140 protein-coding genes and 5 pseudogenes (2 of these 145 running past the window's edge) are annotated in these 230,686 nt (G+C 72.9%); 65 read left to right on the top strand and 80 right to left on the bottom strand.

Annotated features, from left to right (window positions below):
• A protein-coding gene (locus tag EIY87_RS31255) for an enoyl-CoA hydratase/isomerase family protein (protein WP_125313385.1) crosses the window boundary here: on the bottom strand, positions 1-95 show its beginning. The gene continues 739 nt to the left of window position 1, outside the view; 95 of the gene's 834 nt are visible here — the first part of the coding sequence; its start codon is at positions 93-95; its stop codon lies beyond the left edge, outside the window.
• A gap of 257 nt (positions 96-352) precedes the next feature.
• Between EIY87_RS31255 and EIY87_RS31250 the strand changes: the two genes are divergently transcribed.
• A complete protein-coding gene (locus EIY87_RS31250; RefSeq protein WP_125313384.1) occupies positions 353-1,006 on the top strand; it encodes a TetR/AcrR family transcriptional regulator in 654 nt (217 codons plus the stop codon).
• A 412-nt stretch (positions 1,007-1,418) separates the two neighbouring features.
• Here the strand turns inward: EIY87_RS31250 and EIY87_RS31245 are convergent, their stop codons facing one another.
• Together EIY87_RS31245 and EIY87_RS31240 are read right to left on the bottom strand one after the other, a co-directional pair.
• Positions 1,419-2,390, bottom strand: coding sequence for an NADPH:quinone reductase (locus tag EIY87_RS31245; protein WP_125313383.1), 972 nt, complete (start codon positions 2,388-2,390; stop codon positions 1,419-1,421).
• 296 nt (positions 2,391-2,686) lie between these two features.
• Positions 2,687-3,616 carry an NADP-dependent oxidoreductase gene (locus EIY87_RS31240; protein ID WP_225440159.1) on the bottom strand — a complete coding sequence of 310 codons (930 nt, stop codon included), beginning with the start codon at positions 3,614-3,616 and terminating at the stop codon, positions 2,687-2,689.
• 121 nt (positions 3,617-3,737) lie between these two features.
• On the opposite strand from EIY87_RS31240, the gene EIY87_RS49155 reads away from it, so the two are divergent.
• Both EIY87_RS49155 and EIY87_RS49150 read left to right on the top strand, forming a co-directional pair.
• Positions 3,738-4,328, top strand: coding sequence for a GlxA family transcriptional regulator (locus EIY87_RS49155; protein ID WP_318531905.1), 591 nt, complete (start codon positions 3,738-3,740; stop codon positions 4,326-4,328).
• Positions 4,329-4,343: 15 nt separating this feature from the next.
• On the top strand, positions 4,344-4,712 hold the full coding sequence (locus EIY87_RS49150; protein WP_318531904.1) for a helix-turn-helix domain-containing protein: 369 nt from the start codon (positions 4,344-4,346) through the stop codon (positions 4,710-4,712).
• Between the two features lie 41 nt (positions 4,713-4,753).
• Here EIY87_RS49150 and EIY87_RS31230 read toward each other — a convergent pair whose 3' ends face one another.
• Positions 4,754-5,500: an SDR family oxidoreductase gene (locus tag EIY87_RS31230; RefSeq protein ID WP_225440133.1), complete on the bottom strand. Its 747-nt coding sequence runs from the start codon at positions 5,498-5,500 to the stop codon at positions 4,754-4,756.
• 104 nt (positions 5,501-5,604) lie between these two features.
• On the opposite strand from EIY87_RS31230, the gene EIY87_RS31225 reads away from it, so the two are divergent.
• Positions 5,605-6,264 (top strand): TetR/AcrR family transcriptional regulator, encoded by a 660-nt coding sequence (locus EIY87_RS31225; RefSeq protein ID WP_158641387.1) that lies wholly within the window; start codon positions 5,605-5,607, stop codon positions 6,262-6,264.
• Here the strand turns inward: EIY87_RS31225 and EIY87_RS31220 are convergent.
• Positions 6,230-7,078 carry an MmyB family transcriptional regulator gene (locus tag EIY87_RS31220; protein ID WP_125313380.1) on the bottom strand — a complete coding sequence of 283 codons (849 nt, stop codon included), beginning with the start codon at positions 7,076-7,078 and terminating at the stop codon, positions 6,230-6,232. The two genes, EIY87_RS31225 and EIY87_RS31220, sit on opposite strands and share 35 nt — an antisense overlap.
• Before the next feature lie 122 nt (positions 7,079-7,200).
• Between EIY87_RS31220 and EIY87_RS31215 the strand changes: the two genes are divergently transcribed.
• From EIY87_RS31215 to EIY87_RS31195, 5 genes are all read left to right on the top strand, one after another.
• Positions 7,201-7,407, top strand: coding sequence for a tautomerase family protein (locus EIY87_RS31215; protein WP_125313379.1), 207 nt, complete (start codon positions 7,201-7,203; stop codon positions 7,405-7,407).
• Between the two features lie 134 nt (positions 7,408-7,541).
• The gene (locus tag EIY87_RS31210; protein ID WP_125313378.1) at positions 7,542-8,756 is read left to right on the top strand and encodes an FAD-dependent monooxygenase; all 1,215 of its coding nucleotides are present in this window, start codon (positions 7,542-7,544) and stop codon (positions 8,754-8,756) included.
• 5 nt (positions 8,757-8,761) lie between these two features.
• Positions 8,762-9,952: an FAD-dependent monooxygenase gene (locus EIY87_RS31205; protein ID WP_191984317.1), complete on the top strand. Its 1,191-nt coding sequence runs from the start codon at positions 8,762-8,764 to the stop codon at positions 9,950-9,952.
• A 103-nt stretch (positions 9,953-10,055) separates the two neighbouring features.
• On the top strand, positions 10,056-11,123 hold the full coding sequence (locus tag EIY87_RS31200; RefSeq protein ID WP_225440132.1) for a Glu/Leu/Phe/Val dehydrogenase dimerization domain-containing protein: 1,068 nt from the start codon (positions 10,056-10,058) through the stop codon (positions 11,121-11,123).
• Positions 11,124-11,144: 21 nt separating this feature from the next.
• Positions 11,145-11,591 carry a DUF2000 domain-containing protein gene (locus tag EIY87_RS31195; protein WP_125313376.1) on the top strand — a complete coding sequence of 149 codons (447 nt, stop codon included), beginning with the start codon at positions 11,145-11,147 and terminating at the stop codon, positions 11,589-11,591.
• A gap of 279 nt (positions 11,592-11,870) precedes the next feature.
• On the opposite strand, the gene EIY87_RS48555 is transcribed toward EIY87_RS31195, so the two are convergent.
• The 3 genes and pseudogenes from EIY87_RS48555 to EIY87_RS31175 form a co-directional block, all read right to left on the bottom strand.
• A complete protein-coding gene (locus EIY87_RS48555; RefSeq protein ID WP_225440160.1) occupies positions 11,871-12,248 on the bottom strand; it encodes a Rossmann-fold NAD(P)-binding domain-containing protein in 378 nt (125 codons plus the stop codon).
• Positions 12,249-12,450: 202 nt separating this feature from the next.
• Positions 12,451-12,705 (bottom strand): annotated as a pseudogene (locus EIY87_RS48995) (NAD(P)H-binding protein); the annotation flags it as partial.
• An 11-nt stretch (positions 12,706-12,716) separates the two neighbouring features.
• Positions 12,717-13,229 (bottom strand): nuclear transport factor 2 family protein, encoded by a 513-nt coding sequence (locus EIY87_RS31175; protein ID WP_225440158.1) that lies wholly within the window; start codon positions 13,227-13,229, stop codon positions 12,717-12,719.
• Between the two features lie 60 nt (positions 13,230-13,289).
• Between EIY87_RS31175 and EIY87_RS31170 the strand changes: the two genes are divergently transcribed.
• Positions 13,290-14,090 (top strand): helix-turn-helix transcriptional regulator, encoded by an 801-nt coding sequence (locus EIY87_RS31170; RefSeq protein ID WP_125313375.1) that lies wholly within the window; start codon positions 13,290-13,292, stop codon positions 14,088-14,090.
• 3 nt (positions 14,091-14,093) lie between these two features.
• Here EIY87_RS31170 and EIY87_RS31165 read toward each other — a convergent pair whose 3' ends face one another.
• Positions 14,094-14,753 (bottom strand): GntR family transcriptional regulator, encoded by a 660-nt coding sequence (locus EIY87_RS31165; RefSeq protein WP_225440131.1) that lies wholly within the window; start codon positions 14,751-14,753, stop codon positions 14,094-14,096.
• 67 nt (positions 14,754-14,820) lie between these two features.
• Between EIY87_RS31165 and EIY87_RS31160 the strand changes: the two genes are divergently transcribed.
• The 3 genes from EIY87_RS31160 to EIY87_RS31150 are packed head-to-tail and all read left to right on the top strand — an operon-like array spanning position 14,821 to position 19,267.
• Positions 14,821-16,188: an FAD-dependent oxidoreductase gene (locus tag EIY87_RS31160; RefSeq protein ID WP_125313374.1), complete on the top strand. Its 1,368-nt coding sequence runs from the start codon at positions 14,821-14,823 to the stop codon at positions 16,186-16,188.
• A 27-nt stretch (positions 16,189-16,215) separates the two neighbouring features.
• Complete coding sequence (gene ilvD / locus EIY87_RS31155; RefSeq protein WP_225440130.1) at positions 16,216-17,919, top strand: dihydroxy-acid dehydratase; 1,704 nt, start codon at positions 16,216-16,218, stop codon at positions 17,917-17,919.
• Between the two features lie 31 nt (positions 17,920-17,950).
• On the top strand, positions 17,951-19,267 hold the full coding sequence (locus tag EIY87_RS31150; protein WP_125313373.1) for an MFS transporter: 1,317 nt from the start codon (positions 17,951-17,953) through the stop codon (positions 19,265-19,267).
• A gap of 29 nt (positions 19,268-19,296) precedes the next feature.
• Here EIY87_RS31150 and EIY87_RS31145 read toward each other — a convergent pair whose 3' ends face one another.
• A complete protein-coding gene (locus tag EIY87_RS31145) occupies positions 19,297-20,304 on the bottom strand; it encodes an Lrp/AsnC family transcriptional regulator (protein WP_125313372.1) in 1,008 nt (335 codons plus the stop codon).
• Between the two features lie 127 nt (positions 20,305-20,431).
• Between EIY87_RS31145 and EIY87_RS31140 the strand changes: the two genes are divergently transcribed.
• Both EIY87_RS31140 and EIY87_RS31135 read left to right on the top strand, forming a co-directional pair.
• Positions 20,432-21,769: an MFS transporter gene (locus EIY87_RS31140; RefSeq protein WP_125313371.1), complete on the top strand. Its 1,338-nt coding sequence runs from the start codon at positions 20,432-20,434 to the stop codon at positions 21,767-21,769.
• Entirely contained in the window at positions 21,766-23,241 is a 1,476-nt protein-coding gene (locus EIY87_RS31135; RefSeq protein ID WP_125313370.1) for a M81 family metallopeptidase, read from the top strand. Before EIY87_RS31140 ends, EIY87_RS31135 begins: the two co-directional genes overlap by 4 nt.
• A gap of 45 nt (positions 23,242-23,286) precedes the next feature.
• Here EIY87_RS31135 and EIY87_RS31130 read toward each other — a convergent pair whose 3' ends face one another.
• Positions 23,287-24,180, bottom strand: coding sequence for a helix-turn-helix domain-containing protein (locus tag EIY87_RS31130; protein WP_125313369.1), 894 nt, complete (start codon positions 24,178-24,180; stop codon positions 23,287-23,289).
• A gap of 138 nt (positions 24,181-24,318) precedes the next feature.
• Here EIY87_RS31130 and EIY87_RS31125 point away from each other — a divergent pair, with 138 nt between their 5' ends.
• Genes EIY87_RS31125 through EIY87_RS31115 form a run of 3 tightly spaced genes read left to right on the top strand, consistent with a single transcriptional unit; the run spans position 24,319 to position 27,743 of the window.
• Positions 24,319-25,224: an MBL fold metallo-hydrolase gene (locus EIY87_RS31125; protein WP_125313368.1), complete on the top strand. Its 906-nt coding sequence runs from the start codon at positions 24,319-24,321 to the stop codon at positions 25,222-25,224.
• Positions 25,225-25,261: 37 nt separating this feature from the next.
• Positions 25,262-26,689 (top strand): carboxylesterase/lipase family protein, encoded by a 1,428-nt coding sequence (locus tag EIY87_RS31120; RefSeq protein WP_125313367.1) that lies wholly within the window; start codon positions 25,262-25,264, stop codon positions 26,687-26,689.
• Between the two features lie 46 nt (positions 26,690-26,735).
• Positions 26,736-27,743 carry a LacI family DNA-binding transcriptional regulator gene (locus EIY87_RS31115; protein WP_125313366.1) on the top strand — a complete coding sequence of 336 codons (1,008 nt, stop codon included), beginning with the start codon at positions 26,736-26,738 and terminating at the stop codon, positions 27,741-27,743.
• A 457-nt stretch (positions 27,744-28,200) separates the two neighbouring features.
• Here EIY87_RS31115 and EIY87_RS31110 read toward each other — a convergent pair whose 3' ends face one another.
• Positions 28,201-29,007, bottom strand: coding sequence for an enoyl-CoA hydratase/isomerase family protein (locus EIY87_RS31110; RefSeq protein WP_125313365.1), 807 nt, complete (start codon positions 29,005-29,007; stop codon positions 28,201-28,203).
• Complete coding sequence (locus tag EIY87_RS31105) at positions 28,994-30,172, bottom strand: CaiB/BaiF CoA transferase family protein (protein WP_125313364.1); 1,179 nt, start codon at positions 30,170-30,172, stop codon at positions 28,994-28,996. The genes EIY87_RS31110 and EIY87_RS31105 overlap by 14 nt, the downstream gene beginning before the upstream one ends.
• A gap of 144 nt (positions 30,173-30,316) precedes the next feature.
• Between EIY87_RS31105 and EIY87_RS31100 the strand changes: the two genes are divergently transcribed.
• From EIY87_RS31100 to EIY87_RS31090, 5 genes and pseudogenes are all read left to right on the top strand, one after another.
• The gene (locus EIY87_RS31100) at positions 30,317-31,669 is read left to right on the top strand and encodes an MFS transporter (RefSeq protein ID WP_125313363.1); all 1,353 of its coding nucleotides are present in this window, start codon (positions 30,317-30,319) and stop codon (positions 31,667-31,669) included.
• Positions 31,670-31,690: 21 nt separating this feature from the next.
• A pseudogene (locus EIY87_RS49315) lies at positions 31,691-31,903 on the top strand (aromatic-ring hydroxylase C-terminal domain-containing protein); the annotation flags it as partial.
• Between the two features lie 478 nt (positions 31,904-32,381).
• Positions 32,382-32,699 (top strand): hypothetical protein, encoded by a 318-nt coding sequence (locus tag EIY87_RS47805; RefSeq protein ID WP_158641386.1) that lies wholly within the window; start codon positions 32,382-32,384, stop codon positions 32,697-32,699.
• A 2-nt stretch (positions 32,700-32,701) separates the two neighbouring features.
• Entirely contained in the window at positions 32,702-33,547 is an 846-nt protein-coding gene (locus EIY87_RS31095) for a DUF1684 domain-containing protein (protein WP_158641385.1), read from the top strand.
• A gap of 7 nt (positions 33,548-33,554) precedes the next feature.
• A complete protein-coding gene (locus tag EIY87_RS31090) occupies positions 33,555-35,204 on the top strand; it encodes an FAD-dependent oxidoreductase (RefSeq protein WP_125313361.1) in 1,650 nt (549 codons plus the stop codon).
• Here the strand turns inward: EIY87_RS31090 and EIY87_RS31085 are convergent.
• Complete coding sequence (locus tag EIY87_RS31085; RefSeq protein ID WP_125313360.1) at positions 35,181-35,792, bottom strand: helix-turn-helix domain-containing protein; 612 nt, start codon at positions 35,790-35,792, stop codon at positions 35,181-35,183. The genes EIY87_RS31090 and EIY87_RS31085 overlap by 24 nt on opposite strands.
• Before the next feature lie 80 nt (positions 35,793-35,872).
• Here EIY87_RS31085 and EIY87_RS31080 point away from each other — a divergent pair, with 80 nt between their 5' ends.
• Positions 35,873-36,826 (top strand): NAD(P)/FAD-dependent oxidoreductase, encoded by a 954-nt coding sequence (locus EIY87_RS31080; RefSeq protein WP_125313359.1) that lies wholly within the window; start codon positions 35,873-35,875, stop codon positions 36,824-36,826.
• A complete protein-coding gene (locus EIY87_RS31075; RefSeq protein ID WP_125313358.1) occupies positions 36,826-38,331 on the top strand; it encodes a DHA2 family efflux MFS transporter permease subunit in 1,506 nt (501 codons plus the stop codon). Before EIY87_RS31080 ends, EIY87_RS31075 begins: the two co-directional genes overlap by 1 nt.
• 22 nt (positions 38,332-38,353) lie before the next feature.
• Here the strand turns inward: EIY87_RS31075 and EIY87_RS31070 are convergent, their stop codons facing one another.
• Genes EIY87_RS31070 through EIY87_RS31055 form a run of 4 tightly spaced genes read right to left on the bottom strand, consistent with a single transcriptional unit; the run spans position 38,354 to position 42,618 of the window.
• Entirely contained in the window at positions 38,354-39,286 is a 933-nt protein-coding gene (locus tag EIY87_RS31070; RefSeq protein ID WP_125313357.1) for an MBL fold metallo-hydrolase, read from the bottom strand.
• Positions 39,283-40,086, bottom strand: a complete 804-nt coding sequence (locus EIY87_RS31065) for a cyclase family protein (protein WP_225440129.1) — start codon at positions 40,084-40,086, stop codon at positions 39,283-39,285. Before EIY87_RS31065 ends, EIY87_RS31070 begins: the two co-directional genes overlap by 4 nt.
• Complete coding sequence (locus EIY87_RS31060; RefSeq protein ID WP_125313356.1) at positions 40,061-41,395, bottom strand: MFS transporter; 1,335 nt, start codon at positions 41,393-41,395, stop codon at positions 40,061-40,063. Before EIY87_RS31060 ends, EIY87_RS31065 begins: the two co-directional genes overlap by 26 nt.
• Complete coding sequence (locus EIY87_RS31055) at positions 41,392-42,618, bottom strand: M20 metallopeptidase family protein (RefSeq protein WP_125313355.1); 1,227 nt, start codon at positions 42,616-42,618, stop codon at positions 41,392-41,394. The genes EIY87_RS31060 and EIY87_RS31055 overlap by 4 nt, the downstream gene beginning before the upstream one ends.
• A gap of 95 nt (positions 42,619-42,713) precedes the next feature.
• Here EIY87_RS31055 and EIY87_RS31050 point away from each other — a divergent pair, with 95 nt between their 5' ends.
• A complete protein-coding gene (locus EIY87_RS31050) occupies positions 42,714-43,736 on the top strand; it encodes an Lrp/AsnC family transcriptional regulator (RefSeq protein ID WP_225440128.1) in 1,023 nt (340 codons plus the stop codon).
• 108 nt (positions 43,737-43,844) lie between these two features.
• On the opposite strand, the gene EIY87_RS31045 is transcribed toward EIY87_RS31050, so the two are convergent.
• The 4 genes from EIY87_RS31045 to EIY87_RS31030 are packed head-to-tail and all read right to left on the bottom strand — an operon-like array spanning position 43,845 to position 49,536.
• Entirely contained in the window at positions 43,845-45,050 is a 1,206-nt protein-coding gene (locus EIY87_RS31045) for an FAD-dependent monooxygenase (RefSeq protein ID WP_125313354.1), read from the bottom strand.
• Positions 45,047-46,444 carry an MFS transporter gene (locus EIY87_RS31040; RefSeq protein ID WP_125313353.1) on the bottom strand — a complete coding sequence of 466 codons (1,398 nt, stop codon included), beginning with the start codon at positions 46,442-46,444 and terminating at the stop codon, positions 45,047-45,049. The genes EIY87_RS31045 and EIY87_RS31040 overlap by 4 nt, the downstream gene beginning before the upstream one ends.
• A gap of 45 nt (positions 46,445-46,489) precedes the next feature.
• Positions 46,490-48,742 (bottom strand): FtsX-like permease family protein, encoded by a 2,253-nt coding sequence (locus EIY87_RS31035; RefSeq protein ID WP_125313352.1) that lies wholly within the window; start codon positions 48,740-48,742, stop codon positions 46,490-46,492.
• Entirely contained in the window at positions 48,742-49,536 is a 795-nt protein-coding gene (locus tag EIY87_RS31030) for an ABC transporter ATP-binding protein (protein WP_125313351.1), read from the bottom strand. The genes EIY87_RS31035 and EIY87_RS31030 overlap by 1 nt, the downstream gene beginning before the upstream one ends.
• Before the next feature lie 16 nt (positions 49,537-49,552).
• Here EIY87_RS31030 and EIY87_RS31025 point away from each other — a divergent pair, with 16 nt between their 5' ends.
• From EIY87_RS31025 to EIY87_RS31005, 5 genes are all read left to right on the top strand, one after another.
• Positions 49,553-50,602, top strand: coding sequence for a LysR family transcriptional regulator (locus tag EIY87_RS31025; RefSeq protein ID WP_225440127.1), 1,050 nt, complete (start codon positions 49,553-49,555; stop codon positions 50,600-50,602).
• An 80-nt stretch (positions 50,603-50,682) separates the two neighbouring features.
• The gene (locus tag EIY87_RS31020; protein ID WP_125313350.1) at positions 50,683-51,282 is read left to right on the top strand and encodes a carboxymuconolactone decarboxylase family protein; all 600 of its coding nucleotides are present in this window, start codon (positions 50,683-50,685) and stop codon (positions 51,280-51,282) included.
• 20 nt (positions 51,283-51,302) lie between these two features.
• A complete protein-coding gene (locus EIY87_RS31015) occupies positions 51,303-52,310 on the top strand; it encodes a hypothetical protein (protein WP_125313349.1) in 1,008 nt (335 codons plus the stop codon).
• A 4-nt stretch (positions 52,311-52,314) separates the two neighbouring features.
• Positions 52,315-53,526, top strand: a complete 1,212-nt coding sequence (locus EIY87_RS31010; protein ID WP_125313348.1) for a sensor histidine kinase — start codon at positions 52,315-52,317, stop codon at positions 53,524-53,526.
• On the top strand, positions 53,523-54,248 hold the full coding sequence (locus tag EIY87_RS31005) for a response regulator transcription factor (RefSeq protein WP_125313347.1): 726 nt from the start codon (positions 53,523-53,525) through the stop codon (positions 54,246-54,248). Before EIY87_RS31010 ends, EIY87_RS31005 begins: the two co-directional genes overlap by 4 nt.
• A 73-nt stretch (positions 54,249-54,321) precedes the next feature.
• On the opposite strand, the gene EIY87_RS31000 is transcribed toward EIY87_RS31005, so the two are convergent.
• Positions 54,322-55,296: an AraC family transcriptional regulator gene (locus EIY87_RS31000; RefSeq protein WP_125313346.1), complete on the bottom strand. Its 975-nt coding sequence runs from the start codon at positions 55,294-55,296 to the stop codon at positions 54,322-54,324.
• Positions 55,297-55,410: 114 nt separating this feature from the next.
• Between EIY87_RS31000 and EIY87_RS30995 the strand changes: the two genes are divergently transcribed.
• The 3 genes from EIY87_RS30995 (at position 55,411) to EIY87_RS30985 (ending at position 58,367) form a co-directional block, all read left to right on the top strand.
• Positions 55,411-56,301 carry an enoyl-CoA hydratase/isomerase family protein gene (locus tag EIY87_RS30995; RefSeq protein WP_125313345.1) on the top strand — a complete coding sequence of 297 codons (891 nt, stop codon included), beginning with the start codon at positions 55,411-55,413 and terminating at the stop codon, positions 56,299-56,301.
• 84 nt (positions 56,302-56,385) lie between these two features.
• Complete coding sequence (locus tag EIY87_RS30990; RefSeq protein ID WP_125313344.1) at positions 56,386-57,447, top strand: NAD-dependent epimerase/dehydratase family protein; 1,062 nt, start codon at positions 56,386-56,388, stop codon at positions 57,445-57,447.
• Positions 57,448-57,464: 17 nt separating this feature from the next.
• Positions 57,465-58,367 carry an alpha/beta hydrolase gene (locus tag EIY87_RS30985; protein WP_225440126.1) on the top strand — a complete coding sequence of 301 codons (903 nt, stop codon included), beginning with the start codon at positions 57,465-57,467 and terminating at the stop codon, positions 58,365-58,367.
• 51 nt (positions 58,368-58,418) lie between these two features.
• Here the strand turns inward: EIY87_RS30985 and EIY87_RS30980 are convergent, their stop codons facing one another.
• Positions 58,419-59,504, bottom strand: a complete 1,086-nt coding sequence (locus EIY87_RS30980) for a cytochrome P450 family protein (RefSeq protein ID WP_191984316.1) — start codon at positions 59,502-59,504, stop codon at positions 58,419-58,421.
• A gap of 88 nt (positions 59,505-59,592) precedes the next feature.
• Here EIY87_RS30980 and EIY87_RS48545 point away from each other — a divergent pair, with 88 nt between their 5' ends.
• Positions 59,593-60,486 carry a helix-turn-helix domain-containing protein gene (locus EIY87_RS48545; protein WP_225440125.1) on the top strand — a complete coding sequence of 298 codons (894 nt, stop codon included), beginning with the start codon at positions 59,593-59,595 and terminating at the stop codon, positions 60,484-60,486.
• Positions 60,487-60,502: 16 nt separating this feature from the next.
• Here the strand turns inward: EIY87_RS48545 and EIY87_RS30970 are convergent, their stop codons facing one another.
• The 6 genes from EIY87_RS30970 to EIY87_RS30945 form a co-directional block, all read right to left on the bottom strand.
• Positions 60,503-61,585, bottom strand: a complete 1,083-nt coding sequence (locus EIY87_RS30970) for a fumarylacetoacetate hydrolase family protein (protein ID WP_125313343.1) — start codon at positions 61,583-61,585, stop codon at positions 60,503-60,505.
• A complete protein-coding gene (locus EIY87_RS30965) occupies positions 61,585-62,598 on the bottom strand; it encodes an LLM class F420-dependent oxidoreductase (protein ID WP_125313342.1) in 1,014 nt (337 codons plus the stop codon). The genes EIY87_RS30970 and EIY87_RS30965 overlap by 1 nt, the downstream gene beginning before the upstream one ends.
• Entirely contained in the window at positions 62,595-63,395 is an 801-nt protein-coding gene (locus EIY87_RS30960) for an SDR family NAD(P)-dependent oxidoreductase (RefSeq protein ID WP_125313341.1), read from the bottom strand. Before EIY87_RS30960 ends, EIY87_RS30965 begins: the two co-directional genes overlap by 4 nt.
• Positions 63,395-64,282 carry an amidohydrolase family protein gene (locus EIY87_RS30955; RefSeq protein ID WP_125313340.1) on the bottom strand — a complete coding sequence of 296 codons (888 nt, stop codon included), beginning with the start codon at positions 64,280-64,282 and terminating at the stop codon, positions 63,395-63,397. Before EIY87_RS30955 ends, EIY87_RS30960 begins: the two co-directional genes overlap by 1 nt.
• A gap of 30 nt (positions 64,283-64,312) precedes the next feature.
• Complete coding sequence (locus EIY87_RS30950; protein WP_125313339.1) at positions 64,313-65,899, bottom strand: AMP-binding protein; 1,587 nt, start codon at positions 65,897-65,899, stop codon at positions 64,313-64,315.
• A 76-nt stretch (positions 65,900-65,975) separates the two neighbouring features.
• The gene (locus tag EIY87_RS30945) at positions 65,976-66,752 is read right to left on the bottom strand and encodes an AraC family transcriptional regulator (RefSeq protein ID WP_125313338.1); all 777 of its coding nucleotides are present in this window, start codon (positions 66,750-66,752) and stop codon (positions 65,976-65,978) included.
• Positions 66,753-66,844: 92 nt separating this feature from the next.
• On the opposite strand from EIY87_RS30945, the gene EIY87_RS30940 reads away from it, so the two are divergent.
• The 7 genes from EIY87_RS30940 (at position 66,845) to EIY87_RS30910 (ending at position 74,310) form a co-directional block, all read left to right on the top strand.
• On the top strand, positions 66,845-67,714 hold the full coding sequence (locus EIY87_RS30940) for an NmrA/HSCARG family protein (protein WP_225440124.1): 870 nt from the start codon (positions 66,845-66,847) through the stop codon (positions 67,712-67,714).
• A 29-nt stretch (positions 67,715-67,743) separates the two neighbouring features.
• Positions 67,744-68,643, top strand: a complete 900-nt coding sequence (locus EIY87_RS30935) for an NADP-dependent oxidoreductase (protein ID WP_125313337.1) — start codon at positions 67,744-67,746, stop codon at positions 68,641-68,643.
• A 354-nt stretch (positions 68,644-68,997) separates the two neighbouring features.
• Positions 68,998-69,654 (top strand): hypothetical protein, encoded by a 657-nt coding sequence (locus tag EIY87_RS30930; RefSeq protein WP_125313336.1) that lies wholly within the window; start codon positions 68,998-69,000, stop codon positions 69,652-69,654.
• Positions 69,655-69,898: 244 nt separating this feature from the next.
• The gene (locus EIY87_RS30925; RefSeq protein WP_125313335.1) at positions 69,899-70,474 is read left to right on the top strand and encodes a TetR/AcrR family transcriptional regulator; all 576 of its coding nucleotides are present in this window, start codon (positions 69,899-69,901) and stop codon (positions 70,472-70,474) included.
• Entirely contained in the window at positions 70,471-71,898 is a 1,428-nt protein-coding gene (locus EIY87_RS30920; RefSeq protein WP_125313334.1) for an amidase, read from the top strand. Before EIY87_RS30925 ends, EIY87_RS30920 begins: the two co-directional genes overlap by 4 nt.
• Before the next feature lie 14 nt (positions 71,899-71,912).
• Complete coding sequence (locus EIY87_RS30915) at positions 71,913-72,827, top strand: alpha/beta fold hydrolase (protein ID WP_158641384.1); 915 nt, start codon at positions 71,913-71,915, stop codon at positions 72,825-72,827.
• A 1-nt stretch (position 72,828) separates the two neighbouring features.
• The gene (locus EIY87_RS30910) at positions 72,829-74,310 is read left to right on the top strand and encodes an AMP-binding protein (protein ID WP_125313332.1); all 1,482 of its coding nucleotides are present in this window, start codon (positions 72,829-72,831) and stop codon (positions 74,308-74,310) included.
• On the opposite strand, the gene EIY87_RS30905 is transcribed toward EIY87_RS30910, so the two are convergent.
• From EIY87_RS30905 to EIY87_RS30895, 3 genes are all read right to left on the bottom strand, one after another.
• The gene (locus EIY87_RS30905) at positions 74,296-74,682 is read right to left on the bottom strand and encodes a nuclear transport factor 2 family protein (protein ID WP_125313331.1); all 387 of its coding nucleotides are present in this window, start codon (positions 74,680-74,682) and stop codon (positions 74,296-74,298) included. The two genes, EIY87_RS30910 and EIY87_RS30905, sit on opposite strands and share 15 nt — an antisense overlap.
• Before the next feature lie 61 nt (positions 74,683-74,743).
• The gene (locus EIY87_RS30900; RefSeq protein ID WP_125313330.1) at positions 74,744-77,056 is read right to left on the bottom strand and encodes a beta-L-arabinofuranosidase domain-containing protein; all 2,313 of its coding nucleotides are present in this window, start codon (positions 77,054-77,056) and stop codon (positions 74,744-74,746) included.
• Positions 77,057-77,959: 903 nt separating this feature from the next.
• The gene (locus EIY87_RS30895; protein WP_191984315.1) at positions 77,960-79,069 is read right to left on the bottom strand and encodes an alcohol dehydrogenase catalytic domain-containing protein; all 1,110 of its coding nucleotides are present in this window, start codon (positions 79,067-79,069) and stop codon (positions 77,960-77,962) included.
• 91 nt (positions 79,070-79,160) lie between these two features.
• Here EIY87_RS30895 and EIY87_RS30890 point away from each other — a divergent pair, with 91 nt between their 5' ends.
• Positions 79,161-80,054, top strand: a complete 894-nt coding sequence (locus EIY87_RS30890) for a LysR family transcriptional regulator (protein WP_191984314.1) — start codon at positions 79,161-79,163, stop codon at positions 80,052-80,054.
• On the opposite strand, the gene EIY87_RS30885 is transcribed toward EIY87_RS30890, so the two are convergent.
• Complete coding sequence (locus tag EIY87_RS30885) at positions 80,051-80,608, bottom strand: TetR/AcrR family transcriptional regulator (protein WP_125313329.1); 558 nt, start codon at positions 80,606-80,608, stop codon at positions 80,051-80,053. The genes EIY87_RS30890 and EIY87_RS30885 overlap by 4 nt on opposite strands.
• 82 nt (positions 80,609-80,690) lie before the next feature.
• Between EIY87_RS30885 and EIY87_RS30880 the strand changes: the two genes are divergently transcribed.
• Together EIY87_RS30880 and EIY87_RS30875 are read left to right on the top strand one after the other, a co-directional pair.
• Positions 80,691-81,428 carry an SDR family oxidoreductase gene (locus tag EIY87_RS30880; RefSeq protein ID WP_125313328.1) on the top strand — a complete coding sequence of 246 codons (738 nt, stop codon included), beginning with the start codon at positions 80,691-80,693 and terminating at the stop codon, positions 81,426-81,428.
• 115 nt (positions 81,429-81,543) lie between these two features.
• A complete protein-coding gene (locus EIY87_RS30875) occupies positions 81,544-82,581 on the top strand; it encodes a glycoside hydrolase family 43 protein (protein WP_125313327.1) in 1,038 nt (345 codons plus the stop codon).
• Between the two features lie 24 nt (positions 82,582-82,605).
• Here EIY87_RS30875 and fahA read toward each other — a convergent pair whose 3' ends face one another.
• From fahA to EIY87_RS30845, 6 genes are all read right to left on the bottom strand, one after another.
• Complete coding sequence (gene fahA / locus EIY87_RS30870) at positions 82,606-83,772, bottom strand: fumarylacetoacetase (protein ID WP_125313326.1); 1,167 nt, start codon at positions 83,770-83,772, stop codon at positions 82,606-82,608.
• A complete protein-coding gene (locus tag EIY87_RS30865; RefSeq protein WP_125313325.1) occupies positions 83,769-84,599 on the bottom strand; it encodes a hypothetical protein in 831 nt (276 codons plus the stop codon). Before EIY87_RS30865 ends, fahA begins: the two co-directional genes overlap by 4 nt.
• Positions 84,566-85,765: a homogentisate 1,2-dioxygenase gene (locus EIY87_RS30860; protein ID WP_125313324.1), complete on the bottom strand. Its 1,200-nt coding sequence runs from the start codon at positions 85,763-85,765 to the stop codon at positions 84,566-84,568. The genes EIY87_RS30865 and EIY87_RS30860 overlap by 34 nt, the downstream gene beginning before the upstream one ends.
• Before the next feature lie 35 nt (positions 85,766-85,800).
• A complete protein-coding gene (locus EIY87_RS30855) occupies positions 85,801-86,334 on the bottom strand; it encodes a MarR family winged helix-turn-helix transcriptional regulator (RefSeq protein WP_125313323.1) in 534 nt (177 codons plus the stop codon).
• Between the two features lie 50 nt (positions 86,335-86,384).
• Entirely contained in the window at positions 86,385-87,926 is a 1,542-nt protein-coding gene (locus EIY87_RS30850) for a hypothetical protein (RefSeq protein ID WP_125313322.1), read from the bottom strand.
• A 235-nt stretch (positions 87,927-88,161) separates the two neighbouring features.
• On the bottom strand, positions 88,162-89,415 hold the full coding sequence (locus EIY87_RS30845; RefSeq protein ID WP_125313321.1) for a sulfite oxidase: 1,254 nt from the start codon (positions 89,413-89,415) through the stop codon (positions 88,162-88,164).
• A 175-nt stretch (positions 89,416-89,590) separates the two neighbouring features.
• On the opposite strand from EIY87_RS30845, the gene EIY87_RS30840 reads away from it, so the two are divergent.
• Together EIY87_RS30840 and EIY87_RS30835 are read left to right on the top strand one after the other, a co-directional pair.
• Entirely contained in the window at positions 89,591-90,787 is a 1,197-nt protein-coding gene (locus EIY87_RS30840) for an LLM class flavin-dependent oxidoreductase (RefSeq protein ID WP_125313320.1), read from the top strand.
• 11 nt (positions 90,788-90,798) lie between these two features.
• Positions 90,799-92,130 carry an NtaA/DmoA family FMN-dependent monooxygenase gene (locus EIY87_RS30835; protein ID WP_125313319.1) on the top strand — a complete coding sequence of 444 codons (1,332 nt, stop codon included), beginning with the start codon at positions 90,799-90,801 and terminating at the stop codon, positions 92,128-92,130.
• 200 nt (positions 92,131-92,330) lie between these two features.
• Here the strand turns inward: EIY87_RS30835 and EIY87_RS30830 are convergent, their stop codons facing one another.
• Positions 92,331-92,774 (bottom strand): GNAT family N-acetyltransferase, encoded by a 444-nt coding sequence (locus EIY87_RS30830; RefSeq protein WP_125313318.1) that lies wholly within the window; start codon positions 92,772-92,774, stop codon positions 92,331-92,333.
• A 79-nt stretch (positions 92,775-92,853) separates the two neighbouring features.
• Here EIY87_RS30830 and EIY87_RS49145 point away from each other — a divergent pair, with 79 nt between their 5' ends.
• Positions 92,854-93,324, top strand: coding sequence for a winged helix-turn-helix domain-containing protein (locus tag EIY87_RS49145; protein ID WP_125313317.1), 471 nt, complete (start codon positions 92,854-92,856; stop codon positions 93,322-93,324).
• Here EIY87_RS49145 and EIY87_RS30820 read toward each other — a convergent pair.
• The 3 genes from EIY87_RS30820 to EIY87_RS30810 all read right to left on the bottom strand — a co-directional run bounded on the left by EIY87_RS30820 (position 93,311) and on the right by EIY87_RS30810 (position 98,490).
• Positions 93,311-95,122, bottom strand: a complete 1,812-nt coding sequence (locus EIY87_RS30820; protein ID WP_125313316.1) for a rhamnogalacturonan lyase — start codon at positions 95,120-95,122, stop codon at positions 93,311-93,313. The genes EIY87_RS49145 and EIY87_RS30820 overlap by 14 nt on opposite strands.
• 27 nt (positions 95,123-95,149) lie before the next feature.
• A complete protein-coding gene (locus EIY87_RS30815) occupies positions 95,150-97,420 on the bottom strand; it encodes a cellulase family glycosylhydrolase (RefSeq protein WP_125313315.1) in 2,271 nt (756 codons plus the stop codon).
• Between the two features lie 335 nt (positions 97,421-97,755).
• Complete coding sequence (locus tag EIY87_RS30810; RefSeq protein WP_125313314.1) at positions 97,756-98,490, bottom strand: hypothetical protein; 735 nt, start codon at positions 98,488-98,490, stop codon at positions 97,756-97,758.
• A gap of 209 nt (positions 98,491-98,699) precedes the next feature.
• On the opposite strand from EIY87_RS30810, the gene EIY87_RS30805 reads away from it, so the two are divergent.
• Together EIY87_RS30805 and EIY87_RS30800 are read left to right on the top strand one after the other, a co-directional pair.
• Positions 98,700-99,068, top strand: a complete 369-nt coding sequence (locus tag EIY87_RS30805; protein ID WP_225440123.1) for an STAS domain-containing protein — start codon at positions 98,700-98,702, stop codon at positions 99,066-99,068.
• Between the two features lie 16 nt (positions 99,069-99,084).
• Entirely contained in the window at positions 99,085-99,432 is a 348-nt protein-coding gene (locus tag EIY87_RS30800) for an STAS domain-containing protein (protein ID WP_225440122.1), read from the top strand.
• A gap of 20 nt (positions 99,433-99,452) precedes the next feature.
• Here the strand turns inward: EIY87_RS30800 and EIY87_RS30795 are convergent, their stop codons facing one another.
• Positions 99,453-100,337, bottom strand: coding sequence for a LysR family transcriptional regulator (locus tag EIY87_RS30795; protein WP_125313311.1), 885 nt, complete (start codon positions 100,335-100,337; stop codon positions 99,453-99,455).
• A gap of 73 nt (positions 100,338-100,410) precedes the next feature.
• On the opposite strand from EIY87_RS30795, the gene dapA reads away from it, so the two are divergent.
• Genes dapA through glmS form a run of 3 tightly spaced genes read left to right on the top strand, consistent with a single transcriptional unit; the run spans position 100,411 to position 103,392 of the window.
• Positions 100,411-101,289 carry a 4-hydroxy-tetrahydrodipicolinate synthase gene (gene dapA, locus EIY87_RS30790; RefSeq protein ID WP_125313310.1) on the top strand — a complete coding sequence of 293 codons (879 nt, stop codon included), beginning with the start codon at positions 100,411-100,413 and terminating at the stop codon, positions 101,287-101,289.
• Complete coding sequence (locus EIY87_RS30785; RefSeq protein ID WP_086864105.1) at positions 101,286-101,558, top strand: hypothetical protein; 273 nt, start codon at positions 101,286-101,288, stop codon at positions 101,556-101,558. Before dapA ends, EIY87_RS30785 begins: the two co-directional genes overlap by 4 nt.
• 13 nt (positions 101,559-101,571) lie before the next feature.
• Positions 101,572-103,392 carry a glutamine--fructose-6-phosphate transaminase (isomerizing) gene (glmS, locus tag EIY87_RS30780; RefSeq protein WP_125313309.1) on the top strand — a complete coding sequence of 607 codons (1,821 nt, stop codon included), beginning with the start codon at positions 101,572-101,574 and terminating at the stop codon, positions 103,390-103,392.
• Here the strand turns inward: glmS and EIY87_RS30775 are convergent.
• The 7 genes from EIY87_RS30775 to EIY87_RS30745 form a co-directional block, all read right to left on the bottom strand.
• Entirely contained in the window at positions 103,341-104,516 is a 1,176-nt protein-coding gene (locus tag EIY87_RS30775; protein ID WP_125313308.1) for an NAD(P)/FAD-dependent oxidoreductase, read from the bottom strand. The two genes, glmS and EIY87_RS30775, sit on opposite strands and share 52 nt — an antisense overlap.
• Positions 104,513-104,713: a ferredoxin gene (locus tag EIY87_RS30770; RefSeq protein WP_125313307.1), complete on the bottom strand. Its 201-nt coding sequence runs from the start codon at positions 104,711-104,713 to the stop codon at positions 104,513-104,515. The genes EIY87_RS30775 and EIY87_RS30770 overlap by 4 nt, the downstream gene beginning before the upstream one ends.
• Positions 104,697-105,353, bottom strand: coding sequence for a TetR/AcrR family transcriptional regulator (locus EIY87_RS30765; protein WP_125313306.1), 657 nt, complete (start codon positions 105,351-105,353; stop codon positions 104,697-104,699). The genes EIY87_RS30770 and EIY87_RS30765 overlap by 17 nt, the downstream gene beginning before the upstream one ends.
• On the bottom strand, positions 105,350-106,552 hold the full coding sequence (locus tag EIY87_RS30760; protein WP_191984313.1) for a cytochrome P450: 1,203 nt from the start codon (positions 106,550-106,552) through the stop codon (positions 105,350-105,352). Before EIY87_RS30760 ends, EIY87_RS30765 begins: the two co-directional genes overlap by 4 nt.
• 185 nt (positions 106,553-106,737) lie before the next feature.
• The gene (locus EIY87_RS30755) at positions 106,738-107,175 is read right to left on the bottom strand and encodes a pyridoxamine 5'-phosphate oxidase family protein (protein ID WP_125313304.1); all 438 of its coding nucleotides are present in this window, start codon (positions 107,173-107,175) and stop codon (positions 106,738-106,740) included.
• A gap of 4 nt (positions 107,176-107,179) precedes the next feature.
• Positions 107,180-108,283, bottom strand: a complete 1,104-nt coding sequence (locus EIY87_RS30750; RefSeq protein ID WP_191984312.1) for a cytochrome P450 — start codon at positions 108,281-108,283, stop codon at positions 107,180-107,182.
• Positions 108,280-108,819 carry a TetR/AcrR family transcriptional regulator gene (locus EIY87_RS30745; RefSeq protein WP_125313302.1) on the bottom strand — a complete coding sequence of 180 codons (540 nt, stop codon included), beginning with the start codon at positions 108,817-108,819 and terminating at the stop codon, positions 108,280-108,282. The genes EIY87_RS30750 and EIY87_RS30745 overlap by 4 nt, the downstream gene beginning before the upstream one ends.
• Positions 108,820-108,909: 90 nt before the next feature.
• Between EIY87_RS30745 and EIY87_RS30740 the strand changes: the two genes are divergently transcribed.
• Positions 108,910-109,929: an aldo/keto reductase gene (locus EIY87_RS30740; RefSeq protein ID WP_125313301.1), complete on the top strand. Its 1,020-nt coding sequence runs from the start codon at positions 108,910-108,912 to the stop codon at positions 109,927-109,929.
• Positions 109,929-110,783: an LLM class flavin-dependent oxidoreductase gene (locus tag EIY87_RS30735; RefSeq protein WP_125313300.1), complete on the top strand. Its 855-nt coding sequence runs from the start codon at positions 109,929-109,931 to the stop codon at positions 110,781-110,783. Before EIY87_RS30740 ends, EIY87_RS30735 begins: the two co-directional genes overlap by 1 nt.
• 4 nt (positions 110,784-110,787) lie before the next feature.
• Here the strand turns inward: EIY87_RS30735 and EIY87_RS30730 are convergent, their stop codons facing one another.
• Entirely contained in the window at positions 110,788-111,192 is a 405-nt protein-coding gene (locus EIY87_RS30730; RefSeq protein WP_125313299.1) for an SRPBCC family protein, read from the bottom strand.
• 53 nt (positions 111,193-111,245) lie between these two features.
• On the opposite strand from EIY87_RS30730, the gene EIY87_RS30725 reads away from it, so the two are divergent.
• Complete coding sequence (locus EIY87_RS30725) at positions 111,246-111,662, top strand: MarR family winged helix-turn-helix transcriptional regulator (RefSeq protein ID WP_125313298.1); 417 nt, start codon at positions 111,246-111,248, stop codon at positions 111,660-111,662.
• 11 nt (positions 111,663-111,673) lie between these two features.
• On the opposite strand, the gene EIY87_RS30720 is transcribed toward EIY87_RS30725, so the two are convergent.
• The 4 genes from EIY87_RS30720 to EIY87_RS30705 form a co-directional block, all read right to left on the bottom strand.
• Positions 111,674-113,671: a cellulose binding domain-containing protein gene (locus EIY87_RS30720; RefSeq protein WP_191984311.1), complete on the bottom strand. Its 1,998-nt coding sequence runs from the start codon at positions 113,669-113,671 to the stop codon at positions 111,674-111,676.
• Positions 113,672-113,750: 79 nt separating this feature from the next.
• The gene (locus EIY87_RS30715; protein ID WP_125313624.1) at positions 113,751-117,068 is read right to left on the bottom strand and encodes an error-prone DNA polymerase; all 3,318 of its coding nucleotides are present in this window, start codon (positions 117,066-117,068) and stop codon (positions 113,751-113,753) included.
• 128 nt (positions 117,069-117,196) lie between these two features.
• Entirely contained in the window at positions 117,197-118,750 is a 1,554-nt protein-coding gene (locus EIY87_RS30710) for a DNA polymerase Y family protein (protein WP_191984310.1), read from the bottom strand.
• 134 nt (positions 118,751-118,884) lie between these two features.
• The gene (locus EIY87_RS30705; protein WP_125313297.1) at positions 118,885-119,565 is read right to left on the bottom strand and encodes a hypothetical protein; all 681 of its coding nucleotides are present in this window, start codon (positions 119,563-119,565) and stop codon (positions 118,885-118,887) included.
• A gap of 454 nt (positions 119,566-120,019) precedes the next feature.
• Here EIY87_RS30705 and EIY87_RS30700 point away from each other — a divergent pair, with 454 nt between their 5' ends.
• The 7 genes from EIY87_RS30700 (at position 120,020) to EIY87_RS30670 (ending at position 127,835) form a co-directional block, all read left to right on the top strand.
• The gene (locus EIY87_RS30700; protein ID WP_125313296.1) at positions 120,020-121,801 is read left to right on the top strand and encodes a chloride channel protein; all 1,782 of its coding nucleotides are present in this window, start codon (positions 120,020-120,022) and stop codon (positions 121,799-121,801) included.
• Between the two features lie 19 nt (positions 121,802-121,820).
• A complete protein-coding gene (locus EIY87_RS30695; RefSeq protein WP_125313295.1) occupies positions 121,821-123,179 on the top strand; it encodes an NAD(P)/FAD-dependent oxidoreductase in 1,359 nt (452 codons plus the stop codon).
• Positions 123,180-123,361: 182 nt separating this feature from the next.
• A complete protein-coding gene (locus tag EIY87_RS30690; protein ID WP_160697495.1) occupies positions 123,362-123,757 on the top strand; it encodes a GntR family transcriptional regulator in 396 nt (131 codons plus the stop codon).
• Entirely contained in the window at positions 123,754-124,635 is an 882-nt protein-coding gene (locus EIY87_RS30685; RefSeq protein WP_125313293.1) for an ABC transporter ATP-binding protein, read from the top strand. The genes EIY87_RS30690 and EIY87_RS30685 overlap by 4 nt, the downstream gene beginning before the upstream one ends.
• Entirely contained in the window at positions 124,632-125,615 is a 984-nt protein-coding gene (locus tag EIY87_RS30680; RefSeq protein WP_125313292.1) for a transporter, read from the top strand. The genes EIY87_RS30685 and EIY87_RS30680 overlap by 4 nt, the downstream gene beginning before the upstream one ends.
• 19 nt (positions 125,616-125,634) lie before the next feature.
• Positions 125,635-126,747, top strand: a complete 1,113-nt coding sequence (locus EIY87_RS30675; protein ID WP_125313291.1) for an alpha/beta hydrolase family protein — start codon at positions 125,635-125,637, stop codon at positions 126,745-126,747.
• Positions 126,744-127,835 (top strand): alpha/beta hydrolase family protein, encoded by a 1,092-nt coding sequence (locus EIY87_RS30670; RefSeq protein WP_125313290.1) that lies wholly within the window; start codon positions 126,744-126,746, stop codon positions 127,833-127,835. The genes EIY87_RS30675 and EIY87_RS30670 overlap by 4 nt, the downstream gene beginning before the upstream one ends.
• Before the next feature lie 394 nt (positions 127,836-128,229).
• Here the strand turns inward: EIY87_RS30670 and EIY87_RS30665 are convergent, their stop codons facing one another.
• Complete coding sequence (locus tag EIY87_RS30665; RefSeq protein ID WP_125313289.1) at positions 128,230-128,766, bottom strand: ferritin; 537 nt, start codon at positions 128,764-128,766, stop codon at positions 128,230-128,232.
• Between the two features lie 47 nt (positions 128,767-128,813).
• Here EIY87_RS30665 and EIY87_RS30660 point away from each other — a divergent pair, with 47 nt between their 5' ends.
• Positions 128,814-129,572, top strand: coding sequence for an SDR family NAD(P)-dependent oxidoreductase (locus tag EIY87_RS30660; protein WP_225440121.1), 759 nt, complete (start codon positions 128,814-128,816; stop codon positions 129,570-129,572).
• A gap of 31 nt (positions 129,573-129,603) precedes the next feature.
• A complete protein-coding gene (locus EIY87_RS30655) occupies positions 129,604-130,221 on the top strand; it encodes a PaaI family thioesterase (RefSeq protein WP_125313287.1) in 618 nt (205 codons plus the stop codon).
• Between the two features lie 190 nt (positions 130,222-130,411).
• Here EIY87_RS30655 and EIY87_RS30650 read toward each other — a convergent pair whose 3' ends face one another.
• From EIY87_RS30650 to EIY87_RS30545, 22 genes and pseudogenes are all read right to left on the bottom strand, one after another.
• Positions 130,412-131,170, bottom strand: coding sequence for an MHYT domain-containing protein (locus EIY87_RS30650; RefSeq protein ID WP_191984343.1), 759 nt, complete (start codon positions 131,168-131,170; stop codon positions 130,412-130,414).
• Positions 131,171-131,189: 19 nt separating this feature from the next.
• Complete coding sequence (locus tag EIY87_RS30645) at positions 131,190-131,777, bottom strand: GTP-binding protein (RefSeq protein WP_225440120.1); 588 nt, start codon at positions 131,775-131,777, stop codon at positions 131,190-131,192.
• Positions 131,758-132,135 carry a DUF742 domain-containing protein gene (locus EIY87_RS30640; protein WP_125313285.1) on the bottom strand — a complete coding sequence of 126 codons (378 nt, stop codon included), beginning with the start codon at positions 132,133-132,135 and terminating at the stop codon, positions 131,758-131,760. The genes EIY87_RS30645 and EIY87_RS30640 overlap by 20 nt, the downstream gene beginning before the upstream one ends.
• A complete protein-coding gene (locus EIY87_RS30635) occupies positions 132,132-132,566 on the bottom strand; it encodes a roadblock/LC7 domain-containing protein (RefSeq protein ID WP_191984309.1) in 435 nt (144 codons plus the stop codon). The genes EIY87_RS30640 and EIY87_RS30635 overlap by 4 nt, the downstream gene beginning before the upstream one ends.
• The gene (locus tag EIY87_RS30630) at positions 132,563-134,725 is read right to left on the bottom strand and encodes a HAMP domain-containing sensor histidine kinase (RefSeq protein WP_125313621.1); all 2,163 of its coding nucleotides are present in this window, start codon (positions 134,723-134,725) and stop codon (positions 132,563-132,565) included. Before EIY87_RS30630 ends, EIY87_RS30635 begins: the two co-directional genes overlap by 4 nt.
• A gap of 479 nt (positions 134,726-135,204) precedes the next feature.
• Positions 135,205-136,659, bottom strand: a complete 1,455-nt coding sequence (locus EIY87_RS47800; RefSeq protein ID WP_158641383.1) for a hypothetical protein — start codon at positions 136,657-136,659, stop codon at positions 135,205-135,207.
• Between the two features lie 12 nt (positions 136,660-136,671).
• The gene (locus EIY87_RS30620; protein ID WP_225440118.1) at positions 136,672-138,159 is read right to left on the bottom strand and encodes a PKD domain-containing protein; all 1,488 of its coding nucleotides are present in this window, start codon (positions 138,157-138,159) and stop codon (positions 136,672-136,674) included.
• A 173-nt stretch (positions 138,160-138,332) separates the two neighbouring features.
• Complete coding sequence (locus EIY87_RS30615) at positions 138,333-139,079, bottom strand: thioesterase II family protein (protein WP_148106216.1); 747 nt, start codon at positions 139,077-139,079, stop codon at positions 138,333-138,335.
• Entirely contained in the window at positions 139,076-140,305 is a 1,230-nt protein-coding gene (locus EIY87_RS30610) for a cytochrome P450 (protein WP_225440117.1), read from the bottom strand. The genes EIY87_RS30615 and EIY87_RS30610 overlap by 4 nt, the downstream gene beginning before the upstream one ends.
• Complete coding sequence (locus EIY87_RS30605) at positions 140,302-141,528, bottom strand: cytochrome P450 (protein ID WP_125313281.1); 1,227 nt, start codon at positions 141,526-141,528, stop codon at positions 140,302-140,304. The genes EIY87_RS30610 and EIY87_RS30605 overlap by 4 nt, the downstream gene beginning before the upstream one ends.
• Positions 141,525-142,745 (bottom strand): cytochrome P450, encoded by a 1,221-nt coding sequence (locus EIY87_RS30600; RefSeq protein WP_125313280.1) that lies wholly within the window; start codon positions 142,743-142,745, stop codon positions 141,525-141,527. The genes EIY87_RS30605 and EIY87_RS30600 overlap by 4 nt, the downstream gene beginning before the upstream one ends.
• Before the next feature lie 20 nt (positions 142,746-142,765).
• Complete coding sequence (locus EIY87_RS49405) at positions 142,766-153,574, bottom strand: type I polyketide synthase (RefSeq protein WP_125313279.1); 10,809 nt, start codon at positions 153,572-153,574, stop codon at positions 142,766-142,768.
• A gap of 43 nt (positions 153,575-153,617) precedes the next feature.
• Entirely contained in the window at positions 153,618-161,765 is an 8,148-nt protein-coding gene (locus EIY87_RS30590; RefSeq protein WP_449657967.1) for a type I polyketide synthase, read from the bottom strand.
• Positions 161,760-161,837 (bottom strand): annotated as a pseudogene (locus EIY87_RS49400) (polyketide synthase docking domain-containing protein); the annotation flags it as partial. The pseudogene EIY87_RS49400 and the gene EIY87_RS30590, both read right to left, overlap by 6 nt.
• Before the next feature lie 24 nt (positions 161,838-161,861).
• Complete coding sequence (locus tag EIY87_RS30585) at positions 161,862-167,144, bottom strand: type I polyketide synthase (RefSeq protein ID WP_125313277.1); 5,283 nt, start codon at positions 167,142-167,144, stop codon at positions 161,862-161,864.
• A gap of 24 nt (positions 167,145-167,168) precedes the next feature.
• Entirely contained in the window at positions 167,169-181,247 is a 14,079-nt protein-coding gene (locus EIY87_RS30580) for a type I polyketide synthase (RefSeq protein ID WP_449657966.1), read from the bottom strand.
• Between the two features lie 62 nt (positions 181,248-181,309).
• Positions 181,310-195,958, bottom strand: a complete 14,649-nt coding sequence (locus EIY87_RS30570; RefSeq protein WP_125313276.1) for a type I polyketide synthase — start codon at positions 195,956-195,958, stop codon at positions 181,310-181,312.
• A gap of 2 nt (positions 195,959-195,960) precedes the next feature.
• A pseudogene (locus EIY87_RS30565) lies at positions 195,961-206,322 on the bottom strand (type I polyketide synthase); the annotation flags it as partial.
• Between the two features lie 279 nt (positions 206,323-206,601).
• A pseudogene (locus EIY87_RS30560) lies at positions 206,602-214,002 on the bottom strand (type I polyketide synthase); the annotation flags it as partial.
• 11 nt (positions 214,003-214,013) lie between these two features.
• Complete coding sequence (locus EIY87_RS30555) at positions 214,014-217,175, bottom strand: type I polyketide synthase (protein ID WP_125313273.1); 3,162 nt, start codon at positions 217,173-217,175, stop codon at positions 214,014-214,016.
• On the bottom strand, positions 217,168-229,995 hold the full coding sequence (locus EIY87_RS30550; protein ID WP_125313272.1) for a type I polyketide synthase: 12,828 nt from the start codon (positions 229,993-229,995) through the stop codon (positions 217,168-217,170). Before EIY87_RS30550 ends, EIY87_RS30555 begins: the two co-directional genes overlap by 8 nt.
• A gap of 186 nt (positions 229,996-230,181) precedes the next feature.
• On the bottom strand, positions 230,182-230,686 hold the final stretch of the coding sequence (locus EIY87_RS30545) for a carboxylesterase/lipase family protein (RefSeq protein ID WP_158641381.1). The gene runs 1,097 nt beyond the window's last position; the window shows 505 of its 1,602 coding nt (coding positions 1,098-1,602); the start codon falls outside the window, past its right edge; its stop codon occupies positions 230,182-230,184.

Genomic DNA, 230,686 nt, shown 5'->3' with positions numbered 1-230,686 from the left:
ACTCGTTCTGAGGTCAACAACCTCACAGTCGCCACGGCCCTGCTGATCTCCACGTCGACCGATTCGAACAACTCATAACCAACGGCCGTCACCATATGACATCTCCCACCTTTGAATCTCAGCCACCACAGCGGGGGTGCGACGAATTGTCTCGCTGCCGCCCCGGGCAGCGTTCGACGAGGAGGACCACCACGTCGCGGCCGACGGGCACGCTCCGGGTCCCCATGGTCGGCCCCGAGGGCACCCCGCACCGGTCAGGCACCTATGTGGAAGTAATGTTTCCATCTTGCGCCCACCGTACCGCGGCTGAACTGAAGATGGAAGCATTACTTCCAGATGCTACGGTGGCGGCATGTCCGTGAAGCCGCTACGACGAGATGCGATGGAAAGTCGTGCTCGGATCATCAGCGCTGCGCGAGTGGTATTCGCCGAGCATGGTTGCGAGGTGCCGCTGGCTGAGGTCGCCGCGGCCGCCGGGGTCGGCGTGGCAACGCTGTCGCGCCACTTCGACCGCGCGCAGCTCGTCCAAGCCGTCATCGAACAGCGCCTGCAGGAGCACGTGAACACCGCTGACGACGCACTCGCGTTGGCTCCCGAGGAGGCGGTTCTCTCCTACGTGCGGGGCCTCTGCGCTCGCGGGCTCGTCGATCGCAGCCTGATCCGAACGTTCACACTCCCTCTGCCGGACTCGCAGATTGCGGGTCGCTTGCGTCGCCAGCTCCGACAGCGCCAACTGAAGCTCATCAGCGCTGGACAGGACGCGGGCGTGCTGAGGGCGGGTGTTGTTCCCGAAGATCTTCTTCTTGTCCTCCTGGCTGTGCAGTGCAGCAGGGAGAGCACGACTGGAGATGCGGCGTGGGAACGTACGCTGGCAATCCTTCTTGCCGGGCTATCCGATGCCGCCACCGATCGCGAGTTGCCGAGTCCCCCTCGGCTGGACGACCTCAGTCAACCTGCCAACGGTCCACGACCGGGTCGACGGCCCAGCCCGCTCTCGAAATCCTGACACCACGCCGTGCTCACGGACGCCCGCCCCAACAGCGGGCAAAGCGTAGCTGCCGGCGCGGTGATGCGGGATGAGGGGCGAGTTCTTTCGAAGATGGGGGTTCCTACCCACCTCACCCGAAAGACCTCGATGTTGCCGGTGCCGGAAAGTCCATCCGCGCAGGTCAACAGGCATAACGTCGCGAGCAGTCCTGGTCGGCACGATTACAGCTCGAGCTCCTCCGCTTCGCCTACCTCGCCGTCTCGTACGCCTTCGCCGCCCTGCGCCCCTGTCGAACGTACTGCCATCGGCATGTGCGGAGCTAAACTACGCATCAGCGCAGGTCGGAGGGGCAATCCGGGCATCGGCGGTCGGTAAAACGGTGGCCCGCCGACATCCGCAGCTCGAAGTGGAGCCGGGCCAAGTCCAGCACTCAGGGGCGGACGAGCACCTTCCCGACCGCGCCCTTCTCCACGGCCTCCTGCGCGGCGATTATTTCCTTGAGCCCGTACTCGGTGACGGGCAGCGCGGACAATGCGTCCGCCTCGATGGCGGCATTCGTCCAAGACAACAGCCGCTTGAAATCATCAGCGGAGACGGTGTACATCAGCGCGAACCGGATTGTCGCGTTCGCCACCGCCAACGGCAGGATCGGAATCCGTGGCTGTTCGCCCTCTCCGGCGTACACCGCGATCGTGGCGTTGGGCGCGAGGACGGCGGCGTCGGTGTCGATGTTCGCCCCCAGCGCGACCTCGACGACCCGGTCGACCTGCCCGACGGATTCCAGAATCCTTTTCGCGACGTTCTCCTCGCGGTAGTTCAGCACGAGGTCGGCTCCCGCGGCACGCGCCAGCTCGCCCTTCTCCTCGGAGCTGACCGTGGTGATCACCTGGGCCCCCGCGTGCTTCGCGAACTCGATGGCGAAGTGCCCGACCGCTCCCGCACCGCCCGCGACCAGGACCGTCTTCCCTTGTACCGCACCGGGATCACCACCGAGGCAGTACGCCGCGGTGAGGGCGGGCACGCCGAGGCAGGCGCCGAGCTCGTCCGAGGCGTTGTCGGAGAGCGGGACCGCTTTGTGGGCCGGGACCACCGCGAACTCCGCGGCCGTGCCGTACGGGTTCTCGGCCGCGGCGAGGTAGAGCCACACGCGCTGACCGACGGTGAGCCCGGTGACTCCCGGACCGAGGGCGTCCACCCGGCCGACGCCGTCGTGGTGCGGCACCTGGAAATCGCCGGGCGCGCGGCCGGTGAGCCCGGCGCGGGCCTTCCAGTCCGTGGGGTTCACGCCGGAGGCCGAGATCGCGACGCGCACCTCCCCCGCCTGGGGCTCGGGCACCGCCAGCTCGACGAGTTCAAGCACGTCCCGGGCCGGCCCGGTGGTCCGGTAAATCGCTGCTCTCATGCACCTCATGGTGCCCGGTCCCGGTTGGAGCGCGGCACAACCTCGTCGCGGCAGAGTTGGTCGCACCGCCATACCCCTGTCTGCCCGCGTCGCCAAGAGTGAGCACCGTCATACCAGAAATGCTCAGCCAACGACGTCCGCAGGAGCCCTCTGTGAGCAGGACCGACTCCCCGGTAGTGACCGATCCCCTGACCGAGCGCGAAATCCTCGCCATCCAGCACCTGATCGCCGAGATCGCGTTCGCCTTCGACAGCGGCGGCGGCTATGCCGAACGGCTGAGCGGACTGCTGGCCGCGTCAGCGCACGGTGATAACCAGTTTGCCCGTCGTGCGACCGGTCTCTCCCAGTGCGTGCGCCCGAGCGCCTTCGGCGAGGGTGAAGGTGCCGGAGACGTGCGCGCGGAGCTTGCCCTGGCCGGCGAGGTCGGCGACGGCCCGCATCCCGGCCTGGTCGTGCTCGACGAGCAGGATGACGGCGCGGACCTGTGCCCGCTCCGCCGCGGCCCGGGTGTCCTCGGCCTGGGGCACCAGGGAAACCAGGACACCGCCGGGACGGAGCACTCGCACGGAACGGGTCGCGGTTTCCCCGCCGAGCGCGTCGAGGACGACGTCGTACTGCTGCTCGCCGTCGGCGAAGTCCTCGGTGCGGTAGTCGATGCAGGCGTCCACGCCGATCTCGCGCAGGAAGTCGTGTTTGGCGGCACTCGCGGTCCCGGTGACGTGCGCGCCGCGCGCCTTGGCGATCTGCACCGCGAGATGCCCGACACCGCCGGCCGCGGCGTGGATCAGCACCCGCTGCCCGGCCCGCAGGTCCGCGGTGTCGGCGAGAGCCTGCCAGGCGGTGAGCGCGGCCAGCGGCAGCGCGGCCGCCTGGACGTGGTCGATCCCGGCCGGCTTGGCCGCGAAGGCGCGGGTGGGGCCGGTCACGTACTCCGCGTGGGAACCGGCGCCGTGGGGGTAGGGCAGCATGCCGAACACCTCGTCACCAGGCCGGAACAGGGTGACGCCGAAGCCGGTTTCCACCACGGTTCCGGAGACGTCCCACCCCAGGATCATCGGCGGTGGCGGCAGGAAGATGGTCTGCGCGCGGTGTTTGAAGTCCGTGGGGTTGAGTCCGGCCGCGTGCACGGCGACCAGGATCTCCCCCGGGCCCGGCGCGGGCCGCGCCAGCTCGGTCAGCCGCAGGACCTCGGGGCCACCGAGAACGGTTTGGTGCAGGGCGAGCATCGTCGGGGTGCGTGTGGAGCCGGGGTGTTCGGCGGTGTCGGTCGAAGTCATGTCGTCATCCTGGCCGGACGCCGTGATCCGGGACGATGGCAAGATAGTCATGTTCCGATATGTTCTTGCCATGCCCGCCCACAAGGTCGTCGTCCTCGCCCTCGACGGCGTCTACCCCTTCGAACTCGGTATCCCGCACCGGGTCCTCGGCTCAGCCGGTGGCCGCTACGAGGTGCTGTCCGCGAGCATGGACGGACAGCCCGTGCGCACCGACGCGGATCTCACCGTCGCCCCCGGGCACGGTCCCGAGGTACTGGCCGAGGCCGACACCCTCGTCATCCCCCCGTACACGCTCTCCCCCGCTTCGGCCGCTGCCCCGGACCCGCGGGCCGTCGCGGCCCTGTCCCGCGTGCGCCCCGGCACCCGCCTGGTGTCCATCTGCACCGGCGCCTTCCTGCTGGCCGCGGCCGGTCTGCTGGACGGGCGGCGGGCCACCACGCACTGGGCGCTGGCCGACTGCTTCCGGGAACTGTTCCCGCAGGTCGAACTCGACGCCGGCGTGCTGTTCGTCGACCACGGCGACGTGCTGACCTCGGCCGGTGCGGCGAGCGGGGTCGACGTCTGCCTGCACCTGGTGCGCCAAGACCACGGCAGCGAAGTCGCCAACCAGGTCGCCCGCCTGTGCGTCATGCCACCGTACCGGGACGGCGGGCAGGCGTAGTACATCGAACAGCACGTGCCGCCGGCGAGCGCGACCGGCACCGGGCCGACGCGCGACTGGGCGCTGCAGCACCTCGGATCGCCGCTGTCGCTGCACGAACTCGCCACCCACGCGGCGATGAGCACCCGCACCTTCGCCCGGCGCTTCCGAGAGGAGACCGGCACGAGTCCCGGTCGCTGGCTGACCCAGCACCGGCTGCGGCGGGCGCGGCACCTGCTGGAGTCCACCGACCTGCCGGTGGACCGAGTCGCCCACGAGGTCGGCTTCGCCACCGCCACGTCGCTACGCCGGCACCTGGCGGCGGAAGCGGGCGTCGCCCCGTCGACCTACCGGCGCACCTTTCGCGCGTCGGACCCGGCGAGGAACCGGCCGCCGGGCGGCTGACCGCGGACCCCCTCGGAAACTCGCGGATCTCGGCGAGGGCCTCAGACCTGGCCGATCCCGCCGTCGACGGGGAGGTCGATGCCGCTCACGAAGCTCGAGTCCGCGGAGGCGAGGAACAGCGCGGCGGTGGCGATCTCGTCCTCGGCGCCGAGGCGGCCGACGGGCACCCGTGCGGCGATCTGCTCCTTGAAGCCCGGCGGAAGGTCCGCGAACGCCGGGGTGTCGATCGCCGCGGGGCTGAGGACGTTGACCCGGATCCCGCGGTCCTTGAGGTCCGTGGTCCACGTGCGGGCGAACGACCGCAGGGCCGCCTTGCTCGCGGCGTAGACCGTCGTCCCCGGGTCACCCTTCTCCGCCGCGCCCGAGCCGATGAGCACGATCGAGGCACCGTCGGACAGCAACGGCAACAGCTTCTGCACGGTGAAGAACGTCCCGCGCACGTTCACGCCGAACACGGCGTCGAACGACTGCTCGGTCACGTCGCCGATCGGCTCGTTCCACGTCCAGACGCCCGCACTCGCGACGAGAACGTCGACCCTGCCCAGTTCGGCGGCCACGACGTCGGCCAAGCGGACGACGTCGGCGATCTCACCGACGTCGCCCAGCACGCCGGTCACGTCGTGCCCGACGGCGGCCACCGCCGCGGCCAGGCGGTCCTGCCGCCGGCCCGTGATGACCACGTGCGCTCCCTCCCGCGCGAACAGCTTCGCCGTCGCCAACGCCAGCCCGGAGGTCGCGCCGGTGATGACCGCGACCTTCCCGTCGAGTTTCGCCACGTCACTCCTCATGGTCCCGAAAATGAGTATGCCCTCATGTTCTCTCCGCACCGACAGTACCGAAGATGAGACCACCCTCGAAGTTGAGGGGTGTCACATCTTGTACCGTGGACCCCATGCCGACCACGGACAACGCACCGGCTCGCCGAGACGCCCGCCGCAACCGCGAGCGGCTGCTCGAGTGCGCCCGGCGGGCGTTCGCCGACCGGGGCGCGGGCGCCGCCCTCGACGGCATCGCCCGGGACGCCGGCCTGGTGGTCGGCACCCTCTACCGGCACTTCCCCACCCGCCTCGACCTGCTGTGCGCCGTTCTCGAACCGAAGCTGCGCCGCGTGGTCGGCGAGGTGACGGCCGCAACCGGCCTGGACGACCCGTGGGAGGGGCTCCGCACCCTGCTCGAAGTCCTGGGTACCGCGCAGGCCGGCGATCAGGCGTTCGCCGACTTCCTGGCGCGGCGGTTCCCCGGCGACGAGCGCACCGAAGCCGTGCACAACGAGATCTGCGCGCTCTCACAAGGGGTTCTCGACCGGGCGCAGGCGGCAGGCGTCGTGCGCCCCGACGTCACCGGCGCCGACCTCTTCCTGGTCCTGTGGGCGAGCGCCCGGATCGCGGAGGTCACGTGGCACGCCTCGCCGTCGCTGTGGCGGCGGCACATGCACCTCGCGCTCGATGGGTTCCGCGCGTCGGACCGGCTCTACCTCGGAGAAACCGCGTGGAACGCGAACCAGCTCTTCCGGGCGGTCACCGGTCAGGGAGCGCACTCCCCGGCACGCTGAACTGCCCGATGCCGATGACGTCGAGCAGGCGCAGCTGCTCGACGGCCGGGCTGCCGGCCGGGGCGACGAAGAACTGCAGCCGCTGCCGTCCGTCCTCGCTGAACAGGTTCTGGCAGTGGACGTCGACGACTCCGAGTTCGGAATGGACGATCCGCTTGTGCTCACCCCGGCGGACAGCGACGTCGCCGGTGTCCCACAGCGCCCCGAACTCCTCGCTCGCCCGCCGGAGCCGGGAGACCATCGCGGCGGCCGCACCGCCGGGGGCGTGCCGGGCCGTGGCGGCGCGGAGGTCGGACACCAGGACCTTCGAGTGGTGCGGGTGGTCGTCCTCGGGGTAGATCGCCCGGACGGCGGGGGTGGTGAACCACTGCTCCAGGAAGCTCTCCCTGGTCACCGGACCGAGGAGAGCGGTGGCGAGCCTGTTCTGCACCACCGTTTCGTGCAAGTCGGTGATGATGCGCGCCGGCGTGCCGTCAAGCCTGTCGAGCAGCGCGAGCATCGCCGGCGGCACGTGCGCCGAGACGCCGTGCGCCGGCGGCACGGGCCTGCCCGCCAGCAGGAACAGGTGCTCGCGTTCGTCGTCGTCCAGGCGCAACGCCCTGGCCAGGGCAGCCAGCATCTGCGCTGACGGCTGCGCGCCGCGGCCTCGTTCGAGCTCGATGTAGTAGTCCACCGACGCTCCGGCGACCTGCGCGACCTCATCCCGGCGCAGTCCCGGGACCCGGCGTCGCGGGCTCGTCGGCAGGCCGATCTCGGCGGGCGTGACGCGCGCCCGCCGCGACCGCAGGAACAGGCCCAGCTCAGCGAGGTTCACCCCGCCATTCTCCCCGGCACACCGCCGCCGGAGCCAGGGGACGCCGACCCCTGGGTCAGCGGCAACTGTCACCGCCCGGCCCCGCGCGAAAGGCTCTGCGGGACAACGAAAAGGAGCACGCCATGCCATTCGCCAACCTGAAGGTCCCCGCAGGCACGCTGTCCGCCGAGCAGAAGCAGACGCTCGTCGAGAAAGTCACCGACCTCTACGCCGACACCTTCGGTGACGCCGTCCGGGACAACACCATGGTCCTCGTCGACGAGGTCGCCGACGGCGGCTGGGGCATCCGCGGCGAGGTCCTCACCCTCGCGAAGATCCAGCGGTCGTGAGTGTGGAGCGGCGGCCCGGCCCGGGCCGCCGCTCCCCCGTGACGCCCTTGGTCATCCTTGACAACTTAACTTTGTTCAGGCACGCTCGGTATTGAACTTAGTTAAGGACAGTCGGGCGCCTGAGGAGGAAGGCCATGCAAAAGAGGGCACTGGTGGTGGGGCTCGGAATCGCGGGGATGTCCGCGGCGATCGGGCTGCGCCGGGCGGGGTGGACGCCGGTGATCGTCGAACGAGCGGCCGAGCGGCGGACCGGGGGCTACTTCATCTTCATGTTCCCGGAGGGTCTGCAGGCCGCGGCCGACCTGGGGATCGCCGACCACCTGCACACCCGCAACCCGGAATGGCGACCGGGCGGGAACTCGTGGTCCGTGGATCGCCGGGGCAGGCGGAAGCCGGCTCTGGGATTGCTGGACGCGCCCGAGGGACTGGCCGCGGTGCTGCGCGGCGACATCGAGGCCGCGTTGTGGCAGGGCATCAGCGGCACCGGGGCCGGGGACGCGGTCGAGGTGCGGTTCGCGACCACTCCCGTCGAGATCACCGAAGGCACCGGCGGGGTGCGGGTCCTGCTCGAGGACGCCGGCACCGGTGCGCGGTACCGCGAGGACTTCGACCTCGTGGTCGGCGCGGACGGGATGCGCTCGAGCGTGCGCCGGATGGTGTTCGGCCCGGACGAGGACTACCTGGCGAGCTGGAAGGCGATGATCTGCGCGTTCCAGATGAAGGAGCAGGTGCCCTCCTACGAGGCGAGCGACAGCATCATCGTCTCGCGCCCCAAGCGGGCGATGTGGGTGTTCGGGCTCGCCGACCACGCGCCTTGCGCGTGGCTGACCTACCGCACCGAGGACATCCCGGACCGGTTCGCCGGGCCGTCGATCGAGCAGGTGCGCGCGGCCTTCGCCGGGATGGACGACGAACCCGTCGTGCGCCACGTCCTGGAGTCCCTGGAGCAGGCCCCCGAGCACGTTTTCGACTCGATCCACCAGGTGAAGATGCCCCGGTGGAGCAAGGGCCGGGTCGTGCTGGTGGGGGACGCGGCCTGGTGCATGAACACCTACTCGGCCATGGGCTCCTCGTCGTCGCTGCGCGGCGGCGCCGCGCTGGGCGTGGCCCTGCGGGAGCACCCCGGCGACCTCGCCGCCGCGTTGGACGCCTGGGAGGCCGGCCTGCGGCCCTACATCACCAAGCAGCGGCGCTCCGCACGGGTCAAGCAACAGCGGTTCGTCCCGTCCAGCCGCCCGGTCGAGGTGCTGGTTTCGGGCGTTCTCGAGCTGATCCGCAGGGTCGTCCACCGCCGGCTGGCAGCGGAGTTCACCGCGGCGGCCCCTGCCCCGTCCGGCGCGGCGCGGTGACGGCCATGCGGAAGCGGGCGTTGGTGGTGGGGCTCGGGATCGCGGGGATGTCCGCGGCGATCGGGCTGCGCCGGGCCGGGTGGACGCCGGTGATCGTCGAACGGGCGCCCGAGCGCCGGACCGGGGGCTACTTCATCGGGCTGTTCCCGAGCGGCCGGCAGGCCGCGGCCGACCTGGGCATCGTCGGCCACCTGCACACCCGCAACCCGGATCGGGCGACCGGCGCGAATTCGTGGTCGGTGGATCGCCGGGGCAGGCGCAGGCCGGCTCTGGGATTCCTGGACCAGCCCGGGGAGCCGGCCGCGGTGCTGCGCGGGGACATCGAGGCCGCGTTGTGGGAGAGCACCACCGGCGTCGAGGTGCGGTTCGGGACCACTCCGGTCGAGATCACCGAGGGTCCGGACGAGGTGCAGGTCCTGCTCGAGAAGGCCGGTGCGCGGTACGGCGAGAGCTTCGACCTGGTCGTCGGCGCCGACGGGATGCGCTCGAGCGTGCGCCGGATCGTGTTCGGTCCGGACCAGGACTACCTGACCAAGTGGAACGCGATGATCTGCGCCTTCCCGTTGAAGGAGCAGGTGCCGTCGTACGAGGCGAGCGACAGCATCATCGTCGCGCGCGCGAAGCGGGCGGTGTGGGTGTTCGGGCTCGCCGACCACGCGCCCACCGCGCTGCTGACGTACCGGACGACGGACATCCAGGAGCAGTTCAGCGGGTCGCGGGTCCAGCGGCTGCGCTCGGTCTTCTCCGGAATGGACGATCCCGTGGTGCGGCACGTCCTGGACTCCCTGGAAGAGGCCCCGGACCACCTGTTCGACTCGGTGCACCAGGTGCGGATGCCGCGATGGTCCCAGGGCCGGGTCGTTTTGGTGGGAGACGCGGCGTGGTGCATGAACCTCTACTCGGGCATGGGTGCCACGTCCTCGCTGCGCGGCGGCGCCGCACTGGGCGCGGCACTGCGGGAGCACCCCGGCGACCTCGCCGCCGCGCTGGACGCCTGGGAGACCGGCCTGCGTCCGTTCATCACCAAGCACCAGCGCACGGCGCGGCTCAAGCAGCAGATGTTCGTCCCGTCCGGCCGCCGGGCCGAGGCGCTGCGGTCAGTCCTCCTCGGCCTCGTCCGCAGGATCCGCGGCCGTCGGCCGGCGACGGCGGCGGGCGGTCCGCGAGCCCGGGTGCGGTCCGGCGCGCCGGGGTGAGAAACGCGGGCCAACTCCGATCGTCGTTCGGAATTCAGGCCATTTTTCGAACGTAGCTCGGTATCAAGGGATTTCGTTCCGACCTATCGTGGATGCTGGGGGCATGAGCCGAACAGATCTCGTATCCACGCTCGACCGGGCGGGTGTCGAGCACGAGGAGGTGCACGTGGTCCGCGGGGCTCGCAGCGACATCCCGATCGTCGTCGCGGTGCACTCCACCGCACGCGGCCCGGCGATCGGGGGCTGCCGGATCAAGCCGTACCGGTCCGTCGGGGACGGCGTGGCCGACGCACTGCGGCTCTCCCGCGCGATGACGCTCAAGTGCGGACTCGCCGAACTGCCGCACGGCGGCGGAAAAACCGTCGCGGTCCTCGGTGACGCACCGCTGACGCCGCCGGTGCGCGAGAACCTCGTGCTCGACATCGCCGAGACGATCCGCACGCTGGGCGGGCGCTATCGCACCGGGCCCGACATCGGTACCACCCCGCAGGACATGGCGGTGATCCACCGCCTCACCCCGGGCTGGGCGTTCTGCCGTCCCGAAACGCTGGGCGGCAGCGGCAACTCGAGCGCGGCCACCGCCCGCGGCGTCCGCGCCGCTCTCGACGCGGCGGTCGCCCACGTCCGCGGCACCCGTGCGGTGACCGGCCTGCGGATCGGTGTCATCGGCTACGGCAGCGTCGGGCGTCTCCTGGGCCGGTCGCTGGCCGCCGACGGCGCCGAGGTGGTCGTCACCGACCGGGACGACCGCCTCCGCGCGCAGGTGGAGACCGACGGCCTCACCTGGTCCACTTCGGACCTGCTGCGGCAGGACCTCGACGTCCTCGTGCCCGCCGCCACCGGCGGGCTGCTCAGCCCCGAGAGCGTCGCCGGCTGCACGATTCCGTTGATCGTCGGCCCGGCCAACAACCAGCTCACCGGCGACCACGTCGCCACCCTCCTGCACGAGCGCGGCACCACCTGGATCCCGGACACGGTCGCGAGCGCCGGCAGCATCATCCACGCCGTCTGCCGTGAGGAGCTGGCCTGCGACGAACCGGAAACCGGCGCCCGCATCGACGCCATCGGCGCCAAGGTCGACCGGATCCTGGCCCACGCCCGGACCCACGGGACCACCCCGCTGCAAGCCGCACACGCACTCGCCACCCACCACCAGCCGGCAACGGCCTGAACCCGCGGAGCACCACGCACCATGACCATCGCACCAGGCGACCCCCAGCCGCCGTCCGATCCGCCGCTCAAAGTCGTGCTCGTCGTGCGGGACGGCTTACCCACCAACCAGGCGGTCAACGCGGCGACCGTCCTCGGGGCCAGCATCGGCACCCGGCTGGGGCTCCCGCTGGGTCCCGAGGCGGTCGACGCCACCGGCACCCGCTACCACGGCATCGTCACCACGCCGGTACCGATCCTGACCACCGACGCCGGCGAGCTGACCCGGCTCCACCGGCTGGCCGGCGAGCGGGAACAGCTGACCGTGCTGTGCCTGACCGAAACGGCTCGCCGCGCCCGCACCTACGAGGCGTACCTGGCCGACCTCGCCGCCACCACCGAGTCCGACGCCGACCTCGTCGGCATGATCGTCGCGGGCCCGCGCAACCAGGTCACCAAGCTGACCAAGCGGCTTCCCCTGCTGGCCTGAGGCACCGGGTACCCCGTGGTCACTTCGCACGCCACTCGTCCACGTGCTCGGAAACGAATCGCGCGAAAGTGCGGGGCGGCCGGCCGGTCAGATCAAGAACCGCCGTGCTGACACAGTCTTCCCGCCCCCGCCGGATACCCAGCCCGTGATCACTTCGCACGCCACTCCTCCGCGTGCTCGGAAACGAATCGCACGAAGGTACGGGGCGGCCGACCGGTCAGATCAAGAACCGCCGTGCTGACACAGTCTTCCCGCCCCCGCCGGATACCCAGCCCGTGATCACTTCGCGCGCCACTCGCCCACATGCTCGGACACGAATCGCGCGAAGGTACGGGGCGGCCGACCGGTCAGATCAAGAACCGCCGTGCTGACACGGTCTTCCCGCCCGCGCCGGATCCCGTCCTCGACGGTCGCGAGGGCGGCGGCGAACTCGGCGGGCAGGCCGGCGGCCCGGTAAGCCGCGGCCTGCTCGTCCGGCTCGATCCGCCGTACCCGGATCCGGCGGCCCGCCTGGGCGGTCATGGCTTCCGCGGTGTCGCCGTAGCTCAGGCTTTCGGGCCCGGTGAGCAGGTAATCGTCGCTCGCGGTGCGGACTTCGGGCTCCCCCAGCAAAGCCGCCGCGGAAGCCGCGATGTCGCGGACGTCGATCCACCCCACCTTGCCGTCGCCGGCCGCGGTGCGGATCTCGCCGAGCCGGTGGATGCGGTCCCCCCAGCGGGTGCGGGCGCAGGAAGTTCTGCATGAACCCCGAGGCGCGCAGCACCACCCAGCCCGGCTCGGCCCGCACCCGCGCCGCCAGCTCCAGCGCGCTGGGCGCGTTCGGCAGGACGATGGCGGATCCGAGCAGCACGAGCCGTCGCACGCCGGACTGCCGGGCGCGGCGCAGGAAAGGTTCGGCCAGGGGCAAGGGGTCGACGCTTTCCACCGGGGGAACCAGGAAGACGCGATCCATGCCGCGCAGCGCGGCTTCGTGGGTACTCGGGTCCGCCCAGTCGAATCGGACCGCGTCGGGATCGACGGCGGAGGGGTGCCTGCTCGCGATCCGCACCGGTACTCCCGCACCGCGAAGCTGTTCGGCCAGTGCCGCGCCGGTCTTCCCGGTGCCGCCGGTCACGAGCACCCCGGTCACGAGACGTCGTCCCGGTCGAGCGAAGCGATCAGCTCGGGCAACCGCCCGGCCGCGCGAGCCGTCGCCAGCGGGCTCCAATAGTCGCGGTACACGGTGATCTGTTCCTCCCGCACGGTCAGCACGACGACGTAATCCAGCCGGTAGCGCTCGCCGGTGCGCACCGCGCGCCCCTCGGCCGTCCACTCGATCACCGCGGTGTTCGCGTCCTCGGTCGGCCGCACGGTGAGCGCGGCGACTTCCCGCACGTCCAGCAGTTCCGGGTATCCGGCCAGGTAGCCGCGGACTTCTTCGCGCCCCGTCAGGCGCCGCGGCGCATCGCCTGCGGCGAAAGGGAATTCCGCGGTGCCACCCGCCGCCCAAAGATCCGCGACCGCGTCCATCTCCTTTTGCAGCAGCAGGTCGAGCAGCCGCCGAAACACTTTCTCCGGTGCACTGGGCACGTCATCCTCCTCGGGAAATTCCGCTGGCCGGACCAGCGTGCCCAGCCGGCGGGCACCCGGGGAACCCACGCTCAAGCCCCGGACTGTCAGTGCGAGGCAAGGCCGGACGCCACATGGGATGATCGCCGTGTGTCCGGACAAGAGCTCGCCGATTTCCTCCGCCGCCGCCGGGAAAACCTGCGGCCGGAGGCTCACGGACCGCGCGCCCGGCGGACCCCCGGCCTGCGCCGCGAGGAGGTCGCGGCCCGCGCGCAGGTGTCGGTCAGCTACTACGAACGGCTGGAGCAGGCCCGCGCCTCCCGCCCGTCGCCGCAGGTGCTCGACGCGCTGGCGAAAGCCCTCCAGCTCACCGGAGCGGAGCGCGAGCACCTGGCCGGGCTGGCCGGCCAGATCCTGCCCGGCGCGCACCGGGAGCACGAGCGGATCCCCGATGAAGCGCGGGCACTCCTCGACCGGCTCGGCACCATTCCGGCCTACATCGTGAACAGCAGGCAGGACATCGTCGCCTGGAACCGCGCGGCGGCGGCCTTGATCACGGACTTCGGCCTGGTGGCGCCCGCCGAACGCAACGCCGTCCGGCTCGCGCTGCGGCTGGCCGGCACCCTGTGCGACGCCGCGCCGGCGGCGGAAGCGACTTTCGCACGGCAATCCGCCTCGCAATTGCGGACGGCTGTCGTGAAACACCCCGCCGACCGTGCGCTGGCCGAGCTGGTCAACGAGTTCGCCGCGCACGACACCGATTTCGCCGCCGGCTGGCGAGACCACGACGTGCGCCCCATCCCCGCCGTCCGCAAGCGGCTGCACCACCCGGTTTGGGGAGAACTGGAACTGGATCGGACCACTCTGCTGTTCCCGGGCGCGGGACACACCCTGGTGATGTACACGGCCGAGCCGGGCAGCTCGAGCGCCGCCGCCCTCGAGCGGCTGTGACGCTTACGTACGCGACTCCGGCCGGCCGAGCGCGGCGTAGGTGAGGTCGGTCAGGTAGTCGTTCAGGGCGAGGACCGCGGCGACCGCGGCCGTTTCGTCGCCGTGGGCGATCGCTCGCAGCAGGTCGCCGTGCAGCCGGGCCGCGGTTCGCAGGTCCTCGGCCACATCGGGCAGGTGGGCGAACCAGAACCGCCGTGACAGCGACTGCAGGGGCGCCATCGCCAGTTCGAGGTACTCGTTCTGCGTGGCTTCGACGACCAGGGCGTGCGACCGCTTGAGCAGCGTGGCGAACTGCCGGACATCGGCGCCTTCGAACGCTTCCAGCTCGGCGACGAGCGCGAGCATCTGCTCCTTCTGGCCGGTCTGGGCGCGGTAGGTCGCGAACCGCGCCGCCATCTCTTCCAGGCCGCGGCGCAGTTCGAGCAGCCGGAAGTGCGCTTCGACGGACACCGCGGCGACGAACACCCCGCGGTGCGGGTGGATCTCGACCATGCGCTCCCGGGCGAGCCGCTGCAGCGCTTCGCGCACGGGCGTGCGGCCGAAGCCGGTGCGGGCCATCAACCCGGCCTCGGAGACGGCCTCACCCGGTGCCAGGTCCTGGAAGGTGATCATGTCCTCGAGCAGGGTGTAGACCTGTTCGGCCTTGTTGACCTGTTCTGTCACCCGCTCATCATCGCTCATCCCGCGGCGGGGCTGGACATCACCCGCCGGCGCCATGTACAACCAATATATGAGTGATATGTCGGTCGAGTTCCCCGGCTGGCGCCTGGCCGCCGCCGCGTCGGACGCGGCGCAGCTTCCCGTGCTCGCCGACGTCGACGTGGTCGTCGTCGGTGGCGGAGCCGCGGGCGTGGCCGCCGCGACCGTGTGCGCCGAAGGCGGGCTGTCCGTGGTGATCGTCGAGCGGTACGGCTTCTTCGGCGGTGCGGCGGTGGCCGGGATGTCCGGCACGATCTGCGGCCTCTACCTCGCCACGGAATCGGGCGGACCGAAGCAGGTGGTGCACGGGTTCACCGAGCGCTTCCGCGAAGGCCTCGCCGAGCGCGGCGGCGTCACCGGCCCCCAGAAGTACGGGAAGACCTGGACGGTCGCGCACGATCCGCTGGTCTGGCGCGAGGTCGCCGACGACTTCCTCGAACGCGCGGGCGTGCGGATCCTGCTCCACACCGCGGTCACCGGAGTCCTCGTCGAGCAGGGGCGGCACGCGGGCGTCGTGGTCGAATCCAATGCCGGCCGGTCGGTGATCCGGGCCGCGCGCACCATCGACGCGTCCGGGGACGCCGCGGTCGTCGCCCGTGCCGGGCACGCCACGCGGTTCGGGGACGGTGGCCGGATCCAGAACCCCACCATGTTCTTCCGGCTCGGCAACGTCGACCTGCCGGCGTTCCGCGAAGCCTACGGAGAAGACACGATCTGCCCGCCGTGGGTCAGCTCCGCCATCGAGTCCGCCCGCGCGGACGGCCTCGGCCTCCCCCGGTCGCACGTCTGGCTGTTCCACACGACCCGGCCCGGCGAGCTGCTCGTGAACGCGACCCGCCTGGTCGGCCGCGACGGGCGGATGCTGAACGTGGTCGACCCCGAAGACTTCACCGAGGCCGAGATCGACGGACGGCGCCAGGTCCGGGACTACGCCCGGTTCCTGCGGCAGCGGGTGCCGGGCTGCGCCGGCTCGTTCGTCGTCGACACCGGCGTCGAAGTGGGCATCCGGCAGACCCGCAGCATCGAGGCGGTCGAGGAACTCACCAACGCCGACGTCCTCGCCTGCCGCAAGCGGGCCGACGGGATCGTCCGGTCACCGTGGCCCATCGAGCTGCACTCCGGCGACCGGCCGGAGCTGCGCTGGCTGCTGGACGACTTCTACGAGGTCCCCTACCTCGCCCTGGTGCCGCGGACCGGCGAAAACATCATCGTGGCCGGGCGCTGCCTGGGGGCGGAGCACGAGGCCCTCGCGTCGGCCCGGGTCACCGCCCAGTGCTTCGAGTACGGCCACGCGGCCGCCGCGGCGACTTTGCTGTCGCTGCGGGAAGACCTGCCGTACCGGTCGGTGTCCGGCGCCGACGTCCGAGCGGCGATGCACGCCGCCGGCAGCAGTCTCTGACCCGACATCCGCGAAAGGACCACCGCCGTGACCGGCCTCCCCGACTACGAGCCCGTGCGCCCGGGCGCGCTGCGCAGCGAGTTCACCCCCGGCAGCACCCGCTGGGCCGTCCGCCGCGCCCAGTGGACCGCGCTGGGCCTCGCCCCGGAAGACCAGGGACGCCCCAAGATCGCGATCGTCAACACCTCCTCGAAACTCGGCATCTGCTTTTCCCACCTCGACGGGATCGCCGAAATCGTCGCCGAAGCGGTGTGGGAAGCGGGCGGACTGCCGTTCGAAATCCGGACCACCGCGCCGCTGGACTTCGTGACCAGTGCCGGCCGGAAGGCCCGCTACCTGATGCCCACCCGCGACCTCATCGTCAACGACGTCGAGGCCGCGGTGGAGGGCGCCGTCCTGGACGGCATGGTCTGCCTTTCCTCGTGCGACAAGACCACGCCCGCGCACCTGATGGCCTCGGCCCGGCTGGACCTGCCCTCGATCATCGTGCCCGGCGGCTACCAGCGCGGTGGCCACTACGGCGGTTGCTCGGTCGACATCGACACCGTCTACGAATCGGTCGGCGCCGTGCAAGCCGGCACCATGACCGTCGGGCAACTCGGCGAGCTGGCCGACTCGGCGATCCAGGGGCCCGGGGTGTGCGCCGGGCTCGCGACCGCCAACACCATGCACGTCCTGGCCGAGGCGATGGGCATGACCCTGCCCGGAGCGGCGCCGATCCGCGCGAACTCCGACCGGATGCGCGCACTGGCGGCCGACGCCGGCCGCCGGATCGTCGCGATGGTCGCCGAGGGGCTGACCGCGCGGAAGATCCTCACGGCGCAGGCCATCGAGAACGGCGTCCGGGTGGCGATGGCGCTCGGCGGCTCGGTCAACTGCGTCCGCCACCTGGCGGCCGTGGCCAGCGAGGCGGATCTGGACCTCGACGTCGTGGCGCTGTTCGAGCAGCTGGGCAAGGACACGGCGCAGCTGGCGGCCATCCGTCCGAACGGGACGGACCAGGTGTGGGACCTCGAACGCGTGGGCGGCGTCCGGGCCGTGCTGCGGACCCTGCTGCCCCAGCTGCACGGTGACGCGCTGACGGTCAGCGGGCGAACCGTGGCCGAGCTTTCCGGCGACGCCCCGGAGGCGGACGGAACCGTACTGCGCCGGCTCGACGACCCGGTGCGCCCGGAACCGGGATTGCTGATCCTGCGTGGCTCGCTGGCGCCCGACGGGTCGGTGGTCAAGGTCGCGGGCGCCGGGAACGCCCGGCGCCGGTTCACCGGCCCCGCCGAGGTGTTCGCGGGCGAGGACGCCGCGATCGCCGCGCTGGGCACCGGCGACATCGCCGAAGGAAGCGTGATCGTGCTGCGCGGGATGGGACCGCGCGGCGGACCCGGCACGGTCTTCGCGGCGAGCTTCGTCGCCGCCCTCAACGGCGCCGGCCTGGGCGGCAAGGTCGCGGTGGTGACCGACGGCGAACTGTCCGGCCTCAACCACGGGCTGGTCGTCGGCCAGGTCATGCCGGAAGCCGCCGACGGCGGCCCGCTCGCGGGCGTGCGATCCGGCGACACGATCACCATCGACCTCGACGACCGGACCATCGAGACCGTCCCGCTCCGGCACGGGGAACCGGTCACCTCCGGCCGCCCCGGCGAAGAACGGGGCTGGCTCGGGCAGTACGCCGCGCTCGTCGGCCCGGTCCAGCAGGGAGCCGTTCTCCGCCGTCCCAAACCCGCCGGCCACTGACGCGAACCTGCCCTGATCGAAGGAGAACACCGTGTCCGCAGCACCCACCGGCACCGCGCCGGGACAGTCACGGAAGGCGTCGCTCGCGGCGCTGGTCGGCACCGTGCTGGAGTGGTACGACTTCATCGTCTACGGCACCGCCGCGGCCATCGTGCTGAACACGCAGTTCTTCCCATCGCACGACCCGCTCCTCGGCACGCTGGCGGCGTTCGCCACCTACGCCGTCGGCTTCCTCGCCCGGCCGGTGGGCGGCCTCGTGCTCGGCCGGCTCGGGGACCGCGTCGGGCGGCGGCGGATGCTCGTGCTGACCCTCGTCCTCATGGGCGCGTCCACCACCGCGATCGGCCTGCTCCCCACCTACGCCCAGGTCGGGGTCCTGGCACCGATCCTGCTGGTCCTGCTTCGGCTCGTCCAGGGTTTCGGCGCCGGCGGCGAGTACGCCGGCGCCGTGGTGCTGTCGGTGGAGCACGCCCGCCCGGACCGTCGCGGCTTCGCCGGCTCGGCCGCGCCGCTCGGCTACGCGGTCGCGACCCTGCTCGGCAACGGCGTGTTCTCCCTGTTCCTGTTGCTGCCCGCGGATCAGTTCGCGTCCTGGGGCTGGCGGCTGCCTTTCCTGCTCGGCGCGCTGTGCCTGGTCGTCGGCTATCTCATCCGGCGCACCGTCGAGGAGCCGCCGGTCTTCCGGAACACCAGGACGGACCCGTCGGCCGGGATCTTCGCCGCGATCCGCCGGCACCCGCGCAGCTTCTTCATCGTCGTCGGCACCCGCATGGGCGAGAACGGCTTCGCCTACCTGCTCCCGGTTTTCGGGGTCGCCTACGTGGCCACGACGCTGGGTCTCGGCCGGTCGCTCGGGCTCGGGGCGGTCATGATCGCCTCAGCGGTCCAGGCGGTGCTGATCCCGCTGTGCGGGCTGCTCTCCGACCGCGTCGGGCGCAAGCCCGTCTACCTGATCGGCATCATCGGCTCCGTGTGCTGGATGGTCCCGTTCTTCCTGCTCACCGACACCCGCTCGGTGGGTTGGGTGATCCTGGCCTTCGTGCTCGGGCTCGGTGTGTTCTACCCGGCGATGCTCGCTCCGCAGGCCGCTTGGTACGCGGAGCTGTTCGACACCGAGTTCCGCATGTCGGGGTTCGCGTTCTCCCGCGAGGTCGGCTCGGTCCTGGCCGGCGGCCTGGCCCCCTTCATCGCCACCGCGCTGTACGCGTGGGCCGGGCACTGGTGGCCCATCCTCGTCTATATGGCGGCGATGGCGGCACTGACCGTCGTGGCACTGGCGCTGGGCCCGGAGACGGCCCGCAACCGGATCGGCCAGGAACAAGCGGTCCGCGTGCCCGAGACCCGATGACTCGGCGCGGCTCCACCTTTGCCTTGCCCTCACCGTGAAATCGGGTCGACCGCCGCCCAGGGGTCGACGGGGACCACACGGACGCTGCGGCCCAGCTCGTCGACGATGCGTCCGTGCACCTTCACCTGCTGGAGCACCACCCGGCGGTCGACGACCGCCGCCGTCGGGTGGTCCCGCACGATGCGCGCCAGCAGCTCGTCGAGGTGCTCCAGCGAGTGCAGGCTGACGACCAGGGCCAGGTTCGCCGGCCCCGGCACCCCCGAGCAGTGCCGCGTCTCCGGCAGCGCCCCCAGCGCCCGGCCGACCGCCGGGAGATCGCCGTCGGGCACCGACAGCCACAGGAACGCCATCGTGCCCCAGCCGGTGAGCGGGCGTGCGACGTCGCAGCGGAAGGTGATGTCCCCGTTGCGGTGCAGCCGGTCCAGCCGGCGCCTGACGGCCTGCGGCGAGACGCCCAGCTCCGCCGCCAGATCCTGGTAGGAACGCCGCCCGTCGTGGCCCAGTGCCAGGAACAGCCGCCGATCCCCTTCGCCGAACGGGCGGATCCGCTCCGGTGGCGGCCCGGCCGGTTCCCGCACCTGCTCGGTCCGGACCCGGTTGATCACGCCCAGCCGCCACACCACACCGCCGAACAGCCCGCTGTAGAGGTGGGAGTGCAGCGTCGTGACGTCGGCGGGGACCGGCAGGGAACGCACCAGCACGTCGGCGATGGCCGCCAGCGAAGGCGCGAGGACCAGGGCGAACACCTGGAACCGGCCGGTGGTCACACCCACCGTGCTCACGTGCGGCAGCTCGGCCAGTTCGAGCGCGACGGCCCGCGCGGTGCCCGGCCGGCACGAAAGTTCCAGTATCGCCCCGCGCATCTGCCGGTCGCTCAGTGCGACCGTCACCCAAGCCGTGCCGTCGTCGACCAGCCGCTGCCAGCGCCGCGCCAGCGTGATCGGCGCCAGCTCCAGCGCGTCGGCCAGGCTCGACCAGCTGGCTCGCGGGTTGAGCTGCAGGGCGTCGACCAGCGCGAGATCCGTCTCGTCCAGCACGTCAGGCCGCCCAAGCGTCCCGATCGAACATTTCCAGGGTGATCATCGGCTGTTTCCCACCTTTTCGGCGCCGGGATCAACGATCTCCCGCACAGTACCGGGAATCGAACGACCACGAGGAGTCCGCATGGCCATCGAGAACGAGGGCGCGGCACCGCCGACCGTCGCGCCGCCGGAGCTCTACCGCCGGATCGGGTGGCGCATCCTGCCGCTGCTCGTCATCTGCTACCTGTTCGCGTACATCGACCGGGTCAACATCGGCTTCGCCAAGCTGCAGATGGCCGAGGACGTCGGCATCGGCGAATCGGTCTTCGGCCTGGCGGCAGGGATCTTCTTCCTCGGGTACGTGCTGTTCGAGGTGCCCAGCAACCTGCTGCTGCGCCGGATCGGCACCCGCAAAACGCTTTTCCGCATCATGCTGCTCTGGGGGATCACCTCGGCGGCCATGCTGTTCGTGCACGACGCGACCAGCTTCTACGTCCTGCGCTTCCTGCTCGGGGTGTTCGAAGCCGGGTTCGCGCCGGGCATCATCTTCTACCTGACGTACTGGTACCCGCGGGCGCGCATGGGCGCGGCGATGTCCGTGCTGATGATCCCCGGCCCGCTGGGCTCCATGCTCGGCGGACCGGTGTCCTCGCTGGTCATCAGCGGACTCGACGGTTCCGCCGGCCTGGCGGGCTGGCAGTGGATGTTCCTCGTCGAGGGGCTGCCCTGCGTCGTGCTGGCCTTCGTCGTCCTGAAGGTCCTGCCGAACGGCCCCGGCGACGCCCGCTGGCTCACTCCCGGCGAGCGCTCGCTGCTCGCCCGGGATCTGGCCGGCTCGCACGAGAGCGGGGAGCACCGCTTCCGGAAAGTGCTCACCGACCCGCGGGTCTACGGTCTCGCGTTCGGCTACTTCTGCCTGATCAGCGGCCTTTACGGCGTCAGCTTCTGGCTGCCGACGATCCTCTCGGAGAACGGCATCCGGTCCGTCGTCGCGATCGGCCTGTGGTCCGCGGTGCCCTACGCGGCCGCGCTGATGCTGATGCGGGTGCTGGCCCGGCACTCCGACGCCACGGGCGAGCGCCGACGGCACACGGTCGTGCCGACCGTCGTCGCCGCGGCGGGCATGGCTGTCGCCGCCGTCACCGGCTCGACCTTCGGCGTCTCGATGATCGCCCTGATCGTGGCGACCGCCTGCATGTGGGGCGCCTACACCGTGTTCTGGTCCGTGCCTGCCACCTTCCTCAAGGGCGACGCGGCCGCGGGTGGCATCGCGTTCATCAACAGCATCGGCCTGCTCGGCGGGTTCTTCAGCCCCACGCTGATCGGCTACGTGAAGGAAGCCACGGGCAGCACCGAGGCCGGCCTGCTCACGCTCGTCGGGCTGCTCGTGGCCGGCGCGGTCTCCCTGGCGGTCACGCGGGTGCGGACGGAGCCCGGCCGGACCGCCCCGGTCGCGAACGGTGCGGAGGTGGCCCGATGACGGACGGCACGCCGAGGATCCTGGTCGCCGGGTTCCAGCACGAGACCAACACGTTCGCGCCCACACCGGCTTCGTACGGCAATTTCGCGAACGGCGAGGGCTTCCCCGCCCTGCGCCGTGGCGACGGAGTGCTCGAACTGGAGCCGGTCAACCTGCCGGTCGGCGGGTTCCTCGGGCAGGCCCGGGCCCGCGGCTGGGAGGTGCTGCCCGTGATCTGGGCGGCCGCCAGCCCGTCCGGGCCGGTCACCACCGGCACGTTCGAGCGCATCGCCGGCGAGATCGTCGACGCCGTGCGCGTCAGCCGCCCGGACGCGGTCTACCTCGACCTGCACGGCGCCATGGTCACCGAGCACCACGACGACGGCGAGGGCGAGCTGCTGGCCAGGGTCCGCGCCGCGGCCGGGCCCGGCGTGCCGGTGGTCGCGAGCCTGGACCTGCACGCCAACATGTCGGCCCGGATGTTCGACGCCGCCGACGCGCTGGTCTGCTACCGCACCTACCCGCACATCGACATGGCCGCGACGGGGGCGCGGGCCGCCGGTCTGCTCGCCCGGCTGCTCGACGGCGAACGGCTCCGGCTCGCGTGGCGCCGGGTGCCGTTCCTGATCCCGATCAACGCGGGATGCACCGACCTGGAGCCCGCCCGGTCTGTTTACGGCGGTCTGGCAGCCCTCGGCGGAGACCGCACGACGGTGTCGTTCGCCGCCGGGTTCCCCGCGGCCGACATCCCGGACTGCGGACCGGTGGTGTGGGCGTACGGCACCGGCCCGGTCGAGGAGATCGTCGACCGGCTGTACGGCGAAGTGACCCGGGACGAGCAGAAATGGCGGGTCGCGCTGCTCGACCCCTCCGACGCGGTGGCCGCCGGCCTCGAGACCGAGGGCGCCGGCCCGGTCGTCATCGCCGACACGCAGGACAACCCCGGCGCCGGCGGCTCGGGTCGCACCACCGGGCTCCTCCGCGCCCTCCTCGCGGCCGGCACCGACGAGCCCCTCGCGCTCGGGCTCATCCCCGATCCCGCGGCCGCCGCCACGGCCACCGAGGCGGGTATCGGCGCCACGGTGGACCTCGCGATCGGCGGTGATCCCGCGGTTCCCGGGGACGAACCGGTGCGGGGCCGGTTCGTCGTCGAGGCGCTGTCGGACGGACGCTGCCGCTTCGACGGGCCGATGCTGCACGGCACCGAGGTCGACCTCGGTCCCGCCACGTGCCTGCGCTCCGGGTCCGTGCGGGTGGCGGTGACGACCGGGCGCTCCCAGGTGTTCGACCGCAACCTGTTCCGGATGGTCGGCATCGTCCCGGAGGACCAGCGGCTCCTCGTGGTGAAGAGCTCGGTGCACTTCCGCGGGGACTTCGAGCCGATCGCCCGGAAGATCCTGGTCGCCCGCTCCCCCGGCCTCCTCGCGGCCGATCCCGCCGACCTCGGCTGGCGACGGCTGCCGGCATCGGTCCGCGTGACCCCCGGTGGGTGACGAGGCCTGCCGCGGCTGTCGTGAGTGGCAAGTCGGGTTAGAACCCTACTTGCCACTCACGACCGCGGTGGTGCGGTCGGCCCGCACCCCCGCACTCGCCTGCCGCAGCAGCGCGATGGCCGCCTCCGACGGTGAGCCGGCGGGCGTCGTGCACACCACGACGGACTGCCCCGGCGAACGCGCGAGGACGAGGGTCTGCTGCGTAACCGTCACCGTGCCGACGACCGGATGACGCAGCTCGTAGGTGTCCGCGTCGCACGGCGTCACCCGGTGGTCGCCCCACAACGAAACGAATTCCGGGCTCTTCATCGTCAGCTCGCCGATCAGCTCGGTGAGCAGCCGGTCCTCCGGGTAACGGCCGACGGCGATCCTCAGGTTGCCCACGACCGCACGCACCTTGCGCCGCCAGTCGCCGTAGAGCTCCCGGCAGTGCGGGTCCAGGAACAGCATCCGGCTCATGTTCGGCCGGCGCGCGGGGTCCTCCGGGCTCAGCGGGTCGACGTGGCCGGCGAGCAGCGCGTGGCCGAGCGGGTTCCACGCCAGCACGTCCGTGCGCCGGCCGAGAACGAGCGCCGGGACGCCGTCGAAGGAGCGCAGCAGGTCCCGCGTCTCGTCGGCGAGCTTCTCGGGCCGGGGCCTGCGCGCCTGCGGTACGCGGCGAGCGGCATCGGCGAGGCGTTGCAGGTGGTCCCGCTCGTGGTCGTCGAGCCGCAGGGCGCGGGCGATCGCGTCGAGCACCTCCGCCGAGGCGCCACGGGACAGGCCCTGTTCGAGCCGGGTGTAGTAGGACACGCTGACCCCCGCCAGCTGCGCCAGCTCCTCCCGGCGCAGCCCCGCCACGCGCCGGCGCGGCCCGAGGTCGTGGAGCCCCACGTCTTCCGGGCGCAGCCGTGCCCGCCGTGCTTGCAGGAAGTCGCCGAGCGGGCCTGGTCCGTCCATGACTCCACTATCCACGCCGGCGGCAGCGCCCAGCCACACCCTGCCGGGGGTAGGACAAGGCGGGGCTGGCCGGCGCGCGCGGCCGCGATCAGGCTCGACGGGGTCAGGGCGGCTGCCCGCGACTCACGAGGAGTGATCATGGATCAGATCAAGCTGGGCGACGTCACCGTCACCCGCGTCAAGGAGTACTACGGCTCCGTCGAGATGACCCCCGCGGAGTTCTTCCCCGACAGCCCCGACAGCGCCTGGGACGAGCACCGGAGCTGGCTCGCGCCGGACTTCCTGGACGCCGGCACCGGCGAATGCCGATCGGCCATCCAGTCCTGGCTGCTGCGCAGCGAAGGCCGCACCATCCTCGTCGACACCGGCGTCGGCAACCACAAGGACCGCCCCTACGCGCCCGTCTGGAACCGGCTGGACACGAACTACCTGGACAACCTCGCCGCCGCCGGGGTCCGGCCCGAAGACGTCGACGTCGTGATCAACACCCACCTGCACATCGACCACGTGGGCTGGAACACCCACCTCGACGGCCGGACCTGGGTGCCGACCTTCCCGAACGCCACGTACCTGATGACGCGGCAGGACTTCGACTTCTGGAACCCGGCCAACAACCACGAACCGGTGCTGGGCCGCGGCAACCAGAACGTCTTCGAGGACAGCGTCGCCCCGGTGCACGAGGCCGGGCTGACCCACCTGTGGGACGGCTCGTACCGGATCGACCGGAACCTCCGGCTGGATCTCGCGCCCGGCCACACCCCCGGGTCGTCCGTGCTGACCCTGGAGTCGGGCGGCGACCGCGCGCTGTTCGTCGGCGATCTGGTGCACACCCCGCTGCAGCTCGTGGAGCCGGAGACGAACTCCTGCTTCTGCGAGGACCCGGCCGAGGCCCGGGCGACCCGCCACAAGCTCCTCGGCCGCGCGGCCGAGGACAACGCGCTGGTCTTCCCCGCGCACCTCGCCGGCCAGGGCGGCGCCGAGGTCGAGCGCGACGGGTCGAAGTTCGCCATCAAGGAGTGGGCGGGCTTCTCCCGCATCGCGTGAATCCTGTCCCGCAGCAACCAGAGAGGAAGCGTTTTCCGTGCCCCAGCAGGCAAATCCGATCGTCGAGACCCCGGCGGGCGCCGTGCGCGGTGTTCGTGACCGCTTCGGCGAGCTCTACCGCGCCATCCCGTACGCGGCGGCACCCACGGGCGCGGGACGGTTCGCGCCACCGGCGTCCCACCCGGGCTGGTCCGGTGTCCGGGACGGCACCGCACCGTCGCCGACCGCGCCGCAGCCCGCACGGGACTTCGGCAGGCTCGACATGATCCCCTACTTCGGCCCGGGCTGGGTGCGCGGCGAGGAGTACCTGACCGTCGACGTCCGCACGCCCGGCACCGGCGGCGGGAAGCGGCCGGTCATGGTCTTCGTGCACGGCGGCGGGTTCGTCACCGGCTCCACCCGTGCCGCCCTCTACGACGGCCGCGCGTTCGCCCGCGACGGCGTGGTGCTGGTGACGGTGAACTACCGCCTCGGCATCCCCGGCTTCCTCGACCTGGACGGCGCCCCCGCCAACCGCGGGCTGCTCGACGTCCTCGCCGCACTCGGCTGGGTGCGGGACACGATCGCCGCGTTCGGCGGCGATCCCGGCAACGTCACGGTGTTCGGCCAGTCCGCGGGCGCCACCCTCACCGGGGCTCTGCTGGCGACGCCGGAAGCCAAGGGGCTGTTCCGGCACGCGATCGTCCAGAGCGGCAGCGGCACCGGCGCCTTCACCCCCGAGCAGGCGCAGCGGGTCACGGCCGCGGCCGCGCGGGCACTGGGCGTGCCGCCCACCGCGGCGGCCTTCGCCGAGATCCCGGACGAGCGGTTCCTCGAGGTCCTGCCGGAGCTCGCGGGCATCGACCTGCGAACCCCGACGGCCACGGACCCGCTCGTCGGGCTGAGCCCGTTCTCCCTGGTCCTGCCCGTGCAACCGGCCGACGCACTGGCGGAGGGGCCGGCTGGAGAGGTCGACCTGCTCATCGGCACCAACACCGAGGAGGGTCACCTCTACCTGGTACCGCAGGGCAAGCTGGAATCGTCCACGGACGACGACGTGCTCGCCGTCGCGGCGAAGGTGGGCGCGGATCCCGCCGCCGTCGTCGCGGCCCGGCCGGGGGCGACCCCGGGCGAGCTGCGCTCCGCGGTGCTGGGCGAAGGCCTCTTCGGGGCCGGCACCGCGCGGCTGACCGAGGCCCACGCCCGGCTGTCCGGTGGCCGCACCCACGCCTACTCGTTCGGCTACCGCTCGACGGCGTTGGACGGGCGGCTGGGCGCCACCCACACGGTCGAACTGCCCTTCGTCTTCGACATCGCCGATGAACCGTGGCTGCACGGCGACACCGGTCTGCTCGGTCCCGACCCGGTGCCTGCCGGGCTCGCGGCCCGCGTGCACGGCGCCTGGGTCGCCTTCGCGACCCACGGCGCCCCCGGCTGGGCCGCGTACGACCCGCGGCGGCCCCAGGCGGAAGTCCTGGTTGGCTGAGAGATCCCCATCAGGAGCAATCGATTGCGCCGGTAGACTCACCGGCATGCCCACGCTCCAGGACGTCGCCGACGCGGCCGGGGTTTCCCGCTCCGTGGCGTCGCGGGTGCTCACCGGCGACTCGCGCGCCCGGGTCAGCGAGGCCACCCGCACCCGGGTCCGCGAAGCCGCCGAAGCTCTGCAGTACGTACCAAGCCACCGGGCGCGCGCTTTGCGCTTCCGGCGCTCCGGCGCCGTCGGCCTGATCGTCCCGGACGTCACCAACGCCGTCTTCGCGGACATGGTCGGGGGTGTGCAGGACCGCGCCCGGGAAGCCGGGATGTCGGTGCTGCTCGGTCAGGTCGACCCGCCGCCGTCCGGACACGGGCACCTGCGCGAACTGGTCGCCGAGGGCCGGGTCGACGGCGTGCTGCTGCAACGTCGCGAGGACCTCGACGACGCCGCCCTCGCCGAGGTGCTCGGCGACGACGTCCCCGTCGTGCTGATCAACTCCCGGCTGCCGGACCGGTCCGGTTCGGTGGTCCTCGACGACGTCGCCGGCGCCCGGCTGGCGACCCGCCACCTGATCGAGCTCGGCCACGAGCGCATCGGCCACCTCGCCGGCGTACCGCACCACGACACCGCGGTCCGCCGCCACCAGGGCTACCTCGAGACGATGGCCGAAGCCGGGCTCACGATCGAGCTGGAGTGGGTGGTGCGGGCGGGCTGGGAGGCGGCCGCCGGAGCGGAGGCTGCCAGCCGGATCCTCGGCGCGCCGCGGCGGCCGACCGCCCTCGTCGTGTCCAGTGTGAACGCGGCGGTCGGCGCGGTTTCCGCGCTGGGCCGGGCCGGCGTCCGGGTACCCGACGACATGTCCGTCGTGACCGTGCTGGACACCTGGGTCGCGCAGGCCTGGAACCCGGCACTGACCACGGTGCGGCTGCCGCTGCGGGAACTCGGTCGCGCGGCGTGCGGAGTGCTGATCGAGCACCTCGGCGGCACACCGCTGCGCGATCTCGTGGTGGCCGACCCGGCGCCGCGGCTGGTGCTGCGGGAGTCGACCCGCGCACTCTGACCCCGCCCAGGAACGGCCCGGCGACCACGCGCGGCCGCGAACCCGTTGCGGTACCGGCGAGACCGGACGCGCGGAGTGCCGATCGAACACCTCGGCGGCACACCCCTGCACGACCTCGTGGCAGCCGACCCCACGCCACAGCCAGTACTGCGCGAGTCGCCCCGCGCACCCTGACCCCGCCCGAGAACGGCCTGGCGGCCACGCGCGGCCGCGGCCGCGAACCCGTCGTGGTACCGGCGAAATCGGACGCGCGGAGTGCCGATCGAACACCTCGGCGGCACACCCCTGCACGACCTCGTGGCAGCCGACCCCACGCCACAGCCAGTACTGCGCGAGTCGCCCCGCACACCCTGACCCCGCCCGAGAACGGCCGGGCGACCACGCGCGGCCGCGACCGCGAACCCGTCGTGGTACCGGCGGGATCGGTCGCGCCGACCCCGCCGGCTGCTGTACCGGATCAGCGTCCGGTGAACCTCGGCGTGCGCTTCTCGACGAAGGCCGTGATGCCCTCGCGGCCGTCCGCGGACGCGAACAGCTCCCCCAGCGCCTCGCGTTCGCGGCGGAAGCCCGGGCCGCCGGAGCCTTCGAGTCCACAGTGGACGGCCGCAAGGACCGTGTCCCGGATGGCGGCCACGGCCAGCGGCGCCCGCCCGGCGAGCAGGTCCGCGACCTCCAGCGCCCACGGGACCAGCTCGTCCCCCTCGCACAGGTGGGTCACGATACCGACCGCCTCGGCGGCCACGGCGCCCAGGCGGTCGCCGGACATCATGAGCCAGCGGGCCCGGGTCGGGCCGACGTGCCACGTCAGCCGCTGGGTGCCACCCCAGCCCGGCAGCAGCCCGAGGGTGACCTCGGGCAGGCCGAACGCGGCACCACGTTCGGCAACCACCACGTCGCACGCCAGCACGAGCTCGAACCCCCCGCCGAGGGCCAGGCCGCGCACCGCCGCCACCACGGGTACGCGGCACCGCGCGATCCGGTCGCACAAAGCGTTGCAGCGCTTGGTGAAAGCGGCGAACTCGTCGTGGTCCGCGCCCGCGTAGAAGGCGATGTCCGCGCCCGCGGCGAATGCCTTGCCGGAACCGGTGAGCACCACCGCCCGCACGTTCGGGTCGGCCTCGATCTCGTCGAGCGCGACAGTCAGCGCGTCGACGGTGGCGTGGTCGATCGCGTTGTACTTCGCCGGCCGGTTCAAGGTGAGGACCGCGACGGCGCCGCGGCGCTCGACGAGCACCGGCCCGGCCGTGCCGTCAGGACTGGGCACCGAACGCACCCCCCGCTACCAAGGCATCGACGTCGGCCGGGCTGCAGCCGAGCTCGCCGAGCACCTCCCGGGTGTGCTCGCCCAGTGCCGGTGGCACCCGGCGCAGCCCCGGGCGCTCCCCGCCGTAGCGGATCGGGTGGGCGGGCACGCGGACGTCACCGGCCTCCGGGTGCGGGATGGTCAGGATCGTCTCGTTGTGCCGGACCTGCGGATCGGTGGCCACGTCGTCGAAGTCGTGGACTGGCGCGTGCCAGACCCGGAACTCGGTGAACCGCTCGATCCAGTACGCCGTCGGGTGTTCGGCGAGCAGCGCGGCGACCCGCACGTTGACCTCCTCGCGGCGCGCGTACTCGTCGGCGGGGGCGACGCCGGTGAACCACGGGTCGTCGAGCACCTTCGCCAGGAGGTCGGTGCCCGTTAGCGAGATCGTCAGGTACCCGTCGGCGGTGGCGAAGACGCCATACGGCGCCTTGTAGAACCGCGACGAAACGCCGGACGGGCTTCGCTCGCCGCGAAACCCGTTGAGGTGGTAGGAAAGCGGCTCGACCTGCAGGTCCAAGGCCGCGCTGAGCAGGTTGCTCTCCACCCGGGTGCCTTCGCCGGTCCGCGCCCGGCCGTGCAACGCGGCCAGGATCCCGAGCGCCCCGAGCGCCGCGCCGTGGGCGTCGACCACGGAGGCGCCGACCGGGGTCGGCGGCCCGCCCGCGGCCCCGGTCGCCGCGGCGAGGCCGGACAGCGATTGGACCAGGACGTCCTGCCCCGGCCGGTCCTTGTAGGGGCCTTCGGACCCGTAGCCGGAGAGCGAGCAGTAGACCAGCCGCGGGTTGGTGGTCCGCAGCTCCTCGTAGCCGAGCCCGAGCCGGTCCATCACGCCCGGCCGGAAGCTTTCGATCAGGACGTCGGCGCCGTCCAGAAGCCGGCGCAGCACCCGGCGCCCGTCGTCGGACTTGAGGTCGACGACCATGCTGCGCGCGTTGCGGTTCGCGAGCAGGAAGAACACCGAGACGCCGCCGACGAACGCGTCGGGCCCCGACCAGCCACGCTCGAAGGCGCCTTGCGGCGGCTCGATCTTGATCACGTCCGCACCCAGGTCCCCGAGGATCTGGGTGGCGGAGGGGCCCTGCAGGAAGTGCGTGAAGCTCACGACTCTGGTTCCGGAAAGCATGTGCCGCACGCTACGTCCGCGGCGGCTCCCCGGTCAAGATGCGCAATCGATTGTTCCTCTGTGAACAATCGGTTGCGCACCACGGCCTCGATGTGCTTCGATCCTCCGCGTCCCGGTAGGACATCGACAAAGGAGTCGTCCCCGATGCCGAGCACCGAAACCGCGGCCGCACCCCCGTTGACCGGACCCCGCAAGGTCGTGGCCGCGTCCATGGCGGGCACGGTCGCCGAGTGGTACGAGTTCCTGCTGTACTCCGCGTCGTCGGCCCTGGTCTTCGGCACCGTCTTCTTCCCGGACAACGGGAATCCGCTCGACGGTGTCATCAACGCCCTGCTGGTCTACGCCGTCGGCTTCGTCGCCCGCCCGCTCGGCGGGATCGTCTTCGGGCACTTCGGCGACCGGATCGGCCGGAAGAAGCTCCTTCAGCTGAGCCTGCTGCTGGTCGGCGCCGCCACCTTCCTGATCGGCTGCGTGCCCACCTACTCGAGCATCGGCTTCTGGGCGCCGACGATCCTGGTGGTGTTGCGCTTCGTGCAGGGCTTCGCGGTCGGCGGCGAATGGGGCGGCGCGGTCCTGCTCGTCGGCGAGCACAGCCCGGACGCCCGGCGCGCCTACTGGTCGAGCTGGCCCCAAGCCGGCCTGCCGCTCGGCAACCTGCTCGCCACGATCGTCCTGCTGACCTTGTCGTTCTCCCTCACCGAAAGCGCGTTCGCCGCCTGGGGCTGGCGAACGGCGTTCTGGGCGTCGGCGATCGTCGTCCTGATCGGCTACTACATCCGGACCCAGGTGGAGGAAGCGCCGATCTTCCTCGAATCGTTGAAGCGGGCGAAGGAGCGCGAGCCGGAGCGCTCGTCCGTCATCGAGGTCCTGCGGCGCTACCCGCGCGGCGTGCTGATCTCGATGGGGGCGCGGGTCGCCGAGAACATCCTCTACCAGGTCGTGGTGACCTTCTCGATCACCTACCTGGCGCTGCGCGTCGGCAGCAGCACCACGGACATCCTGCTGCTCCTGGTGGTCGCCCACGTCGTGCACCTGGCGATCGTGCCGTGGTTCGGGCACCTCGCGGACCGGTTCGGGCGCCGCCCGGTCTACCTCACCGGCTCGGTCCTGATGATCGGCTGGGGTTTCGCGGGATTCCCGTTGATGGACACCGGAAACCCGGGCCTGATCGTGCTGGCGCTCGTCCTCGGCGTTGTCGTGCACGGACTGATGTACGCACCCCAGCCGGCGATGATGGCCGAACTGTTCCCGACGCGGATGCGCTACGCCGGCGTCTCCCTCGCCTATCAGACGACGTCGATCTTCGCCGGGTCCCTCGCCCCGTTCATCACCGCCAGCCTGCTCAAGGCCTACGGTTCTGCGGTCCCGATCGCGGTCTACCTGGCCGGTGCCGCCGTGATCTCGACGGTCGCTGTGCTGGCCGCCAGGGAGACGCGGGGCATCTCCCTGTCCGCGCTGGACGACGTGGACGAGAGGCACTCGGCCGCAGCTGACTGAAAGCCGGCCGGACAGGGCGTCGTCCTCGACTTCACCGTCGATCAACGCCTGCGTGACAGGGCCGCTGCCTGGAAGGGCCTGCGCTACGCGGCCGGGCCGGTGAGCAAAGACCTCGGTTTCGGCGCCCTGCTGGTCCGGCCCGACGGCGTCGTCGCCTGGACCAGCGACCACGACCCCGGCTCCGAGGCGCTCGGGCGCGCGGCGAAACGCTGGTTCGGCGAACCCGAGTCCTGACCGGATCGCCCGGAACGACCAGCACCCGGCGCGCCACCGCACCCCGCCTTCGCTGATCCGCTTCGCGGAAAGGAAACGCTTCTACGAGGCCATCGTGCGGCCTGGCGGCCGGGACTTCGCCACCATCAAGGAACTGGCCGACGAGCATGGCACTGCACCGGATGCATCAGCTGACCGGGCTGGACGTCGCGACGATCAACATCGCCGATCCTGATCGCCGACGGCCCGGCCCGTGTCGTGGTCGTGGCCACCAACAACGGCACCGACACCTCGCTGATGCGGGACATCTCGCTCGATCGCGCGGGTGGCACTCGCACAGGAGACCACACAGAGCTGCTCGCCCACCCAGTACTGCAACGGCAGTCAGGTGAGTGTTCGAGTCTGGCGCCGCGCCGCGCCGAGCCGCTGACCGCGCGGTGTTTGCCAGTCTGGCAAGTTGGTTTGACGCTTTCCCGCCGCGCGCGGTTAGTGTCGATTCATGATCGAAGAACGCGTGGAAACCGCCTATGAGGCATGGCGGAATGGCCGCTGGGACGAGATCGCCGGAACTCTCGGAAAGGCCGGGGTCGTTCAGCTCGCGACGATCACCGGTGCGGCTCAGACGGTCGAGGGCATGCCAGGACGCTGGGACGCGAACGGCTCGGACGGGCTGCAGTTCACCACTGCGGAGGCGAACGGGGTGACGCTGGACGGCCGTCCGGTGAACGGCACGGTCACGCTGGCCGCCGGCAGCAGTCTGCGGTTGCCGGGGAACCGCATGGTGGCCGTCGCCGGGGGTGGGGGATCTACGGGCTAACCGTGTGGGACCCCGCCGTTCCCTCGCTGGCGCGGCTGCGGGAGATCGCGGTGTACCCAGTGGATCCGGCGTATGTCGTCGAGGCGGAGTACCGGCGGACGCCAGGGCGGGAAGTGGAGATCGAGCGACTGACCGATCCGCCCGGCACGCATGTCCTGCCGGCACCGGCCGAGCTGGTGTTCGACCTGGCGGGGCAGCGGCACTCGCTGACGGTGATCGAAACGTTCCCCGGCAACCCGCTGGTGGTGTTCACCGATTCCACCAGCGGCATCGAAACCCCGGAGATCGGCAGATGGGTCATGCTGCCGCCGGTGGAGGGCGACACCGTCCGCATCGACTTCAACCAGGCCGTGCTTCCCCTGCACGTCTTCTCGCACGCCTTCCCGTGCCCGCTGCCGCCGGCGGGCAACCACCTTCCGGTGCCCGTACCGGCGGGTGAGCGCGGACCTGTTTACGGAGATCCGAAAGGAAAACGTGAGGACATGAGCACCGACATCAAGGACACCGCGGTCCGCTACCTGCGACGGCTGGAAGAGGGTGACTACGCCGGGATGCGCGCGCTGTGCACGGACACCGCGACCGTCTGGCACAACGACGGCAAGGGCGAGCAGAGCATCGACGAGAACCTCGCGATGCTCAAGGACGGACCCGCGGCGGACGCGTCACTGCGTTACGACATCACCCGCCAGCTCGCCGAGGCGGACGAGGTACTCCAGCAGCACGTCCTGCACATCAGCAACGCCGGCGGGCCGCTCGGCGAGGTACAGGCGGCGATGTACTTCCGCTTCAAGGACGGACTCATCGACCGGATCGAGGAGTACGCCACCTTCATCCCGGCCGCCGGCTGACGCCGGGATGAAGGTGGTGATCGTGGGTGGGGTGGCCGGTGGGATGTCGGCGGCCACCCGCCTGCGCAGACTCGACGAGAACGCCGAGATCGTCGTGGTGGAGAAGGGCGAGCACGTTTCGTTCGCGAACTGCGGGCTGCCCTACTACATCGGTGGCGTGATCGGTGCACGGTCGGCGCTGCTGCCGCGGAGTCCGGAAGGGCTGTGGGAGAGGTTCGCGCTCGACGTGCGAGTACGCCACGAGGTGCTGGCGATCGACCGGACCGCCCGCACGGTCACGGTCCGGAATCACCGGTCCGGAGTGGACTACGTGGAGCACTGGGACCACCTCGTCCTCAGCATGGGCGCGGAGGCGGTGGTGCCGTCCGTGCCTGGTGTGGAACGGGCACGGGTACTGCGGGACGTCGCCGACGCCGACACCATCTTCCGGGCGGCCGAGCACGCCCGTACCGCCGTGGTGATCGGCGCCGGGTTCATCGGGCTGGAGATGGCCGAGAACCTCCACACCAAAGGCCTGTCGGTCGCACTGGTCGAGCAGGCCGGACAGGTGCTGCCCCCGCTGGATCCGGAGATGGCGCAGCCAGTGGCGGCACACCTGCGTGCTCATGGTGTCGCGGTGCGGCTGGGCGCGCGGGTGGACCGAATCGGTCCGGACACCGTGGTGCTCGGCGACGGCTCCGCCGTGCCCGCCGACCTCGTTGTCATGGCCGCCGGGGTGCGGCCGCGAGGTGACCTGGCCAGGGCCGCCGGCCTGGCGCTCGGTCCGGGAGGCGGGATCGTGGTGGACGCCTCGTTGCGCACCAGTGATCCACGCATCCACGCGGTCGGTGATGTCGCCGAAAAGGTCGACGCGGTGTCGGGGAAGCCTGTGCTGATCCCGCTGGCCGGTCCCGCCAACCGGCAGGGCCGGCTGGCGGCGGATTCCATCGTGGGCAGCCCGGTGCGCGACACCGACGGTCACGGCACCGCGGTGGTCGGCGTGCTCGGACTGACTGCCGCGGTCACCGGCTGGAACGAGAAACGGCTACGAACCGCCGGACGCGCGTATCGGGTCGTCCACATCCACCCGCCGGCCCACGCCTCCTATTACCCGGGGGCCGCCCCGCTGTCGCTGAAGTTGCTCATCGACGCGGGCACGGACGGGATCCTCGGTGCGCAGGCCGTGGGAACCGAGGGGGCGGCCAGGCGCATCGACGTGCTCGCCACCGCCATGGCAGGCGGGCTGCGCGCGTCGGATCTGCTCGGGCTCGACCTGGCCTACGCGCCGCAATACGGTTCGGCCAAGGATCCGGTGAACATGCTGGGATATGTCGCCGACAACCTCGCGTCCGTGACCACGGCCACCGTGCAGTGGCACGAACTGGACGCGGCGCGGGCCGCCGGTGCGACACTCCTCGATGTTCGAACACCGGACGAGTTCGCCGCGGGCGCGATCCCCGGCGCGATCAACGTGCCTCTGGACCGGTTGCGGCAGAGCATGGCCGGCCTGCCACCCGGGCGGTTGATCGTGTACTGCCACGCCGGGCAGCGTGGCCACACGGCCACGCGCGTGCTGAGCGCCCACGGTCGGGACGTCGCCAACCTCGACGGTGGTTTCCTGACGTGGCAAGCCGGTGTCGGATCGGCGTCGATGTCACCGAACGCGCCGAGGCTGTGAATCATCCGATTTCCGGGGCCGCGCCCGGATGTGGGCACGCTCGCCCTGTTTGCCGAACAGGCTGAGGAACTCGACGGACTCGGTGCCGGCGGCGCCGAACCAGTGGGGGGTGTGCGTGTCGAACTCGGCTACTTCGCCGGGCGCCAGGACGAGATCGTGCTCACCGAGCACCAATCGCAGGTGTCCATTGAGGACATACAGCCATTCGTAACCTTCGTGGGTCTGCGGGGCGGGTTGCTTCGGGCGGGCGGTGGCCGAGAGGACGAACTTGTACGACTGGATGCCACCGGGGCGCCGGGTGAGCGGCAGGACCGTCATCCCGCCTTGGCACCTGATCGGCCGCAGGTGCAGGCGTGGGTCGCCCGTGGGTGGCGCACTGACCAGCTCGTCGAGGGTGACGCCGTGCGCCTTGGCCAGCGGCAGCAACTGTTCCAGGGTCGGGCGGCGGTTGCCCGATTCCAGCCGGGACAGCGTGCTCACCGAAATGCCGGTGGCCGCGGACAACTGGACCAGTGTCGTACCCCGGTCCCGCCGCAGCGCGCGTAGCCGGAGTCCTACGGCGTCGAGTGCTTCTTCGAAGTCGGCCATGCGTCCAATTTGCCAGTTCGGCAAGTGTATTTGCAACCGTAGGGGCGTGAGGGTGATGGTGGCCGTGGAGGTGATCAACGGTGACTGACGAGCGGGAAGACAGCTACGACGTGGTGGTCGTCGGCGGGGGTGCTGCCGGCCTGGGTGCGGCACTGACGCTGGCCCGGGTTCGGCGGTCGGTGGTGGTGGTCGACGGGGGCACGCCACGGAACACTCCGGCGACCGGGGTGCACGGGCTGCTGGCGCTGGACGGGCTACCGCCCGCAGAACTGCTGGCACGGGGCCGCGAGGAGGTGCGCGGCTACGGGGGCGAGGTGGTGTCCGGCGTGGTCGGCACCGTGACCCGGCGAGACGAGGTGTTCGTGGCGACGCTCGCCGACGGCAGGGCCGTCCGCGGCCGGCGGTTGCTGGCGGCCACGGGGCTGACCGACGAGCTGCCGGACATCCCGGGACTGTGGCAGCGATGGGGGCGCGACGTGCTGCACTGCCCGTACTGCCACGGCTGGGAGGTCCGTGACCAGGCGATCGGCGTGCTGGCCACGGGGCCGATGTCGGTGCACCAGGCGTTGCTGTTCCGCCAGCTCAGCGACGATGTCACGTTCTTCGCTCGTGGCAGTGCGCCGGCCGGGGAACAGGCGCGCCAGCTGGTCGCGCGGGGCATCCACGTCGTGGAAGGCGACGTCGCCGCGCTGGAGATCACCGGCGACCGCCTGGCCGGTGTCCGGTTGGCCGATGGCACGGTCGTCGAACGCGAGGTGGTCGCCGTCTCGCCGAGGATGGTGGCCCGCGCCGGGTTCCTCGCCGGGGTCGGGTTGTACCCGACGGCGCATCCGATGGGCGAGTACGTCGCGGTCGACGCGGCCGGGCGGACCGAGGTGCCCGGCGTGTGGGCGGCGGGCAACGTCACCGACCTGGCTGCCCAGGTCGGCGCCGCGGCCGCGGCCGGGGCGGCGGCGGCCGCACAGATCAACGCCGACCTGGTCGCCGAGGACACCCGCCTCGCGGCCGGCGACCTGGAGAGGACCCAGCGCTGATGAGCACTGCTTCGAAGCCGAGCTCACTGGACTCCACCCTGCTCAAGGTGGTGGCCGTCGTGGTGGTGGGCTCGGTGATGACCACTTTGGACATGACCGTCGTCAATGTCGCACTGCAGCCGTTGACCCTGCGGTTCCAGACCTCTTTGGACACGATTCAGTGGGTGGCGACCGGATACCTGCTGGCGCTGGGCATGGCCATCCCGGTGACCGGCTGGGCCGGCGACCGGTTCGGCACCAAACGCCTGTTCATGCTGTCGATCGTGTTGTTCGTGCTCGGCTCGGCGCTGGCCGGCGCCGCGTGGGATGTCGGCTCGCTGATCATCTTCCGCGTCGTGCAGGGCCTCGGTGGCGGGATATTGATGCCTGCCGGCCTGACGATCGTGACCAGAGCGGCGGGACCGCATCGCATCGGCAGGGTCATGGCCGGCCTCGGCGTGCCCCTGCTGCTCGGCCCCATCGCGGGTCCGGTCCTGGGCGGGTGGCTGGTCGACGTCGCCGGTTGGCGCTGGCTGTTCTTCGTCAACGCCCCCATCGGGGTGGTCGCCGTCCTGCTCGCCTGGCGGTTCCTGCCCAGGGACGAGCCGCGCCCGGCGGAACGGTTCGACTTCCCCGGCATGCTGATGCTGTCCCCGGGCTCGGCGGCGCTGATCTACGGGATCTCCACCATCCCGCACCGCGGCGGGGTCACCGCGACGAGCGTGTGGCTTCCCGTGGTGCTCGGCCTGGTGCTGATCGCCGGTTTCCTGGTGCGCGCGGCGAAGATCACCAACCCGCTGGTCGACCTCTCCCTGTTCCGCAACCGGGCTTTCCGCACGGCGATGGGAACGCTCAGCCTTTTTCAGATCTCGTTCCTGGGAACCATGATGGTCGTGCCGACCTACTTCATGCTCGTGCGGGGCGAGAGCGCCCTCACGGCCGGCCTGATGGTGGCGCCCCAGGGTGTCGGTGCGCTGCTGACGATGCCGGTCGCGGGTCGGCTCGTCGACCGGGTAGGCCCGCGGAAGGTGGTTATCCCGGGCTTGGTACTGATCGCTGTGAGCTTCGCGCTGCTCACCCAGGTCGGCGCCAGCACCCCGTACTGGACGCTCCTGCTCACCGTGTTCGTCACGGGGCTGGGCATGGGCATGACATTGATGCCCATCAATTCGGCGGCCCTGCAGATGGTGCCGCCGACCCTGGCCTCCAGGGCGTCCGCCCTTCTCAATATCGTCCTGCAGACAGCGGGCGCGATCGGCGCCGCTGTCGTCTCGATCATTCTTGCGAGCCGGCTGGCGGACCGATTCGGCGTCCCGGCCAGTGCGGGGCAGCTCACCGCGACAGCCGCACTCGCCGACCCGGCTACGCACGAAGCGGCGGCAGCGGCCAGTGGGGGCGCGTTCGCGTCCACATTCGCCTGGACGCTGCTTCTGGTACTGCTGTGCCTCCTGCCCGCGGCCTTCCTGCCGAACCGGGCAGCGCCGCCGTCCCAGGACCGTGACCCCGCCGCGGCCGTTCACCGGTAGACCGCGGCGGGAGTTCGGCACGTCATCGAGTCGGTCGAGGAGGGTCGAAAGCGGCCCAGTTGTGCAGCTCGTAGCCCTCCCCCGACCTGCGCACCTCGGCGGCACCCCGCCCGGGGAAATGCGCCGGTACGACCAAAGCCCCGGTTTCGGCGGCCTCGCCGAGCAGCCGGAAACGCGTTGCCCGCGCTTCCGCCTGGTCTTCGCAGAAGCAGCTGTTGGCCGCCGGCTCCGCCACCTGGACCGGGCTGTGCAGGAGGTCTCCGACGAAGAACGCCCGGTCCGTGCCGGACTTCAGCTTGAGCACCGACGATCCGGGCGTGTGCCCGGGCGCCGGTGCCAGCGTGAGGTTTCCGTCGATCCGGTAGCTGTCCTCCCACAACGTCGCGAGCCCCTGCTCGAGGATCGGTGCGACGCTGTCGGCGAAGACGAGGTGGCTGCCCCGGCGGCGCAGGCGGTCGGCGTCGGTGTGCACCGGGGGACGGCGGTGTTCGTTCTCGGGGTCGAAGTAGTCGCGGTCGACGCGCGGAATGAGGTAGCGGGCGTTGGGGAACGTCGGTGCCCACTCCTCGTTGTCCCACCGGGTGTTCCAGCCGACGTGGTCGTAGTGGACGTGGGTGTTCACCACCAGGTCGACGTCCTCGGGCTCGACACCGGCCCGGCGGAGGTTTTCCAGGAACGGGGTCTCGAGGTGGTCGAACTGCGGGATTTGCGGGCGTTCCCGGTCGTTCCCCGCACCGGTGTCGACGACGATCGTGCGCCCTTTGCTGCGCAACACCCAGCTCTGGATCGCACAGTGGTACGCGTCGTCGTCCGGATCGCGGAACTCCGGGGCCAGTGCCGCGCGGCCTTCCGGGGTGCTGTCGGGCACGAAGTCGCTCACCGTCCTGATCGACCCGCTCCACTCCACCACCCGGGTCACCGTCACGTCTCCCAGCTGGATCGTGTCGCCGCTCATGCGCCGACCACCGCCAGCGGGCGGATCGGCGCTCCGGTGGCACCCACCACGTTGAGCGGTGCGCCGATGAAGAGGAATTCCGCGGTGCCGGCGGACGCCAGCGTCTCGGACAGGGTTTCCAAAGCCATCACCTCGATCAGGTTGATGCCGTGTTCGTGCAGGAGAAGCCGGTGGACCGGCAGCGGAGCGGGTCCGGGGCCGGGCGGGCGGTGTTCGAGGGCGATGGTGTCGGCACCGACGGCGGCAACGCCGTGTCCGGCAAGCCATTCCGCGGCACCGAGATCGATGCCGGGTACCCCGGAATCGTCACCGACGTAGGACGGCGAGTCGTGCCAGAGCTGTGCCCACCCCGTCCGGATCAGCGCCACGTCACCGGGTTTCGGCTCGGGCCCGGCCACGAGGTCCGCCACCCCCACGGCCGTGCCCGGGTCCAGCCGCGTGACCTTCCGGCTGCGTGGCACGTCGTACAGCACCCCACGGCAGACGAGGGGCCGCACCTGGTCGATACCGTGACTGCGGTAGCGGCCCGCGTGCATCGCTTCCGCGACCGGCACACCACCGTGGAGCTTGCCGTCCACGGCCACGTGGCTCACCGCGTCCATGTGGGTACCGACGTGCCCGCCCAGCACCATGATTTCGTGCGAACCGGTGAATCCGCCGGGATAGGCGACGTCACCGTGCCGGTGGCGCAGCGCGAACTCGAAGGGCGGGTGGGTGGGCGACGCGGGCATCCCGACTTCGAACGGGTGCGCGAGATCGACGACCGTGACGCCGTCAGCCAGCATTTCGAGCGGTGTCATGATCTTCAGCCTTCCTCATGCTCTCGGGAGCCGCCTGGTGAAGGGTGGCCAGGTCGGCCCCGCGTCCTTCGCGGAGCGTCAGCACGGTCGCCGCCGACACCAGCAGGAGCAGGACGACGTAACCGGTGAAGAACGCCGGCCCGAACGTCTCGCCGACCCACGTCTGCAGGTAGGGCGCTGTGCCCCCGAAGGCGGCCACCGCCACCGAATACGGCACGGCCAGCCCGGCTGTGCGGATGCGCGTCGGGAACAGCTCCGCGTAGGCCGCCGGCAGGATCGAAACCCCGGCTCCGATGAAGACCATCGCGATCGACATCGCGATCCCCAGCTGGACGGCGTCCCCGAGATCGAGCGCCTGGAGCGGGAACAACGTCGCGGCGGTGCCCAGGTGGCTGATCAGCATCACGGGCCGCCGCCCGATCCGGTCCGAAAGCGCACCCCAGAACGGCAGCACCGCGATGAGCACGAGGCTGGACAGCACCCCCGTCAGCAGGGCGGAACTCGAGTCGAGGTGCCGTGCCGTGATGGCGTAAGCGGGTGCCGCGATGACCCATGCGTAGTAGACGACGGTCGGTCCGACCGACATGCCGATCACCTGCAGGGCCGCGCGGCGGTGGCGGAGCAGGTCGGGCCAGAACGGTTGCTTCGGCGCCCTTTCCCGCTCCTTGACGAACACTTCGGACTCGGCGAGCGATCGCCGGACCCACAACGCCACCACCCCCAGCACCCCGCCGGCGACGAACGGGATCCGCCAGCCGTAGCCGAGCATTTCCTCGTGCGTCAACGTCACCGACAGCACCAGCCCGAGCAGTACGCCGACCGCATTGCCCCCTACGCTCGCGATGTAGATGAGGCTCGACCAGAGGCCCCGGCGACGGGCGGGCGCTTCTTCCGCCAGGTACGTCTGGGCCGACGGGAGTTCTCCGCCCGTGGCGAGTCCCTGGATCACCCGGCAGGCCAGCAGGATCACCGAAGCACCCACGCCGGCGGTGGCGTAGGTCGGCGCGACACCGATGAGCAGGCTGGCGACCGCCATGCCGCCGACGGTGAGGCTCATCATCGGGCGGCGGCCGACCCGGTCGGACAGCCGGCCCACGAGCAGGCCGCCGAGCGGCCGGGCCACGAAGCCCACCGCGAAGACCGCGAGTCCGGAAAGGACCGCCGACCCCGGCGCGCCACCGGGGAAGAACTGACCGGCGAAGAACGGGACGAAGATCGTGTAGATGCCCCAGTCGTACCACTCGAGCGCGTGGCCGAGGCAGATGCCGAGCATGGTGCGGCCGGTACCGGCCGGTGAACTCGTCGTCATCGTGAACGCTCCGGGATCTCGGTGGGCGCGGCGGATCGGGGACGGCGCAACGCAAGCTCCGCGAGGAGGGCCGCGCCGAGGGGAAGCACCGCTTCGTCGAAGATCGCCCGTCCGCTGTGGTTGAACGGCGCCGTGTCCGGATCGGCGCCACGGGGCAACGCGCCCAGTGCGATGAACGCACCGGGCACCTCGCCCAAGACCCGCGAGAAGTCCTCCGACCCGGTGAACGGGTGCTCCAGCCGGCTCAGCCTGCTCTCCCCGAAGACCTCGGAGATCGTCTGCCCGGCGAACGCGGCCTCGCCGGGATCGTTGACCGTGGCCGGGCGCTCACGGTCGAACCGGACGTCGACCTCGAGCCCGTGCGCCGCGGCGATGCCCTCGACCAGCCGCCGGGCTTCGGCGCCGACGCGGACCGCGGCCGCGTCGGAGAACGTGCGCACCGTCGCCTCGAACCGGGCCGTCGGCGGGATGACATTGCGCCGCGTCCCCGCCTCGACGACACCGACGGTGAGGACGACCGGGTCGAACACGTCCACCCGGCGGGTCACCAGTGCCTGCAACGCCGTGATCATCTCGGCGGTGACCGGCACCGGATCCCGGGCCAGGTGCGGGGTGGCGGCATGACCGCCGCGGCCCGACACGGTGACGTCGAGACTCGAGGACGAGGCCAGCACCACACCCGGCCGGAGGTGGAAACCCTGGGGCAGCGTCGAGAAGACGTGCAGGGCGTAAGCGGCGCCGACGCGCTCCCCCGCGGCGTCGAGCACCCCCTCCTCGAGCATCGCCCTGGCGCCTTCCCAGCCCTCCTCCCCCGGCTGGAACATCAGGACGACGTCGTTCGCCAGCTCCGCCCGGCGGGTGGCCAGCAGGCGGGCCGCGCCCACCAGCATGGCGGTGTGCAGGTCGTGCCCGCACGCGTGGGCCGCACCCGGCACGGTGGAGGCGAACGCCAGCCCGGTCTCCTCCTGGACCGGCACCGCGTCCATGTCCCCGCGCAGCAGGACCGGCGGCCGGCCGGACCGGGCACCGCTCGCGCGCAGCACCGCCGTGACGGACGTGGTCGCCCGGCCCGTCGAGATCTCCAGCGGCAGGCCGTCGAGGGCGTCCAGCACCGCGTCCTGCGTGCGCGGCAGCCGCAGACCGAGCTCCGGCTGGGAGTGCAGCAACCGCCGAAGCCGGACGACTTCGGCACGCATGGCGTGCGCGTCGTCGAGCAGGGTCATTTCGTCCTCCGTGCGTCCGAGAGGAGCGAGTATGCGATCTGCCGGGATATGATCACTCGATTCCGATGGATTCGTGCAACAGAGAGACAGATTCGATGGTTTCCGTGCATCCGGCGCTCGACGAGAAGGAGCTGCGGCTGCTCCACGGTCTCCAGGTCGCGCCGCGGATCCCGTGGGCCGAGGCCGCAGGCATCCTGGGCACGACCGCGGCCGGCGAAGCGGCCAGGTGGGCCCGGCTGCGGGAGCGCGGACTCGCGTGGATCACCGCCCACCCGGGCGGCAGCTACCGGCGGGTCACGCTCGCCCTGGTCGAGGTGGACTGCCTGCCCGGCGCCCGGCGGGCCGTCGTCGACGCCGCTTGCGCGGACCCGCGTGCCGTCACCGTCGAAGAGTCGACGCGCGGACGGGACCTCCTCCTGACCGTCATCACCGAGGACCTCGCCGCGCTCACCCGGTACGTGCTCGACGATCTCGAGACGCTTCCCGGAGTGGCCCGCCAGCGGACTTTCGTCGCAACGGCGGTGCACCGGCACGGCAGCCATTGGCGCCTCGACGCGCTCAGCCCGGTGGAGGAATCCGCGTTCCAGGCGGCGGCCCGCGAACCGGCTCGCGTCCCGGCCGCACCGCCACGGGACGCGTGGCCGCTGATCGAGGCGCTCGCCGTCGACGGCCGCAGCACCGCGGCGGACCTGGCTCGCGCGACGGACCGCAACCCCGCCACCGTGCGCAGGCAGCTCGGCCGGCTGCTCGCCTCGGACCTGCTGTCGTTCCGCTGCGAACTCGCCTCGGAAGTCTCGAGCTGGACGGTGAGCAGCACCTGGACGGCGCACGTCGAGCCCGCCGACCACCGCCGGACCGTGGCAGCGCTCGCCACCTTTCCGGAGTTGCGGATGTGCGTTTCGACCACCGGCGACGCCAACCTCGCCATGACCTTCTGGACGCGATCACCGCACGACATGCTCCGCATCGAGCGGAAGCTGGGCGAGCACCTGCCGTGGCTGCGGATCCGCGACAACGCGATCAACCTCCGCACGCCGAAACGCATGGGCTGGCTGCTGGACGGCGCCGGCCGGGCGACCGGAACGGTGATCCCGCCGACCGCCCTCGCGGCCTACTGAGCTGGCCGCGGCTCGGCGGCGGGCATGGCGACGAGCCTGCGCAGCCGGTCGTTGCGCCGGGTCAAAGCCTGCGCGTCGCCGGGAACAGCGTGGCGCCACCCTCGCGGCCTACTGAGCCGGCCTGCCGGCCGTGAAGTCGGGCAGCGTAAGGGCCGAATGGGCCGATCGCGGCTCAGCGGCGGGCATGGCGACGAGCCTGCGCAGCCGGTCGTTGCGCTGCGCCAAAGCCTCAGCCGTGGTCGGGAACAGCGTGGCGCCACCCTCGCCGACCAGCCCCTGGTTCACCGCCACGAACTCACGCGTGCCGGCTTCGTAGGCGGCGAACCCGGCGGTGTGGTCCCGGCCCGCCAAGGAACCGGCGAGCATGTACGCGCCGACAAGCGCCAGGCTGGACCCCTGTCCGGTAAGGAAAGAGGGCGCGTACGCGGCGTCACCCGCCAGCGCGACCCTGCCGCTGTGCCAGTGGGGCATGCGGATCTGGCTGACCCCGTCGAAGAACACGTCGTCCGCCTCGCGCATGGCGGCCAGCATCGCGGGGACCTCCCATCCCGCGTCGGCGAAGACCGAGGCGACGAGTTCCCGCTGGGCCGCCCGGTTCGCGAACGCGTCGAACGGTGGTTCCGGCTGCGCGAAGGTCAGGAAGGCGTGCACGTCGTCGTCCTCCCCCACGGCGTAGAGCGCCGCGGCCCGGCCCGGCGTGTTCCACATGACGGTCTCGTGGGAGAGCCCGAAGGTGTTGCGCATGGGGAACACGGCGAAGCAGTAGCCGAGGTACCGGTGGAACCGCGCTTCGGAGCCGAACACGAGCTCCCTCGTGCGTGAGTGCGCGCCGTCCGCGCCGAGCACCAGGTCGTACGTCTGGTGGCCGCCGCCGCGGAAGGTGACGTCGACCCCGTCGCCGGACTGGACCAGGGTGTCGATGGAGTCGTCGAAGCGGAACTCCACGTCGTCGCGGACCGCCGAGTAGAGCGCGTCGGTCAGATCCCCGCGCCGCACTTCCAGGTCCCGTCCCTCGACACCGCCGGTGACCGCGTGCGGGTGAAGCGAGGCCACCTCGCCGCCGTTCCCGTCGAGAAAGGTCAGCCGTTTCAGGTCGAGGTGCGCGTCCCGCAGTCGGGGCAGGATCCCCATCCGCCGGACGACCTCCAGCGCGGTGCCGCGGACGTCGATGGGATAGCCACCGCTGCGAACCGCGGCCGCCCGCTCCACCACCGTGACCGCGTATCCGTGGCGGGTCAGCCAATACGCGAGCGTGGGACCGGCGATGCTGGCCCCGGAGATCAGGACCCGGCTCTGGCGCGTGGTGCTGGTCATGCCTTGACTCCCTTGTACATGGTGCGGGTGACGAACAGGGCCAGCGCCGTGACGACGCCGGCGATGACGAATCCGATGGTGTAGGCCGATTCGGCCGCGACGTCCGACCCGGCCGGGGTTCCGGCGGCGAGCAGCACGCCACCGAGCATCCCGCCCGAGGCCATGCCGAGCACGCGGGTCACGAGGATCAGGCTGGTGGCCACGCCGGTCTCGGTCGCCGCGACGGAGGTGGCGACGCCGGTCGTCATCGCGGTGACGACCAGGCCGTTGGCCAGTGCGACCAGTGCCTTGCCGACGACGAGGTACCACGCCTCGGAGTGCGCGACCGCCATGGCGATCAGGGCGACGGCCATGATGACCACCCCGGCGGTGGCCACGGAACGGGAGCCGGAACGCCGCTCCCAGGTCCCGCCCAACGGCCCGGCCAACGTCGCGACCACGGTGCTGGGCACCAGGAAGAGGCCGATCTCGGTGGCGCCGGCCCCAAAGCCGTACCCGGCACCGGACGCGCTCCACAGCTGGGTGACGAGGAAGATCGCCATCGAGGTGCCGACGCAGATCGTGAACGTCAGCACGCTCGACTTCCACACCATGGGCCGGGCCAGCAGGCGCAGATCGATCATCGGCGAGGCCGCACGACGTTCGACGGCGATCCAGCCGGCCACGAGCGCGGCCAGGAGCACGACGAGACCGCACAGCAGAAGCGGCTGCGAAGCGAGGTCGGGGGCGAGGTTGAGCACGAGCATGAGCGTGATCACCACCCCGCTCAGCAGGACCAGCCCCGGCCAGTCGACCCCGGCGTCGTCGGATCGGTCCGCCGAATCCGCCGGCACCAGCCCGTTCACGAGCAGGGTGGCCACGACGACGGCGATCGTCGGGAGCGCGAACATCCAGTGCCGGGACAGCTGTTCCGCCACGGGCCCGGCCAGCAGCGTGCCCAGCATCCCGCCGCCCACGAACAGTCCGCTGACCACCCCGATGGCCACCTTCGACTGTCCCGCGGACAAGTGCTTGCGCACGACGATGAACGACAGGGGCAGCGCGCCCACCATCGCGCCCTGCAGTACCTGGCCGGCCAGCAGCACGGGCAGGCCCGGCGCCAGCGCGGACACCATGCCGCCGACGCACACCACGATCATCAGCCGGACCAGGACTCGTTTTCCGCCGTAGCGGTCGCCGAACCGGCCCGCCAACGGCGTCACGAGCGCGCCGGTGATCGGGAGCAGGATGCCGAGCAGTGCCCCTTCGGTGGGCCCCATGTCCAGTTCGCGTTGCAGGAGCGGGAGTGTCGGCTGCACGACCGACTCCAGGGCACCGCTGGCGAGGGCCAGCAGGCCGAGAGCCCCGACCGCGGCCTTCCCCGCCCGCACGGGAGGAGCCAGGGTTGCAGTCATGGAAATCCTTTCTGTGGCAGGAAAGTGCGTGCGGAATCGGCCGGGTCACTCGACGGCGAGCGCCGCCTCGGCCGGTCGGCCGCGGGTCGCCCGCCAGGCGGGCAAGAGCGTGGCCGCAAGCGTCAGCAGAACGGTCAGCGCGGCCGTCGACGCGTAGATCCACGGGGACCCGGCGGGCAGCACCGACCCGAGGCGCTTGAGGCTGACCGGTACCAGGATCCCGAGCACGGCGGCGGTGCCCAGCGCGATGCCGCCGAAGGCCAGGATCGCCGCCTCCACGGCGGCCATCCGCAGGACCTGGCCCCGAGTCGAGCCCGCGAGCCGCTGCAGCCCGAACTCCCGCCGCCGCGCCGTCATGCTCGACACCAGCGTGTTGACCACCGTGATCGCCGCGTACCCCGCGATCATGACCACCATGAGGTAGATCGCGAAGTTGGCGGTCGTCTTCTGCTCGTTGAACTCCTGGAGCAGGACGTCGCGGCCGGTCACCGTCAGACCGTCCTCGGCGGAGGTCACCTCGGTCAGGTCCGCCGTCAACCGTCCGGGGTCGGTGCCCTCGCCGGCTTTGACCAAGATTCGCGTCGCGTGTGCCTCGGTGGTGTGCGCGGCCAGGGTGTCGGCGGGGAGCAAGAGGCTGTCGTAGCCGTCCGGGGCGGTGAACAGGGCCGCCACCCGCACGTCGAGGGTGGTGTTGTCGCCCATCCGCAGCGTGATCGTGCTGCCGACGTCGACGCCCAGCGTCTTGGCGTGCTCGTCCCCGATCGCGATCGTGTCGCCGTGCAGGTCGGCGAGGCGGCCCGTCGTGACCTGCACCGGGGTGGTGGCGTCGGCGCCCTCGGCGGTGACGCCCTGGAGGGTCCAGCCCTCGTTCGACGGCGAGCTGTCCGCCGGCTGCTCGATGAAGCCGACGCTGTCGACGTACTCCGAGGCTCCCGCGACGTTCGGCAGGTCGTTGATCCGGTGCACCAGGTCCGGGTCGAAACGGTCCTGAGTGGACACCACGGCGTCGGCGACCAGGTTGCCGGCGAAGGCCCGCCGATCGGCCTCGTCGTTGGTCGTCTGCACGTACAGCATGCCGGTCGAGACCGCGGTCAGCAGGATCACCGGCCCGAGCACGGCCGCGGTCCGGCCGCCGTGGCCACGCGCGTTGAGCACGGCGAGCTGGCCGGTCACGCCACCCAGCGCGCGCACGGGCCACTGCACGGCGAAGGTCGTGACCTTCGTCAGCACGGGTGCGAGCACGGCGAACCCGATGGCGAGCAGGATCACCGCGGGCGCGGCGGTGGCCGGCGTGAGTGGTCCGCTCACCACGGCGATGGTCACGATGGTCATGGCGATGCCACCGGCCAGGGCGATCACCGCCGGCAGCACGCGTCCGCGGCCGATCGGCCCGCCCTCGGCCGAAACCTCCGCGAGCGCCTGGGCCGGCTTGACGCGCGACGCCCGCCGTCCGGCGCCCACGGCACCGGCCAGGGCCGCGAGGATCGCCATCGCCATGGCGGCCACCGTCGGGATCCAGCCCTGCCGGAACGCCAGGCCGGCCGCGGCGATCCCGCGCTCGGTCAGCCGGTCGAACACGAACTCGCCCAAGAACCGCCCCGGGAAGTAAGCCAGTGCGGTGGCGACGACAGCCAGCAGCAGCGTCTCACGGGAGATCAGCCGACGCAGGTGACGAGGTGTCGCCCCGACGGCTCGCAGCAACGCCAGATCCCGCCGGCGCTGGGCGACCGAAAGGCCGAGCATGGAAGCCACACCGAAGACGGACACCAGGATCGCGAAGGCGGTGAAGACGCCGGCCAGTGCCATGACGGTGACGCCGCTCGCCTTCGCCTCGCGCAGTTCGGCCTGTCCCCGCTCGTCACCGACCAGGGTGACGGTTCCGGCAGCCAGGTTGGCGTCGATTCGCTCCTGGAGTTCGCTGACGGCCACGCCCGGCTCGGCCAGCACACCGATCGCGTCGACCGTTCCCGGCGGCGGGGCCCCCTCGAAGACGAAGCTCTCGGTCTCCCGCACCCCGGGCAGCGCCGCGATCGTGTCCGCCAACCCCGCGTCGATGTGGACCCGCTCGGGCAGGATCGGCGGTTCGTCGGAGTCGCCGCCGGCGTCGTGGTACTCCTGGTCACCGGCGACGACCACGTCGGCCGAGGCCAGCCGCTGCGGCGGCACAGCCGTGCGGGTGCCGGTCTCGATCAGGCCGCCACAGGCCATCATGATGGCCGCCGCGAAGAACACGGCGAGGAAGGCCGCCACGAACAGGCCGGCGCGGTACCGCAGGGTGCGCAGTGCGAGCTGCAGCATCAGCGCTGCCCTCCCCGGTTCGCCACCGGCTGCGAGCGGGGGCCTTCGTCGGCGAAGGCCCCCAAGCGGGTCATCCGGTCGGCCACGGATTCGGCGGTCGGCGAGTGCAGCTCACCGGCCAGCCGCCCGTCGGCGAGGAACAGGACACGATCGGCGTACGACGCCGCGACCGGGTCGTGGGTCACCATCACGATCGTCTGACCGGCCGCCCGCGACGAGTGCCGCAGCAAGCCGAGAATGTCCCGCGCGGTCCTGGTGTCCAGGGCGCCGGTCGGCTCGTCGGCGAAGATGACGGCGGGGTCGCTGATCAACGCCCTGGCGATGGCGACCCGTTGCTGCTGCCCACCGGACAGCTCCGCCGGACGGTGGTTGCTCCGCTGGGCGAGGCCGACCTGCTCGAGGATCCGCGCGACCCGGTCCCGGTCGGGTTTGCGGCCGGCGAGCCGCAGCGGCAGCGTCACGTTCTGCCGCACGGTCAGGACCGGCAGCAGGTTGAACGACTGGAAGACGAACCCGATCCGGTCCCGCCGCAGCTTGGTCAGCTCGGTCTCGGACAGCTCGCTGAGCTCGTGCTCCTCCAGCAGCACCGAACCGGACGTCGGCTGATCGAGCCCGGCCGCGCACTGCAACAGGGTGCTCTTGCCGGAACCCGACGGCCCCATGATCGCCGTGAACGTCCCGCGGCCGAACCGCGTCGTCACCTCCTCCAGCGCCACCACCTGGTTGTCGCGCTTCCCATAGAGCTTGCGAACGGCCGTCAGCCGAATCGCGTCGCCGCTGTTCCCGGGGTTCATCGAACTTCTTCCTGCCGTGCCGGACGATTCCGCTATCAACCCTGTCGCGCACCGCGGTGTCCGACATCGTTTGCCGGGACCGTCTTCGCCTGGTGCGTACGGACCGGTCCGGCCCGGTTCTGGTGCGAACGCACTACACGCGCGCCGGGTCGATCGATGCGATGATCGTCGTGTGGAGTTGCGTCAACTGGAGTGCTTCGTCGCCGTCGTGGAAGAGTCCGGCTTCACCCGCGCCGCGGCCCGGTTGCACGTCGTCCAGTCCGCCGTGTCCGCGACGATCGCGTCCCTGGAACGGGAACTGGGGGCTCCCTTGCTGGTGCGCACCGGCAGGCAGATCACGCTGACCGACGCCGGCCGGCAACTGCTGCCGAAGGCGCGGGCGACACTGGACGCCGCCCGCGCTGCCCGCGACGCAGTGCACGAGGTCACCGGTGGCATCCGCGGCACGTTGCGCGTCGGCACCATGAGTTCTCTGGGAATGATCGATCTTCCCGCCGTGCTGGGCCAGTTCCACCGTGAACACCCCGAGGTGTCCGTGCACCTGGCGATCGTGGGCACCGGATCCACGGGACTCGTGACCGAACTGACGGAAGGCCGGCTCGACCTGGCGTTCATTTCCCTTCCCGGCCGGCCGCCGGCCGGCGTGCACGTGCGGGAGCTGACGTCTGTCCCGTTGGATCTGGTCGTCCGGCGAGATCACGCGCTCGCGGCACGAAGGGAGGTGGCGATCTCGGAACTGGCCGACGAGTCCTTTGTCGACTTTCCGCTCGGCTACGGCAACCGCGCGGTGACCGACGAAGCGTTCGCCGCCGCCGGGCTGGGCCGCCACGTCGCGATCGAGATCACCGACATCACCGCCGGCACCGACTTCGTCCGCCACGGCCTCGGTGTCGCCCTGCTCCCGCGCGTGGTCCTGGTGCCCGACGAGGAACTGGCCGTGGTGCGTGTCACCGGCGCCGACCTGGACTGGCCCATCTCTTTGGCCACGGCCGCCGGCCGTGCTCCGGGTGCGGCTGCCCGGGCATTCGAACGTGGTGCGCGGCGGTACCTGGCCGCCAACGGCTGAACACACCCATCTGCCGGAGCGATCCACGCCATCGGAATACGTCGTTGGACACGGCGGGGTCGCCGCGACACAGTATTCCTGTGACGAAACCCCATGATGTTCTCGGTGGACGGCTGCCCTTGGTCGACCCATCGACTTTGACACCGGATCAGCAAAAGCTGTTCGACTCGATAATGGCGAACCAGTTGCCGTGGGCGAATGATTCGGGATTCGAGATCAGCACCGGGGACGGCCGGTTGATCGGCCCGTTCAACACGTTCCTCCGCCACCCGGAGATCGCCCTGCGGTTCCTCGAATTCGCGGCCGCGGAGTCGGGCCACACGTCGCTGACCGAACGCGTGCGGGAGGTCGTGATCGTCGCCGTCGGCGCCGTGTGGGGCACCGGTGCCCGATACGAGTTGTACGCGCACAAGATCATTGCCGCACAGCTGGGTCTCTCGTCGGACGTCATCGACGCCCTCGCAAAGGGCGAAGTGCCCGATGAACTGGATGCCGAAGAAAAGCTCGCGGTCCGTGTCACGCGGCAACTGCTGATCGAACACCAGCTTGACGACGATCTGTACCGCGCCGCCGAACAGGCTTTCGGCCAGCGGGGCCTGTACGACATCGGCGCGGTCATGGGTCAGTACCAGACGGTGTGCACGTTGCTGACCATGTTCCAGGTGCCCGCTCCCGAATGACCACCATCAAGGAGTACCGAATGACAGTTGACGACAAGCCGGCACTGACCACCGTCGCGACATTCCCGGAGCACTACTTCCTGGAGAACCTCGCGGTCCGACCGGACGGTTCGATGCTGGTGACCGCGCTCAATCGACGGGAACTCTGGTGGGTGCCCGCGCCGGCCGAGGACGCGACCATCGGTGCCGTGCTGGTGGACCGGCTCGACGGCCTGCCCATGAGCATCGTCGAGGCCGAGCCCGACGTGTTCTACGTCTCCTCCATGGCCCCGGCCACCCTGGACCGCTACGACCTGCGCGGCTGGAGCCCCGGTGCGCCGGTGAACCGGACCCGGACGCTGTCCTTCCCCGTGGAGGCGGCGGGGCTGAACGGCAGTGCCGTGCTGGCTCCCGGCGTCATCCTGATCGCGGATTGCGCGGCCGGCCTGATCTGGCGGGTCGACCTGACCGACGACGGCCTCGCCGGGAAGGCCGGCGTCTGGCTGAAGCACGACACCATGGTGCCGGGGACGGACGCGGACAAAGCCGTCCACCTGACCCAGACCTTCGCCATCCCCTACCCGGGGGTCAACGGGGTCCGGGTCGCCGAGAAGTCCGGCTACGTGTACTACACCGGCTCGTGGGAGCAGGTTTTCGCCCGCGTGGCCGTCGACCCGGTGACCCACCGGCCGGCCGGCGAGCCGGAGGTGGTGGCGAAGGGCATCCACGCGGTCGACGACTTCTGCGTCGACGAGGACGCCGGCGTCGCGTACGTCACGACCCACATCGACAACACCCTGTGGCGCGTCCCCCTCGATCCGGTGGTCGCGGCGACGGACAGCGAACTGATCATCGGCGAGCCGATCGACCACCGGTTCCTCGGCCCCTCCAGTGCCGCGTGGGGCCGTCAGGACGGTGACCACGGCCGGGTCGCCTACTTCACCACCGACGGCGGACACACACCGCCGAACCCGGCCGGCGTCATCAAGCCCGCCGCGGTCGTGCGCGTCGAGTTCCGCACTTCTCGAGCAACGTCGGAGATAAGCTGATCTTGTGCTGCGGTCCAGGGACATCTCGCGGTGGCGGGAGGGAACGGTCGTCGCGGTGGCGTTCGCCGTCTGCCTGCTCGGTGGTGCCCTGCGGGTGGCCGACACGGTGACGGCGCCACCGGTGGCGGCCTACCTCCTCGCCGCGGTGTCGTCCGGGTTGCTCCCGGCGCGGCACCGCGCGCCCGTGGCCACCGTGATCGCCACGACCGGGTGCGGCATGCTCGTCGCGCCGATCGGCCTGCTGTCGACCCCGCTCATGGTGGCCCCCACCGCCGTCAGCGCGTACTCGCTCGCCGTCCGCGCCGAACGGCGAGTGGTGCTCGCCGCCCTGCTCCCGGCGGCGGCGCTGCTCGTCGCCGTTCCCCCGTTGTCCGAAACGGACTTCTCGTGGGCGGACATCAGCAGGCTGGCGACCGTGGCCGCGACCCCACTCGTGGCTGCCGTGTTCGGTCGGTCGACGCGGCACCGGCGGGCCTACCTGACGATCATGGAGGAGCGGGCACGCCGGGCCGAGGAAAGCCGGGACGAGGAGGCACGCCGGAGGGTCGCCGGGGAACGGCTGCGCATCGCCCGCGAGCTGCACGACCTGGTGGCCCACCAGATCACCCTGGCCAACGCGCAGGCCACCGTCGCCGCCCACCTGTTCGCGACCCGCCCGGAGCAGGCCCGCACGAGCCTGGACGAACTGGTCGGGACCACGCGCCACGCCCTCGACGAACTACGGGCCACGGTCGGCCTGCTGCGCCAGCCCGAAGACACCTCCGCACTCACCGAGCCGGCGCCCGGGCTGGCGCAGGTCCCCGAGCTGCTGAGCACGTTCCACCGCGCCGGCCTGGCGGTGTCGATGCACGAGGACGGCCCGGCCAGGCCACTGCCGCCGGCCGTGGACCTCACCGCCTACCGCGTCATCCAAGAAGCCCTGACCAACGTGACCAAGCACGCCGCCACCGGTGGTGCAGAGGTGCGCCTGGCCTGGAACCGCGACCACGTGACCATCACGATCACCGACGACGGCGGCGGCGCCCGCAAGGCTCAAGAGCGCCCGCCCGGCTACGGTCTGATCGGGATGCGTGAACGGGCGGCCGCGGTCGGCGGGACCGTCGTCGCGGGCGCGCGTCCCGAAGGGGGTTTCCGCGTCTCCGCCCGCCTGCCTCTTCCCGCCGCCAGTAAAACAGCGCGGAGAACCGACGGAGCGACCGATGGCGAGGGCCGATGATCCACGACACCCCAGGCAACGGACCCGAAACCGGGGATGACGCGGCGCCGCTCCGGGTCCTCCTCGCCGACGACCAGGCGTTGCTGCGCGGCGCTTTCCGGACGCTCCTCGACAGCGCGGACGACATCACCGTGGTCGGCGAGGCGGGCGACGGCAGGGAGGCCGTGGCCCTGGCCCGCAAGCTGCGCCCGGACGTGGTGATCACGGACATCCGGATGCCCGGCACCGACGGCCTCGCCGCCACCGCGGAGATCTGCGCCGATCCGGATCTGCGGGCCACCCGCGTCCTGATCCTCACCACTTACGAGACCGACGAGTACGTCGCCCAGGCCCTGCGCGCCGGGGCCAGCGGCTTCATCGGCAAGGGGATCGAGGCGCAGGGCCTGCTCGACGCCGTGCGCACGATCGCCAGCGGCGACACCCTCCTGTCCCCGGCGGCGACCCGCTCCCTGGTGGCCCGCTTCCTCGCCACACCCGCCGACACCCCACCCCGCGATCCCGAACGGCTCGCCGCGCTCACCCCGCGCGAACGCGAGATGGTCGCGCTCGTCGCAACCGGTCTGTCCAATGTGGAGATCGCCGACCGGATGTACCTCAGCCCCTTCACCGTCCGCGCCCACGTGCAGCGCGCCATGTCCAAACTGGACGCACGCGACCGCGCGCAACTCGTGGTCATCGCCTACCAGACCGGTCTGGTGGCCGGAACGGAATCTCCGTCCTGAAGCCGGTATCGTGAGTGTTCAGGGCGGTTAGAACCGCCCTGAACACTCACGACAACCCACTTCGATACAGGCACTAACCGATCGTCAGGCTCGACGGGGCGGGCGTCTCCAGCCGGAAGGCCGTACCGCTGTGGCCGCGTGTCTCACTGCGGTAGCGCCCGGGCGTGCGTCCGTGGGCCCGGGTGAAGGCGCGGGTGAACGCCGGCACCGACCCGTAGCCGACCGCCTCGGCGATCGTCTCTAGGGAGTCGTGGCTGTCGCGCAGCCGCACGGCGGCCAGATCCATGCGCCAGTTCGCCAGGTACGCAGCCGGGGTGTGTCCCGTCGCGGCCGGGAACCGGCGGGCGAGGGTCGCGCGGGAGACCGAGATGGCTTCGGCGAGCATCGAGGTCGTCCACGGAATGGCCGGATTCTCGTGCAGCTGCCGGAGCGCCTTGCCGATGACCGGGTCGTAGAGCGCCCCCAGCCAGGTGCCGAAGCACTCGGGGGGATTCACCGCGAGCCAGGCACGCAGCATCTGCACGAGCACGATGTCGACCAGGCTCTTCAGCACGGCAGGCGTGGCGAGCTGCGGATGGGCGAGTTCCCGGGCGAGCATGCGCACAGCATCGGTCAGCCCCGGTGTCCCCGCCTCGGCCCGCACGTGCACGAGACCGGGTAGCAAGGTCAGGATCTGGGTGAGCGCGGCCGGGTCGCAGTCGTAGTGGATGGTGACGATCCGCGTGGTCGCGGGCCGCGACCCGAGGCTGATCACTTCACCGGTGCCGCGCCCGCGAGCGGCCACGTGCTCGCACCGGCCGTGAGTGTCCGCGGGGTCGTCGGTGAGGCCGTGCGGGGTGCCGGCGGGCAGCAGGACCACGTCACCGGCCGCCAGTTCCACCGGTTCGCGGCCGGCGACCGTGAGCCAGGCACTGCCCGCGGTCACGGCGTGCAGGGCGGCCCCGGGATAGTCGTCCAGGGCGATCGCCCATCGGCCGCCGGCTTCGACGCGGGTGCTCAGCGCGCCTTTGACGCCCGAGATCGCCAGGGCGTCGGTCAGGGGATCCACGAGCTGACCTTAAGGCAAATGAGGCAGCAGATCAAATACCTGAGTCGTACGGGCATGGTTCGCCTCACTGGTCGCTACATATGGTCTCGGGAGCACCATCGAGAAGGAGTCACCATGGACTACCACAGCTGGACAGGCCTCGAGATCACCGTCGTGGACGGTGTGGCCACCGTGTCGCTCGACCACCCGCCCCTCAACCTGATGGACGGCGTACTGCTGCCGTCACTGCGCGGGTTCGTGCACCAGGTGCGCACCGACGCGGACGTCCGGGTGATCGTGTTCCAGAGCGCCGATCCGGAGTTCTTCAGCGCCCACGGCGACATGGCCTACGTCACCGACCCGGACGCCCTGCCCGCCGCGACCCAGGCCGCGATCGACGCCGCCCCGGGAGCCGTGCTCCCGGACGGCCTGAACATCCTGCAGGCCTTGAGCCTGGAGATCCGCGACCTTCCGCAGGTCACCATCGGCAAGGTGGCCGGGTTCGCCCGTGGCGCCGGCAACGAGTTCCTGATGTCCCTCGACATGCGGTTCGCCGCGATCGGCAAATCCGGCCAGGCCCAGCCCGAATCCACCCTGGCGATCCTCCCCGGCGGCGGTGGCACGGTGAACATGACCCGCCTGCTCGGCCCGGCCCGCGCCCTGGAACTGCTCATCGGCGGCCGGCTCGTCGGCGCCGAAGTGGCCGAGCGCTACGGCCTGGTGAACCGGGCCCTGCCCGCCGACGAGATCGACGCCTTCGTCGACACCCTGGCCCGCCGGATGGCGGGCGTGCGCCCCGAAGTCGTCGCCGCGATCAAGACCACCGTCCGAGCCGCGACCCCGCCCGCCCCCGTCGAGGCCTACGCCGCCGAAAACGCCGCCCTGTACTCACTGTTCACCGAGGACATGGTCGAGGTCGCCCGGAAGCAGCTGGCAGCGGGCGTGCAGACCCGTGAGGGCGAGCGGGATCTCGAGGGGCTCGTCGACAGCCTGTCACCCGGGTTCCGGCCCGCGGCTCAGCGGTAGAGCCGTCCAGTGATGTCTCACTGTGTCGTCACTTGTGCTACGGTTGCGATGACACAGTGAGACATCACTTGAGGAGATGCGAGGATGACGGAGCGTGAAATCTGGGTCCTGGGGGCCACCGGCCGCATCGGCCGGTCGGTAGCCGCACGGCTGGCCGAGCAGGGCGCCGCCCCGGTGCTGGTCGGCCGGCGCCGGGAGAGCCTCGCCGCCCTGCGCGCCGGCACGGCCGGCGAAATCCTCGTCGCCGACGGCACGGAATCCATCGCGGACGCGATCAGGGCGCGACGGCCGGGTGTCGTGGTCAATCTCGTCGGGAACTACGGCGAGACGGCATCCGCGCTGGTCGAGGCGGTCCTGCCGGACGGCCACTACGTCGATCTGGCCACCGACCTGAGCGCCGTTTCGCACCTGCTCGATCGGCACTCCGAGGCAGAAGCCGCGGGCCGCACCCTGGTCACCGGTGCCGGATTCGGAGTTCTCGCGACCGAAGCGGTGGTGGCGGCCCTGTGCACCGACCGCTCGGCGCCCAGCCACGTCCGGGTCGACGCGCTGGCGTCGGTCGCCGTGGAATCCGGCGTTGTGGGCGACGCCTTCGCGTCTTCGATCGTCGAGGCGATCACCAGGGGCGGACGGCGCTACCAGAACGGCCAACTGGTCAAGGCCCGGTTCGGCGCAGACCCGCGAACGGTCACACTGCCCGACGGTGAGACGGTGAAGTCCGCCGGAGCGCCCTCGGCCGAACTGGTGGCCGCGCAGCGGGCCAGCGGAGCGCCGTCGGTCACCGTGACGTCCGCACTGGCACCCACTTCGCCGCTGGCGAGCGCGGTCCTGCCGCTAGCCGCCGCACTCCTGTCCGTTCCGGCAGTGCGGCGGTTCGCCGTCCGTCGCATGGCGCGGGCAAGCATGAAAGCCGCACCGCGTCCGCGTCGGCACTCGTGGGGACACGCGGTGCTCACCTGGCCCGACGGCACCACGCGCGAGGGCTGGTTGCGAGCCGACGACGGAATGGACTACACGGCCGCCGTCGTCACCGAGGTCGCACTGCGGCTGGCGCGCGGTGAAGGCAAGCCCGGTGCCTACACCCCGGCGGCCGCGTTCGGGCCGGATCTCGCCGTTGCCGCCGGCGGCACGTTCATCCTCGACTGACAACGGGAGAAACGAACATGACCGAGAATGTCCAGGACAAAATGGCACGGCGCGATGTCGAGTTCGACTCCGGGCACGTGAAACTACGCGGCTGGCTGGCGACGCCGGACACCCGCGGGCCGCACCCCGTGGTCATACTGGCGCACGGCCTGGGCGGGTTGAAGGAATGGACCATTCCCGCCGTCGCCCGCGCACTGGTCGCCGCCGGCATCGGCGCACTGGCCTTCGACTACCGCAACTTCGGCGACAGCGAAGGGCTTCCCCGCGATGAGGTCGACCACACCGGGCAGATCGAAGACTTCCGCAGCGCGATCACCTTCGCCACCACGCTCCCCGACGTCGACGCCGCACGCATCGGGATCTGGGGAACGAGCCTGGGCGGCCGCAACGTCCTCGCCGTCGCGGCGGTCGACCGCCGGATCAAGTGCGCCCTCGCCCAAGTTCCACTGATCACCACCAGCCCGGAGCACTGGGCCGCGTTCATCAGCGACGGAGACGTCGATGCCTACGAGCGGGCACTCGCCGACGACCGCCGCGATCGAGCGCTCGGCAAGGAACCCCGGTACATCCACTTCCCCGAAGACCCCACCACCGACTACGGCAGCCACTTCGCCACCTTCGGCGACGAGGAGCGCCGCAACTGGAACAAGCGGGTCACCCTCCGTTCCTTCGAACCCACCCCGATCGACGACATCATGCCGCTCATGAAACAGATCGCCCCCACCCCGCTGCGGATGATCCTGACCAACCCGGACGCCGACTGTTCGACCGATCTGCAGCTCGCCGCTTATGCCGCAGCAGGAGAACCGAAGTCGATCATGGTCCTGCCAGGGCACCACTACATCCTCTACACCGAATGGAAGGACGTGGCGGTCGCAGCCGCACGGGACTGGTTCGTCGAGCACCTCACGAGGGAATAGCGGCCCGGGCCCGCAAGGGCACCATGACGAGCGGGTTCAGCCGGTCGTCACTCATGACGTGGCCGGGGCGCCTCGGGGCCGGACGGGCAGGCTGGACACGGCGTGCATGAAGTCGGCACGCCAGGTCAGCTCGCCGGCCGGAACGGCGAGGTCGAGGTCGGGGTACCGGTTCAGCAGGGCGGCGAACGCGACCTGGGCTTCCAGCCGGGCCAGGGGCGCGCCCAGGCAGTAGTGGATGCCGTGGCCGAAACCGAGGTGCGGGTTCTCGACCCGGTCCAGCCGCAGCCGGTCTGCCTCGGGGAACCGGCTCCGGTCGCGGTTGGCCTGCGCCAGGCCGACGTCGATGGGCGTGCCGGCCGCGACGGTCCGGCCGTCGAACTCGAACGTCTCGGCGGCGGCCCGGTAGGTGGTCGTGGCCAGTGGGGTGTCGAACCGGATGAACTCCTCGATCGCGGTGGGCAGCAGCCCGGGCTCGGCCCGCAGCCGGTTCCACCGCTCGCGGTCCTCGAGCAGCCGGAACACGCCGTTGCCGATCAGGCCGGCGGTCGTTTCGTGCCCGCCGACCAGGAGTGCGAAGACCATCGAGGTGAGTTCGCCGTCGGACAACCGGTCCTGCTCCGCACGAACCGCGATCAGGTCACTGAGCAGGCCATCGCCGGGGTGGGCGCGCTGGTCGGCGATCATCCCCCGGATGACGCCGAGCAACCGGGTCAGCTGGGCGGGCTGCTCGTGTTCCCGGGCAGCGCCGCCGGCCACGATGGCGGTCCACGTGCGGAACTCCTCGCGGCTGTCGGCCGGGACGCCGAGCAGGTCACAGATGACCTGCATCGACAGCGGCCACGCGTACGCCTCGATCAGGTCCAGCGTCTCGGGCCGGTCCATCGCGTCCAGCAGATCGGCCGCGACGCGCTCGACGCGCGGGCGCAACGCCTCGATGCGCGCGGCGGAGAAGGCGGCCGAGACCAGACGGCGCAGGCGGGTGTGGCCCGGCGGATCGAGGAACAGGATCATGCGCAGCATCGCGTCACCCAGTTCCGGGGAGAGTCCCCTCGCTTCCGCGTCAAGGACTTTCGACGTCCGCCGTTCGGACAGCATCCGCCGCGCAGCGTCGAAACCGGTCACCAGCAGGGGCGTCATGGGCTGCTCCTCACCGAATCCAGGTGCCGTGGTGTCTGCCAACGTAAGTGGCGTGCCGGTGCCTCCGATTGGATCTGGGAGCCATGGGGTGGAAGATGCGGGCCACAATGGCGATATGAGCGGGAGTCCGGAACTCGATGAGCACACCGGCAGCTGCGACCGACCGCCGGAATACGCCACCGGCACGGAGCTCGGCGCCCGGGTACGGACCCGCGAGGCCCGGGTACGGGACGCCGTCCTCACCGACTTCCGCACCGCGGTCAGGCTGCGATCAGGCACCACGCAGCGGGCGGCGGACGAGCTGCGGCTGTACGTCGTGCACCGGGGTTCCTGGACTCTGCAGCACTCCGGCAGCCGGCTCGCCCTGCCGGGAGGGCGGTTCACGGTCCGGCGCTCCGCCGGCCTGACCGGCTTCGAGATGAGCCCGCAGACCGCCGGCGCCACCATCGCGCTGCCCGCCGGGGCCATCGGCGGCCACGCGGGCGACAAACCGGTCAGCGGCCCGGCCGTCGCACCCGAAGTACGCCTCCTGCTGGCCCACGCCAGCCTGCTCCACGACACGATCGACGAACTCGCCGGCCACGGCGTCGAAGCAGCCAGAAACGCACTGATCGAGCTGACCCGCGGCGTGGTGCACCACTACGTCGACGACACCGAACCCACCCTGGCCCCCGCGCTGGCCACGGCTGCCCGCGAACTCGCCGATCAGTGGCTCACCCACCCCGAACTGACACCCGGCTTGCTCGCCCGTCAACTGCACGTCTCCATCCGCACCCTGAACCGCGCGTTCGCCGGCACCGGCGAATCCGTCGCCGCCTACATCCGGCGCCGTCGCCTGGAAGAGGCCCGCCGCGCGCTGGCCGCCGGCCGGCCCGTCTCGGAGGTCGCGGCCCGCTGGCAGTTCGCCGACAGCAGCCACTTCATCCGTTCGTTTCGCCGGCGCTACAACCAAACTCCAGCCCAGTACGCCCGCGACCGGTAGCCGAGCGCGGTCGCCGTCAGGAAGTGAATTCGGCGGTGATCGCGCCGATGTTCGCGAACTCAGCGCTAACCGACATTCCTCCGGTCACCGGAATGGACGCGTGGAGCGCGCCGGCAAGCACGAGGTCACCCGGCCGCAAGGAAACCCCGAACTCGGCCAACTTGTCGGCGAGCCAGACAACCCCGCGAATCGGGTTCCCGAGCACGGCAGCTCCGGCAGCCGTCGATACGACCTCGCCGTTGACCGTGAGGACCATTCCGATGGTGCGGAGATCGATTTCCGCGACCGGCGTCACGACTTCACCGCGAACAACCTTCGCGCAAGACGCGTTGTCGGCGATCGTGTCGGCCAAGCCGATCTTCCACGCGCTGATGCGGCTGTCGATCACCTCGATCACCGGAAGCGCGCCCACGATCGCTTCGAGCGCGTCAGCTTCGGTGACGCCTGGCCCGCGCAGTTCGCGGTCCATGAGGAAAGCCACTTCCGCCTCGACCCGCGGCTGGATCAGACCGGACACCGGGATCGGTTGGCCGTCGGCTTGGAGCATGTCGGCGAAAAGGACCCCGTAGTCGGGTTCGTCGACGCCGAGTTGTTCCTGCATGGCAACGGAGGTCAGGCCGACCTTGTGACCGACAACAGCACCGCCGTCTCGCAGGCGGCGAGCGACGTTCAGCTGCTGGATCCGGTACGAATCCGCGACAGTCAGCCCCGGGACCTGCTCTGACAACGGCTCGATGGTGCGGCGGTTCAGCTCCGCATTGTGAAGTTGCGCCGCAAGGTCCTCCAGGCTCGGGGCTGCTGCTCGGCCGGTGTCGACGCTGATGGTCTTCAGCTCGCCGAGCACGGACATCGCCCTGCGCCGAACGGACTGGTGCAGGTCGTCACCGAGATATGCGTTTTTGTCGTCCCAATCGTCGAACGTGAGGATGGCGGCATGGGTGAACGGGGCGGACGACTCCGGAAATCCTCGATTCTCGCTGATCGAGACGTCCTTGACGGCGGGGATGGTGGCGAAACTCCGGATACCCTCCAGAACCTCCTCCACCTCCGCTTGCGGCGAGTCCTTCCGGAACCAGAAGAACATCACGTGGTGAATCACTACGTACTCCACTCCTTGAGACGACGTACCAGCTCGGTGGCGTCGTCACCGACAGGGGTCACCTGGAGGTTGGTCACGCCCGATTCGCGGAAGGCCTCGATCCGTTCCTTGACGTACGAGGCCGGGCCGACGAGGTTGACCCGTTCCAGCAGTTCGAGCGGTACGGCTGCCTCGGCCTCCCGCTTCTTGCCATCGAGGTAGAGCTCCTGGATCCGCCGGGCCTCGTCCTCGTAGCCGTACCAACGAATGAGGTCGTTGTAGAAGTTCTTGCGGCGACTGCCCATACCGCCGATGTAGCGGGCGAACACCGGACGGACGAGGTCGAGGACGCCCTTCACGTCTTCTCCGACGGCCACCACGCCACCGGCCACGATCTCCAGCGGCGCGAGATCCGCGGAGCGTGCGGCCGCTCCGGCGGCGAGCGCGTCACCCCATACCCGAGCGGCGTCCTCGGGCGAGTAGAGGAACGGCAGCCAGCCGTCGGCGTACGACGCGGCGCCCTCGACCGACTTCGGGCCCAGGGCAGCGAGGTAGATCGGGACCGAGGTACGCGGCGGCCTGCTCATCAGCTTGAGCGGCCTGCTCCCGGGGAGCGGCACTTGGAAGGACGGGCCGTCGTGTTCGACCCGCTCACGGCGCAGGGCGGCGCGCATGATCTCCACGACTTCCTTGGTCCGGCCGACGGGCCGGGCGTAGGGCACGCCGTGCCAGCCCTCGACGACCTGCGGTCCGGAGGCACCCAGGCCGATGACGGCGCGGCCGCCGGAGACGCTGTCGAGGCCCGCCGCGGTCTGGGCGAGCAGGGCCGGTGTGCGGGAGTAGACGTTGAGGATCGCCGACCCGATCTCGACGGTCGAGGTGCGCGCCGCGAGGTAGCCCATCAGCGTCGGGGAGTCGAAGCCGTAGCCTTCCGCGACCCACACCGTGTCGAGCCCGGCGGCCTCGAAGGCGGCGACCTGCTCGGCGGCCGCCCGCGGGTCGCCGCCGTGGGTCAGCGTGGTCGACAGCCTCACGACCGGGCCGCGGAGTCGAAACTGGCGCCCAGACCGACACTGGCGCCTCCGTCGACCGGGGTCACCGTGCCGGTCACGTACCTCGAGCCCGGTGAGACCAGCATGGCGGCGAGGTCCGCGAACTCCCGGGACGCGCCGACGCGTCCCAGCGGCACCGTGCTCCCCAGCCGCTCCTTGGACAGCTCGGGCTGACGCTCGATGGTCTTGGCGAGCAGTGGTGTGTCGAAGTAGCCGGCCAGCAGGGTGTTGACGCTGATGTCCTGCGCACCGACCTCGAGGGCGAGGGTCTGCGCGTAGCCGATCACCGCCGACCACACCGTCGTCGGCGCGGCCATGCCGACCGCGGGACGCCGGGCGACCGCCGACACGACGTTGAGGATGCTGCCGCCCTCGGCCGTCATGTGCGGCAGCGTGGACCGCACGGACCTGACGACGTAGAAGAAGTGCCGTTCGAAGGCCTGCTGCCAGACCTCGTCGGTGAGCTCGGAGATCCGCCGGATCGGCGGTCCGCCGTCGTTGGTCACCAGCACGTGGACGGCGTCCCCGAACCGCTCCAGCGTCGAGGCGGTCACCATCTCCAGGTCCGCGGCGCTCGAGCAGTCGGCGGCCAGGCCGAGGACCCGCTCCTCGCCGTACCTCTCGGTGAGCTGCCTCTCCGCCGCGGCGACCTTCTCCGCGCGCCGCGCGAAGAAGGCGACGTGGGCGCCCTCGGCCAGGAGGCGCTCGGCGATCGCGAAGCCGAGCCCGTCGCTGCCGCCGCCGACGATGGCGACCTTGCCCGTCAGTCCCAGGTCCATCACGCCACCCCGATCTCGGCGAGGAAAGCCTCGGCATTGCCCGTGAAGATGTCGTCGAGGACGTCATCCGGATAACCCTGCTCACGCCAGTCGGCGACCAGCCGCTCGTGGCTGAGCATCGGGTAGTCGGCACCGAAGAACACGCGCTTGCGCAGCCGCTTCCCGATCTCGCGCTTGAGCTCGTCGGGGAAGTAGCGCGGGGACCAGCCGTGCAGCTCCAGCCAGACGTTCCCCTTGTGCAGGGCCGTCGCGATCATCTCCGACTGCCAGGGCCAGGCCACCCGGCCCGCGATCACGTTGAGGTCGGGGTGGCGCGCGGCCACCCGATCGACGTACCGCGGGTGGCCGCCCTCCAGGGTGATGCCCATGCCGCCGCGGGTGCCGGCACCGGTCGCCGACATCCCGACGTGCACCAGGACCGGACGGCCTGCCTCGCGGCACAGGTTCAGGCAGGCCGCCCAGCCCGGCTCGTCCGGCGGGCCTGCCGGGGTGAACGAGTGCACCGCCAGTCCGATCAGCCCGGGTCCGTCGCTGAGGCAGCGCTCCAGCTCCTTGACGTGGGCCGGCTGCGTGGGGTCGATGCCGATCCAGTGGCCGAGGACGACGTCGGGGTGCCGGCGCGCGAAGTCGAAGGCGTAGTCGTGCTGCTCCCGGACGGCGCCGGCCTCCAACGTGTAGGTGAAGGCGAAGTCCAGCATCACCCGGGCGTTCGCCGCGCGGAACTGCTCGGCCTGCTCCTCGTCGCTGACGAAGCTCATGCCCCACTTGAAGTAACCCCGCAGGGCTTCGCGGTCCGCCGCGGTCTCATACGGACTGCCGCGCCACCCGCGTTCGGTGCCCCAATGGGAGTGGAAGTCGATCAGGCGGGGGGTCGTGTCTGTGCTCAACGCTGAGGGCCTTTCCTCGATGCTGACGGGTCAGTGGACGTTGCGCGTCGAGTCGCGCCAATAGGGAGCCCGCAGTGCCTTCTTGTCGACCTTCCCGACCGCCGTCTGGGGCAGCGAGTCGACGACCACGACCTGCTTGGGCGCGTACATCGAGCCCTTGACCTGCTTGACGAAGGCCTGGAGCGCGGGCCCGTCGATCTCCTGCCCCGAACGGGCCACCACGAACGCGGCGACGACCTCGCCCCACCGCTCGTCGGGCACGCCGATGACCGCGGCCGAGCTCACCGACGGATGGCCGGTCAGGGCCGCCTCGACCTCGCTGGCGTAGATGTTGAAGCCGCCGGAGATGATCATGTCCTTCTTGCGGTCCACGATGTAGAGCAGGCCCTGGTCGTCCTGGCGAGCGAGGTCGCCGGTGTGGAGCCAGCCGTCCTTGAGCGCCTCGCCGGTCTGTTCGGGCAGGTTCCGGTAGCCGAGCATGACGCCGCGGTTGCGCATGACGATCTCGCCGACCTCGCCAACGGCCACGTCGTGGCCGCCGTCGTCGACCAGCCGGATGCGGTTGCCGAGCACCGGCCGGCCGCAGGAGCCGAGCCGCTCGAGGTCGGCTGTCTCGTGGGCGGCCTTGGGCAGCACGGTCCCGATGCCGGTCGACTCGGTCTGGCCGTAGAGCTGGGCGAAGACCGGCCCGATGCGTTCGCGCGCCTCGGCCAGCCGCACCGGCGACATCGGCCCGGTGGCGTACCAGATCACCTCGAGGCTCGACAGGTCCCTGGTCTCCGGCCGAGCGTGGTCGAGCAGCGCGTAGATCATCGTCGGCATCCCCGTGAAGCAGTTGATGCGCTCCGCCTCGATCACGTCGAAGAAGCGGCCGGGCTCGAAGCCCTGCTCGACGACGACCGTCCCGCCGCGCAGCAGGGTCGGGACGACGCTGAGCACGGTGGCATGGGTGAGCGGCGCCGCGGCCAGGTAGCGCGGCCGGTGCGGCTGCTCGAAGTCCACCAGGTGCGAGAGCGCCAGGTGCGCCATCGCCCGGTGCGGCAGCATCACGCCCTTGGGCCGGCCGGTCGTGCCGCCGGTGTACTGCAGCCACGCGACGTCGGACTCGGTGGCCGGCCCGGCATCGAGCGCTCGTGCGGCGTAGGACTCGCCCTCGGGCAGTCCCCCACCGGTCGGCACCACCAGCAGGTGGCGCAACGAGTCGACTTGGTCGAGGACCTGCCGGCCGTGCTCTTCGAAAGACGCCGACACCACGAGCACGGCCGCCTCGGCGTCCTCGCAGACCACGATGTGGTCCTGCACCGAGGCCAGGGCCTGGAGTCCCGTGAAGCGCCCGCCGAGGAGGTACGTCGCGGCCTGCACGATCCAGGACTCCGGCGTGTTCGGGCTGAGCATGGTGACGCCCACCCCCAGGCCGACGCCGCGCCGGCCGAGCGCGCCCATGTACTGCGAGACCAGGTCCCGCACCTGGGCGTAGGTCAGTCGCCGGTCGCCCGCGACGAACGCTTCCGACGAGCTGTGCCGCGTCAGCGACTGGACGATGAGGTCGCTCAGCGTCGCACCGGCCGAGGCCGCCGACGCTGGCGAAGAGCTCTGGGTAGTGGCGGAGGGAGTCACCCCTGCAGCGTCGGCTCCCGCACCATGGGGCTGCCACCGGTGTTCCGCCAGGAAATACGGCTAACCCGCCGACCTCTCACCCACGGGAGGACCGAGCCGACGAGCGGTAGCGGCCGGGTGTCTGACCGACCAGCTCGGTGAAGGCGTCGATGAAGCTGCTGGGGTTCGACCAGCCCAGCCGGATCGCCGTTTCGGTGACCGAGGCACCGTCGCTGAGCTCGATCAGCGCCCGTTGCGTGCGCAGCAGGGTGCGCCACTGGTGGAAGCTCATCGACAGCTCGCTGCCGAACAGCCGGCTCAGGGTGCGTTCGCTGGCGCCGGTGCGGTGGCCCAGCTCGGCCAGGGTCGCCGGGCTGGCCGGGTCCACGTGGAGCAGGTCGGTGACCGCCTTGAGCCGCCGGTCGTTGGGCTCCGGGAGGCGCAACGGCTCCGGTGCGGCGCGGGCGAGTTCGGCGAGTACGACGTCGATCAGCAGCCGCGCACGGGGACTCTCGAGCGGCTCGCCCTCGCTCATCAGCGCCAGAAAGGCCTCGCGCAGCAACGCGCTCACCACGAAGACCGACGGCTCGGCCGGCAGCTGCCCGGTCAGCGTCACCGGCAGCGACAGCACCCGGATGTCCGTCTCGCCGTACGCCTTGCTGCTGTGCACCGCGAAGGGCGGCACCCACATGATCCGGCTGGCCGGCGCCACCCAGGTGCCCACCTTGGTCGCGGTGACCAGTGCCCCGCGCGCGGCGTAGCGGAGCTGGCCGTAGTCGTGGAAGTGCGGGGCCACGTCGGTGCCGTGGGCCAGCGCCGCCGACAGCGGCGCGTCGTCGGTGCAGAAGCTCGGCTCGCCGCTGGGGTCGGACACGCGATCGAGGCTACCCGCCACTGGCGGGTTGTCGGAAGAACGTGGCGCGATACCGGTGGTACGCCGGGCGCCGCGCACCGCATCGTGGAGACATGGCACAACAGATCAAGTCCGAGGACTCCGGCACGATCGCGGTCTTCGGCGCGACGGGGCGACAGGGCGGGGCGGTCGTCGACGCGCTGCTGAACCACAAGGCCACGGTGCGGGCCCTGGTCCGCGACCCGCGATCCGACCGGGCTCAGGCGCTGGCCGCCCGCGGCGTCGAGCTGGCGGCCGTCCGGACCGACGACCCGGCGTCGCTGGCCGCCGCGCTGACGGCGGTCGAGGCGTTCTCCTTCATGACCCCGGAGGCGAACACCCTCGAAGAGGTCGAGACGGAAATCCGCATCGGCACCGCGCTCGTCGACGCGGCGGTCGCGGCACGCGTCCCGCACGTCGTGTTCAACTCGGTCTTCGGCGCGGACCGGGAGCGGGGTGTGCCGAACCACGACTCGAAGCACGCGATCGAGGAGTACCTGAGGAAGTCCGGCCTCAGTGCCGCGATGGTGCGCTCGGCCCCCTTCATGGAGGAGCTGGCACCGAAGCTGGAGCACGGAGAGATCGTGCTGAGGCTGCCGCTGCCGGAGGACGCCGCCCTGAAGATGATCTCGGTCCGGGACGTCGGCCGGGTCGCCGCCGCACTCCTGCTCGGCATCGCGGAGGCACCCGGCGGAGCCGTCGAGCTGGTCGGCGACGAGCTGACGGGCCCGGAGATCGCCGCGGCGTTCGGTGCGCGTGCCGGGCTCCCGGCACGCTACGAGGCTCTCCCGTTGAGCGTGCTTCCCACCGACCTCGACCGGGCGGTGTTCCGCCAGTTCGCGAAGGCCGCGGAACACCCGTCGGATCTCGCGGTGGTGCGGGCGATCGAGCCGGCCGCCCTCGACCTGGCCGGGTGGATCCGAGCCACCGGCTGGACACGTTGATCTTTCCCCTGGAGCGACTGGAGCAGGAAATGAAGGCGATCACCTACACCGAGTTCGGCGGCCCGGAAGTCCTCCGCCTCGAAGAGGTCGACGAGCCGCACGCCGGACCCGGGCAGGTGCGGCTGAAGGTCGTGGCGGCCGGGGTCAACCCGCTCGACTCCAAGATCCGCAACGGGTTGAGGCCGCAGGTCACGCCACCGTTCCCGGTGACCCCCGGCGTGGAGGCGGCCGGCGTCGTCGACGAGGTCGGCGAAGGCGTGACCGGCGTCGCGGTGGGCGACGAGGTCCTGGGCTGGACCGTCACCGGCGCGTACGCCGAGCACGCGCTGGCCGTCGACTTCGGCCCGAAGCCCGCGGACCTCGGCTGGGACCTCGCCGCGGCACTGCCCGTCGCCGTCGAGACCTCGGTCCGCGTGCTCGACGCCCTCGGCGTCGGCGAAGGCGACACGCTCCTGCTGCACGGCGCCGCCGGGGTGACCGCCGCCGTCGGTGTCCAGCTCGCGGTCACCCGCGGCGCCACGGTCATCGGCACCGCCTCCCCCGGCAACCACGACTACCTGCGCTCGCTGGGCGCGATCCCGGTCGCCTACGGCACCGGCCTCGCCGACCGGGTCCGCGCGGCCGCACCGCGGGGCATCGACGCCGTGTACGACGCCGCCGGGGCGGGCGACCTGGAGATGTCGATTGACCTGCTCGGCGGTACCGACCGGATCGTCACCATCGCCGATCACAAGGCCACCGAGCTGGGCGTCACCTTCTCCGGCCCCGGCGCGCCGTTCGGTTCCCGCCTAGGCGAGTACGCCCGCCTCGCGGCCGACGGCAAGCTCACGGTGCGCATCGCGCAGAGCTTTCCACTGGAGGACGCCGCTAAGGCGCAGGAGCTGAGCGCGAGCGGTCACGCCGGCGGGAAGCTCCTCCTGCGGCCGTAACTCAGCGCCCAGCCGGCTGGGGAGGCACGACGGCAGCGCGTCACGGTCCTGGCGAACCCGGCCGGCTCGTCCGCCTCCGCCGGTCCTGCCTGCCGCAGGTCCCGGGCCCCAGGTCTCGTCGAAGTACACCTCGGCGGTTCGGCGAATCTGTGCAAGCCGTTTTGTCGGTCAACTCGACGAACTTCACCGTGACGTTGCGTCGCTTGCCGTGCAGATCCCGCACGAACTAGGTGAACGCCACGGCGGAACGGCGGGCATTGAGACGATCAGGTGATTCTGGTGCTCGCAGTTTTCCGCCGGCTCCCGTTCCGGCAAAGTCGAACCGCAGCCCGATTCGACTGAGGAGCGCAGCGCGTGCCCTTCAACCCGAACCAGCCCAGAGGCCCGGACGGCAAATGGATCAAGAAAGGCAGCGTTTTCGGCGCGGCCGTCTTGGCGACAGTTGTGGCGGCAGCGAGCGGCGGAGACGTTGTCACTTCGGTCGGCGCCGGGCTCGACGCTGCGACGGCCCGGAGCGTGTCCGACGCGGACACGGCCAACAGCAAGAAGGCCGCTCGGAACGGCGATCGCGCCGAGGCATGGCGGCGGCTGACCGTCAAGGAGATCAGGAAGGAGATCAAGAGCAACCTGCGGTGCGCCGTCCAGTCGTTCGGACAGGTCCAGCAGTTCTTCCTGCGTCATCCGTGCGACAAGCTTGACCAATTGCTGTTCGTCGTGCAGGACAAGAACGGGAACACGATCGCAGGCTCGGTCACGTGGGTGAGGATGCCGTCGACCGAATCAGCCACACAGCTCGGCAGGCTGGAAGACACGTACGGATCCGGTGACGTGACTCCGTTCGCAACGGAGATTCTCGAAGCGGGCGGTTTTCGTTTCACCGGAAAGCACTACCGGTCGCGGCTGGACGGGAAGCTGGTCGTCATCGCCGAAACCGACCCGATCAAAGGCCGTCCATCCGACGCGTTCCTCAAGCAGGTCGCCGACGTCGCGGACGTCCTTCCACCGCCGTAACGCGGTCAGCCTCGCACGAACGCGCCTTCCGGAGACCACCGAAGATCAGTCCTCCTGTTCGCGCGGCTCATCGTGCCGGAGCGAAACGGCAGCCGCGCCGGTCCATGCCTCTACTTGCAACGAGACGCTGACACCTCTGATGCCGGACGCTCCAAGGACGCTTGCCAACGCATCATGGCGCGCCTATATTCGCTACACGATGTAGCGCTACACCATGTAGCGAAACAAGGGAGCGTGATAGCTGATGGCGGGCCGACCTCGCGATCCCGACCTGGAGCAGCGGTTGCTCGCGGCGGCGTGGAGCATCCTCACGGAGGAGAGCTACGCCGCCCTGACGCTCACCCAGGTCGCCGTCCGCGCCGGGGCTCACCGCAGTGACGTGTACCGGCGCTGGCCCACCAAGGTCCGTCTGGTCGCCGACACCCTGGACGTGCATCTCCCGCCCGTGTCCGAGGTCGACACCGGCTCGCTGCTCTCCGATTTCCGGGCCTACGTCGACGATCTCGCCCGGTCGTGGTCGGCGCCCTGGATGGACAGCCTGGTGGGCTGGCTCGCCGATCTGGCCGACGACGCCGAGGCCGAGGCCGCCTTCCGCACCATGGGCCTGCGCCGAGGCGGCTCGCTGAGGTCGTCACTGGAGCGTGCTCTCGAACGCGGTGAGATCGCCGAGATGCCGGACGGCGACCTGGTCAGTGGCCTGCTCGAAGGACCGCTGATGCACGCACGGATGGTGCGGCGCCGTCCTCCCACCGCGGACTTCCTCGACGCCGTGGCGAGCGCGGCGTACCGCGTCATCACGGCCGGGGCGGCAGCGCGATGAGTCAGGTGCACGACCTGTCCGCCGCCGCACAGCTGCGCGCCTTGCGCAGTCGCGACATCTCCGCACGGGAGCTGGCCCAGCACTACCTCGATCGCATCGCCAAGCTCGACGGCGAACTCGGTGCCTTCGTCACCGTCGACCCCGAGCTCGCCCTTCGCGACGCCGACCGCGCAGACGAGCGACTGGCGCGCGGCGAGCACACGCCGCTGGGCGGCATCCCCATCGGCATCAAGGACCTCCACGCGACAGCCGGCCTCGCCACCTCGTTCGGCTCCGCGCCCCTGGCTGGACACGTCCCGGCCGAGGACGCCTGGACGGTCGGGCTGATCCGGCGCGCGGGGGCCGTCCTGCTCGGGAAGACGAACGCCCCCGAGTTCGGCGTGGCCTGCTACACCGAGAACGCCGTCACTCCCGGGCCCGCGGTCACCCCGTACGACACCGGTCGCTACTCCAGCGGCTCCAGCGGTGGCGCGGCGACCGCCGTCTCCGCCGGCCTCCTCCCGATCGCCCACGCGAGCGACGGCGCCGGCTCGACCCGCACTCCGGCAGCCGCCTGCCACCTGGTCGGCATCAAGCCGAGCAGGGGCCTGGTGAGCCTCGCGCCTGCGGGCTCCTTCTTCGCGACGGGCATCGAGGGCCCCTTGGCGAGGACCGTCGAGGACGCTGCCCTGCTGCTGGAGGTGATGGCCCAGCCGCCGTCCCGTGATCTCTACGGGTGGACACCGGACACCAGCCTGGCCCAGGCCGGCCGCAGCCGTCCGAACCGGCCCCTGAAGATCGGGTGGTGGACCGACACCGGTTTACCAGGCGTCGCCCCGCATCCGGAGTCCGTCCGCGCGGTGCGGCGCACGGTCGAGCTGCTGCGCGGCCTCGGCCACGACGTTCGCGAGATCGCCCCGCCTGCCAGGTACGACGAAACGGCGGCCCGCGCGGTCAGCGACATGCTCAGCATCTCGGCCACGATGAGCGTGACGACGCTGGTGCCCGCCGAGAAGCGGGACCAGCTCACGGCCCACACGCGGAACCTCGCTGCCGCCGGCGCGAAGATGACCGGGTCCGACGTGCTGCTCATGCAGGCCGCGCTTGCCCGCTTCGCCGGCGACTTCCTGGCCGGGCTCGACGACTTCGACATCGCGCTCACGCCGACGACCAGCGGGCCCCCGGTCCCGCTCGGCCACTTCGAGGCCGAGGGGATCGAGCGGGTCAATGAGCGCATGCTCTCCTGGTCCTGCTACACCCCGTGGGCCAACCTCACCGGCCAACCGGCCGTGTCGCTTCCCTCCCACCTCGATGACGACGGCCTGCCCCACTCCGTCCAGCTGGTCGGCCGGCTCCGCCAGGACGCCACCCTCGTCTCCCTGGCCGCGCAGCTGGAGCACGAAGGTCTCTGGGATGCCGTCCACCCGCCCCACTGGTTCCGATGAAAGCGAGCACTCGCATGTCAGCAAAGCGCCGCAACGCATCGCCGGCCCCGAGCTTGGACCCGGGCGAGGGACTGACCGAGCGAGCCGTCGTGCTGCCGGACGGGCGGCGCATCCGCACCATCGTCGCCGGCGACGCGGACGGGCCGCTGATCGTCTTCGAGTCCGGGATGAGTGCGCCTGCCGCGACCTGGGTCCACACCCAGCGGGAGCTGAGCGCGCACGCCCGCACGCTTTCCTACGACCGGTCCGGGTACGGCGGCAGCGACGCCGACCCCGCGGACCGCACCCTGGAGCGCTTGGCCGACGACCTCACCACGGTGCTGGACACCGTCGGCGAGACCGCGCCCGTGGTGCTTGTCGGCCACAGCTGGGGCGGGCCGATCCTCCGCCGGTTCGCCGCCGAGCATCCCGAGCGGGTCGCCGGGCTGGTGTTCGTCGACGCCACCCTCGCCGAGGTCATGACTCCGGGAAACATCCGGCTCAACGCTCTCGCCTTCCGCGTCAACACGCTGCTCGCCCGGCTCGGGCGCACCGGCCTGATCATGCGCATGGCCCTCCCCCACGGCTTTTCGAGCGCGATCAGCCTGGAGGATCAAGCGCTCGTCGCGCGGGACTACGCCTGCGTGGCCGCACAGACGACAGGCCGCCGTGAAGGCGCGCAGATCGGTGCCGCGGTACCGCTGCTCGCGCGACTCCAAGCCGCGGGCACACCCGACGTCCCGACCATCTGCCTGCAGGCCGGCCGCGTCGAGCGCGCCACGGCGAAGATCCGTCCACTGTGGAACGGAGCCGCGGAGAACCTGATGTCGGCCGCGCCGCGCGGTCGTGTCATCGTGGTCGAGGACGCCGGCCACCTGATTCCCCAGGAGCAACCGGCTGTCGTGCACGACGCCATCCTCGAAGTGCTCACCGAAGCGAAGCGCGGTTGAGATGACCACCGTCGCAGGAACCCCGATCGGCACGGCGCTCGCCGCGTTGGCCGCGGCGGATCCCGGCCGTCCCGCCGTGATCTCCCCGACGGGCACGCTGACCCGCCAGGAGTTCGAGCTCCGCACCAACCGCCTCGCCCGCGCCTACCTCGAGCGGGGAGTCACCCCGGACTCCTTCGTCACCGTCCTCCTCCCCACCGGGCCGGCCTTCCTGGAGGCAGTCGTCGCCACGTGGAAGGCCGGGGCCACCCCGCAGCCGGTGTCGCACCGCCTGCCGGCCCGAGAGCTGCGGGAGATCATCCAGCTCGCCGATCCGTCGCTGGTCGTCGGAGCGGATCTCCCCGACCGGAACTCGGTGCCCGTCGGCTGGTCGGCACCCGAGGGCACCTCCGGCGAGCCACTGCCGCCGATGATCGCGAGCTCGCTCAAGGCTCCGACGTCGGGCGGCAGCACGGGCCGCCCGAAGCTCATCGTGTCGACCGAGCCGGCCACGGCCGAGTCGTTGCGGAACTTCGCCGGACTGGTCCGGATCGGGCAAGCCGGGACGGTGCTGTCGACCGGCCCGCTATCGCACAACGGGCCGCTGCTGGGCGACGTCGCCGCTCTGCTGATGGGCTCCTGCGTCGTGCTGATGGAACGGTTCGACGCGGCGACCGCGCTGGCACTCGTCGAGCGTCACGGCGTGGACTGGATGTACTCCGTGCCGACGATGCTGCGACGCATCGCCGACCTTCCCGAGGACGTTCTCGCCGCGGCCGACATCTCGAGCCTGCGCACGGTCGTGACCATGGCGGCGGCGTGCCCGCCCGCCCTGCGTGGCTTCTGCCTGGGCTTCTTCGGCCCCGACGTCATGCTCGAGCTCTACGCCGCCACCGAGGCCCACGCCGTCACGATCATCGACGGGCACGGCTGGCTGAGCCATCCCGGTTCGGTGGGCCGGCCGGTCGTGGGCGAGATCGAGATCCGCGGACCGGATGGCTCCGCGCTTCCGGCGGGTGAGGTCGGGGAGCTTTGGGTGCGCCGCGGCCCCGGCGAGACCGGGCCCTACCGCTACGTCGGCGCCGAGCCGCAGCAGGCGACGGACGGGTGGGAGACGGTCGGCGACCTGGGGTACGTCGACACCGAGGGGTTTCTCCACCTCGCCGACCGGAAGTCCGACATGCTCCTGGTGGGTGGCTCCAACGTGTATCCCGCGGAGGTCGAGAGCGCGCTGGAGGAGCATCCCGACGTCCAGGCGGCCTGTGTCGTCGGCCTGCCCGACGACGAGTACGGGAACCGGATCCACGCGGTGCTCAACGTGACCGGCCCGGTCGGTGACGACGAGCTGACCGACCACCTGCGCGCGGCCATCGCACCGTACAAGCTGCCGCGCTCGTTCGAGCGCACCACCGAAGCGCTGCGGGACGAGGCCGGGAAGATGCGCCGGAGCCGGGTCCGTGACGAAGCCGTTGCCCGCGCCGCCGAACGGTCAGCCGGAACGTGAGCCGGCGGGGTCGGCGTCGGTCCCGAGGTAGGTGCCGTGTCCCTCCACCACGCGCGGCCCGTCGAAGATCAGCACCTCGTTGACCAGGACACCGTTCTGGTTCCGGTAGTTGATCACCAGCGAGTCGACGCCGAGGTAGGTGCCCACGACCTCGAAGCGCAGGTCCGGTATCCGGCGCAGCCCTTCTGCCCAGTACGCACGCAGGGCCGCCTTCCCCCGCAGCACGCCGTCACTGCCGTCGAGCAACTGGGCGGCCACCGGCGAACGGAACGTCACGTCCTCGGCGAAGTGCGCGAGCACCGCGTCCAGATCATGGGCGTTCCACGCCCGCACCCAGCTGCCGACGAACTCCTGCGCCGCGACCTGATCCATACCCGGATTGTGCCGTGCGCACGACGCGCCCCGCTCCCGGGCCCCGCCCCCTGGACCGCACTCAGCCGGCGGGGATGATGCGCCACCGGTTTGCGGCGGCGCCGTTGTCGGGTCCCTGGACGGCGAACGCGCCGGCGGCCGTCGAGCCGTTCGCCACGGTCAGCAGCTTGCCGCTGTTCACGTTGCGGATCTTCACGGTGCCGTCGCCCTGGTCGGCGACCGTCCACCGGTGGTCGGCCGTGCCGTTGTCCGACCACTGCAGGACTTGCGCGCCGTCCGTGGCGGACATGTCCTGCACGCCGAGAACCTTGCCGCTGTTGGCGTTGCGGAACCGGACCGCGGTACCGTCGTTGATCGTTTCCCAGTTGTGGTCCGCGGTGCCGTTGTCGGTCCACTGCAGCGCGCGGCCGCCATCGGCGGTCGACATGTTCTCGATGCCCAGCAGGAGCCCGCTGCCCACGTTGACCAGGTGGGACGTCGTCGTCCCGCCCGTGTTCCAGTAGGCCGTGTAGTTGAAGCCCTGCGCGTCGTAGAACGGCACCAGGCCCACCGTCGCGCCGTTGGCCTTGGCGCTGAAGGACAACGCGCTGCTGCTGGTGCGGGTGATCGAGCTCGCGTCGAGCGCGGGCAGCCCGGTGAGCGTGCTGTTCCCGTAGTTGCCGGCCAGGACCACCGGCCCGTAGGTGACCGCCGCGACGTTCGGGTTGTCGTTGGCCTGCCGCAAGACGACCTTCATCGGCAGCCGGACGGTGACCGTGTCGCCGGCCGTCCACGAGCGGGTCACGGTGGCGTAGCTGCCGGGGGTGGTGGTGACGTTCTGGGCCACGCCGTTGACGGCGATGGCCGCCCCGCTGGTCCAGCCCGGGATGCGGATGCGCAGGTCCCAGGTCCCGGTGACGTTCCCGGCGATCTTCAGCGTGGTCGTGTCGCCGGCCGGGAAGGACGTCGTCTGGGTGACGGTGATGCCGCGCTCGGTCCAGTTCAGCACCGAGGGCAGGAACTGGTTCACGATCAGTGCGGTGCCGGTGCGGAAGTAGATCGAGTCCGCCAGTTTCGTCTGGGTTTCCAGCCCGGTGCCCTGGCAGCACCAGAACGAGCCGTAGTCGGTGCTCCACGTGCCGCCACCCCACGCCGGGCCGAGACCGCGGCGGCCGCCCGGGTTCAGCGAGCTGAAGTACGTGACGTGCCCGTGGCTGTCGGCCGGGTTCTGCTGGCCGATCATCTGGTTGAGCAGCGCCCGCTCGTAGTAGTCGGCCAGGTCGGCGCGGTCCGGGTAGAGGCTGAACAGCTCCCTGGTCAGCTTCAGCATGTTGTAGGTGTTGCAGCTCTCGCACGTGTCCTGGTTCAGGTAGGCCGCGATGGCGTTGGGCGCGCGGAAGTGCTCTGCCTGGCTGTTGCCGCCGATGGCGTAGGTGTGCGCGCCGACGGTGATGGCCCACGCGTTGGTCGCGATGTCCCGGTAGCGGGTGGTGCCGGTGGCCAGGTATTCCCGCGCGGCGCCGATCCACTTCGGGACCTGGGTGTTGGCGTGCAGCCCGGCGAGCTGGTCCCGGCCCGCCGCGAGCGGGTCGAACACGGCGGCGTGGTCGAACCGCTGCGCGACGGCCAGCCACCGCGTGTCGCCGGTGTCCATGGCGAGGTCGGTCAGCACGGCGTTCATGCCGCCGAATTCGGTGCCCAGCACCGACTGCATCTGGCTGTAGCCGAGCCGTCCGGTCCGCCGGTCGACCCACGCCGCCAGGTTCAGCAGCACGTCGCGGGCCTGGGTGCTGCCGGTGTAGCGCCACACGTCGAGCAGGCCGGCCATGGTCTTGTGGATGCAGTAATACGGCACGTTGCCGTTCGACAGGCGCCCGGCCTCGAGGTTGTCGAAGTCGGCCTCGGGGAAGCCGGACAGGTACCCGGCGGCGAACCCGGCCGTCCCGTTGTTGGCCTGGCACTTGGCCAGCTCGGCGACCATGTAGGTGGCCTTGTCCCGGCAGGTGGTGTCTCCGGCGACCGCCCACAGCTGGGCCCACGCGGTGAGGAAGTGCCCCTGGACGTGGCTGCGGAACGGGAAGTTCGGCGCGTCCCAGCCCCCGTTGCTCGCGGCGCCGTTGGTGCCGAGCCGGTGGTTGGCCCTGAAGACGTACAGCAGCCGGTCGACGTCGACGAACCGCAGGTAGTTCTGCGTCCGGTTCTGGTTGTCCAACCACCGGCTCGCGGTGAGCCGCACCTGCCCGAGGGCGAACGGGGAGGCGGCCACGCCGGCCGCCGCGGACGGAACGGTCGCCGCGTCGGCGAACACCCCGCCGAGAGCCGGTCCGGCGGCGGAAACGAAAGCGGTGGCACCGGCAGCGCGCAGCCACTGCCGCCGGGTGTAGGAAGCGGTCACCGAAGTTCTCCGTTCAGCTGGGATGTACTCGGAAGGGGCACCCGATCGCCGGGTCGTTCTCGCTGATGGGGCCATCGCCGCCAGGGCGCCGCGGGTCAGGACGGCGGTTCCGGATCCTCGATCGCCGGGCCGTGAAAGCTCCCTTGCGGAAAGGAAAGCGTCGGTGGCTTGCGATGGTGCCGCTCAGCCCGGGCTTGCGAGGCACTGCCGAAGGCGATCAGCCGTCGGCCCGGCGTTTGCGGCGCAGGCACCATGAACTCCCTTGTTCATCGATACGGAACAGCGCACCGCCCGGCCGTGTTTTCGGTGCGTCGGCTAACGCCGGTGACCCCGCCGTCGGGGTTCATCGGTCGCAATGTTAGCGCTAACAGTTACCGGTGTTCGTTCGTGCTCGGGCGTTCGGATTTGGGTTATCACTATCGACGAACAGCAGGCCGCCGTCAAGACGTCGATCCGGGTGATTGAGGTGAGGGCAGGGCGGAGCAGCCACTACCCCGTTTCCCGCCCCACGGGGTGATTCGCGGTGAACCAGCGCTTTGCGGTGTGCCCACTTCGGACAGACCAGAACCCCTTCCGGCGAAGTTCACCTCCCTCGGCCTCGCCTTCGACGACGTGCTGCTGCCCGCGGAATCCGACGTGACCCCCAGCCAGGCCGGCACCACCGCGCGACGGCTCGTCGGGCTGAGCACCATCAAGGACTTCGCGAAGAACGAGCGGTTCCCCGGCGCCGCCCGCGACAAGGCGGGGCGGCTGCTGGTGGACGCCGAGGTCGGCGTGCCGCAGATCGGCTCGATCTACGAGGCTTCGCCCGCGTGCGCCGCCGCCGGCGTGCCGGTGATCGGGGACGGCCGAGGAAAACCTCGTCCCGCGGCCCGGTGGCCGACGTCTTGTACCAGCACGACATCACCGCCGCTGATCCCAGCGGTGTTCGCACCCGTTCCCCGGCTCGAGGACAGTGCGGTCGAACGGGCCACCGTGCGCGGCCGCATGGGAGATCGCCTCGTTGACCTCGTCGAGGGCGAACCGCGTGACGCGCTCGGGTGAAAGGTCCAAGGCTCCCGTCGCCACGAGCCGGATCATGGCGGCGTTCGCGGTGCGCGGGTACATCCACTGGCCGCGGACCGTCACCGAGTTGCGCATGATCCACGGGTACGGCAGCGCGAAGTCCGCGCCGCCCAGCATGCCGACGCCGCCCATCAGGACCACTCGCCCGTACTCGCGCACCGTCATCGCCGCGGTGCGGGACGCCGTGGCGGGGGCTTGGGGCGGCAGGAGGTCGAGGACCAGGTCGATGGGACCGTCGGCGGCCGCGGTCATCGTGGTGCGGTCGGTGTCCTCCGCTCCCGTCAGCTCCACCGGGCTCACCCGTGGGCCGAAGCGGTCGGCCAGCAGGTCGAGGGCGGCTCGGTTGCGGCCCGGTGCCACCACGTGGCCGGCGCCCATCGCGAGGGCCACGGCCACCGCGCTGCTGCCGAGGTTGCCCGTGGCTCCGCTGATGAGCACCGTCTCGCCGGCCTCGAGCCGGCCGGCCAGCAGGCCGCCGTACGGGATCGTGTGGACGCCGAGGGCGGACCAGCTCGCGGGCTCGGCTCCCGGTGGCAGGCGGTAGACGTTCTCGGTCGGGACCCGCATGAGTTCGGCGAAGGGGCCGTCGTGCAGGTAGCGGGACAGCCGGGCGCCGCCCTCGCCTCGGGAACTCCAGCCCTGCAGGGTGATGTCCGGGGTCAGGGCGTCGTCGCGGGCGCGGACCGTCGAATCGCACCAGACCAGGTCGCCCGCCTTCAGCTTGGTCGAGTCCGGGCCCACCCGGGTCACCCGGCCGATGCCGCCGACGCCCGGTACCACCGGGGGTTCCAGCGGATAGCGCCGTTGGCCGCCGAACACTTCGGCCGCGTAGGGCGGGACGCAGGTCGCCAGGACCTCGACCAGCACCTCGCCGGGACCGGCTTCCGGGTCCGGGACCTCGCCCACCACGAGCGGGGAGCCGAACGCCGTCAATGTCGCTGCACGCATGGAAAAGCCCTTCTGTCGTCCCTCGCCACGCTAAGCACCGGAGGGGCATGCGGGAAGCGCTGATCGAGCATCTCTGGTATGCGTGGTCGGCATGGACTTCTCGAGCGCCAGCCTCCGGGTGCTGTGCCGGATCGCCGAATGCGGCAGCTTCACCGCGGCCGCCGCGCAGCTGGGCTACACGCAGTCCGCGGTCTCGCGCCAAGCCGCCGCGCTCGAACGCGACGCCGGTGCGACGCTGTTCGAACGGCGGACCGACGGGGTGCGGCTGACCCGCCGCGGCTTGACGTTGCTGCGCCACGCCCGCGCGATCCTGGCTTCGGTCGACGCGGCCGCGGGCGACCTCGCCGGTGAAGCGCCCCGCACGGAGCAGGTGCGGCTCGGCTCGGTCCCCAGCGCGGGACCGGTGCTCCTGCCCGCCGCCCTCGTCCGGCTCGCCGCGACCGCGCCGCAGGTCCTCGTCACCACCCGCGAAGGCACCACGCCCGGCCTGGTCCGCGCGCTGCGCTCCGGTTCGCTCGACCTGGCCCTGCTCACCTCCCGCCCGCCGCACCGGGCGCCGGACGGCGAGTCGCCGCGGCTGCACCTCACGACCGTGCAGGACGTCGGGCTCGTCGTGGCCGCGGCGGCCACCGGCGGGTTCGCCGGCCGGACGTCGGTGCACGTCGACGAGCTGGTCGACGTGCCGTGGATCGCCACGCCCGCGTCGAACACCGAGCCGCAGCTCGGCGTCTGGCCGGGCCTGCCGGGGCGGCCGCGGGTCGTCCACAGCGCCCGGGACTGGCTGACGAAACTGCACCTGGTCGCCCGCGGGCTCGGCGTCACGACGATGCCGGAAGGCCTGCTGCCGGTCGTCCCGCCCGGCGTGCTCGCCCTGCGCGTCGAAGGCGCGCCACCCGAGATCCGCCGGATCTTCGTGGCGCGGCTGCCCGGCGCCGCCGCGCCGGCGATCGCCGCGGTCACCCAGGCGATCACCGCGACCGGCTAGGCGCGAAGGCCGTCGACGATCACCGCCACGATGCGGGGCGCGCGCTCGGCCCAGTCGGCTTCGGGGATCCGGGACAGCGCGCCGAGGAGCAGGATGACGTCGGCGGCGTCGACGCCGTCGCGGATCTGCCCGGCGGCTTTTCCTTGCTCCAGCAGGGTTTCGAGCGCGTCGTCGAGCCGCTCGTGCTGGCTGGCGTAGAGGTCCTGCCAGGCCGCCACCTCGATCGCCGCCATGACGCCGCGTTTGACGCGCGCGTACTCGACCAGCCGGTCCAGCCAGCGGGACAGCGCGTCGAGCGGGGCGTGTTCCGCCAGCAGCGGCGTGACGGTGCCGACGAGCTGGGTCAGCTCGGCCCGGTACACCTCCGCCAGCAGGTGCTCGCGGGTCGGGAAGTGCCGGTAGAGCGTGCCCTGCCCGACGCCCGCGGCCTTCGCGACCCGGTGCAGCTTCAGGTCGTCGGTCGCGCCGTTGGACTCGCTCAGCTCGGCACGGGCGGCCTCGACGATCCGGTCGCGGTTGGCGACGGCGTCCGAACGGCGCTCACGACCGGCCACGGCAGGCTCCCCTCGCTTAAGTGGACAACTGTCCGGTACAGTGGTCGCTAACCGGACAGTTGTCAGTTTAGCGGGAGGTGCCATGACCGGGCTGGACAAGGTCGTCGCGATCACGGGTGCGAGCAGCGGGATCGGCGAGGCGACGGCGGTGGAGCTGGCGAGCCGCGGCGCGGCCGTCGTGCTCGGTGCCCGGCGCACCGACCGGCTGGAAGTGCTCGCGCGGAAGATCCGGGACGACGGCGGCCGCGCGGACCTGCTGGACGTCGACGTGACCCGCCGGGCCGATCTCGAGCGGCTCGTGACCCGTGCCGTCGACCGCTTCGGCCGCCTCGATGTCCTGGTGGCCAACGCCGGCGTCGCCCGGATCGCGCCGGTGAGCGACCTCGACGTCGACGACTGGGACGCGATGATCGACGTCAACCTCCGCGGCGTGCTGCACGGGATCGCCGCCGCGCTGCCGGTGTTCCGCGCGCAGGGCCGCGGGCACTTCGTCACGACCGTCTCGACGTCGGGCCTGAAGATCGTGCCGGCCCAGGCCGTCTACGCGGGCACCAAGAACGCCGTGCGGACGCTGCTGGAGGCACTGCGGCAGGAGTCGACCGACGGCGTCCTGCGCACGACGTCGATTTCGCCGGGGTTCGTGCGCACCGAGCTGGTCGACCACGTCGAGGACCCCGCGCAGCGCGAGCAGGCCCAGCAGGCGATGGCCGCACTGGGCATCGGCCCCGACGCGGTCGCGCGGGCGATCGCGTTCGCCATCGAGCAGCCGGACGACGTCGAGATCGGCGACCTCACCATCCGCCCCACCCGGCAGGGCTGAGCGGCGGCTCACCGGTTCAGACCAATCTCGGCGACCTTGATCGAGCAAGCTCTACCGGCCGCGCCCGGCGGCGGGTGATCCTGTCGGTTCCGGATCGACCGAGGGATGTGGTCCCGTGTTCCGCCGCCTCGTTCTCGTTCTCGCCCTCTTCGCCGCCACAACCGCCGGCACCGCCGAAGCCGGGCAAACCGCCCTGCGCGCGGCCGATCCCAGCGTGCTCCGGGTCGGCTCCACCTACGTCGCCGTCCAGTCGTCCGGCGGTGGGATCGTGGTGCGGCAAGCCTCGTCCACCGACGGCCTGGCTGCGGCGCCCGCCCGGCGGATCTGGTCGGACAGCCGCGGCCTCGGCGAGGTGTGGGCCCCGGAGATCGTCACCGACGGCGGCCGCTTCTACGTCTACTTCACGGCCGGAACCGGTGCGGCGCACCGGATGTACGTGATCAGCTCGGCCACCGCCGACAGCGGCTACACGGCGGAGACACAGCTCGCGCTGCCCGACGACAAGTGGGCCATCGACGGGACGCTGTTCACCTTCGGCGGCCAGCGCTGGTTCGTCTGGTCGGGCTGGGCCGGCGACACGAACGTCGAGCAGAACCTCTACCTCGCCCGCATGAGCACCCCGACCACGCCGACCGGGGCGCGGTACATCATTTCGCAGCCGCGGGAGAGCTGGGAGCGCGTCGTCGGGAACCCGTACATCAACGAGGCCCCCGAAGCGATCAAGGACCCGAACGGCCAGCTGCACATCGTCTACTCGGCCAACGGCAGCTGGAGCGACCAGTACTGCCTCGCGGAACTGCGCCTGCGCGCGGGCGGCGACCCGACGTACGTGTGGGACTGGTACAAGTCCAACGGTTGCCTCTTCGGCTCCAACCGCACCACGATGATGACCGGCTGGGACCCGACGCTGTACGTGAACGGCCCGGGCCACAACAGCTTCGTCCTGCTGAACGGCGACATCGCGACCAGCCCGCCCGCGGGCCCGAAGTTCCCGCTGATGTTCCACGCGGTCGCGAAGGGCACGCCGTATTCGTGGGCCAACCGGTATTGGTACACGGGAACGTTCTGCTGGTGGGGGTCGACGACGTACCGGCGGGCGAACGTCCCCGGCGCGACCACCGACACCGGGTGGAGCCTCAAGTTCTTCGAATGAGGCGGCCCACCCGGTGCCGCCGGGTCACTCCGCCGGGAGGATCCGGCCGCGGACCTCACCGAACGCGATGCGGCCGCCGCTCGCGCCCGGGGCCGTCGCCGTGATCACCACTTCGTCGCCGTCCAGCAGGAACGAGCGCTGCTCGCCCTTGACCGTCAACGGTTCCGCGCCGCCCCAGCTCAGCTCCAGGAACGCGCCGCGCTGGTGCTTCTCCGGGCCCGAGATCGTGCCCGATCCGTACAGGTCGCCGGTCCTCGCCGACGCGCCGTTCACCGTCAGGTGGGCCAGCATCTGGGCCGGTGACCAGTACATCTCGCGGTACGGCGGGCGGCTGACCTCTTCGCCGTTCCACTCGACGACCAGCTCGACGTCCAGCCCCCACGGGCGGCTTTCGCGCAGGTACGGCAGCGGCTCCGGGTCCTGGCCGGGCAGCGGGACGCGCGCGGCTTCCAGCGCCAGGAGCGGGACCACCCACGCCGAGATCGACGTCGCGAAGCTCTTGCCGAGGTTCGGGCCCAGCGGGACGTACTCCCAGGCCTGGATGTCGCGGGCGGACCAGTCGTTGAGCAGCACCGCGCCGAAGACGTGGCGGGCGAAGTCGTCCGGGGCGATCGGGGTGTTCAGCGGGGTGCCGGTGCCGACCACGAAACCCAGCTCGGCTTCGATGTCGAGCCTCGTGCTGGGCCCGAACACCGGTGCCGGGTCGGCCTTGCGCTGGCCGCTGGGGCGGACGATGTCCGTGCCCGAGACCAGGACCGTGCCGCTGCGGCCGTGGTAGCCGACCGGGAGGTGCTTCCAGTTCGGCAGCAGCGGTTCCGCGTCCGGGCGGAACAGCCGGCCGACGTTCGACGCGTGGTGTTCCGACGCGTAGAAGTCGACGTAGTCCGCGACCTCGATCGGCAGGTGCAGGGTGACGTCGGCGAGCGCGTGCACGGCGTCGTCCGGGACCTCGCCGGTCACGAGCGACGTCAGCTGTTCCCGGACCGCGACCCAGCGGTCGTACCCCTGCGCCATGAACGGGTTCAGCGTCGGCGCCGCGAACACGTCGTCGCCGAGCGCGCGGGCCAGGTCGAGCACGGAGTCGCCGACGCGGACGCCGACGCGCGGGCTGCCGCCGCCGGTCGAGAACACGCCGTAGGGCAGGTTGTCGGTCCCGAACGGGGAGCCGGCCGGGATCTCGATCGTGGTCATGCCTCTCCTCGGGGCAGCAGGCCGAGCTCGGCCAGTTCGGTCAGGGGGTCGGTGATGCTGCACGTGCCGAACGACGTGAACCGCGCGCGGACACCCGCGGGCAGGTCACGCACGAGCGCCGCGACCGCCGGGCCGTCACGCTCGGTGAGGAGGGCTTCCGCGCGGTCCGGGTCGGCGGCGGCGAGCAGCAGGTTGAGGAAACCGTGCTGCTCGAAGCCGGTGTCCGGGTCGGTGTTGCGCAGGGCGTGGTGCAGGCCGGCCGTCGCCTTGAACGGGACGCCGGCGGCGACGGCTGCCCGGATCGCGGCCGCCAGCTCGGCTTCGTCCGGGTAGAGCTCGGCGCGCACGCCGCCGGTGCGGAACTTCGCCCGGTGGCCGGTGCCCGCGAGCGCGCGCAGCAGCGGCTCGCGCCGGTCGTCGCGCGGGATCTCGACGTACACCGGCGCGGTCGCGGCGGACACCGCACGGAGCACCTCGTCCGGGCCCATGCCGTCCGGCACCGCGATTTCCAGCGCCTGCAGGTCGACGGGCAGCCGCGGGACGGCGGCCAGCACGCCGGGCAGCTGCGCGGGCCCGCCCGGCAGCGTCACCGCGAGCGGCAACGGCGTCTCGCGGGCGCCGAGCACGCCGGCCAGCTCGTCGAGCGCCGGAGCGGCGACCACCAGCGGCCCGACCAGGTCGGTGTACCAGGCCGCCGAATACTCGTCGTGCGCGGCGACGGCGTCCGGCAGCGGGGACAGGCCGGGCGGGAACACCGCGGCGTCGTCGCACAGGCCGGTGAAGAGCGCGGGGATCACGCCGACGGCCCCCGTCCGGACCAGGTCCACGCGTAGCCGGGGTCTTCGCTCGCCAGCCCGCCTTCACCGAGTTCGAGCGGGCGGAACGTGTCGACCATGACGGCCAGCTCGTCGAAGAACTCCGCGCCGAGGGACCGTTCGACCGCGCCGGGCTGCGGGCCGTGGCTGTGGCCGCCCGGGTGCAGGCTGATCGAGCCCTGGCCGATCCCGGACCCCTTGCGGGCCTCGTAGTTCCCGCCGCAGTAGAACATCACCTCGTCGGAGTCCACATTGGAGTGGTAGTACGGCACCGGCACGGCCAGGGGGTGGTAGTCGACCTTGCGCGGCACGAAGTTGCAGATGACGAAGTTGTGGCCCTCGAACACCTGGTGCACCGGCGGCGGCTGGTGCACGCGGCCGGTGATCGGCTCGAAGTCGGCGATGTTGAACGTGTACGGGTACAGGAACCCGTCCCAGCCGACGACGTCGAACGGGTGCGTGGGGTAGACGTACCGGGTGCCGGTGATGCCGCGCGAGCCGCGGTGCTTCACCAGCACCTCGACGTCCGTCCCCTCGGCCAGCAGCGGCTCCTCGGGCCCGTGCAGGTCGCGTTCGCAGTACGGCGCGTGCTCCAGCAGCTGCCCGAACTTCGAGAGGTACCGCTTCGGCGGCGTGATGTGCGAGTTCGCCTCGACGACGTACGCGCGCAGCGGCTCGTCCCCGGCCGGCACCCAGCGGTGCGTGGTCGCCCGCGGCAGGATCACGTAGTCGCCCTGACGTGCTTCGAGCACCCCGAAAACGGTCTCGACGCGCGCTTCGCCGGACTCGACGTACACGCATTCGTCGCCGACGGCGTTGCGGTACAACGGCGACGTCTCCCCCGCCGCGACGTAGGAGATCCGCACGTCGCCGTTGCCCAGCACGAGCCGCCGCCCGGTCACCACGTCGGCGCTTTTCCAGTCCTGGCCCGGGAAAAGCTCGTGCAGCTTCAGGTGGCGCGGGATGAGCGGCCGGTTCTCGGTGAGCGACTGGTCCGGCAGCTCCCACGGCGTCGCGTCGACGATCGCCGACGGCACCCCGCGGTGGTAGAGCAGCGACGAGTCCGAGGAGAAGCCCTCCTCGCCCATCAGCTCTTCGTAGTACAGCCCACCCTCCGGCGTGCGGTGCTGGGTGTGCCGCTTGGGTGGGATGGTGCCCGCACGGCGGTAGTACCCCATGGTCGCCTCCTCGGCCGATTTAGTTCACATGTTTACTAACTGCGGCTGCGCGCGTCGAACCCGGCGCGGCTGGTGATCAGCTTGCCCAGCAGCATCACGAGGATGCGCTGCTCGGTCTCGGTGAGCGCGTCCGTCCAGCCGAACTCGCGCTCGTTGTGCTCCTGGAACACCGAAACCATCTCGTCGTGCCCGGCGTCGGTCAGCGAGAGCCGGACCGAGCGGCCGTCGTGCTCGTCCGGGGTGCGGTCGAGCAGGCCGTCCGCGACCAGCGCCTTGGCCAGGTTCGACACGGCCGCCCGGCTCATCCCGGTCAGCCGCGCGGCACTCTTGGGCTCCAGCGGGCCGGCCAGCCACACCACGAACAGCAGCCGGAAGGCCGACCACGACCGCCCGCGCGGCCGGTGCACGGCGGCCTCGAGGTCGTAGGTGACCAGGTCGGAGGCGCGGTTGAGGGTCAGCAGCACCTCGGTGGCGAGCTGGTGCCGGAAGCCGTACTCCTCGGCCAGCCGCCGGTTCGCCAGCGCCACGAACGACCAGAAGTCCAGCTCGGTGGCGGTCACGTCCTGCACGGGGCGAAGCCTAACGCGGGCAGCACAGATAGTCAAAGTGAAAACTATATTTACCGGGCCGCGCTCTCCCTGATGTACGCCGGCAGCCCGGCCCACCACGTCGCCGCCGTGCGGACGCGGGCCGGCAGTTCGGGGCGGGCGACGACTTCGCCGAGGAGAGCACGGCGGTCGCCGATCCCCATGCAGTACACCAGCCGGTCGAGCACCGACGCCGAGCGCGCGCTGTCGTCGTGCCGGGCGTTCTCGGCGTAGCGGGCGAACGCCCGGCGGTAGAAGTCGTCGGGGCTGACGCCGCCGACGTGGCCCAGCGCGTACGCGGCGGAATCGCGGACCGCGATCCCGAGGTGGTCGGCGAGCACCATCGCCTCGATGAGCCGCCGTTCCTCCGCGCCGCCGAGGATGCGCAGCGCGTCGAGGAGGCGCTGGACGCGGTCGGGGTGGCCGCGCCGCCGGAGGGTGCCGGCCAGCTCGCGGGCGAGCGCGTGCGCCAGCGGCGCGCGGTACGGGGTCGCGTAGAGCAGGAACATCGTGCAGAGCCGGACGTCGAACACGGGGTCGTCCAGCATCTCGCCGATGAACACCGCGAGCAGCGGATCGGGCGGCGGCTCCTCGATCGCTTCCAGCGTCTCGGCGGCCAGCCGTTCCGAGACCGGCGCGGCCGCCGGCCACAGCGCGGCCATCGCCGCGGCCCACACCCGGCTCGGGACTTTCGCTTGCAGCTCACGGGGAAGCAGCTGCAGCAACCGTGCCGCCAGCGACGTCCGCTCGCCGCCGCCCGCCGCCACGAGCGCGCACAGGATCGGCAGCAGGGACGCCGTCTGCCGGTCGTCGAAGTGCCCGAACCGCAGCTTCTTGACGCTGGTCAGCAGGGCCCCGTAGAAGGTCCGGTCGGTCAGCGGGTCGGTGAGGTGCCGGACGACCGACGAACTGGCGTCGGGGTGGGCGCTCGCGCTGAACACGCCGAGGGTGCCGATCAGGCTCTGCGCGGAGGTGTCCGCGGCCGCCGCGGCGGCGGTGGTCATGGCCGCCCGCTGGCCGACCGGGTGCACGATGAGCCGGTGGAACGCCTCGGCCCGGCGCATCCACGAAACGCCGTCCGCGATGCACATCTCGGTGAGCAGCCGTTCCGAAAGCCGTTGCCAGGTCGACGCGGGACTCAGGACCAGCTGCGGCCGGACGGCGAGCAGCTCGGTCAGGCGATCCCATTCCTCGCTGCCGAGCACGGCTTCGGTGACGGCCAGGTCGACCAGCTCGTCGAGCGGCGCCCCCGGGTTCGGCCGCCGGTGCCGCGCCCACGGCGGCACGGCCTGGGTCGGCGGCGTGAGGTACCGCGCGACCGTGTCGTTGACCGCGACGAGGAGCCCGGGCCGGAGGTCGAGCATCCGTTCGTAGCGCCGCACCGCCGCGCCCGGCACCGTCGTGACGCGGTTTTCCCAGCGGGACAAGGTGCTGACCGACACCGACGGGGTCACGCCGTCGGCGTCGAAGTCCGCGGCGAAGGCCGTGAGGCGGCGGTACCGCGGCCGGGCGCCGAGCACGCGGTTCGTCCGCAGCAGCCAGCCCGCTCGCCGTCCCGCGCTCACCCGTCGCATCGCACCGCCCTCCCGCCCCCAGCGAACAACGAGCCGTCCCGCCGGGGCCAGCGGTGTTGCAGAATTGCCTCGAACGGGCCCGCCGCCTGCGCTGAACGCGCCGGGCCGGTTCGGCCGCGCACCTTGTCAAGGGGCGTTACCGAAGGGTTTTTCACTGCGACGGCGAGCTGCCACCCCGCCGTTCCTCCCTACCGTCGATGCGCGGCAGGAAGGAGGCAGCGATGGAAACCCACCACTAGGCCACCGTCACCGGGTGCCGGACGACCGCGCCGAACAGGTAGCCCTGCGTGTTATACGGCGTCACGTCGGGCTGCCGGGCACCGGTGACGTCGGTGGCGCGCGCCCGCAGCGTGTACGGCCCGGCCGCGCGGGGGCGCCACGGGAACTCCCACCGCAGCCAGCCGCGGTCGAGCGCCGGGCCGACCGGCCTCGCGGGCTGCCACGTGCCGCCGTCCGTGCTGACCTCGACCCGGCGGATCCGCCCGTGGCCCGACCAGGACCGGCCGCGCAGCACCTGCCGCTGCCCGGCCGCGAGCGTCGCGCCCCACGGGAGTTCGAAAGCGCTCTTCACCACCTGTTCGGTGACGACCGTGCCTTCGGCCGGGTAGTCCGGGCCCAGCAGGCGGTAGAACTGCGTGTTCCACGGCGACACCAGCGGCGTCGCCGAGACCTCGATCCGGCCGAGCCACTTGATCGACGCGATCCCGGCCCACGACGGCACCACGAGCCGCACCGGGAAACCGTGGTCGGGCGGCAGCGGCTGGCCGTTCATCTCGTAGGCGAGCAGGGTGTCCTGCAGCGCCTTGCCGACCGGCAGCGGCCGCCGCACCTTGCCGAGGTTGATCCCCGCCGCGACGTAATCGGGGTCGAGTCCCTCCGGCAGGACGTCGACGGCGTCCCGGGTCAGCCCGGCCCGCGCGAGCACCGTCGCGAGCCGGACGCCGCGCCAGCGCGCCACCCCGACCGCGCCCAGCTTCCACGCCGTCCCGCTGACGGTCTGGCCCTGCTGGCTGCCGAAGAAGCTGCGGCCGTTGCCGGTGCATTCGACGAACGCGGTGATCGTTTCCGACGGCAGCGCGCGCAGCTCGCGGTAGGACAGCTCGACCGGCGCCTCGGCGGTCGGCGCGCCGCGCAGGCCCGAGCCGAACAGCTTCAGCCGCCAGGTCGCGGCGTCGAGCACGGGCGTCGAGGTGTGGTCGCGGACGAAGAACCGGTCGACCGGGGTGAGGTAGCCCTGGCCCCGCATCGATTCCCAGCGCATCTCGGCGTTGCTGCCGTAGACGTCGAACAGCTCCGGCGGCAACGGCTTCACGATCGGCCCGCCCTCGGCGGCGGCCACCCCCGGCCCGGCGGTGCCGACGGCCAGCGCGACGCCACCGGCCGCCGTCAGCCGCAGCAGGTCCCGCCGGTTCAGCCCCGGCATCCGCGCCCGCCCGTTCCGCCACTGCGCCACGCGGGTCCGGTCGTAGGCCGTCTCGTCGTTGGTCATGCGGGGCATTGTCGGGATCGGCGGGGCGGGCGACCAGGACGTCCACGGAGCGGAACCGGGGCTTCGCGGTTTATTCCCGGCCACCCCGGCCCGTCCCAGCCATTGGCCACTCCGGCCCGCCCCGCGGGAACCGGCGCAAACTGCGGGTACGGGCCGAAGAGAAGGGAACGCCGGGATGACAGGACCACGGATCGCCGTCGCGCTGGATGGGGCCGGGTGGCACCCCGCCGCCTGGCGGGAGCCGGGGGCACGGCCCGGTGAGCTGCTCACCGCCGGGTACTGGACGGACGTCGTCCGCGAAGCCGAGGCCGGCAAGCTCGACTTCGTCACCTTCGAAGACTCGCTCGCCCTGCAGACCGTGAACTACCTCGACCGGCCGGGTGAGCGGGACGGCATCGTCCAGGGGCGGCTCGACGCCGTCCTGATCGCCGCCCGCGTCGCGCCGCTGACCTCGCACGTCGGGCTGGTGCCGACCGCCGTCGTCACGCACACCGAGCCGTTCCACCTGTCCAAGGCGATCGCCACGCTCGACTACGTCAGCACCGGCCGCGCCGGGGTCCGCGTGCAGGTCGCCGGGCGGGCCGAGGACAACCGGCACTTCGGGCGCCGCGAGTTCGGCGAGTTCCGGCTCGAGGATTCCGCGGAGCCGGGACGGCCGAGCCCGCTGCGCGACCTGTTCGACGAGGCCGCGGACTACGTCGAGGTGCTGCGCCGGCTGTGGGACAGCTGGGAGGACGACGCCGAAATCCGCGACGTCGCCACCGGCCGGTTCGTCGACCGCGCGAAGCTGCACTACATCGACTTCGAGGGCCGCTGGTTCTCCGTCAAGGGCCCGTCGATCACGCCGCGGCCGCCGCAGGGGCAGCCGCCGGTCACCGCGCTGGCCCACGCCGCCGTCCCGTACCGGCTCGCCGCCCGCTCGGCCGACGTCGTCTACGTGACGCCGTCGCACCGCGCGCAGGCCGCGTCGATCGTCGCCGAGGTGCGCGACGAGCAGGACCTCGCCGGCCGCGGTGCCGAGCCGCTGCACGTCTTCGGCGACGTCGTCGTGTTCCTCGGCGAGACCGAGCAGGCGGCCGCGGACCGCAAAGCGCGGCTCGACGAGCTGTCCGGCGAGGAGTACACCTCCGACGCGCACGTCTTCACCGGGACCCCGGCCGGGCTCGCGGACCTCCTGCTCGACTGGCAGGCCGCCGGGCTGTCCGGCTTCCGGCTGCGGCCGGGCGCGGTGCCGCACGACCTGACCGCCATCACCCGCGGCCTGGTGCCGGAGCTGCAGGCGCGCGGGGCCTTCCGCACCGAATACGAAACGAACACCCTGCGCGGGCTGCTCGGGTTGTCCCGCCCCGCCAACCGCTACGCCGCCGTCTGAGGAGGACCGAGATGACCCGCAAGCAGATCCACCTCGCGGCGCACTTCCCCGGCGTCAACAACACGACCGTGTGGAGCGACCCGGAGGCGGGCAGCCACATCGAGTTCAGCTCGTTCGTCAAGCTCGCGCAGACCGCCGAGCGCGCGAAGTTCGACTTCTTCTTCCTGGCCGAAGGCTTGCGGCTGCGCGAGCAGAACGGCGAGATCTACGACCTCGACGTCGTCGGCCGCCCGGACACGTTCACGGTGCTGTCCGCGCTGGCGGCGGTCACCGAGCGGCTCGGGCTGGCCGGCACGATCAACTCGACGTTCAACGAGCCGTTCGAGGTGGCCCGCCAGTTCGCGTCGCTGGACCACCTCTCGGCCGGGCGCGCGGCCTGGAACGTCGTGACGTCGTGGGACGCCTTCACCGGCGAGAACTTCCGCCGCGGCGGGTTCCTGCCGCAGGACCAGCGCTACGAGCGCGCGGAGACGTTCCTGCGCACGGCGTGGGAGCTGTTCGACTCGTGGCGCGGCGACGAGATCGCCGCCGACGCCGCTTCGGGCGTGTTCCTGCGCGACCCGGCGGCGGGCGCGTTCTCGCACCACGACGCGCACTTCGACATCGAAGGCCGGTTCCCGGTGCCGCGCAGCCCCCAGGGCCGCCCGGTGATCATCCAGGCCGGCGACTCGGAGGAGGGCCGCGAGTTCGCCGCGTCGACCGCCGACGCGATCTTCAGCCGCTACGGGACTTTGGAAGCCGGGCAGGCGTTCTACTCCGACGTCAAGGGCAGGCTCGCGAAGTACGGCCGCACACCGGAGCAGCTGGTGATCCTGCCCGCGGCGACGTTCGTCCTCGGCGACACCGACGCCGACGCCCACGAACGCGCGCACGTCGTCCGGCGGCAGCAGGTCAGCGGGCAGACCGCGATCAAGTTCCTCGAGCAGCTGTGGAACACCGAGCTGAGCGCCTACGACCCGGACGGCCCGCTCCCCGAGTCCGACCCGGTCCTCGGCGACCACACGATCGCCCGCGGCCGCGCGAGCGTGCGCATGTACCGCGACCCGCTGGCCACCGCGCGCGAGTGGCGGCAGCTGGCGGAGGCGAAGAACCTGTCGATCCGCGAGCTGATCATCGAGGTGACGGCCCGCCAGACGTTCATCGGCTCACCGTCGACGGTCGCCGGCGCGATCGACGAGCTGGTGCAGGCCGACGCGAGCGACGGGTTCATCCTGGTCCCGCACGTGACCCCGGGCGGTCTGGACGAATTCGCCGACACCGTGGTGCCGCTACTGCAGGAACGCGGCTCGTTCCGCACGGAGTACACGGGCACGACCCTGCGCGAGCACCTCGGGCTGGACTGACCCCGCCTCGGCCAGCACCGGCCACCGCTTCTCGGGCGGGGGCGGGTGTTCGGCGCGGCAGCCGGCGAGTACGAGGAAAGCGGCGAGCGCGAGCGCGGCCGAGCGGATCGTCCTGGGCACGTCCCACGCTCCTTCACGGATGGAGTACCAGGACTTTAGCCAGGTTCGCGGAGGTCACCCACATCGTGGGAACGGGACGATCAGCGCCGGTAGCTGTAGTGGATGAGGCCGTCGTGGTACTTGCCCACCTTGTCGTAGAGCGCGCGGGCCGGGGCGTCGGCCAGGGTGTTCCAGTAGAGGCCCGGGAAGCCGCGCTCTTCGGCGTCCCGGGCCACCCAGTCGATCATCGCCGTCGCGACGCCCCGGCGCCGGACGGCCGGGTCCACGAAGAGGTCCGCCAGGTAGCACTTCCCGGCGTACCAGACGCTGGCGTGGCACAGGTAGTGCGCGACGCCGACCATCGCGCCGTCCAGCCGGGCGGCGACGCCGTGGATCCGGTCGTCGTCCAGCAGGCGCCGCCAGGTGCGTTCGTAGTCGCCGTCGGCGCGCTCGACCGCGAAGTGGGTGTCCTTGCCGCGGGTCAGCACCTCCCAGCGGGCTCGGTCGGACTCGGTCAGGAAGCTGATCTCCACCACGGTGGCCATCCTGCCCCACGCGGGCAAGTCGTTTCACCAGACGGGCGCACTACCCCCGCACCCCGCACCACCTCGACAATCTGTCCGCATGACGATCCTCCCGGAACGACGAGCCGCCGACGTGGTGCACGTGGGCATCCGGATCGACCTCGTCAGCCGGGCCGCTGATGCCGCCGTGCTCGCCGCGCGGCTCGCCAGTGCGCTCGACGGCGTGGCGAGCGTCGACGTGGTCAGTACGCGGCGGCACCTGCGGGCGGTGCCGGATGCCGTGCTGCGCATCGAAAGCGGCTCGAGGCGGGCGGTCCTGCTGGGCCGCCCGCTCGAGCTGACCCGCCTCGAATTCGACCTGCTGCACTACCTGCGCGCCCACCCGGACCGCGTCTTCACCCGCGGCGCCCTGAAGTCCGCGCTCTGGCCGCGGCAGGACGGCAACGACCGCACCGTCGACGTGCACGTCCGCAAGCTGCGGGCGAAGCTCGAGCCGCACCTCGACCCGATCACCACGGTCCGCGGGGTCGGTTACCGCTTCGAAAGCTCGGCTCCCGTCACGCTGGATTGACGCTCGGGTGCGGCGGCTGGTTGTACGCGGTGTTCTGCCACGCCACGGCTTCCCGGTACTGGCGGTCCTGCATCAGCGACACCCGCGAAATGCTCGTCGGGTCCGTCGTCGAATAGATGCGCAGCGCCCGGTTGTCCGACGTCGCCCAGACGACCTCCTCGCGCCAGTCGCCGAACAGGTCCGCCTGCAGCGCCGGGGTGTTCTTCGTGCCGTTGTTGGCGTGCACGCCCGACGCCGTCAGCAGCCGCGTGTCCCCGCTCGTGCCGTACTTGTCGATGTGGGTGCCGTCCAGCAGTTCGCGCTGGGCGTCGCCGTCCCACCAGACCACGAAGTTGGCCGACGACGGCTTGCGCCCGATGTTCTGCCCGCTCGTGTTCAGCAGCCCCGCCACCCCGGACGACCAGGACTCGGCACCCGGGCTGCCCGCCCAGATGTCGTCCGACACGCCGCGGCCGTTGTCGCAGCCGCAGGAGAACTGCCACAGGATCTGCCCCGTTCTCGCGTCGGCCATCCAGGCGCCCGGCTTCGACGTGTCTTCGTCCACTTTGAACTCTTCCAGTCCCGGCCTGCCCGGGATCAGGTCACCGACGTGCATGGCGTCGCCGTGGCCGAGCCGGGTGTTCCACAGTGGACTACCGTTGTCGTTGATCGCCATCGCGCCGAAGACGATCTCGTCGCGCCCGTCGGCGTCGACGTCGGCGATCGCCAGCTGGTGGTTGCCCTGGCCGGCGTACTGCGAACCGGCCGAGTTCGAGTCGAACTTCCAGCGCTCGGTCAGCGCGCCGTTCCGGAAGTCCCAGGCGGCGATCACCGTGCGCGTGTAGTAGCCGCGGCTCATGATCAGGCTCGGGCGCGAGCCGTCCAGGTACGCCGTGCCGGCCAGGAAGCGGTCGACGCGGTTGCCGTAGCTGTCGCCCCACGACGACACCGTGCCGCGCGGCGGGTCGTAGTTCACCGTGGCCGCCACCGCGCCGGTCTGGCCGGTGAACACCGTCAGGTACTCCGGGCCGGACAGGATGTACCCGCTGGAATTGCGGTAGTCCGCGCTCGCGTTGCCGATGACCTGGCCGGTGCCCGAGCGCGTGCCGTCCGCCGTCTTCATCGCGACTTCGGCCTTGCCGTCGCCGTCGTAGTCGAAGACCTGGAACTGCGTGTAGTGCGCGCCCGCGCGGATGTTGCGGCCCAGGTCGATGCGCCACAGGCGCGTGCCGTCCAGCCGGTAGGCGTCGACGTAGACGTTGCCGGTGTAGCCGGACTGCGAATTGTCCTTGGCGTTGCTGGGATCCCACTTCACGACGAACTCGTACTGCCCGTCGCCGTCGAGGTCGCCGACGCTGGCGTCGTTCGCGCTGTAGGTGTAGCTCTCGCCCGACGGCGTCGTGCCGCCGGCCGACACCTGGATCGGCACGTCGCGGGTGCCCGCCGCGGCCGTGCTGTCGAGCGTCAGCGACTCCTCCGCGGCGAACGCCGACGCGCGCTCGACGCCGCCGACCACCGCGTGCACGGCGTACTTCGCACCGGCGGGCGCGCCGGCGTCCAGGAACCCGGTCGGCCCGCCGGCGGGGGTCGTGGTCACGCGGGTGCCGTCGCGGTAGACGGCGAACGCGACCCCGGCCGGGTCGCCGGCGAGCAGCCGCCAGCCGACCCGGTTGCCCGCGGCGGTGTGGACGCTCACCACCCCGCGGTTCAGCCGGTCGATCTGCGGCGACGCCGCCGCCACCGCCGGCGCCTGGGCGAGCCCGGCCGACAGCAAGCCCACGGCCAGCAGCCGGCTGAGGGCGGATGTGCGCAGGGACATGACCTTCTCCGTCCGAAGTAGACTCGATCAGCCGATCGTGCAAGTGCTCCCGTTCAAGGAAAAGGACGCCGGAGCGGGATTGCTCCCGGTGTAGGTGCCGTTGAAGCCGATGCCGGTCGAGGCGTTCGGCGCCAGGGTGCCGTTCCAGGCCAGGTTCGTCGCGGTCACCGCGCCGCTGCCGGACTGGGTGAACGTCGCGCCCCAGCCGGGCAGCGTCACCTTCTGGCCCGCGGTGTAGGCGAAGGCCAGCGTCCAGCCGGTGACCGTGCTCGTGCCGGTGTTCGTGATGGTCACCGAAGCGGTGAACCCGTTGCCACCGCCCCAGCCCGGCGCGGAGTACGCGACCTTGCACGCGCCGGTGCCGCCGCCCGCGCTCGTCGTCGCCGTCACGGCGCCGGACACCGCCGAGGTGTTGCCCGCGGCGTCCTTGGCCCGCACCTGGTAGCGGTAGGTGCTCGAAGCGGACAGGCCGCTGTCGGTGAACGTCGTCGTCGCGCTCGAGCCGACCACGGCGAAGGTGCCGCCGGACGCGCCGGGCGCGCGGAGGACGTCGTAGCCGGTGACGCCGACGTCGTCGGTCGACGCCGTCCAGCTCAGCGTGACACCGGAGGAGGTCACGCCCGAGACCGCCGGGGTGCCCGGCGTCGTCGGCGCCTGCGTGTCCACGGTGCCGCCGCCGTAGATCGTCGCTTCCTTCGACGTCTGCCGGACGCCGTTGGCCCCGTTGAGGAACCGCTCGCCCCACGCGGTCAGGCTCGTGGGGTCGAACCCGTTGGTCATGTCGAGGTAGGCGACGTCGCCGCCGTTGCCGCTCCACGACCAGCCGAGGTAGCCGAGGCCTCGGGCCTGCGCCTGGGCCATGATCGTGTCCTCGTCCGGGTCGCCGTCGCTGTGCATGTTGCCGAATTCGCCGACCACCAGCGGGAGCCCGGCGGTGCGGAACGCGTCGAAGTAGGCGTTGATCTCGGCCGCGGTGTCGTAGACGCCGTACATGTGGATCGAGAACACCGTGTTGTGCTGCGGATCGGCGCTGAGCACCGAAGCCGCGTCGTCCCGCATGATGTTCTGCCAGTCCTGGCCCCACATCGGCGCGTCGGCCATGATCAGGTGCTGGAGCCCGGCGCCGCGGAGCCGGGTGATCGCGCTCGAAGTCGCGCTCGCCCAGGTGGCGCTGACCTGCTGGTTGTTGCCGAACGGCTCGTTGCCGAGGTTGATGACGACGTAGTTTTCCTGGCCCTTCAACGCGTTCGCGATGCTGATCCAGTAGTCGGCGGCCTGGTCGAGGCTCGCCGCCGCGCTCTCCTCGCCGTACCCGGTGGTGTCGTGCACTTCCAGGACGCAGATCAGCCGGGATTGCTTGCACAGCCCGATGATGGTGGTGACCTCGGCCGCCGAGGTGGGTCCCCAGCGCTTGCCGCTGCCGAGCACGACCCGGACGGTGTTGGCCCCGAACGACTTGATGTTCGCGAACGCGCTGTTCTGGCCGGTGTACCAGGCGTACGGGTGGTTGACCCCGCGCATCACGAACGCGGCGCCGTTCGCCTCGACCACGCGCGTGCCGTCGACGTGCAGCCCGGCCGCGGCCGGCGTGCCCGGGCTCAGCGCCGCGACCAGCGCGGGGTACCACTTGCTCTCCATCTTCGCGATGCCGGTGGTGCCGTTGGGGTGGACGCCGTCGGTGGTGTCGGCCGCGGTGTCGAAGCCGGTCCACTGGTCGACCACGGTGATCGGGGACGCGGCCGTGCTGTGCGCGGCGGCCCAGCCCGGGATGGCGGCGTTCAGGTCGACCACCCGCTGGGCGCAGGCCGCGCAGTTCGCCGGGTTCATCGGGATGATCTTCGCGACGATCAGCTTGGTCGCCGGGTTGCTCGCGCGCATCTGGCCCAGCAGCGTGGTGAAGGCGTCGAGGATCGTGCCCGGCGCGATGCCGTTCCACACGTCGTTGGTGCCCAGGTGCATCAGGACGACGTCCGGGTGCGTCGCGGACAGCCAGCCGGGCAGCTGGTCGTCCCGGGCGATCCCGGTGGCGAGGAAGCCGCCGTGGCCTTCGTTCTCGCCGTCGTAGGTGAACCCGCAGCCCTGGGGCGGCAGCGTGCCGACGAAGTCGACGTCGGTGTGTCCGGTTTCCTGCAGGTGCCGCCACAGCAGGGCCCGCCAGCACCCGGGCGACCCCGTGATGGAGTCACCCAGCGCCATGACCCGCGTCGGCGTGGCCGCGTGGGCCGGCGCGGGAGCCACGACGGCGCAGGCGGCCAGCAGCAGGCCCGCCACGGCCGCGCGGAGAGAACGCCACTTCATACCGACCTCCTGGAGTACCGCTCGACAGGACAGTTCGATCTGGGAGCGCTCCCACGCTAGCACGCGCTCCCGCGTTTGAGGACCGCCGGTTTTCGTAGAAAGCGCTTACTCGGGTATTGGACTGATCGGGTCTCCGAGGTTGACAACCGCCGACGCGCGCGGCTTGAATCGGCTCGACCACAGCGGTCGCGGTACGCCCCAGCGCGTGTCCGAAGTGGACACTCACCACAGCGGGCGGTTCGCCGGGCTGCCGCGGAGGGGAGCGAAATGCCGTCAAGGCCACCTTACGGGCGTCTGACGCCCGTAAGGTGGCCTTAACGGCTCATCCGGCCGGTTCAGGCGCCGGGACCGGAGTAGATCTCCGACGCCGGCGGCGCCTGCACGGTGGTGGGCTTGTTCCAGTCGCCGAACTCGATGGTGCCGCTCTTGGGGTCCTGCATGCGCAGCAGGTAGTGCGGCGCGTCGGCGGCGACCGTGGCGGTGCCCTCCGGGCTGGTGAAGTTCAGCGCCGCGACGCCGCCGAGCGTGGTGGGCTCGCCGCCGGTGAAGGTCGACGACTTCAGCTCGCCGACGGTGTTGTCGGTGAACGACTTGTAGTCGAGGAACACCTTGAAGGCGTCGCCGATGCCGGCGCCGATCTTGGCCGTGGACGGCACCCACTTGCCGCTGAGCTTCTTGCCGATCGAGGCCGGGATGCCGGCTTCCTTGATCAGCGAGTCGGTGAAGCGGAAGTAGTACTTGTCGCCGACGCGCAGGACGGGGATCTCGATGCCGTCCTTGACCACGGTGCCGCTCGCGCTGTCCTGGTTGAGCTGCAGGTCCAGGTTGATGTTGCCCTCGCTCGCCATGGTGCCCTTGACGCGCACGGAGGAAGCCTGCTGCGCGGCCTCGGCCACGGCGGACCCGACCTTGGCGGCCTCCAGCGCCGGCGGCGCGGTCGAACTGGGCGCGGCGGCGGCCGCCGCGGAGGAGGAGGCGCCGGCGGGTTCGGCCGTGCCGGAGGTACCGGAGCAGGCGGTGAGGACGAGGGTGCCGGCCACGAGGGCGGCAGCGAGGGACAGACGTCGCATCGGGTAGTCCGTTCATGAAGGCCGGGACACCCCCGGACACGATCGAGCTATCGGCCGACCGGGTGATTCGTTACACCCGGTCGCCACCCGAGCGGCCCCAATGTGGCGCTGGTCAGGAGATCTCGGCGGCGGCCCCCGGTGAGGTTTCCCGCGTACCAGACCTGGGTAAGACCCATCCGGGTAAGCATCGGCAGCGGAAGGAGTTCCAGGTGACCACGGACGGCAATCGGCTCCGGCCGCAGGACCTCGTGAAGGTCACACACGAGCGCGTCGGTGACGCGGCGGTCCTGACGGTGTCCGGCGAAGTCGACCTGCTCAGCGCGTCCGTCCTCGGCGACGGCATCACCGAAGCACTCGCCGACCCGCCGGTGCTGCTCGTGGTCGACCTGACCGGGGTCTCGTTCCTCGCCTCCATCGGCATCACCGCCCTGCTCGAAGCCCGCCGCCGCGCCGGCGCCGGCACCCGGGTGCGGGTGGTCGCGCCGGAGGACAGCGTCGTCGCCCGCACCCTGCAGCTCACCGGCCTGCGCGAGACCCTGGCCGTCACGGCGACCCGGGACGCCGCCTTGGCGCGTTGACCAGCCGGGGTTCATCGTGACCTTGTTCTCCGCGACCACCCGGGCCACCGCAACGGGCCCCGTCGTCACGATCGGCGGCGAGCTGGACGTGGCCACCGCGCCCCGCCTGCGCGCCGAGCTCGACGCCGCACCTCTCGAACGCGGCCAGCTGCTGGTCGTGGACCTGGCCGAGATCACGTTCTGCGACTCCAGCGGCATCTCCACCCTGATCGCGGCCCGCGACGTCGCGGAGGCGGCCGGGGCGGCGCTCGCCCTGGTCGCCGTCCCGGCCCGCCTCAGCCGGACGTTCAGCCTGATCGGGCTGGGCAGCTTCTTCCCGACCTTCCCGACCGCCGAAGCGGCGATCACCGCGCACAGTCCCTGACGTGGGCTGTGGCCGACGGCCTAGCCGAGTTCCGCGAGCACCGCCCGGATCGCCGGGCTGGTGTCCGCGCTCCGCCGCCACGCCGCGTGCACCTCCCGCTTCGGCGGGCGCCGCAACGGCAGCGCGACCAGCCCCTCCCCCAGCGGCGGCCGGGCCAGCCGCGGGATCAGCGCGAGCACCTCCCCGGTCGCCACCAGGGACAGCTGCGTCGCGAAGTCGTCCACCAGGTGCCGGACGTCCGGCTCCGCCGGCGCCCCCGCGAACAACCGCCGGAACCACTGGTGGCACACGGTTCCCGGCGGGCTGGTCACCCAAGCCTGTCCGGACAGCTCCGCGTCGAGCGGCCCGTCGACCCGCGCCAGCGGGTGACGGCGGCTCAGCACCACGTCGCCGACGTCGGTGTGCACGTGCCGGCGCACCAGGGCCAGGGGCAGCGGCGCCGGGAGGCCGTCGGCGTCGTGGACCAGGGCGAGGTCGGCCGTTCCCGCGTCGACGGCGCGCAGGGCCTGGTCGGGGTCCTGCTCGGTGATGTCCACGCGCAGCTCCGGGCAGCGCTCGGCCAAGCGCCCGAGGACCGGGGCGAGCAGCCCGCGGATGCCGGTCGAGAAGGCCGCCACGCGCAGGGTGCCGCGAGGGGCGCCGTCCGCCACCGAGCGGGCCGCTTCGGCGCAGCGCTCCAGTGCCTGGAACACCTCGGGTGCCGAGCCCGCGATCGCCTCGCCGGCCGGGGTCAGCACGACCCCGCGCCCCGCCGGCGCCAGCACCGGCACGCCCACCTGCCGTTCCAGCCGCTTGAGCTGCTGCGACACCGCCGACGCCGTGAACCCCAGCTCCTCGGCCGCCTTGGCCAGCGTCCCGAGGGCCGCCACCGCACGCAGCGCCCGCAGCGCACCGACCTCGATCATGAAGCCAGGCTACGCAGTACCGGCAAAAAAGCATCGCTGGACCGCACCAGTCGTCGCGGGCAGGGTCGGCGCCATGACGGACTTCGGCACCAACCTCGTCGCGATGGTCACCCCGATGGAGCCCGGCGGGGCGCTCAGCGAACCCGGCCTCGCCCGGCTCGTCGACCACCTGCTCGCCGGCGGGGCCGACGGCCTGGTCGTCGGCGGGACCACCGGCGAATCCCCGACGTTGAGCGCGGCCGAGTCCGCCGGGCTCGTCCGGAGCGTGGTGGCCCGGACCGGCGGCCGCGCCAGGGTGATCGCCGGCGTCGGCACCTACGACACGGCCGCGAGCGTCCGCCGCGCCCAGGAGGCCGAGGCAGCCGGCGCGGACGGGCTGCTGCTCGTCTGCCCCTACTACTCGCGGCCGACGCAGGCGGGCGTGCGCGCCCACTGCGTCGCCGTCGCCGACGCGACCGGGCTGCCGGTGATGCTCTACGACGTCCCCGCGCGGGCCGGCATCGCCATGACCCCGGAAACCCTGGTCGAACTCGCCGCGCACCCCCGCATCCGCGCGGTGAAGGACGCGAAGGGCGACCTGTTCGAGGCGATGACCGTCATGGCGCGCACGTCACTGGCCTACTACTGCGGCATCGACGAGCTGAACCTCCCGTACCTCGCGTGCGGCGCGGCGGGCCTGGTCAGCGTCGTGGCCAACGTGGTGCCGGACCGCACCGGGGAGCTCGTCCGCGCGGTGCGCGACGGCGACCTGGAGTCGGCTCGCCGCCTCCAGTACGCGCTCAACCCGCTGGTCGACGCCGTCATGCACCACGGACCGGGCACAGCGACGGCCAAGGCGGAGCTGGTCCGGCGCGGTGTCCTTCCGCACGCGACCGTACGACTCCCCTTGATCGAGGCGAACTTGCCCGATTTCGGGCAAGAATTTGGGGTTCACGACCCGCTCAGTGCATGATGGCCGACGTGCCGGACACCGAGATCGTCGAACGCGTCGCCGCGTCCACCGGGCTCCCGCCCGGGGTCGCCGCGCGGGTGGTCGACGACGTCCTCGCCTTCTACCGGACGCCCACCGAGGCCTACGTCCGGCGGCGGCACACCGAGCTGCAGGCCGAAGGGCGGAAGAACCCCGAGATCTTCCCGCTCATCGCCGCCGAGCTCCGCGGGCGCCTCGTCGCCGCGCCCGCGTTGTCCGAGCGGCAGCTGCGCCGCATCGTCTACGGCTAGAAGAGGTTCTCCCATGTGCGGAATCGTCGGCTACATCGGTGGCCAGAACGCCGCTCCCATCCTGCTCGAAGGCCTGACGCGGCTGGAGTACCGCGGCTACGACTCGGCCGGGATCGCCGTGCTCGGCGCGAAGAACGCCCAGGTCCACCGGGTCGTCGGCCGGGTGCGCAACCTCGCCGCCGCGCTGCCCAAGCGCCTCACCGGGAAGGTCGGCATCGGGCACACGCGCTGGGCGACGCACGGGCCAGCGTCCGAGGCCAACGCCCACCCGCACACCTCCGAGGACGGCCGGATCTGCGTCGTCCACAACGGGATCATCGACAACGCCGACGCCCTGCGCGCGCAGCTCGCCGACGCCGGGGTCACCCTCGCCTCCGAGACCGACACCGAGGTCCTCGCCCACCTGATCGCCCGCTCCGGCGCCGACACCCTCGAGGACGCCGTCGTCGAGGCGGTCTCGCGGATCACCGGCACGTACGCGATCGCCGTCACCGACACCGCGCACCCGGACCGGCTGGTCATCGCGCGCAACGGGTCGCCGCTGATCATCGGCGTCGGCGAGCGGGAGATGTTCGTCGCCAGCGACCTCGCCGCGCTGGTCCGGCACACCTCGCAGGTCGCGCACCTCGACGACGGCGAGTTCGCGACCGTCTTCGCCACCGGCTACCGGACCTTCACCGTCGACGAGAGCGACACCACCAAGCCCGCCACCGAGATCGACATCGCCGCCGAAGACCTCGACCTGGGCGGCTACCCGCACTACATGGCCAAGGAAATCCAGGAGCAGCCGGAATCCGTGGAGCGGATCATCCGCGGCCGGCTCGACGACCGGTTCGGCGTCGCGCGCCTGGACGGGCTCAACCTGACGCCGCGGGAGCTGCGCGGGTTCAGCCGCGTGAAGATCCTCGGGTGCGGGTCCGCCTACTACGCCGGTCAGGTCGGCGCGACGATGATCGAGGAGCTGGCGCGGATCCCGGCCGACGCCGAGGCCGCGTCGGAGTTCCGCTACCGCAACCCGATCATCGAGGCCGACACCCTCTACATCGCGGTCAGCCAGTCCGGCGAGACGATCGACACCGCCTTCGCCGTCGAAGAGATCAAGCGCAAGGGCGGCCGCGTGGTCGGCCTGGTCAACGTCGTCGGCTCGACCATCGCCCGCGCCTGCGACGGCGGCGTGTACCTGCACGCCGGCCCGGAGATCGCGGTCGCCTCGACCAAGGCGCTGACCAACATGGCGATCGGCTTCGCGCTGATCGCGCTGGCCCTCGGCCGCGTCCGCGACTTGTCCAACGCGGACGGACAGCGGATCATCGACGCGCTGCGCGCCATGCCCGGCCAGATCAAGTCCATTTTGGACGAGGGGCCGCGCATCGCCGAGCACGCGAAGGAGTTCGCCACCGCGAACAGCCTGTTCTTCGTCGGCCGCGTCCGCGGCTACCCGGTGGCGCGGGAGGGTGCGCAGAAGTTCAAGGAGATCTCCTACCGCCACGCCGAGGCGTACCAGACGTCCGAGCTCAAGCACGGCCCGCTCGCCCTGATCGACGCCGCGCTGCCGACCGTCGCGATCGTGCCCGCGGACGAGCTGACCGACCGGAACCTGGCCGCCGTGCAGCAGATCAAGGCCCGCGGCGGCGCGGTGCTGGCCGTGACGCACGAGGACGTCGACTTCGGCGAGCTCGACGTGCCGCGGATCGTGGTGCCCAAGACCGAGCCGGAGCTCGACCCGATCCTGCTCACGATCCCGTTGCAGCTGCTCGCCTACCACGCCGCGCTCAGCCTGGGCTACGACATCGACAAGCCGCGCAACCTGGCCAAGTCGGTCACCGTGGAGTGAGCCCGAGCCTGCTTGGGCATGTTCCAGCCGAGCACCCCGGTGACCCGCCCGTCGCGGCGGTACTCGGCCACGAACCGGCCCTCCGCCGGGTCACCTTCCACAATAGACACTTCGGCGTCCGCGGCGGGAGTGCCGTGCACGTGGATCCGGGCGTCGAACTGGTTCGTCCAGAAGTACGGCACCGGCGTGTAGGGGCGGTCCTCGCCGAGGACGTTCCCGGCGACCGCGACCGCCTGCTCGGTCGCGTTGGTCCGGTTTTCCAGCCGCAGCAGGACATCGAGCCGTTCGTGGTGCCAGCGGGCGACGTCGCCCGCCGCGTAGATCCCCTCGGCGGCGCAGCACCGGGAGTCGCACACCACGCCGTTGTCGCACAGCACGCCGCTGCCGGCCAGCCACTCCGTCGCCGGCGCGGCCCCGAACGCCACCACAGCGACGTCGGCGGGCAGCACCTCGCCGGTCTCGAGCCGCACCCCGGTGACCCGCCCGGCTGCCTCGGTCAGCCCGGTGACCGCGGCACCGAGCCGGAGCCGGACGCCGCGTTCGGTGTGCAGCGCCGCGAGCGCCCCGGCGACGAGCGGGCCGAACTGGTACGCCAGCGGCGCGGCCTGCGGGCCGGCCAGCGTGACCTCGACGTCGAGCCCGCACAGGGTGGCCGCGATCTCGGCGCCGAGGACGCCGTCCCCGACGACGACTACCTTCTTGCCCGGCGCGAGGTCCGCGCGCAGGGCCAGCGCGTCGTCGAGGGTGCGCAGCACGTGGACGCCCGCCAGGCCGTGCTGGCCGGGCAGCGTGCGCGGCCGCAGGCCGGTGGCCAGCACGATCGCGTCCGCGGTCAGCGCCCGCCCGCTCAGCGTGTGGACGGTCCGCTCGGCGGCGTCGAGCCGGACCGCCGGGTCGCCCAGCACGAAGTCCGCGGCCAGGCCGGACAACGCCTCCGGGTCGCGCAGCCGCGTCCGCTCGGGTTCCCAGGCGCCGGCCAGGACCTGTTTGGACAGTGGCGGCCGGTCGTAGGGCAGGTGCGCCTCGGCGCCCAGCACGGTCACCCCGCCCTCGTAACCCTTGCGGCGCAGGGCTTCCACCGTCGCGAGCCCGGCGGCGGACGCCCCGACGACGAGGACGTTCACGCGTCCTCGCTGACCGAGATCGCGACGCCGGGGCACACGCTGGCCGCTTCCCGGACGATCTTGTGGTGCTCCTCGCCGGGGCGCTCCTCGAGCAGGATCACGATCCCGTCGTCCTCGCGCTGGTCGAACACGTCCGGCGCGAGCAGCACGCAAGTCCCGGCGCCGCAGCACTTTTCTTCATCAACGGTGACCTTCACGGCCGTTCCTTTCCCTCGGGTGGTTCGTGACGGGCGCGAGCCACAGGCCGACCAGTGCGTCGGTCAGGCCCGTGGCGGCCTCGCGCCAGGTGGCTCTGGGGGTGTCGCCGCCTTCGGCCAGCGCGCGTTCGCGCTCGGCCATGGTGTGGATCAGCAGCTGCCGGGTCATGGCGTTGCGTTCGGCGTGGATGTCGGGCGGCAGCTCGGGCAGGCAGCGGGCCAGGCCCTCGACGGTCCGCGCCAGTGACGGCGACGACAGCGTTTCCGCCGCGACGACCGCCCGCAGCGACGGCTCGGTCATCACCTGCGCGGTGAACCGGGCGAACCAGCTCGGCGGGCCGGCCGCCGCCAGGTACTCCGTCGACGGGTGCACCAGGCAGCGGATCCAGTCCCGCAGCCCGGCGCGGTCGCCGAGCTCCGCCAGCATGTCCCGGCGGAGCTCCTCGACCCGCGTGGCGTGCCGCCGGGCGATGGCGCGCACCAGATCGGCGCGGGTGCCGAAGTGGTAGCCGACCGCGGTGTTGTTGCCCTGCCCGGCGGCCTCGCTGATCTGCCGGTTCGACACGGCGAGCACGCCGTGCTCGGCGTACAGCCGTTCGGCCACCGTCAGGATCAGCTCCCGCGTCGCCCGCGCCGTCACCAGCGGACGGGCAGTTCCCGCAGGCCACCGACGGCGAGCCCCTCGACCCGGCGCAGTTCGTCCGCCGGGACGGCCAGCTCGAGCGAGGGCAGCTTGCGCAGCAGCACCTCCAGGACGACCTGCAGCTCGGTGCGGGCCAGCGGCTGCCCGAGGCAGGCGTGCGCGCCGGCCCCGAAGGCGAGGTGCGGGTTCGGGCTGCGGCCCAGGTCCATCCCGGCGGCGTTGCCGAACGCGCGCTCGTCCCGGTTGGCCGCGGCCATGCTGCACATCGCGGTGGTGCCCGCGGGCAGCACGGTGCCGCCGACCTCGAAGTCTTCGTGCAGGTAGCGCGCCATCCCGACCCCGGCGTTGGCGTCCAGCCGCAGCGACTCCTCGACGGCGGTGCGCACCAGCGACGGGTCGGCGAGCAGCGCCTCCCACCGGCTCCGGTCGGCCAGCAGCATCGCCACCATCTTGGCGATCATGTTCGCGGTCGTCTCGTGCCCGGCGATGAGCAGCCCGATCCCGGTGGCGATGAGCATCGCGTCGGACCACTCTTCGGGCAGCAGCGCGCTCAGGATGTCTTCCCCGGGTTCGGCCCGCTTCCCGGCGATGAGCCCGCCCATGTACTGCCCGAATTCCAGCTGCGCGGCGTCGAACTCGGCCTGGGTGTACCGGGTCATGCTGAGCATGACGTCGGACCAGTGCGCGAACCGGTCGCGGTCGGCGTCGGGCACGCCGAGCATGTCGCAGATGACCCAGACGGGCAGCGGGAACGCGACCCCCGCCTTGAGGTCCCCGGGCGCGCCCTTGGCGACCAGGTCGTCGACGAGCTGCTCGGCCATGGCGGCCATCCCGGGCCGCAGCGCGTTCATCCGCTTGGCGGTGAACCACTTCCCGAGCGTCCGCCGCCAGGTGAGGTGCGCTTCCCCGTGCTGCGGCAGCACGGTGGCCATCTCGGAGTTGAACACCCCACCGGACTCGGTGTCGGCCACGCGCGCGGCGTTGTCGGCGGGGGTCGGACGGGTGAAGCGGGGGTCCGAGAGGACGGTCTTGACGTCGTCGTAGCGGGTGATCAGGGTCGCCTGGTCACCGCTGGCGAGCGCGACGTGGGCGATGGGGCACTTTTCGCGGAACTCGGCCCATTCGGGCGGGGGTTCGAGCGCGGTCTCGGTGTCGAACGGGAAGCGCGGCAGCGGGTCGGTGTGGGTCGGCGTCATCACGGGCTCCTCGTTGGTGAATGTCCCCTGTTCCCGAGGATGGAGAAGGTTCGACGTTAAGTCAAGCAGTTGACTTAAGATCTCTGCCCGGCGCCGCAGGAATGTCATGAAAGGGTCGTTCATGTCGTCTGGCGAGGTGAACGACCCTTTCATGACATCGCCGGATCGCCGGATCGCGCCTCAGCTCACTCGCGCTCGACCTTGCGCAGCCCGCCCGCCGGCGTCCACCACTCCACGACCAGCAACGTCGCCGTCGCGTTCAAGTGCGTGTGCACGACCTCCGCGACGTCGGCCCGGAAACTCCTGCCGCCGTCCGACGACACCGCCCGGCCCGAGATCTTCGCCTCCCCCGGCCACTCCGCCTCCGCGCCCTCGACCGGGTCGACCGTCGCGCTGTGCACCGCGAACCGCGGGTCCCGCAGCAAATCCGCGCCCTTGCGCGCGTTCGGCATCGACCCGAACGTCAGCTCCCCGTCCGCGAAGGCCGTCTCGATCCCCGAAATCCGCGGCGAACCGTCGGCCCGCAGGGTGGCGATCGTCTTGTGCTTGTGCGCGTCGAACAGCGCCTGCACGCGCTTCGCGAACTCCGGTTCCGCCGCTTCGAACTCCCGCCACGCAGTCATGCCGTCATGATGGCAGCCACCGCGCGGGTACGGCGGCGGGTTTGCGGAACACCAGCCCCGACGGCGCCACGTCCGACTCCAGCGCGATGCCGGGCAGCCGGTCGAACACCGTCTCGACGGCGATCCGCGCCTCCAGGCGCGCGAGGTCGGCCCCGAGGCAGAAGTGCGGGCCGTGCGCGAACGCCAGCTGCTTGCGCAGGTCCGGACGGCCCGGGTCGAACACGTCCGGGTTCGCGAACACCGCCGGGTCGCGGTTGGCGGCCGTGAGCGAGACCGTCACCAGGTCACCGCGCGCGATCGACGCTCCGGCGAGTGAGACGTCGCGGGTCGCGTAGCGGTCGACCACCGCCGCCGCGGGTTCCAGGCGCAGCGATTCCTCGATGGCGGCCGGGAGGCGGGCGCGGTCCGGGGGCGACGGCTCGCGCAGCAGGTGGCGCAGGAGGTTGGCGATCATGCCCTCGGTCGTCTCGATGCCGCCGAACATCAGCACCGCCGCGTTCGACACCACCTCCGGCAGCTCCAGCGCCGTCGCCGCCTCGGTCAGCAGCGAGCGCCGCCCGACCGAGCCCTCGAGGTGCGCGCGCAGCTCGCCGAACGCTTCCGCGCCACCGGAACCCGGCGGGCGGCCCGCCGAGATGTCGTCCACTGTGGACACGATCGCGTCGTACCAGGCCAGCACGCGCGCCGTGTCCGTGTCGGCCAGGCCCAGCGCCTCGGCCACCACCGCCACGGACAGCGGGCCGGCCAGCTCCCGCCGCAGCTCCGCGCGCCCGGCCGCGGCGAAGCCGTCGACGAGGCGGGCGCATTCGGCGCGGACGAACCCGGCGAACCGGTCCTCGATCTCCCGCGGCCGGAAGTGCCGGGCGAACGGCGCCCGGTGCCGGGTGTGCTCGGCCGCCTCCAGCGACAGCATCGACGGGCCGACGACCCGGGCCGTCGAGAACCGCGGGTCGTCGACGGTGAAGGTCGCCGCGTCGCGCATCACCCGCAGCGCGAGGTCGTGCCGGGTGACCAGCCAGCCGTCGAGCTCCGGCCGCCAGGACACCGGCTCGGTCGCGCGCAGCCGGGCCAGCAGCGGGTACGGGTCCGCCGTGAGCTGCCTGGTCACGCCCGCAGCCCCGCGATCAGGAGGCCGACCAGGCGGCGCGCGTCGTAGTCCGGGTTGTTGTCCTCCGCGCCGATGCACAGGTTGCCGACGCCGCGCATCAGCTCCAGCGGCCGCACGCGCGCGGTCAGCCCGGCGGCCTCGAGCAGCTCGGCGCACACCGGGACCAGGCGATCGAGGAAGTACGCGTGCAGCGCGGCGAAGCCGTCGCCCTGCATCACGCCCGCCAGCCCGTGCTTGGTCACGAGGAAGTCGACGAACAGGTCGATCCACTCCGCCAGCGCCGCGTGCGGCGACGCAGCCGATGCCAGCAGCGCGGGACCCGCGTCGGCGCAGGCCTCCACCTGGTGCCGGTAGACCGCGATGATCAGGTCCGCCCGGGTCGGGAAGTGCCGGTAGATCGTGCCCATCCCGACGCCCGCCTTCGCCGCGATGTCCCGCACCGGCGCGTCCACCCCCGACGCGACGAAGACGGCGGCCGCCGCGTCCAGCAGCGTCTTCTCGTTGCGCTGCGCGTCGGCACGCTTGGGCCTGCCCATCACACCTCCCGGGGTTGCTAACCGGAACATTGCTCCGTATCGTTAGCGGAGCAACGTTCCGCTTGTCATCATCCCACGGAGGAACCCGAAATGCAGTACCGCACCCTGGGCCGCACCGGCGTCCAGGTCAGCACCCTCGCCCTCGGCGCGATGAACTTCGGCGCGATCGGGCGGACCACCCAGGCCGAAGCCACCGCGATCGTCGACGCCGCTCTCGAAGGTGGCGTCAACCTCATCGACACCGCCGACATGTACGGCCAGGGCGAGTCGGAGGTCATGGTCGGCCAGGCGATCAAGAACCGCCGCGACGACCTCGTGCTCGCCACCAAGGCGGCCATGCCGATGGGCGAGGAGCGCAACCACCGCGGCACCTCGCGCCGCTGGATCTTCAAGGCACTCGAAGACAGCCTGCGCCGGCTCGACGTCGACCACGTCGACCTGTACCAGATGCACCGCTGGGACCCCGCCACGAGCGACGAGGAAGCGCTTTCCGCGCTGACCGACCTGCAGCGCGCGGGCAAGATCCGCTACTTCGGCTCGTCGACGTTCCCCGCGTACCGGATCGTGCAGGCCCAGTGGGCCGCGCGCGAGCACCACCTGAGCCGGTACACCACCGAGCAGCCCAGCTACTCGATCCTGCAGCGCGGCATCGAAGCCCACGTCCTGCCGGTGACGCAGGAGTACGGCCTCGGCGTGCTCGCGTGGAGCCCGCTCGCGTCGGGCTGGCTCTCCGGCGCGGTCCGCGCCGGGCAAGCGATCACGACCAACCGCGCGGCGGCCCTGCCCCAGCGCTTCGACCTCGCCGACCCCGCCAACCAGGCCCGCCTCGACGCCGTCGAAAAGCTGGCCAAGCTCGCCGACCAGGCGCAGCTTTCGCTGATTCAGCTGTCGCTCGGGTTCGTCACCGCGCACCCGGGCGTGACCAGCGCGCTCATCGGCCCGCGCACGCTCGACCACCTGAAGTCGCAGCTCGCGGCGGCCGACACCGTCCTGCCCGCCGACGTCCTCGACGAAATCGACGCCATCGTGGCGCCCGGCGTCGACCTGGCCGCGCACGAGAAGTTCGACACCCCGCCCGCCCTGCTCGACCCGTCCCTCCGGAGGCGCTGATGACCAGCTTCGGCATCATGACCCCGCCCATGAACGTGGGCTACGACGAGATCCGCCGCGTCTGGCAGGAGGCCGACGCGATCCCCGAGATCGAGCACGCCTGGCTGTTCGACCACCTCATGCCGATCGGCGGCGACCCGGACGGCCCGATCCACGAAGGCTGGACGCTGCTCTCGGCGCTGGCCGCGCAGACCGAGCGGATCCGGCTCGGCCTGCTGGTGACCAGCAACCGCTTCCGCCCGCCGGCCGTCCTGGCGAAGATCGCGACCACAGTGGACATCGTGTCCGGCGGCCGCCTCGACTTCGGCATCGGCGCCGGTTCGCGGCCCAGCCACCCGTTGGCCCGGCGGGAATACGACGGCCACGGATTGCCCTACCACTCCCAAGACGACGCCGTCGCCGCGCTGGCCGAGGCGTTGACGGTCATCCGTCGCTTGTGGACTTCCGAGGAGCCGTTCGACTTCGACGGCGAGCACGTCAAGCTGAAAGGCGCGTTCGGCAACCCGAAGCCGGTGCAACGGCCGCACCCGCCGATCGTGCTCGGCGGCCGGGCGAGCGCGACATTGCGGGTGGCCGCCGAGCACGCCGACGTGTGGAACATCCCGGGCGGTGGCGACATCGACGACCTCGTCGGCCGCAGCAGGCTCCTCGACCGCTACTGCACGGAGATCGGCCGCGACCCGGCGGAGATCACCCGCTCGATCGTCCTGCCCGTCGACTACGACAAGCCCGCCGCGACGCGGGAAAAGATCGAAGAAGCCGTCGGCGCCGGGTTCGGGCACGTCGTGCTGGGCTTGGCGAACCCGTACCCGGACGGCGTCGTGCGGTGGGTCGCCGACGAGCTGATCCGCTGAGCTTTCACGCTTCGACGCGCTCTCGCACCGCCCGCAGTTCCTCGTCGACGACCGCCATCTGCGCGTCGACCGCGGCCGCGTCGGTGCCCTCGGGGAAGAACAGGCTGAAGATCAGCTCGGCCCCGGTCAGGTTGGGCACCACGCGGGTGAACAGGCCGAGGTTCGGGGCTTCCGCGCTGACGAAGTCGACGACCCCGTGCTCCCGCGCGACCTTGACCGCGACCAGCCGCGGCCCGTCGTCGGCCGGGACGCGCCAGACGTCGTCGTGGTCGTGTTCGACGGCGGGCGCGAACCCCGGGGCCCATTCGGGCAGGTGGCGCGCGTCGGCCAGGTAGCCGAGGACGCGTTCGGGCGAAGCGGCGATGGACGTCGTGCGCGTCTCGGCACGACCTACCTGAAATGCTGTCATGTGGTAAACCGTACGCAGCTGCGTATCATTTGTCCACGCGTAAAATCCGGCCGGTGAACGAGGACGACGATCTCGGAGCCCTCTGCGCGTGGGCGGGCCGCCGCCTGGCCGAGGCCGAGCAGCCCGTGCTGGCCGAGCACGGGCTCTCGATGTGGCAGTACGTGGTCCTGTCGGCGCTGGCCCGCGGCTCGGCGCCGAGCCAGCTGGTCCTGGCCCAGCAGATCCACTACGACAAGACCCGGCTGATCGCGTTGCTGGACGGCCTGGTGGCGGAGGGCCTGGTCAGCCGCGACCCGGACCCGGCGGACCGCCGGGCCCGGGTCGTCCGCCTGACCGCACTCGGCCGCCGCCGGCACGCGGCGGCGCGGGACGCGATCCGGGCGGTGGAGGACGGGTTGCTGGCAGGCCTGGACGACAAGACGCGGCGGGCGCTGCGGTCAGCCCTCGCCCACGTGGCGAACGCGGACTGACCGCAGGCCGATCACGCCACCGAGCAAAGGGTTCCGTTGAGCGTGAACGCCGACGGCAGGATGTTCGGCCCGCCGTAGTCCGCCACGAACCCCACGTCGGTGCCCGACGTCACTGAAGCCGACGACGTCACCGTCACCGCGCTGCCCGTCTGCGTCCACGTTCCGTTCCAGCCGCTCGTCACCCGCTGCCGCGCGGTGGGCCAGGTGAACGACAGCGTCCAGTCGCCGGTCACGTCCGCCGACGTCACGTGGATGCCGCCCACGAAGCCGCTCGCCCAGTCCGTGACGTCCGTCAGCCGGACCGTGCAGCTGCTCGAAGCCGGCGCGCCCGTCGTCACCGTCACCGGCGGGGACGCCCACGACACCTGGCCCGCCGTGTCGCGGGCCAGCACGTTCACCGGGTACCGGCTGCCCGGCACCAGGTTCCGGGCGGTGAACGACGTCCCCGCCGTCTCGCCCCACAGCTGGCCGCCCGCGTACACCTCGTACTTCGCGATCGGGTGGCCGGCCGGGGTCGCCGCGGGCCAGGTGATCGTCGCCGTGCGGTCGGTCGTCGTGCCGGTCGGCTGGCCGGGCGCGCCCGGGCCGGCCGGAGGAGACACCGGGTGCAGGACCACGGTCGTCAGCGAATACGGCGGCAGCGTCTGCGCGCCGGCCGAACCCGAAGGGGCGGTGGTGATCGACGTCGCGCCGTTGGTGAACGTCGAGACCTGCGGCGTGGCCGCGGACGGCGTGTAACCCGTGTAGCCGAGCGTCACCGCGCGCGCCTGGGCGGGGTCCTTGTTGATCAGCAGCACCGCCAGATCGCCGTTCGGGCGGCGGACGGCGTGCGCGCTCACGAGCGGATCGTCCGCGCCCGCGCGGACGAACTGGTCACCGGGACGCGCGAACCCGCTGAGCACCTTCAACCCGTAGTAGGGCGCGAACGGGGTGTTCAACGGCGGCTCGCAGCCGTCGGAAAGGCAGGTGGCACTCGACAACAGGCCGGAGTCCGCGTAATCCGGGTAACCGGCCACAGTGGACAGTTTCGTGCCGCCGTTGTGCGTGTTCCACCAGTCCACTGTGAACACACCGTTCGCGAGCAACGCGCTGTAGGCGTCAGCCGCGAACAGCGCGCCGGGCTGGGTGTCCATGCCCACCGGCGTGTTCGTCTCGGTCATCGCGATGCCCAGCGGACGGCCCGCGTACCGGGTGATCTGCTCGCGCGCCAGGTAGATCATGTCGCCCACCTGCTCGGGCTTCGCCAGCGCTTCCTCGGCCGTCGAGCCGGTCGGGTACCAGTGCAGGATCACGAAGTCGACGTGCGGGCCGGCGATCGAGAGCACGGTCTGGTTCCACGTCCCGGTGTCGCCCTCGCCGACGATGCCGTCCGGCCAGTTCGCCGGAGTGGTCAGTACCGCGCCGACCTTCACCGCGGGGTCGGCGGCCTTCATCGCGTCGGCGTAGGCCACGACTTCGTTCGCGTACGTGGTCGGGCTCTTGTCGGCGTGGTCGTCGGCTTCCCAGTCGGCACCGTAGTGGCCGTTGCCGTAGTTCTCGTTGCCGATTTCCCAGTACTTGACGCCGTACCCCTTTTCGACGTTCGCGTACCGCACCCAGTCCGCCGCTTCCTGCGGCGATCCGGTGCCGTAGTTCGCGATCACGATCGGCTGGGCCCCGGTCCGGCGGACGCCGCCCATGAAGGTGTCGAAATCGGTGCCCGGCGCGACGTAGCCGCCCGGCGCGGTGTTGTCCTTCCAGTGGTAGATGTCGCCGTAGGACCCGCCGGGGTAGCGCAGCATCCGCACCCCCGCGCCGCCGAGCAGGTCGGCCACCGCGCCGGTCCCCAGCTGGCTGTCCCACACCGCGTGGTTGACGCCGATCCCGGTGTCCGGCACGGTCGCCAGTCCCGCCCGGACGTCGACGGTGACCGTCGCCCCCGGTGGTTCGGCGGCTTCGGCGGCGGGCACCGACGCGGCGAGCACGGCGAGCACCGGCCACGCTGCCCAGCGCAGACGTCTTGCTGTCATGGGGAGTCCATCCTCTCGTCGGGCACGAACGGATGGCTGGGAGCGCTCTCGGAGAGAGAACCACCGCGCGGCCCGCAAGTCAACGAAAGTCCCGGGACGACCCCGCGTGCATCGAAAGATCGACGCTTTCGAGCCGGTCGGCGACGAGCGTGACGACCCCTTCGGCCGCCTGGGCGATCCCGCGGACCAGCAGCGCGGCGCTGGTGCGGGCGACCAGCCGCTGCCGTCGCCACAGCCCCGGCGAAACGAGGACGTTCGCCATGCCCGTTTCGTCTTCGAGGTTGAGGAAGGTGATGCCGCCCGCGGTCGCCGGGCGCTGCCGGTGGGTGACCGCGCCGCCGACCCACACCCGCGTGCCGTCCCGCACGCGCGCGAGCTCGGCGGCGGTGATCGCGCCGCGCGCGTCGAGCAGTTCGCGCAGGTACTCCACCGGGTGGCTGTCCGGGGAAACGCCGGTGGCCCAGAGGTCCGCCGCGGTGAGCTCCAGCCGCGTCAGGCCCGGCAGCGCGGGCGCGTCGAGCCCCGGCGCGAGACCGGGCAGGTGCCCGGGCCGGGTGGCCGCCGCCGCGCCGGCCGCCCACAGGTCCCGCCGCCGGTCGCCGCCGAACGCGCCCGCGGTCGCGAGGGCTTCGACGGCGTTCTTCTTCAGCCGGACGCGGCGGGTGAGGTCGCCGACGCCGTCGTACGGCCCGCCGGCCTCCCGCTCGGCGACGATCGCGGCGGCCGGGTCGTCGCCGAGGTGGCGGACCCCGGCGAGGCCGAGGCGCAGTGCGACGCCGCCGGTGCTGTCCGGGTCGGGTTCGAGCGTGGCGTGGACGAGACTGGCGTTGATGTCCGGTTCGCGGACGTGGACGCCGTGCCGCCGGGCGTCGGCGACCAGCGACTGCGGGCTGTAGAAACCCATCGGCTGGGCGCGCAGCAGCCCGGCGCAGAACGCGGCCGGGTAGTAGCGCTTGACCCACGCGCTCGCGTACACCAAGAGCGCGAACGACATCGAGTGCGCTTCGGGGAAGCCGTAGCCGGAAAAGGCGTGGATCTGCTCGAAGATCCGCTCCGCCAGCTCCCGGTCGAGGCCGTTGGCTTCACACCCGGCGAAGAACCGCGCCATCAGCGCCTTCATCTTCGCGCTGGAGCGTTTGGCACCCATGGCCCGGCGCAGCTTGTCGGCTTCCGCCGGGGTGAACGAAGCGACGTCGACCGCCATCTGCATCACCTGTTCCTGGAACAGCGGAACGCCGAGCGTGCGGTCCAAACTGGACGCCAGCAGCGGGTGCGCGTGCTGCCACTCCTCCTCGCCGCGGCGGCGCCGGATGTAGGGGTGCACGGACCCGCCCTGGATCGGGCCGGGCCGGATCAGCGCGACTTCGACGACGAGGTCGTAGAACTCCCGCGGCCGCAACCGCGGCAGCGTGGCCAGCTGGGCCCGGGATTCGACCTGGAAGACGCCGATCGCGTCGGCTTCGCAGAGCATGTCGTAGACGGCGGGATCGGCCAGGTCGAGCTTGCCCAGGTCCACTGTGGACCCGTGGTGTTCGGCGATGAGGTCGATCGTGTAGTGCAGCGCGGAAAGCATGCCGAGGCCGAGCAGGTCGAACTTGACCAGCCCCACGGCGGCGCAGTCGTCCTTGTCCCACTGCAGCACGCTGCGATCGGCCATCGCCGCCCACTCGACCGGGACCACTTCGGACACCGGCTGCTTCGACAGCACCATGCCGCCGGAGTGGATGCCGAGGTGGCGCGGGAAGTCTTCGATCCGCGCGGCCAGGTCGAGGACGTCGGCCGGGATCGCGCCGTCCGTCTGCTGCTTCGTGGCGACGACCCCGCCCCAGCGATCGACGAGCTTGCTGTAGGCGTCCTGCTGCCCGGCGCTGTGCCCGAGCGCCTTGGCGGCGTCGCGGATCGCCGAGGGCGCCCGGTAGGTGATGACGTTGGCGACCTGCGCGGCGTGGAACCGGCCGTGCTTGGCGTAGACGTACTGGATGGCTTCCTCGCGCCGGTCGGACTCGATGTCGATGTCGATGTCCGGCGGCCCGTCGCGTTCCGGGGCGAGGAACCGCTCGAACAGCAGGTTCCACTTGACCGGGTCGGCGTTGCAGATGCCGAGCGCGTAGCAGACGGCGGAGTTGGCGGCGGAGCCGCGGCCCTGGCAGAGGATGTCCGCTTCCTTGCAGAACCGGACGATGTCCCAGACGACGAGGAAGTAGCCGGGGAAGCCGAGCTCCTCGATGACGGCGAGTTCGTGGTCGAGCTGGGCGTAGGCCTTCGGGTTCGCCTCGCGCGTGCCGTAGCGGTCCGCCGCGCCCGCGCGGGTCAGCTCGCACAGGTAGGACATCTCGTCGTGCCCGGGCGGCACCGGGAACGGCGGCAGGTCGGGGGCGACCAGCCGCAGGTCGAACGCCACTTCGACGCCGAGCACGGCGGCCCGCCCGACGGCGCCGGGGTAGCGGCGCTCGAACCGGCGCCGCTGCTCCATCCCCGACCGCAGGAACGCCTGCCCCGACGGCGGCCGCCACCCCTCGAGGTCCTCGGCCGACCGGCGCGCCCGGACCGCGGCGACCATGTCCGCGACGACGGCGTCTTCGGGCCGGGCGTAGTGCACGTTGTTGGACACGACGGTCGGCAGCCGCAGCTCGCGCGCCATCCCGTCGAGCAGGTCGTTGGCGGCGTCGTCGAGCGGCAGCCGGTGATCGATCAGCTCGACGGCGACGTGCTGCCGCCCGAACCGGTCGACCAGCCGCCCCAGCTCGGCGCGCGCGGCGGCGGGCCCGCGTTCCGCGAGCGCGCGGCGGACCGCGCCCTTCCGGCAGCCGGTGAGCACGATGACGTGCCCGGCCAGTTCGTCGGCCAGCTCGTCGAGGTCGTAGACGGGCCGCCCCTTGGCCCCGCCGGCGAGCTGGGCGCGTGAGATGACGCGGCACAGCCGGTGGTACCCGTCCTGCTGCCGGGCGATCACCAGCAGGTGCGACCCCTTCGGGTCCGGCTCCCCGGCCTGCGGCGCGGGCAGGTCGAGCGAGAGCTCGGCCCCGAACCCGACGCGCACCCCGAGCTCCCGGGCGGCGTCGTTGAAGCGGACGGCACCGTACACGCCGTCGTGGTCGGTGAGCACGAGCGCGTCCAGCTCCAGCCGCGCGGCCTCCTCGACGAGGGTTTCGGGGTGGGAGGCACCGTCGAGGAAGCTGCAGTTGGAGTGGACGTGCAGCTCGGCGTAGGGCGCCCGGATCCGGTCCCCGCCGTCGTCCCGCCGCCGCGGCACCCGCAGATCGGCGGGCGCCCCGCCGTACCCTTCGCGCTTGCGCGACCACGCGGGGGCATCGTTGCCGTCCCCGGGCACGGGCGGCCGCCCGGAGGCGATCCGCTCCACTTCGGACCACGGCACGCCGGGGTTGTTGAACGCCAAAGCCAGCTCCCGCAAGGAAAGTTCACTGAGGGGAAGCCAGCGAATACCGTTCGAACACGAGTTCGACCACTGGGATCGATCCTGAGCCGAGCGGCGCGAGGTGTCAACTGTGGACGGCGTGGATCACACTAGTCGTAGCAGCCCTCGACCGTCCATTGTGGATCGTCACCGATGGTGACCCTGAGCAACAGGGCGACGTCGCCGTCGTCGGTTTCCAGGATCACCTGGACGCGGGCGAGGCGGGCGCCGCGGTGGTGGACGATCCAGGGGCCCGCCGCGCCGAGGACGCGGCGGGGCGGGCCGTCGTCGACCGAGACCGTCGTGGGCGGGTGGCTGAGTTCGCCGCGGGCGGTGCAGCGGACCTCGGTGCCGGTCGCGTCGACGACCGCCGCCGGGACCGGGCGCGGGGACACCACCGCCGGGGAGGGGGCGGGGAGCCGGCCCGGCCACGGCTGGCCTGCCGTGGCCGGGGTGCGGGGTTCGCCCCACGGGACGAGCCGGACGCGCTCGGCCGGGCCGCGGCCGCCGTCGAGGAGCGGGGTGACGACCGCGTCCGGGCCGAGCAGGCCCTGGATGCGGACCAGGGCGCGGCCGGCGCGCTCGGCGGCGTCGGCGTCGCGGCCCAGCGAGCCGAACTGCAGCTGCAGCGCCTGCCCGCCGACGACTTCTTCGGGGTCCAGGCGCAGCCGGACGATGCCGGCGGTGGGCCGGTCGCGGGCGTTGAGCCAGCCTTCGCACTGCCAGCGCACGCGGTCGGCCGTCGCGCGGGCGGTCAGTGGTTCGGCGCAGCGCCAGACGCGGACGCGTTCCTCTCCGGCTTCGGTGACGGCGACGACGGCCAGCCGGGTGCAGGCGAGGCCGTGGCGGGCGAGCCCGGCGAAGAAGCGTTCGCCGAGCGTCTTCGCGACGAACGCGGCTTCGTCGATCCGGGCGAGCGGGTGCTCGAAGGTTTCGGTGACCGACAGGTCCGGCGGCAGCGCGCGGCGCAGGGGCGGGCGTTCGGAAAGCCCGCGGGCGAGCCGGTGGGCGGTGATGGCGTCCTTCGGGAACCGGCCCGCGACGTCCCGTTCGGCCAGCGCGGCGAACGCACCGAGGGTCCGCAGCCCAAGCCGCCGCAGCAGGGCGACCAGCTCCCCGCGGTCGTCACCCGGCTGGTCCAGTTCACCGATCGCGAGCGGCGCGAGGAACTCGGCGGCGTCCCCGCGCGGCACGAGCGCCGACCGGCGGGCGGCGAGGGTCGCGGCGAAGAGCCCGTCGGCGATCCCGACCTGGCACTCGACCCCGGCCCGCGCGGCGACTTCGTCGATGAGCAGCTCGGCGAGCGCGGCCTCCCCGCCGAAGTACCCGGCGGCACCGGTGACGGGCACGGCCACGAGCCCGGGCCGCACGACCTCGACCCCGACGGCCTGGCTTTCGACAGCGGCGGCGACGGGTTCGAAGAGCCGCGCGTCGCGGTCCGGGTCGTGCTGGTGCACGACGAGCCCGGGACAACGGGACTGGGCATCCCGCCGCCGCATCCCCCGCCCGACCCCGTTGGCGCGCGCGGCCGCGGAGCAGGCGACGACCCGGTTGGCGGAGAAGACGGCGGCAGGGGCGGCGGGCGGGGTACCGGCCGCGGCTCCGGCGGCGACGACGGGCCAGTCGGGGCACCAGAGCACCAGCAGCCGCGGTGCATCGGTCATCGCGGACCTTCGGCGGCGGGTTGGCTTGGCCTGGTCGGCCGGACCACCCAGCCACCGCAGCCGACCGGCCACACCCGCACAAAACCCCGCGCCGAATCACCAGGGCACGAAAACGCCCGCCACCACAAGGGCACTCACCCCACGCGCGCGGGCAGAACCGGCACCTCGGCCACCGCCGTCCCCAGCGCTCCGCCGACGCCAGGCAACCGCAGCGGTGCCGAGCGAGGACGAGCCGCCGCGCCACGCCCCCTGCTCGTCGCCAGTACTTCGCGGTACCTCAAATGACCATGACCGTCCTCGCCCAACCCGTGCCAGCGGCGGCCCGACACGCTCAGCTCCAGGTCCGCGTCCGGCCACGACCCGGCCGCCAGCAGGACCGAGCCGCGGTTGCGGACGCGGCCGGCCAGGCGCCGGGCCAGCTGGGGGCGGACGCTGCCCGCCAGCGAACGGCCGAGGACCACCAGGTCGAACCCGTCCACCAGCGCCGACACGACGGCCACCGACTCCGCGCCCGGGTTCGGGACCAAGGCGACGCGCTCCAGGTCGACGCCGAGTTCCGCGGCCGCGGCCAGGCCCAGCTCCGGCAGGCCGGTGACCGCCGCCCACGAGCCGTCGCGGGTGGCTGCCGCCAGGAGGGCCAGTACCAGGGAGGTCGCGCCGCGGACCGACACCGTGGTGCCGCGGCGCAGGCCGCCGCCGGGCAGGAGCTGGGCCAGCGCGGGCAGCACCGCCAGCTGCCCGGCCGGGTCCGGCTCGCCCAGCTGCGCCGCCGTGCGCACCCCGGGGATCCCCGCCAGCGCCTCCGGCACCGCCACGCCACCACCTCCAGCACCACGTACTCGCACCGGAGACACCCGCGTGAGGAAGCCACAGGCGAACCCAGGAGAATCATCGAACACTTGTTCGCATAGTGCGAGACGGCAGGGCCCCGTGTCAAGCCGGGCTCAACCGATCGGGGACCCCGGGCGTGTCGAGAGCACACCCGACCAAGGAGGCAACCGTGAACGACACCACCCCGGCGGACGACCCCATCGGCCCGCCCGCGCTCCCCCGGACCTCGACCGCCGCCAGGCGCTGACCGGCCGGCGCGAACGGCGAAACGCGCCCGGCGCCACCACGCTGACCACCTGGCCCACCATCGGCCTGCGGGAGGACTGACACCGGGAGCCCGTGAACCCCGACACTCCAGCGAAGCTCGGCTTGACCTCGATCGTTGGTCGCTACAAGTATTGCACTTCGCAAAACCTTGAGCGACGAACGGAGGCCCTGATGAGCGGCGGAACCTCGCCCCGCGCCACCCACTTGGGTGACTTCCAGGTCCGGCCGCGCCTGCTGCTGATCGCCGCGCTCGCCGTGCCCGTCGGCGGCGTCGCGGCGGTGGCCGCGCTCGCGCTGCTGAAGCTCATCGGACTGATCACGAACCTGGTCTTCTACCAGCGGTTCGACACCGCGCTCGTGGCGCCGGGCGGCAGCGCGCACCCGTGGTGGCTGGTGCTGACCGCGCCGGTGGCCGGGGCGCTCGTCATCGGCGTGCTGGCGCGGTTCGGGTCGGAGAAGATCCGCGGGCACGGCATGCCCGAGGCGATCGAGGCGATCCTCACCGGCGAGAGCAAGGTCGCGCCGCGCGTCGCCGTGCTGAAGCCGGTGTCCGCCGCGATCAGCATCGGCACCGGCGGGCCGTTCGGGGCCGAGGGCCCGATCATCATGACCGGCGGCGCCGTCGGGTCGATCCTCGCGCAGCTGCTGCACCTGTCCGCCGACGAGCGCAAGACCCTGCTGGTGGCCGGCGCGGCGGGCGGCATGGCGGCGACGTTCAACGCCCCGCTCGCGTCGATCCTGCTGGCGGTGGAGCTGCTGCTGTTCGAATGGCGGCCGCGCAGCTTCGTGCCGGTCGCCGCCGCCGTCGTGACCAGCACGCTGTGCCGCGGCTTCTTCCTCGGCACCGAACCGGTCTTCGGCCTGCCCGCCGCCCCCGCGCCCGGCCCGGGCGCCGACGTGCTCGCCCTCGTGCCCGGCATCACCGGCGGCCTGCTCGCCATCGCCGCGACGGCGCTGGTCTACCTCGCCGAGGACGGCTTCGCCCGGCTGCCGATCCACTGGATGTGGTGGCCGGCCATCGGCGGGCTCGTCATCGGTGCCGGCGGCCTGGTCGAGCCGCGCGCCCTCGGCGTCGGCTACGACGTGATCGACCAGCTGCTGACCGGGCACGCGACGACGTCGCTGATCATCGGCGTGCTGGTGGTGAAGACGCTGATCTGGTCGCTGTCGCTCGGCTCGGGCACGTCCGGTGGCGTCCTGGCCCCGGTGTTCATGATCGGCGCGGCCCTCGGCGCCGCGGAAGGCGGGCTGCTCCCCCACGTGACGGCCGGGTTCTGGGCGGTCTGCGGCCTGGCCGCGGTGGTCGGCGGCGTCATGCGCTCACCGCTGACCGGCATCGTGTTCACCCTCGAGCTCACCCACGCGTGGAACGCCCTGCTGCCGCTCGTGGTGGCGTCGGTGTCGGCGTACGCGGTGTCGGTGCTGCTGCTCAAGCGGTCCGTGCTGACCGAGAAGATCGCCCGCCGCCGGCTGCACCTGACGCGCGAGTACTCGACGGACCCGCTCGAGGCCTTCTTCGCGCACGAAGTGATGACGGCGAACCCGGTGGTGCTGGACCACGGCGACCCGGTGGCGGACACGCTGCCGCACACCCGCCACGCCACGCTGTACCCGGTCGTGGACGGCTCGCGGCAGCTGGTCGGCGTGACCACCCGGCACGCGCTGCTGACGTGCGAAGGCGAGACGGTCGCCGACGCGACCACGGCGCCGCTGGCGTCCTGCCACCCCGACGAGACGCTCCGCGAGGTGGCCAACAAGCTCGCGGCCGGCCACGTGACCCGGGCACCGGTCGTCGACCGCGCCGAACCCGGGCGCGTGCTCGGCGTGATCACGCTCGCCCAGCTCCTGCACGCCCGGCGCCGCGATCTGCACGAGGAGCACCACCGCGAGCGCGTGCTCGCTGTGACGCGCGTCGCGGTCACGTCCTCCGCCGCCACCTCGTCCAGGGGGTGAAGCGAGAAAAGAGGACGAGATGCGCCGGATCCTGATCGTCGGTGGTGGGTACGCGGGCTTCTACACCGCCTGGAAGCTGGAGAAGAAGCTGCGGCGCGGCGAGGCCGAGGTCACCCTCGTCGACCCCCGCCCCTACCTGACCTACCAGCCGTTCCTACCCGAGGTCGTCGCCGGGTCGGTCGAGGCGCGGCACGCCGCCGTGTCGCTGCGGCGGCACCTGCGGCGGACCCGGCTCGTCGCCGGGAAGATCACCGCCATCGACCACACGCACCACGTGGTCGGCGTGCAGCCGGCCGACGGCGAACCCTTCGAACTCGGCTACGACACCATCGTCGTCACCGCCGGGGCGGTCACCCGGACCCTGCCCGTGCCGGGCATCGCCGAGCAGGCCATCGGGCTCAAGCACGTCGAAGAGGCCGTCGCGATCCGGGACCGGCTGCTGACCGCGTTCGACCGGGCCGCCGCGCTGCCGGCCGGGCCGGACCGGCGGAAGCTGCTCACCGTCGTCTTCGTCGGCGGCGGCTTCTCGGGCGTCGAGGGCTTCGGCGAACTGCTGTCGCTCGCGACCGCGCTGCTGAAGCGCTACCCGGAACTGCGCCGCGACGAACTGCGCTTCCACCTCGTCGAGGCGTCGGGCCGCATCCTGCCCGAGGTCACCGACCGGCCGGGGCGCTGGGTCGTGCGGGAGCTGACCCGGCGCGGCGCGCGCGTCCACCTCGACACGCGGGTGACGTCGGCGGAAGCCGGCCACGTGCGGCTCTCGACCGGCGAGGAGTTCGACGCCGGCCTGATCGTCTGGACCGCGGGCAACGGCGCCAACCCGGTCATCGGCCGGCACACCGACCTGCCCGTCGACGCACGCGGTTACCTCGTCGTGCGGCCGGATCTGCGGGTCGAAGGCGTTGAGGGCGCCTGGGCCGCCGGGGACGCCGCCGCCGTGCCCGACCTCGCCTCGCCGGTGCCGGGCGCGCGGACCGTGCCCAACGCCCAGCACGCCTACCGGCAGGGAAAGCTGCTGGCGCGCAACATCATCGCGACACTGCGCGGCCGGGCGCCGAAGGCGTACGTCCACCACAGCCTCGGCGCCATCGCGACGCTCGGGCTGGGCCACGGGATCTTCCAGTACCGGCGGCTGGTCGTCACCGGGCTGCCGGCGTGGCTGATGCACCGCGGGTACCACGTGCTCGCCGTGCCCACCTGGGAACGCAAGATCCGCGTGCTCGCGGTGTGGCTGACGCAGGCGCTGTTCGGCCGCGACATCCTTTCGCTGGCCTCGGTGCAGCACCCGCGGGACGCGTTCGTGGCAGCGGGCCGCGCCGACACCGGCGAGGCCCGCCCGCCTCAGCCCGCGGCCGGGAGCGCCCTCGAGATCAGGTAGTCCCGCTCGACCTGCTCGCCGCGGGTGGCGCCGGGCCTCGGCAAAGCCGGTCGCCGGTTCGCGCCGACCGGAGTGGCCACCATGCCGACCGGGGCGCCCGGGAGCCGGCAGGGGAAGAACTTGTGGCGCGGACTTGGTGGCCATGTCTATAGTACTAGGCAACTAGATAAATGGAGTTGCCGATGATCGAGTTCCACCTGGACGCGAGGTCCGGCTTGTCGCCGTACCAGCAGCTGGTCCAGCAGGTGCGGCACGCCTTGCGCCTCGGCCTGCTGGACGAGGGGGACCAGCTGCCGAAGGTCAAGGACGTGGTCGCCTCCCTCGCGATCAACCCGAACACCGTGCTGAAGGCCTACCGCGAGCTGGAGCACGACGGGCTCGTCTCGGCCCGGCCCGGCGTCGGCACGTTCGTCACCGCGACGCTGAACGGCGGCGCGTCGTTCGCCGTGCTCGGGCCGTTGCGGCAGGACCTGCGCCGCTGGCTGGGCAAGGCGCGCAAGGCCGGTCTCGACGAGGAGAGCATCGAGGCCCTGTTGATGTCCACGTTTCGCGACTCCGCCAGAGAGGACATAGCGTGAGCGTCCTGCGTGCCCAGGGGCTGGGCAAGAAGTACAAGCGCGACTGGGCGCTGTCCGGCTGCACCCTGGAGATCGAGCCCGGCCACGTGACCGGGCTGGTCGGCCCGAACGGGGCCGGCAAGTCCACTTTGCTCAACATCGCGGCCGGCATGCTCGAGCCCACCACCGGCACGATCGAGGTGTGCGGCGGGGTGCCCGGCAGCGGGCCGGAGCAGCTCGCGAAAGTCGGTTACGTCGCACAGAACACGCCGGTCTACAGTGGACTGAGCATCGAAGAGCACCTGCGGCTCGGCGCGCACCTCAACCCGAGGTGGGACACCGCGCTCGCCGGGAAGCGGATCGAACGGCTGGGGCTCGACCCGAAGCAGCACGCCGGCAAGCTGTCCGGCGGGCAGCGGGCCCAGCTGGCGCTGACGATCGGCATCGCCAAGCGCCCCGAGCTGCTGCTGCTCGACGAACCGGTCGCCGCGCTGGATCCCTTGGCACGGCGGGAGTTCCTGCAGGACCTGATGGAAGCCGTCGCCGAGCACGAGCTGTCCGTCGTGATGTCCTCGCACCTGGTCAACGACCTCGAACGGGTCTGCGACCACCTCATCGTGCTCGTCGACTCGCAGGTCCGGGTGATCGGCGAGGTCGACGAACTGCTGGCCACGCACCACCGGCTCTCCGGGCCGCGGCGGGACGTCGAAACGCTGCCCGCGGACCAGCACGTCGTCTCCGCGAAGCACACCGACCGGCAGACCACCGTGCTCGTGCGCACCGAAGCGCCGATCCTCGATCCCGTGTGGACGGTCGCGCGGATCGGCTTGGAGGACCTCGTCCTCGAGTACATGAGCAACCCCGCCGCCGCCCGCCCCGCCCTGGAGGTCCTGCGATGACCTGGCTGACCTGGCGCCAGTTCCGCGTCCCCGCGCTGTCCGTGTTCGCCGCGCTGGTCGCGATCGGCGTCGTGCTCGCGGTCACCGGCCCGGACCTGGTCGGGCGCACGAACTTCTCGGACCAGGACACCCTCTTCGGCGGGACGATCCTGGTGCTCTACCTGCTGCCCGCGGCGATCGGCGTGTTCTGGGGCGTCCCGCTGATCACGCGCGAATTGGAGAGCGGCACGCACAGTCTCGTGTGGAACCAGACCGTCACGCGCAAGCGGTGGCTCACCACCAAGCTCGGCTTCGGCCTGCTCGCCGCGATGGTGGCGGCCGGGCTGCTCGGCTGGGCGGTGTCGTGGTGGGCGAGCCCGATCGACGCGCTCTCGGCCACGCAGACCGACCGCGGGATGCTTTCACGCATCGCGCCGGTGGTGTTCGGCGCGCGGGGCATCGTCCCGATCGGGTACGCGGCGTTCGCCCTCGTGCTCGGCGTCGCGGTCGGGATGCTGCTGAAGCGGACCGTCGCCGCGATGGCCGTCACGCTCGCCGTGCTCGCCGCCGTGCTGCTCCTGGTGCCGAACTTCGTGCGGCCGTACCTGCTTCCGCCGGAGACGACGACGGTCGCGATCGTCGGCGACGACATCACGAACATCACCGGCGACGACACCCACGGGATCCTGGAGATCGGCACCCGCAACCCGCCCGGCGCGTGGGTGCTGGCGAACGAAACCCTGGACCCGAACGGCAACGTGGCCGACCCGCTGCCGGTCTTCGTGCAGAGCTGCGCCCCGCGGCCGGGCCAGGGCCCGCCGGAACGCGGCTCGATGGAGGCGTGCATGTCCCAGCTCGGCCAGCACGGCTACCAGCAGCGCGTGACCTACCAGCCCGGTTCCCGGTTCTGGCCGCTGCAGTGGCTCGAACTCGCGCTCTACCTCGCCATGACGGCGCTGCTCACCTGGTTCTGCTTCCGTCGCGTCCGCCACCTTTCCTGAGCCGGTTCCTGGGGGAATCATGCGCACTCTCGCGGTAGCCACCGCCTTGACCCTGACGCTGTCCGCGGCGCCGCTCGCCTCCGCGAGCACCACGCCGTACCTGCCCCGCCCGACCGGCCACGAGCCGGTCGGCGTGACCACACTGTCCGTTGTGGACCGTTCGCGGCCCGACCCGTGGGTGCCGTCGGTGCCCTACCGGGAACTGATGGTCTCCCTGTTCTACCCGGCGACGTCGGCGAACGGTCCCACCAAGCAGTACATGACGCCGCTGGAGTCCGAGCGCAACCTCGAACGGGAGAACATCCCGGGCCTGGCCCTGGACGTCCTGAGCACCGTCCGGACCAACGCCGTCGTCGACGCGCACCCGGCCGGGCGGTGGCACGGCCTGCCGCTCGTCGTGCTGTCCCCGGGCTGGACCCAGCCCCGCGCGACGCTCACCGCGCTGGCCGAGGACCTCGCCAGCCGCGGGTACGCCGTGGCGGCGATCGACCACACCTACGAAAACCGCGCGACCACCTTCCCCGACGGTCACGTCACCGGCTGCGCCGCCTGCGAGGTCGACGACCAGCCGGGGTTCTGGGAGAAGTTCGCGCGGGTGCGGTCGGAGGACGTGTCGTTCGTGCTCGACGAGCTGTTGCACTCGAAGAAGTGGGGCGCGCTCATCGATCCCGCGCGGATCGGCATGACCGGGCACTCCGCCGGCGGCGCGGTCACGACGCAGGCGATGCTGGCCGACGCGCGGATCCGCGCCGGCGCCGACATCGACGGCAGCATCCACGTGCCGCTGCCGCCGTCCGGGCTGGCCCGGCCGTTCCTGTTCCTCGGCAGCATGGACGACTACGTCCCCGGCCAGCCAGGTCCTTACGACGATTGGGAAACCGACTGGCCGCACCTCACCGGCTGGAAGCGCTGGCTGATGGTGTCCGGCACGGTGCACCAGTCGTTCACCGACCTCGGGGTGCTCGCCGCGCAGCTGGGCGTCGACCTCGGCGCGTCGATCGACGCGGAGCGCGCGCTGGCCGTCACGCGAACCTACGCAAGCGCTTTCTTCGACCAGCACCTGCGCTGCCGCCCGCGGCCGCTGCTGGCCGCACCTTCGCCCGCCTACCCGGAAGTGACCTTCATCGGATGAAGAAGACGATCCTCATGGCCCTCACCGCACTCACGTTCACGATGGCCACGCCCGCGTCCGCGGCCCCGGTGCCGTACCTGCCCGCGCCGACCGGTGACCGGCCGGTGGGCAGCACTTCGGTGTACCTCAAGGACACTTCGCGGCCCGACCCGTGGGTGCCGTCGGCGCCCTACCGCGAGCTGATGGTCTCGCTGTTCTACCCGGCGGCGTCACCGGACGGCCCGAAGACGCGGTACGTGACTTCGGAAGAATCCGCGGCACTGCTGGCGGGCAGCGGCCTGGACGTGCCACCGGACCTGCTCACGAAGATGGTGACGAACTCGGTGGCCGACGCCCGGCCGGGCGGCAGGCACCTGCCGCTGGTCGTCCTGTCGCCCGGCTACACCAAGCCGCGCGCCACGCTTTCCGCGCTCGCCGAGGACCTGGCGAGCCACGGGTACGCGGTCGCGGTCGTCGGCCACACGTACGAGAACACCGGGCAGAGCATGCCCGGCGGGCGGTTCGCCGGGTGCGCGTCGTGCGAACTCCCGCACGACAGCGCTTTCTGGCGGAAGCTGGAGCTCGGCCGGGCCGCCGACGTGTCGTTCGTGCTGGATTCGCTGACGCGCTCGAAGTGGGCGTCGCTGATCGACGCGTCCCGGATCGGCATGGCCGGGCACTCGGTGGGTGGCGCCAGCACGCTGCCCACGATGGTCGCGGACCCGCGGGTCAAGGCCGGGATGGACATCGACGGCACCACCGAGGTCCCGCTCACCGCGCCCGGCCTGGACCGGCCGTTCATGTTCGTGAGCCACCAGCTGGCGGCCACGGCGTGCGCGCCGGGCAACGAGCCGTGGGAGCGGGACTGGGCGCAGCTGACCGGCTGGAAGCGCTGGGCGGAGGTGGCGGGCACGCAGCACGCGTCGTTCACCGACGTCGGCATCGTGGCGGACGAGTTCGGGGTCGACATCGGCGCGACCACGGGCGGGCTGCGCACGCAGGCGATCACCCGGGCCTACGTCGCCGCGTTCTTCGACCAGCACCTGCGCGGCGTGCCGCGGCCGCTGCTCGACCGGCCGGGGTTCCCGGAAGTTTCGTTCTGCCGCTGAGGGGCGTCGGGAGCGGCATCGCCCGGGGGGATGCCGCTCCCGCCGCCTCACGCTTCGGGCGTCGGCCGGACGCCATGAACGACTCTTTCGTGGCGTCCGGCGACAGGGCTCCGGCAAAATTCGGGCAGTACGGCCGATCCGCCCATCCGCGATGTCATGAAAGGGTCGTTCATCTCGCCAGACGACATGAACGACCCTTTCATGACATCCCCGCGAGGCCGGGCAGACCACGCGGCCGGTCACCCGCTCGCCGGCGCGACTTTGCCAGGAGCCTGTCGCGCGAGGACATGAACGACCCGTTCATGGCGTCGGCGTCGCGCGGCCAGGCCACCCCGCCGCCCGCGCGACCCGCCCCGGCGTCACACCGGCGGCTCAGGCGAGAACCAGCCCGCCGTCAGAGCTTGCCGCCCGCCACCGGGGGCATGTCCGGGGTGTCCTCGACCTCCGTGGCCGACTCGCGGTACAGGTGGTTCTCGACCTCGAACAGGTTGTCGCCCGCGCGCTCGACGACCGTCAGCAGCGTCGTCATCTGGGCGACCTCCTCCACCTGCTCCTTGAGGAACCAGCCCACGAACTGCTCGCCGAGGTAGTCCTCCTCGGCGCGCGCGGCCTTCGCCATCGCCTCGATGTCCGTCGTGACCGCGCGTTCCTGGGCCAGGGCCAGCTCGATCACCTCGTGCACGCTCGAGAAGTCGTTCCGGACGTCGCCGGTACCCGGGATGGCCACCGGGTGGTCGCGGTCGAGCAGGTACCGCACCATCGCCAGCGCGTGGTTGCGCTCCTCGATCGCCTGCCGGTAGAAGCGCTTCGCCAGCCGCGGGAGGTCGCGCGCGTCCAGCCAGACGGCGAGCGCGATGTACTGCTGGGCGGCGGTGAACTCGTGGCTGATCTGGGTCTGCAGCAGTTCGGCGAACTTCTCGGTCTTGGCCATGCCCCACAAGGTACGACGGAACCGGGTGCGGTTCTACGATCGAAGCCGTGACCAGCACACTCGACCTCGCCGGCACGATCACCTGCGTCACCGGCGCGGCCGGCGGCATCGGGCGCGGGATCGCGCTCCGGTTCGCCGCGGCGGGCAGCGCGGTGGCCGTGCACCACCGGCGGCCCGGCGCCGCCGACGACGTCGTCGCGGCGATCGAAGCGGCCGGCGGGCGGGCCCGCGCGTTCGCCGCCGAGCTCACCGACGACGCCGCCTGCCACGCCCTGCTCGACGCCGTCGCGGACTGGGGCGGGCGGCTCGACGCGCTGGTCAACAACGCCGGCGTCCAACCGGTCGAACCCCTCGAAGGCCTCACGGCCGAGCGCTGGCGGGCGATGCTGGACGCGACCCTGACCAGCGCGTTCTCCTGCACCCAGGCCGCGGCGCGGCTGCTGGGCGAGGGCGGCAGCGTCACGCACGTCGCGTCGATCGAAGCCCGCCAACCGGCGCCGGGCCACGTCCACTACAGCGCGGCGAAGGCGGCGCTGGTCATGCACGCGCGCGGCGCGGCGCTGGAGTACGGGCCGCGCGGGATCCGGGTCAACACGGTGTCCCCCGGCCTGGTCGACCGGCCCGGCCTCGCGCGGGACTGGCCGGACGGCGTCGACCGCTGGCACCGCGCCGCGCCGCTGAACCGCCTGGGCACCCCGGCCGACGTCGGCAACGCGTGCGTCTTCCTGGCTTCGCCGCTGGCGTCCTTCGTGACCGGCCACGACCTCGTCGTCGACGGCGGCGTCACCGCCCGGCCGACCTGGTAACCTGAAACACGTTCTAGTTTCAGGGGGTGCGATGACCTTCCCGGTGGTCGACGGCGTTCCGCCAGGGCGTGCCCTGCTCGGCACCCGGATCCGCGAGCTGATCGAAGCCTCGGTGCGCGTGCGCGACGACGAAGCCGATCTGGCCGCGGCGGCGAGCCGGGTCGAGGCGGTGACCGCGGCCCTGCGCGCGGCCGGGGAGGCGCCGCCGTTGCTGCTGGCCGCCCTCGAAGGCGGCGGGCACCTGAGCGTCAACAACCCCCTGGAAGGGCCCGGCAACCCGCTGGCCCCGCCGCTGTCCTGGGTGGCGGTCGGCCCGGAGTCGGTGCGCGCCGAGGTGCTGCTCGGCTCGGCGCACGAGGGGCCGCCGGGCCGCGTCCACGGCGGCTGGGTGGCGGCGGTCCTCGACCACGTCCTCGGCCGCGCCACGGCGGCGGCGGGCTACCCGGGGATGACGGCGTCGCTGACGGTCGACTACCACCGGGGCACGCCGTACGCGGTCCCGCTCGTCGCCGAGGGCCGCCTGGTCCGCCGTGCGGGGCGGAAGCTGCACGCGTCGGGCACGCTGCGGGCGGGCGACGAGGTCTGCGCGACGGCGACGGCGATCCTGGTGCACTTCAGCGCGGACCGGTTCCCGGTGCCCACGGACTGACGCCGCCCCGCGACCGGCGCCTAGCCGAGCCGAGGTCGCGAATGACTCATTCGCGACCTCGGCCCCGGGGCCGATACCCCGGGGGCCGCCGTCACCCACCCCGGATCGCTGCCGCCCGCCGAGCCGCCCCAGAGGTCTTGAATGAGTCATTCAGGTCTTCAGAGGTCCTGAATGACTCATTCAAGACCGCTCAGGTGCCGACCGTCGTGTGCCGGGGTGCCTCCGAACTCGACGTCGCCATCAGCACCGCGCAGATCGGCACCGCCATCGCCAGCGCCGCCAGCACGAACACCGGGAACAGGAACGAGAACACCTCCGTGCCGGACGGGTCCGGGGCCGCCGGGTCGAGGTGGAGGCGGACCGCCGCCATGCCGGTGAAGTGCATGCCCGTCACCGCCGCGCCCATCACCAGGCCGGCCGCCAGGCGGGGCAGCAGCTTGTCGAGGCCGACCGTGAACCACAGGGCCGCCGTGGCCGCGACCACCGCGATGACCACCGACAGCACCACCAGCACCGGGTCGTAGCCGATCGTGCCCTTGACCTGCACCGCCCACATGCCGGTGTAGTGCATCACCGCGACCGCGAGCCCGGTCAGCAGGCCGCCCAGCAGCAGGCGGCGCCAGGCGAACCGGTTGCGGACACCGAACACCAGCAGGCCGCAGAACACCGCCGCCACCGACAGGACCGCCGACACCGCCGTGCGGAGGATGTCGTAGCGGACCGGCAGGCCCGGTGTCGCGAAGCCGAGCATCGCGATGAAGTGCATGACCCAGATGCCGACGCCGCCGATGGACAGCGCCGCGAGCCCCAGCCACGTCAGCCGGACGCGCGGGTTGTCGGTCGAGCGCGCCTGCAGCGTGCAGGCGAGCCCGAGGGCGCACCCCACCACCGACGTCAGGTAGGCGAGCACCATGAGCCAGTGCCCCATCGCGAAGTCGTCGTGGTTCATCGGCATTTTTCCGCTCCTGTCAGGCTTTCCGCGATCGTGGTGCGTGGTGCTCGGCGAGCGCGTGCTCGGCCGCGGCGATGAGGGTCCGCTTTGTGGACTCCGGGGAGCGCGCGTCGCAGGTGACGACGTCCACCGCCGGCGGCACCTTGAGGGCTTCGCGCACCTGCGCGGGCGCGTGCTGCCGGGTGTCCTCGAACTGGTTGATGGCCACCAGGAACGGCAGGCCGCGCGACTCGAAGAAGTCGATCGACGCGAACGAGTCCGCCAGGCGGCGCGTGTCGACCAGGACGATCGCGGCCACCGCGCCGCAGACCAGGTCGTCCCACATGAACCAGAACCGGTGCTGGCCGGGCGTGCCGAAGACGTAGAGGATCAGGTCGTCGGCGAGGGTGAGCCTGCCGAAGTCCATCGCGACCGTCGTCGCGAACTTCCCCGGCACCGCTTCGGTCCGGTCGACGCCGACCGCCGCCGTCGTCATCAGCGCTTCGGTGCGCAGCGGGTCGATTTCCGAGACGGCGCCGACGAACGTCGTCTTGCCGGCCCCGAAGCCGCCCGCGACGACGATCTTGGCCGAGGTGATGAGCTTGTCAGAGTGCGCGTAGTCCACTGAGGACCCTTTCGAGCAGGTCGTTGCGTTCGTCCCAGGAGGCGTCCGCGGTGAGCGTGTCGCGGATGGACACCTGGCCGGCGCTGAGCAGGTCGCCGATGAGCACCCTGGCCACCCCGAGCGGCACGCCGAGGTGGGCCGCGACCTCGGCCACCGAACGCTTGTGCCGGCACAGCTGCGTCACCGCGGCCAGCGGGTTGGTCGGGCTGAAGGACGCCGAGCGTCCCTCCAGCGTCGTCTCGACGAGGGCTTCCACCGCCAGGTCGACCTTCGGCCGCGTGCGGCCGGCGGTCCAGGCGTAGGGCCGGGCCAGCGACGCCGTGTGCCGCCCGCCCTCGCGTCGCCGGCCGTCGGTCACCGGGCCGCTCCCGGGGAGGCCGCCGGCCGCGCCGGGGTCTCGACCACCTTCCCGACCCGGTCCACGAGCAGCGTCATCTCGTAGCCCACCAGGCCGATGTCGCAGCCCGGGTTGGCCAGCACGACCAGGTTGGAGCCGTCGCCGACGTTCATCAGCAGCAGGAAGCCCTGCTCCATCTCGATCACCGACTGCACGACCCGGCCCGCGGTGAACAGGTCGGCCGTGCCGAGCGCGAGGCTGGCGAGCCCGGACGCGATCGCCGAGAGCTGGTCGCCGCGATCGCGCGGCAGGGTCTCGTTCGCCGCCACGAGCAGGCCGTCCGCCGAGACGAGCGCGGCGTGCGCCACCCCGGGTACCTCCTGGGTGAACGCCGACACCAGCCAGTTCCGGGAGCCGTCGGTCACTTCCGTTCCTTCCTGCCGGGTACTCATCGCTGCTCCGCGTCCGGCTCGGCCGCGACCCGGTGGCGGGCCGCGCGCATGCCGCTGTAGTGCCGGGAAAGGTTGTTCCGCACCGCGGCCGGGTCGCGGAAGGGCTGGTCGGCCTGCTGCGGCCGGCGCGGGGCGGCCGAGCCCGGTGCCAGCTGGGCGCCGGGCTGCCGCTCCGGCAGGCCCGAGTCGGTGAACCCGGCCTCGTCGACGGTCCCGACCGCGGCTTCCGCGGCCTGCCGCAGCTGGTCGGCGGGACTCGCCCAGCCGTCCGGCCGCGCCGCCGCGTTCGGCCGGTCTTCGGCGAACCAGTGCGACACCATCTGGTCGAAGATCGGGGTCGGCGGGTCCACCACCGGCGGCACGGGACCGGGTTCTTCGGCGGGCCACCGGGGTTCGAGCTCGTGCCGCGCGGTGCCGTTGACGCCGCCCGGGGGCAGCGCGGGCAGGCCGGCCCGCGCCGGCAGCTCGACCAGGACCAGCACGCCGGGGACGTGCACGCTGGCGGTGATGCCGGCGCTCGCGGTCCGCGTGGTCGTCGGCCGCAGCCGGACGGTGATCCCGTGCGAGGCGGCCAGCCTGCTCACCACGAACAAGCCCATTCGGCGGGTGGTCTCCGGGCTGACCGACGCGCCGGCGGCCAGCCGGGCGTTGGCCGCTTCCAGGTCTTCGCGGCTCATGCCGAGGCCGGTGTCGACGACCTCGACCAGCACGCCGCCGTCGAAGCCGCGGTCGGCGGTGAGCACGACCTGCTCGTCCGGCGGCGACGACCGGATCGCGTTCTCCAGCAGCTCCGCGAGGATGTGCACGACGTCGGCCGCGGCTTCGGCCTGCACCGAGCCGCGCGGCGCGTTGCCGAGGGTGATGCGCTGGTAGTCCTTGACCTCCGACGTCGCCGCGCGCAGCAGCTCGACCGTCGCGACCGGGCCGGTTTCCCGCCGCACCGGCCGGCCGCCGGCGAGGACCTGCAGGTTCTCGCCGTTGCGCCGCAGCCGGGTCGCGATGTGGTCGATCTGGAACAGCTCGGCCAGCCGCTGCGGGTCCTGCTCGTCGGCCTCGAGGTCTTCGATCACCGAGAGCTGCAGCTCGACCAGTGACTGGCTGCGCCGCGACAGCGTCATGAACATCTCGCTGACCTGGATCCGCATCTCGGCCTGCTCCCCGACGGCGAGCCGGACCGCCTGCCGGTGCATGTCGTCGAAGGCGCGGGCGAGCTGGCCGACCTCCTCCTCGGAGTCCACCGGGAGCGGCGGGGTCGCGCGCCAGTCGACGTCCTCGCCCTCCCGGATGCGCTCGATGGTGCCGGGCAGCCGGCGGCGCGCGGTGTCGAGCGCGGCCGCGTGCAGCCGCCGGATCGGCGCCACCACCGACCGGGCGACGGCGAGCGCGATGGCGAGGGCGCCGAGCAGCGCCGCGAGCACCAGCGCGGCGTCGCGCAGCGCGTCCGACCGGGCGAGGTCGGTCTGCGCGCCGACCGCGGCCGAAAGCGTTTTCACCTGGTCGGCGAGGACGGTGCCGAGCACCGCGCGCTTCGCCGCGGGCCCGCCGGCGCCCGGGCTGGTCGCCGCGGCGAACCGGGCGGCCACCGCGCCGGCCGGCAGCACCCGGCGGAGCTGCCCGGTGAGCACGGCTTCTTCGGACGCGGCGCGCTCGGCCGCCGCCCCGCCCGCCACCGTTTCCTGGACGGCGAGCACGGACCTCAGCTGCACCAACCCCGCGCCGATGTTCGCGGACGCGCCGAGATCGGCATTCCCGGCCTGCCCGACGACGCCGGAGATCATTTCGCTGAGCGCGATCGTGAAGTCGTGGTAGGCGGTGGTTTTCTCGCCCGCCGAACCGGACTGCTGCCGCAGGTCGGCCAATTTCCCGAGCTGATCTTCCAATGTCCGGGCGAGTTCCGGGGTGAGCTGCGAAAACGCGGCGTCCCGGCGGACCGCCGCGGCTTTCCCGTCGACGGCGGCGGTCTGCGCGGCGGCGCCGTCGTGGATCATCTCCTCGTCGACGAGCCCGGCGAGTTCGGAAATCCCTTGCACGACGGGCATTTGATCGCGCACGGCGCTGAGCCCGCCTGCCTGGGCGAGTTCACCCTGCACCCGGGCCCCGGCCAGCAGCAGGGCGACCAGGACGGGCAGCAGCAGCACGACGGAGATCTTGGTGCGCAGCCCCCACGATCCCGGATTCCAGGAGGGGGCGGAACGACGTATGTCTTCTTTCATCGGTGGCGTGGCTCGATTCGTACCGGTGGCCCGAGAACGATTTCCGGTTCCTTTTCCGCGGAATTCAGGCGGTGACATAACCCCGGCGGCACCGGTGCTGTCAAGGAACGCGAGCCGTTTCCCCCGTACGCATCAGCTACACAGGGTGAACTTCCACCGCGCGGCTTTTTACCCTTGCGGAGGGTGAGGTGGAGTCGAAGAACGCACGGGATCCCGTGCGGGGTAGGTGATTTTCCGCCTTGGCGGGACGAGCGCGTCCCGCCAAGGCGAAAGTGGACTCAGCCCGGGCTGAGCACGGACCGTGGTCCCCGGGCCCGAGCGCCCCAATGTGGCGTTCGGTGCGTCCAGCGCACCCAATGTGGCGTTCGGTGCGTTGGACGCAACCAACGCCACATTGGGGCGCTTTGGTCCCCGGCCGAAGGAGATCAGCTCGCGCGGACCGCGGTCGTTCCCGTCAGGCGGTTGTCCGCCGGGTTGCTGTCGCCGTCGTAGCGGCCGTCGAGGTTGGCCGTCACCTCGAACTCCGCCTGGCCCGCCGCGGCGTCGGCCGCCGTGTAGCTGTACGCGAACGGGAAGTCGACACGGCTGCCCGCGGGGACCCACTGGGTCAGCCGGCCGACCTCCTCGAAGTACCCGCTCTCACCCTTCCGGCGCAGCGAGACGACGACCTTCTCGTCGTAGCGGCTGTTCACCACCGACACCTTGACCGGCTTGGTCTGCCCCGCGCGGGCCTGCGCCGGCAGGGACAGCCCGGTCAGCGTGACGTCGTGCGTCTCGACGTGGACCACCTGGCTGCCGGTCCCGGAACGCCCGTCGTCCGTCGTCGCGCTGATCTCCAGGCGGTAGTCGCCGTCGGCGGCGTAGCGGTGCGTCAGCATCGCGTTCGACGTGAGCGGCACCGAGGTGCCGTCGCCGAACTTCAACTCGCCGCTGACCAGCGGGCGGCCGAGGCTGTCACCCGCGTTCGGGAACATCTGGATGTCGTCGAACACCGACTTCACCCCGGAGTAGAGGTACACGTTGGGCGTCAGCGCCGGCGCGGTCGTCAGGCGGATGTCGTACCAGGACGCGCCGTCGGCGTCCGCGGCCACCCGGATCCAGTACTGCTCCCCCGCCGTGGCCCGGAAGACCACGCGCTTGCTCGTGTCCAGCGACGACGCGCAGTCCACTTCGGACAGTCCGGTGCGCGAAGCGCCGCGGTAGACCACGACCGACGTCGACCGCCGCTCCACGCTGATCGACCGGGTGCGGTCCGGGGTGTAGCGGTACCACACCGAGTGGTCGGCCGCGGGATCGCAGCTCGCCGTCACCTCGCCCGGCTCGCTCGTGGACCGCGACAGGTCGCCCGAGAACGTCCCGGGCAGCGTGGCTTCGGCAGCCGCCGCGAAGTCGTCGTTCGGCTCCCGCGGGACGCTCGCGAGGTCCAGCGTGGCCACCTGGCCGGCGCCGGCGTACGGCTTGAACACCATGATGTGGTACGTCTGCCCGGCGGTGACCGGGAACGTCACCGACGGCCCGCTGTTCCACTCCGCGCACGCGCCGGGCACCTGGGTCAGCGCCCCGCGCTCACCGGTGTAGACGGCGATGAACGGCAGCTGGCCGGCGCCCGTGGGCAGTGCCCGGACGAACCCGTCGGCGGGCGCGGTGTAGTCGTACCACGCGCTCGTCGCGATCCAGGCGTAGCACGACGTCGGGTCGTCGGCGGCCTTCGTCCCTTCCCCGAAGTCCTGGGTCGTCCGGAAGGGCAGGGCGGTGACGGCGGTGGCGGTGTCGAAATCGTCGTTCGGCGGTGTGTCGGCGTGCGCGGTGGCGGGTGCCACCAGCGTGGCCGCGACGGCGAGCCCGGCGACCAGCAGGCGCCGGAAAGCGGTGTGCCTCATCTTGTTCCCCCCTCAGACCGCGGCGATGCGCGTGCCGCTCGGTTTCACGGTCGTGGCGATGGCGATCACTTCGTTGTCCGACGGCCGGGCGTCGCGCACCGGGTACGGCAGCGACAGCTCGGCGCGGAAGGTGACCTTGCCGTCGATCGCGTCGTCCGGGGTGAAGGTGTAGGCGAACGGGAACCGGACGGTCTTGGTGGGCCGCGCGGGCACGGTCAGGGTGAGCGTGGCGACCTGCCGCCACCAGGTCCCGTCGTTCCGGGACAGCACGACCGTCGCCGTTTCGGCGTACCGGGTGTTGCTGACGTCGACCGAGATGGGCTTGCTTTCGCCCGCGCGGGCGGCGGCCGGCACGGTGAACTTGGCGATCCCGACGTCGTGCGTGGTCACCGTGACCGACGTCGTCTTCGTGGCGGTGCGGCCGTCCGGCGAGGTCGCGTGCAGGGTGACGGTGTAGGTGCCGTCGGCGGCGTAGTGGTGGGACACCGGCGCGGTGCCGGCCGGGGCGGTGGCGCCGTCGCCGAAGTCCCAGTCGGCGGTCATCGGCTTGTCGATCTCGTTCCAGGAGTCCGCGGAGAACGAGACGTTGTCGTAGACCGTCGGGTACGACGGCGACTGGGAGATCGACGGCTCCAGCGCCGGCGCGTCTTCCAGGGACAGCGTGATCGGCTCGTACGACTGCGCCGGCCCGGTCACACGGACGTAGTAGGTCGTGCCGGCGGCGGCGCGGAACGCGGTCGGCTGCCCGTACGAGTCGTTCTTGCAGGCGACCTGCTTCAGCTCCGGCAGGCTGTTGCCGGTGTAGACCGAGACGGCCGAGCCGTACCCCCGGGTCCGCGCGGTGACCGACTTCGCCTCCCCGGTGTTCGTGTAGGCGTACCAGACCGAGGGGACGATGTTGCCGTCGTACTGGCAGGTCGATTCCGGTTCGTCGGCTTCGTAGGAGGCCACCGAGAAGTCCGGCTGCGCGGAGAACGGCAGCGCGGGCACGGGCTGCGCGCCGGCGAAGTCGTCGTTGGCCGCGGCCGGCACCGAGTCCAGCGAGAGCGACAGCGCGCCGCCCGGGACGTCGTAGCCGGAGACCATGACCGAGTACGTGGTCCCGGCCTTGGCCAGGAACGTCGCGTCCCGGCCGACACCGCAGCCGCCGTCGACACCGCGGAGCACGCCCCGGGTTCCGGTGTGGACGGCGAGGATCATCTCCGGGGAGCTGCCCTGGGTGGACGCGCGCAGGTACCCGTCCGCGGTGGCGGTGTACTGGAACCAGACGGAGCCGCGGACGTCGTACGACTGGCACCACGACGGGTCGTCGACCGCCTTGGTGGCCTCACTCGTGTCCTGCTGCGCGGTGAACGGCAACGCGGTGATCGCCGTCGCCCGGTCGAAGTCGTCGTTGGACGGTGGTGCCGCGTGCGCGACACCCGGTACGAGCAGCGCGAACGCCGCCGTGAGCGCGGTGGCCAAGGCGATCCGGCCGCGCGATCGCAACGAAAGCAGCACGAGTCATCCCCCCAGATGTGTCCCGTCCCCACGCACGCGGTGGGAATCCCCGACGGGCACATCGACGGGAGGGGGCCCGGTGTGACCGATCCGGCCGGAATTAGCCCGGACGTCGCAACCGCGCTACTGCGAGTAGACCGCGGGGTGCGGACCACCCGCACCCCGCGGTCCGCTCAAGCGGGCACCCGGCCCAGCAGCCGTCCGGCCATCGTCCGCAGGAGGACGTCCTGGTGGCGGGTCAGGAAGAAGTGCCCGCCGGGCAGCGGGACCAGGTCGAAGCCGCCCGTGGTGTGCTCCGCCCACGCCGCGACCTCGTCGACCGACGCCACCGGGTCCTCGGTGCCGGTGAACGCCACCACCGGGGTCGCCAGCCGGACGCCCGGCGGGTGCCGGTAGGTCTCCACCGCGCGGTAGTCGTTGCGCAGCACCGGCAAGATCATGCGCACCACCTCTTCGTCGCCGAGGAGATCGGCTTCCGTCCCGCTCAGGCGGCGCACCTCGGCCAGCACCCCGTCGTCGGAGCGGGTGTGGACGCGGTCGTCGCGGTAGCGGTCGGGCGCGCGGCGGCCGGAGACGAACAACGCCACCGGCGCCGGGCCCGAGTCCTCCAGCCGCCGCGTCACCTCGTACGCCACCATCGCGCCCATGCTGTGCCCGAACAGCGCGAGCGGCCGCTCGTCGAGGCCCCGCAGCAGGGCGGCGATCTCGTCGGCGAGCCCTTCGACGGTGGGGACGAACGGCTCCTTCCGCCGGTCCTGCCGCCCCGGGTACTGCACCGACAGCACTTCGACGTCGGGGGCGAGCGCCCGCGACACGGGGAAGTAGAACGACGCCGAACCGCCCGCGTGCGGCAGGCACACCAGCCGTGCCTTCGCCGCCGGCGCCTCGTGGAACCGGCGGAACCAGCGGTCCGCGGTCACCACGTGACCGGGAGCTCGGCGACGCGGTAGACGCCCAGCCCGCCCGGCGGCACCTCCTCCGCCGGGACCGCCAGCCGCAGGCCGGGCAGGCGGGTGAACAGCGTCGAGAAGACGACCTCGAGCGCGGCCGTCGCGAAGTTCATCGCGACGCACTGGTGCGGGCCGTGGCCGAAGGTCAGGTGCGTCTTGTGGTCGCGGCGCAGGTCGAGCTCGTGCGGCGCGGGGAACGCTTCGGGGTCGCGGTTGACCGCCGGCGTCGCGAGGATGACACCCTCGCCCGCGTGGATGGTCTGGCCGCCGACCTCGATGTCCTCAGTGGCCAGTCGCGAGATGATGTCGCCCGCCGAGATGTAGCGCAGCAGCTCCTCCACCGCGCGCGGCGCCGCGCCCGCCGGGTCGGCGCGCAGGACGTCGGCCTGCGCCGGGTTGTCCAGCACCGCGAACGCGCCGAGGGAGATCATCGTCATGGTGGATTCGTTGCCCGACACCGTGACCAGCATCGCCGAGTTGAGCAGCTGCTGGAAGCCGATCTCGTCCGGCCGCTCGTCGAAGCTGGTGACCATGTGCGTGGCCAGGTCTTCGGCGGGCTCGGCGCGCTTGCGCTCGAAGAGCTTGGTGTAGAAGTCGGACAGCGTGTAGATCGCCGGCACCATCATGTCCGGCCGGGTCGCCAGGTACTGGACGTGCTCGGTGTAGACCGCGCGGTCCTCCTCCGGCACGCCGAACAGCTCGGCCATCATCATCGACGGGAACGGCACCGCGAACGCCGAAACGAGGTCCGCGCCCGGCCCGTCGGCCAGCATGCCGTCGATCAGCTCGTCGACGATCTTCTGGATCTTCGGGCGCATCGCCTTGGCCTGGCGCAGCGTGAAGCTCGGGATCACCAGCTTGCGCTGGGCGTTGTGCTCCGGGTCGTCGAGCTGCGCGAACGTCAGCGCGTCGCCCTCGGGCACCGGCTGCGGCATGCCGGTGCCGGGCATGATCTTGGCGTTGTTCGGGAAGTCGGGGTGCGAGCGGGCGGCCGAGAGCCGCGGGTCCGACAGCAGCGCGCGGGCTTCCGCGTAGCCGGTGACGACCCAGGCCTGCTTGCCGTCGACCAGCTTCACCTTCGACAGCGGCGCCTTCTCGTGGAGTTCGCCGTACGCGGCGGGCGGGTGGTACGGGCACTTGCCGCGCGGCAGCGGGAACGACGGCACCTCGGTGGCGGTGTCCAGGGTTTCGGTCACGGGAGGTCTCTCCGATCGGTGGGGGTGGTGCTGACGACCAGCGGGACCCGCTTCGGTCCGAACAGCAGATGGGATTCCTGGTACTCGACGACGCCGTCGACCGTCCACATCGGAAGGTGGTCGAACAGCGCGTTCAGCGCACCGGTCAGCTCGACGCGGGCGAGCATCGCGCCGAGGCAGAAGTGGATGCCGTGCCCGAACGTCAGGTGGCGGTTCGGGCTGCGGCGGATGTCGAACACGCCGGGGTCGGCGAACACGGCGTCGTCGTGGTTCGCCGACAGCATCCACGGCACGACGACCGCACCCGCCGGGATGGCGTGCCCGGCGACCTCGGTGTCCACTGTGGTGTAGCGCTGCAGCCGCGTGGACGGCGGGCGGCACCGCAGCACTTCTTCGACCGCGCCCGGGATCAGCGCCCGGTCGGCGCGCAGCGCGGCCTGCGCTTCGGGGTGCTCGGCCAGCAGCACGAGGGCGTGGCCGAGCACGGCGGCGGTGGTCAGGTGCCCGGCCTGCAGGATCTGCACGGCCAGGCTGGCGACTTCGGGGTCGGCCAGCTGCTCGCCGTCCAGCCGCGCGCGCACCAGGTCGGAGATCAGCCCCGGCCCCGGCTCGGCACGCCGGCGCGCGCAAAGCTGGAGCAGGTAGCCCATCAGCTCGAGGAACGGGCCGCCCAGCGCGTTGTCCGCCGCCGCCCGCACGGCCGCTTCGTCGGTGAGGTCCGGCGGCTCGATGGCCATGATCTGCTCGACCAGCGACCGGAACGCGCCCGCGTCGGCGGCCGGGATGCCGAACAGCTCGGCGATCATCGTCGCGGGCAGCTCGACCGTGAAGTGCTCGACCGCGTCGAAGCCGCCTTCCGGCGCGCGGTCGAGCAGGCCCACGGCGATCTCGGTGACCCGCGGGCCGAGGTCGCGCATCTTCCGCGGGGTGAACGCCTGCGCCGCCAGCCGCCGCAGCTTGCCGTGCTGCGGCGGGTCGGCGACGAGCATCATCCCCTCGGTCAGGTTCGGCACGCCCTCGGGCAGCACCCGCGCCGGGTTGCTGGAGAACGTCGCCGGGTCCTTGGTGACGCGCTCGACGTCGGCGTGGGCGAAGACGTGGTGCGCGCCGGACGCGTCGACGTGCACCCCGCCGTCCTCCCGCTTGCGCCGCAGCCAGGCGAGCTGCTCGCCGAGGCCGAACCGCGCCGAGGGAATGTCCTCCGTGGACAGTGCGCTGGTCACGCCCGCCGCACCCGGACGCGGACGCTCTTCGGCGTGAACAGCTCGCTTTCGTAGAACTCGACCGGCTCGCCGGCCAGGACCTCGATCGAGGAGTACCGGCGCAGCAGGGCTTCGATGCCGAACTTCGCCTCGGTCTTGGCCAGCGCCGCGCCGAAGCAGTAGTGGATGCCGTGGCCGAAGGTGAGGTTGCGGGCGGCGCCGCGGTCGATGTCGAACGCGTCCGGGTTCGCGAACACCTTTTCGTCGTGGTTGGCCGACAGCAGCGACAGGAAGACCATGCTCTTCGCCGGGATGGCGACCCCGCCGAGCTTGGTGTCAGTGGTGGTGAACCGCTGCAGGCGCGGCACCGGCGGGGTGAACCGCAGTGCCTCGTCGACCGCGGCCGGGATCAGCGCCGGGTCGGTGCGCAGGCGCGCCTCGACGTCCGGGTGCTCGCCCAGCCGCAGCACGAAGTTCGCCAGCACCGACGCCGAGGTGATGTGCCCGGCCTGCAGCAGCTGGATGGCGAGGTTGACGGCTTCGTGGTCGGCGAGCCGCTCACCGTCCACTTCGGCCTGGAGCAGGTCGCTGATGAAGCCGTCGCGCGGGTTCGCGCGCAGCTCGGCGCAGAGGCCGGCCATGTACTGCTGCATCTGGACGAGCGGGCCGAACATGGCCGCCTGCATGGCGGCGTCCATCTCGGCGGCGTCGTTCGGGTTCGGCACGGTGACCTGGAGCAGTGCCTCGGTCCAGGCGATGAACTGCGGCAGATCCGTCTTCGGGATCCCGAGCAGCTCCGACACCACGACCAGCGGCAGGTACTGCGAGAACGCCGTGACGAAGTCGAACTCGTCACCGGGCACGGCGTCGAGCAGCTCCTCGGCGATCTGCGCGATGCGGTCGTTGAGGTCCTTGACGCGCTTCGGCGTGAACGCGGCGCTGGCGATCCGACGGACCTTCGTGTGCGCGGGCGGGTCCATCACCGCGAGCATGCCCGCCGACAGCTCGGCGGCGGCCTGCGGCATCACGTGCGACGGGTCGCTGGAGAACGTGCCGGGGTCGGCCAGCGCCTGCTGCACCTCGGCGTAGGTGAACACGTGGTGCATGCCGAACGGGTCGCGCAGCACCGGGTTGGCCGCGCGCATCCGGCCCAGCCACGGCAGCGTGTCCGACAGTCCGAATCGGACGGAGGGCGGCAGCAGCGCCGGGTCGATCTGCGGCATGACGAAGTCGGTCATCTTGTTCCTTCTCTTGGGTTTCAGAGGTTCTCGAGCCAGGCGCGGACGGCGTCGGCGGTCGTCGTGGCGTGGTTTTCCATCATCGACCAGTGGTTGCCGGGCACGTCCACGCCGACGTGGTCCGGGGTCCAGGTCGGCCGCCAGGCATCGCTTTCGCTCCGCTCGCCGCTGACCGACTGGAGGGATTCCGTGGCGCGCACGAACAACGTCGGCACGGCGGTGTCCGCCGGCGTCCAGTCGGCGAACACGCGGAAGTAGCAGCCCATGCCGGTCAGCTTGCGGTCGTCGACGCCACCGGCTTCTTCCTCGCGGTCCTGGGCGCTGGTGACGAACGTGCTCTTGAACCGGTCGATCTGCCCGCTCTGCGGCACGTAGGTGTCCATCAGCACGATGCCCTCGGGCGGCGAGCCGAGCTGCTCCAGGTGCGTCGCGACGGCGTGCGCCAGCCAGCCGCCGGAGGAATGCCCGAGCAGCACGAACGGCGTGCCGCCCGCGGCGTTCCAGACCAGTTCGGCCTGCAGTTCCACGGTCGCTTCGACGGTCGACGGCAGCAGTTCGCCGGGCCGGAACCCGGGCGCGGGGATCATGGTCAGCTCGCGTTCCCCGCGGAACCCGGCGGCGAACCGGGCGTACTGCTGGGCCCCGGTGATCGCGACCGGCGCGGCGAAGCAGAGCACCGCCGGGGTGGTGTCCCCGCGCGCCAGGCGGACCGGTTCCGGCAGTTGCTTGACGTCGTCGAGGCGGTCGAACGACGGGCGCAGCCGCGAAGCCGCCTTGATGAACTCGACGGCTTCGGCGATCTTGCCTTCGTCACAGGCCTTCCGGTAGAGGAGCTGGATCGAGCCGGTCTCCTCTTCCGGCGCGGTGTCCTCAGTGGACACCGCTTGTTCCGTCGGCACCAGTTCACCGCTGAGGAACTCGACCAGCGCGTCTGGCGTGGGGTGGTCGAAGACGAGCGTCGCGGGCAGCCGCAGGCCGGTGAGCCCGATCAGCCGGTTGCGCAGCTCGACGGCCGTGAGCGAGTCGAAGCCCATTTCGGGGAAGCCGACCCCGGCCGGGACGGCGTCCGGCCCGGCGAACCCGAGCACCCCGGCCACCTGCGTCAGGACGACGTCCCGGAGCGCGTCCCCGGTGAGCCCCTCGACCGGCACGGCTTCCGTGGCGGCCTTCCGGACGGCGGGCCGGACGAGTCCCCGCAGCAGCGGCGGCACGCCCCCGGTCCCGAACTGCCGCCGAAGCGCGGCGACGTCGAGGTGCATCGGGACCAGGACGGCTTCTTGCGTGGCGCGGGCGGTGTCGAACAGCCGCAGTCCTTCCTCTGTGGACAGTGGCCGAAGACCGGCACGGCTCACCTTTTCCCGGCCGTCGGTGCCCAGCTGGCGGGTCAGGTCGCTGGCTTCGTCCCAGAGGCCCCAGGCCAGGGACTTCGCCGGGAGCCCGTGCGCCTGCCGGTGGGCGGCGAGGGCGTCCAGGTAGGCGTTGGCCGCGGCGTACCCGGCCTGTCCCGCGTTGCCGAGGGTGCCGGCGGCGGAGGAGAACAGGACGAAGTCGGTGAGGTCGTGGGTCAGTTCGTGGAGGTTCCGGGCCGCGTCGGCCTTGGGCCGCAGCACGGTGCTGAGGCGTTCGGGCGTGAGGCCGTCGAGCATCCCGTCGTCGAGGACGCCCGCGGCGTGGACGACGGTCCGGAGCGGGAAGTCGGCGGGGATGCCGTCGAGGACCGCGGCGAGGGCGTCCCGGTCGGCGGCGTCGCACTCGGCGACGGTGACCCGCGCGCCGGCGGCCGTCAGGTCCGCGACCAGCCGCTCGGACCGCTCGGCGGCCCGGCGGCTGGTGAGCACGATGTGCCCGGCCCCGGCCTCGGCGACGTGCCGGGCGACGAGGCTGCCGAGGAGACCGGTACCGCCGGTGATGAGCACGGTGCCGGCCGGGTCGAACGCGGGCGCGTCCGAAGCCGGCGTCGCGAGGCGGGCCAGGCGCGGTGCGAGTACCTGCCCGTCCCGCACCGCGACCTGGGGTTCCTCGCCCGCCGCGAGCCGCTCCAGCAGCTCGCGCGGGGTGTCCGCCTCGGCGTCGATCAGGACGAACCGGCCCGGTTGTTCCGTCTGCGCGGACCGGACGAGGCCCCACACGGCGGCCGCCGCGAGGTCGGGCACGTCCTCGCCCGGCCGGGCCGCCACCGCGCCCCGCGTGACGATCGCCAGGCGGGTCGTGTCCTGCCGCAGCCGGGCCAGCGCCGCCGCCGTGACCTCGTGCACGTCTCCCGCCGGGACCTCGAACAGCTCCGCGGGTCCGGACGAAACGGGCGAGCCGGCCGGGGTCCACTGGACGTGGAACAGCGGGTCGCGGCCCGCGGTCACCGTCGAGACCGGGCGGGTCGCCAGCGAGCCGATCGTCGCCACCGGGGCGCCGGCCGGGTCGGCGAGGTCGAGGTGCCCGTCCGGGGCCAGCCGGACGCGGACCGCCGAAGCGCCGACTGCGTGCAGCACGACGTCGGTCCAGGCGAACGGCATCTGCGCACCACCGTCGCCGTCGCCCGCGACCATGCCGGCGTGCAGGGCGGCGTCGAGCAGCGCCGGGTGCAGGCCGAAGCGGTCGGCGTCGGCGATCGCGACCTCGGCGAAGACCTCGTCGTCCCGTCGCCAGACCGCGCGCAGCCCCTGGAACGCCGGGCCGTAGCCGAAGCCGCGCTCGGCCAGCGCCGCGTACGCGCCGTCCAGCTCGACGGCGGTGGCGCCCGGGGGCGGCCACTCGGTCAGGGCCAGCCCCTCGGCGGCGGTCGTGCCGAGGACGCCGGAAGCGTTGCGGGTCCACGGGTCTTCGGAGCCCGACAGTCGTGAGTGGACAGTCACCTCACCCGAAGCACCGACCACCACCTGCACCTGGATCCCGCCCGACTCGGGCAGCACGATCGGTGCCTCCAGGGTCAGCTCGTCCAGCACCGGGCGGCCCGCGTGCGCCCCGGCCTGCAGGGCCAGCTCGACCAGCGCCGTGCCGGGGACCAGGACGGTGCCGAGCAGGCTGTGGTCGGCCAGCCACGGGTGCGTGCGCAGGGACAACGCGCCGGTGCACACCAGCCCGCCGGTCTCCGGCAGCGTGACGACCGCGCCGAGCAGCGGGTGGTCCGCCGTCGCCAGGCCGGCCGAGCCGACGTCACCGGCGCCGGCCGGGGATTCGAGCCAGTAGCGGTCGCGCTGGAACGCATACGTCGGCAGGTCGACGCGGCGGCCGCCGTCGAGCGCCGCGGTCCAGTCGACGCGCACGCCGCGGACCCACGCCTCGGCGAGCGACGTCAGCAGCCGGGCGGGGCCGCCGTCCTCGCGCCGCAGGGTGCCGACGGCGACGACCGCCCGCTCCGCCGTCTCCTCGATCGCCATGGTGAGCACCGGGTGCGGGCTGCACTCGACGAAGACGCCGTAGCCGTCGGCCAGCAGCTTCTTCGTGGCGCCGGCGAAGTCGACGGTCTCGCGCAGGTTGCGGGCCCAGTAGGCCGCGTCCAGGGTGCTCGTGTCGAGGAAATCGCCGGTGACGGTCGAGCAGAACGGGATGTCGGCGGTGCGCGGGGTGATCGGCGCCAGTACTTCCAGCAACCGGTCGTGGATGCGGTCGACGTGCGCGGAGTGCGACGCGTAGTCGACCGGGATCAGCTTGGCGCGCACTTCGTCGGCCGCGCAGCCCGCGACGAACTCGGCCAGCAGGCCCGCGTCGCCGGACACCACGACGGAGGTGGGGCCGTTGACCGCCGCGAGCGACAGTCCACCCCAGCCTGCCAGCCGTTCGGCCGCCGCCTCGGCGGACAGCGCGACCGATGCCATCCCCCCGTCGCCACCGAGCGCCAGGATCTCCTTGCTGCGCAACGCGACAACTCGCGCACCGTCCTCAAGGGACAGCGCGCCCGCGACGACCGCGGCGGCGATCTCGCCCTGCGAGTGCCCCACGACGGCGGCGGGCTCGACGCCGTGCGCCCGCCACACCGCGGCCAGCGACACCAGCACGGCGAACAGCACCGGCTGGACGACGTCGACGCGGCCGAGGTCGCGGTTCTCGCGCAGCACGTCCACGACGGAGAAGTCCACAAAGGACGACAGGGCGGCGGCGCACTCGGCCAGCCGTTCGGCGAAGACCGGCGACGAGTCCAGCAGCTCGACCGCCATCCCCGTCCACTGCGAACCCTGGCCCGGGAAGACGAACACGACCTTGCCGGGCCGCGAGGCGATGCCGCTGACCACCTGAGCACCTTCGAGCCCGGCGGCGAAGTCCGCGAGATCCCGCCCCAGCACGACGGCCCGGTGGTCGAAGGCCGCCCGCGTGGTGGCCAGCGACCACCCGATGTCCAGGGCCTTCCCCGTCACCCCGGCGAGCGCCTCGGCCTGCCCTCGCAGCGCCCCCGCACTCCGCCCGGACAGCACCCACGGCACCAAGCGCCCCAATGTGGCGTTCGGTGCGTCCAGCGCACCCAATGTGGCGTTCGGTGCGTCAGATGCACCCAACGCCACATTGGGGCGCTCTGGCGACTCGAGGATCACGTGGGCGTTCGTGCCGCTGACCCCGAACGACGAGACCGCCGCGCGGCGTGGGCGGCCGGTCTCCGGCCACGGCCGGGCTTCGGTGAGCAGCGAGACCGCGCCCGACGACCAGTCGACGTGCGGCGAAGGCTCGTCGACGTGCAGGGTCGCCGGCAGCACGCCGTGCTTCATGGCCTGGACCATCTTGATCACGCCCGCGACGCCCGCCGCGGCCTGCGTGTGGCCGATGTTCGACTTGACGCTGCCCAGCCACAACGGCTCCGCGCGCTCCTGCCCGTAGGTGGCCAGCAACGCCTGCGCCTCGATCGGGTCACCCAGCGAGGTTCCGGTGCCGTGCGCTTCGACGGCGTCCACATCGGACGGCCGCAGCCGCGCGGATGCCAGCGCCGCGCGGATCACGCGTTGCTGGGCCGGGCCGTTCGGTGCGGTGAGGCCGTTCGACGCGCCGTCCTGGTTGACCGCCGTCCCGCGGACCACGGCCAGGATCGGGTGGCCGAGCCGCTTCGCGTCGGAAAGCCGCTCCACCAGCAGCATTCCCGCGCCTTCGGCCCAGCCGGTGCCGTCGGCGGACGCGGCGAACGACTTGCACCGCCCGTTGCCCGACAGCCCGCCTTGGCGGCTGAACTCGAGGAACGCGGTCGGGGTGAACATCACCGTCACGCCGCCGACCAGCGCCATCGTGCACTCCCCCGAACGCAGGGACTGCGCCGCCAGGTGCAGCGCCACCAGCGACGACGAGCACGCCGTGTCGATCGTGACCGCGGGCCCTTCCAGCCCGAACGTGTAGGCCACGCGCCCCGACGCGACGCTGCCCGCGCTGCCGTTGCCGAGGTAGCCCGCGAGGTCGTCCGGCACGGCGGTGAGCCGCGAGACGTAGTCGTGGTACATCAGCCCGGCGAACACGCCGGTCCGGCTGCCCTTGACCGAGCCGGGGTCGATGCCCGCACGCTCGAAGGATTCCCACGCCGTCTCGAGCAGCAGCCGGTGCTGCGGGTCGATCGCCATGGCCTCGCGCGGCGAGATGCCGAAGAACTCCGGGTCGAAGCGGTCGGCGTCGTAGAGGAACCCGCCCTCGGGCACGAAGTCGGTGCCGGGCAGGTCCCAGCCGCGGTCGGTCGGGAACCCCGAGACGCCGTCGCGGCCGTCCGCCACCAGGTCCCAAAACTCCTCCGGCGAGCTGACGCCACCGGGGTAGCGGCAGCTCATGCCGATGATGGCCAGTGGTTCGTCGGCCGGGGCCGCCGCCGTCGCCGGGGTGACCGGCGCGGCCGTCCCGCCCAGCTCGGTGACCAGGTGCTCGACCAGCGCGGCCGGGCTCGGGTAGTCGAAGATCAGCGTCGCGGGCAGCCGCAGCCCGGTCGCGCCGCCGAGGCGGTTGCGCAGCTCGACCGCGGTCAGCGAGTCGAAGCCGAGGTCCTTGAAGGCGCCGTCGAGGTCGACCGCGGCCGTCGAGCCGTGCCCGAGCACGGCCGCGACGTGCGTGCTGACGACGTCGGCGAGCACCTCCCGGCGCTCGGGCTCGGCCAGTCCGGCCAGCCGCTGCGCGAGCCCGGCGTCGACCGCTTCGCCCGCTCGCCGCAGCGGCGTCCGGACCAGGCCGCGCAGCAGCCACGGCAGCATCCCGGACGCGGCCTGCCTGCCGAGCACGGCGAGGTCCAGCCGGCTCAGCAGCTGCACCGGGGCCGCGGCCGCCAGCGCCGCGTCGAACAGCGCCAAGCCATCCACTGTGGACAGCGGGATCATGCCGCCGCGGCTCATCCGGCGCAGGTCGGCGTCGGCGAGTCCGGCGGCCATGCCCTGGGCCCAGGCGCCCCACGCCATCGCGGTGCCGGGCAGACCGGCGGCCCGCCGGTGGGTCATCAGCGCGTCGAGGAACGCGTTGGCCGCGGCGTAGTTGCCCTGCCCCGCACCGCCCATGACACCCGCCGCGGAGGAGAACACGACGAACGCGGCCAGCGGGCGGTTCGCGGTCAGCTCGTGCAACGCCCAGGCGGCGTCCACCTTGGGCCGGAACACGGCCTCGAAGCGTTCCGGGGTAAGGGATTCCACGACGCCGTCGTCGAGCACGCCCGCCGCGTGCACCACGGCGCACAGGTCCGGGATGTCCGCCAGCACCGTCGCGAGAGAATCGCGATCGGCGACGTCGCACGCGACCACGACCGCCTCGGCACCCAAGCCGGAAAGGTCCGAGACCAGCTCGGCGGCGCCGGGGGTGTCCGGGCCGCGACGGCCGGTCAGCACCAGCCTGCGGACGCCCTGCGAGGCGAGGTGCCGGGCGGTGAGGGCGCCGATGCTGCCCAGACCGCCGGTGATGAGCACGGTGCCGTCGAGCACCGGCGCGTCCCCATCGGACTCCGCCGGGCGCGCCAGGCGCAGCATCCGCAGTTCGCCGTCGCGGAGGGAAAGCTGCGGTTCCCCGGTGGCCGCCGCGGCGGCGAGGACGTCGTCGGCGAGGTCGCCGGTGTCGACGTCGAGCAGCACGAACCGGCCGGGGTTCTCCGACTGCGCGGCCCGCACGAGGCCCCACGCGGCGGCCGCGGCGAGGTCGGGATCGTCGGCGACCGCACCCCGCGTCACGAACACGAGCCGGGCGTCCGACGAGCCCGCGAGCCGGTCCTGCAGCAGCTTCAAGGTCGCGGCGGTCACTTCACGGACCTGGGCGGGCACCGAACCCGTGCCGCAGGGCAGCTCGGTGACCTCTATCGGACCCGAGAAGTCCCCGGCCGGTGCGGGCTGCCAGTCCAAAGTGAACAGTGCGTCGCGCAGGCTGCGGGAGGTGTCCAAGCCCTCGGCCGACACCGGCCGCGAGACCAGGGAACCGATGGTGGCGACCGGCTTTCCGGCCGGGTCGGCGAGCGTCAGCGACACCGCGCCGGTGCCCGCCGGGACCAGCCGCACCCGGACTTCGGCGGCGCCCGCGGCGAACAGCGAGACGTCGGTCCACGCGAACGGCAGCCGTCCTTCCGGCGCCGCGTCCGGCGTGGCCAGGCCCGCCGCGTGCAGCGTCGCGTCCAGCAATGCCGGGTGGACGCCGAAGCGTTCGGGGCCGTGTTCGGCGTCGAGCGCGACTTCGGCGAACACCTCCTCGCCGCGTCGCCAGGCCGCACGCAACCCGCGGAACGCCGGTCCATAGTGGAATCCGGCGGATTCGACGGCGTCATAGATACCTTCCACCGCAACGAGTTCGGCACCCGACGGCGGCCACTCGCTCAGGTCCGGGCCCGGTGCGGCCGTTCCCGGCGCCAGGAACCCGGTCGCGTGCCGCACCCACGGTTCGTCGAAGGCGGCGCCGTCGGGGCGCGAGTGCAGGCCGACGCTCCGGCGGCCCGCGCCGTCCGGCGCGCCGACCGCGAGCTGGACCTGGACGCCGTCGTCGCCGAGGACGAGCGGGGCTTCCAGCGTCAGCTCTTCGACGCGCCCGCACCCCGCCTGCTCCCCCGCCCGCAACGCGAGTTCCAGCATCGCGGTGCCGGGCAGCAGCACCGTGCCGAGCACGGCGTGGTCGGCCAGCCACGGGTGCGCCCGCCGGGACAGCACGCCGGTGAACAGGAAGCCGTCACCCCCGGCGAGCGACACCGCGGCGCCGAGCAACGGGTGTTCGGTCGCCCCCAGGCCGACCGAAGCCACGTCACCGGCGGTTTCCTTCGCCTCCAGCCAGTAGCGCTCGCGCTGGAAGGCGTACGTCGGCAGCGGGATCCGCCGCGCGCCGGTGCCCTCGAACACCGCCGCCCAGTCCGGTTCGCGGCCGCGCGTGTGCAGCCGGGCGACCGCGGCCGCGAAGGTCAGGGGTTCCGGCCGCTCGGGCCGCAGGGTGGCGACGCCGACGGCCACTTCGGGCACGAGCGCCGCCAGCCGACCGCCCGGCCCGACCTCGACGTACGTCGTGACGCCCGCCTCGTGCAGGGTGGCGACGCCGTCGGCGAACCGGACCGTGGCGAGCACGTGCGTGACCCAGTAGTCCGGGTCGGCGAACTCGTCGGCGATCGGCTTCCCGGTCACGGTCGAGACGATCGGGATCGACGGGGTCCCGAAGGCGAGCCCGGCGAGCGCGGCCCGGAACTCCGCGGTCATCGGCGCCATCAGCGGCGAGTGGAACGCGTGGCTGGTGGCGAGTTCGCTGGTCTTGCGGCCCTTCTCCGCCCACGCGGCGGCAACGGCCGTGACGGCTTCGGCCGGGCCGGAGAGCACCACCGCGCCGGGGCCGTTGACGGCGCCGATCGCGACGTCGTCGGGCAGCGTCGGGGCGATTTCGCTCTCGGCGGCCTCGACTGCGATCATCACGCCGCCCGCGGGCAGGGCCTGCATCAGCCGGCCGCGGGCGGTGACCAGCGTGGCCGCGTCGGCCAGTGAGAGGACGCCGGAGACGTGCGCGGCCGCGATTTCGCCGATCGAGTGCCCGAGCAGGAAGTCCGGCCGCACGCCCCAGGCTTCGAGCAGCCGGAACAGCGCGACCTCGACGGCGAACAGCGCGGGCTGGGTGAACTCGGTTTCGTCCAGGCGGTCGCCGTCGAACACCGCGCCGCGCACCGCGGGGTCCAGCTCGGTCAGCGCGGCATCGAGGGCCGCGGCGAACACCGGGTAGGCGGCGTACAGCTCGGTGGCCATCCCCGCGTACTGCGCGCCCTGCCCGGAGAAGAGGAACGCGGTCTTGCCCGGTGCCGCCGTGTCCGTGACGGCGGTGGCCAGGTCCGCCAGCCCGGCCAGGAGTTCCTCGCGGTCGCGGCCGAGCACGACGGCCCGGTGCGGGTGCCGCGCGCGGGTCGTGGTGGTGAACGCTGCGTCCACAAGGGACACGTCGTCGAGGTGGTCCGAAAGCGCTTGCGCCTGGGCGGCGAGGGCGTCCTGCGTGCGAGCCGAGATCAGCAGCGGCAGCACCGGCGGCGTGGTCCGTTCGCCGCTGTCGGTCTCTTCCGGCAGCTCCAGGACCACGTGCGTGTTGGTGCCGCTGACCCCGAACGACGACACACCGGCCCGCCGCGGCCGCCCGGTTTCCGGCCACGGCCGGGCCTCGGTGAGCAGCTCGACGGCGCCCGCGGTCCAGTCCACCCGCGGGTTCGGCTCGTCGACGTGCAGCGTCTTCGGCAGGACGCCGTGCCGCATCGCCTGCACCATCTTGATCACGCCGCCGACGCCGGCCGCGGCCTGGCTGTGCCCGATGTTCGACTTCAGCGACCCGAGGTAGAGCGGCTCCGCGCGGTCCTGGCCATAGGTGGCGAGCACCGCCTGCGCTTCGATCGGGTCGCCGAGCACGGTGCCGGTGCCGTGCGCCTCCACGGCGTCCACTTCGGACGGCGAGAGCCCGGCGGCGGCCAGCGCGTCGAGGATGACCCGCTGCTGGGCGGGACCGTTCGGCGCGGTGAGGCCGTTGGACGCGCCGTCCTGGTTGACCGCGGTGCCGCGGACCACGGCCAGTACGGGGTGGCCGAGGCGCCGGGCGTCGGAAAGCCGTTCCACCAGCAGCATCCCGGCGCCCTCGCCCCAGCTGGTGCCGTCGGCGGCCGCGGCGAAGGACTTGCAGCGGCCGTCCGGGGCCAGCCCGCGGGCCCGGCTGAACTCGATGAACGCCGTCGGCGTCGACATCACGGTCACGCCGCCGGCCAGCGCCAGCGAGCACTCGCCGCGGCGCAGCGCGGTCGCCGCCAGGTGCAACGCCACCAGCGACGACGAGCACGCCGTGTCGATGGTGAGCGCCGGGCCCTCCAGCCCGAAGGTGTAGGCGACGCGGCCGGACGCGATGCTGCCCGCGCTGCCGTTGCCGATGAACCCTTCGAACCCGTCGGGCACCGGCTGCAGCCGGGCCGCGTAGTCGTTGTACATCACGCCGGCGAACACGCTGGTCTTGCTGCCCCGCAGCGCGGCCGGAGCCAGCCCGGCGGCCTCGATGGCCTCCCAGGACAGCTCCAGCAGCAGCCGCTGCTGCGGGTCCATCGCGAGGGCGTCGCGCGGCGAGATGCCGAAGAACGCCGGGTCGAAGTCCGCGGCCTCGCGCAGGAAACCGCTTTCGGTCACGTAGTACGTGCCGGGCTGGTCGGGGTCCGGGTCGTAGAGCTTCCCCAGGTCCCAGCCGCGGTCCTCGGGGAACGGCCCGATGCCCTCGCGGCCGGCGTCGACCAGGTCCCACAGCCCGTCGGGGTCGCCGACGCCACCGGGGTAGCGGCAGCTCATCCCGATGATGGCGATCGGCTCCCTGGCCTGCGCTTCGAGCTCGGCCAGCTGCGAGCGCGTCGCGCCGAGCCGCTGCCGGGCCTGCTGCAGGTCGGCCGTGGCCCGCTTCAAGTAGTCGCGGAGGGTGTCTTCGTTCGCCATTCCGGGCGTCTCCTCGGTGGATCGTGGGGTCGGCGGGCGGCCGCTAGCGAACTTCGAAGTCCTGGTCGATCAAGGCGAACAGCTCCTCGTCCGTCGCGGTGTCCAGGCGTTCGCCCTCCTCCGCACCGGTCCGCGGGTAGAGGGTGGCAAGCAGCACTTCCAAACGGGTTCTAAGCGCCATCCGCGTCGCTTCCGCCGGTTCCGCGGCGGCCAGACCCGCTTCGAGCTGGGCCAACGCCGTCAGCGCCGGATCGGCCGCTTCCGCGTCGCCCCGGCCCAGTTCCGCGAGGAGGAAGCCGGTGAGCACCCGCGGGTCCGGGTAGTCGAAGATCAGCGTCGCGGGCAGCCGGAGGCCGGTCGCGGCGGCCAGGTTGTTGCGCAGTTCGACGGCGCTGAGGGAGTCGAAGCCGAAGTCGCCGAAGCCGCGTTCCGGGTCGACGGCGTCCGCGGACGCGTGCCCGAGCACGGCCGCGACCTGCGTCCGCACCAGGTCGAGCAGGACGGCTTCCTGCTCCTCGGCGGGCACCTCGGCCAGCCGGGCGGCGAGCGCGCCTTCCTCCGGCGCGGCCGACGGGCGCCGCGCGCCGCGGATCAGCCCGCGGAACAGCGGGGGCACCGGGCCGCTCCCGATCCGCTGCCGCGTCGCCGCGAGGTCCAGTTCCATCGGGAGCAGCATCGGCTCGCCGAGGCCGAGCGCGGTGTCGAACAGCGCGAGCGCGTCGGCCGTGGCCAGCGCGCCGAAGCCGCCGCGGTTCATCCGGCGCTTGTCGACGTCGGTGAGCTCGCCGAGCAGGCCGCTCGACTGCTCCCACAGGCCCCAGGCCAGCGACGTCGCGGGCAGCCCGCGGGCGTGCCGGTGGCGGGCCAGCGCGTCCAGCACGGCGTTGGCGGCGGCGTAGTTGGCCTGCCCGGCGTTGCCGAGCGTGCTCGCCGCGGAGGAGAACAGCACGAACGCGGCCAGGTCGAGGTGCTCGGTCAGCTCGTGCAGGTGCCGGGCGGCGTCGGCCTTGGGCCGCAGCACGGTCTCGAACCGCTCCGGGGTCAGCGAGGCGACGACGCCGTCGTCGAGGACGCCGGCGGTGTGCACGACGGCGGTCAGCGGGTGCTCGGCGGGGATCCCGGCCAGGAGCGCTGTCAAGGCGTCACGATCGGCGGCGTCGCACGCCACGACGGTCGCGGTCGCCCCCAGGCCGTCCAATTCGGACACGAGGTCGCCGATACCCGGCGTGTCCGGTCCGCGACGGCCCGCGAGCACGAGGTGCCGGACGCCCTGGCCGGCCAGGTGCCGGGCGAGGAGGCCGCCGAGGGTGCCGGTGCCGCCGGTGATGAGCACGGTCCCGTCGGGATTCCACTCCCTGGGGGTTTCCTCGCCCGCCGGGACGCGGGCGAGGCGGGGTGCGAGGGTTTCGCCGTCTCGCAGCAGCACCTGCGGTTCCCCGCCCGCGAGCGCGGCGAGGATCGCGCGGCCGTCGAGGTCGCCGTCGAGGTCCAGGAGCGTGAACCGGTCCGGGTTTTCGGCCTGGGCGGTGCGCACCAGACCCCACGCGGCCGCCAGGGCGACGTCCTGGTCGACGCCCCGGGTCACGAACACCAGCCGTCCGGTGGTCCAATCCTGCACGGCCTGGAGCACTTCGGTGGTGACCTGGTGGACGTCGTCGCCGGCGATCGGCCGGAACGTGTAGTCCGCCGGTTCGCCGCCGGTCCTGACGACCGCCCCGGCGCTGCGCAGCGCCGCCGCGAGCGCGGGGTCGCCGAGGACCGCGCAGGTGGCCGCGGGCACCGGCCCCGTGGTGGCGGGCGCCAGGTCGAGGCGGAACAGCGACTGGTGGTACTCGGCCCGAGCTTCGATGCCCGCCGCGGAAATCGCCCGCAGCAGCAGGGATTCCGCCGAGGCGACCGGGCGGCCGTGGGCGTCGGCGACGGTCAGGCTGATCGTGTCCGGCCCGGCCGGCGCCAGCCGCACCCGCAGGCTCGCCGCCCCGGACGTCCGCAGCGTGACGCCGTTCCACGAGAACGGCAAGTGTCCCTGTCCCTTCGCGGTGACGAAGTCGCCGAGCCCGACGGCGTGCAGTGCGGCGTCGAGCAGCGCCGGGTGCAGGCCGAACCGCCCGGCGGCGTCCTGCTGGCCGTCCGGCAGCGCGACTTCGGCGTAGACGGCACCGTCGAGCGACCAGGCCGCCCGCAGGCCCTGGAACGCGGGTCCGTAGCCGAAACCGTTGTCCTGCAGGCCGTCGTAGAGGCCGGTGACGTCGATTTCCGTGGCGCCTTCGGGCGGCCACGTCGTCAGGCTGCCCGGTGCCGGTGCGTCGGGGGCGAGGGTGCCGGTGGCGTGCGAGCGCCAGGCCTGGTCGTCGTCGCCGGTGGCCGAGTGCACGGTGATCGGCCGCCTGCCGTCGCCGTCCGCCGCGCCGACGGCGACCTGGACCCGGACCGCGCCCTTCGGCGGCAGGACCAGCGGGGCGGCGAGGGTGAGTTCTTCGATGGCCGCGCAGCCCACCTCGTCGGCGGCGCGCAACGCGAGTTCGACGAACGCGGTGCCGGGCAGCAGCACGGTGCCCTGCACGGCGTGGTCGGCCAGCCACGGGTGCGTCTTGACCGACAGCGAGCCGGTGAGCAGGCACCCGCCGGTGCCGGGCAGGTCGACGGCCGCGCCGAGCAGCGGGTGGTCCGCGGCGGCCAGCCCGGCGGCGGTGACGTCCCCCGCGTCCCAGGACGGCTCGACCCAGAACCGCTCGCGCCGGAACGCCTGCGTCGGCAGGTCGGCTTTGCGTCCGGCGGGCAGCACGCGCGTCCAGTCCGGGGTCACGCCGCGGACGTGCAGCCGTGCGAGGGCGGTCATCGTGGTCCGGACCTCGTCGTGGTCTCTGCGCAGCACCGGGATGGCACCGTCGACCATGGCGCTCAGGACGGCGTCCGGTCCGATCTCGACGAACGTCCGCGCGTCCGTCGCCGCCACTGCGTCGGCGAACCGCACACACTCGCGGACCTGACGCACCCAGTAGTCCGGGCCCTGTTCCACAGTGGACACCCACGGGATGACCGGTTCGGTGGTGGTGAGCCCGTCGATCGCCGCCGCGAACTCCGCCAGCATCGGCTCCATCAACGCCGAGTGGAACGCGTGACTCGTGTTGAGCCGCTTTGTCTTCGCGAACCTCGCCGCATACTCCGTGACTGCGGCTTCCTCACCAGACAGCACCACAGCATCCGGCCCATTCACCGCAGCCAGCGAGACTCCATCCGGCAGCTCAACGTCCTCTTCGGACGCCTGGACCGCGATCATCACGCCACCCTCGGGCAGCGCCTGCATCAACCGGCCCCGCGCCGCAACCAGCGTCGCCGCGTCCTCAAGACTCAACACCCCGGCCACATGGGCGGCCGCGATCTCCCCCACCGAATGCCCCACCACGACGTCCGGCCGGATGCCCCACGACTCCAGCAGCCGGAACAGCGCCACTTCCACCGCGAAGATGCCCTGCTGAGCGAGATCCGTGTCCGGCGCTCCCGACAGCTCCTTGACCCGCGGATCCAAGTACGCACAGGCCGCGTCGAACGCCGCCGCGTACACCGGGAACGTCTCGTACAGCTCCCGGCCCATCCCGGCCCGCTGCGAACCCTGCCCGGTGAACAGGAAAGCGACACCCCCGCTCACCGGCGTCCCCTGCACGACGGACCGGTGCGCCCGTCCCTCCGCGAGCGCCCCCAGCCCGTCGAGCAGCTCGTCCCGATCCGCCGCGACGATCGCGGCCCGGTGCTCCAGGGCCGCCCGCCCAGTCGCCAACGTCCACGCGACATCGCCAAGCGGCAACTCCGCCGTTACGCGCAGCTTCGCGGCCTGCGCCCGCAGGCCCTCCTGATCACGCCCGGACACCACGAACGGCACGGCCCCCAAACGCCCCAATGTGGCGTTGGGTGCGTCAGACGCACCCAATGTGGCGTTCGGTGCGTCCAACGCACCCAACGCCACATTGGGGGGCTCCTCCAGGATCACGTGCGCGTTCGTCCCGCTCACCCCGAACGACGACACCCCCGCCCGCCGGACCCCGTCGGAGACGGGCCACGGCCGGGCTTCGGTGAGCAGCTCGACCGAGCCCGCCGTCCAGTCGACGTGCGGTGACGGCTCGTCGACGTGCAGCGTCTTCGGCAGCACACCGTGCCGCATGGCCTGGACCACCTTGATCACGCCGGCGACGCCCGCCGCCGCCTGGGTGTGGCCGATGTTCGACTTGAGCGAGCCCAGCAGCAGCGGCTCCGGGCGGTCCTGGCCGTAAGTGGCCAGCACGGCCTGCGCCTCGATCGGGTCGCCGAGCACGGTGCCGGTGCCGTGCGCCTCGACGACGTCCACATCGGACGGTGCCAGCGACGCGGCGGCCAGCGCGGCCCGGATGACGCGCTGCTGCGCGGGTCCGTTCGGGGCGGTCAGGCCGTTGGACGCGCCGTCCTGGTTCACCGCGGACCCGCGGACCACGGCGAGGACTTCGTGACCTAGGCGCAGCGCGTCGGACAGCCGTTCGACCAGCAGCACGCCGGCGCCTTCCGACCAGCCGACGCCGTCCGCGGCCGCCGCGAAGGACTTGCAGCGGCCGTCCGGCGCGAGCCCGCGCTGGCGGCTGAACTCGATGAACCCGGCCGGGGTGGACATCACGGTCACCCCGCCCGCCAGCGCCATCGAACACTCGCCGGAGCGCAGCGCCTGCGCGGCCAGGTGCAGCGCGACTAGCGACGACGAGCACGCCGTGTCCACCGTGAGCGCGGGCCCCTCGAAGCCGAAGGTGTAGGCGATCCGGCCGGAGACGACGCTCGATGCGGTGCCGGTGCCGACGTATCCCTCGGCCTCGGCCGGGATGGTGGCCAGCAGCGAACTGTAGTCCTGCGCCGAGGTACCGGCGAACACGCCGACCTTCGCGCCGCGCAACGCCGTCGGGTCGACACCGGCGTGCTCGAACGCCTCCCAGGACGCTTCCAGCAGCAGCCGCTGCTGCGGGTCCATGGCCAGTGCCTCGCGCGGTGAGATGCCGAAGAACGCGGCGTCGAACTCGGCGGCGCCGTCGACGAAGCCGCCTTCGATCGAGTACGTCGTACCCGGCCGGGACAGGTCCGGGTCGAAGATGGCGTCGATGTCCCAGCCGCGGTCGGCGGGGAACGGCGAGATGGCGTCGGCACCGGCGTCGACCAGCCGCCACAGGTCGTCGGCCGAGCCGATCCCGCCCGGGTAGCGGCAGCTCATCCCGATGATGGCGATCGGTTCGTCGTGCGCCGCGACGGTTTCCGCGGCCTCGATTTCCTCGCCGTCGAGGAACGCGGCCAGCGCCGACGGCGTCGGGTGGTCGAAGACGAGCGTGGCTGGCAGCTCGCGGCCGAGCGCGGTGGCCAGCAACGTCCGCAGCTCGACGGCGGTGAGCGAGTCGAAGCCCAGCTCCTTGAACGGCCGGTCCGCGCGGATCTCGTCGGCGGACCCGTGGCCGAGCACGATCGCGGCCTGCCCGCGGACCAGGTCGGTCAGCACCCGGAGCCGCTCGGCCGCCGGGGCGCCGGCCAGCCGCGCGGCCAGTGCCCCGGTGGGCGGTTCCGGCTTCGCGGCGAGTTCGACGAACCCGCCGGACCCGGTGGCCTCCAGCCAGTAGCGCGTCCGCTGGAACGGGTAAGTCGGCAAGTCGACATGACGGGCGCCGCTGCCCGCGAAATAGGCGCGCCAGTCCGGCGTGACACCCCGCGTGTGCAGCCGGGCGAGCGCGGCGACGACCGAGCGCGCCTCCGGCCGTCCGGCACGCAGGACCGCGACGGCGGCCGCGTCCCCCGGCAGGCAGTCCTGGGCCAGCGCGCTGAGCACGCCGTCCGGGCCCAGCTCGAGGAACGTCCGGACGCCTTCGGTGTGCAACGCCGTGACGCCGTCGGCGAAGCGGACCGTCTCGCGGACGTGCCGCACCCAGTAGTCCGGGCTGGTGAGCAGGCCGGGTGTGGCGAGCGCGCCGGTGACGTCGGAGACGAGCGGGATCCGCGGCTCGCTGAACGCGATTTCGCCGATGGCCGCGTGGAAATCGGCCAGCATCGGGTCCATCAGCGCGGAGTGGAACGCGTGGCTCGTGGTGAGCGCCTTGGCCTTGCCGAACTCCGCCGCGACTTCGGCGACGGCGTCGGCCTCGCCGGAGAGGACCACCGACCGCGGCCCGTTGACCGCGGCGATCGAGACGCCCTCGCGCAGCGCCGCGCGGACGTCTTCCTCGCTCGCGCGGACGGCGGCCATGACCCCGCCGACCGGCAACGCCTGCATCAGCCGGCCGCGGGCCGTGACGAGCGTCTGCGCGTCCGCCAGGGAAAACACCCCGGCGACGTGGGCGGCGGCGATCTCGCCGATCGAGTGCCCGAGCAGGTACGCCGGGCGGACGCCCCACGCTTCGACGAGCCGGTACAGCGCCACCTCGACGGCGAACAACGCGGCCTGCGCGTACTCGGTGCGGTCGAGGTCCGCGCCGCCGTCGAGGACCAGCTCGCGCACGCGGGGGTCGAAGCCCGCGCAGATCTCGTCGAACGCGGCCGCGTAGACCGGGTACGTCCGGTACAGCTCCCGGCCCATCCCGGCGCGCTGGGAACCCTGGCCGGAGAACAGGAACGCGACTTCACCCCCGGCGACGGCATCCCGCACCACCGACGGCGAGGGTTCCCCGGCGACGAGTGCACGCAGTCCCGCCTCGAGGTCCCCGAGCACTACCGCCCGCTCGCCGAAGTGCGCGCGGGTCGTTGCCAGCGCAGCGGCGAGGTCGACCGGGTCGGCGGCGACGTCCAGCAGCTGTGCGGCTTGGGCGCGCAAGGCGGCGTCGGTCCGTCCGGAAAGGACGAACGGCAGCACCGCGGGCGCCACACCGGGTTCCGGGACCGCTTCGTCCGGCGCCTCTTCCAGGATGACGTGGGTGTTGGTGCCGCTGACGCCGAACGACGACACGCCGGCCCGGCGCGGGCGGCCCGTCTCCGGCCACTCCCGCGCCTCGGTGAGCAGCTCGACCGCGCCCGCGGCCCAGTCGACGTGCGGCGTCGGCTCGTCGACGTGCAACGTCTTCGGCAGCACGCCGTGCCGCATCGCCTCGACCATCTTGATCACGCCGCCGACGCCGGCCGCGGCCTGCGTGTGACCGACGTTCGACTTGAACGAGCCGAGCAGCAGCGGCCGGTCGGCGGGCCGCTCGGCGCCGTAGGTGGCCAGCACGGCCTGTGCCTCGATCGGGTCGCCGAGCACGGTGCCGGTGCCGTGCGCTTCCACGGCGTCGACGAGGTCCGACGTCAGCGCGGCGTCGGCGAGCGCGGCGCGGATGACGCGCTGCTGCGCGGGCCCGTTCGGCGCGGACAGGCCGCTGCTGGCGCCGTCCTGGTTGACGGCGGTGCCGCGGACCACCGCGAGCACCGGGTGCCCGAGCCGCCGCGCGTCGGAAAGCCGTTCCACGAGCAGCATTCCGACGCCTTCGGCCCACGCGGTGCCGTCCGCGGCGCCGGCGAACGACTTGCAGCGGCCGTCCGGCGCGAGCCCGCGCTGGCGGCTGAACTCGATGAACCCGGCGGGCGTCACGATCATCGTGACCCCGCCCGCCAGCGCCATCGTGGTCTCGCCGCGCCGCAGTGACTGGACGGCGAGGTGCAGGGCGACCAAAGAGGACGAACACGCGGTGTCGACCGTGATCGCCGGGCCCTCGAAGCCGAAGGTGTAGGCCACCCGCCCGGAGGCGACGCTGCCAGCGTTGCCGCTGCCGAGGTAGCCCTCGACGATCTCGGGCACGGACGTCAGGCGCGCGGCGTAGTCCTGGTACATCACGCCCGCGTAGACGCCGATCTTGTGGCCGCGCACGGAAGCCGGGTCGATGCCCGCGCGTTCGAAGGCCTCCCACGACGTCTCCAGCAGCAGCCGGTGCTGCGGGTCCATCGCGAGGGCTTCGCGCGGGCTGATGTCGAAGAAGCCGGGGTCGAAGTCGGCGGGGGCGGTCATGAACCCGCCCTCGCGCACGTACGACTTGCCGGGCGTCTCGGGGTCGGGGTCGTAAACGTCCTCCGCGGTCCAGCCGCGGTCGTCCGGGAACGCCGAGATGGCGTCGGTGCCGTCGGCGACCAGCCGCCACAGCTCGTCGGGCGAGGTGACGCCGCCGGGGTACCGGCAGCTCATCCCGACGATCGCGATCGGCTCGCGGTCGCGCTCCTCGAGCTCGTGCACCCGGCCGCGGGCCTCGCGCAGGTCCTTGGCGGCCTGCTTGAGGTAGTCGCGCAGCTTCTGTTCGTTCGACATCCGATGGCTCCAGGAAGGGGGTGGTCAGGGGGTGCGCAGCTCGTCGAGGACGCCGAACAGCTCGTCGTCCGTGGCCGCGTCGATGTCGGCGGCCGGGCCGGCGCCGGGGTCGGTGCTCCAGCGGGCGAGCAGTTCCTTGAGCCGCACCGTGATCGCCTCGCGGGCCTCGCCGGTGAACGGCGCCAGCACGGTTTCGAGGCGGCCGAGTTCGGCCAGCGCGGGGGCGAGCGCCGGGCCGGCGTCCGTACCGAGCCGCTCGGCAAGGAACCGGGCGAGCGCCGTCGCGGTCGGGTGGTCGAACACGAGGGTCGCGGGCAGCCGCAGGCCCGTCGCGGCCTGCAGGCGGTTGCGCAGCTCGACCGCGGTGAGCGAGTCGAACCCGAGGTCGAGGAACCCGCGGCCCGGCTCGACCGCGCCCGGGCCGGCGTGCCCGAGCACCGCGGCCGCCTGGGCGCGCACCAGCGTGAGCAGCACGCGGTCCCGTTCCTCCGGCGCGAGCCCGGACAGCTGACCGCGCACCGAGGTGTCGACGGCAGCGGTCCGCCGCAGCGGCGCCCGGACCAGCCCCCGCAGCAACGGCGGCACCGCCTGGTCGCCGCGCACGCGCAGGTCGAGCTGCACCGGCACGACCACCGGCTCGCCGGACGCCAGCGCGAGGTCGAACGCGGCGAGGCCGTCTTCGGCGGTGAACGCCCGGGATCCGGTGCGGCGCAACCGGTCCAGGCCACTCGACCCGAGGGTTCCGGTCAGCTCGCTGGTGTCCGCCCACAGGCCCCAGGCGAGCGACTGCCCGGGCAGCCCGTGCGAGTGCCGGTGCCGGGCCAGCGCGTCGAGGTAGGCATTGGCTGCCGCGTAGTTGCCCTGCCCCGGCGTGCCGAACGTGCCCGCGGCCGAGGAGAACAGCACCAGGTGCGCGTCGGGGACCAGTTCGTGCAGGTGCCGGGCGGCGTCCACTTTGGCCCGCAGCACGGCGTCGATCCGGTCCGGCGTCAGGGTTTCGACGACGCCGTCGTCGAGCGCACCGGCGGTGTGCACCACGGCGGCGAGGTCGGGGATGTCGCCGAGGACTTCGGCCAGGCGGACGCGGTCGGCGACGTCGCACGCCACGACCGTCACCTCCGCGCCCAGCGCGGTCAGGCCGGAGACGACGTCGGCGGCGCCGGGCGCGGCGTACCCGCGTCGGCTGACCAGCACGAGCCGCTTCGTCCCGTTCCGCGCGAGGTGCCCGGCGACCAGGCGGCCGAGGGTCCCTGTGCCGCCGGTGATCAGCACGCTGCCGTCGAACGCCGGGGGTGCGGCCGGTTCGGCGGGAACCGGCGCCAGCCGCGGCACGAGGATCTGTCCACTTCGGACGGCGAACTGGTTCTCGTCCGCGGGCAGCCCGGCGGGCACCGGGTCGTCCGGGTGCTCCAGATCCAGCAGGGCGAACCGGTCCGGGTGCTCGGCCTGCGCCGATCGCACCAGCCCCCAGACGGCCGCGGCGACCGGATCGCCAGTGGTCGCCCCGGAAGTGACGAACACAAGCCGCCGGTCGGAGTCCACATCGGACTGGAGGCGCGCCAGCACCGCGCCCAGCACTTCACGAACGTCACCGCCGGGCACCGGGACGAACTCGGCGTCCACCGGGCTGCCGGGAGCGCCGGGCACCCAGTCGACGCGGAACAGCGGACCGGACCGCCGGGCCGCCCGCACCTGGCCGGGCAGGACGGGCCGCGAGGTGAGCGCGTCGATCACCGCGACCGGCGACCCGGCTTCGTCGGCGACCTCGACGGTCAGCGTCTCCGTGCCGGACGGCGTGAGCCGCACGCGCAGCGCTGTCGCGCCCGCCGCGTGCAGCCGGACCCCGGCCCACGAGAACGGCAGCCGCCCGGTGCCCTCGGTGTTCAACGAGCCGAGCGCGACGGCGTGCAGTGCGGCGTCGAGCAACGCCGGGTGCACGCCGAACCGCGCGGCCTCGCCGTGGTGTTCCCGCGGCAGCGCCACCTCGGCGAACACCTCGTCGCCGCGGCGCCACACCGCCTTCAGCCCCTGGAACACCGGCCCGTACTCGAACCCGCGCTCGGCCGCGCGCCCGTAGACGTCGTCGAGCGGCACCGGCTCGGCGTCCGCCGGGGGCCACAACGCCAGACCCGCCGTGGGGACGACGTCGCCCGGCGCGGCGAACCCGGCGGCGTGCCGCGTCCACTCGCCGAGCAGGTCGTCTTCCGGCCGCGAGTGCAGTGCCAGGGGCCGCCGTCCGTCGTCGCCGGCCGCGCCGACGGTGAGCCGGAGCAGCACCGCGCCGTCGGACGGCAGCACGAGCGGGGCTTCGAGGGCCAGCTCCTCCACTTCCGCGCAGCCGGCTTCCGCGGCGGCGTGCAGCGCGAGTTCTACGAACGCCGTGCCGACGAGCAGGACCGTGCCGTGCACGGCGTGCTCGGTCAGCCACGGGTGCGACCGCGCCGAAAGCCGTCCGGTGAAAAGGAATCCGCCGTCGTCGGGCAGCTCGACGGCCGCCCCGAGGAGCGGGTGGCCCGCCGCCGCCAGCCCCGCCGAACCGAGGTCCGCCACGGCCGCGCCGGCCGGGAGCCAGTAGTGGTCGCCGTCGAACGGGTAGGTCGGCAGCGGGACGGTGTACGCGCCCTCGAACGCCGTCGCCCAGTCGGCGGGCACGCCGCGCACGAACGCCTCGGCGATCGAGCGCAGCAGGCGCGGGCGGCCGCCGTCGTCGCGGCGGAGCGTGCCGACCGCCACGACCTCGCGGCCCGCGTCCTCCGCCGTCTCCTGCACGGCGGTGGCCAGCACCGGGTGCGGGCTGCACTCGACGAAGACGCCGTGGCCGTCGGCCAGCAGCTTGCGGGTGGCCTGCTCGAACTCGACGGTCTGGCGGAGGTTGCAGTACCAGTAGCCGGCGTCGAGCTGGGTGGGGTCGGCCGGGCGGCCGGTGACGGTCGAGTAGAACGGCAGCTCACCGGCCCGCGGCCGCACCGGCGCGAGGACTTCGAGCAGCCGTTCCTCGATGGCTTCGACCTGCTCGGAGTGCGACGCGTAGTCCACCGGGATCCGCCGGGCGCGGACGCCGTCGGCTGCGCACCCGGCCAGCAGCCGCTCGAGCGCGTCGGCCGGCCCGGAGACGACGACGGAGTTCGCCCCGTTGGCGGCGGCGATCGCCAGCCCGGTGCCCTCGATCCGCGCGGTCACCGCGGCGACCGGCTGCGCCACCGACACCATGCCGCCCCCGCCGGCCAGGCGCAGCAGCTCACGGCTGCGCACCGCGACGACCATGGCGGCGTCCTCAAGGGACAGTGCCCCGGCAACGCACGCCGCCGCGATCTCGCCCTGGCTGTGCCCGAGCACGGCCGCCGGTTCGACGCCGTGGGCGCGCCACACCGCGGCCAGCGAGACCATCACGGCCCACAGCGCGGGCTGCACGACGTCGACGCGCTGCAACGCGGCTTCATCGGAAAGGACGTCGAAGAGCTTCCAGTCCACATGGGACGCGAGAGCGTCGGCGCACTCGGCCATCCGGGCCGCGAACACCGGTTCGGTGTCGAGGAGTTCCTGCCCCATCCCGGCCCACTGGGAACCCTGACCGGGGAAGACGAACACGACCCCGCCCCCACCCGACGGCGTCCCCTCGATAACCGCCGGGTCCGGTTCGCCCGCGGCCAGCGCGGCCAGCCCGCGCCGCAGCTCCTCCCCGTCCCCGAGGACGACGGCGCGGTGCTCCAGGACGGTCCGCGTGGTGGCCAGCGAGAACCCGACGTCCGCCGGGTCTCCTTCGATCCCGCTGAGCTGCGCCGCCCGCGCCCGCAGCGCACTCCCGGTCTTGGCCGACAGCACCCACGGCATCACCCCCGGCCCCAAGCGCCCCAATGTGGCGTTGGGTGCGTTGGACGCACCCAATGTGGCGTTCGGTGCGTCAGATGCACCCAACGCCACATTGGGGTACTCCTCCAGGATCACGTGCGCGTTGGTGCCGCTCACCCCGAACGACGAGACCGCCGCACGGCGCGGGCGGTCGGAAGCCGGCCACTCCCGGGCCTCGGTGAGCAGCTCCACCTCGCCCGACGCCCAGTCGATGTGCGGCGACGGCTCGTCGACGTGCAGCGTCTTCGGCAGCACACCGTGCCGCAGCGCCTCGACCATCTTGATGACACCCGCCACCCCGGACGCCGCCTGCGCGTGCCCGATGTTCGACTTGACGCTGCCCAGCCACAGCGGCGCGCCGGAGCGGGACTGGCCGTACGTCGCCAGCAGCGCCGACGCCTCGATCGGGTCGCCCAGCTCGGTGCCGGTGCCGTGCGCCTCGACGACGTCGATCTCGGCCGGCGTGAGCCGCGCGTCCGCCAGCGCCCGGCGGATCACGCGCCGCTGGGCGGGTGCGCTCGGCGCGGACAGGCCGTTGGACGCGCCGTCCTGGTTGATCGCCGAGCCGCGGATCACCGCGAGCACGGTCCGGCCCTTCGCGACCGCGTCCGAAAGCCGTTCCAGCAGCACCACGCCCGCGCCCTCGGCGAGCCCCATGCCGTCGGCCGCGCCGGCGAACGCCTTGCAGCGGCCGTCCGGGGCGACCCCGCGCTGGCGGCTGAACTCGATCAGCACGGCCGGGGTCGACATGACCGTCACCCCGCCGGCGAGCGCCATCGTGCACTCGCCGCGTCGCAGCGCCTGCACGGCGAGGTGCAGCGCCACCAGCGACGACGAGCACGCCGTGTCGACCGTGACCGCCGGTCCCTCCAGGCCGAGGGTGTAGGCGATCCGTCCGGAAAGGACACTGCCCGCCTTGCCCGTCACCAGGTGGCCTTCGACGCCTTCGGGTGCCGACTGCATCGCGCCGCCGTAGTCGGAGAACCCGCCGCCGACGAACACCCCCGCCTGCTCGCCGCGTGCCGACGCCGGGTCGATCCCCGCGCTTTCGAAGGCCTCCCACCCGACTTCCAGGAGCAGCCGCTGCTGCGGGTCCATCGCGAGGGCCTCGCGCGGGCTGATCGAGAAGAAGCCCGCGTCGAACTTCCCGGCGTCGCGGTAGAAACCACCGCCGCGCGCGTAGGTCGTGCCCTGGCTGTCGGGGTCGGGGTCGTAGAGCGCCTCGACGTCCCAGCCGCGCTCGGCCGGGAACTCCCCGACGGCGTCCCCGCCCTCGTGGACGAGCCGCCACAGGTCGGCGGCCGAGCGGACGCCACCCGGGTACCGGCAGCCGGTGCCGACGACGGCGATCGGCTCGTGCGCCCGGTCTTCGAGGTCGGCCAGCCGCTTGCGGGTGTCGCGCAGGTCGGTGGTGGCCCAGCGGAGGTACTCCCGCAGCTTCTCTTCGGGGGTGTCCATGGTGCTGCTCCTAGGTGCGAAAGGTCAGGGGGTGCGCAGGCCGTCGAGGACGTCGAACAGCTCGTCGTCGGTCGCCGCGGCGAGGTCGCGGTCCCCGGGCGCCGGCTCGGCGGTGTTCAGCCGGCTCAGCAGCGTGGTCAGCCGCAGGGTCAGCTCCGTGCGCGCCGGGCCGTCGGCGACACCGTCCGCGAGCGCCGCCTCCAGCCGGTCGAGCTCGGCCAGGCCCGCCGCCGCCTCGCCGGGCACCAGCTCGGCGAGGACGTGCGTGGCGAGGGCCTGCGCGCTCGGGTGGTCGAAGACGAGCGTGGCGGGCAGCCGCAGCCCGGTGGCCGTCGCGAGCCGGTTGCGCAGGTCGACCGCGGTGAGCGAGTCGAACCCGAGCTCCTGGAACGCTTGGGCCGGGTCGAGCGCCGACGGCGAGTCGTGCCCGAGCACGGTCGCCGCCATGCCGCGGACCAGCTCCAGCACGGTCCGTTGCCGCTCGACGACCGACATTGCCAGCAGCCGCTCCCGAAACGCTTCCATCGTCCCGATAGCGGCCGCGTCGGCCTCGGCTTCCGCGGCGAGCAGCCGCCGGACGTCCTCGATCCCGCCGAGCAGCGGGCTCGGCCGCGCCGAGGTGAACGCGGCGGTGAACCGCGCCCAGTCGACCTCGGCGACCGCGACGAAGGTGTCGTCGAGGTCGAGCGCCCGCTGCATCCCGCGCATGCCGGCCGCCGTCGCCATCGGGGAGAGGCCGTGCCACTCCGGGTTGAGGTCCATCAGGTCCTCGACCACGACACCGTCGTCGAGCACGTGCCGGGCGTCCCAGACGCCCCACGCGATCGACGTCGCCGTGCGGCCCCGCGCCCGCCGCCGCTCGGCGAGCGCGTCCAGGTAGGCCGACCCCGCCGCGTAGGCGCCGTGGTCACCGCTGCCCCAGACGCCGGCGATCGAGGAGAAGAGCACGAAGGCGTCCAGGTCGCGCTCGGCGAACAGCTCGTCCAGGTGTGCGGCCCCGGCGACCTTCGCGGCGAGGACGTCGGCGAACTCCTCCACTGTGGACTCGGCCAGCGCGGTGAGCCGGATCAGCGCGGCGGCGTGCACCACCGACCGGATCGGCCCGTGCTCGGCTTCGGTCTTCTCGACGAGCGTCGCCAGCGCGTCCCGGTCGGCGACGTCGCAGGCGGCGACGGTGACGTTTTCGAGTTCCTCGGCCAGTTCGGCCATCCCGGCCGCCGCCATGCCCCGGCGGCTGACGAGCACGAGGTGCCCGGCACCGTCCGCGGCGAGCTTGCGGGCGATCACCGGACCGAGCGCCCCGGTCGCCCCGGTGACCAGAACGGTCCCGCGCGGCCGCCACGGCACCGGGGGCGAGGCGGGCTTGGGCGCGCGGATCAGGCGCCGGCCGAAGACGCCGTCACCGCGGACGGCGACCTGGTCTTCCGGGCCACCGCCGGTGATGGTGGCGAGGCAGCGCCGGAGGGCGTTTTCGTCGGGGTCGGCGGGCAGGTCGACCAGGCCGCCCCAGCGCTGAGGCTGTTCGAGGCCGACCACGCGGCCGAAGCCCCAGGTCTGGGCCTGCACGGGGTCCGGTGGGAGGTCCGTCGCCGTGACGCGTACGGCGCCGCGGGTCACGCACCAGAGGGGCGCGGTGATCCCGGCTTCGGTCAGGCGCTGGGACAGCACGAGGTTCGCGACGAGCCCGGCTGTGACTCCCGGCCGCAGTTCGGACCGGTCCGCGGCGAGCAGCGAGACGACGCCGGTGAAGTTCCCGGCGAGGTCGTCGCCGGGCGCGGCACCCCGCCGCGAGAACCCCGCCGCCGCGCCATCGCCCGGCCCGGCAACCGCGACCTCGCGGTCCAGCCGCACGAACTCACCGGCCAAGTCCTCGCCCGGCCCGGTGAGCACAACCTCGTGCCCCTGCCGCACGAACTCCGCGATCAGCGGGTCGGCCGCATCCTCGGCAACCACGAGCCAGCGGCCCGGCTCACCCGCAACGGGCTCAGCGACCGGTTCCCACTCGACGGTGTACCGCATCGAGTCCACAACGGACTCCTCCGCCCGGTCCGCCCGCCACCGCGCCAGCGCGGGCAGCACCGAGGCGACCGCGTCGGAGTCGGCGCCGAGCACCGCCGCCAGCCCGGCCGGATCGCCCGCGTCCACCGCGGACCAGAACCCGGCGTCTTCCGCCTTCGCGACCCCCGGCAGCTCGAAGTCCAGCCAGAACCGCTGGTGCTGGAACGGGTACACCGGCAGCTCGACCCGGCGCCCCCCGCGCAGGACCCCGGCCCAGTCGACCGGCACGCCCTGGACGTACAGCTCCGCCGCCGACAGCAGCACGCGGTCGGCACCACCCGCGTCACGCCGGAGGGTGCCGCCGGTGACGGCCGGGCGTTCGGCGCGCTCCGCCGTCTCGGCGATCGCCGTCGTCAGCACCGGGTGCGGGCTGCATTCGACGAACACGCCGTGCCCGGCGTCCAGCAGCGCCCGCGTGGCCTCCTCGAACTCCACGGTCTGGCGCAGGTTGCGGTACCAATAGGACGCGTCGAGCGTGCTGGTGTCGATCAGGCCACCGGTCACCGTCGAGAAGAACGGCACCCGCCCGGCCATCGGCGTCACCGGGGCCAGCAGCTCCGCCAGCCGGTCTTCGATGCGGGTCACGTGGGCCGAGTGCGACGCGTAGTCCACCGGGATCCGCCGGACCCGCACCTCGTCGGCGACGCACGCGTCCTGGAAGCGGGTCAGTTCCGCCGCTCCCCCGGACACCACGACCGCCCCGGGCCCGTTCACCGCGGCGACCGACAGGTCCGCGTAGTCCGCCAGCCGCGCACGCACGAGATCGGCCGCGAGCGCGACGGAGACCATCCCGTCCTGCCCCGCCAGCTCCCGGATGGCCTGGCTGCGCAGCGCGACGACGCGCGCACCGTCCTCAAGCGACAGTCCACCGGCGACGACGGCCGCGGCGATCTCACCCTGGCTGTGCCCGAGCACCGCGTCCGGCCGGACGCCGAGCGAATCCCAGACCGCAGCCAGCGACACCAGGATCGCCCACAGCACCGGCTGCACGACGTCCACCCGCTCGATCGACTCGCCCGCACGGACGACGTCGAGCAGCGAGAAGTCCACATAGGACGTCAGCGCCGCCGCGCACTCGGCCATCCGCGCGGCGAACACCGGGGAGGCGTCGAGCAGCTCAGCCGCCATACCGGTCCACTGGGAACCTTGGCCGGGGAAGACGAACACGACCTTGCCGGGCGACCCGGCCACCCCTTCCGCGACCCCCGGACCGGCCAGCTTCCCCAGCCGGTCCCGCAGTTCGGCGGCGTCCCGGCCGACGACGACGGCCCGGTGCGCGAACTCCGACCGCGTCGTCGCCAGGGAGAACCCGACGTCGGCCGGATGGGCACCGTCCACACGCGACAGCAGGTTCGCGGCCTGCGCCCGCAGCGCGTCGGCGGTGCGAGCCGAGAGCACCCACGGCACCGCGGGCGGCGTCACCGGCTCGGCGGCCGACGCGTTCTCCGGCGCCTGCTCCAGGATCAGGTGCGCGTTGGTGCCACTCACGCCGAACGAAGACACCCCGGCGCGGCGCGGGCGGTCGCCCGGCGTCCACGGCCGCGGTTCGGTGAGCAGCTCGACCGAACCCGCCGTCCAGTCGATGTGCGTCGAGCGCTCCTCGGCGTGCAGCGTGCGCGGCAGGACACCGTGGCGCAGGGCCATGACCATCTTGATCACGCCCGCGACACCGGAAGCGGCCTGCGTGTGGCCGATGTTCGACTTGACGCTGCCCAGCCACAACGGCTCCGAGCGGTCCTGGCCATAGGTGGCCAGCAGGGCTTGCGCTTCGATCGGGTCGCCCAGCGCCGTCCCGGTGCCGTGCGCCTCGACCGCGTCCACATCGGACGGCCGCAGTCCCGCGGAAGCCAGCGCGGCCCGGATCACCCGCTGCTGGGACGGGCCGTTCGGAGCGGTGAGGCCGTTCGACGCGCCGTCGGAGTTGACCGCGGATCCGCGGATGACCGCGAGCACGGGGTGGCCGTTGCGCCGCGCGTCGGACAGCCGTTCCAGGACGACCATGCCGATGCCCTCGGCCATGCCCATCCCGTCCGCGCCGGCGGAGAACGCCTTGCAGCGGCCGTCCTTCGCGAGCCCGCGCTGCCTGCTGAACAGCACGAACGGCGCCGGGGACGCCATCACGGTCACGCCGCCGGCGATCGCCAGCTCGCTTTCCCCGCTGCGCAGCGACTGCCCGGCCATGTGCAGCGCGACCAGCGATGACGAGCACGCCGTGTCGAGGGTGACGGCCGGGCCTTCGGTGCCGTAGATGTAGGCGAGCCGTCCGGCGGTGACGCTCATCGAAGTGCCGGTGAGCAGGTGCCCCTCGGTCCCTTCCGGCGGCTCGGCGAGCCCGGCACCGTACGACGACGTGCTGGCGCCGACGAACACGCCGGTCCGGCTGCCGCGCAGGCCGGCCGGGGTGATGCCGGCGCTTTCGAACGCCTCCCACGACGTCTCCAGCAGCAGCCGCTGCTGCGGGTCCATCGCGAGGGCTTCACGCGGGCTGATCCCGAAGAACGCCGGGTCGAATTCCGCTACGCCGTCGAGGAAACCGCCTTCCCGGACGTACGTCTTGCCGGGCGCGTCCGGGTCGGGGTCGAAGAGCCCGCCGAGGTCCCAGCCGCGGTCGGCGGGGAAGCCGGAGATGCCTTCGCCGCCCGCGTCGAGCATCCGCCACAGGTCGTCGGGCGAGCCGACGCCGCCGGGGAACCGGCAGCTCATGGCGACGATCGCGAGGGGTTCGTCGGTGCTCGTCGTGGCGACGGCCACGGCCTCCTGCCCGCCGCCGAGGTGCCGCGCGAGCGCTTCGGGGTTCGGGTAGTCGAAGACGAGGGTCGCGGGCAGCCGCCGCCCGGTGGCCGCCTGGAGGCGGTTGCGCAGCTCGATGGCCGTCACCGAGTCGAAGCCGAGGTCGCGGAACGCCCGGTCGGCGTCGACGTCGGCGGCGGAGTCGTAGCCGAGCACGGCCGCGACCTGCGCGCGGACGACCCCGAGGAAGTCGGCCTGCGCTTCCGGCGCCGCCTCGGCGACGAGCCGCCGGACCTCGGGGATCTCGCGGAACAGCGGGCTCGGCGTCCCGGACACGGCGACGACGCGGGCCCAGTCGATGTCGACGACGACGGCGCTGGTCTCGTCGTGGTCGAGCACGCGCTGCAGCGCCGCGATCGCCAGGTCCGGGTCCATCGCCGGGACACCGCGGGAGAGCATGCGCTCCTCGACGGCACCGGTGGCCATGCCGCCGGCGGCCCAGTGTCCCCAGACGACGGCGGTCGCGGGCAGCCCCTCGGCCCGCCGACGGCGCGCGAGAGCGTCGACGAAGGCGTTGCCGGGGGCGTAGTTGCCCTGGCCCGCGGCGCCGAACATGCCGCCGAAGGAGGAGAACAGGACGAACGCGTCGAGGTCGCGGGCGCGGGTCAGCTCGTGGAGGTTGACCGCGGCTTCGGCCTTGACCCGCAGGACGTGCTCGACCTGCCCGAGCGTGAGCTGCTCCAGCAACGCGTCATCGAGCGCGGCGGCGGTGTGGACGACAGCGGTCAGCGGCACGTCCTCGAGCAGCGCCGCGAGCGCCGCGCGGTCCGCCAGGTCCACTGTGGACACCGTGACCCGGCAGTGCGCCTCGAGTTCCGCGACCAGCTCGGGGGCACCGGGCGCGTCGAGACCCCGGCGTCCGGTGAGGATGACGTGCTCGGCACCGCCGCGGGCGAGCCACCGGGCGACGTGCGCGCCGAGCGCCCCGGTACCGCCGGTGACGAGCACGGTTCCCTTCGGCCGCCACGTCTTCGCGGTCCCGCCGCCGGTGGCGTGGGCCAGCCGCCGGGCGAGCACCCCGGAGGTCCGGACCGCGAGCTGGTCTTCCCCACCGGGCGCGGCCAGCACGGCGGCGACGTGCCCGGCGACGTCCCCGGTGGCGGGCAGATCGATCAGCCCACCCCAGCGGCCCGGGTGCTCCTGGCCGACGACCGGGCCGAGCCCCCAGACCAGGGCCTGCTCGGGATCGACGGCGGCGTCGGCCGGGCCGGTGCTCAGCGCGCCCCGGGTGGCGACCCAGAGCGGCGCTTCGACACCGGCGTCCCCGAGTGCCTGGACGAGGGTGACGGTGGCGGCGTGCGCCAGCGGGACGGCCGGGTAGTCCGGGTGCCGCCCGGGCGCGGAGGCCAGGAGGGAAAGGACTCCGGTGACGTTCTGGTGTTCGGCGAGGAGTGCCGCGAGCGCCGCGCGGTCGGCGGCGGGGTCGACGACGAGCCGCGTGACTTCGGCACCTTGGGCCGCCAGGGAAGTTTCGAGCGGATCGACGCCGTCCTCCGGGACCACCAACAGCCAACGGCCGGTGAGCTTGGCCGCCACAGGCCGCAGGGGGCGCCAGGTGACGCGGTACCGCCACCCGTCCACAGTGGACCGCTCCTGACTACGCCGCCGCCACGACGACAAAGCCGGGAGCACCGAGTCCAACGCCTCCCGCTGCTCCTCGTCAACGCCGAGCGCACTGAGATCCGCGCGCTCCAGCGCGTCCCAGAACCGGTCGTCGACGGGGTTCGCCGAGCGCGGTTCCGGATCGCTCGGCCAGAAGCGCCGGTGCCGGAACGGATACGTCGGCAGCTCGACCCGGGATGCACCCGTCCCGCGGAACGCCACCGTCCAGTCGATCGGGACACCGGCCACGAACGCCTCCGCCAGAGACCGCGTGAGCCGGTCGGCGCCGCCGTCGTCCCGGCGCAGGGTGCCGGTGGCCACCACCTCACGACCGTCTGCCGTCTCCTCGACGCCCGCCGTCAGCACCGGGTGCGCGCTGCACTCGACGAACGCCGTGTGCCCCGTGTCCAGCAAACCGCCGATCGCCCGGTCGAACCGGACGGGTTCACGCAGGTTGCGGTACCAGTAGGCCGCGTCCAGGGCAGCCGTGTCGAGCACCTCGCCCGTCACCGCGGACACGAACGGGACCCGCCCGGACCGCGGTGTCACCTCGGCCAGCACCGACGCCAGCTCATCGGCCAGCAACTCGACCTGCGCCGAATGCGACGCATAGTCGACAGCGATCCGCCGCGCCCGCACGTCCACCGACGCCAGCAGCTCATCGAGCGCCGCCGCCTCACCGGAGACCACGACCGACGACGGCCCGTTCACCGCCGCCACCGAAATCCGCCCGTCCCACGGCGCGATCAACTCACGCACCCGCTCGACCGGCGCGGCCAGCGACACCATCCCGCCCAGCCCGGACAGCCGGAGGATCGCCTTGCTCCGGAGAGCGACCACCCGCGCACCATCCTCAAGGGACAGTCCCCCCGCGACCACGGCGGCCGCGATCTCACCCTGCGAATGCCCCACAACGGCAGCGGGTTCGACGCCGTACGACCGCCACACCTCGGCCAGCGAGACCATCACCGCCCACAGAACCGGCTGCACGACATCGACCCGCGAAAGGTCACCGTCGAGCGCGTCCAAGAGCTTCCAGTCCACAAAGGGCTCCAGCGCCGCCGCGCACTCCGCCATCCGCGCGGCGAACACCGGCGACGAGCCGAGCAGCTCGCGACCCATCCCGGTCCACTGCGAACCCTGCCCCGGGAAGACGAACGCCACCCGGCGCCCCGGCCGGGCCACCCCGGTGATCGCGCGGCCGTCGAGGATCACCGCGCGGTGCTCGAACAACGCCCGGGTCGTGACCAGCGAAAACCCGACGTCCAGCGGGTCACCGTCGACCGACGAGATCCGCGCCTGCAGCGCCTCGGCGCTCCGGGCCGAGAACACCCACGGCACCACCGGCGGCACCACCCGCTCGACCTCGGCCGTCGCCACCTCGGGCGCCGCCTCGAGGATCACGTGCGCGTTGGTCCCGCTGATCCCGAACGACGACACCGCCGCCCGCCGGGGGCGGCCCGTCGACGGCCACGGCTCGGGCTGCGCGAGCAGCCGGATCGCGCCGGACGACCAGTCCACGTGCGGGGTCGGCGTCGCGGCGTGCAGGGTGCGCGGGACCGTGTCGTGGCCGAGCGCGAGCACCATCTTGACGACGCCGGCGACCCCGGCGGCGGCCTGCGCGTGGCCGATGTTCGACTTGACCGACCCGAGCAGCAAGGGGTGCGCGCGGTCCTGGCCGTACGTCGCCAGCAGCGCGTCGGCTTCGATCGGGTCGCCCAGCGACGTCCCGGTCCCGTGCGCTTCGACGACGTCCACATCGGACGGCCGCAGGCCCGCGTTCGCCAGCGCGGCGCGGATCACGCGCTGCTGCGAAGGACCGTTGGGTGCGGTGAGCCCGTTGGACGCGCCGTCCTGGTTCACCGCGGTCCCGCGCACGACCGCGAGCACCGGGTGCCCGAGCCGCCGCGCGTCGGAAAGCCGTTCCACCAACAGCATTCCGACGCCCTCGGCCCAGCCGGCGCCGTCCGCGTCGGCCGAGAACGCCTTGCAGCGCCCGTCGCGCGAAAGCCCGCGCTGGTGGGAGAACTCGACGAACGTGCCGGGGGTGGCCATCACCGTCGCGCCGCCCGCCAGCGCCATCGTGCACTCGCCCGAGCGCAGCGACTGGACGGCCAGGTGCAGCCCGACCAGCGACGACGAGCACGCCGTGTCGACCGTGACCGCCGGGCCTTCGAGCCCGAACGTGTAGGCGATCCGGCCCGAGGCGACGCTGCCCGAGTTGCCGACGCCGAGGAAGCCCTCGACGTCGTCGGGGCCGTCGGACAGGCGGGGGCCGTAGTCGTGGTACATCAGCCCGGCGAACACGCCGGTGCGGCTGCCGCGCAGCGTGCCGGGGTCGATGCCGGCCCGCTCGAACGCCTCCCACGCCGCTTCCAGCAGCAGGCGGTGCTGCGGGTCCATGGCGAGGGCTTCCCGCGGCGAGATGCCGAAGAAGCCGGGGTCGAAGTCGGCGGCGCTGTCGAGGAACCCGCCGGCGCGGACGTAGGTCTTGCCCGGCTTCGGCTCGGGGTCGTAGAGCCCGTCGACGTCCCAGCCGCGGTCGGCCGGGAACCCGCCGATGGCGTCGACGCCGTCGTCCAGGAGCCGCCAGAAGTCCTCCGGCGAGGTGACGCCGCCGGGGAACCGGCAGCTCATCCCGACGATCGCGATCGGCTCGTCCGACGCTGCCGCGGCCGCCGTCTCCCGGACGGTCGTGGCGCCGCCGAGTTCGGTCCGGAGGAACGCAGCGAGCGCGGCGGGCGTCGGGTGGTCGAACACGAGCGCGGCGGGCAGCCGCAGTCCGGTCGCGGCCGACAGCCGGTTGCGCAGGTCGACCGCGGTCAGCGAGTCGAACCCGAGGTCCCGGAACGCCATCGTCGTGTCCACTGTGGACACGTCGGCGTGGCCCAGCACCACGGCGACCTGGGTGCGGACGATCTCGGTCAGCAGGCGCTCGCGCCCGGCGTCGTCGAGGCCGGCCAGCCTCGACCGCAGGCCCGGGTCGACGGCGGCCGCTCGCGCGGGCACGAGCTTGCGCAGCACCGGCGGCACCGGCTGGTCGCGCAGCGCGGCGATGTTCAGCTTCACCGGCACGAGCACCGCGTCGGCCAGCGTGCGGGCGGTGTCGAACAGCGCGAGGCCCGGCTCGTCGGCCAGCGGCGGGAAGCCCGCTCGGGCCAGCCGCCGCCGGTCGAGGTCGGTCATCGCGCCGGTCATGCCGCCGCTGCGCGCCCACAGGCCCCAGGCCAGCGACTGCGCACCCGGCCGGCGGCGCGCGAGGGCGTCGAGGACCGCGTTCGCGGCGGCGTACGCGGCCTGCCCGGCACTGCCGAGCGTGCCGGTCGCGGAGGAGAACAGCACGAACGTCGGCGCGTCGGTGAGTTCGTCCAGGGCGAGCGCGGCGTCCACTTTGGGCCGCAGGACCTGCTCGAAGTCGTCCGTGGTCAGCGATTCCACGACGCCGTCGGCGAGCGCGCCCGCGGCGTGCACGACGGCGGTGATCTGCTCGTCCGCGAGGATCTCGGCGAGCCGGTCGCGGTCGGCGACGTCGCACTGGACGATCCGGACGTCGGCGTCGAGGTCGTCCAGGTCGGGGTTCGCCGCGCCGGTGCGGCTGGTCAGCAGCAGGTGGCGGGCGCCGTACGCGGTGACCAGGTGCCGGGCCAGCAGCGAGCCGAGCGCGCCGGTGCCGCCGGTGATCAGGACCGTGCCGCTGACGTCGAACGCGGACACGGCGTCGGCGTCCGGCTGCTCGGCGCGGACCAGCCGCGGCACGAGCACGACCCCGTCGCGCAAGGCGGCTTCGGGCTCCTCCCCCGCGGCGAGCACGGCGAGGAGCGGGGTGAGGTCGTCGGTGTCGGTGTCCGCGAGCAGGAACCGGTCCGGGTGCTCGGCGCGGACCGAGCGGACCAGGCCCCAGACGGCCGCCGCCGCGGGGTCCGCGCCGGTGGTCGCGCCCCGGGTGACGAACACCAGGCGGCCGTCACCGTCCAAGTGGGACTGGATCGTCTCGAGGGCGTCGGCCAGGACGCGCCGGACGCTCCCGCCGACGTCGGCCGGATCGCCGGTGACGTGCACCAAAGTCAGGTCCGGATCCACATCGGACGGCACCTCGACCGGCGTCCACTCCGGACGGAACAGCGAGTCGGTGACCAGCTGCTGCGCCGCCAGGGGCCGTAGGACCAGCGACGACACGGTGGCGACGGCGACCCCGGTGCCGTCGGCGATGTCGAGCGCCACGGCGTCGTCGCCGGCCGGGCGGATCCGGACGCGCAGGGTGGCCGGGCCGGCCGAGCGCAGGACCGCGCCGGACCACGCGAACGGCATCAGGGCCCGCTCGCCGCCGCCGAGGGCCGCGGCCTGCAGGGCCGAGTCGAGCAGCGCCGGGTGCAGCCCGAACCGGGCGGCCTCGGGCGCGAGGTCCGCCGGGAGCGCGACCTCGGCGTAGATTTCGTCGGCTAGCTGCCAGGCCGCGCGCAGCCCGCGGAACGCCGGGCCGTAGGTGAAGCCCTGGGCGGCGAACCGGTCGTGCAGGCCCGCGACGTCGAGGGCTTCGGCACCGGTGGGCGGCCAGATCAGCAGGTCCGTGCCCGCCGGTTCGGCGCCGCCGAGCACGCCGCTCGCGTGCCGCGTCCAGTCGTCTTCGGTGCGGCTGAACACGCCGACCGGGCGCCGTCCGGTGCCGTCGGGCGCGCCGACCGAGACCTGGACCTCGAGGGCGCCCTGCTCGGGCAGCACCACCGGGGCCTCCATGACGAGGTCTTCGACGACCCGGGTGCCGGTCTCCTGCGCGGCCCGCGCGGCGAGTTCGAGCAGCCCGGTGCCGGGCAGCACGACCGAGCCGCGGACGACGTGGTCGGCCAGCCACGGGTGCGACCGCGGCGAAAGCCGGCCGGTGAACAGGTAGCCGTCGCCGTCGGCGAGGGCGACGACCGCGCCGAGCAGCGGGTGCCCGGCCGAGCCGAGCCCGGCGGCGTCACCGGTCACGGCGGGTGCGTCGAGCCAGAACGGCGTGCGCTGGAACGGGTAGGTGGGCAGTTCGACGCCGGTCGCGTCGACGCCGTCGAACTCGCGTGCCCAGTCGACGTCGACGCCGTGGCCGAACGCGGTGCCGAGCGAGGTGAGCAGCCGGGCGCGGCCGCCGTCGCCGCGGCGGAGGGTGCCGACGGCGGCTTCGTCGAGGCCGGGGACGAGCACCGGGTGCGGGCTGCACTCGACGAACACCGGCTTGCCGCCGAAGCCGCGCACGGTCCGGTCGAAGTGGACGGTCTGACGCAGGTTCCGGTACCAGTAGGCGGCGTCGAGCGCGGCGGTGTCGAGCAGTTCGCCGGTGACGGTCGAGTGGAACGGGATCCGGCCGGTGCGCGGGCGGATCGGGGCCAGCACTTCGAGCAGCTCGGCCTCGATGGCCTCGACGTGCGCGGAGTGGGACGCGTAGTCGACCGCGATCCGCTTGGCCGGGACATCCCGGGTGAGCAGCTCGTCGAGTGCGGCGGCGTCGCCGGAGACGACCACCGAGGACGGGCCGTTGACCGCGGCGATCGAAAGCCGCTCGCCCCACGGCTCGATCAGCTCCCGCGCGCGCTCCACGGGAACGGTGAGCGACACCATGCCGCCGAGGCCCGACAGCCGCAGGATGGCCTTGCTCCGCAACGCGACGACCCGTGCACCGTCCTCAAGCGACAGTCCACCCGCGACCACCGCGGAGGCGATCTCCCCCTGGGAGTGCCCGATCACGGCGGCGGGATCGACCCCGTGGGAGCGCCAGACTTCGGCGAGCGACACCATCACGGCCCACAGCGCGGGCTGCACGACGTCGACGCGCTCCAGGTCACCGTCGAGGACGTCGAACAGGTCCCAGTCCACGAAGGGCTTCAAGGCGGCCGCGCATTCGGCCATCCGCGCCGCGAACACCGGCGACGATTCGAGCAGCTCACGCCCCATCCCGGCCCACTGCGAACCCTGCCCGGGGAAGACGAACACGGCCCGCCGGCTCCCTCGGGCGACTTCGGCGCCGACGCCCTGCTCGGCCAGTGCGGTCAGCCCGGCCCGCAGATCCCCGGCGACGACGGCCCGGTGCTCGTACACCTGCCGCGTCTTCACCAGCGCGGCCCCGACCGCCGCCGGGTTCTCGTCCACCAGGCCGAGCAAGTTCCGCGCCTGCGCCCGCAGCGCGGCTTCACTCCGGGCGGAGAGCACCCACGGCACCAAGCGCCCCAATGTGGCGTTCGGTGCGTCCAACGCACCCAATGTGGCGTTCGGTGCGTCCAACGCACCCAATGTGGCGTTCGGTGCGTCAGACGCAACCAACGCCACATTGGGGCGCTTGGGCGACTCCAGGATGACGTGCGCGTTCGTGCCGCTCACCCCGAACGACGAGACCCCCGCCCGCCGGACCCGGTCGGCTGCGGGCCAGGGCCGGGCGTCGGTGAGCAGCTCGACCGCCCCGGACGCCCAGTCCACGTGCGGCGAAGGCGCGTCGACGTGCAACGTCTTCGGCAGCACGCCGTGCCGCATCGCCTGGATCATCTTGATCATCCCGCCGACGCCGGCGGCGGCCTGCGTGTGCCCGATGTTGGACTTCAGCGACCCCAGCCACAGCGGCCGCTCCCGGTCCTGCCCGTAGGTCGCCAGCAGTGCCTCGGCCTCGATCGGGTCACCCAGGGACGTCCCGGTGCCGTGCGCTTCGACGGCGTCCACATCGGACGCGCTCAGCCCCGCGTTGGCCAGCGCCGCCCGGATCACGCGCTGCTGGGCCAAGCCGTTGGGCGCGGTCATGCCGTTGGACGCGCCGTCCTGGTTCACCGCGGTCCCCCGGACCACGGCGAGGATCGGGTGGCCGAGGCGCTCGGCGTCGGAAAGCCGTTCCAGGAGCAGGACTCCGGCGCCTTCGGCCCAGCTGGTGCCGTCGGCGGCGGCCGCGAAGGCCTTGCAGCGGCCGTCCGGCGCGAGCGCCCGCTGCCTGCTGAACTCGATCAGCGCGGACGGCGTCGCCATCACGGCCACACCCCCGGCGAGCGCCAGGCCGCAGTCTCCCTGCCGCAGGGCCTGCGCGGCCAGGTGGACGGCGACCAGCGACGACGAGCACGCCGTGTCGACGGTGACCGCGGGCCCTTCGAGCCCGAAGGTGTAGGCGATCCGGCCCGAGGCGACGCTGCCCGCGCTGCCGTTGCCGAGCAGGCCCTCGAAGCCGTCCGGAACCTGGTACATCCGGCCCGCGTAGTCGTTGTACATCACGCCGGCGAACACGCCGGTGCGGCTGCCGCGCACCGCGTCCGCGGTCAGCCCGGCCCGCTCGAACGCCTCGTGCGACACCTCCAGCAGCAGCCGCTGCTGCGGGTCGATGGCGAGGGCGTCGCGCGGGCTGATGCCGAAGAACGCCGGGTCGAAGTGGTCGGCGTCGTGCAGGAACCCGCCTTCGCGGGTGTAGACCTTGCCCGGCTCGTCCGGGTCCGGGTCGTAGAGCCCCTCGATGTCCCAGCCGCGGCGGGCGGGGAAGCCGGTGACGGCGTCGCCGGCACGCGCGACGAGGTCCCACAGCTCTTCGGGGGACCCGGCGCCGCCGGGGTAGCGGCAGCTCATCCCGATGACGGCGATCGGCTCGCCCGCCGCCGCTTCGAGCCGCCGGTTGAGTTCCCGCAGCCGGTCGCTCTCCTTGAGCGACGCGCGCAGGGCTTCGACGATCTTGTCCGGTGCTGTGGCCATGGTGGTCGGTCTCCGCGGTTTCGTTCTGGTCAGGGAAGATCGAGGGCCAGGGAGACGAGGTCGTCCACGTCCATGGCGTCGATCGAGGCTTCGGCGGGTTCGGCGGGCCAGGCGTCCGGCCCGGCCAGCCGCAGCAGGGCGTCGAGCAGCCCGGCTTCCCGCAGCCGGTCCACCGGGATCGCCGCGAGCACGGCGGCGAGGTCGGGCTCGACGTGCAGCTCGGCTTGCAGGTGCGTGGCGAGCGCGGTCGCGTCCGGGTAGCTGAACACCAGCGTCGGGGGTAGCCGCAGGCCGGTTTCGGCGCCGATCCGGTTGCGCAGCTCGACCGCGGTGAGCGAGTCGAAGCCGAGGTCGCGGAACGCCTGCCGGGCCGGGACGGCGTCCGGGTCGGCGTGCCCGAGCACGGCCGCCACCTGGGCGCGGACGAACCCGATGAGCACGTCGAGCCGCCCGGCTTCGGGCACCGCCGCCAGCCGTTCCCGCAGCTGCGCGGGTGCGGCCGTGCGGGCCGGGGCCCGGACGAGACCCCGCAGCAGCGCGGGCACTTCGCCCCGCACCGTGAGGTCGAGCCGCATCGGCACCAGCGTCGCCGAACCGTCCGCGCGGGCCGCGTCGAACAACGCCAGACCATCCTCAGTGGACAGTGCGGTGACGCCGCCCCGGCGTTCGCCGTCGCCCATGCCACCGGCCCACAGGCCCCACGCGAGGGACTGCGCCGGACGGCCCGCCGCGCGGCGGTGGGCGGCGAGCGCGTCGAGGAACGCGTTCGCGGCCGCGTAGTTGGCCTGCCCCGGTGTGCCGAGGGTGCCCGCGGCCGAGGAGAACAGCACGAACTCGGTGCCGTCGCCGGCCAGCTCGTGCAGGTGCCAGGCGGCGTCGGCCTTGGCCTGAAGCACGGTCTCGACCTGCTTCGGCGTGAGCGTCTCGACGACGCCGTCCGCGAGCACGCCGGCGGCGTGCACCACCACCGTGACCGGGTGCTCGGCGAGCAGCACGGCCACCGCGTCCCGATCGGCGAGGTCGCACGCGGCGAGCGTGACGTCCACGCCGAGTTCGCGCAGGTCAGCGGCCAGTTCGGGTGCTCCCGGCGCGGCCTCGCCCCGCCGGCTGACCAGCACCAGGTGCGCGGCGCCGCGGGTGGCCAAGTGGCGGGCGACGGCCGCGCCGAGCGCGCCGGTACCGCCGGTGACCAGCACCGTCCCCGAGACCGCTGGGGCCGGGGCGTCCGTGGGCCGGACGCGGGCCAGCCGCGGCACCAGGACCGCGCCGTCGCGGACCGCCGCCTGCGGTTCCTCGGCGGGCACCGGCACGACGGCCGGGCCGTCCAGGTCGAGCAGCGCGAACCGGTCCGGGTGCTCGGCCTGCGCGGACCGCAGCAGGCCCCACACGGCGGCCGCGGCCAGGTCCGGCACGTCCTCCCCGTCCCGGGTGGCGACCGCCCCGCGGGTCACGACGACCAGCCGCGGCCCGTCCCCGGCCACCCACTCCCGCACGGTGGCCAGCACGCCGGTCACGGTCTCCCGCACCACGTCCGGCACCGCACCCGCACCCCGCGGCACGGGCAGGAACGCCACCTCGGCGGAGTCCTGCGCCACGACCTCGGCACCGGCCTGCTCCAGCGCGGTGACCAGGTCGGGGTCGTCGCCGAGCACCGCGCAGCGCGTGAACGCCGCCGGCGTGCCGGCCGGGACCCAGTCGACGCGGAACAGCGCGTCGCGCACCCCGAGTCCTTCGGCCGAGAACGGCCGCAGCGCCAGCGCGTCCACGACGCCCACCGGCGCGCCGGTCCCGTCGGCCAACGCGAGCGCGAAGCCGTCGGGCACCGGGGTCAGCCGGACGCGCAGGCTCGTCGCCCCGGTCGCCGCGAGGTGCACGCCGGTCCACGCGAAGGGCAGCTGAGCCGTCCCGTCGCCGCGCAGGGCCGCGGTGTGCAGGGCCGCGTCGAACAGCGCGGGGTGCAGCAGGAATCCTGCCGGGACGTCGGACAGGCCGACCTCGGCGAACAGTTCGTCGTCCCGCGTCCACGCGGCCCGCAGGCCCTGGAACGCCGGCCCGTAGCCGAAGCCGGCTTCGGCGAACCGCGGGTAGACGTCGTCGACCGCGACCGGCTCGGCGCCCGCCGGCGGCCATTCCGTCAACGCCACCACGGGTTTCGCGCCTTCGGTGACCGTGCCCTCGGCGTGCCGGGTCCACGGCTCGGTGGCGTCCCGGCGGGCGTGGACCCGCACCGGCCGCGCCCCGGCTTCGGGGGCGCCGACCGTGACCTGCACCTGAACCCCTTGCTCCGGCAGCACGAGCGGCGCTTCCAGGGTCAGGTCCGTGACGACGTCGCAGCCGGTTTCGGCCGCGGTCCGCAGGACGAGTTCCAGCAGCGCGGTGCCCGGCAGCAGCGTGGTCCCGCCGACGGTGTGGTCGGCCAGCCACGGGTGCGTCCGCGGTGACAAGCGGGCCGTGCCGAGGACGCCGTCCTCGTCCGCGAGCGGCACGACCGCCGCCAGCAGCGGGTGCCCGGTCGCGGCCAGGCCCGCCGAGGCGACGTCGCCGGACGGCGCGGCGGCCAGCCAGAACCGCTCGCGCTGGAAGGCGTACGACGGCAGGTCGACGTGCCCGCCGCCGGGACCGAACCCGGCGGCCCAGTCGACCGCGCCGCCCCGGACGTAGCGCCGGGCCAGCGCGGTGAGCAGGGTTTCCACCTCCGGGCGGCCGGCCCGCATCGTCGCGACGGCCTCGCCGTCGTCGACCAGCGCGGTCAGCACGCCGTCCGGGCCCAGCTCCAGGAAGTCCGTCGCGCCGGTGGCGCGCACGGCGTCGTGGAACCGGACCGGCTCGCGGACCTGACGGACCCAGTGCGCGGCCGTGGCCGGATCGCCGTTCTCCACTGTGGACACCATCGGGATGACCGGGTCGGTGAAAGACAGTCCCTCGACGACCGCGCGGAACTCGTCGAGCATTGGCTCCATCAACGCGGAATGGAACGCGTGGCTCGTGTTGAGCCGCTTGGATTTCGCGAACGTCGCCGCATACTCGGTCACGGCCGCTTCCTCACCAGAGAGCACCACCGAATCCGGCCCGTTCACCGCGGCCAGCGAGACACCTTCCGGCAGCTGAATGTCCTCTTCGGACGCCTGGACCGCGATCATCACGCCGCCCTCGGGCAGCGCCTGCATCAGGCGGCCCCGCGCGACGACCAGCGTGGCCGCGTCCTCAAGACTCAGCACTCCGGCGACGTGCGCGGCCGCGATCTCCCCGACCGAGTGCCCCACGACGACATCCGGGTGGACGCCCCACGCTTCCAGGAGCCGGAACAGCGCGACTTCGAGCGCGAAGATCGCCTGCTGCGCGAACTCGGTCTCGGGCGAGCCGAGGAAGTCGCCGAGCCGTGGGTCGAGGTGCGCGCAGACCGCGTCGAACGCCGCCGCGTACACCGGGAACGCCTCGTACAGCTCGCGTCCCATCCCCGGCCGCTGCGAACCCTGGCCGGTGAACAGGAACGCGGTCCGGCCGTCCGGCGTCACGGAACCGGTGACGACGCCGGGTTCGCCGCGGCCGAGCGCGGCCAGCCCGGCCCCGACGTCGCCGACGACGACGGCCCGGTGGGCGTGCTGCGCCCGCGTGGTGACCAGCGCGTGCGCCACCGCCGCGAGCGGCCGGCCGGCCAGGTGCGCCCGCAGCCGCGTCGCCTGGGCACGCAACGCGGCCTGCGACTTGGCGGTGAGCACGACGGGCGGGCACGGGTGCGCCGGGACCGCCACCTCGGCGGGTGCCGGAGCGGCTTCGAGGATGACGTGGGCGTTGGTGCCGCTGATCCCGAACGACGACACCGCGGCGTACCGGACCGGCCCTTCGACCGGTTCGGTGAGGAGCCGGACGGCACCGGCGGTCCAGTCGACGTGCGGGGTCGGCTCGTCGACGTGCAGCGTCTTCGGGAGCACACCGTGGCGCAGGGCCTGGACCATCTTGATCACGCCAGCGACACCCGCGGCGGCCTGGGTGTGCCCGAGGTTGGACTTGATCGAGCCGAGCCACAGCGGCGTTTCCCGGTCTTGCCCGTAGGTGGCCAGCACCGCCTGCGCCTCGATGGGGTCGCCGAGCCGGGTCCCGGTGCCGTGCGCCTCGACGACGTCCACATCGGACGGTCCGAGCCCGGCGGCCGCCAGCGCGGCCCGGATCACGCGCTGCTGCGACGGCCCGTTCGGCGCGGTCAGGCCGTTGGACGCGCCGTCGGAGTTGACCGCGGAACCGCGGACCACGGCGAGCACCCGGTGACCGTTGCGCTGGGCGTCGGACAGGCGTTCCAGGACGAGCACGCCGACGCCTTCGGACCAGCCGGTGCCGTCGGCGGCCGCCGCGAACGGCTTGCAGCGGCCGTCGGGCGCCAGCCCGCGCTGGCGGCTGAACTCGACGAACGTCGCCGGGGTCGCCATCACCGTGACGCCACCGGCCAGCGCCAGCGAGCACTCGCCGGAACGCAGCGCCTGCGCCGCGAGGTGCAGGGTGACCAGCGACGACGAGCACGCCGTGTCCACAGTGACCGCCGGGCCTTCGAGACCGAACGTGTAGGCGACGCGTCCGGTAAGGACACTGCCGGAGTTGCCGATGCCGACGAACCCTTCGACCCCCTCGGGCACGTTCGTCAGGCGGGCGCCGTAGTCGTGGTACATCTGGCCGGCGAACACGCCGGTGCGGCTGCCGCGCAGCGCGCCCGGGTCGATCCCGGCGCTCTCGAAGGCCTCCCACGACGTCTCCAGCAGCAACCGTTGCTGCGGGTCCATGGCGAGGGCTTCGCGGGGGCTGATCCCGAAGAACGCCGCGTCGAATTCCGCCGCGTCGTAAAGGAAACCGCCCTCGCGGGTGTAGGTCGTGCCGGTGCGCTCGGGGTCCGGGTCGTACTCGACGTCCCAGCCGCGGTCGGCCGGGAACTCGCCGATGCCGTCGCGCCCGTCGAGGACCAGCCGCCAGAGGTCGTCCGGCGAACCGATGCCGCCGGGGTACCGGCAGCTCATGCCGACGATCGCGATGGGTTCGTCGACGGCCGCGACCACCGGTGCGGCCGTGTCGGCGCGTTCGCCGGTCAGCTCGGCTTCGAGGTGCTCCGCCAGCGCGGCGGGGGTCGCGTAGTCGAACACGACGGTCGCGGCGAGCCGGAGCCCGGTGACGGTGTCGAGCCGGTTGCGCAGCTCGACCGCGGTCAGCGAGTCGAAACCCAGGTCGGAGAACGCCTGGCCGGGTTCGACCGCGCCGGCCGACGCGTGCCCGAGCACGGCCGCGGCCTCCGCGCGGACGACGTCGAGGAGGTTGTCCGTGCGGGGTGCCGAGGCGGCCCGCCGGACCGGCACCCGGACGAGCCCGCGCAGGATCGGCGGGAGGTGCTCGCCCTGGGCGCGCAGGCCCGCGTGGTCGAGCAGCACCGGCCACAGCACGGCTTCGGCGTGCGCGAACGCCGCGTCGAACAACGCCAGCCCGGTCTCGGTGTCGATCGGGCGCAGGCCGCTGCGTTCGATGCGGCGGCGCTCGGCCGCGGCGAGTTCGGCGGCCATGCCCCCGTCCAGCCACGGTCCCCAGGCCAGCGACCGGCCGGGCAGCCCGTGCGCGGCGCGGTGGGCGGCGAGCGCGTCGAGGTAGGCGTTCGCGGCCGCGTACCCGGCCTGCCCGGCGCTGCCGAACGCGCCGGCGACCGAGGAGAAGAGCACCAGGTGCGCTTCGGGGACCAGCTCGTGCAGGTGCCTGGCGGCATCAGCCTTCGGGCCGAACACGGCGGCGAGCCGGGCCGCGTCCTGGGCGTCGAGGAGGCCGTCGTCGAGGACGCCGGCGGCGTGCACGACCGCGGTCGGCGGCAGCTCGCGCACCAGCTCGGCCAGCGCGTCCCGGTCGGCGACGTCGCACGCGGCGACGGTCACCCGCGCGCCGATCGCTTCCAGCTCGGCGACGAAGTCTTTCGCCCCCGGAGCGTCGAGACCACGGCGCGAGGTGAGCACGAGGTGCCCGGCTCCCTGCTCGGCGAGCCGCCGCGCGACGGCCGCGCCGAGCGCGCCGGTACCGCCGGTGACCAGGACGGTCCCGTCCGGCCCGGCGATCGGCGCGGGATCACGGGCGACGGCGGCGCGGACCAGCCGCGGCACGAGGACCCGGCCGTCACGGACGGCGGCTTCCGGCTCGTCGGGCAACGCGGGGAGGTCGTCGGACGGCCCGAGATCGGCGAGCGCGAACCGGCCCGGGTGCTCCTGCTGCGCGGTCCGCAGCAGGCCGCGGGCCGCGGCGGCGGCGAGGTCGGTGACGTCCTCCCCCGGCCGGGTCGCCACGGCGCCGCGGGTGACGACGACCAGCCGCGCGGACGCGGACCGGTCGTCGGCGAGCCAGTTCCGCACCAGCTCGAGGGCGTTCGCCACGGCCTCGCCCGGTTCACAGGGTTCCCACTCGGCGGCGACGACGGGCGTCGGCGCGACGGCGTCGGCCGGGACCCAGCCGAGGCGGTAGAGGGACTGCGCGGGCGTCACCTGCGCCGCGGACACCGGGCGCAGCGCGAGCGAACGCACGCTCGCCACCGCGCGGCCGGTCTCGTCGGCGAGAGCCAGCGCGACCGCTTCCGGGCCCGCGCGCCGGATGCGCACGCGCAGCGCGGCCGCGCCCGCCGCCGTCAGGGACAGGCCCGTCCAGGAGAACGGCAGGTGCGGGCCGTCGACGAAGCCGCCGAGGCCGAGCCCGTGCAGGGCGGCGTCGAGCAGGGCCGGGTGGAGGCCGTAGTCCTCCGCCTCGTAGCCCGCTGGCAGCGCGACCTCGGCGTACACCGTGTCGCCGTCGCGCCACGCGGCCCGCAGGCCCTGGAAAGCGGGGCCGTAACCGAAACCCTGCTCGGCGGCCCGGTCGTAGAGGTCGTCCACGGCCAACGCACCCGAGGGCGGCCACGCGGTGAGGTCTTCCGCTTCCGGCGTCGCCGCGCTCACCTTGCCGGTGGCGTGCAGGGTCCAGGTGTCCGCATCGGACGGTCGCGAGTGGATGGTCACCCCGCGCTCGGGGCCGACCGTCACGCGCAGGGCGACCTCGCCGTGCAGGACGAGCGGCGCGCCCAGCGTCAGTTCCTCGACGACCGGGCAGCCCAGTTCCGCGCCCGCGCGCAACGCCAGTTCGGCGAACGCCGCGCCCGGCAGCAGCGGCGTGCCCAGCACCTCGTGCTCGGCCAGCCACGGGGTCGTCCGGGCCGACAGCGAGCCGGTGAACACCGTGCCGCCGTCCGGCAGCTCGACGGCCGCCCCCAGCAGCGGGTGCCCGGGCGCGGACTGCCCGAGCGCGGTCACGTCACCGGCGGCGGGACCGGCGTCGAGCCAGTAACGGGTGTGTTCGAAGGCGTAGCCGGGCAGCTCGGCCGGTGTCGACTCGGGGAACACGGCCGACCACCGCGGCGAAGTCCCACCCACGTGCAGCCGCGCGAGAGCGGTCATCACGCTTCGCACTTCACCGCGGTCCTTGCGCAGCAGGGGAATCGCACCGTCGACCATGGCACTCAGGACGGCGTCCGGTCCGATCTCGACGAACGTCTGCGCGTTCGTGGCCGCGACCGCGTCGGCGAACCGCACGCACTCGCGGACCTGACGCACCCAGTAATCCGGTCCCTCTTCCACAGTGGACACCCACGGAATGACCGGCTCAGCCACGGTCAGCCCGTCGATCGCCGCCGCGAACTCCGCCAGCATCGGCTCCATCAACGCCGAATGGAACGCGTGGCTGGTGTTGAGCCGCTTGGTCTTCGGGAACTTCGCGGCGTACTCGGTCACCGCGGCTTCCTCACCGGACAGCACCACAGCATCCGGCCCGTTCACCGCGGCCAGCGAGACACCGGCCGGAAGCTCGATGTCCTCCTCGGATGCCTGGACCGCGATCATCACGCCACCTTCCGGCAGCGCCTGCATCAACCGGCCCCGCGCCGCGACCAACGTCGCCGCGTCTTCGAGAGTGAGCACCCCCGCGACGTGCGCCGCCGCGATCTCCCCTACCGAGTGCCCCACCACGACGTCCGGCCGGATACCCCACGACTCCAGCAGGCGGAACAGCGCGACTTCGAGCGCGAAGATTCCCTGCTGGGCCAGATCAGTGTCCGGCGCGCCAGACAGCTCCTTGACCCGCGGATCCAAATACGCGCAAGCAGCGTCGAACGCCGCCGCGTACACCGGGAACGTCTCGTACAGCTCCCGGCCCATCCCGGCCCGCTGCGAACCCTGTCCGGTGAACAGGAACGCGACCTTGCTGCCCGCCGCCTGTCCGATGTGGACACCCGGTGCGGGCGTTCCCGCCGCCACCGCTTCGAGGCCGCGCACCAGCTCGGCCCGGTCCGCGCCGACGACGGCGGCCCGGTGGTCCAGCGACGCGCGTCCGGTGGCCAGCGTCCGAGCCACGGCCGCGACCGGCTGCTCCGGCGCCCCGAGCAACCGCCGCGCCTGCTCACGAAGAGCGGACGGCGACTTCGCCGAGAGCACCCACGGCACGGCAAGCCCCAAGCGCCCCAATGTGGCGTTGGGTGCGCTGGACGCACCCAATGTGGCGTTCGGTGCGTCAGACGCACCCAACGCCACATTGGGGTACTCCTCCAGGATCACGTGGGCATTGGTCCCGCTGATCCCGAACGACGACACCCCGGCCCGCCGGACCCGGCCGGAAGCGGGCCACGGGACGGACTCGGTGAGCAACCGGACGTCGCCGTCGGCCCACTCGACGTGCGGGGTCGGCTCGTCGACGTGCAGTGTCTTCGGCAGCATCCCGTGCCGGAGCGCCTGCACCATCTTGATCACGCCCGCGACCCCGGCGGCCGCCTGCGTGTGGCCGACGTTCGACTTGATCGACCCGAGCCACAACGGCGCCGAGCGGTCCTGCCCGTAGGTGGCCAGCACCGCCTGCGCCTCGATGGGGTCGCCGAGCCGGGTGCCCGTGCCGTGCGCCTCGACGGCGTCCACATCGGACGGTGCCAGCCCAGCGGTCGCCAGTGCCGCCCGGATCACCCGCTGCTGCGACGGCCCGTTCGGCGCGGTCAGGCCGTTGGACGCGCCGTCGGAGTTGACCGCCGAGCCGCGGACCACGGCGAGCACGCGGTGGCCGTTGCGCCGGGCGTCGGACAGCCGTTCCAGGACGAGCACGCCGGCGCCTTCGCCCCACCCGGTCCCGTCGGCCGCGGCGGCGAACGACTTGCACCGGCCGTCGGCCGCGAGCCCGCGCTGACGCGAGAACTCGACGAACGTCGCCGGGGTCGCCATCACCGTGACACCTCCGGCCAGCGCCAACGAACACTCCCCCGACCGCAGCGCCTGCGCGGCCAGGTGCAGCGCCACCAGCGACGACGAACACGCCGTGTCCACGGTGACCGCCGGGCCCTCCAGCCCGAACGTGTAGGCGACGCGTCCGGAAAGGACACTGCCGGAGTTGCCGATGCCGAGGAACCCCTCGACGTCCGACGGCGCGGTCGTCAGCCGGGCGCCGTAGTCGTGGTACATCAGGCCCGCGAAGACGCCGGTCCGGCTGCCGCGCAGCGCGTCCGGCGCGAGGCCCGCGTGCTCGAACGCCTCCCACGACGTCTCCAGCAGCAACCGCTGCTGCGGGTCCATCGCCACGGCCTCGCGCGGCGAGATCCCGAACAGCGCCGCGTCGAATTCCGCGGCGTCGTAGAGGAAACCGCCCTCGCGGGTGTAGGTCGTGCCCGGGCGCTCGGGGTCGGTGCTGTACTCGACGGTCCAGCCGCGGTCGGCCGGGAACTCCCCGATGCCGTCGCGGCCCTCCGCGACCAGCCGCCACAGGTCGTCCGGCGAGCCGACGCCACCGGGGTACCGGCAGCTCATGCCCACGATCGCGATCGGCTCGTCGGCGCGCACGACGGTCGCCGCGACCTCGGACACCGAGGTGCCCAGCAGCTCCGCGCCGAGGTGCGCGGCCAGCGCGTCCGCGCCGGGGTGGTCGAACACGAGCGTCGACGACAGCCGGAGCCCGGTCGCCTCGGCGAGCCGGTTGCGCAGCTCGACCGCGGTCAGCGAGTCGAACCCGAGGTCGCTGAACGCGCGCGTCGCGTCCACGCGGGTCCCCGGCTCGTGCCCGAGCACGGCCGCGGCTTCGGTCCGGACCAGGTCCAGCAGCAGCGTCTCGCGCTCGGCCGCGGGAGCGGCGGCCAGCCGGTCGCCGAACGACGAAACCAGGCGGGTCCGCCGGGCCGTGGTGCGCACGAGGCCGCGCAGCAACGCCGGCACCGGACCACCGCGGAACGCGGCGAGGTCGAGCCGCACGGGCAGGCTGACCGCGCGGTCGGCCGCCAGCGCGGTGTCGAACAACGCGAGACCGTCCTCGACGGACAGTCCATCCCGGCCGTCGGCCATGCCGGTTTCCCAAGCACCCCAAGCCATCGAGGTTCCGGGGAGTCCCGCGGACCGCCGGTGCTCGGCCAACGCGTCCAGGTAGGCGTTGGCGGCGGCGTAGTTGGCCTGGCCGGCCGCGCCGAAAACACCCGCCACCGAAGAGAACAGGACGAGGTGCGCGTCGGGGACGAGTTCGTGCAGCAGCCAGGCCGCGTCCACCTTCGGCCGCAGCACGGCCTCGAACCGTTCCGGCGTAAGCGAAGTGAGGACGCCGTCGTCGAGCACCCCGGCGGCGTGTACCACCGCGTCGAGGCCGGGCAGCGTGGCGAGCAGGGCCGAAACGGCGTCGCGGTCGGTGAAGTCGCACGCCACGACTTCGGCGCCCAGCTCGGTGAGGGCCGCCGCGCCGGGAGCGTCCGGACCGCGGCGGCCGGCGACGACTACCCGGCCGGCCCCGCGGCCGAGGAGGTGCCGGGCGAGCGCGGTGCCGAGCGCACCGGTGCCACCGGTGATGAGAACCGTGTCCCACGCCGGGAATTCGGCCGCCGGTGCGGCGGCGCGGGTCAGGCGGGGCACGAACACCCGGCCGTCGCGGACCGCGAACTGCGGTTCCCCGGCCGGGAAGCGGGTGAGCCCCTCGACGTCGTCGGTGTCCACCAGCAGGAACCGATCGGGATGCTCGGCCTGCGCCGCCCGGACCAGACCGCCCACGGCCGCGCCCGCGAGGTCGGTGACGTCGTCGATGACCGCGCCGCGCGTCACGACGACCAGGCGCTCGTCGGGCGCGGGATCCGCGGCGAGCCAGTCCTGCAGCTCGGCGAGCACCCGCGCGGTCGCCGCGTGCACCGCGGCGGGATCGGTACCGGCGTCGACGGTCAGGAACACCGGCCGGACGTCCTCGGCGGTCCCGCCCGGCGGCAGCTGCGGCCAGTCGACGGCGAACAGCGACTGCCGCGGCACCGCCACCGGCCGCACGGTCAGCGCCTCGACCGCGACCACCGGTTCCCCGGCGTCGTCGGTCGCCACCAAGGTGATCGTCTCGGGGCCGGTGGCCGACAGCCGGACGCGCAGGGCCGAGCGGCCGCGCGCGGACACCGTCACGCCGGTCCAGCTGAACGGCACCCGGCCCGCGCCGGTGTCCGGCAGGACGCCGAGCGCCATCGCGTGCAACGCGCTGTCGAGCAACGCCGGGTGCAGCGCGAACTTCCCTGCGTCGGCGGACAGGGCCACCTCGGCGAAGACGTCGCCGCCCCGCCGCCACGCCGCGCGCAGGCCCTGGAACGCGGGGCCGTAGCCGAACCCGCGGTCGCCGAACCGGGTGTAGAGGTCCTCGACGTCGACGGGTTCGGCGTCCGCGGGCGGCCACTCGGCAGGGACGGCCGGAAGCCGGTTTCCGCTGGTCAGCGTGCCGGACGCGTGCCGGGTCCAGGGTTCGTCGAACGCCGAACCCGCCGGGCGCGAATAGATCCGCAGGGCGCGGGTCGCGCTGACGGTGATCTGGATCTCGACCCCGCCGTCCGGGAGGGTCAGCGGCGTTTCGAGGGTGAGTTCGCCGATGCCGTCGCAGCCGGCCTGCTCGGCCGCGCGCAGGGCGAGTTCGACGAACGCCGTCCCCGGCACCAGCGTCGAACCGAGCACCACGTGGTCGGCGAGCCACGGGTGCGACCGCGGCGAAAGGAGGCCGGTGCACAGGAACCCGTCGCCGTCGGCCAGCGCCAGCGCGGCCCCCAGCAGCGGGTGGTCGGGGTGGGTGAGCCCGGCGGCGGTGACATCGCCGGTCGCGGCCGGCGCGGCCAGCCAGAACCGCTCGTGCTCGAACGGGTAGTGCGGCAGCGGGAGGCGCCGCGTGCCGCCGAAGAACGCCGGCCAGTCGACGGCGGTCCCGCGGACGTGCAGGGTGCTCAGGCCGCGGATCAGCGTGGCGGCCTCCGGGCGGTCGGCGCGCAGGAGCGGGACGGCGCCGTCGGTGAGCGGGGCGAGGACCGCGGCCGGGCCCAGCTCGGCGAAGACGGTGACGCCCTGGGCGCGCAGCCGCTCGACGCCGTCGTGGAACCGGACCGGCTGCCGCACCTGGCGGACCCAGTAGCCCGCGTCCCACGCCGCGTCCTGCTCCACAGTGGACACCAGCGGGACCGTCGGCGCGGCGTAGGAGAGTCCGTCGAGAACCGTGCGGAACTCGGCCAGCATCGGCTCCATCAGCGCCGAGTGGAAGGCGTGGCTGGTCTTGAGCCGCTTGGTCTTCGCGAACGTCGCCGCGTACTCGACCACCGCGGTTTCCGCCCCGGACAGCACCACCGAGTCGGGGCCGTTCACCGCGGCCAGGGAAACCCCTTCCGGCAGCTCGATGTCCTTTTCGGACGCCTGTACCGCGATCATCGCGCCGCCGGACGGCAACGCCTGCATCAACCGGCCCCGCGCGGCGACGAGCGCGCAGGCGTCTTCCAGCGTCAGCACCCCGGCGACGTGCGCGGCCGCGATCTCGCCGACCGAGTGGCCGAGGAGCAGGTCGGGCCGCACGCCCCACGACTCCAGCAGCCGGTACAGCGCGACTTCGAGGGCGAAGATGGCCTGCTGGGCGAGTTCGGTCTCCGCCGACCCCGACAGGTCCCGCACCCGCGGGTCGAGGTGGGCGCACAAGGCGTCGAACGCGGTCGCGTAGGCAGGGAACACCTCGTACAGCTCACGGCCCATCCCGGCCCGCTGCGATCCCTGCCCGGTGAACAGGAACGCGGTCTTGCCTCCGGGTTCACCCTGGATGACGTCGAACGCGCGCAACGCGGTCACCAGCGCGTCCCGGTCCTCGGCGACGACGACCGCGCGGTGGTCCAGTCCGCCGCGGGTGGCCAGCGCGGCCGCCAGGTCCGGCAGTTCGACGTCCACTGTGGAAAGACGTTCGGCCTGCTCGCGCAAGGCGGACGCGGTCCGCGCGGACAGCAGCACCGGCGTGACCGGCAGCGTGGTCAGCGCGGCCGGTTCGGCTGCCGGGGCCTGCTCCAGGATGACGTGCGCGTTCGTGCCGCTCATCCCGAACGACGACACGCCCGCGCGGCGCGGCCGGCCGGTCTCGGGCCACGGCTGGGCCTCGGTGAGCAGCCGGACGTTCCCCGCCGCCCAGTCGACGTGCGGCGTCGGCTCGTCGACGTGCAAGGTCTTCGGCAGCACGCCGTGGCGCAGGGCCTGGATCATCTTGATCACGCCGCCGACCCCGGCGGCGGACTGGGCGTGCCCGATGTTCGACTTCAGCGAGCCCAGCCACAGCGGGTGCGGCCGGTCGCGGCCGTAGGTGGCCAGCACGGCCTGCGCCTCGATGGGGTCGCCGAGCCGGGTGCCGGTGCCGTGCGCCTCGACGGCGTCCACATCGGACGGCGCGAGCCGGGCCCCGGCCAGCGCGTCGCGGATCACCCGTTGCTGCGACGGGCCGTTGGGAGCGGTGAGGCCGCTGCTCGCGCCGTCCTGGTTGACCGCGGAACCGCGGACGACGGCGAGGACGTCGTGGCCGTTGCGGCGGGCGTCGGACAGCCGCTCCAGCAGGAGCAGGCCGACGCCTTCGGCCCAGCCGGTGCCGTCCGCGGCGGCGGCGAAGGACTTGCAGCGCCCGTCCGCGGCCAGCCCGCGCTGGCGGCTGAACTCGACGAACAACGTCGGCGAGGCCAGCACCATGACACCGCCCGCGAGCGCGAGCGAACACTCGCCCGCGCGCAGGGCCTGCGCGGCGAGGTGCAGCGCAACCAGCGACGACGAGCACGCCGTGTCGACGGTGACCGCCGGGCCCTCCAGCCCGAACTGGTAGGCGAGCCTGCCGGAGATCACGCTGCCCGCGTTGCCGGTCAGCAAATGCCCCTCGAGCCCCTCGGGAGCGACGGACCAGCCACTGCCGTAGCCCGAGGAGGACGCGCCGACGAACACGCCGGTGCGCCCGCCGCGCAGGCCCGCCGGGTCGACCCCGGCGTCCTCGAACAGCGCCCACGCCGATTCGAGCAGCAGCCGCTGCTGCGGGTCCATCGCGAGCGCGGCCCGCGGCGAGATGCCGAAGAAGCCCGCGTCGAACCCGGCGACGTCGTCGAGGAAACCGCCGGCGGCCGCGTGGCTCGCGCCACGACCGTCCGGATCGGACAGTGCGGCGAGGTCCCAGCCGCGGTCGGCGGGGAACGGCGTGACGGCGTCGCGGCCGTCCCGCACGAGGTCCCACAGGTCGTCGGGCGACGCCACGCCGCCGGGGTACCGGCAGCTCATGCCGACGACGGCGATCGGCTCGGGTTCGCCGGACTCGACCTCCTGCAGGCGCGTGCGCGTCTGCTGCAGCTCGGCGGTCACCCGCCGGAGGTACTCGACCAGCCGGTCCTCGTTGGACACCGTCAGCTCCCCAGTGCGTTGTCGATGAAGTCGAAGAGGTCGTTCGCGGACGCCGTGGCAAGGCTGTCCGGGACGGTGGCGGCTCCCGCGGCGCCGGACCACTTGGCCAGCAACGTCTGGAGCCTGCCGTGGACGGCGGCCCGGGCCGCGTCGTCGAGCTCGGCGGCCAGCAGGCGCGTCTCCAGGCTGTCCACTTCGGACAGCAGCTGGTCCGCGTCCGGCTCGGTGCCGGTCAGTTCGCCGCGCAGGTGCGCCGCCAGCTCGGTGGGCGAAGCGTGGTCGAACACCAGCGTCGAGGGCAGCCGCAAGCCGGTCGCGGTGGCGAGCCGGTTGCGCAGCTCGACGGCGGTCAGCGAGTCGAAGCCGACCTCCAGGAACCCGCGGCCGGGGTCGACCCCGGTGGCGTCGGCGTGCCCGAGCACGGCGGCCATCGCCTCGCGCACCAGGTCGAGCACGATCCCGTCCTGCTCGGCCGGGGTCCGCCCGCCCAGCCGCCGGACCAGCCCAGCGGCGTCGGACGGCGCCGACGTGCGCTGCGGCCGCGCCCGGACGAGCCCACGCAGCAGCGGCGGGACGTCGTCGCCGCGCAGGGCCGCCGGGTCGAGCCGCATGGGCACGACCAGACTCGCCGCGTCGCCGACCGCCGCGTCGAAGAGGCTCAGTCCGTCCTCAGTGGACAGCGGCAGCAACCCGGACCGGCTCATCCGGGCCCGGTCCGCCTCGGCGAGTTCCCCGGCCATGCCGGTTTCCCAAGCACCCCAAGCGATCGAGGTGCCCGGCAACCCCTCGGCCCGGCGGTGGGCGGCGAGCGCGTCGAGGTAGGCATTGGCGGCCGCGTACGCGCCTTGGCCGGCAGTGCCCGCGAGCCCGGACACCGAGGAGAACAGGACGAACGCGGCGAGGTCGGCGTCGCGGGTCAGCTCGTGCAGGTGCCGGGCGCCGTCGGCCTTGGGCGCCAGGACCGCGGCGAGGTCGTCCTCGGTGAGCCGGTCGACGGTGGCGTCGGCCAGCACCCCGGCGGCGTGCACGACCGCGGTGAGCGGCAGCGCCTCGACCAGCTCGGCCACGGCCTCCCGATCGGCGATGTCGCACGCGGCGACCGTCACCTCGGGCAGCTCGGCGACGAGGTCCTTTGCGCCGGGCGCGTCGATCCCGCGCCGGCTGGCGAGGACGACGTGCTTGGCGCCGGTTCGGACGAGGTGCCGGGCCAGCGCGGCCCCGAGCGCGCCGGTGCCGCCGGTGATGAGGACGGTGCCGTCCGGGTCGAAGGCACGCGGGACGGTCAGGGCGAGCTTCCCGACGTGCTTGGCCTGGCTCAGGTAGCGCAGGGCGTCGGGGGCGTGCCGGATGTCCCACGCGCGCACCGGCAGCGGCCGCAGGTGACCGGCCGCGAAGAGGTCGAGGACTTCGGTCAGCATCCGGCCGAGCCGCTCGGCCCCGGCCTCGGCGAGGTCGAAGGCCCGGTGGTTCGGCGCCTCGCGGACGTCGGTCTTGCCCATCTCGAGGAACCGGCCCCCGTCGGCGAGGAGGTTCTGGGAGGCGTCGATGAACTCGCCGGTCAGCGAGTTGAGGACGACGTCCATCCGCGGGAAGCGCTCGGCGAACTCGAGGGTGCGCGAAGAGGCCAGGTGCGCGGCATCGAGGTCGACGGCGGCGTGCTTGCCGGAACTGGCGGTGCCGTACACCTCGGCCCCGAGGTACCGCGCCAGCTGAACGGCGGCCATCCCGACCCCACCGGCGGCCGCGTGCACGAGCACGGACTCCCCCGGCTTCAGCTCGGCCAGCTCGACGAGCCCGTAGTAGGCGGTGAGGAAGGCGACGGGCGTGGTCGCGGCCTGGGCAAACGTCCAGCCGTCCGGGATCGGCTTGAGGAGGCGGTGGTCGGTGGTGGCGTGGGTGGCGAAGGTGCCGGGGAAGAGGCCGAAGACGCGGTCACCGGGGGCGAGGGTGACGCCTTCGCCGATGTCGGTCACGACGCCCGCGGCTTCCTGGCCGAGGGGGACGGGGCCGCCCGGGTAGCGGCCGAGGACGTTGAGGAGATCGCGGAAGTTGATCCCGGCCGCCCGGACGGCGACGCGCACCTCACCGGGGGCGAGGGTTGCGGCCGGACGCGATGGCCCCGCGATGCTGTCAGCCTCGGCCACCTGCCCCGCGCCGGGTGAGCGCGGCTCGGCAAGCGCCGCCGAGGCGACACCCGCGCCTGGAGCGCCGGGGCTCGCCGAACCAGCCGCGCCTAGCGAGCGCGACTCGGCAAGCGCCGACGAGGCGACACTTGTCGGCCCTGCCGAGTTGCGCGGCACCGCCGTGATGCCGTCCACCGTGCCCGGCTCGGTCACCACCAGCTGCCAGTCACCCTGCGGCAGCTCCAGGCCGCCGACCGTCCCGCGCGCGATGCGGGGCACCAGGATCCGCCCCGCCCGCACCGCGACCTCCGGCTCACCGTCCGGCAGCGCCGGCGCGGGCGAACCGTCGTCCAGGTCCAGCAGGCGGAACCGGCCCGGGTGCTCCGAGCGCGCCGCCCGGACCAGGCCCCACGCCGCCGCCGCGGCCGGGTCCGGTACCTCGTCGGCCGCCGCGACCGCGCCGCGGGTCACGAACACCAGCTCGCCGTCGCGGTCGTCGGCCAGCCAGGAGCGGATCGCCGCGAGCACCCGCGCCGTCGTCGTGCGGACGTCCCCCGGCTCGACCGGCGAGAACACCGGCGAAGCCGCCGCAGAACCAGGTTCGGCCTCGCGCCACTCCAGCCGGAACAGCGCGTCGCTGACCTGCGGAACCACCGGCCGCAGCACCAGCGACGCCACCGTCAGCACCGGCCGCCCCTCGCCGTCGGCGACGGTCAGGGAGACCGTGCCCGGCTCGATCGGCGTCAAGCGCACCCGCAGCGACGCCGCGCCCGCGCGGTGGCGGGCCACGCCGGACCACGTGAACGGGAGGCGGCCCTGACCGTCGTCGGGGAGGAGGCCACCCAGGCCCAGGCCGTGCAGCGCCGCGTCCAGCAACGCCGGGTGCAGGCCGAACCGGCCCGCGACGTCGTGGTCGGCGGCCGGCAAGGCCACCTCCGCGAACACCGAACCCTCGTGAAGCCACGCCGCCCGCAGCCCCTGGAACGACAGCCCGTAGGTGAACCCGCGGTCCTCGAAGCCCTGGTACAGGTCCGTCACGTCCACTTCGGACGCTCCGGGCGGCGGCCACTCACCGAGATCCTCGGCCACCACCGGCTCCGCGGACAGCACGCCGGTCGCGTGCCGCGTCCACTCGCCGGAGTCGCGTCGCGAATGGACGGTGACCGTCCGGCGACCGGCGTCGACCGCGACCTGGACACGGGCCGGTTCCGTCAGCGGCAACGGCGCCGCGATCGTCAACTCCTCCAAGTTTTCGTACCCGGCTTCGGCGCCCGCGCGCAGGGCCAGCTCGACGAACGCCGTACCGGGCAGGATGACCGTGCCGTGCACCGCGTGGCCGGCCAGCCACGGCGACTTCCGCGTCGACAGGACGCCGGTCAGCACGTGACCGCCGGCTTCGGGCAGCTCGACCGCCGCGCTGAGCAGCGGGTGCCCGAGCGCGTCGGGCTCGTCGGCCGCGTCCAGCCAGAACCGCTCGTGCTGGAACGAGTACGTCGGCAGATCCGTGCGAATCGGCCCGTCGCCGAACATCCGCGGCCAGTCGACGTCCAGATGGGCCACTGCGGCCAGGACACCGGCCTCTTCCGACCGGCCGGCGACGAGAGTGGGAATCGCGCCATCGACCATCGGCGTCAGCACAGCGTCCGGGCCCAGCTCGACGAACCCGGTGACGCCCGAGGCCCGCAAACGCTCGACAGCCTCGGCGAACCGCACCGGCTCCCGTACCTGCCGCACCCAGTACTCCGGCGTCACCACAGATGAGTCCACAGTGGATACAAAGGGCATCGACGGCTCAGCGCAGACCAGCCCGTCGATCGCGGCCGCGAACTCCGCCAGCATCGGCTCCATCAACGCCGAATGGAACGCGTGACTCGTGTTGAGCCGTTTGGTCTTCGCGAACTTCGCCGCATACTCCGTGACCGCGGCCTCCACACCGGACAGCACCACCGAGTCCGGCCCGTTCACCGCGGCCAGAGACACCCCCTCGGGAAGCTCGATGTCCGCTTCGGACGCCTGGACCGCGATCATCACGCCACCCGCGGGCAACGCCTGCATCAACCGTCCCCGCGCCGACACCAGTGCACAGGCGTCCTCGAGCGACAGGATCCCGGCGACGTGCGCCGCCGCGATCTCCCCCACCGAATGGCCGACCACGGCGTCCGGCCGGACGCCCCACGACTCCAGGAGCCGGAACAACGCCACTTCCACCGCGAAGATGCCCGGCTGCGCGAACTCCGTCTCGGCCGAGCCGAGGAAGTCACCGAGCCGCGGGTCCAGGTGCTCGCACACCGCGTCGAACGCGGCCGCGTAGGCCGGGAAGGCCGCGTACAGCTCCTGGCCCATCCCGGCGCGCTGGGAACCCTGCCCGGAGAACAGGAACGCAACCTTGCCAAGCCCGGGTCGCACCACCTCGGCGACCGCGCGTCCCTCGGCGAGCCCGGTCAGCCCGCGCCGGAACCCGTCGAGGTCGGCGGCGAGCACGACGGCCCGGCATTCGAGCGACGCCCGGCCGGTGACCAGCGTCCGCGCGGTCGCGACGAGATCCGGTCCGGTCTCGAGGAACTCCAGCAGTCGCGACGCCTGGGCCCGCAGGCCCTCCTCGGTCCGCGCCGAAACCAGCCACGGCACCACGTTCCCGGAGAACGTCTCGGCCGGCACCGCCACCGGGGGCGGTTCCTCCAGCACGATGTGCGCGTTGGTGCCGCTGATCCCGAACGACGACACCCCGGCTCGCCGCGGCCGGTCGCCAGCGGGCCAGGCGACGGGCTCGGTCAGCAGCCGCACCGAACCGGCCGACCAGTCCACTTCGGACGACGGCGCATCGACGTGCAACGTCCGGGGCAGCACCCCGTGCCGCAGCGCCTCGACCACCTTGATCACCCCGGCGACCCCGGCGGCCGCCTGCGTGTGCCCGAGGTTCGACTTCACCGAGCCGAGCCACACCGGTTCCGCGCGGTCCTGCCCGTAGGTCGCCAGAAGTGCCTGCGCCTCAATGGGGTCACCGAGGCGAGTGCCCGTCCCGTGCGCCTCGACGACGTCCACATCGGACACCGTCAGGCCCGCGGCCGCCAGCGCGGCCCGGATCACCCGCTGCTGCGACGGCCCGTTCGGCGCGGTCAAGCCGTTCGACGCGCCATCGGAGTTCACCGCGGAACCCCGCAGCACGGCGAGCACCGGGTGACCGAGCCGCTGAGCGTCGGAGAGCCGTTCCACCAGCAGGATCCCGGCGCCTTCACCCCAAGCCGTGCCGTCGGCGGCCGCCGCGAACGGCTTGCAGCGGCCGTCGGCGGCCAGGCCGCGCTGGCGCGAGAACTCGACGAACCCGATCGGCGTGGACATCACCGTCACCCCGCCGGCCAGCGCCAGCGAACACTCCCCGGCCCGCAGTGCCTGCGCCGCCAGGTGCAGCGCCACCAGTGACGACGAACACGCCGTGTCCACGGTGACGGCCGGGCCCTCCAGCCCCAGCGCGTACGCGACGCGGCCGGAGAACACGCTCGCCGAACTGCCGGTGCCGAGGTAGCCCTCGACCTGGTCGCGGGCGTTCATCAGCAGGGTGCTGTAGTCCTGGCCGTTGGTGCCGGCGAACACGCCGACCCGGCTGCCGCGCAACGCCGCCGGGTCGATCCCGGCGCGTTCGAACGCCTCCCACGCGGTCTCCAGCAGCATCCGCTGCTGCGGGTCCATCGCGAGCGCCTCGCGCGGGCTGATCCCGAAGAACGCGGCGTCGAAACCGGTCACGTCGTCCACAAAGGACCCGTGCCGCACGTAAGACCGGCCCGGGGTCTCCGGGTCGGGGTCGTACACGGCGTCGACGTCCCAGCCGCGGTCGGCCGGGAACGGCGTGACCGTGTCCCGGCCGGCGGCCAGGAGTTCCCACAGGTCCTCCGGCGAGCCGACGCCGCCGGGGAACCGGCAGCTCATCGCCACGATCGCGACCGGCTCGTCGGCCGCACCGCGCTCGACGACGTCCGGGCTCGCCACCGCGGCGCCGAAGTGCGACGCGAGGTGGCTGACCAGCGCGGCCGGGCTCGGGTGGTCGAAGACGAGCGTGGCGGGCAGCTTCAGGCCGACCGCGGCGCCGAGCCTGTTGCGCAGCTCGACCGCGGTCAGCGAGTCGAACCCGAGGTCGCGCAGGGCACGGCCCGGGTCGATCCGGTCCGGCTCGGCGAACCCGAGCACGGCGGCGATCTGCGTGCGCACGATCTCGAGCAGCCGCCGGTCCCGCTCCGCCGGCGCCAGGCCCGCCAGGCCGGGCTCGACGGTTTCGGTGCTGGTGCGCGGAAGCAGGTCAACGAGCAGGCGGCCGGGGTCCTGCGCGGCCGTCCAGTCGACGTCGGCGACGACGACGGCCGTGTCGTCGAGGTCGAGGACGCGCTGCAGGCCGTCGAGGGCCAGCTCCGGCGGCATCGGCGGAACCCCGCGCTGCCGCAGCCGCGTCTCGAGGCCGCCGTCGGCCATGCCGCCGCCCGCCCAGTGGCCCCAGCCGATCGACGTCGCCGTCAGCCCGAGGCCGCGGCGGTAACGCGCGAACGCGTCGAGGAAGGCGTTTCCCGGCGCGTAGTTGCCTTGGCCCGCGCCGCCGTAGGTCCCGGCGAGGGACGAGAACAGCACGAACGCGTCGAGGTCGAGGTCCCGGGTCAGCTCGTGCAGCGCGATCGCGGCCTCGGCCTTGACCCGCAGCACACGAGCAGCCTGGTCGAGGGTGAGTTCGTCGAGGACGGCGTCGTCGAGCACGGCGGCGGTGTGGACGACCGCGCGCAGCGGGGCGTCCGCGGGCAGGGCGCCGAGCAGCGCACCGAGCGCGTCGCGGTCGGCGGCGTCGCACGCGGCGACGGTGACCCGCGCGCCGAGGCCGGTGAGTTCGGCTTCCAGCTCCGCGGCTCCTTCGGCTTCGCGGCCGCTACGGCTGACGAGCAAGAGGTGCGGGGCACCTTGGGCGGCCAGCCTGCGGGCGACGTGGGCGCCGAGCGCGCCCGTGCCGCCGGTGATCAGCGTGGTGCCGTCCGGGCGCCAGGTACGCCGGGCGGTCGTGGCGGCGGGCCGGGTCAGCCGCCGGGCGAAGACGCCGTCGGACCGGACGGCGAGTTCGTCCTCGGGGCCGGTCAGCGCGCCGAGGAACAGGTCGACGGTGGCGTCGTCGGCGTCGGCGGGCAGGTCGGCGACGCCGCCCCAGCGGCTCGGCTGCTCCTGGCGGACGACCTGGCCGAGCCCCCAGACGAGGGCCTGCTCCGGGTCGGTGACCGGGTCGGCGGCGCCGGTCGAGACCGCCCCGCGGGTGACCATCCACAACGGAACGTCGGCGCGGACCAGCGCCAGCGCGGCGGCGAACCCGGCGGGCACGTCCGGGTGGCTCGGAGTACGTCCGGCCGGGGCGACGGCGATGACGCCGCGAACCCCGGTGGTGTCCTCGAGTTCGGCCGCGCGGACCACCTCGGCGCCGTGCCGGGTGAGGCCCTGGGCGATGCGGTCGGCGAGGTCGTCGTCCGGACCGCACACGACCCAGGTTCCCTCCACAATGGACTTCTCGGCGGGGACGAGCCGCCAGGTGACTTCGTAGCGCAGGTCGTCGACGGCCGTGCGGCGGCGCGAAGATGCGGGCTCGGACCAGTAGCGGTCGCGCTGGAACGGGTAGGTGGGCAGGGTGACGCGGCGGGTGCCGGTACCGGCGAACAACCCCGCCCAGTCGACGTCGGCGCCGCGGGCGAACGCCTCGCCCAGCGAGGTGAAGAACCGGGTCAGGCCGCCGTCGCCGCGGCGCAGGGTGCCGACCGCGGCGGCCGCCGCACCGGCCTGATCGACGGTCTCCTCGACGCCGACGGTGAGCACCGGGTGGGCACTGCACTCGATGAAGACGGTCGCCCGCACCCCGAGCAGGGTCGAGACGGCCTGGTCGAACCGGACGGGTTCGCGCAGGTTGCGGTACCAGTAGGCCGCGTCGAGCCCGGCGGTGTCGAGCACTTCCCCGGTCACCGCGGAGACGAACGGGATCCCGCCCGGGCGCGGCTTCACCTCGGCGAGTACCGACGCCAGCTCATCGGCCAGCAACTCGACCTGCGCCGAGTGCGACGCGTAATCGACGGCGATCCGCCGCGCCCGCACGTCCACCGCGGCCAGCAGCTCGTCGAGCGCCGCCACCTCACCGGAGACCACGACCGACGACGGCCCGTTCACCGCCGCCACCGAAATCCGCCCGCCCCACGGTGCGATCAGCTCACGCGCACGTTCGACCGACGTGCCCAGCGACACCATCCCGCCGAGTCCGGACAGCCGGAGGATCGCCTTGCTCCGGAGAGCAACCACCCGCGCACCATCCTCAAGGGACAGTCCCCCCGCGACCACGGCGGCCGCGATCTCACCCTGCGAATGCCCCACAACGGCAGCGGGTTCGACGCCGTACGACCGCCACACCTCGGCCAGCGAGACCATCACCGCCCACAGAACCGGCTGCACGACATCGACCCGCGAAAGGTCGCCATCGAGCGCGTCCAAGAGCTTCCAGTCCACAAAGGGCTCCAGCGCCGCCGCGCATTCGGCCATCCGCGCGGCGAACACCGGTGAGGCTTTGAGGAGTTCTCGCCCCATCCCGGTCCACTGCGAACCCTGACCGGGGAACACGAAGACGACGTCACCCGGGTTGGCCGGCTCGCTGACCCCGTCGATGACGGCGTCGAGCCCGGCGGCGTCGAGGACGACGGCGCGGTGCTCGCGGACCGACCGCGTGGTGGCCAGCGCGCGGCCGACGTCCACGGGGTCGCCGTCGTGGTCCAGTAGCGCCCGGGCGAGGTCACGCAGCGCCGGGCCGGTCTTGGCCGAGAGCACCCACGGCACCACGGGCAGCGGCGACGACGGCTCGCCGACTTCCGGCGGGACCGCCTCGATGATCACGTGCGCGTTGGTGCCGCTGACCCCGAACGACGACACCCCGGCCCGCCGCGGCGCGCCGGTCTCCGGCCACGGCACGGCTTCGGTGAGCAGCCGGACCTGACCGGCCGACCAGTCCACATGCGACGACGGCGTGTCGACGTGCAAGGTCCGGGGCAGCACGCCGTGGCGCATCGCCTCGATCATCTTGATGACCCCGCCGACCCCGGCCGCGGCCTGCGTGTGCCCGAGGTTGGACTTCAGCGACCCCAGCCACAGCGGCCGCTCCCGGTCCTGCCCGTACGTCGCCAGCAGCGCCTCGGCCTCGATCGGGTCACCCAGCGTCGTGCCGGTCCCATGCGCTTCGACGACGTCCACATCGGACGGTGCCAGCCGCGCGTTCGCCAGCGCGGCCCGGATCACCCGCTGCTGCGACGGCCCGTTCGGGGCGGTGAGGCCGTTGGACGCGCCGTCGGAGTTGACCGCCGAGCCGCGCAGCACCGCGAGCACCGGGTGCCCGTGGCGGCGGGCGTCGGAAAGCCGTTCCAGCACGAGCATCCCGGCGCCCTCGCCCCACGCCGTGCCGTCGGCGGCTTCGGCGAAGGCCTTGCAGCGGGCGTCGGCGGCGAGCCCGTTCTGCTGGCTGAACTCGACGAACCCCTCGGGCGTGGTCATCACGGTGACCCCGCCAGCGAGGGCGAGGGAACATTCGCCCGCGCGCAGCGCCTGCGCGGCGAGGTGCAGGGCGACGAGCGAGGACGAGCACGCCGTGTCGACCGTGATCGCCGGGCCTTCCAGGCCGAACGTGTAGGCGATCCGGCCGGAGAAGACGCTGGCCGCGCTGCCGGTCAGGAGGTAGCCGGACAGGGCTTCGATCTGTTCTTCCGACGGCCCGGAAATCTGCGCCATGCCCCCGACGAACACGCCGGTGCGGCTCCCGCGCAGCCCGTCGACCGGCAATCCGGCGCGCTCGAACGCCTCGTGCGCGACTTCGAGCAGCAGCCGCTGCTGCGGATCCATCGCGACGGCTTCGCGCGGCGAGATCCCGAAGAACTCGGGGTCGAAGTCGGCGGCTTCGGGCAGGAACCCGCCCTCGCGGACGTAGCTGTGCCCGGGCCGCGGATCCCCGGGCCGGTAGAGCCGCGCGGTGTCCCAGCCGCGGTCGGCGGGGAAGCCGCCGATCGCGTCGGTCCCGGCGGCGACCAGGTCCCACAGCCGTTCGGGCGTGTTCGCCCCACCGGGGTACCGGCAGGCGGTACCGACGATGGCGATCGGCTCCCCCGCCTTCTCCTCGGCCTCGCGCAGCCGCGCCCGGACGTCGTGCAGGTCGGCCGTCACGCGCTTGAGGAAGTAGCGGAGCTTGTCTTCACTCGACATGGGTGGTCCTCGGGAAACAGGGGGTCGGGGGATGCGCGCGCCCGGAGGTCTTGAATGAGTCATTCAGGACCTCCGGCGACCTGAATGACTCATTCAGGACGTCTCGGCGCGCGGCGGTATAGCGGTGAGTGGGCCGGCTCGCGGCGGCCGCTCCCACCGGGGACCCTCGGTGCCGAACGCCCGCAAAGGTCTTGAATGAGTCATTCAGGACCTCCAGCGTCCTGAATGACTCATTCAGGACGCTTCGGCGCGCGGCGGGGCAGCCGGTCGGGGCGCGCATCACGAGATGCCGAACTCGGTGTCGAGGAGGCGGAACATCTCGTCGTCGTCGGCCGCGTCGAGGCGCTCCGCGATCGACTCGCGGTCCTCGCGCCACTGGGCGAGCAGGACCTCCAGCCGGGCCAGTGCCCGGCCGCGGTCCGCCGCATCAGCCGTCGTCAGACCGGCTTCGAGGCGGTCCAGCTCCTCGGCGAGGTCGTCGGCCGCCGGTTCGACGCGGGTGCGCAAGTGGGTGGCCAGCGCTTCCGCCGTCGGGTGGTCGAAGACCAGCGTGCTGGGCAGGCTGAGCCCGGTCGCGCGGGACAGCCCGTTGCGCAGCTCGACCGACGCCAGCGAGTCGAGGCCGAGGTCGCGCAGCGGCTGCCGGACGTCGACCGACTCCGGGGTCGCGTGCCCGAGCACCACGGCGATCTCGCCGCGCACGATGTCGAGCAGCAGCCGGTCCAGCTCGGGTCCCGAAGCGGTGCCGAGGATCTCCGCGACCGCGCCGCCGCCCGCCGGGTCCAGCGCCAGCACCTCGCGGACCTCGGACAGCTCGCCCAGCAGCGGGCTCGGGCGCTGGGCGGTGAACGCCGGCACGAACCGCGTCCAGTCGACGTCCGCGACGACGACCGACGGCTCGTCCCGCTCCACCGCCGCGAGCAGCTCCGCGACCGCCCGCTCGGGCGGCAGGCCCGGCACGCCCCGCCGCGCCATCTGCACGCCGGCCTCGCCCTCCGCCAGGCCCGGGCCGGCCCACGGGCCCCACGCGATCGACGTCGCCGTCAGGCCGCGGGCCCGGCGGGCTTCGGCGACGCCGTCGAGCGCCGCGTTCGCCGCGGAGTAGGCGCCCTGGCCGCCGCTGCCCCAGGTGGCCGCGATCGAGGAGAACAGCACGAACGCGTCGAGCGGGGTGTCGCCGAGCAGCTCGTCGAGGTGTGCCGCGCCCCGCACCTTCGCCGAGCGGACCCGCTCGAACTCGGCCACGGACGTCTCGGCCAGGTACTCGGGGTCGGCCGCGCCCGCCGCGTGGAGCACCGCGGACGGCGGGAACTCGGCCAGCAGCGCGGCCAGCGCGTCGCGGTCGGCGACGTCGCACGCCCGGACCGTCACCCGCGCGCCGAGCGCGGTCAGGTCCTCGACCAGCCCGGGTGCGGCCACGCCGCGACGGCCGGTCAGCACCAGGTGCTCGGCGCCGTCGGCCGCCAGGCGCCGGGCCACGTGCCCGCCCAGCGCGCCGGTGCCGCCGGTGATCAGCACCTTGCCGCGCGGCCGCCATTCGCGGACCTTCCGCGCGGACGTCCGCACCAGCCGCCGGCCGAACACCCCGGACGCACGCACCGCGATCTGGTCCTCGAGCCCGCCGAGCACCAGGTCGGCGTCGCCGTCGAGGTCGACGCACCCGCCCCAGCGGCGCGGGTGCTCCAACCCCACCACGCGGCCGAGACCCCAGATCCCGGCCGCGGCGGGGTCCACCGGTTCACCCGGCTCGACCTGGACGGCGTTGCGCGTGACGCACCACAACGGCGCGTCCCGGCCCGCGTCCCCGAGGGCCTGGACGAGCACGAGGACATCGGCGGCGTCGGTGAGGTAGGACAGCACGCCGTCGGTCTCCGGCAGCCGGGCCGCGAGGTCCGCGCGGCCGATCCCGGCGGGCACCTCCAGCACCGTGACGCCGTCGGGGAGCCGCACGTCGGTGCCTTCGGGGACGACTGCGAGCCACCAGCCGTCGAGCGGCGCCGGGGTGTCGATCGGCTGCCAGACCACGCGGTAGCGCCAATCCGCGGTGCCACCGTCGGCCTCGCCACGCCACCGGGACAGCGCGGGCAGCACCGCGTCCACTGTGGAGCGTTCGACGCCGAGTGTCTCGGCCAGCCCGTCACCGTCGCCGTCGCGGACGGCGGCCCAGAACCGGTCGCCCGCCGGGTCGGCTGCGGGCGGCGTGCCCGGGGCGAGCCAGTACCGCTCACGCTCGAACGGGTAAGTCGGCAGGTCGACCCGCGTGGTCGCCGTACCGAGCAGCGACGTCCACTGTGGACTGACACCTCGGACGTGCAGGCGAGCCAGCGCGGTGAGCAGCGTTTCCGGTTCGGACCGGTCCGCGCGCAGCACCGGCACCGCACCTTCGACCAGCGCCGACAGGACGGCGTCCGGGCCGATCTCGACGAACGTCGTGACGCCGTCGGCGCGCAACGCCTCGACCCCGTCGGCGAACCGGACGGTGGCTTCGACTTGTCCGGCCCAGTACTCCGCCGTTTCCGGGCCGGTCCCGCCGGTCGGCACGAACGGCAACTCCGGCGCGGCGAACGGCAGCGTGTCCAGGACCGCGCGGAAATCCGGCACCATCGGCGCCATCAGCGGGGAGTGGAACGCATGGCTCGTGGCGAGCCGCTTGGTCTTGGCGAACGTCGCCGCGTACTCGGTCACCGCGGCTTCCGCACCGGACAGCACGACGGCGTCCGGGCCGTTGACCGCGGCCAGCGCCACCCCCTCGGGCAGCTGAAGATCCTCTTCGGACGCCTGGACCGCGATCATCACGCCGCCCTCGGGCAGCGCCTGCATCAGCCGGCCGCGGGCGGCGACCAGCGTGACCGCGTCGTCGAGCGTCAGGATCCCGGCGACGTGGGCGGCGGCGATCTCGCCGACCGAGTGGCCCAGCACGGCGTCCGGCCGGATGCCCCACGTTTCGAGGAGCCGCACGAGCGCGACCTCGACCGCGAAGATGCCCTGCTGCGCGTACTCGGTGCCGTCGGGGTCACCCGCGAACACGACCTCCCGCACCCGCGGATCCGGGCACGCGGCGTCGAACGCGGCCGCGAACGCCGGGTACTTCTCGTACAGCTCACGGCCCATCCCGGCCCGCTGGGAACCCTGGCCGGTGAACAGGAACGCCGTCTTCCCGCGCTCGGCGACGCCGGTGATCACGCCCCGGCCGTCGCGGATCGCGGCGAGCCCGGCGGCGCGTTCCTCCGGCGTGGCCGCGATGACGACCGCGCGGTGATCGAAAGCGGCCCGCCCGGCAGCGAGGATCCGCGCCACCTCGGCGGGATCGGCGTCGACCGCGAGCAGCTGGTCGGCCTGCGCTCGCAACGCCGTTTCCGTGCGCGCCGACAGCAGCCAGGGCAGCGGGCCCGCGACGGGGTCCGGAGCCGGGGTGTCCGCCGGGTGTTCGAGGATCACGTGGGCGTTCGTGCCGCCGACGCCGAACGACGACACGGCGGCGCGCCGGACGTCGGTCTCCGGCCACGGCGTGGTGTCGGTCAGCAGCGCGACCGCACCCGCCGTCCAATCCACTTTGGACGACGGCGTGTCGAGGTGCAACGTCCGCGGCAGGACGCCGTGGCGCATGGCCTCGATCATCTTGATGATGCCGCCGACGCCGGATGCGGCCTGCGCGTGCCCGATGGTGGACTTGAGCGACCCGAGCCACAGCGGCGACGGCCGGTCCTGGCCGTAGGTGGCGAGCACGGCCTGCGCCTCGATCGGGTCGCCCAGCACCGTGCCGGTGCCGTGGGCTTCGACGGCGTCGACGTCCGATGCGGACAGTCCGGCGTTGGCCAGCGCCTGCCGGATCACCCGCTGCTGCGACGGCCCGTTCGGCGCGGTGAGGCCGTTGGACGCGCCGTCGGAGTTCACCGCCGACCCGGCGACCACGGCCAGCACCGGGTGCCCGAGGCGGCGGGCGTCCGAAAGCCGTTCCAGCAGCAGCATCCCGGCACCTTCGGCCCAGGCCGTGCCGTCCGCGTTGTCCGAAAAGGACTTGATCCGGCCGTCCGGGGCGAGCCCGCGCTGGCGGCTGAACTCGACGAACGCGCCGGGGCTCGACATCACCGTGACGCCACCGGCCAGCGCGAGCGTGCACTCCCCCGCCCGCAGGGACTGCGCCGCGAGGTGCAGCGCGACCAAAGAGGACGAACAGGCCGTGTCGACGGTCAGCGTCGGCCCTTCGAAGCCGAACGTGTAGGCGATCCGTCCGGAAAGGACGCTGGCCGCGGTGCCGGTGCCGAGGTTGCCGCCGACGTGCTCGGGGGCTTCGTGCAGCGGCGGGCCGTAGTCCTGCGACGCGGTGCCGGCGAACACGCCGACAGCGTCGGCCCGGACCGCGCGCGGGTCGATGCCCGCGTGCTCGAACGTTTCCCAGGCGACTTCGAGGAGCAGCCGCTGCTGCGGGTCCATCGCCAGCGCCTCGCGCGGGCTGAGCCCGAAGAACGCGGCGTCGAACCCCGCGGCGTCGGCGAGGAAACCGCCGTGCCGGACGTAGGTCTTGCCCGGGCGGCCGGGTTCCGGGTCGTGCAGCCCGTCGACGTCCCAGCCGCGGTCCGCGGGGAACGCGCTGATCGCGTCGGTGCCGCTGAGCACGAGGTCCCACAGCTGGGCCGGGGACGCGACGCCGCCCGGGTAGCGGCAGCCCATGCCGACGACGACGATCGGGTCGGCCGAACCCGCGTGCGCGGTGACGGTTCCGGTCGCCGTCTCGCCGGCGAGCCACGCGGCGAGCGCGGCCGGGGTCGGGTGGTCGAAGACGAGCGTGGCGGGCAGCGTCACGCCGGTCGCCACGCCGAGCCGGGAGCTGAGTTCGACCGCGGTCAGCGAGTCGAAGCCCAGGTCGGCGAACGCGCGGTCGGCGTCGAGGGGTTCGGTGTGGCCGAGCACGGCGGCGGCCTGCGCGCGGACGAGGTCGGTCAGGTTCCCGCCTGACACGGGCACTTCCGGGCGGACGCGGGCCGGGGCGCGACCGTCCGCGGTGAGCCAGTAGCGCTCGTGCTGGAAGGCATACGTCGGCAGCTCGGTGCGCCGGGCACCGGCGAAGAACGCGGCCCAGTCGACCGGGACGCCGTGGGTGTGCAGGGTGGCGACCGCCGTCAGCAGGGTGGCGGCCTCGTCGCGGTCCGGGCGCAGCGCGACCGCGGTCACGGCGTCGGTGAGGCCGCGGGCGAGGGCGGTGAGCACGCCGTCGGGGCCGAGTTCCAGGTAGGCCGTGACCTCCTGCCCGGCCAGCGTCGCGACGGCGTCGGCGAAGCGGACCGGCTCGCGGACCTGCGCGACCCAGTGGTCCACTGTGGACCCACCGGTGACCTGTCCGGTGCGGGTGGACACCAGCGGCAGGGCCGGTGGGCGGAAGTCCAGTTCCCGCACGGCTTCTGCCAGGAGATCGAGAACCGGGTCCATCGCAGCGGAGTGGAACGCGTGGCTCGTCGTGAGCCGCCGGGTCCGGCGGCCCTGGGCGGACCAGTGCGCCACGACTTCCGCAACGGCGTCTTCCGGGCCGGAAACCACGACGGCCGAGGGGCCGTTGACGGCGGCGAGGTCGACGTCCGGTGGGAGCGTGAGTTCGGCTTCACCGGCCTCGATCGCGGCCATGGCACCGCCGGCGGGCACCGCGGCCATCAGCCGGCCGCGGGCGGCGACCAGCGTCGCCGCGTCGGCGAGCGAAAGCACCCCGGCCAGGTGGGCGGCGGTGATCTCCCCGAGCGAGTGACCGGCCACGACGTCCGGCCGGATGCCCCACGACTCGACGAGCCGGGCCAGCGCAACCTCGACCGCGAACAGCCCGGCCTGCGCGTAGTCGGTGCGGTCGAGCAGCGTGTCGACGTCGGCGAAGACGACGTCCTTGAGCGGCGGCGCGCCGTCCCAGCGCGCGTCGATCTCCGCGCAGACGGCGTCGAACGCGGCGGCGAACACCGGGAAGGCGGTGTACAGCTCGCGGCCCATGCCCGGCCGCTGGGCACCCTGGCCGGTGCAGAGGAACGCGAGCTTGGTCTCGGCCCGTGCCTTGCCTTCGACGAGCCCGGCGGCCGGCCGCCCCTCGGCCAGCGCGGCCAGCGCGGCGACCGGATCACCGACGACGACGGCCCGGTGCTCCAGCCGAGCCCGGGTGGTGGCCAGCGAGAACGCGACATCGACGCTCGGCTCGACCCCGCTCAGCCGGACTGCCTGCGCTCGCAAAGCTTCCGGTGTCTTGGCCGACAGCAGCCACGGCCCCAAGCGCCCCAATGTGGCGTTGGGTGCATCCAGCGCACCCAATGTGGCGTTCGGTGCGTCTGACGCAACCAACGCCACATTGGGGCGCTCCTCGACGATGACGTGCGCGTTCGTGCCACTGACCCCGAACGACGAGACCCCGGCGCGGCGCGGGCGGTCCCCGGCGGGCCACGGCTGCGGCGACGTGAGCAACGAAACCGCGCCGGACGTCCAGTCGACGTGCGGCGAGCGCTCCTCAGCGTGCAGCGTGCGCGGCAGCTTCTCCGCACGGAGGGCGAGGACCGTCTTGATGATCCCGCCGATCCCGGCCGCGGCCTGGGCGTGCCCGATGTTCGACTTCAGCGACCCCAGCCACAGCGGCGTCGCCCGGTCCTGGCCGTAGGTCGCGAGCAGCGCCCCCGCCTCGATCGGGTCGCCGAGGACGGTGCCGGTGCCGTGCGCCTCGACCGCGTCCACATCGGACGGCACGAGCCGCGCGTCGGCCAGCGCGGCCCGGATGACCCGTTGCTGCGCGGGGCCGCTGGGCGCGGTGAGGCCGTTGGACGCGCCGTCGGAGTTGACCGCCGACCCCGCCAGCACGGCCAGCACGGAGTGGCCGTTGGCTTCGGCGTCCGACAGGCGTTCCAGCACGAGGACGCCGACGCCCTCGGCCCAGCCGGTGCCGTCCGCGCCGGCGCCGAAGGACTTGCAGCGGCCGTCCGGGGCGAGCCCGCGCTGCCTGCTGAACTCGACGAACCCGCCGGGCGTGCTCATCACCGACACGCCGGCCGCCAGCGCGAGCGTGCTCTCGCCCGCGCGCAGTGACCGGATCGCCAGGTGCACCGCGACCAGCGACGCCGAGCACGCGGTGTCCACCGTGAGCGCCGGGCCTTCGAGGCCGAAGGCGTACGCGATCCGTCCGGAAAGGACACTCGCGGCGAGCCCCGTCAGCAGGTGCCCTTCGACGTCCGCGGGTGCCTCGTGCAGCCGGGGCCCGTAGTCCTGGCCGTTGGTGCCCGCGAACACGCCGGTTTTGCTGCCCCGCACGGAATCCGGGGCGATGCCGGCCCGCTCGAACGCCTCCCAGGCGGCTTCGAGCAGGAGCCGCTGCTGCGGGTCCATCGCCGTGGCTTCGCGCGGGCTGAGGTCGAACAGCGCGGCGTCGAACCCGGCGACGTCGTCGAGGAAACCGCCGTGCCGGACGTAACTCGTGCCGGGCGCCGACGAAGGGTCGTACAGCTTCGACAGGTCCCAGCCGCGGTCCCGCGGGAATTCGGTGACGGCGTCGCGGCCCTCGTCGACCAGCGCCCACAGCTCCTCGGGCGAGGTGACGCCGCCGGGGTACCGGCAGCTCATCCCGACGACGGCGATCGGCTCGTGCGCGCGGTCTTCGAGTTCGCGGACCCGGCCGCGGGCCTCGCGCAGGTCGCCGGTGGCCCGCTTGAGGTAGTCGAGGAGCTTCTGTTCGTTCGTCACTTGGCGGCACCCAGTTCTTCGTCGAGCAGCGCGAACATCTCGTCGGCCGTGGCGCCCGCCAGCTCCGCGCCGGCGTCCGGGCCGGCCGCAACGAGCGTCCGGAGCCGGGTCAGCACGTGCGCCCGCGCGGCGCCGTCGAGGTCGCGCAGGCCGGACTCGAGCGCGTCGAGGTGGCGGTCGAGGCCCGCCGACGGCGTGCCCGACAGCTCGGCCTGCAGGTGCTCGGCCAGCGACGCGGCGGTGGGGTGGTCGAACGCCACCGTCACCGGCAGCTCCAGCCCGGTCGCCGCGGCGAGGCGGTTGCGCAGCTGGACGCCCGCGGCCGAGTCGAAGCCCAGCTCGCGGAACGACCCCGTCGGCTCGACGTCGTCGCCCGAGCCGTGCCCGAGCACAGCCGCCGCAGCGCTCCGAACCAGCTTCACCAGCTCCCGCCGCTGCTCCGCCCCACCCAACCCCGGCACTTTCACGTGAAAGTGATCCGGAGAGGGCTCCTCCGTGTCACTTTCACGTGAAAGTGCCGCTTGGGAGGTGAGCCAGTAGGTGCGGTGGTCGAACGCGTAGGTGGGCAGGTCGATGCGGCGGCCGGTGGGCAGGGCCCAGTCGACGTCGATGCCGCGGACGGCCAGCTCGGCCAATGCCAGCCGGACGCGGTCGAGGCCGCCGTCGCCGCGGCGCAGCGCGCCGGCGACGACCGCGCCCGGTGCCGTCTGCTGCATCCCCAGCGTGAGCACGGGGTGCGGGCTCAGCTCGACGAACGCGGTCCAGCCCTCGGCCAGCGCGGCCCGCAGCGCCGGGTCGAACAGCACCGGCTGACGCAGGTTCGTGAACCAGTACTCCGCGTCCAGCCCGGTGGTGTCGAACACCGACGCGGTCACCGTCGAGACGAACGGGACGTCGGCCGGGCGCGGCCGGATCGGCGCGAGGTCGGCGAGCAGCCGCTCGCGCAGCGAGTCGACCTGCGCGGAGTGGGAGGCGTAGTCCACCGGGATCCGCTTCGCGTGCTCGCCGCACTTCTCGACCAGTTCGTCCAATGCGGACGGTTCGCCGGACACGACGACGGACGCGGCGCCGTTGACCGCGGCGATCGAAAGGCCCGGCGTCAGCAGCTTTTCGACGTCGGCGAGCGGCAGCCGGACCGAAACCATGCCGCCTTGACCGGACAACGCGGCCAGCGCCCGGCTGCGCAGCGCCACCACGCGCGCGCCGTCCGAAAGGGACAGCGCACCCGCGACGCAGGCGGCGGCGATCTCGCCCTGGCTGTGCCCGAGCACCGCCGCGGGCCGCACCCCGTGGGCTTCCCACAGCGCCGCCAGCGACACCATCACGGCCCACAGCGCGGGCTGGACGACGTCGACGCGGTCCAGCTCGTCCCCGCGGCGCAGCACGCGCAGCAGGTCGAAGTCGGTGAACGGCACCAGCGCGGCCGCGCACTCGGCCAGCCGGGCGGCGAACACCGGAGACGTTTCCAGCAGCTCACGGCCCATCCCGGCCCACTGCGATCCCTGGCCGGGGAAGACGAACACCGCGTCCGGCCCGGCGTCCGCGACCCCGGTGACCACAGTGGACGCCTCTTCACCAGCGGCGAGCGCGGCGAGCCCGCGACGGCGGTCGGGGCCGAGCACGACCGCGCGGTGCTCGAACCGGCTGCGCGAAGTCAGCAGCGAGTGGGCGACGTCGAGCGGGTTTTCGTCCACAAGGGACAGCAACCGCGCGGCCTGCCCCCGCAACGCCGTGGCACTCCGGGCGGACAGCACCCACGGCGCGTCGGGGACGTCGGAAGAAGGGGCCACGGGTTCCGCCGCGGGCGCCTCTTCCAGGATCACGTGCGCATTGGTCCCGCTGACCCCGAACGACGACACCCCGGCCCGGCGCGGCCGGTCCCCGGCGGGCCACGGCCGGGGCGACGTGAGCAGCGAAACCGCCCCGGACGTCCAGTCCACGTGCGGCGACAGCTCGTCGGCGTGCAATGTCTTGGGCAGCACGCCGTGCCGCAGCGCCAGGATCATCTTCAGCAGCCCGGCGACGCCGGCCGCGGCCTGGGTGTGCCCGAGGTTCGACTTGACCGACCCGAGCCACAGCGGCTCCGCGCGGTCCTGCCCGTACGCGGCGAGCACGGCCTGCGCCTCGATCGGGTCGCCCAGCGCGGTGCCGGTCCCGTGGGCTTCGACGGCGTCCACATCGGACGGCGTGAGCCGCGCGTCGGCGAGGGCCTGGGCGATGACCCGCTGCTGCGCGGGGCCGTTCGGCGCGGTCAGGCCGTTGGACGCGCCGTCGGAGTTCACCGCCGAGCCGCGCACCACGGCCAGCACCGGGTGCCCGAGGCGGCGGGCGTCGGAAAGCCGTTCCAGCAGCAGGACACCGGCGCCCTCGGCGAACCCGGTGCCGTCGGCGCCCGCGCCGAACGCCTTGCAGCGCCCGTCGGCGGAAAGCCCGCGCTGGCGCGAAAACTCGACGAACACCGACGGGGTCGCGAGCACCGTCGCCCCGCCCGCGAGCGCGAGCGTGCATTCGCCGCGGCGCAGTGCCTGCACCGCCAGGTGCACCGCGACCAGCGACGACGAGCACGCGGTGTCCAGCGTCAGCGCCGGGCCCTCGAAGCCGAACGTGTAGGCGATCCGGCCCGACGCCAGCGAGCCGGACGTGCCCATCAGCACGCGGCCGGCGAGGTCGGCGTCGGCCGCGCCGGTGCCGTAGTCGGCGTACATCGTGCCGGCGAACACGCCGGTCCGGCTGCCGCGCAACGACTTCGGGTCGATGCCCGCGCGTTCGATGGCCTCCCAGGACAGTTCGAGCAGGAGCCGGTGCTGCGGGTCGGTGACCTCGGCGGCGGCCGGGGACATGCCGAAGAACCCGGCGTCGAACGCGCCCGGCTCGGCGAGGAACCCGCCGTGCCGCGTGCTGGAGTGCCCCGGCGCGTCCGGCCGGTGCAGGCTTTCGACGTCCCAGCCGCGGTCGCCGGGGAACTCGGTGATGGCGTCGACGCCGCCGTCGAGCAGCCGCCAGAGGTCCTCGGGCGTCGAGACGCCGCCGGGGTACCGGCAGCCGGTGCCGACGACGGCGATCGGCTCCTCGGCGGCGCGCAGCTTCTCGCGGGCCTGGTGCAGTTCGAGGGTGACCCAGCGGAGGTTCTCCAGCACGCGGTCGTCGTGCTCAGCCATGGTTGCCCAGCTCCTTGGAGATGAAGTCGAGTAGTTCGTCGGCCGAAGCGGTGCGCAGGTGCTGCGCCGGGTCGTCGGGTTCGGGGTCGGGCCGCCGCAGCCGCGCGCCGAGGGCGTCGAGCCGCGCCAGCACCGCGGCGAGCACGGACTCGTCGACGTCGACGAGCGCGTGCTCGAGCCGGTCGACGTGGTCGAGCGCCGCCGGGCGGGCCGGCTCGGTGACCAGCCCGGCTTCGAGGTGCGCGGCGACGGCCGAGGGCGTCGGGTGGTCGAACACCAGCGTCGCGGGCAGCCGGACCCCGGTCGCGGCGGTGAGCCGGTTGCGCAGCTCGACCGCGGTCAGTGAGTCGAACCCGATCTCGGCGAACGGCTGGGCGGGGTCGATCGCGGCCGTCCCCTGGTGCCCGAGCACCGCGGCGACCTCGCCGCGGACCAGGTCGAGCAGCACCTTCGGCAGCTCGGCCGCGGGCACGTCGGCCAGCTCGACCCGCGCTTTCGCCGTCTTGGCCGGAGCGCGGACGAGCCCGCGCAGCAGCGGCGGGACCTCACCGAGCCGGGCCGCCGACGTCTCCAGCCGGACCGGGTACAGCACCGCGTCCCCGGCCGCCCAGGCCGCGTCGAACAGGTCCAGGCCCTGCCGGTTCGACAGCGGCCGCACGCCGGTCCGGCTCAGCCGGCCCAGGTCGGTGCGGTCGAGCCCGCCAGTCATCGTGCTCGCCTCGGCCCACAGGCCCCAGCCCAGGGACGTCGCGGGCAGCCCGCGCGCCCGGCGGTGCCGGGCCAGCGCGTCGAGGTAGGCGTTCGCGGCCGCGTAGTTCGCCTGCCCCGCCGTGCCGAGGGTGCCCGCGACCGACGAGAACAGCACGAAACTGCGCAGTGCCAGGCCCTCGGTCAGCTCGTGCAGGTGCCGGGCCGCGTCGACCTTCGGCCGCAGCACGGTTTCGAGCTGCTCGGCGGTGAGCGCGGTGAACGTCGCGTCGGCCAGGACGCCGGCGGCGTGCACCACCGACGTCAGCGGGCGCTCGGCCGGGATGGCGGCGAGCACCTCGGCGAGCCGGGACCGGTCGGCGGCGTCCGCGGCGACGACTTCGGCGGCCGCGCCCAGCTCGGCCAGCTCGGCGACGAGTTCGGCCGCGCCCTCGGCCGCCGTCCCGCGCCGGCTGAGCAGCAGCAGGTGGCGGGCGCCGTGGGCGAGCACGAGGTGCCGCGCGACGAGCCGCCCGAGCGTGCCGAGTGCGCCGGTGACCAGCACCGTTCCGCCGGGGTCGAGCAGCGGCCCGGCAGCGGCGCGGACGTCCGCCCGGGCGAGCGCCGGGACGTACGCGGTGCCGCCACGCAGGGCGAGCTGCCCCTCGCCGGTGCCGAGCGCGGCGGGCAGGGCGTCCAGCGAACGCGGGTCGTCGTCGACGTCGGCGAGCACGATCCGGCCCGGGTGCTCCGCCTGTGCCGACCGCAGGAGGCCCCACAGCGCGGCGCCCGCGAGGTCGTCCTCGGTCGCGCCGCGGGTCAGCACCACGAGACGGCCGTCCTCGGCCCGGTCCAGCCACTCGCGCACGAGGTCCAGGTGCCGCACGAGGACTTCGCGGACTTCGCCGGGCTCCACGGAGACCACGACGTCGCCCTCGGCGGGCGCGCCGACCTCGATCGGCTGCCACGCGAGCCGGTACAGCGAGTCCGAACCGGCGGCGAGCTGGGCGGGCGAAAAGGGGCGCAGGGTAAGCGCTTCCGCCGTCAGCGCCGGGCGGCCGTCCTCGTCGTCGACCACCAGCGACACCGCGTCGGGACCGGCCGGGGAGAGCCGAGCCCGCAGCGCCCGCGCCCCGGCCGCGTGGGCGGTGACGCCGGACCACGCGAACGGCAGACGGGGAGCGTCGTCGGCGAAGAAGTCCCCGAGCCGGACGGCCTGGGCCGCGGCGTCGAGCAGGGCCGGGTGCACCACGAACGTGCCGGGCTCGGCCGGGCTGATCTCGGCGTAGACGTCGTCGCCGGACCGCCAAGCCCTTGCCAGGCCTTGGAAAGCGGGGCCGTAGTCGAAACCGTATTCGGCCGCGGCGACGTAGAACTTGTCGACGTCGATCTCGGTCCCGGCGGGCGGCCAGGCCAGCGGCGGACGCACGTCGGCGGTCGGGGCGAGCGTGCCCGAGGCGTGCCGCGTCCACGGCCCGTCTTCGGTGCGGGCGAAGATCTTCACGGCGTCGTCGCCGACGGTCACCTGGACGAGCACGGCGCCGTGGCGCGGCAGCACGAGCGGCGCTTCGACGGTCAGCTCCGCCACCGCGGCCCCGGTTTCGCGGGCCGCGTGCAGGGCGAGGTCGAGGAACGCGGTGCCGGGCAGCAGCGGCGTGTCCAGGACGGCGTGGTCGGCGAGCCACGGCATCGCGGCGAGCGAAAGCCGGCCGGTGAACAGCCGGACGTCCGGGTCGGCGAGCCGGGTGGCCGCGGCCAGCAGCGGGTGCCCGGCCGCGTCGAGCCCGAGCCCGTCGACGCCGGCCTGGGCTTCGGTCGCGTCGAGCCAGAACCGTTCGCGCTGGAACGGGTAGGTGGGCAGGGTGGCGAGGTCGCCCGCGGGCAGCGCCCAGTCGACCTCGACGCCGTGGACGTGCGCCTCGCCGAGCGCGGCGAGCACGCGGACCGGGCCGCCGTCGTTGCGCTTGAGCGTGCCGAGCGCGGTGGTGGTCTCGGCGAGGGCGCTGACGAGGACCGGGTGCGGGCTGCACTCGATGAAGACGTCGTGGCCGGACTCGACCAGCTTTTCGGTGGTGCGCGCGAATTCGACGGGACGGCGCAGGTTCCGGTACCAGTACCCGGCGTCGAGGTCGGCCGTGTCGATGGGTTCGCCGGTCACGGTGGAGTGGAACGGGATCTCGCCCGAGCGCGGCCGCACGGGAGCCAGCACGCGGGCCAGCTCGTCTTCGAGGCTTTCCACGTGCGGCGAGTGGGAGGCGTAGTCGACGGCGATCCGCTTGGCCGGGACGTCCGAGGCCAGCAGTTCCTCGAGGGCATCGGCGTCGCCGGACACGACGGTCGAGGCGCCGCCGTTGACCACGGCGACCGCGAGGCCGGGCCACGGCGCGATCAGTTCCCGCGTCCGGTCGACCGGAGCGGCCACGGACACCATGCCGCCGCGTCCGGACAGTGCCAGCAACGCCTTGCTGCGCAACGCGACCACGCGGGCACCGTCCTCAAGGGACAGTCCACCGACGACTACCGCGGCGGCGATCTCGCCCTGCGAGTGCCCCACGACGGCGGCGGGTTCGACCCCGTGCGCCCGCCAGACGGCGGCGAGCGACACCATCATCGCCCACAGCGCGGGCTGGACCACGTCGACCCGCTGGAGCGCTTCGGCGTCGTCGAGGACTTCCAGGAGTTCCCAGTCCACAAAGGAGCGTAGGGCTTCGGCGCACTCGGCCATGCGGGCGGCGAACACCGGAGACGTTTCCAGCAGCTCGCGGCCCATCCCGGCCCACTGCGAGCCCTGGCCGGGGAAGACGAACACGACCCGGCGGTTCGGGCGGGCCAGCCCGGCACCGCTGCCCCGCTCGGCGAGCGCGGTGAGCCCGGCTTTCAAGTCGCCGGTGACGACGGCGCGGTGGTCGAACGCCGACCGCTTGACCAGCGCCCGCGCAACGGCCGCGGGGTCACCGTCCACGAACGGCAGCAAGCGACGAGCCTGCTCACGCAGCGCAGGCTCACTCCGGGCGGAGAGCACCCACGGGACCAAGCGCCCCAATGTGGCGTTGGGTGCATCCAACGCACCGAACGCCACATTGGGTGCGTCTGACGCACCGAACGCCACATTGGGGCGCTCCGGCGACTCCAGGATCACGTGCGCGTTCGTGCCGCTGATGCCGAACGACGACACCGCCGCGCGGCGCGGGCGGGTGACCTCGGGCCAGGCGCGGTTCTCGGTGAGCAGCTCGACCGCGCCCGCCGTCCAGTCGACGTGCGGGGACGGCTCGTCGACGTGCAGCGTCGCCGGCAGCACGCCGTGGCGCATGGCCTGGACCACCTTGACGACCGCACCGACCCCGGCGGCGGCCTGGGTGTGCCCGACGTTCGACTTGAGCGAGCCGAGCCACAGCGGCGTTTCGCGGTCCTGGCCGTACGTTTCGAGCAAGGCCTGCGCCTCGATCGGGTCGCCGAGCGGGGTGCCGGTGCCGTGCGCCTCGACGGCGTCCACATCGGACGGTGTCAGGCCCGCGGTCGCGAGCGCGGCGCGGATCACGCGTTGCTGCGACGGGCCGTTCGGGGCGGTGAGGCCGTTCGAAGCGCCGTCGGAGTTGATCGCGGACCCGCGCAGGACGGCGAGCACCGGGTGCCCGTTGCGGCGCGCGTCGGACAGGCGTTCCAGCAGCAGCATCCCGGCGCCCTCGGCCCAGGCGGTGCCGTCGGCGGCGGCCGCGAACGGCTTGCAGCGGCCGTCCGGGGCGAGCGCGCGCTGGCGGCTGAACTCCACGAAAGAGCCCGGCGTCGCCATCACCGCGACGCCGCCCGCGAGCGCGAGCCCGCATTCACCCTGCCGCAGGGCCTGCGCGGCGAGGTGCAGCGCGACCAGCGAAGACGAGCACGCGGTGTCGACCGTGACGGCCGGGCCTTCGAACCCGAAGGTGTAGGCGACGCGCCCGGAAACGACGCTGCCGGAACCACCGGTGAAGGAGTAGCCCTCGGCTTCCTCGGGCAGCGGGGCCAGGCGCGCGGTGTAGTCGTGGTACATGGCGCCCGCGAAGACGCCAGTCCGGCTCCCGCGCAGGCCCAGCGGGTCGATCCCGGCGTTTTCGAAGGCCTCCCAGGAGGTTTCGAGCAGGAGGCGCTGCTGCGGGTCCATCGCCGTGGCTTCGCGCGGGCTGATGCCGAAGAACTCGGCGTCGAACTGGCCCGCGTCGTACAGGAACCCGCCGCGCGTGGTGTACGTGCGGCCGGGGCGGTCGGGGTCGGCGTCGTACAGCGCCTCGGCGTCCCAGCCGCGGTCAGCCGGGAACTCGCTGATCGCGTCCCGGCCTTCGACGACCAGCTGCCACAGCTCGTCGGGGCTGGTCACGCCGCCGGGGAAGCGGCAGGCCATCCCGACGATGACGACCGGGTCGCCCGCGACCGCGGCCGGCGTGTCGGTCTCCACGGCTTCGCCGGTCCCGGCCAGTTCCGCGTGCAGGCGGTCGATGACCGCGGCCGGGGTCGGGTGGTCGAACAGCAGCGTGGCGGGCAGCCGGAGGCCGGTCGCGGCAGCCAGGCGGTTGCGCAGCTCGACCGAGGTGAGCGAGTCGAAACCGATCTCCTTGAACGCGCGGCCCGGCTCCACCGCGGCCGGGTTCCCCAGCCCGAGCACGGCCGCGACCTCGGCGCGGACGACGTCGGCGAGCCCCTCGGCGGTCACCGTCGCCTTGGCGGCACTCCGGCCGGCACGCGGGCGAACGACACCGCGCAGCAGCGACGGCACCGTGCCCGCGGCACGCAGCCCGCCTTCGTCGATCCGCAGCGGCACCAGCAGCGCATCTCCGGCGCCACGGGCGGTGTCGAACAGATCGAGAGCGTCTACTGTGGACAAAGTACCGACGCCGGCGCGGGACATCCGGGTGCGGTCGGCGGCGGCGAGCCCGCCGCCCATGCCGTCGGCCGTCTCCCACAGGCCCCACGCCAGCGCGGTGGCCGGCAGGCCGTCGGCGCGCCGGTGCGCGGCGAGCGCGTCGAGGAACGCGTTGGCGGCCGCGTAGTTCGCCTGCCCCGCCGTGCCGAGGAGACCGGAAACCGAGGAGAACACCACGAATTCGGTCAGGTCGCCGGTCAGTTCGTGCAGGTTCCAGGCCGCGTCGACCTTGGTGCGCAGGACGTCGTCGAGCTGCCGCGCGGTGAGTGTCCCGATCGGACCGTCGGCGAGCACACCGGCGGCGTGCACGACCGCGGTCACCGGGTGCTCGGCCAGCAACGCGGCCACGGCGTCGCGGTCGGCGACGTCACAGGCGACGAGGGTTACCTTGGGGCCAAGCGCTTCCAGCTCGACGACCAGTTCCCGGGCGCCCTCGGCGGCGGGACCGCGGCGGCTGACCAGCAGCAGGTGCCCGACGCCCTGCCCGGCGAGGCGCCGGGCGAGCGCGCGGCCGAGACCGCCGGTCGCGCCGGTGAGCAGGACGGTGCCGGGCGGCGCCGGGACGGCGTCCGGCACCGTGGCCCGCGCCAGCCGCGGGACGAGCACGACGCCGTCGCGGTAGGCCAGCTCCGGCTCGCCGGTGGCCGCGGCGGCGGCGACTTCCGACGGCGTCAACTCGGTGTCGGTGTCCAGGAGAACGAACCGGCCGGGGTGCTCGGTCTGCGCCGAGCGGACCAGCCCACGCACTCCGGCGTGGGCGAGTTCGCTGGTCACGAAGACGAGCTTCGCGTGCTCGAACCGGGGCTCGGCGAGCCAGCCGCGGATCAGGCCGAGCGCGTGGTTCGTGGCGGTGCGAACCCGCTCCGGCACCGCGCTTGTGCCGGGTTCGGGCCGCACCGCCACGAAGTCGGGGACCTCGCCGATCAGGTCGAGGCCGGTGGCGGGCAGGCAGGTCGCCGTCGTGCCCGGTGCGGGCACCGGCGTCCAGGCGACGCGGTAGAGGTCGTCGCGGGAGACGGTGGCCGTCAGCTGATCGGCCGCGACGGGCCGCAGGGCCAGCGCGCCGACCTCGGCGACCGGGGTGCCCGCGGTGTCCACGATGGACATCCCGCCCGCCGCGGTGTAGCGGACGCGGATCGTGCTCGCACCGGTGGCGTGCAGGCGGACGTCGTGCCAGGAGAACGGGATCCGGCCCGCCTCGACGCCTTCGGGTTCGCCGAACGCGAGGACGTGCAGCGCACCGTCGAGCAGCGCGGGGTGCAGGCCGTAGTCCGCGGCTTCGGCGATGCGGTGCTCCGGCAGGGAAACCTCGGCGAACAGCTCGCCGCCCCGCCGCCAGACCGCGCGCAGGCACTGGAATTCCGGGCCGTAGCCGAAGCCCGCGTCGACGATGCGGTCGTACCGGCCGTCGAGGGCGACCGGCTCGGCGCCTTCCGGCGGCCAGACCGGTTCCGGCGCGGGCACGGCGCCACCGGCGGAGACGTACCCGACGGCGTTGCGGGTCCAGCCCGCGGTCACCGACGGCTGGTCGGGCCGCGACGAGACGGCCACCGCGCGGCGCCCGGTCTCGTCGGGCGCGCCGAGGGATACCTGGACCTGGACGCGGCCGTCCGCAGGCAGGACCAACGGCGTTTCCTGGACCAGTTCGTCGAGCCGGTCGCAGCCCGCCTGGCCGGCGGCGAGCAGCGCGAGTTCCACGAAAGCGCTGCCCGGCAAGAGGTTCGCGCCGAGTACGACGTGGTCGGCCAGCCACGGCTGGGTGCGCACGTTCAGCAGCCCGGTGAACAGGACACCGTCGGTTCCGGCCACCTCGGCGCCGCCGCCGAGCAGCGGGTGTCCGGTCGGGGTGAGGCCCGCGGCCGCGGCGTCGGCACGCAGGGAGCGTGGCGGCAGCCAGAACCGCTGCCGTTCGAAGGGATAGGTCGGCAAGTCCACTGTGGATTCGGCGGGGACGCTGTCGCCGAGCACCGCCAGGGTCGTGTGGACGTCGTCCTGCCCGGCGCGCAGGGTCGGCAGGAAGGTGCCGCTGGGTAGGCAGTCCCGGCCCATCGCGGTCAGCACGGCGTCGGGACCGAGTTCGGCGAACGTGGCGACGCCGGCTTCGGCCAGCCGGGCCACGGTGCCGGCGAAGCGGACGGTGTCGCGGACGTGCCGGACCCAGAAGTCCGCGGTGCCGGGATCGCCGTCGACGACCAGCGGGATGCGGGCCGGGTGGAACGTGACCGACTCGGCGACCTCGCGGAACGCGTCGAGCATGCCGTCCATGGCCGGGGAGTGGAAGGCGTGGCTGACGGTGAGCCGCCGGGTCCGCCGTCCCTGCGTGGCGAAGTGCGTTTCGACCGCCGCGACGGCGGTTTCGTCCCCCGCGACGACGACGGCCATCGGGCCGTTGACCGCGGCCAAGGCGACTCCGAAGGGACGGACCTCGTCCTCGGTCGCTTCGACGGCGGCCATCACCCCGCCGGCGGGCAGGGCGTCCATCAGCGCGCCCCGGGCGGCGACGAGCCGGGCGGCGTCGGCGAGGTCGAGGATCCCGGCGACGTGCGCGGCGGCGAGTTCGCCGATCGAGTGCCCGGCGACGAAGTCCGGCCGGACGCCGTGGTGCGCGAACAACCGGAACAGCGCGACCTCGACGGCGAAAAGCGCGGGCTGGGTGTAGGCGGTGCGGTCGAGGAGGGTGGTGTCGTCGGCGAAGACGACCGTCTTGAGTGGACGGTCCAGGTGCGGGTCGAGCGCGGCGAAGACCTCGTCGAGGGCGGCGGCGAAGACCGGGTCGGCGTCGTACAGCGGTTCGGCCATGCGGGCGCGCTGGGACCCCTGGCCGGTGCAGAGGAACGCCAGCTTGCCGCCCGGGATCCGGACGGCACCGGTCCCGTGCTCGGCCAGCGCTTCGAGCGCGTCGAGGTCACCGGCGGCGACCCCGGCGCGGTACTCGAAGCGGGTGCGGGCGGCGAGGGTCGCCGCCACCCCGTCGAGTGGCAGGTCCGGATGCTTGCGGAGGTGTTCCCGCAGCTCACGGGCCTGCCGCTGGAGCGCGACCGGGGTCTTGGCACTGAGCACCCACGCCGAGCCCAAGCGCCCCAATGTGGCGTTGGTTGCGTCTGACGCACCGAACGCCACATTGGGTGCGCTGGATGCACCGAACGCCACATTGGGGCGCTCCTCGGGGGCCGCTTCCAGGATCGCGTGGGCGTTCGTGCCGCTGATGCCGAACGACGACACAGCCGCTCGCCGGACCCGCTTCCCCGCGGGCCAGGCGACCGGCTCCGTCGCCAGCCGGACCGAACCGGAGGTCCAGTCCACGTGCGGCGTGGGCTCGTCGGCGTGCAGCGTCTTCGGCACGATCCCGTGCCGCAGGGCCAGCACCAGCTTCAGCACGCCGCCGATCCCGGCCGCCGCCTGGGCGTGGCCGATGTTCGACTTCAGCGACCCGAGCAGGACTGGCTCCGGACGGTCCTGGCCGTAGGTGGCCAGCACGGCCGAGGCCTCGATCGGGTCACCGAGGACCGTGCCCGTCCCGTGCGCCTCGACGACGTCCACATCGGACGCCGTCAGCCCGGCGTCCGCCAGTGCCGCGCGGATCACCCGGCGCTGGGCCGGGCCGCTCGGCGCCGTCAAGCCGTTGGACGCGCCGTCCGAGTTCACCGCCGTGCCGCGGACCAGCGCCAGGACCGGGTGGCCGTGGCGGCGAGCGTCGGACAGCCGCTCCAGCAGCACCACGCCGGCGCCTTCCGCCCAGCCGGTGCCTCCCGCGTCGGCCGAGAACGCCCGGCAGCGGCCGTCGGCGGACAGGCCGCCCTGCTTGGCGAACTCGACGAACATCCCCGGCCCGGACAGCACCGCGACCCCGCCCGCGAGCGCCAGCCCGCATTCACCCGCGCGCAGCGACCGCACCGCCAGGTGCAGCGCCACCAGCGACGACGAGCACGCCGTGTCCACCGTGATCGCCGGGCCTTCCAGCCCGAAGACGTGCGCGACGCGGCCGGAGATCAGGCTCGGCGTCGTCCCGGTCAGCAGGTGGCCGTCCTCGGCTTCGTGCAGCCGCGGGCCGTATTCGTGCGAGGTCGCGCCGAGGAAGACGCCGTCGCGGTGGCCGCGGACGGTCTCCGGGCGGATGCCCGCGCGTTCGTAGGCCTCCCACGCCGCCTGCAGCACCAGCCGCTGCTGCGGGTCCATCGCGAGCGCCTCGCGCGGGCTGATGCCGAAGAACGCCGGGTCGAATTCGGCCGCACTGGTCAGGAACCCGCCGTCGCGGACGGCGTCGCTGTCCCAGCCGCGGTCCGACGGCGGCGCGGACACCGCGTCCCGCCCCGAAGCGACCAGTTCCCAGAGGTCTTCGGGCGTCCGGACGTCACCGGGGAACCGGCAGGCCATCGCGACGATGGCGATCGGCTCGTCCGACGCGGCGGCGAAGTCCTCTTCGGACTCGGCCGCGCCGGCCAGGTGCGCGGCCACCGCCTCGGGCGTCGGGTGCTCGAACAGCAGCGTCGCCGGCAACGCGCGGCCGGTCGCCTCGGCGAGCCGGTCGCGCAGCTCGAGGCCGGTCAGCGAGTCGACGCCGAGGTCGCGGAAGCTCCGCGCGGGGTCGACGTCGGCCGCGGACGCGTACTCCAGCACCGCCGCGACCTCGGCGCGGACCAGGTCGAGTGGAGCGAGCGGGTCCCCGGCTCCGCGGTCGGGGACCCGCTCGGTGACCGGGCCGGCGGTCAGGATGTCCCGCCGGTCCGGTAGCCAGTAGCTCGCGCGCTGGAAGGGGTACGTCGGCAGCTCGACGCGGTTCCCGTGCCAGGGCGCGAAAATCGCCGCCCAATCCACCTCGCGGCCGGTGACGTGCAACGCGGCCAGCGCACGCAGGAACGCGGCGGTCTCGGACCGGGCGCCGCGCTGGGCCGGGACGGCACTGGCGGCCGCGGCGGTCGCGCGGACCTGCTCGGTCAGCACCCCGGCCGGGCCGATCTCGACGAAGTCCGTGACCCCGGCGGCTTCGAGCGTCCGGACGCCGTCGGCGAACCGGACGGCTTCCCGCGCGTGCCGGACCCAGTACCCGGGCGTGCCCAGTTCCGCCGTCGCGAGCCGGCCGGTCACGTTCGAGACCACCGGGATCCGGGCGTCCGCATAGGACAGTCCACCCGCGACTCGTTCGAACTCGGCCAGCATCGGCTCGATCCGGGCGGAGTGGAAGGCGTGGCTGACGGTGAGCCGCTTGGTGCGGTGCCCGCGCGCGGCCAGCTCCGCCGCGGCGGCGAGGACGGCGTCTTCGTCACCGGACAGCACGACGGCCGACGGCCCGTTCACCGCAGCGAGCGAAACGCGCTCAGGCAGCAGCCGCCGGACGTCGGCTTCGGTCGCTTCGACCGCGACCATCGCGCCGCCGGCGGGCAGCGCCTGCATGAGCGCGCCACGCGCGGCGACCAGCCGGCCGGCGTCGGCCAGCGAGAACACCCCGGCGACGTGCGCGGCGGCCAGCTCGCCGACCGAGTGCCCGGCGACGAAGCCCGGCCGCACCCCCGCGGCCTCGAACAGCCGGAACAGCGCCACTTCGAAGGCGAACAGCGCGGCCTGGGTGTAGCCGGTCCGGTCGACGGCGTCGTCGAGGACGACTTCCGCCAAGGGCCGGTCGAGCAGGCCGTCGAAGGCCGCGCAGGTCTCGGCGAAGGCCGCCGCGAACGCCGGGAAGGCCTCGGCCAGCTCCCGGCCCATCCCGGCCCGCTGGCTGCCCTGCCCGCTGAACAGGAAGGCGAGCGCTCCCCGGTCCGAGACGCGGCCGCGGACGACCTCGTGGGCGCTGCCACCATCGGAAAGCCGGCCCAGCCCGTTCAGCAGCGCCGCGCGGTCGCGGCCGACGACGACGGCCCGGTGTTCGTGGTGCCTGCGGGTGGTGGCGAGGGAGAACGCGGTGTCGACCGCGTCCACTTCGGACATCTCCCGAAGCCGGGCCGCCTGGTCCCGCAGCGCTTCCGGCGTGCGGGCGGAAAGCAGGAACGGCAACGCGGGCGGGACGTCCGGGGTCGTGCTCTCCCGCGCGGGCGGCTCCTGCACGACGAGGTGGCAGTTGGTCCCGCCCATGCCGAACGACGACACCCCGGCCACGAGCGGACGGCCGGGCTCCGGCCAGTCCGACAACGCCGTCTGGACCCGCAAACCCAGTTCCGCCAGCGGCATCGCCGACGTCTCGAAACCCGGCGTCGGCGGCAGTTCCCGGTGCCGCAGCGCGAGGACCACCTTGACCAGCCCGGTGATCCCGGCCGCGGCTTCGGTGTGCCCGACGTTCGCCTTCGCCGACCCGACGGCCAGCGGCGCGTCCGGGCGGCCGAGGACCCGGCCCAGCGCGGCGGCCTCGACGGGGTCGCCCGCCTTGGTGCCGGTGCCGTGCAGCTCGACGTACTGGACCGCGCGCGGGTCCAGGCCTTCGTAGGCCCGCCGCAGGACTTCGGCCTGCCCCTCGGCGTCCGGCGCGGTGAGACCGGCGCCGCCACCGTCGTTGCCGACCGCGCCGCCGAGGATCACCGCGTGCACCAGGTCGCCGTCGGCGAGCGCGCGGTCGAGGGGCTTGAGGACGACGGCCGCGCCGCCCTCGCCGCGCACGAACCCGTTGGCCCGCGCGTCGAAGACGTGGGCGGTGCCGTCGGGCGACAGCCCGCCGAAGCGCTCGGCGAGGAGCGCGTTCTCGGGCACGAGGTTGAGGTGCACGCCGCCGGCCAGCGCGACCGCGCATTCCCCGCGCCGCAGGCTTTCCACCGCCTGGTGCACCGCGACCAGCGACGACGACTGTCCGGAGTCGACGGTGAAGCTGGGCCCGCGCAGGCCCAGCGCGTAGGAGACGCGGTTGGCGATCAGGCCGCGGCGCACCCCGGCCATGGAGTGCCGGGTGACGGCGTCCGCGCCGGCGCGGTCGAGGAGGGTGGCGTAGTCGTCGGAGGCGGCGCCGAGGAAGACACCGGTCCGCGGCCCCGGCACGAGACCGGCGTTTTCCACGGCCTCCCAAGCCAGTTCGAGCATCAGCCGCTGCTGCGGGTCGATCGCGGCGGCTTCCCGCGGCGAGATCCCGAAGAAGGCCGGGTCGAAGTCCGCGACGCGATCGAGGTACGCCGCCGGCGGCGCGCCCGGGGAGGTGGCGCGGCCGGCGGGCGGTGCCCCGATCGCGCTGCGGCCTTCGCGGAGCAGGGCCCAGAACCCGGCGGGGTCCCCGGCCGAGGGCAGCCGGCAGGACAGGCCGACGATCGCGATCCCGTCCGGCATGGACCCTCCTCACGGTTTTCTTGCGGTACCCCGAAAAGCTAGAAGGGACGGCTTCTGCTTCGCTTCCACCGGCTTCCCCGGCCCTGAAAGTCACCGGCCGCGACGGAAGCGACGCGATACGTGGTGCCCCGCGGGCACGAAGAAGGGGACTGCCCTGGCGGACAGTCCCCTTCGGTACCACGGGTTTCAGGCGCCGGGCGGTGGCGGCACGGTCGCCCAGAAGTCGCACTGGCTGCGGGTGGCGAGGTCGATCTTCTGGTTGCCACCGGCGGAAGCGAGGTCCAGGGACAGCGTGTCACGCGCCGTTCCGGTGCTGAAGCGCGGCCACGCGGGCAGGCCGTAGGCGTTCGGGTCGCCGGTGCGGGCGAACGTCGACCAGTACTTCACCATCTGGTCGGAGAGCGCTTGCTGCGCCGCGTTCAGCGTCGCGCCGGTGAACTTCGGGAACAGGTAGTTCAGTTCCGAACCGTGCTCGGCACCCTCGTCGAAGCTGGGAATGTCGACCACCGGCGGCGCCGTGCGGTCGGAGAACTGGTAGACGAACAGCTTGGCCTGCCCGGCGATCGCGGCCCGGTACGCCGTGACGTGCTGGCAGGTGGCGAGCTGGTCGTCCCCGGCGTCGCTGAGCACCTGCGACAGCGCGAGACCCGGCGTCGGGTAGGCGGACGCGGGGTACTTCGCCAGGACGCGG

The organism is Amycolatopsis eburnea (assembly GCF_003937945.1).
Taxonomy (GTDB): Bacteria; Actinomycetota; Actinomycetes; order Mycobacteriales; family Pseudonocardiaceae; genus Amycolatopsis; species Amycolatopsis eburnea.
Note: the sequence above shows the minus strand (reverse complement) of the source record. Positions and strands in the feature narration are given on the sequence as shown.

What these genes read in the sequence shown, in the direction of transcription:
- EIY87_RS31250 (WP_125313384.1), top strand. Translation starts at nt 353, where the DNA reads ATGTCCGTGAAGCCGCTACGACGAGATGCGATGGAAAGTCGTGCTCGG.
- EIY87_RS31245 (WP_125313383.1), bottom strand. Translation starts at nt 2,390, where the DNA reads ATGAGAGCAGCGATTTACCGGACCACCGGGCCGGCCCGGGACGTGCTT.
- EIY87_RS31240 (WP_225440159.1), bottom strand. Translation starts at nt 3,616, where the DNA reads ATGCTCGCCCTGCACCAAACCGTTCTCGGTGGCCCCGAGGTCCTGCGG.
- EIY87_RS49155 (WP_318531905.1), top strand. Translation starts at nt 3,738, where the DNA reads ATGCCCGCCCACAAGGTCGTCGTCCTCGCCCTCGACGGCGTCTACCCC.
- EIY87_RS31230 (WP_225440133.1), bottom strand. Translation starts at nt 5,500, where the DNA reads ATGAGGAGTGACGTGGCGAAACTCGACGGGAAGGTCGCGGTCATCACC.
- EIY87_RS31225 (WP_158641387.1), top strand. Translation starts at nt 5,605, where the DNA reads ATGCCGACCACGGACAACGCACCGGCTCGCCGAGACGCCCGCCGCAAC.
- EIY87_RS31215 (WP_125313379.1), top strand. Translation starts at nt 7,201, where the DNA reads ATGCCATTCGCCAACCTGAAGGTCCCCGCAGGCACGCTGTCCGCCGAG.
- EIY87_RS31210 (WP_125313378.1), top strand. Translation starts at nt 7,542, where the DNA reads ATGCAAAAGAGGGCACTGGTGGTGGGGCTCGGAATCGCGGGGATGTCC.
- EIY87_RS31205 (WP_191984317.1), top strand. Translation starts at nt 8,762, where the DNA reads ATGCGGAAGCGGGCGTTGGTGGTGGGGCTCGGGATCGCGGGGATGTCC.
- EIY87_RS31200 (WP_225440132.1), top strand. Translation starts at nt 10,056, where the DNA reads ATGAGCCGAACAGATCTCGTATCCACGCTCGACCGGGCGGGTGTCGAG.
- EIY87_RS31195 (WP_125313376.1), top strand. Translation starts at nt 11,145, where the DNA reads ATGACCATCGCACCAGGCGACCCCCAGCCGCCGTCCGATCCGCCGCTC.
- EIY87_RS31160 (WP_125313374.1), top strand. Translation starts at nt 14,821, where the DNA reads ATGAGTGATATGTCGGTCGAGTTCCCCGGCTGGCGCCTGGCCGCCGCC.
- EIY87_RS31140 (WP_125313371.1), top strand. Translation starts at nt 20,432, where the DNA reads ATGGCCATCGAGAACGAGGGCGCGGCACCGCCGACCGTCGCGCCGCCG.
- EIY87_RS31135 (WP_125313370.1), top strand. Translation starts at nt 21,766, where the DNA reads ATGACGGACGGCACGCCGAGGATCCTGGTCGCCGGGTTCCAGCACGAG.
- EIY87_RS31130 (WP_125313369.1), bottom strand. Translation starts at nt 24,180, where the DNA reads ATGGACGGACCAGGCCCGCTCGGCGACTTCCTGCAAGCACGGCGGGCA.
- EIY87_RS31125 (WP_125313368.1), top strand. Translation starts at nt 24,319, where the DNA reads ATGGATCAGATCAAGCTGGGCGACGTCACCGTCACCCGCGTCAAGGAG.
- EIY87_RS31115 (WP_125313366.1), top strand. Translation starts at nt 26,736, where the DNA reads ATGCCCACGCTCCAGGACGTCGCCGACGCGGCCGGGGTTTCCCGCTCC.
- EIY87_RS31105 (WP_125313364.1), bottom strand. Translation starts at nt 30,172, where the DNA reads ATGCTTTCCGGAACCAGAGTCGTGAGCTTCACGCACTTCCTGCAGGGC.
- EIY87_RS31100 (WP_125313363.1), top strand. Translation starts at nt 30,317, where the DNA reads ATGCCGAGCACCGAAACCGCGGCCGCACCCCCGTTGACCGGACCCCGC.
- EIY87_RS47805 (WP_158641386.1), top strand. Translation starts at nt 32,382, where the DNA reads ATGATCGAAGAACGCGTGGAAACCGCCTATGAGGCATGGCGGAATGGC.
- EIY87_RS31090 (WP_125313361.1), top strand. Translation starts at nt 33,555, where the DNA reads ATGAAGGTGGTGATCGTGGGTGGGGTGGCCGGTGGGATGTCGGCGGCC.
- EIY87_RS31085 (WP_125313360.1), bottom strand. Translation starts at nt 35,792, where the DNA reads ATGGCCGACTTCGAAGAAGCACTCGACGCCGTAGGACTCCGGCTACGC.
- EIY87_RS31075 (WP_125313358.1), top strand. Translation starts at nt 36,826, where the DNA reads ATGAGCACTGCTTCGAAGCCGAGCTCACTGGACTCCACCCTGCTCAAG.
- EIY87_RS31070 (WP_125313357.1), bottom strand. Translation starts at nt 39,286, where the DNA reads ATGAGCGGCGACACGATCCAGCTGGGAGACGTGACGGTGACCCGGGTG.
- EIY87_RS31065 (WP_225440129.1), bottom strand. Translation starts at nt 40,086, where the DNA reads ATGACACCGCTCGAAATGCTGGCTGACGGCGTCACGGTCGTCGATCTC.
- EIY87_RS31060 (WP_125313356.1), bottom strand. Translation starts at nt 41,395, where the DNA reads ATGACGACGAGTTCACCGGCCGGTACCGGCCGCACCATGCTCGGCATC.
- EIY87_RS31055 (WP_125313355.1), bottom strand. Translation starts at nt 42,618, where the DNA reads ATGACCCTGCTCGACGACGCGCACGCCATGCGTGCCGAAGTCGTCCGG.
- EIY87_RS31050 (WP_225440128.1), top strand. Translation starts at nt 42,714, where the DNA reads ATGGTTTCCGTGCATCCGGCGCTCGACGAGAAGGAGCTGCGGCTGCTC.
- EIY87_RS31045 (WP_125313354.1), bottom strand. Translation starts at nt 45,050, where the DNA reads ATGACCAGCACCACGCGCCAGAGCCGGGTCCTGATCTCCGGGGCCAGC.
- EIY87_RS31040 (WP_125313353.1), bottom strand. Translation starts at nt 46,444, where the DNA reads ATGACTGCAACCCTGGCTCCTCCCGTGCGGGCGGGGAAGGCCGCGGTC.
- EIY87_RS31035 (WP_125313352.1), bottom strand. Translation starts at nt 48,742, where the DNA reads ATGCTGCAGCTCGCACTGCGCACCCTGCGGTACCGCGCCGGCCTGTTC.
- EIY87_RS31030 (WP_125313351.1), bottom strand. Translation starts at nt 49,536, where the DNA reads ATGAACCCCGGGAACAGCGGCGACGCGATTCGGCTGACGGCCGTTCGC.
- EIY87_RS31015 (WP_125313349.1), top strand. Translation starts at nt 51,303, where the DNA reads ATGACAGTTGACGACAAGCCGGCACTGACCACCGTCGCGACATTCCCG.
- EIY87_RS31005 (WP_125313347.1), top strand. Translation starts at nt 53,523, where the DNA reads ATGATCCACGACACCCCAGGCAACGGACCCGAAACCGGGGATGACGCG.
- EIY87_RS30995 (WP_125313345.1), top strand. Translation starts at nt 55,411, where the DNA reads ATGGACTACCACAGCTGGACAGGCCTCGAGATCACCGTCGTGGACGGT.
- EIY87_RS30990 (WP_125313344.1), top strand. Translation starts at nt 56,386, where the DNA reads ATGACGGAGCGTGAAATCTGGGTCCTGGGGGCCACCGGCCGCATCGGC.
- EIY87_RS30985 (WP_225440126.1), top strand. Translation starts at nt 57,465, where the DNA reads ATGACCGAGAATGTCCAGGACAAAATGGCACGGCGCGATGTCGAGTTC.
- EIY87_RS30980 (WP_191984316.1), bottom strand. Translation starts at nt 59,504, where the DNA reads ATGACGCCCCTGCTGGTGACCGGTTTCGACGCTGCGCGGCGGATGCTG.
- EIY87_RS30960 (WP_125313341.1), bottom strand. Translation starts at nt 63,395, where the DNA reads ATGGACCTGGGACTGACGGGCAAGGTCGCCATCGTCGGCGGCGGCAGC.
- EIY87_RS30940 (WP_225440124.1), top strand. Translation starts at nt 66,845, where the DNA reads ATGGCACAACAGATCAAGTCCGAGGACTCCGGCACGATCGCGGTCTTC.
- EIY87_RS30935 (WP_125313337.1), top strand. Translation starts at nt 67,744, where the DNA reads ATGAAGGCGATCACCTACACCGAGTTCGGCGGCCCGGAAGTCCTCCGC.
- EIY87_RS30925 (WP_125313335.1), top strand. Translation starts at nt 69,899, where the DNA reads ATGGCGGGCCGACCTCGCGATCCCGACCTGGAGCAGCGGTTGCTCGCG.
- EIY87_RS30920 (WP_125313334.1), top strand. Translation starts at nt 70,471, where the DNA reads ATGAGTCAGGTGCACGACCTGTCCGCCGCCGCACAGCTGCGCGCCTTG.
- EIY87_RS30915 (WP_158641384.1), top strand. Translation starts at nt 71,913, where the DNA reads ATGTCAGCAAAGCGCCGCAACGCATCGCCGGCCCCGAGCTTGGACCCG.
- EIY87_RS30910 (WP_125313332.1), top strand. Translation starts at nt 72,829, where the DNA reads ATGACCACCGTCGCAGGAACCCCGATCGGCACGGCGCTCGCCGCGTTG.
- EIY87_RS30905 (WP_125313331.1), bottom strand. Translation starts at nt 74,682, where the DNA reads ATGGATCAGGTCGCGGCGCAGGAGTTCGTCGGCAGCTGGGTGCGGGCG.
- EIY87_RS30895 (WP_191984315.1), bottom strand. Translation starts at nt 79,069, where the DNA reads ATGCGTGCAGCGACATTGACGGCGTTCGGCTCCCCGCTCGTGGTGGGC.
- EIY87_RS30890 (WP_191984314.1), top strand. Translation starts at nt 79,161, where the DNA reads ATGGACTTCTCGAGCGCCAGCCTCCGGGTGCTGTGCCGGATCGCCGAA.
- EIY87_RS30880 (WP_125313328.1), top strand. Translation starts at nt 80,691, where the DNA reads ATGACCGGGCTGGACAAGGTCGTCGCGATCACGGGTGCGAGCAGCGGG.
- fahA (WP_125313326.1), bottom strand. Translation starts at nt 83,772, where the DNA reads ATGACCACGATCGAGATCCCGGCCGGCTCCCCGTTCGGGACCGACAAC.
- EIY87_RS30860 (WP_125313324.1), bottom strand. Translation starts at nt 85,765, where the DNA reads ATGGGGTACTACCGCCGTGCGGGCACCATCCCACCCAAGCGGCACACC.
- EIY87_RS30850 (WP_125313322.1), bottom strand. Translation starts at nt 87,926, where the DNA reads ATGCGACGGGTGAGCGCGGGACGGCGAGCGGGCTGGCTGCTGCGGACG.
- EIY87_RS30845 (WP_125313321.1), bottom strand. Translation starts at nt 89,415, where the DNA reads ATGACCAACGACGAGACGGCCTACGACCGGACCCGCGTGGCGCAGTGG.
- EIY87_RS30840 (WP_125313320.1), top strand. Translation starts at nt 89,591, where the DNA reads ATGACAGGACCACGGATCGCCGTCGCGCTGGATGGGGCCGGGTGGCAC.
- EIY87_RS30835 (WP_125313319.1), top strand. Translation starts at nt 90,799, where the DNA reads ATGACCCGCAAGCAGATCCACCTCGCGGCGCACTTCCCCGGCGTCAAC.
- EIY87_RS30830 (WP_125313318.1), bottom strand. Translation starts at nt 92,774, where the DNA reads ATGGCCACCGTGGTGGAGATCAGCTTCCTGACCGAGTCCGACCGAGCC.
- EIY87_RS49145 (WP_125313317.1), top strand. Translation starts at nt 92,854, where the DNA reads ATGACGATCCTCCCGGAACGACGAGCCGCCGACGTGGTGCACGTGGGC.
- EIY87_RS30820 (WP_125313316.1), bottom strand. Translation starts at nt 95,122, where the DNA reads ATGTCCCTGCGCACATCCGCCCTCAGCCGGCTGCTGGCCGTGGGCTTG.
- EIY87_RS30815 (WP_125313315.1), bottom strand. Translation starts at nt 97,420, where the DNA reads ATGAAGTGGCGTTCTCTCCGCGCGGCCGTGGCGGGCCTGCTGCTGGCC.
- EIY87_RS30810 (WP_125313314.1), bottom strand. Translation starts at nt 98,490, where the DNA reads ATGCGACGTCTGTCCCTCGCTGCCGCCCTCGTGGCCGGCACCCTCGTC.
- EIY87_RS30795 (WP_125313311.1), bottom strand. Translation starts at nt 100,337, where the DNA reads ATGATCGAGGTCGGTGCGCTGCGGGCGCTGCGTGCGGTGGCGGCCCTC.
- dapA (WP_125313310.1), top strand. Translation starts at nt 100,411, where the DNA reads ATGACGGACTTCGGCACCAACCTCGTCGCGATGGTCACCCCGATGGAG.
- EIY87_RS30785 (WP_086864105.1), top strand. Translation starts at nt 101,286, where the DNA reads ATGATGGCCGACGTGCCGGACACCGAGATCGTCGAACGCGTCGCCGCG.
- glmS (WP_125313309.1), top strand. Translation starts at nt 101,572, where the DNA reads ATGTGCGGAATCGTCGGCTACATCGGTGGCCAGAACGCCGCTCCCATC.
- EIY87_RS30760 (WP_191984313.1), bottom strand. Translation starts at nt 106,552, where the DNA reads ATGACGCCGACCCACACCGACCCGCTGCCGCGCTTCCCGTTCGACACC.
- EIY87_RS30755 (WP_125313304.1), bottom strand. Translation starts at nt 107,175, where the DNA reads ATGACTGCGTGGCGGGAGTTCGAAGCGGCGGAACCGGAGTTCGCGAAG.
- EIY87_RS30745 (WP_125313302.1), bottom strand. Translation starts at nt 108,819, where the DNA reads ATGGGCAGGCCCAAGCGTGCCGACGCGCAGCGCAACGAGAAGACGCTG.
- EIY87_RS30740 (WP_125313301.1), top strand. Translation starts at nt 108,910, where the DNA reads ATGCAGTACCGCACCCTGGGCCGCACCGGCGTCCAGGTCAGCACCCTC.
- EIY87_RS30735 (WP_125313300.1), top strand. Translation starts at nt 109,929, where the DNA reads ATGACCAGCTTCGGCATCATGACCCCGCCCATGAACGTGGGCTACGAC.
- EIY87_RS30730 (WP_125313299.1), bottom strand. Translation starts at nt 111,192, where the DNA reads ATGACAGCATTTCAGGTAGGTCGTGCCGAGACGCGCACGACGTCCATC.
- EIY87_RS30720 (WP_191984311.1), bottom strand. Translation starts at nt 113,671, where the DNA reads ATGACAGCAAGACGTCTGCGCTGGGCAGCGTGGCCGGTGCTCGCCGTG.
- EIY87_RS30710 (WP_191984310.1), bottom strand. Translation starts at nt 118,750, where the DNA reads ATGACCGATGCACCGCGGCTGCTGGTGCTCTGGTGCCCCGACTGGCCC.
- EIY87_RS30700 (WP_125313296.1), top strand. Translation starts at nt 120,020, where the DNA reads ATGAGCGGCGGAACCTCGCCCCGCGCCACCCACTTGGGTGACTTCCAG.
- EIY87_RS30695 (WP_125313295.1), top strand. Translation starts at nt 121,821, where the DNA reads ATGCGCCGGATCCTGATCGTCGGTGGTGGGTACGCGGGCTTCTACACC.
- EIY87_RS30690 (WP_160697495.1), top strand. Translation starts at nt 123,362, where the DNA reads ATGATCGAGTTCCACCTGGACGCGAGGTCCGGCTTGTCGCCGTACCAG.
- EIY87_RS30680 (WP_125313292.1), top strand. Translation starts at nt 124,632, where the DNA reads ATGACCTGGCTGACCTGGCGCCAGTTCCGCGTCCCCGCGCTGTCCGTG.
- EIY87_RS30675 (WP_125313291.1), top strand. Translation starts at nt 125,635, where the DNA reads ATGCGCACTCTCGCGGTAGCCACCGCCTTGACCCTGACGCTGTCCGCG.
- EIY87_RS30670 (WP_125313290.1), top strand. Translation starts at nt 126,744, where the DNA reads ATGAAGAAGACGATCCTCATGGCCCTCACCGCACTCACGTTCACGATG.
- EIY87_RS30665 (WP_125313289.1), bottom strand. Translation starts at nt 128,766, where the DNA reads ATGGCCAAGACCGAGAAGTTCGCCGAACTGCTGCAGACCCAGATCAGC.
- EIY87_RS30655 (WP_125313287.1), top strand. Translation starts at nt 129,604, where the DNA reads ATGACCTTCCCGGTGGTCGACGGCGTTCCGCCAGGGCGTGCCCTGCTC.
- EIY87_RS30650 (WP_191984343.1), bottom strand. Translation starts at nt 131,170, where the DNA reads ATGAACCACGACGACTTCGCGATGGGGCACTGGCTCATGGTGCTCGCC.
- EIY87_RS30635 (WP_191984309.1), bottom strand. Translation starts at nt 132,566, where the DNA reads ATGAGTACCCGGCAGGAAGGAACGGAAGTGACCGACGGCTCCCGGAAC.
- EIY87_RS47800 (WP_158641383.1), bottom strand. Translation starts at nt 136,659, where the DNA reads ATGAGGCACACCGCTTTCCGGCGCCTGCTGGTCGCCGGGCTCGCCGTC.
- EIY87_RS30600 (WP_125313280.1), bottom strand. Translation starts at nt 142,745, where the DNA reads ATGACCGACTTCGTCATGCCGCAGATCGACCCGGCGCTGCTGCCGCCC.
- EIY87_RS49405 (WP_125313279.1), bottom strand. Translation starts at nt 153,574, where the DNA reads ATGGCGAACGAAGACACCCTCCGCGACTACTTGAAGCGGGCCACGGCC.
- EIY87_RS30585 (WP_125313277.1), bottom strand. Translation starts at nt 167,144, where the DNA reads ATGGACACCCCCGAAGAGAAGCTGCGGGAGTACCTCCGCTGGGCCACC.
- EIY87_RS30555 (WP_125313273.1), bottom strand. Translation starts at nt 217,175, where the DNA reads ATGGCTGAGCACGACGACCGCGTGCTGGAGAACCTCCGCTGGGTCACC.
- EIY87_RS30550 (WP_125313272.1), bottom strand. Translation starts at nt 229,995, where the DNA reads ATGCCGGACGGGATCGCGATCGTCGGCCTGTCCTGCCGGCTGCCCTCG.